A 230,686-nucleotide genomic window follows, 5' to 3' on the forward strand; every position below is an offset into this window, starting at 1 on the left:
ATCGTACCAAGGCCGCCAGATGTGACCCACTTATCTGCATTTTCAAATGGATAGAACTGCGCTGCCCACATTTGGTGCTGCCCGACATCTGTTGCCACAATGGCTTCACCTTTCGTGAATTGATGAATGTATTCAATCAGCTTTTGAGGCTTAAAGCCCTCTGCTTCGTTTTCAACGTACCAGAGCGGATATTCTTCCTTCCACTGATCTAATTGGTTTTTCCATTCATTTGATTCTCCTTGCTTCCCGTCTTGCTTGATCAGCTCTTCAAGAACTAGTTTACTGTCTCCAACAACCGGGATATGGGTATGAATGTTCTTGCCAATTTCTGCTGGGTCGATATCAATATGTGCTACCTTCGCATGTTTCGCAAAGTGATTGAGGTTGCCTGTTACCCTGTCATCGAATCTTGCACCGATTGAAATGAGCAGATCACATTGGTGAAGAGCCATGTTCGCCGCATATGTGCCATGCATACCAGCCATCCCTAGGAAAAGAGGATGCTTTGCTGGGAAGCCGCCAAGTCCAAGCAGTGTATGAGCGACTGGGATTTGCTGCTGCTCTACATATTGTCTTAATTCCTCAGACGCTTTGCCATGAAGAACGCCAGCTCCCGCTAGAATGACTGGTTTCTTCGCTCTGCTTACAGCTTCTACTAATTTGCGAATTTGCAAATAGTTCGGCTCGACTTTTGGCTGATAACCAGGTAAATCAATTGGCTGATCATATTCAAACGTTCCTTCAATGCCTGCCACATCTTTTGGAATATCAATCAAGACTGGACCAGGTCTGCCTGTTGTTGCGATGTGGAACGCCTCTTTAATGACACCCGGTAATTCCTCTGGATTTCTCACCTGGTAGCTGTGCTTTGTGATGGGCATTGTGATGCCGAGCACGTCTGCTTCCTGGAAAGCGTCTGATCCAATGACTGAGGTTGCCACCTGTCCTGTGAAGACGACAAGAGGAAGTGAATCAATCATTGCATCTGCAATTCCTGTGACAAGGTTTGTTGCTCCAGGTCCTGATGTTGCAATGACAACACCCGGTTTACCAGATACTCTAGCGTATCCTTCTGCTGCGTGAATCGCACCCTGCTCATGCCTTGGCAGGACATGAAATAAACCAGAATCATAAATTTTATCGTAGATCGGTAAAACCGCTCCGCCTGGATATCCGAAAATAACTTCTACTTTTTCTCTTTTGAGTGCTTCAATTAACATGAGTGCACCGTTCATTGTTTGTGGTGCTTTAGATGTTTCCGTCTCCACTTGTACATTTGTCCCCATTTGATTTCCTCCTCTTTGTCTTGCTTCAGTCAAGTCTTTTCACCCTTTTCTATTCAAGATCGAGATTTTAGACCATATAAAAAAGCCTTCTCACCCCACAATGACACTACTTTTCACTAGGTCAAAGGGGCGAAAAAGCTTTGTTTTTCGCGGTACCACCCTTGTTCACGGCAAAATCTGCTGCCGTCTCATGGACATCTTTCATCCATTTTGGTAACGAGTGAGCAATGTCACTCGGTCTGCCCTACTATCATTTCAAGCAGACACTCAGAGGTGAGTTCACTTTAGAAAGTAACACCGGTTTCCAGCTACCACCGGCTCTCTGTAGATACTGACTCTAAAGCTACTAGTCCTCTTCAACGTTTATCGATATCTATTTAGCTTGCGTGAATGTTTTCATCTGTAAATACGACTTTTTCTCCTTCTTCAACCACTCGCTTGCGGAATTGTTCAAGAAGTTTGTTTGTGTGGACCCCAGGTTTCCCTTCACCGATTGTACGACCGTCAACCTTTACAACGGCGATGACTTCGGCTGCGGTTCCTGTCAGAAAAACTTCTTCTGCTGTATACACATCGTGCCTTGTGAATGGTTCTTCTTTCACTTCGTAGCCTAAGTCTTCTGCAATCTCCATGATGGCATTTCTTGTGATGCCTTCAAGAGCGCCGATATAACCTGGCGGTGTATAGAGCTTACCTTTTTTATAAATAAACACATTGTCTGCAGAACCTTCTGCCACGTACCCTTGATCGTTCAGCATCAGCGCTTCACTCACACCGGCCATATGGGCTTCGATTCGGACAAGGATGTTATTCAAATAATTTAATGATTTCACTTTTGGACTCAGTACATCGGGACGATTTCGTCTCGTCGGTACCGTCACAATATCAATACCCGTTTCATATAGGTGCTTTGGAAAAATGGCCAGCGGCTCTACAATGATCACTGTGTTGGCTCTCCCGCAGTTGTTTGGATCTAAACCAAGATCACCAGCTCCTCTTGAGACAACAAGACGGATATAGGCATCCTTTAGGCCGTTCCTTTCAACTGTATGAATCATTTTTTCCGTGAGTTCCTCAAGTGAATATGGAATGTTCAGCATAATGGATCTAGCAGAATCATACAGGCGGTCTAAATGTTCTTTCATTCGAAAGATATTTCCGTTATACACGCGTATCCCTTCGAACACACCGTCACCATATAAGAAGCCATGATCATAAACTGAAATTTTCGCATCCTCTTTTTTCACGAGTTCATCGTTTAAAAAGATCCACTGTTCCTTTTGGTCTTCCATTTTCAGTGAGCACCCTCTCTTTCAAACAAAAAGTAGTTGAATTTTCAGACACTTTTTATTGAAGCCTCTCACGCTTGCTCTGCGTGTTTGTTTAGCTTTTGTTGAACCCATCTTACGCCGCTTTCCATACAGTGTCAACAGCATTTTTAAAATTATTAGACAATTTAGACTAATCAAAATTAAATGTATACGCTTACACCTTTGCTAGACAAGGAATGAAAAAACTTAAAATTTTTTGTATTTTTTCTTCAATTGATTTACTTTACCTGAACGGTTTTCTTTTGAGAAAACGTTTGTGATATTTTTTCACATGGTTTTTAATGAACACTAGTAGATTTCAACGCTTTTGATTTTCTTTTGGCATGCCTTTCTAAAGCGTTTTCCTATGAATTTATGATAAAATGAGAGCATCTTATAGAAGGAGGGCAATACATGGCTAACATCAGAGGTTATATCGGAACGTATACAAAGGGAGACAGTAAAGGTGTTTATACTTTTACATTAAATACGGACAAGCAGCAGATTGAGCAAGTAGAAGTGGCTGCTGAACTTGAAAACCCTACATATTTAACCGTCTCAGATTCTCAAAAATTTGTGTATGCTGTTGTGAAAGAAGGATCACAAGGCGGGCTTGCTGCGTATCAAATTGATGAAGAAACCGGCACACTTCGTTTCATCAACCAAGAGCTTGCCGATGGGGCTTCTCCTTGCCACGTCAGCGTGGACAGTCAAACAAAAACAGCTTTTACAGCGAACTATCATAAAGGAACAGCAGAGATGTATGAAATCGACGCTGAAAATGGCTCAGTGATCCGCACGCTGTCACAGGCGCAGCATGAAGGAACTGGCCCGAACGAAGATCGTCAGGAAAAACCGCACACTCACTTTATGGGTCTGACACCAGATGAACAATTTGCAGTGGCTGTTGACCTTGGGACCGATGGCATTTATACGTATAAGAAAAAAAACGGCAAACTCGAGCTCGCTCATACATTTGAAACAAAACCAGGCACAGGTCCTCGTCATATCACATTCCATCCAACGAAACCTGTGGCATATGTGATGACAGAGCTAAGCTCAGAGGTGATTGCGCTTCGTTACTTTGAAGATGGTCATTTCGAAGAGATCCAAACGATCGCAACCATTCCAAGCGACTTTACAGACAACAATCAAGGCAGTGCCATTCACGTCTCTTCAGATGGCCAATTTGTTTATGCAGGAAACCGCGGGCATGACAGCATTGCGATTTTTAAAGCAGACGCTGACGGCCAATTAAGTCTTGTCGAGATTGCTTCTTCTGAAGGAAACTGGCCTAGAGACTTTGTGCTTGATCCAACTGAAGAATTCCTCGTCGGTTCAAACCAAGAATCTAGCAACCTCGTGTTATACAAACGCGACAAAGAAACAGGACGACTCACTGTCTTACAATCAGACATCGCCGTCCCTCATCCGGTTTGCGTGAAATTTTTAGGATAATGAAAAAAAGCCTCTGTTATTGGAGGCTTTTCTTTATGCAGACGGCACCCCGCCATCTTCAAGCTTTTGATCAATAAGAGACGTATCGGTTTTTTCACCGAACCATTTTGATAGCCTGTCCTTCGCTTTTCCTTTCACATCATCATCAATGTACATCGCTACTTGAAGCAGAGCAAATGTGATCGCTCCTAAATCATCTGTATAGCCGACACCAATCAATGTATCGGGAATGAGGTCAATTGGAAGGATAAAGTATCCGAGCGCCCCAATAATAAGGGTCTTCGCTTTGACAGGTACTTCAGGTTTTTGCAATGTATAGTAAAGTAATAGAACAGCATAGACAAGAGAGACACCAGCTTTTTGTGCCGTCTTTTTTAGCTTTTCCCAAAAGGCATGATCATTAAAATGCTTCTTCGAACGCTTCAATAGTTCTTTTTTCTCAGAACGATTCATCATATCGCCTCCATCTACAGCATAGCCCTTTTCCCTTAGTTATACAAGATATCCGCCAATTCGACAAACAAAAAGCAGCAGAAAGCTGCTGCATTCTACTGCTCTTTGTAAAACTTTTCGATCGCCTTATCGATGTACACCCATCCTTTATAAGACACATGAATTGTATCTTTAAAGAAATAAGGATCGTACTCATGCTTAGTCAAATCTGCAACTTCATACCCATTATCTCGAATTTGACGATTGATTTTTTCATAATACCCCGTACGTCCCTCTTTCGGAAAACCAGTATAATCATACCATTTTCCATTGACAGGAATCGTCACAAACAAAGGCTTCGCCCCTGCCTGTTTTAAAATATCCAGCATGATCTGAAAATCTTTGTATTCTGGTGATTCCACATAAGAGTGGCCTTCACGGGAATCCTTCATCTTTTTCATGATCGGTTTCAGCTTACGGTCAAACAGTTTTTGATTAATATAAAACGGGTTGTCCCCTGCTCTTTTCGCACCAAAAACGCTCGCTTCTTTTTCAAGCTCAGTCCATGTTTTTCCTTTGACTGAAGGAGACGGTTGAAGCTTACGTTCATGCCCCGATCCAATTGTATAGTACATATCTTTCTTTTGAAGCATGCCATAATACATTTTTGCAATAGGAGAAATCGCGCCATAAGCGAATTTGTTCCCAGAAAGCTCTGCTTTAAAAAGCTCTGTGATCACCATGTCGTTTTTTACTGCTTTAAACTTCATGATTCTTTTAATCAGCTCTTTTTTCACAGTTGGATCAATTTCTTTATTATAGGCAAGATTAAGCGCTTGAAGTGCTGAATAGTTAGGCGCAAAGTGATTCTCGTCAGATCCCCATTTCACAAACCACTGCGGGGACACGATAAACACAAGCTTCTTCCCTTTTAACTCATCCATATGCGCTGCGAAGTTCATCGCATGAATTAATGATTGTGACCCACCTTTTCCAATAAGATAAGGTGTAAACCCTTGAGGATTCTCATGAAAGAAATTCGAAGGGTGATATGGATCAAAACGTGATAGTTCAGAAGATCCATAGATCGGCAAATAAGTTGGATCTTTTAGCATTTCATCTTGTAAATAAAGCCCCTGGAACATCCCTGGATCTAATTCTGTGGCTGACTTTTGTAATTTGTCTTTTGGGATCAGATGTGAGAGCCATGCATTTGGTACAAGAAGAACACCAATGAATAGAACAGCCGCTAAAATAAGCGGCCCAAAAAAACGCTTTTTCATTACTTCATCTCTGCCAGCTGCTCAGCAATGTGATTCGGTGTATCCCACACATCACGATCGAACTCTGTAATCGGAACAGTGATTCCGAGTTGACTTTCAATTGCCATAAGCAGTTCTACTGTACCAAATGAATCTAGAAGACCTTCTTCAAAAATTGCAATCTCTGGATTTTCTTTCACAACGTCGTCCTGACAAACCTCTGCAATAATACCGTATACTTGATTTTTAAATTCCATAATTTTCTACTCCCTTAATGATTAATGATGAAATGGTTTTCCTGAAAAAATATAAAATCCGAAACAAATCACATGGAATGTAATAATGATCGACACAACCATTGTGACCTTATTATCCGGCCACCACTTGTGCTTCTTATTCCATTTCTCGAATAAATTGTAACCGGACATCACAACTGCGTGATATAGACCGTAAATAATATATTGAAGTGCTAGACCATGCCAAGCACCCATCAATAGAAAGAGGACAAAGTACCCAATATTTGATACAGCCATACGGTTCTTGATCCACTTCTTTTTTGTCATAAAGAACACAAATCTCATAAACACGTAGTCTCTGAACCAGAAGGACAGGGACATGTGCCAGCGATTCCAGAAGTCTTTAATGTTCCGGCTGATAAACGGTTTGTTAAAGTTTTCTGGTGATTTAATGCCCATCATATAACTCACACCAACAGCAAATGCTGTATATCCAGCAAAGTCAAAGAACAAATACATACTGTACGCATACATATACGTTAACTGTTGAACAAAGTGACTGCTGCTAATGTGATGAATATTCATGAGAATATACGTGTGAATCAGATAACCAATAATGAACTTATATAAGAAGCCGATAAAAATTTTATGAATACCGGCGTATAGAAGATCACTGTACGCTTCCTTTTCAGGCGGCGTATCCATATCCTTTTCAAACCGGCGGTAACGATCAATCGGACCTGATGAAATTGTCGGGAAAAAGACAATGAAATAGACCAAACGATGAATCGGAATTTTCTTCTTAATCAAGCCGTCTCTTGTCTCGATAATTAACTGAACACCTTTAAATGTTAAGTACGAGATCCCTAAAAAGCTCAGCCAGTTCATTGGCGGCGGTTGATGCGGCTGATGAGTTAAAAAGAACGGTAAAATCTTTGATAGTACAAGCGGCAAAATCGATGCCACCACTGCCATATAGAAAACAGACGCTTGATTCGCTTTCAGCCGGTACGCAATGTATAGGCGGATGATCAAGACTTGCCACACTGTAAACAAGAAGAGCAGCAGCGCGCCATGTGCATCCTTTGAGAAAACAAGCGCGAGTGCCACAACCGTTGCAAACATGTTGTAGCCCTGCATTCTTTTGCCGCGAAGACCAAGAATGATCGTCGGCAAAAGAAGAATACCAATTAGAATGAAGAAAAAGAATGAACTAAACGGAATCATAGAAGAACCTCTTTCGCGATTCTCTTACGGTCAACCTTCCCGTTTGGCGTCATATACAGCTGCTCAAGGTAGACAAACTTTCTTGGAATCATGTACGCAGGCAGTGAATCCGCCATTTCTTTCTTAATTGCACTTGTCAGCTGATATTCTTTTTCAAAAGAATGCGCGGCTGGAACAATGGCTGCAATCAAGTACTCCACATGACCGTTTGGCTGGAACGGCACAATCACACAAGCATTGACATACGTTGTCTCGCTCACATGATATTCAATTTCTTCAAGCTCCATCCGGTATCCATGCAGCTTAATTTGATAGTCCAGACGACCGTGGCACGTAATCAAACCATCCTGCGCCACACCTGCGTCACCTGTGCGGTATGCAGGGCGTCCTTCGTATTCAAAGAACACTTTATCCGTTAAGGCTTGTTCACCTAAGTAGCCTTTCGTGACGCTTGGCCCCACGATGACAATTTCCCCTTTTTCACCATCAGGAAGTGCCTTGCCTTCTTCATCTAAAATGACGATATCTGTATCAGGCTTGGCATAGCCGACTGGTAAAGAATCGTGCTGATCAAGAATCTCCTGCGTGACTTCAATTGATGTGATCGCAACAGTTGCTTCAGTCGGACCATACGTATTAAAGATCTGCGCTTTTGGAAAACGCTCAAGGAGTGCACTTGCTACAGATACAGGAAGTGCCTCTCCGCAGAACAAGAAAACTCTCAGCTCTGGTAAAAGCTCTCCTGTAAAGGAAGGGTCCATTAAGCACATTTGCACAAAGGAAGGTGTTGATGTCCACACTTCAACGTCAGATTGACCGAGTGCTGCAAACATATCCTTCGGCTTATTCACTAGATCTTTCACTAAACAGTAAAGCGTGCCGCCTGATTGAAGCGCTGGATACAAATCCATCACTGATAAGTCAAAAGAAAATGGTGCTTGATTTAAGAACGTACGCCCCCCGCCAATTGGGAAGTCTCGGCACATCCACTCTGTAAAGCTTTCTAAATTATTGGCTGTTACCTGAACGCCTTTCGGTTTTCCGGTACTGCCAGACGTATAAATGATGTAAAAGACATCATCCTGTTGAACCCACTGCGAGGATGGCGGTGCTTCTTTTTCAAGAGCTAAAAGAGATGCCGCACTTTTCACTTCAATGTGTTCTTCTACATCTAATACATTCTGCTCATTTGCACAAATCAACAGACTGGCTTTTGAGCTTTCAATAATTGAGACGATACGCTCGGCAGGTATTGAGATGTCGACCGGAATATAAGGTCTGCCTGATTTCACACTGCCTAAGAAAGAAATCAGCATCTCTGGCTCCATATGACCGTATACAATGACAGGTGCACTACCATTTGCGACTGCATCGATCGCACCGGCCATTTGGTCTGATAGATGCCAAAGCTCATCATATGTGATCGAAGCATGTTGAGAAACAAATGCTGGCTGTGTTGGTTTCGTTTGTTGGTATTCATGAATCGTGTGTAATAGTTTCATAGTTTAATCTCCAATTAAAAATCGTTGTAAATGAATGATCCCGTATTTGCTGTATGGAATCCGTAAATAAAGAACAATAATAGCAAAATAAGTAAGTAAAAGCCCGTATATCCTATCCATTTTACAGACTTATTTTCTGATAGCTTTTTGAATAGCATATTGATAACCTCTTTTCTTTTGACACTTATAGAGACGCATGAATCATTCAAAGAGTTTCATATCAAAACATAAAAATTTTAAGAAATCATGAAAGAAAGATGTCGAATCGATAAACGTGTCTCTAGGCAAAGCTGTCTTATTGTAACAAAGATTTAATGTATTTGAAATGAAATTCCAGCTTAAATTTGCCTTAAAATTGGTGAAAGCTGTCGAATAAACGCAAAAGCCACCTAGTTTGCTTAGATGGCTTTGATTTCAATTACTTCTTATATTTATTGACTTCGAACATGAGAATGTTTTTGAACACCACATAATCCTTTTTACTTTCAAAGGGACCTTTATTGTTGTCATGCTCATCAATTTCATAAAACCCTGGTCCTTCTCCGGCATCACGCTTTTTGTACCAGGATAGGAAAGCGTTGACTTCTTTCATGGAGAGGTCATACTACTTCAGCAAAGTGTTGACCAATAGAATGTATTTAAAGCTTTATCACTCACTACTTTTTTCCTATTCATTACATTTTTTTATATTGTTAAAATAAAACATACTTATGTGAGAAGGGAGTGAACCTTTCTGGGCAAAATACTTGATGCAAAAGCACTAACAAGTGCCATGGATGCAAGGGCAAAACACTACCAGGAACTCCGTGAACAAATGGTAGATTTAAAAAAGACACTTCAAGGCGTGGCTAACCTCGGTGATGATTTCACTGGAAAAGGTGCCGATAACATTAAAAGCTTCTATAAAGAACTGGCTGGAAATGTAGATATGTTTATCAGCTTCATTGATAAGCAAAAAGCCTTTCATGAAGGTGTTTCTGGGACACTAGATGATACAAACTTTGGCGGCGACACCTTTGTAGAAGAACACTTTTTAGACAACGCTGTACATATGGGCATCAAAAATGCCAAAAGCATTGTGAAGGATCAAAAAAAGGCGCTTAAAACGATTTTTCAAGACATCGACGACCTCATTTCTCTAGAGGTATTTGATAGTCAAACCTTTGATGAAAAAATTGCAGATGCGGAAGACGAGCGAAAAAAGACAGTGAAAGACCTACGAGAGCTTGATCAAAATTTAAAAGATGAATATGCTTTGTCAGAGACGGAGCAGCAAGCTACAATGGCATTGTACGCAGAAATGATGAATGCGACAAATGACGGAAAATCCATTTCGCCTATGAACTTTGACAAAAAAGCGTATCAAAATAGTGAAATCTACAAGGCAAAAAGCGATATTGAGAAGCAAACTTCTGAATATCTGAAAATCAAAAAAGAACAAGAGGAAGCCCGCGAGATCGCAAAAGAACAAGAAGCACTCGCCAACCGCCCTTGGTATGAAAAAGCACTTGATTATGGCGGAAATATCGTCAATGAATTGACAGGTGTGAACGATGCAAAACGTGCTGCAACAGGCGTTGATCCAATCACAGGCGAAGAGCTCACCGCAGGCCAGCGAGTCGCGGCAGGCGGCATGGCAGCAGCCGGCTACATCCCTATCGTGGGTTGGGCAGGGCGCATTTTCAAAGGCGGAAAAGCTGTCTACAAAACGACTCAAGCCACGTCAGCCGCAGTTAGGGCAGTCGACATCTACAAGACATCACAAAAATCCTTTGACGCCCTGAAAACATCTCAAAAAGGTTTATATGGCCTCACCGCCACCAATGGCTTCAGCGAAGCGATCACAGGACGAGACATGTTTGGAAATAAGATTTCGAAAGAACAGCAGGAAGCGAGTATGAACGCGGCGCTTGGAATACTTTTGCCGTTTGGGCTAAATGGTGTAAGTAATAAATTAAAAACTAAAGCAACACTAGACGTACCGAAAAACTTAAATAAAAACCATCATGAATCTAGAAAAGCTAGTTTAAAAGAAATTAAACGCCAATTAAATATACCAAGAACACAGAATCCTGAAAGTCAAAAGATGGTGCCCTTAACAGATAAGAATGGAAAACGATTATTAAATGAAAAAAACCAACCAATTCTTACGAGAGAACTTACGTATGAAGTTAATGGTAAGAAGATTGTTATTCAGGATCATTCAAATGGTCACGATTTTGGAGAAGGTGGCGTCGGAAATCAACCTTCACACCACAATGTAAGACCTGAAAACAACACACGCAATGGTAAAGTTGAAGGTGTAGAAGACCATTATTATTTTGAAAGAAGAAACAATAAATAACCCAAACGAGGAGTATCCAAATGATTAGAGAAGAAAAATTTATGAACCCACAAGCGATGACTCAAATTTTCGGGGGGATCCCTCATTTTAAAAACGCAGAAATCATGAATGTTGATTTAAACAGAGATGGTCCTACCCTATTTATAAGACTAATGACAAAAGACTCCGTGAAGAATAAACCTAAACGTTGGGGAAATTTTGATGTTGTCTACGTTGAATTATCATTCATTGGTGTAACGGATTTAAAAATTAATCACTTAGGAAATAATAATATAATTCATCATTTTGAGATTAGCACAACAGAGAATGAAGGGTTATTAAAAATAAACTGTAAGAATCAAATGCAAATCGAAACCATATTTGATTGGGCAAGAGTTGAACAAATTTCGCCGGGACTAATTGGCTCTTAAAATCGTTCGCAGGACGAAAGTGGCTGAAGTCACTTTCGTATAAAACCTCATTATACACTTGATGATATATCTATGAACACACTGAAATTATGATCAAAGAACAAAAAAAGAACCCATGATTTCATGGGTTTCTCGTCATTCAATGATAAGAAAATCCGTCACAAGGCAAGCAGGTTCTCCATTTTCATCTAGTCCCCAAAAGCTTGGATACATTCCGTGGCCGAAGCCTATTGTAATCATGACATCTTAAAATAGCTTATTATTTCTGTGCTCTTGGTTAATAACATTTTATTGATTAGTTGCAAATTTTTTGTTTATTTTCTCTTCTTAGACTTTTTTGCTTTTTTATTTACTGAAGTATTCAAGTTTTTCTCTAAAAGATAGCTATAAAAAAGCTTTTCTAATAATTTGTAGTTTTTGTTCGAACTTAAAATTTTTTGGGCATAATGTATACCAGTATACAAAAAAGCTCCGACAACCATTACTTGAACCCCGAGTATCAACCATAAACCTAGAACTTGGTTAAACTCTTCTTCTTTTAGAGATGGTTCTTCAACAGCAGTATTTATAATAAGCCTCCAAAATATTCTATGTAAGCGCTCCCCTTAAGTTAGCATAATATCTTAATAATACTTTCTATTGCTATATTTAATCACACTTTTACTCAGTTTCTTTCTTACTCTTATCTCCCCAATCCTTAGTGGTTAATAACTTTTCATTAGATAGCTGAATTACTTTTTTCTCCTCTAATATCTTCTGAGTTTCTTTGTTGTACATATCAGTATTATCAATTGCTACAAACACTTGTTTAGAAATTGAATTATAAAATTTTATAATATGTTCAACAGCCTCATTTTCAATATTTTTAAATAAAAAGGAGTCATGCATTATAAATGGCATTTTAGTAAGTGTGAGTATTGCTAAGTCAAAAATAATAAGATTGGCATATGCTTTACCTGTTCCTGTGTTATCAAAGACCTCATAATCATATTTGTTATAAGACAAATTTAACTTAGGAGCTGTTCTTTTATCCTCATGAATTAAGTCATTAATCTCTGTTAGTTTTTTATTGATTGCCCTGCTAATTCTTTCAACAATTTTTTCCTTTAACTCTTCAAGCTCACTTTTCTTGGTTTTAATATCTTCTTTTATTACTGCCAATTTATTGTAGTAATCATTTTCAAGCTGTAAATTCTTTAGCATTGAGGACATTTCAATCAAACTATCAATAAATACAGTAAGTTCCTCATCTGGCTTTAATAGCTGATCTTGCTTTTTAACTACTTTATCAATTTCTTTATTTAGCTCATTTATTTTATCTGCCAGTTCTTTTTTGGCATTCTCTAATTCATCAGTAAGTATAAAGCTGATGCCTTGATGAAATGATTCTATATTATGTAATTTATCAACATTTACATTTGGAAAAAATTCTAAGAGGCTTTCAAAGCCAGCAACTGAAGATTTCTCAATAGTTTTATTTGTTCTATTTAACCTTGAAACATAATACTCTTTTTCATCTATAAGTTTTTTCTTTTTTTCCCTAATTGTTATCATTTCTCCTGAAACAATCTCACTAATATCACCTGAGCCGCTATATGCACTTTTCCCTATTCTTTCTATTTCTTTAGTTAATGCCTCTATTTCTTTTAAGTTCTTCTTTAACTTAGTTTTATTTATTTTAGGAATTAACTTGTGTTTACCTGCCTTATTTAATACTTTTCTTTGATCTTCAAGATTCTTTACTGCCTTGTCCTGTAATTCAATGGCATCATATTCATTAAAAAGCTTAATCAAACTGGTTACAGTTTGAGTGAATTTTTCTTGAGCAAAGCTATGTAATGGTTTTTTAACATTATTATTCTCTTTGCCCCAAACTCTAGAATAGTTACTCACAGCAGATCTAAAACTTAATTGCTCTGATTCAAGTTCATAAAAATTCTTTAATTGCTTTGTAAAGTCATCAACACTGATTCCAACTAATCTTTCATATTTATTATTGCTCTCATAGACAACCTCTGAATTTTCTGTGCCTCTTACATAATGGTATTTAGTCTTATTAAATTCAAATGTAAAGCCAAACTCATGATGTCCTAAGTTTGCAACAACATCACTATTGTGGGAAATATATGTATTACCACCATAAACAAAATCTATAATCATAAGTAAAGTTGATTTACCAATAGAGTTAGAGCCTTTGTTATCCCCTAATACAACATTTAACCCTTCATGGAAATCTATAGTTCCTTCTGCAAATATTGCACTTTTTATCCTAGTTAACATATGTAACTACTCCTTTATCAAAATCTACTTGAATGGCATCAAGTAGAAACAAAGCATCAAGTGAATATATGAATTCATCAATTTCATCAAAGTAATCTTGAGTTATAAAAAACAGTTCCTTTACTGTCATTTCTTTCTCTGATAAAAAGTTAAGAATAATGGTCATTTTTCCAATAATTGACTCATTAAATCTAATTACTTTGTTAGGTACTATCATGAAAACACCTCACAATTTTGAATAAAGAATGAGATGATAATGGCACAAGCACCTTTAGAAATATTTCCAGTTTTTTTATACAACCACTCAGTAAGAAGATCATACATAACCTCCTGAGAAGGCTCTGTTACACTCATATTGTCATGGAATGACCTAACTTGGGATGCTATAGACTTGAATTTTCTGGGGTATTGGCTGTCCATTTCTTTAAACAGTTGTCTAATATATATATAATTTTCTGTTATCTCATGCCTGATTCTATTTTTTGTCATTCTGGATAATGTATCATCAGCTTTAATATCTAATTGTAAGGCATCATAATTTAATGGGGTGTATAATTCCTCATCTGACTCCTCCACCAATGATTTAATAACTTCTTTTATTTCTTTTTCTATTTGGTAATCAGCATATTTTGACCTTGTCTCTTTTTTTGACAAGATATTTTTCTTTATGCTTAATAACTGCCTATATTCTTCAACTGTTCTGGGATTGTCATATCTTGTATGGCATTCTTTACACAAAGCTATAAAATTTCTTATGTTATTTACATCCTCATGTATTCTCTCCTCATCCTTTAATAATTCTATTTCTTCTTCTGTAGGATTTAGAGGATATATATGAGCACCTTCCCATGACTTATACTGTCTACCCTTCTTTTCATAAGTTAAAGTTTTTGCATCAATAGGACACAAACTCCCAACCTCAGCTAACAATATGGCATTTTCCTGAGGTGTTAAATTTCTTCTTTCAGGCATATTATTTACACAACCTTTACAACTACTACAATATAATTACAATTCTACACACTAAACCCTCTTTTTTTCAACAAAATTTTACAAAAAAAGAGCTAGGCACTTAAGCCTGCTCCTTTAACTTTCTATATAATGTAGCCTTACTGACCCCTGTAATGTCTGCTATTTCTCTGGTAGTGTGCCTACCTGAATGATACAGCTCCAAGGCATAGACTACCTTGTTCCTGTTAGCTGTTGGTCTGCCAAACTTAACTCCTTTTTCCTGAGCTACTTTGACACCCTCTTTAATCCTCTGTTGTATCATCTGCCTTTCCATCTGCCCTAAAGCTCCCATTACAGTTAAAAGAAAGTCTGACATTGGATTTTCTGTAGATGTATCTAGCCAAGAGTCATTAATACTCTTTAAGGATGCTCCTGCTGTCTTAATTGCCTCCACTATCTCAAGTAAGTCCTTTGTACTCCTGCTCAATCTTGAAATCTCCACTATGTAAACTGTATCTCCTGCCTGTAGATCAGAGAGCATCCTGTTAAGTTCAGGTCTGTCTCTCTTTGCTCCTGATATTCTGTCTGCATAGATATGATTACACCCCAAAGCCTCTAACTGTACTTGCTGTCTGTCAAACTTTTGTGACTCCTTATCTGTACTTCCCCTCATATAACCTATTGTCCAGCCCATCCTAACAGCTCCTCATACAATATTTATAATGTGTCTGTATTAACCTCTAAATAAAATATTAAAAGACTTGAACCCTTTTCTGCATTTTTATAATACAGCTCATTAGAGAGTGGATAATTTTAAAAGCCAACCCCCTACCAAATTTAGCAGGAGGTAAAGACACTTATAAATATTCCCTGAGGTTATCAACAACTTCCTCAACATCTAAATCTAGATACTGAGTTGTTACAGCTAAATTTGAATGTCCTAAGGCTTTCGAGATTAATGCAAGGTTTGCCCCTTTGTCTAACAAGCTCTTTGCATAACCCGTTCTAAGGGCATGAGGATTAATATTCTGTAAGTTATACTTTTTAGCATATTTGTTTAATTGCTTAGAAATAGCATTGTTTGTTAACTTTGTATTAAGAGAAGTTCCTTTGTACCCAATAAATAAGTATGAGTTTCTTTGACCATAATAGGCTCTAATTTTATTGTTTTGGCTTATAAGTATCATTAACAAATGTAACAATTCATCATCAAGAGGTAACTTTAAAATTTTATGATTTTTTAAAATTGTACCTTCCATACAGAGTAACTTATTTTCAAAATCAATGTGTCTTTCTTCTAATTGCCCAAGTGTGTTAATCCTTACACCTGTTCTATAAAGAGTAAGGACTGCTACAGCATCCCTTAAACCTATATTTAAGTCTAACAAAGATAACAGAACCATTACATCATCTTTTTTAGCACCTTTTTTAACCTGCTTATCAACTTTGATATTGATGCCATGCCAAAACTTTGAGCTGAACCACCCATTATTGAAACATTTACCTAATATAGCCTTGAGACATTTTAATCTTGTTAGCTTAGTCTGATTTGAAACAGCCATTGAATCAAGCCACAGATATATGCTATCTGTTGTAATATCCTCAATATATTCTACATTTGTAGCCTTCCTAAAGTGAGCCATATAGCTGATGTAGTCAGTAATAGTCCTCTCTCTGTATCCACTAACTGTCATTTGCTGAATAATTATATTCATAACATTGTCTAAGTCTTAGCCATCTCTCTTACTTGTTGTAACTGTTGTAGATGCCTTAGCACCTGATAACTTTTCCTGTATACCTGTAATATTTCCTTGTTTAAACAGATTAATGTCTGCATCTACATCAAAGATGCCTTTTTTCTTTGTCATACTGTCTCCTCCAGTTAAAAAATGAATTGGAGGTAACAGAACAGTTGCTGAAATATTTGTAGGCATAAAAAAGGGGATACTCCCACAGTGTTCTAATCTGCGTTAGCATCCCTTATCAGCCCAAAACCATGTCATATCAAGGCTTGATACTGTAAATAATTACGTCCCAGGAGAGATTCGAACTCCCGACCGACGCCTTAGAAGGGCGTTGCTCTATCCAGCTGAGCTACTGGGACATGTTGTTATGTAGTGTTCTGTTGGTGAGTACCTCACCGACAAGATTTATTATATTACTATTGTTCTTTAAAGTCAACGGTTTTTCGAAAGTTTTTTCACAAGGGGCAAATGCTGCACCCTTATGAAATACCTTCCAATGTGACAGTGTTTTCGAGGTCTTGTATGACCTGACCTTCGTCTGTGAAAAACTGTACGTTTGCTTCGCTTCCATCTAGTGTCAGTATCGCATAGCTGCGCTCTTTACGCATTCTTGGCAGGTGCACGCTGCCCGGGTTAATAAGCAGTTTTCCTCTTAGCAGCTCACTGCCTGGGATGTGCGAGTGGCCAAAGCAGATAATGTCTGCGCCTAGCTCTTCTGCACGGTAGTAGACTTGAAGCAAGGATTGTTTGATGCCATGTAGATGTCCGTGAGTGAGAAATAGTTTTCCGCCTCCATCAAGTGGGAGAAGGAGCTCTTCTTCAAAATCGCCCAAAAAGTCACAATTTCCTTTGACGACTTTGTATCCTTCGAGTGCTGGGTGGTTCGTTTCGAGTTCTGAATCTCCGCAGTGAATCATCATGTCGACTTCAGCCGCATGCCGTTTGGCAATGGTTTGAAGTTCGTCTGCGAGTCCATGACTGTCACTAATGATGAGTATCTTCATGGCTTCATTCCCCCTTATTCATTTGCGTCTAGCAGTGATGAAAGCTTTTGAAGCGCGACCGCTCGATGGCTGATCTTGTTTTTCTCTTCTGGTGATAATTCGGCCATCGTCTGGTCTTTGTCTTTGACGATGAAAATCGGGTCATATCCGAAGCCGTTTTCGCCGATTGGTTCCTTTGCGATGAAGCCTTCTACTGATCCTTCTATCGTCTTTGTTTCTTTGCCCGGTATGCTGACAGCAAGGGCACATCTGAATCTAGCTGTGCGGTCTTCTTTTTCAATGCCTTGAAGTTCGCTCAGCACTTTTTCCACATTCTCAGCATCGTCTTTATGCTCACCAGCGTATCTCGCTGAATATACGCCAGGTTTTCCGCCAAGATAGTCAATCGACAAACCGGAATCGTCTGCAATGACCATTTCACCTGCTTTGGCTTGAATGGCCTCTGCTTTGATAATGGCATTTTCTTCGAAGGTTTGTCCTGTTTCTTCAATCTCTTCAGTAAAGCCAATGTCTGCTAGTGTTTTGACCGTGAATCCTTTTGGCTCAAGAATGGCTTTGAATTCTTTCGCTTTGCCCGCATTGTGCGTTGCAATGATGGCTGTTTTCATCCTGATCAAACCCTTCTCTTTATTCGATGACTTCTCCTGTCACTGCTTTTTGCTTTTCGATTAATTCTTTGATGCCCTTTTCGGCTAAATCAAGCAGTCCGTTTAGCTGTTCTCTTGAGAATGTCGCTTCTTCGCCTGTACCTTGAAGTTCAACAAAGCGTCCAGCGCCTGTCATGATGACATTCATATCTACTTCAGCTGAAGAATCTTCTTCATAATTTAAATCTAACAGAAGACCCTGCTGAGAATCAATTCCGACGGATATCGCCGCTAAATAATCAGTGATCGGGTTTTGTTTGATGACTCCTTCTGCTCGAAGCTTTTGAATCGCAAGTGTCATGGCGACAAAAGCACCGGTAATAGATGCTGTGCGTGTGCCGCCGTCTGCTTGAATGACATCACAGTCAATCCAAACCGTGCGTTCGCCAAGCTTTTCTAAGTCAACGACTGCGCGGAGTGCTCGTCCAATTAAGCGCTGAATTTCCATTGTACGTCCGGTGACTTTTCCTTTAGATGATTCTCTCATGGTTCTTTGTGCGGTTGCTCTTGGAAGCATGCTATATTCTGCTGTAATCCAGCCTTTTCCTTCTCCTCTTAAAAAAGGAGGTACGCGGTCTTCGATGGATGCGTTACAAATCACCTTCGTATTGCCCGCTGAGATTAAGACAGAGCCTTCTGGATGCGTAATGTAGCCTGCCTCTATTTCAACTTTTCTTAATTCGTCATATTGTCTTTCATCTAATCTCATGATTTACCTCCGTTACGATATACATTCCGCGCGGGTGACAGCGGGGTTCTCCTACTAACTTTGACAACCTCGGCTCGTTCTAATCGCTTGGAATAAAAAAGAGGCAGCGAATATGCATGCCTCTTTTTCTCCATTATATCAATGTGTGCCGTTAAAAACTACCTGTATTCACTTGTTCTGGTCTTGAAACCGGCTTTGTGAGCTCTGTTCCTTTTTCGTTCACAAGCTCAGCCTTGCCGTTTACCTTGACGGATACGCTTTTGACGTCCGGCAGCTCTGTTAATGTGAGCACAATGCTATCAAGAACTTTTTGTGAAATGACCTTTTTCTTTTCATCTGCACTGCCAAAAATGGATTCGTTGAAATCAAGTGTCACATGTCCGTCTTTTACTTTCGGGACATCATTCAGCTTTACATCTTGATCAAAGTCTGTGAGCAAATGGCTTTTTTTGCTTGGTCCAGAGACGAGCTCATCAATCGCTGCTGTAATCGGATCATCCTCGTCTTTTGGCGCTCTTTTGGTCACAGGAACATAGTACGTCTGTTCATCAGATTCAGCTAAGTAGTAAACCGTCACTGGCTTTGTCGATGTCATATCAGCAGCAGCCTCGTGCTGAATATTTATACCGTCTTCTCTGCTTAAATCATCGGAGATCGGTGTACCGTTCACAGGCATTTCTTTTAGTTCATGTCCATTCATTTTCAATTTGACTTTGGCGACAGAATCAAACTGCGTTAACGTCCAAGTGACAGATTGCAGGATGCGTTGTTCGTCTTCTTTTTTATAGTTTTTGAATTCGTTTGAAAAATCCACAACGGCCGTTCCGTCTTTAATGTCGACAGATACGCTCGTGTCAGCCGGCAAAACAGCTCGGAATCCATTTGGCATGAGGTTAGAAATCGGTCCCCCGTCCACGAGATATTCAAGGGTTTGTTTAGCACTTCCTTCGTTTTTCGGCAGCGGAATGGATTGAGAGACGACATACCCGTTTTTATCAATTAAATATAATTCTCTCATGACTGTATCTGCCTTCTTCTCTTCTTTTCCTTCTTTGGCTGTTTGTTTGTCTTCTTTATTTTCTTTCACATATGTGACATTTTGTGGTGGATCAATCTCTGTTTTCGCTTGGTCTGTTTGAAACAATCCGCATCCTGACAAAAGCATGGCTGACGCAATACACGTCACAGCTGCTGTAGTTCCTTTTTTCAGCATACTTCACCCTCCTCTAGTAGTTTGTACTACTATGTATACGAGCTCCTCATGTGGATTAGACCCTTTTCATAAAAAAATAACCCACCTCAAGAAGAAGCGGGTTATTGCTGATAGATGTGTTCAAGTGATACGGTTTCGACCTTCCCTGGCAGGTAGCTAAACCAGTCACGAGCGATGTTTTCAAAATTTTGCTGTTGTCCTGTTGTATAAAATGTATGAACAGGTGCTTCTTGAGAAGTGTTTAACAGCCCTTTATATGAAAGAATCGTACTGGCTTCTCTAGCTGTCTCATCCCCTGATGAAATAATGCTCACATCACTGCCCATAAAGCGCTGAATCGGCTCTTTTAAAATCGGATAGTGTGTACAGCCAAGGATGAGCGTATCAATTCCTGTTTCTTTCATCGGTTCAAGGGAATCTTTCACCACTTCATCTGCTGTCTGATCTAAAAACGTGCCGCTTTCCACAAATGGAACAAGCAGCGGACATGCCAGGCTTTGAACCGCTAGTCCTGCTTTTAGGGATAACAGTGCTTCTTTGTATGCCTCGCTTTTGATCGTATTGGCTGTACCAATGACACCAATCTGCTGGTTGTTTGTCACCTTGATCGCTGTACGGGCGCCGGGCTGAATCACGCCAATGACCGGAATATCAAGCGTTGCTTTGATTTCATCGAGTGCGATCGCCGTCGCTGTGTTGCATGCAATGACGAGCATTTTAATATGATGATGTCTTAATAAGTAGTGTGCCATTTCCCAAGTATATTGAAGAACCTCTTCTTCTTTCCGCGGGCCATATGGACATCGTTTTGTATCGCCTACGTAAATGATTTTTTCTTTTGGCAGTTGTCTCATGATTTCCTTTGCAACGGTTAAACCGCCGACGCCGGAATCAATGACGCCGATTGGTTGATCCAACAAAATCGCCTCATTTTCTTTTCATTTGCTGCTGTAGTTTCGTTAAGGATTGGTTGAAAACGATGGCTTCTTCTTCTGAGAAAGCCCCTAGAAGTTCACTGACGTATTCTTGGCGTTTGACAATCACTTCTTGAATGATCCGCTCGCCTTCTGGCAATAAATGAATGCGAACCACGCGGCGGTCAGATGGGTCTTTTACTCGTTCGACAAGTTCACTTTTTTCCATTCGATCAATTAAGTCGGTGGTTGTGCTGCAAGCCAAGTACATCTTTTGTGATAGCTCACCTATTGTCATATCTCCGAATTCATAAAGCCACTGAAGCCCTACAAATTGAGGAGGTGTAATCGTATATTGATTCAGGATTTCTCTGCCTTTTTGCTTAATAATTGCAGCAATATGGCGCAATGATTTTTCAATTTCTGCTACATGGTCGAACTCATTCGTTTCCATTTCATTGATACCTCACTATAGCATCTCACTTTAATTAAAACGTACATTCCTATTTTCCTCGTTTTTCAAAGAAAATGCAAGAAGAGACTCATGTAAACCATATAGAAATAACCGGCTCCTTCCCGATATGGAAGGAAAACCGGCTGACTTTAGAGCTCTAGCTCACCCATACGCAGAAGCTCGACTACGGCCTGTGAACGGCCTTTGACTCCTAGCTTTTGCATGGCATTCGAAATATGATTTCGAACAGTCTTTTCGCTAATAAAAAGCTCGCTTGCAATTTCTTTTGTTGTTTTATCTTGGACGAGCAATTCGAATACTTCTCTTTCTCTTTTGGTTAATAGCGGCTTGGATTGAAACTCTTTCTCCTTCAAGTATTGTAACCCTCCTTGCTAAGGTGAGAGCTCTAGTCTCTATAGAATGGGATTCTGTATAGTCGAGATATCATATGCCGGCTGCCCGAGGTAGGTGACGTTAAAATCGAGAATTCCCGCATAAAAGCGTCCAATTTGTGCGCTTTTATCCGCACAAAAAAGGACGAGTCTCCTACCCGAGACATCGTCCTTTTTATACACGTATTTAAAAGATAGAAATGGCTCCTGTTAACAAAGCAATAAGCGTTGTAAAAAGGGCAGTTAACACGGTCCAAAGCAATGCGTATTTTTGCAAATCGCCAATATCTTTATTCAGCATACTGACAAGAAGCAGCGTTGAAGCCACAAGAGGGCTCAACAAGTGGACAGGCTGTCCTATAATAGAGGCGCGCGCAATTTCCACCGGATCAATTCCGTAAGCTGCACCTGCTTCTGCCAAGATTGGCAGCACCCCGAAATAATAAGCATCATTTGAAAGAACAAATGTAAATGGCATACTCGTCAAAGCAACAATCAGCGGGAAAAATGAGCTGTAGGAATCCGGAATCATGTAAATCACCAAATTGGCAATGGACTCAACCATTTTTGTTCCCGAAAAGATCCCTGTGAAAATCCCTGCTGCAAATACAAGTGTGATGACCGTTAATGCGTTTCCTGCATGCGATAAAATTCGCTCGCGCTGATCTTCAACCTTTGGATAGTTGATCATGAGAGCGATGACAAATCCAATTAAGAAGAGTACAGGTATTGGTATAATATCTAGGACTAGTGTGGCCATGACAGCAATTGTGAGGAAGAAGTTGATCCAAATGAGGTTTGGTCTCTTCATGTCTTCTACGCCATCCTCAATTGACGCAGCCAATTCAGGAGAAATGGACACCTCTTCTTTGTGCTGAATCTCTGCGATCCCAATCCGTTTTCTTTCTTTTTTCCCAAGTACATAAGCAGTAAAAAGTATAAAAAGACCGCCTCCAACCATCGTTGGGAGTAATGGAATGAAAAATTCGCCTGCATCTAATCCAAGCGCCGCGATTGCACGAGTAGCTGGACCACCCCATGGCGTCATTCCGCTCATAATTCCTAATGATAATAATGAAATTGTTCCTAAAATTAATGGGTTCATCCCAATTCTTAAGAAAAGTGGCAACATAGCGGATACGGTAATCATGTACGTTGTTGTTCCATCACCATCTAATGCAACAAGCATAGACAAAATTGCTACCCCAAAAGCAATTTTGACAGGATCACCTTTCACAATACGTAAAATGAGTTTAATCAGTGGATCAAACAGCCCAGCATCCAGCATGACACCAAAGAATAAAATCGCAAATAACAATAAAGCAGCTGATGGTGCAACCGTTTTAAGTCCATCAAGCATCATGTCCCCTAATCCGCGATTAAAGCCACCGATCAATGCAAATATGATAGGTACAACGGTTAGAGCCACCACCGGATGCATACGTTTTGTCATAATGAGAAATGTAAATGTCAAGACCATCAAGATCCCTAAAATAGCTAGCACTTTATATCCCTCCATCCTCTTCTTTACGCGATCAGCAAGCGCCCCTTTGCACTTGCGATCTGAATGTTAGCGCTTTCTATTTCAAGGATATAATAGCTTTTTTTATAATGAAAATATTGATTTTTTCGTATATTCTATAAAATTCTTTTATAATAAACCTTGCTGACTTCTTAAAAACTCAATGAATGCTTTCACAACAGATAAATGAAGGGAGTCTGGCTGGTACATAAGCCATGTATCTCTTAAAACGGGCTGTCCATCTTTATACGAAAGACCTTTTACAAATAGCTCATCACTTGGTCTGAGGCAAATTTCTGGGACAATGGCATAGCCTAAACCATGCTTGACCATCTCTTTTGATGTATCTTGACGGTCTGTCTCCATCGTCACAAGCGGAGGCATTGTGAACGTTTCCTGCCACCATCTGTTAATCAATCGTTTTAATGAACTGTCTGTATGATAGTCAATGAGCGGCAGCTTCGGGAGGTCTTTCAGCTGGATTTCTGATTTTGATATAATACAAAGCCGTTCTTTATCAAGCAGAAACCGCTCTCCATTCCAGTCGTAATCTCCTCTTAAAATCCCTAAATGGACACTTGATGTGCCTAATAAGTCCATGACTTTTGTGCTCCAGCCTGTATTCACCATAAATTGAACATGTGGATACTGCTTAGAAAATTCTCTTAAAATTTCTGGCAGCTTATACTGAGCAAAGTTGCTTGAGACCCCTAACCGGATCGTTCCTTTGACCTTTTTTTGCATGTTGAGCATGCCATCTTTTGTTTGCTGAAGCTGTTTGAGCATGTCATTTGCGTATGCAGCCAAGTACTCGCCCTCTGACGTAAATTCAATTCCTCGTTTTCTTTTAAAGAAAAGCTTCATATCAAACTCTTCTTCAAGCTGCTTCAATCGATAGCTTAAGGCAGGCTGAGAGACAAATAATTTTTCCGCCGCTTTTGTGATGTTCTTTTCTTCATAGAGCACCTTTAAAAAACGCCAGTCTTTCTCATCCATTGTGTGCCCTCCTTTTTCACTAATTATAAAATATTTTTATCGTTTTCTCTTAAAATAATGTATTTAACTTATTTCTTATTATACTTTACCATTTTGTTTAGATAAACAGTTCATTAAAAATTGAGGGTGAGAGCAATGAGAAAAGTTCCAATCACAATCATGCGAGGCGGTACAAGCAAAGGGGTATTCATTCAAACAAATGACGCACCCTATGAGCACGATGAGCTCGAGGCATTTCTTTTAGACATTATGGGCAGTCCTGACCGGCTACAGGTCGATGGGATTGGCGGCGGTAATTCTTTAACAAGCAAGGTCGCAATCATCGACAAAGCGACTCATCCAGATGTGGATGTGGATGTGAACTATACGTTTGCACAAGTCAGCATCAATGAGAGATATGTCGACTTTAAAGGTAACTGCGGGAATATCTCATCAGCGGTTGGACCATACGCCATCATTAAAGGGCTTGTTCAAGCCGTTGAGCCCATTACGACTGTACGTATACTCAATACCAACACAAATAAAGTCATTGTAGCAGAGGTTGAGGTTGAAAACGGTGAAGTGAAATTTGAGGGAGATGTAGAAATTCCAGGAGTAAAAGGGACAGGATCTCCCATATATCTTTCCTTTGAAAAACCAGAAGGCGCTGTGACAGGTAAAACCTTTCCGACAGGGAACCGCATGGATACGATTCAGACAAAATTCGGAGAGATTCCGATCTCGATCGTTGACATCGCAAATCCAATTGCCTTTATCCGCGCGAAGGATCTCCATTTAAAAGGAACCGAATTGCCTGAAGAGTTTACAGATGCATTACTGGATGATTTAGAAGAAATTCGTTCCATCGCTGCTGAAATGTGCCAGTTTGCCCCAAAAGACATGGCGACATTACAGTCACCAGCCGTTCCGAAGCTTGCGATCATTAGTGAGCCTGCTGATTATGTCGATACAAACGGGGTGTTGAGACGAGCAGCCGATATGAACATCATCGTACGCATGCTATCAATGCAAAGACCACACCAAGCGCTTGCCATTACCGGCTCTGTCTGCGTATCAGCCAGCTGTTTTATGGAACAAACGCTTCCTGCACAGCTTTATCATGGACAACATGATACGCTTCGAATTGGGCATCCTGCCGGGATTATGCAAACGGAAATTGATATCTCTCAAAACAGAGTCAAAGTCATTCGAACCGCAAGAGAAATTCTAGACGGGGTTGTCTTTACAAAACAAGACTATATCGTGCGGCCTCATATTAAAAGAGAAGCCTAAAGCAGACGAGAACATCGTCTGCTTTTTTTACTGCTGTGGTGCATCAATATCTCCGGCAGAATGAGCTTTGATCTGCCCTTTCTCATCTTTTAACCGGAGATGACCGTAGCGGTTGACCCCGCAGCAAATGCCTTCTTCCCAAGTTTGTTTTTCACGATCTAACGAGATGCGAAGCGGTTTGTTGAGACGATATAACCGTTTGTTATAGAGGGCAGTGAGTGCTTCAAACCCTTCATTCTGCCAGCGTGTATGGTATTTTTCAAAAGCCGCTGCCAGCTCTTTCACTAGCTGATCGGCTTTCACCTCTGTCAGCTCTGATAAGCAAATGGTTTTGTACGGCACATGCTCCGGCTTCGTCTCTACATTGATGCCAACACCGATATAAATGGAACTGCGGTCTGCTTCAATTAATGTGCCGGATACCTTTGCATCATTAATAAGAATATCATTAGGCCATTTGATCGCCAGCTGATCCTCCGCTCTCATGAGTGGTTTCAGCACATCATAGATCGCTAGTGCTGTCAGCGGGGCAATCGTTGACTGGGTGGAGAGTTCTTCTGGCGGTAAGACCGTCATGGTCACTGCCACATTCCCTAAAGGTGTTTCCCATGGCCTGCCGAGTCTGCCTCTTCCTTCTGTCTGCTGGCGTGCATAGACAGCAAATGAGGGCTTTTCTCCTTGCTGCATGAGCCTTTTTGCTTCATTATTTGTACTATCAATGGTGTCATATTGAAAAATCTTCATGTGTTCTCCTCTTGTTTCTTCTTGATATGATGCTTTTATTATAACAAAATAAGCGTGCACGTTGATTAGCCAGCATGCTACTCATTTCGCTGCGCCTGAAACGTCTCTTTTTCTTCCTCTGTAAACGGGACAGATGCGCCTGTGCCTTTACTAATTTGCACCATGGTGACTGAGCCTGTAAAGCATGGTTCCTGCTGCTCATTTTCTCCTAAGTAATGAAGAATGAGTGAGCTTGAGCCGACCTTTTCCGGCTTGACATATACACGAAGCCTCTCCCCAATCTCTACCTGCTTCATGTAATCACATTGCAGGTTTGCGACGACTGTAATGGTCTCTCTCACACGTTTCATCCGTTTATCAACAATTCCTGTTTTTTGAAAAAAGGCAATACGCGCCTCTTCGAAATACACAAAAGGGGTGACATTGTTCATATGGCCAAACATATCCGTTTCTGAAAAACGAACGGTGGTTTCGACATAAAATCGAAAGGATGCCCTCCACTCTTCAAACGGTTCTTCAATATAAGACGGCAGTCTCACTTGATCATCTCCTTATTTGGAAACAAAACGCCTCTCCCGTATTGGAAGAGGCGTTTGTTTATATGTTGCATCCAGCCTCTCTTAAACACTCATCATGATTGGCAAAGAGGACTGAATGTGATGTTATTCTGCTTGATCGCTTCCGAAGAAGTTACGGAATGCTTGTAAAGTTGTATCTCGGTTAAGTGCTGCAATTGACGTTGTCAGCGGGATTCCTTTCGGACAAGCTTGCACACAGTTTTGGGAGTTCCCGCAGTTCGCAAGACCGCCGTCCCCCATAATTTCTTCTAGACGGTCAGACTTATTCATCGCACCTGTCGGATGTGCATTAAATAAACGGACTTGTGAAAGCGGTGCAGGGCCCATAAAGGAAGACTTATCATTCACGTTTGGACAAGCTTCAAGGCAGACACCACATGTCATACATTTAGAAAGCTCATACGCCCATTGACGTTTTTTCTCAGGCATTCTTGGTCCAGGACCAAGATCATATGTGCCATCGATCGGTACCCATGCTTTCACCTTTTTCAAGGAATTGAACATCCGGCTTCTATCAACCTGCAAGTCTCTCACAACCGGAAATGTCTTCATCGGCTGAAGACGAATCGGCTGCTCTAACTTGTCAATCAAGGCTGTACATGACTGGCGCGGTGTTCCATTAATGACCATGGAACAAGCTCCGCACACCTCTTCAAGACAGTTCATATCCCAGTTGATCGCCGTTGTTTTTTCCCCTTGTTTATTGACCGGGTTCCGTCTAATTTCCATGAGGGCGGAAATGACGTTCATATTTGGGCGGTAAGGGATTTCGAATTCTTCATCATAAGGCTTTCCATCTGCTGTATCTTGACGTGTGATAATGAATTGAATCGTGTTTTTTTCACTCATCTTATTTCTCCACCTTTTTCTTCGAGTAATCTCGTTTACGAGGTGCAATTAACGATACATCGACGTCCTCATAGTGGAATGCAGGCTTTTGATTTTTTCCTTTGAACGTAGCCATCGTTGTTTTTAGGAATTCTTCATCGTTTCTCTCTGGGAAATCCGGTTTGTAGTGTGCGCCTCGGCTTTCATTCCGGTTATAAGCCCCGATCGTAATGACTCTTGCCAGTTGAAGCATGTTGTCAAGCTGACGTGTGAAGGCAGCGCCTTGGTTGCTCCATGATGCTGTATCGTTGATGTTGATCTGCTTGTAGCGCTCCATTAGTTCTTCGATCTTCTGATCTGTTTTTAAGAGTTTGTCATTGTAACGAACCACTGTGACGTTATCCGTCATCCATTCTCCAAGCTCTTTATGAAGCACGTACGCATTTTCTGTTCCGTCCATGCTGAGGATGTTGTCCCATTTCTCCTGCTCTTTCTTCACAGCGCTGTCAAATGTTGCAGAAGATAGGTCTTCCGCAGATTTTTCAAGACCGCTGATGTACTTCACCGCATTTGGTCCAGCAACCATTCCGCCGTAAATCGCAGAAAGCAGGGAGTTTGCACCAAGTCTGTTTCCGCCGTGCATAGAGTAATCACATTCTCCGGCAGCGAATAGACCTTTGATATTCGTCATTTGATCATAATCCACCCATAATCCGCCCATTGAGTAATGAACAGCAGGGAAAATTTTCATCGGAAGCTTACGCGGGTCATCGCCCATGAATTTTTCATAGATTTCAATGATGCCGCCAAGTTTAATATCAAGTTCTTTTGGATCTTTATGAGAAAGATCGAGGTATACCATGTTCTCTCCGTTGATGCCAAGCTTTTGCTCGACGCATACGTCAAAGATTTCACGCGTTGCGATATCACGTGGTACAAGGTTCCCGTATGCTGGGTATTTTTCTTCAAGGAAGTACCAAGGCTTCCCGTCTTTATATGTCCAAACACGTCCGCCTTCACCACGAGCCGATTCACTCATGAGACGAAGCTTGTCATCTCCAGGGATCGCTGTTGGGTGAATTTGAATGAATTCTCCATTTGCGTAATGAGCACCTTGCTGATAGACGATAGATGCAGCAGATCCAGTGTTAATCATGGAGTTCGTTGATTTTCCGAACACGATTCCAGGACCGCCTGTTGCCATGATCACTGCATCTGAACGGAAGGATTCAATTTCCATTGTTGTTAAGTTCTGTGCGACAATGCCTCGGCATACTTCCTCGTCATCTAACACAGCGCCAAGGAATTCCCAGCCTTCATATTTCGTGACAAGCCCTGCTACTTCATAGCGGCGAACCTGCTCATCTAGTGCATATAATAGCTGCTGACCTGTTGTAGCTCCAGCAAATGCTGTACGGTGGTGCTGTGTTCCCCCGAAGCGGCGGAAGTCCAGTAATCCCTCTGGTGTTCTGTTAAACATAACACCCATCCGATCAAGTAAGTGGATAATGGACGGCGCTGCTTCACACATTGCCTTTACTGGCGGCTGGTTGGCTAAGAAATCTCCGCCGTACACCGTGTCATCAAAATGCTCATAAGGTGAATCCCCTTCACCTTTTGTATTGACCGCTCCGTTGATTCCGCCCTGTGCACATACAGAATGTGAACGTTTCACAGGTACGATTGAAAATAGTTTAACAGCTGTTCCCGCTTCTGCTGCTTTGATAGTTGCCATGAGACCAGCTAAGCCGCCTCCGACAACGATGATGCTAGAATTACTCATTGTAGCCCCTCTCCCTCTTCTACTAATCTATTTCCTCTTAAACAAAAGCGAAAATTGCTCTTAGCCCTACATATGAAAGCGCTATAAATATACCTAATGTCACATATGTGGAGATTCTTTGTGAGCGTGGTGAAACGGTAATTCCCCAGCTGACAGCAAATGACCACAAGCCATTAGCAAAGTGGAAAATAGTAGATAAAACGCCGACAATATAGAAGCCTAGCATAAATGGAGAGCTTAAAATATTCGCCATCATGTCATAGTTAACTTCAGCTCCAAGCTGAGCTTGAATTCGTGTTTCCCATACGTGCCAAGTGACAAAAATTAATGTGATGATACCTGAAATCCTTTGCAGTCTGAACAACCAGTTTCTTAAGTAACTGAAGCGAGACGTGTTGTTTTGTGCCGTAAAGGCTATGTACACCCCATAAACAGCATGATAGATCAGTGGTAAGAAAATCACGAACAGCTCAAGTGCATATCTGAATGGAAGCTGTTCCATAAAGTGTGCAGCTTTGTTAAACGCCTCTGGTCCATTCGTCGCAAAGTGGTTAATCACTAAGTGCTGTACTAAAAATAGACCGACCGGAATGACGCCAAGCAAAGAATGCAATCTCCGATAAAAAAATTCTTTGTTCCCCGACATTACTTTACCCCCTAGTAAAAAAAGTGCAATTGCTTGAAAATTGTCTTACCCCCGCTTCTTTCAATTGTAAGCACTTTATTCAAATTTATTGACAATTTCATTTTACTCCTATGTCAAAAAAGCGTCAAGAAACCGCGTACATAAATTAAAATTTTCCGAAATTTAAAAGTTTTAAATCAAAATTCGTTTTACTACAATAAGAATTTCTTAGACTTCAGGGAAAACTCTGTCATCATATGCTCACATAAGCTATAATAAATTGTTGAAAGAGGGGAGCCGTACAATGAATAAATTCGAATCTAACTTAGAACAGTTAAAAGAAATTGAAGTCAATGGATTTGCCTACGAGCTGATACGCGAAGTTCTGCTGCCTGATATTTTGGGTCAGGATCATTCATCTATGATGTATTTTGCGGGTAAACTGCTTGCTCGTAAATTTCCTCAAGAGTCATGGGAGAAGATCCCCGAATTTTTCCATGATGCCGGATGGGGAACTCTCACGATGGTCCAATCGAAAAAACAGGAAATTGAGTTTGAGCTCGAAGGTCCACTTGTATCAAATCGACTCACCTATCAAAAGGAGCCATGCTTTCAGATGGAAGCGGGTTTTATTGCTGAACAAATTCAGCTTCTCAACGAGCATGTGGCTGAATCCTATGAACAAGTGAAAAAGCGTGCTGAGAAAGTCATTTTAACTGTTAAATGGGATTTAAGAGACCCTAGCTAACACTCTTTATGAAAGGCGCGGACTTCAGGTCACGCCTTTTTAATTTGTCTTCTTCTATCATAGCATACTTAGTGAATGGGTTTACGCACGTTTTCCTTTCTGGTATGCGGCCGATTCCAATAAAAAAGAGGTGCACTCTTTCATGAGATACACCTCCCTGCCTTTTTAAGAGTGAGCAGCTGCGCTCACCTTTGATAAATCAAACGCATCATGCAGCGCTTCAACTGCTTTGACCATATCGTCACGGCCAACGACTGTTGAGACTTTGATTTCAGACGTACTGACCATTTTCACTTGTATGTCTTTTTCCGCTAGCACAGCGAACATTTCAGCGGCTACGCCTGGATTTGAGACCATACCAGATCCAACGATGGATACTTTGGCTAATTTGCTTTCTGTCTCGATCTGTTCGTAGCCAAGCGCTCCTTTATACTCTTCTAATACTTCAACTGTTTTGGACAAATCATCCGTTTTTACAGAGAAAGAGATGGACGTCTGATTGGTGCTTGTGACGGACTGAATGATGATATCGACATTGATATTTTGCTTCGCAAGCGTCGTAAAGATGGTCGACAATGTGGTGAGACCGCTTGAAAGACCGCACACTGTCACGCGTGTAATCTGATCCTCAAATGCAATGCCTCTGACGACTAAATTTTGTTCCATAGATGATTCCTCCTCAATTAACGTACCCGATTCATTTTCAATACTAGAACGGACTTCTAGCGGAACTTGATAATTTTTCGCAAATTCAACAGCTCTCGGATGCAAGACGCCAGCACCTAAATTAGCCAGCTCAAGCATCTCATCGTATGAAATACCTGCAAGTTTCCGCGCAGACGGTACATAGCGCGGATCTGTCGTAAACACTCCTGGTACATCTGTGTAAATATCACATTTATCAGCTTTTAGTGCGGCAGCAAGTGCCACAGCTGTCGTATCTGATCCACCGCGTCCAAGTGTTGTGATATGCAGGTCATCTGCAATTCCTTGGAAGCCTGCCACAACAACGACTTTCCCCGCACTTAATTCCTCTTTTATTCTTGATTCATCGATGTCCACGATTCTTGCGTTACCGTGTACCTGCTCTGTTTTCATACCAGCCTGCCAGCCTGTAAAGGAAATGGCATCATAGCCTTTTGCTTGCAACGCCATCGTTAATAAGGAAATGGTCACCTGCTCTCCAGTTGCGAGCAGCATATCCATTTCTCTTTTGCTCGGATGATCTGTGAGTTCTTTCGCTAGGTCTACTAGAACATCCGTTGATTTACCCATTGCCGACACAACCACAACCACATCATGTCCGGCCTCGCGTTCTGCGATGACCCTTTCTGCAGCATTGCGAATTTTTTCTGTCGATCCAACGGACGTTCCGCCAAATTTTTGTACAATTAGTCCCATGTCTACCACCCTTTTTCAAAAGATCACGTGTGAGAGAAGAGGTGAGAAGCGGCTTTGGAGACTGCCTGCTCACTGCAAATAAAAAAAGCAATGAGAGAACAGATCTCCCATTGCTTTATAATCATCATCAAACGATGCAAACAATGAGATAGCCCTCCAAGAAATACATTCTTGACAGCCCTACATTTCTTCAATGTACAGCCAGCGAATAAAATGAGTGGATTTTATTCACTTCGGCGACGCTCCCCTTTCAGCCCTCTTCGTAGATCCCATCGATCTCTGAAGGCTTACTCTTGAAGTTCGCACCTCTATCTTCAACAAACAACACGTTCATTTATTAAATTTAGTCACAATCTTAACAGACTTTTGGAAAAAGTACAATCTATTTTTTTAATGCTTCCATTAAAAGTTCGGCCGTCTGTTTCGGGATGCCAGCCTCCTGAAAGTCTTGGATAGAGGCTTCTTTCATCTTTTTCACAGAGCCAAAATGTTTAAGAAGCTGTTTTTTACGCTTTTCTCCGATACCTGGTACATCGTCTAAAATAGATTGAAATGCATTTTTTCCGCGCAGCTGCCGGTGAAAGCTAATCGCGAACCGGTGCACTTCATCTTGAATGCGCTGTAATAAATAGAAGGCCTGACTATTCCGCTCCAGCGCAACAATTTCCAGTGTATCTCCCATCATGAGATTCGAAGTCCGGTGCTTTTCATCTTTCACTAGACCTGCCACTGGGACAGACAGATTCAATTCATTTTCAAGCACATCTATCGCTGCATTGATCTGTCCCTTTCCTCCGTCAATTAAAATTAAATCTGGCAGCGGCAGCTCATCCTTTAACACGCGGGTATATCGCCTTCTAATGACTTCACGCATAGATGCATAATCATCTGGCCCTGTGACGGTTTTAATTTTGTATTTTCGGTATTCCTTTTTATACGGCTTCCCGTCCTGAAAGACGACCATAGCAGAAACCGGGTCTGCACCTTGAATATTCGAGTTATCAAATGCCTCAATCCGGTACGGCATATAAATATTAAGTGCATCCCCAAGCTGCTTCACTGCACCAATAGACCGCTCTTCATCACGCTCAATGAGCGAAAATTTTTCTTTCAAGGCAATTTTGGCATTTTGATGGGCGAGTAAAAGCAAATCCTTTTTCTTTCCTTTTTTCGGCTGATGAACGGTCGTCTCAAGCAATTGTTCAATCATCTCTTGATCTACGCTGTCTGGCACTAAAATTTCCTTCGGCAGAAAATGGTTGTTCTTTGCATAAAATTGCCCCATAAATGTAAGGAATTCTTCCTCAGGATCTTGATACATAGGAAACAGGCTGACATCACGTTCAATCAATTTCCCCTGCCTAATGAAGAATACTTGGACACACATCCAGCCCTTGTCATAGGCATATGCAAAGACATCTCGATCTGATAAATCGCTCATCGTCATTTTCTGCTTTTCCATCGTTGAGTCGATGTAAGCGATTTGGTCTCTCAGTTCTTTTGCCCGTTCAAATTCTAATTGTTCGGCGGCTTCCTGCATCTTTTCGGTTAGTTCTTTTTTGATTTGCTGATGTCCTCCGTTTAGAAACCTGATGATTTCGTCCACGAGCTGCTTATTCGTATCTTCAGAAATGTCATACACACATGGCGCGAGACATTGTCCAAGATGATAATATAGACAGACGCGATCAGGAAGGGTTGCACATTTTCTCAGTGGATATAAACGGTCGAGCAGCTTTTTCGTTTCTCGTGCTGCTTGTACGTTCGGGTATGGTCCGAAATATTTCCCTTTGTCCTTTTTCACATGACGGGTGACAATCAATTTAGGATGTCGTTCATTCGTAATTTTAATAAAAGGATACGTTTTGTCATCCTTGAGCATGACATTGTATTTTGGGTCGTATTTTTTGATTAAATTTAGCTCTAAAATGAGTGCCTCGATATTAGAAGAGGTGACAATGTATTCAAAGTCCTCAATTTCACTGACAAGACGCTGCGTTTTGGCGTCATGAGATCCAGTGAAATAAGAGCGTACTCTATTTTTTAAGACCTTTGCCTTCCCCACATAAATGACTGTATTTTGTCGATCTTTCATTAAATAGCAGCCTGGTTGATCTGGCAAGACCGATAGCTTTTCTTTGATCATTTTGTTCATATTTTCATCCGTCCTTGTTTTCCTCTTTCACTCCTTCTAGTGTATCACGAACATTTGTTTTATACCATATTGAAAGAAAAGCGGCTCTCGTCTTTACGAGAACCGCTTCAGTGAGTATGCCGCTCGGGCATAGACAGGTTTATAGATGTTTGTTAACAAGCTCAGCAAGTGCTTCTTTTGGTTTGAAACCAACAGAAGTTTCTACCACTTCACCGTCTTTTAAAACAAGAAGTGTTGGGATACTCATCACGCCGTATTTACCAGCAGTTTCTTGGTTATCATCCACATCAATTTTTACAATTTTCATTTTATCGCCCATTTCTTGATCAAGTTCTTCAAGAACTGGAGCAATCATTTTACAAGGTCCGCACCATGGTGCCCAAAAGTCCGCAAGAACAACACCTTCTGCAGTTTCTTGTGAAAATGTTGCGTCAGTAGCTTTTACGATTGCCATTATTCATTCCTCCAATGTAAATTATGCTTTTTAGTATAGCATCTACCAATGTGACTTGCGAATGAAATGCTTACGAATCATTTTTTATGAATTGAATTAAAAAACAAACCGTACAATCGCACCAATAACAACAATTGCACCGATGATCATCAGAATGGTTCTAAGCATATGAATAACTCCCTTTCCGCTTCGTTTACAATGTATGATGCCCCAACATCCTTCTCATCAAACATCTAAATATGCGATCAAGCCAGATCGACCGTTATCATCACCACTGACATTGGCGGCAGATCTATGGTCAATTCACCAGGTTTAACAGCAAATTGCTGAAACTCTACTGGCTGGACAGCATGAGGGTCGTCAAATGTGTTGTGTGCATTCATGCGGTCCGCTGTCAGCACGCGGCCTGTGACTTTTGTTTGAGCATCCAAACCTTCAATGGCAAGGGATACTTCGTTTTGTTCATGCGGATTCAGGTGACAGAAACTAATATGCATCTTGTCAGATGAACGCGAAGCTGACACACTGACCTGAGGTATTTTTTCTCCTCTGCGTTCATAAGGCGTTGACACGAACTCCACTTCAAGTGCTTCTTCCTCTTGATGCACTTGAAACATGTGAAACACATGATACGTAGGCGTCAGAAGCATCTTTTCGTCCTCCGTTAACACCATTGCTTGCAGAACATTGACCGTCTGGGCAATATTCGCCATATGAATCCGCTGGCAATGACGATGAAATATATGAAAATGAAGGGCACAAGCAAGTGCATCTCTTAGTGTGTTTTGCTGATACAAGAATCCAGGATTCGTCCCTGGCTCTGGGTCATACCATGTTCCCCATTCATCAATAATCATCCCGATTCGCTTCTCTGGATCATAACGATCCATGATCTCTCCATGATCCACGACAAGCCGTTCCATCTCATAGGCTTTTTTCAACGTGATAAACCATTCATCCTCATCAAATTCAGTCGCTGACCCTTTTTTCTCCCATGTACCAGGTACAGTGTAATAATGCAAACTAAGTCCATCCATCCAAGGTGCGGCCCGTTCCATTAATACTTTTGTCCAATTCACGTCATTTGAATTCGCGCCGCACGCGATTTTGTATATCGTCTGACCCGCAAACTCTCTCACATACGTTTGATAACGTTTATATAAATCTGCATAGTATTCAGGCGTCATATTCCCGCCGCAGCCCCAGCTTTCGTTGCCTACACCAACATAGGTCAGGTCCCAAGGTTCTTGTTTTCCATTTTGAATGCGCCAATCAGACATAGGTGTGCCCTTTGGAAATGTGATGTACTCGATCCATTCTGCTAATTCTTGAACAGATCCGCTTCCCACATTTCCGCAAATATAAGGTTCACATTCAAGCAGCTCACACAATTTCATAAATTCATGCGTACCAAATTCATTGGATTCAACTGTACCGCCCCAATGAGTGTTCACCATCGGCTTTCGTTCACTGAGATCACCTACACCATTTGCCCAATGATACTCGTCTGCGAAGCAGCCGCCCGGCCACCTAAGCACCGGAATATGTAATGCTTGAAGAGCCTTTAGCACATCGGTACGAATCCCTTCAATATGATCAATCTCTGAATCTTTTCCTACCCAAATCCCGTCATAAATCCCTCTTCCTAAATGCTCTTGAAAGTGTCCATAGATGTGTTTAGAAATACGTCCGATCACGTCATTGACTTTTACTGTCCCCTTCACTTATCAACCGCTCCTTTGTTTATTGATTACATACAAAAAAACCCAGAATACCTAGGCATTCTGAGTGTATGAGCGTTACGAGTGGATATTCATCTTTTTTAACTCTTCATTCAAAAGCGGTACCACTTCAAACAAATCACCGACGATTCCATAATCGGCAATTTTGAAGATCTCGGCTTCTGGGTCTTTGTTAATCGCAACAATGACTTTACTGTTAGACATTCCGGCTAAATGCTGAATCGCCCCTGATATCCCGCACGCAATATAGAGATCAGGTGTGACGACCTTACCTGTTTGCCCAATTTGCAGGGCATAATCACAGTAGTCTGCGTCACAGGCGCCACGCGAGGCACCGACTGCTGCGCCCAGCGTTTCGGCGAGTTCATTCAGCGGTTCAAACCCTTCCTTGCTCTTGACCCCGCGTCCCCCGGCGACAATGACCTTTGCTTCAGATAAATCTACACCTTCTGACGTTTTTTTAATGACTTCCTTCACGATCGTTCGCAGGTTCTGAATATCGACAGAAACCGGTGTAATTTCTCCGCTTCGTGAGGCATCCCGCTCAAGAGGTGCTACGTTGTTTGGACGTATGGTCGCCAAAAGCAGACGATCTGTTGAAATCACTTTTTCGAAGGCTTTTCCAGAGTAAATTGGTCTTGTGAAAACGAGGTGTTCTCCGGTAACGCTTACATCAATCGCATCTGAAATTAGACCAGTCTGCAAGCGTGCAGCTATTTTCGGCGACAAGTCTTTTCCGATAGACGTATGGCCAAAGAGTACGGCATCTGGGTCAACCTGATCTAATATCGCTTGAAGCGCCTGCGCAAAACCATCTGACGTATAGTATGAAAGGTGCGGATGCTCCACAATCATGACATGATCCGCTCCATAGTAAAGCAGTTCATCCGCTTGGTCTTTGACGTCATCCCCTATTAACACGCCAATGACTTCACCGCCATCTGCCACTTGATGAGCGGCAGCAATGGCTTCAAATGTCACATTTCTTAATTTACCGTCACGACTTTCTCCAAGTACAACAACTTTTTTACTCATCTTTCAAGTTCCCCCTTGTTCTCGTGATATCGTAAAGCGGATGTTTAGATGACCTTTGCTTCGTTTCTTAGTAGATCTGTCAGTTCTTTGACTTGATCCTGAAGCTCACCGCTGAGCACCTTGCCACCCTCTTTTTTCTCCGGTAAGAAACGTTCAATTGTTTTGATTTTATATGGCACATCGTCTTCATCAAGATCTAAATCATCAAGTTCCACTTCTTCTAAAGGCTTTTTCTTTGCCTTCATAATGCCTGGTAATGATGGATAGCGAGGCTCATTGAGTCCTTGCTGGGCAGTGACGACAAGCGGGAGCTCGGCAGAAATTACTTCCACGTCACCTTCCGCATCTCGTTCAATCGAAGCAGAGCCTCCGTCAATTTGAATACTTGTAATCGTTGTGACATATGAAAAGCCAAGTAATTCAGCAAGACGCGGAGCAACCTGTCCAGAGCCCCCGTCAATTGCCACATTCCCTGCTAAGATTAAGGAAGCCTCTTTGTCTTTTAAATAGTGGTAAAGAATCGTAGAAGCTGAATATTGATCCCACTCTTCTAAGTCGTCTTCCACATTTAATAAAACGGCTTGATCGCAGCCCATAGCGAGCGCTGTTCTCAGCTGCTTCTCCGCATCCTCACTGCCAACTGTCACAACGGTCACTTCTCCCCCGTGCTCGTCGCGAAGCTGGATGGCTTCTTCTATGGCGTACTCGTCATAAGGATTAATAATGAACTCTGCTCCATCTTCTTGAATTGCACCAGACTGAATGGAAATCTTCTCTTCCGTGTCAAACGTACGCTTCATCAAAACAAATATATTCATCCATTTCTCCCCCTTGTGTCGTTTGAATCCCTTATTCCCCTTTAAAATTCGGTTTGCGCTTTTCGATAAAGGCTTGGATACCTTCTTTGGCATCATTCGATTGGAAAATCTCACCGAACTTTTTGGCTTCCAGTTTCATTCCGCCATCATATGAATACAATTTTGTTACGTTCAATAAATCCAGCACATACTCGAGTGATTTTGGGCTTTTCGTTGCAAATTTTGACGCAAGTGTTTTGGCTACTTCGAGCGCCTCTTCCTCTGTTTCTGCCAGCTTTGAAACAAGTCCGCAGGCGAATGCTTCTTCACCTGTAATCGGTTCAGCTGTACCCATCATTTCCAGCGCTTTAGCCGAACCAACATAGCGCGGCAGGCGCTGAGTGCCGCCGAATCCTGGAATGATGCCGAGGTTTAGTTCCGGCAGTCCAAGCTTCGCATCTTTTGTTGCGATGCGGATATCACAAGACATTGCAAGCTCAAGGCCCCCGCCTAATGCAGCTCCGTGAATCGAGGCAATGACTGGTTTTGGACATTGCTCAATCCGTTCAAAGACCTGCTGCCCTCTGTCTGCAAGGCTTGCATAATCAGACTCTTCTTGTAACGTCGTAAATTCCTTAATATCAGCACCTGCAGAGAAGAATCTGCCTTCTCCGTGGATCAAAATGGCTCTTACTTCTTCATTCTGTTCGAGCTGATCAAACATGTCATTAAGCTCGGTGAGCAGCTGAGAAGATAAGGCGTTTGCTGGTGGATGCTGAATCGTGATAAGTGCTGTCTGCCCTTCATGATGTAAGCTAAGTATCTTTTCCATGTCAATCATCCTTTTTCACATTGTCTTTAAGATTGATGAATTCCGTTTAAGAGTAGATCACGTACGTTTTCTGCGAGTGCTGGAAGATCATACTTTTGATCATTCATGACCCATGTTGTCGCGGTTTCATCAATTGTCCCAAATACCATTTGTCTCGCTAAGCGGACATCTAGATTTTGTCGGAATTCTCCTGTTTTCTTTCCTTCTGCTAAAATCGACTCGAGCATATTTAAATACCCTTTCAGCACCTCATTGATTTTTTGCCGCAGCTCAAGGTTTGACTGCCTGAGTTCGAGCTGTGTCACAAGAGCCAAATGATGATTTTGCGCAAGCATTCGAAAATGCTCCTCAATGAGCAGTAGAAGCTTTTCTTTCGCCGACGGTTTCTTTTGAATATCTGTTTCCATCCGTTCGATGAATTGTCCCATTTTTTCTTTGAATAATGAGATCAAAATATCCTCTTTATTTTTGAAATAAAGATAAATGGTTCCGTCTGCTACCCCTGCTTGTTTCGCAATCTTTGAAACTTGTGATTGATGATAGCCATTCTCTGCAATCACCACAACTGCTGCATCAATAATTTGCATGTACTTCGGTCTTTTCTGCTTCAATGTGCTTCGTCCCTTTCTGAATTGAATGAGCATTCATTCATAACTTTATGTTAAAAAGAAACGGACGATTTGTCAAGTGACCTTCTGCTTTCTTTTCCACCTTTAGCATACCAGAGCAGACGGCCAACATTCAAATCATCCGGCCGATGGACCGGATGATGCAGGCCGTTATGCCTTAGGTTGATCGGCAGGCGTTTCAGATGAAGAAGCGTGCTTTCTTTTTTCTTCTTCAATTAATACTCTGCGCAAAATTTTCCCGACGGCTGTTTTAGGCAGTGACTCTTTAAATTCATACACGCGCGGTACTTTAAATGAGGCGATTCTCGTTCTGACAAAGCGATCAAGTTCATCCTCTGTTAAGCAGGCATCCTTTTTCGGCACAACAAATGCTTTCACTGTTTCTCCTCTGTACGGATCTGGAATACCTGCGACGACGACTTCTTGTACAAGCTCATGCTCATAAAGGGCTTCTTCGACCTCTCTTGGGTAAATATTATAGCCGCTTGCAATGATGACATCTTTTTTCCGGTCGACGATATAGAAAAAACCGTCCTCATCCATATACCCTATATCTCCGGTGAAAAACCAGCCATCTCGTAATACAGCCTCTGTCTCCTCTGGCTGATTCCAGTATCCCTTCATGATCTGCGGCCCTTTGACAATGATTTCTCCATGCTCATATGGTTCTTTGAGGCCTCCAGTTTCCTCGCAATAAATACCGGCATCTGTATTAGGCCACGGACAGCCAATGCTGCCTGTTTTGTTCGCTCCCCATAAAAAGTTAGCATGAGTGACAGGTGAGGTTTCTGAAAGACCATACCCTTCCACTAAGCGTCCTCCTGTTAATTTTTCAAAGCTTTGTTTGACTTCTACAGGAAGTGCCGCTGAGCCGCTTAGGCATGCAGTGATGGACGACAGATCATACTTTTCAATGTTCGGATGATGCAGCAAGGCGATATACATTGTTGGTGCACCTGGAAATAGCGTCGGTTTCTGTTTTTCAATGGTTTTGAGGGTATCTGCGACATCAAAGCGTGGAAGAAGAATCATTTGATGCCCTTCTTTGACAGCAAGGTTTAAGACGGTCGTCATTCCGTATACATGAAAAAACGGAATGATGCCGAGGATGCGTTCTTTCCCCCTGGTCGTTTTATACATCCAGGAAGCGCACATTTCCGTATTCGCTAAAATATTTTCATGTGTGAGCATGACCCCTTTTGGTAAACCGGTCGTTCCGCCTGTATATTGCAAAACAGCGATATCCACTTTCGGATCAAAAGCAAGTGCGGGAATTTGCTGTTCACCTGGCGATTCTTTCATGATCTGCGAGAAGTGATGAATGGTGTCATTTTTCTCCACTTGGATGACCATTTTATTTTTTCTTCTTTGCACAATAGGAAACAGTATGTTTTTCGGGAATGGTAAATAATCTTGTAGTTTGGTCATAATCAAGTGCTCCATACTTGTCAACGCTTTCATTTTATGAGCCTTTGGATACAACAGATCTAGCGTGATCAATACTTTGGCACCACTGTCTTCCATTTGATATTCCAGTTCTTTCTCCGTATAAAGCGGGTTCGTTTGAACAACGATACCGCCTGCTACTAAAACAGCATAATAAGAAATGACCGATTGAGGGCAGTTCGGCAGCATGATCGCTACTCTGTCTCCTTTTTTCACACCAATTTTCATCAGATGACTGGCTAGTTTCAATACGTCTTCTTGCAGCTGTTCATAGGTGATGTTCTTTCCTAGAAAATGAATGACTGTACGCTCAGGTGCAGCCTCTGCGGAGCTGAATAAGTAAGATTGTAATGTTTCATTTGGGATGGTGAGTTCGTGGGGAATTTGATTCGGGTAATGCAGAAGCCAGCGTTTATCTGACTGCATAAAAACCCTCCTTCCTGAACTTTCGTACTATTTTATTATAGCAAACTTTTCCTTAGGACAGTTTGCTTTTTTCTAATAGAGCTTGGTTCAATTGCACACGCTTACTTTTTCACCGGTGTTTCTATAGAGGCTCTTTTTCCTTCATGATGCCACTGTTCATATAAACCGCCGATTGCACGAAATGACTCGTTGACTCTTTCCACGATCTGTTGATGGATACTAGGGTCATTCGGTAAATGCGTCTGGATGTTGTCGACTTGATGCTTTCTCATCATGTCAATGTAAACCGTGAGAAAAATGGTGTCTTCTAAAATCCAGTAAATGACTTCATCCGCCACTTTTGTTCTTTTATGCAGCATTTTCATCCCTCGTTCATATTGAATGAGGAAATAGCCACTCGAATCGATCTGAATATAGGGACTCAAATCATTAAAAAATCCTGACGTTTGAAATGGACGTGCAATATACGGTTCGTATATGTCTCTTGGCAGGGATGTCATTTGAAGACATGTATCAATACGCTTGATCAGTTCGTCTTTTTGCGGAATTTGCTTCATGTCATTCGCCGCCTTTGATGAGATAAAAGCTGCCAAGGGGTTCCCTGACAGCTTTCTAACGTTGTTTTCTTCATTTCACAGGAACATATAAACGGCACCAATGACCGCAAAAGTGCAGGCAACTACGATTAATACTTTTGCTAGCTTTTCCATGTCGTCTCCTTAAATGCCGGCTGCTACTACGTAAGACAGCCCAACTGAAATGATGAGTGAAATAAACCCGACCGCTCTATTATCATTCTCAATCTCTTTGTCTACTTTAAAACGCGGTGTTAAAAATTCAAAAATGAAATAGCTGACAAGCAGCATCACAAAGCCGTATACGCCCCATCCAACCATTTGAAGAAGGGAATTGTGCTGTGCGATGGAATGCTGAAACACATTCGCAATCCCAAAAATCTTCCCGCCTGTTGCCATGGCAACAGCTAAGTTCCCCCGCTGGATCTCTTCCCAGTTTTTATAGGAGGTGACAAGTTCAAAAATGGTTAGAAATAAGACGAGACATAGAACGGCCACGCTGTAATAGGCGGCAATTTCAACAAGTTCATTTTCCCAAAAGGCTTTCATGCGTTTTCTCCTTTTTACTTTAATTCGACGATGGTGACGCCTGATCCTCCCTCACCTTGTTCGCCAAAACGAGCATTTTTCACACTTCGGTGCTGTTTCAGTAATTCCTGAACCCCTTTTCTAAGGGCGCCAGTTCCTTTTCCGTGAATAATTGACACGCGCGGATAACCAGCTAATACAGCATCATCTAAATATTTTTCGACTCTGCTTAAGGCATTTTCATAACGCTCGCCTCTTAAATCGAGCTCAAGCGAGACATGATAGTCTTTCCCTTTGACTGCCGTAATGGCTTTTTCTTGCTTAAATTCAGGTGCTGATTTGATAAATTCCATGTCTTTTTCTTTTACTTTCATTTTCAGAATGCCCATTTGGACACTCCATTCTTTGTCGCCTGTTTGTTCAAGCAGCGTTCCTTTTTGCCCGAAGGTGAGCACTTTGACTTCGTCGCCTGACTTCAGCTGTCTTACTGCTTTTTTCGCTGGCTCCGGCTTTTTCTTCCGGTCAAACTCAGGAACAGCTTCTTCAAGACGCTTTCGCGCATCGATGAGTTCATGCTCTTTGAATGAGCGGTGTTCACTTTTTAGCGAACGGAGCTCTTGAATGATATCTTCTGCTTCTTTTGCTGCTTGTTCAATTTTCTCTTTCGCTTTATGTTCAGCTTCTTCAAGCAGTTTGTCCTTTTGCTCATTCCATTCAAGAATTTGTCTTTGCAATTCTTTATGAAGCTTTTCTGCTTCTTTTCTATAGACTTCTGACTCATGCAGTTCTTCTTCTGCTTGTTTCTTGCTATCTTCTAATGAAGCAATCATTTGGTCTACTTCATTATGCTCTGCGTGCATATCTGCTTTTGCCCGGTCTATGAGGTGATCAGGCAAACCAAGACGCTTTGAAATTTCAAATGCGTTACTTCGTCCAGGCACACCGATGAGCAGGCGGTACGTTGGTGATAAGGTTTCAATATCAAACTCCACGCTTGCATTAGTGACGCCTTCCCGGTTATACCCATATGCCTTCAGCTCGGGGTAATGAGTCGTTGCGATGACACGTGCATTCGTTTGATGCACTTCATCTAAGATGCTCATCGCAAGTGCCGCACCTTCAGCAGGGTCTGTTCCTGCTCCTAATTCATCAAATAACACGAGTGAATTAGATGTCAGATGCTTTAAAATTTCTACAATATTGACCATATGAGAGGAGAACGTACTCAAGCTTTGTTCAATGGACTGTTCGTCTCCAATATCAGCAAAGACTTGGTCGAACACAGCCACTTCAGAGCCTTCTTCAACTGGAATATGGAGACCCGCCTGTGTCATCAGCGTCAGAAGACCCAATGTTTTTAAGGTAACTGTCTTCCCCCCTGTATTTGGTCCAGTAATCACGATTGATGAAAAATCTTTGCCGAGCTCAATATCATTAGCAACAACTTGATCCCGAGGCAATAGAGGATGTCTTGCTCGTTTTAAATAGATCTGTCCTTGATCATTCACAGCAGGCTTTGTGGCTTTTTCTGACTTTGCATATTTAGCTTTAGCAAAAATAAAATCTAGTGTCTGCAGCTCCTTTACATTGTGAAGCAGTTCCCCAATGTGCTCTGACACGCTCTCTGTCAGCATTTGCAGAATCTTTTCAACCTCTTGCTTCTCTTTTAAACGGGTTTGCTGCAAGGTGTTATTTACATCCACGACCACTTGCGGCTCAATAAAAAGTGTTGCCCCAGAAGAAGATTGGTCATGAACAATTCCGCCGTAATTCGAGCGGTACTCTTGTTTCACAGGAATAACAAACCGATCATTACGAATGGTGACAATTGTGTCTGACAGCATTTTCGAAGCCGATTGTGAACGAATCATCGATTCTAATTTATCACGAACCTTTGATTCTAGTGAGCGTAATTGAATGCGCAATGAACGAAGTGCAGGGGTTGCATGATCAAGCACTTCTCCATTATCACCAATACAGCTTTCGATTTCTTTTCTGATTTCAGGCAGTAATATCAGCGTCTCAGCATATGTATGAAGGCGCGGTATGTCTACTCCATCTTCATACATGGATGTGAGAAAGTGCTTCATATTTTTCACCGCATATAATAGTCCTGCGATTTCCATCAGCTCAGAAGGGCTTAATGTACTGCCGATTTCTGCCCGTTTAACTGCGCGTCTAATATCCGTTAACCCGCCAAATGGCGCAGACCCCTTTAAGCGGATCACATCTTGTGCTTCCGCTACCTCTTCCAGCAAATGCTGAATGGTTTCTATATCTGTCAGAGGTGTTAAATCCTGCGCTCTTTCTTTTCCTAATGTGGATGCGGTATAGGACATCACTTTTTCTTTTACTTTATGAAATTCTAATGATGCTAACACTTTTTGTTGCAGCATGGTCCAGCCTCCTAACGACTACCTGTCACGCGTTAAAAACTTTTTGATCTCGTTTAGAGTAAAAGTATTCACGACATTTGCTTTTGGTGTCCAGCCTTTTCTTGCAGCTGTTACACCGACTTCCATATGTTCCAGCATGGCGATGTTGTGCGCATCTGTATTGATCATGATGTTCACACCCGCTTCATTTGCTTTTATTAAATGCTCTGTTTTTAAATCAAGTCTTGACGGATTACTGTTGAGCTCAAGTGCAGTGCCCGTTTTCTTCGCAAGCTCTATGAGCTGATCTATATTTAAGGCATAGCCCTCCCGTCTGCCGATCAAACGGCCTGTTGGATGTGCAATTAAATCCACATGCTGATTTCGCAAGGCATTTTCAAGGCGTTCCATAATGACTTCCTCCGGCTGAGAGAAGCTAGAATGGATAGACGCAATGACAAAATCCATGTCTTTTAAAAAGTCATCATCATAATCTAACGATCCATCCGGCAGGATATCCATTTCGACCCCTTTGAAAATGTGAAAATGCTTGAATTCCTGATTAAGCTTGTCAATTTCTTTTGCTTGCAGACGCAAACGTTCTTTTGTTAAACCGTTGGCCACTTTTAAATATTGTGAGTGGTCTGTAATGGCCATGTATTCATAGCCTTTTGCGATACATGCCTCCGCCATTTCACGAATCGAGAATGCACCGTCACTCCATGTCGAGTGCATATGAAGGTCGCCTTTAATATCTTTCAGTTCTACAAACTGCATACTTTCTTTATACGTATCAATCTCCGCTCCGGTTTCACGAATTTCTGGCGGAATGAGCGGAAGTTGAAAATGCGCATAAAAAGCGCTCTCGTCTTCAAACGTTTTCACTTCTCCAGTTTCAATTGTTTCCACACCATATTCGCTAATGCGCTCTCCGCGTTCCTTCGCAAGCTGACGCATTCGAATATTGTGGTCTTTTGAGCCGGTGAAATGGTGCAGCGTAGTCGCGAATTGGTCTGATGTCACAAGCCGGAAGTCCACACTGATCTCAAAATCAAGGGCAAGAATGACAGATACCTTCGTATCACCGCTTGCGATGACATCTTTCACATCATCAAGTGCAACGAGCTGCTCTCTGACTTGCTCAGGATCATCTGTCGCAATGATATAATCTAAATCTTTGACCGTTTCACGTGCACGTCTTAAGCTGCCAGCTCTTGAAAAACGGATAATACCTTTCGTCTCTTCAAGCGCATGATCAATCCGCTCTGCCACATCTAATGCAAAGCCAATTGGGAGTCGTTCCGGCTGCTTTCCCGCTTCCTCAAGAGCTGCGAGAATCTTTTCTTCTGTTTTTTTGCCGAAGCCAGCAAGTGCTTGTACCTTTTCCGCTTCGCATGCTTCTTTTAGCGACTGTGCATCGTGGACGCCAAGCTCTTGGTAAAGCTTAGCGATCTTTTTCCCGCCAAGTCCTTGTAATTTTAAGAGCGGGACAAGTCCTTCAGGCACTTCCTTTTTTAATTGTTCGAGTGTTTCTGATTGTCCTTTTTCGATATACTCAGTGATCACAGCAAAGGTTCCTTTTCCAATGCCGGGTAATGCTAATAGATCATCTATTTGAGAAAGGCTGCGGTCATCTTGTTCCAGTGCCGCTGCTGCTTTACGAAAGGCAGAAATCTTAAAAGGATTATCTCCTTTCAGCTCCATATATACTGCAATTGTTTCAAGAAGTTTGATAATATCTTTTTTATTCATCTCTCATCCTCCAGCCGCTTTGGCATCTTCCTTTATAAATATACAAACTTTTCCTTCGTCCTACAACTTTCTGTCATGGAATGAGAAAAAACTTCTCCAAGAAAGGAGAAGTTTTTAAACTCCATACGTCGTCCATAAGTCTTTGACAAGACTGGACAGATAAGGGGTGTTGCCTACGATCAATTCTGCTAATATGGATTTGCTCATCATTGTTTGCAGTGCATCAACTGGAAGTAATGCAGCGACAAACAAGAGAATAAACACAAATAGATAGGTTTCAAGAAATCCTAAAACACCACCAAGCAGTTTGTTGACCTGCTTAATCACAGGTATACTTGCAATGGTTGTGAGCAATCCGCCAATGATGGCGAGCAGGATTTTGGTCAAGATAAACAGAATGATAAACGCAATGGTATTATAATAAGCTGTTTCTAGATTCCCACTAAAGAAAGCGAGCTGCGCTTGACCGCCGCTAAAATCAGGTGCTGGAATCCACGTAAGCTGTGGTGCAAGTGACTGATAAAACATGGAAGCCACTAAGATAGAAACAACAAAGCTGATCAATTTAATAAATTGAAGAATAAACCCGCGTTTTAGACCGACAAGCGTTCCCATAAGAAGCAAAAACAAAATGATGATATCGATCACGGTAATTTCATTCCTTTTCTTTAAGCTGAATCTCTAGTTTTTCGTATTGCTCTTTTAATTTCAAGTAGTCGTGGACGACATTGACTGCTGTCAGTACAGCTAATTTGTTTATATCAAGGTATGGATTTTTTTCATTTATTTCTCTCATTTTATCATCAACAATTGAAGCAACGTGTCGCATATGCATCTTCGTTTCTTGACCGATGATCGTATAGGACTGTCCGTAAATCTCAACTGTTGTTTTCGTTTTACCGCCGTCAGACAACGTTTCTCCTCCATTCCACGAGAATCCTAGTCTCTATCATAACATGTTTAGACATTGAATGGAAAGACGAGCCCTTCCCTGTTATGGTACACTTTAGAAATCAATGATATCAAGGTAAAAAGGAGTTATCCACTGTGCCCCAATCCGTCTTAAAAGCAACATCAGAAGACCTTAAAAAGATGAAGAGCGCGTATGCGCACCATTTAACTGATACTTTACCACCAGGCGCCCTTTTTCAAGCAAAGGTTCCTGGCTGTACAATTACAGCCTATCGATCTGGAAAAGTGCTGTTTCAAGGACAAAAGGCAGAAGCTGAAGCCAGTCAATTCAGCCATTTAAAAACAGCTGATACGAAAAGTCAAAAAACACCTGCTGTCACAAAATACAGTCCGCCGTCAGGGATTGCTTCTATGTCCGTCATCGGTTCAGATGAAGTAGGGACAGGTGATTATTTTGGACCGATGACAGTCTGCGCCGCCTATGTTGACGCCAGCCAGCTTGCTCTCATGAAAGAGCTCGGCGTAAAAGACTCAAAAGGTCTAAAGGACCCGCAGATTATCAACATTGCCAAAGATCTCATCAAAACCATTCCGTTCAGCCTTCTTGTGCTCCGAAATGAAAAGTACAATGCGATGCAGGAAAAGGGCATGAGTCAAGGAAAAATGAAGGCGCTGCTTCATAACCAAGTCATCACCTCTGTGCTGGAGAAATTAGACGGGAAGCAGCCCGAAGCTATTTTGATTGACCAATTTGCAGAACCGGGCATTTATTTCAAGCATCTTGCAGGAAAAAAAATCATTCGGGAGCGGACGTACTTTAGCACAAAAGCAGAAGGCATTCATTTGTCAGTTGCTGCGGCTTCCATTATTGCAAGGTACGCCTTTTTAATTGAGATGGATAAGTTGTCAAAAGCAGCAGGCTTTGACATTCCAAAAGGAGCCGGTCCTCATGTGGACAAGGCGGCAGCTAAGCTCATCAAGCTGCACGGCGAAGATGCTTTACGTCAATTTACAAAGCTGCATTTTGCCAACACACAAAAAGCGAAAAAATGGTTATAAAAAAGAGCTAGGGCCCATAAGGCCATAGCTCTTTTTTCTTTAACCGCGCAAGACGGCTTGATACGTATCTTCTAATGCTTTCAATACTTTTGTATGAACAGACGTGACTTCTTCCTCTGTCAATGTTTGTTCCGGATTTAAATATTGGAGAGAGAATGCAACGGATTTTTTGCCTTCCTCCATATGTTCACCCTCATACACATCAAAGACGGATAGGTCTGTTAGTAAATGGCCGCCTGCTTCATAGATGACCTGCTCCAGCTGTCCGCTTGAGATATGCTGATCTACGACAAGAGCAATATCTCTTGTCACAGCAGGGAATCTCGGAATCGCTGTATATTTCATATCCTTCGATTCAGACGTCATCACATCTGTTAAATCAAACTCGAAGACATATGTTTCTTTTAAATCTAATTCCTTTTCAATGACTGGATGGAGTGCAGCAACAAACCCAATCACTTTTCCATTTAAATGAACATCTGCTGTACGTCCTGGGTGAAGACCCTCACGTTCTGCTTGAACATATGTGATTTGGTCTGATACACCAAGCTTTTCGAACAGACCTTCAGCAATTCCTTTTGCTACATAAAAATCGACGGCTTTTTTCTCGCCTTGCCAAAGATTTTTATGCCATAAGCCTATCAGCGCACCAGCGACATGCTCTTTTTCCACTGGTTTTGCTCCTTCAGCTTCTGCTAAGAACACAGAACCCGTTTCATAAAAACCAAAGGAATCAGCTTGTCTTGCCAAGTTATATGCAACAGAATCAAGTAAGTTTGGGAGAAGACTTTGTCTGAGCACACTTCGCTCCTCACTCATTGGCAGGGAAAGTATCGTCTTATAAGCTGGATTCAGTGCAAAAGCTGTAGACTTATGCTGATTTGTCAATGAATACGTGATCGCTTGAGAAAGACCTGCACCTTCTAAGAAACGTCTTACTTTTCTGCGCTTCACTTGGTATGGCGTGAGACCGCCAACTGTACCAGCTGTTGCAGGCAGTGTAGACGGGATATTATCGTAGCCGTATAATCTCGCAACTTCTTCAATGAGGTCTTCTTCAATCGTGATATCCATTCTACGAGAAGGAACCGTTACGACAAGAACGTCATTTGATTCGCCCACTGTAAAGCCCAGTTTGTTGAAAATTTGAATCATATCTTCTTTTGAAATGCTCATGCCAAGCACCTTGTTCACACGCTCAGTGGATACGTGGATGACATTCATACTTGTTTCAAGGTGGTTTTCCTCCACAGTCCCGCTTAGCACTTCACCACCTGCATAGAGGCTGATCAATTGCGCTGCTCTTTCGGCTGCAGATTTCGTACGCTGTGGATCAAGTCCTTTTTCAAATCGTGTGCTTGATTCACTGCGAAGCCCTAAATCTCTAGATGCTTGACGGACTGTTTGACCGTTGAAATATGCCGCTTCTAAAAGAATTGTTGTCGTCTCATCACGCACCTCTGATTCAAGACCGCCCATGACGCCTGCGACAGCGTGCGCTTTCGTCCCATTAGTGATCACTAGATGCTTTGATGACAATGTACGTTCTTGTTCATCCAGTGTTTGAATGATTTCGCTATCAGACGCTTTACGTACGACCACCTGCTTTGAACCAAAGCGGTCATAATCAAACGCATGAAGCGGCTGACCGTATTCAAGCAGTACAAAGTTCGTAATATCGACGACGTTGTTAATAGGGCGAATGCCTGCATTCATCAATCTTGTTTGCATCCAAAGCGGTGCGGGTCCAACCTTTACATGTTTAATGATCTTCGCTGCATAAAGTGGATTCGCTTCTTGATCCTCAATTTTCACAGAAATATAGTCTGCTGCTTTTTCTGAAGAGGTGTCATGTGCTGTATCAGGTAGTTTGATGTCTCTTCCTAAAATGGCTGCAACCTCATAGGCGACACCTAGCATATTCAGGGCATCCGCACGGTTTGGTGTTAAGCCAAGCTCAAGTACCGCATCGTCTAATTGAAGCGCCTGAAGGGCATCATCTCCGGGTTTGACGTCATTTGGGAAAACAAAAATGCCTTCTGCATATTCCTTTGGTACGAGTTTGCTTTCGACGCCTAATTCTTGCAACGAACAAATCATGCCATGAGACTCTTCGCCGCGCAGCTTTGCTTTTTTAATTTTAAAGTTCCCTGGAAGGACTGCGCCAACCGTTGCGACGGCCACATATTGTCCTTTATCTACATTCGGAGCTCCGCAAATAATTTGCACTGGAGCGTCTTCGCCTATATCCACAAGACATTTGTTTAATTTATCCGCATTCGGGTGCTGTTCACGCTCCATGACGTGTCCAACGACAACCCCTTTGATGCCTTCGCCTTTATATTCAACGGCTTCCACTTCAATTCCGCTTCTTGTGATTTTTTCTGCTAATTCATCCGGCTGAATGCCTTCTAAATCGACATAGTCTTCTAACCATTTATATGAAACAAACATGTTGATTTCCTCCTCTTAGTCCTGCTTGAATTGCTTTGTGAATCTAATATCATTTGTGTAGAAATGGCGAATATCATCAATGCCGTATTTGAGCATCGCAATCCGTTCAACACCCATTCCAAAAGCAAAGCCTTGGTAAGTTTCTGGATCAAATCCGCTCATTTCTAGGACATTTGGATGAACCATCCCAGCACCTAAAATCTCAATCCAGCCTGTTCCTTTACATACAGAACAGCCCTTTCCGCCGCATTTAAAGCAAGACACATCCACTTCGACAGATGGTTCTGTGAATGGGAAAAAGCTTGGACGGAGTCTAATTTCACGATCTTCACCAAACATTTTTCTTGCGACTGTCTCCAGCGTACCTTTCAGATCACTCATACTAATATTGTGATCGACAACAAGCCCTTCAATCTGCATGAATTGATGTGAATGAGTCGCGTCATCACTGTCTCGTCTATATACTTTCCCAGGGCAGATGATCTTCACAGGACCTTGTCCTTTATATTTTTCGAGTGTACGTGCCTGAACTGGTGACGTTTGTGTTCTGAGCAGTGTATCCTCGGTAATATAGAAGCTGTCCTGCATATCACGTGCTGGATGCTCCTTTGGAAGATTCAGCGCTTCAAAGTTATAGTAATCCGTTTCCACCTCAGGACCTTCCTCAACGGTATAGCCCATACCAATAAATAAATCTTCAATATCTTCGACAACTATCGTTAATGGATGTCTTGCCCCTATTTTGATTGGACTTGCTGGCAATGTAACATCAATCGTTTGAGACGCAAGTTTCTTCTTCACTTCTTCTTTTTCCAGCTGTTCATTTTTTTCAGCAATGGCACTTGCAATCTGCTCTCTCACTTCGTTTGCGAGTGCGCCCATTTTCGGTCTTTCTTCTGCGGAGAGCTTGCCCATTCCGCGAAGCACCTCTGTGATCGGCCCTTTTTTCCCTAAATATTGAACACGAATGTCATTGACTTCTTTGAGCGAGCTAGCTGCTTCAACTTTCGCTATCGCCTCTGTTTCAAGCTGTTTTAACGTTTCTTGCATGAGTGTAATCCTCCTTTTGATATACAAAACCGTCTAGATAAACGGCTGTTTGATCGTTTGAAGACAATAAAAAAACCCGTCCCTCTAAAAAAGAAGGGACGAGTTGTGGTCGCGGTACCACCCTTGTTAAGCACAAATGCATGTGCGAATAAGCTTCATTGACATAACGGAATCAAACGAATCCGGTTCACCTTTACGCAAAGCTTGCGGTCCCGGTGACAACTCCAGAGGTGAATTCCTGTTTCAGCATTCCTTAAATGCACTTTCAGTCTACGATGCATTCTCCCTATAAGGCCGCTCCTTGAAACAATCTTCCTCTATCATGGTTTTTAAAATATTAGTTTTATTATAGTGAATATAAGCGCATGTTGCAACACTATCCACGCAAATGATAGACGAGAACAGCTGCTGCAACAGCCACATTTAATGATTCTGCCTGACCATACATCGGCACATATAAATTCTGGTCTGTCATTTGCAGAATCTCTTGATCAATCCCTGCGCCTTCATTGCCAACAATTAATGCAAAAGGACCTTCTGCCGTTACACTTCTATACGCTTTCGCATTTTTCAAGGCGCTTCCATATACAGGTATGCCTTGCTCCTTACATGCTGGTATTGACTGTTGAAGGCTTTGCTTTAAAATTGGCAGGTGGAAATGCGATCCTTGTGCTGAACGGAGCGTTTTTCCGTTAAACGCATCGACTGTTCCATCACCTAAGATCACAGCATCAAGACCAGCGGCATCTGCTGTCCGAATGAGTGTGCCTAAATTTCCTGGGTCCTGCACTGCATCTAACAGAAGAAGTCGTTCATACTTCTTTTCTTCAAATACAGGAACTGTACAAACTGCCGCAATGTGCTGAGGCGTTTCCGTTTCGGTCATGGCAGAAAAGGCTTCTTCGCTCAATTCATAAAGCTCAATATCAGGATTGATATGAGAAGGAAGCATGTCAGGCGATGTGACCATTAATTCCTTCACACTCCCGCTCTTTAATGCTTCTTCGACTAAGTGTATTCCCTCAACGAGAAACAGCCCTGTTTTCGTTCGTTCTTTTTTCGTATGGAGCTTTTTCCACTGTTTAATGTTTGTGTTTTTAGCTGATTCTATATATTTCAAGCGACTTTAACTCCTTTTAATATCATGAATTTATTATATCTCATGCACACTACATAATAAACCTGTCTTTGAGACAGAATAGGGCTATTACCATCAAAAAAGGAGTGTGGGCAATGGATTTTAATTTAAGAGGCGCAGTCATTCAAAACATCACTGGCCATAATCAAGAGCAGCTTGAACATACGATTTTAGATGCCATTCAAAGCGGCGAGGAAAAAATGCTCCCAGGACTTGGCGTGTTGTTCGAGGTGCTATGGCAAGAAGCATCAGAAAACGAGAAGAACGAGATCCTCGAGACACTAGAGCAAGGCTTAAAGCCTCAGCAGCAGCAATAAAAGAAGCCGGTTTGCTTATCATAGCAAACCGGCTTTTTCATTTAGCCAGTGATCGGTGTTTCCATCCGAAGCGCTGGATCACGCCAAATTTCGACCCATTTTTTAATCGCAAACACAATGATCACAAACCCTAAGATCAGCATGATAATTGACAGCACCGCATTCAGCACGCTGTAACCTGATGCCTCAGGATTGAGGTATACATTTGCTACCATCCAATAGCCCGCATAATTCACTGTCACATATAAGTAGGCAAGCGGAATTAAACAAGTCAGCATATATCGCCTTTTATCTGCAATTTTTAATACAACGGTTGCCCCGATGATTAATCCGACTGATGCCATTAACTGGTTCGATACCCCAAACAGCGCCCAAATGGAACCGATGTCTCCAGAGTAAAGCAAGTATCCCCACATAAAACACGCAAGCGCACTTGCAAATACCGACCCAGGTACCCAGTCATTTCGTTTAAGCGGTTTATATGCTTCGCCAAAGAAGTCTTGAATCAAATAACGCGCCACACGCGTTCCAGCATCAATAGCGGTTAAAATAAAGACAGCTTCAAACATAATGACGAATTGGAAAAAATAAGACGCCAAATGACTAAAGAACGGAATTCCCGTAAAGATATACGCCATCCCTACAGCTAATGTCACAGCTCCACCCGTTCTTCCTTCTAAATCAAGGCCAATTTCCTTACTCAGCTGCGGAAGGTTCTCAACACTCATCCCGAGCGTTCGGAACACTTCTGGCGTACTGTTAATCGCAAAATAATCTCCTGGATGAAGAGCCGTAGCGGCAATTAACGCCATAATGCCAACTAGGCATTCCACCAGCATTGCGCCAAACGCGACAGGCTTCATATCGCTCCAGCGGTCAAGCATCTTAGGCGTTGTCCCTGACCCAACAAATGCGTGGAAACCAGATATGGCACCGCAAGCAATGGTAATCGAAATAAAAGGCCAGACAGGACCAGCTAAAACAGGACCTCCTCCATTCACAAACTCCGTAAAGGCCGGGAATTGAATCGTTGGATTGACGACAAAGATTCCAGCAATCAGTGCGATAAAAACACCTATTTTCATAAAGCTACTTAAATAGTCCCTCGGTGCGAGCAGCAGCCAAACCGGCAATGCCGCAGCAAAAAAAGCATAAATCGGCAGGGCAAGAGCAAGCGTTTTTGTATCAAGTGTTAAAACATCACCAAGTACCGTTCCTTGAATATTCGGCCCGAGGAATACCCCAACCATCAGCAAAATAAATCCCGCAGTTGTGGCCAGTTTTAAATTGCCTGTCCTTTTATAATAAAGACCAACCCCCATCGCAATTGGAATCGTGATTCCGACTGCAAATGTTCCCCAAGGGTTTCGTTCTAGCGCATGAAGCACAACCATAGACAAACCTGCCATTGTGATCGTAATGATAAACAACATCGCAAGCCCTGTACAAAATCCTGCTACAGGTCCTAGCTCTTCCTTCGCTACCTCTGATAATGATTTCCCCTTTTTTCGCATCGACGCAAATAAGACGACAAGATCATGTACAGCTCCGCCAATCACTGCGCCAATTAAAAGCCAAAGGAGACCCGGTAAATACCCGAATTGTGCGGCTAAAATCGGACCCACTAACGGACCGGCAGCTGCAATCGCAGCAAAGTGATGCCCAAATGTGACCCATTTATTTGTTGGTACATAATCTTTCCCGTCCTCTAATGTGTGAGCCGGTGTAGGATGATCGTCTGTCACCTTTAAAACCTTGACCATCATAAATGTGCCATAAAGACGATAGGCAATCGCTAAAATACACATAGATCCTATGACAATTGTAACCGCATTCATTTAACCATCCCCTTCAAACAAACAATTTGTTACAAATATAGCATAAATTGATTGATTTTTCTTTCTTTTAAAACCAAGTTGACAAATAAGAATAATGTGTTTATTCTTATGGTAGCTTCACCTACTTCCATAAACTCTCTTTTGACAGGGCGTTCTTTAGGCTCTGTCCTTTTTATTGCTTTCATCTTACAAAAATAAAAGCCAGATCACATGTGCCTTATTCACTAGAACTTATTCGCTAGAATATTTTTCTTCTTCTGTCAAAAACAGTTCTTTTGACGTAATCTAAAAACCAACGTTCATTTCCTGGGAAATTCAATGGAATAAAAAAGCCTTTCCCCTGTACTGAGGAAAGGCTTTCTTACTTAAGAACCGTACGTAATCTGTTCGACGGTTTTTTGATCAAGTCTTTTGATCACTTCTGTTAAAAGCTTCACTGCATTTTCATAATCATCTCGGTGAATCATCGCTGCATGGGTATGAATATATCTGCTTGGTATCCCGATCGATAATGATGGCACACCATGACCTGTTAAATGGATACCGCCAGCATCTGTCCCACCGCCAGGCATTGAGTCATATTGATAAGGTATGTTCAATTCATCCGCTGTTTGGACAACAAAATCGCGAAGCCCTTTATGAGATACCATCGAAGCATCAAATACAACAATCGTTGGTCCTTTGCCAAGTTTGCTTGTTGCTTCTTTTTCAGTGATGCCCGGCGTGTCTCCTGCTACACCAACATCAATGGCAAATCCAATATCAGGCTGAATCGTAGCCGCTGCTGTTTTGGCACCACGCAGGCCAACCTCCTCTTGAACAGTTGCAACACTGTAAGCAATATTCTCATGCTGAGCATTGTGTAAGTTTTTCATGACATCAATCGCTACTGCACAGCCGATACGGTTGTCCCATGCTTTTGCAAGGAGCATTTTTTCATCATTCATCACTGTAAACTCAAAATAAGGAACGATTTGATCTCCAGGCAGAACGCCCCACTCCATCGCCTGTTCTTTGCTTGACGCCCCAATATCAATAAACATATCTGTAATCTCAATTGACTTTTTGCGAGCTTCAGGTGACAAGACGTGCGGTGGCTTTGATCCAATCACACCTGTGATGTCTCCCTTTTTCGTTACAATGGTGACACGCTGCGCGAGCATGACCTGTGACCACCATCCGCCGACTGTTTGGAAGCGAATGTAGCCTTTGTCATCAATTTTTGTCACCATGAATCCTACTTCATCTAAGTGACCAGCGAGCATAATTTTAGGTCCGTTTGCGTTTCCTTCCTTCTTAGCGATGAAGCTGCCAAGGCGGTCACTAGAGACTTCATCTGCATATGATTCTATGTATGTCTGCATGACTTTTTTGACATCACGTTCATTTCCTGGAATCCCTTTTGCATCCGTTAGGTCTTTCAGCATAGTTAATGTTTGATCTAGCTTTGTCATTCCATATATCCTCCTTTATCTTCATGGTGCATTCTTATTATACAAAACCTCTTTCGTTCAATACGATCTTTTTATGAATATTTTTTCGTTTAACGAAATATTTTTTTAAAAAAAGTTGAAACCTTTTGGCCTTTTCATTCGTAGTACATCAGATAACGGTATTGGAGGTGCATCCTGTCATGTTTGTAATCCTCATTAGACTAGCTCTTGTTGCACTGCTTGTCTACATCTTCTACATGGCGGTAAAATTCTTCTCAAATCCGAGAAGAAAGCTGAAACAAGCACAATTAAAAGAAGGCTTTTATTTTATGGACGAACAGCAAAATGCACGCAAAAATTTTAATTTCGTTTATAAAGGTGTCTTGTTTGAAGGGGAGAAGCATGTTCCTTCTAAGGATCATCCTCTGTTTGTCCACTCCATTTACGTTTGGACGGAGTCACCTGAAAAGCTAAGTGAATTTACATTAGAAGACTTTGAAAAATTGGAGGAAAACATTATCGAACGTTATCCTCAAACAAAAATTGATTGGGATCAGCCCATTAAAAAAATCAAACAAAAAAAAGGAGCGGACACGCCGTCTTGATGGCGTCTGCTCCTTTTTCACATGAACTCGATATATCCTAATATGATCAACTGCACCATGATTAACACTGGCATGCCAATTTGAAAACTAGGATGCTTTGTTTTATGGCGGAAATACTGCATCCCTAGATACGATCCAGCAGCCCCAAAAAGCACTGCAAGACTCCATAAGTGCGCCTCTGAAATTCTCCATTTATGCGCTTTTGCCCGGCGCTTGTCCTCTCCCATGAGAAAAAAACCATAGCCATTTACCAAGATCAGCAGCAGAATCAACGCGATATTCATTCATTTCACCTCACATGATGAGCAAAAAAGATCACCCCTCGACGGAATGATCTTTTATATGACTTACTTGTCTAGTTGTGCTTTTGCAGCATCAGCAAGCTGATTGAATGCACTTAGGTCATTCACAGCAAGGTCAGCAAGCATTTTGCGGTTTACTTCGATACCAGAAAGCTTTAGGCCATGCATTAAACGGCTGTAAGAAAGACCGTTCATACGAGCTGCAGCATTGATACGAGTGATCCATAGTTTACGGAAGTCACGTTTTTTCTGACGACGGTCACGGAAAGCGTAGTTTCCAGATTTCATCACCTGTTGGTTTGCTACTTTGTATAATCTATGTTTTGAACCGAAATAACCTTTTGCTAATTTAAGAACCTTTTTACGACGCTGACGCGACACAGTTCCGCCTTTTACTCTTGGCATTGTAATTCCCTCCTATGATTCCTATTCCAAATTACTTGATGTTTGCAAGTTGTTGTTTGATACGTTTGAAATCTCCAGCACTTACGATTGCGCTCTTACGCAATTTACGTTTTTGCTTTGTAGATTTGTTAGCGAACAAGTGACTTGTGTACGCATGAGAACGTTTAAGTTTACCAGAACCTGTTTTTTTGAAACGTTTAGCAGATCCGCGGTGAGTTTTCATTTTTGGCATTGGATATTTCCTCCCTCTGTTACTTTACTTTTCGACTTTTGGTGCAAGCATGAGGAACATGCTGCGTCCGTCCATCTTAGGTTTTGTTTCTACTGTTGCTACTTCAGCGCAAGCTTCAGAGAAACGGTCTAACACGCGCTGTCCGATTTCTTTATGCGTAATCGCACGGCCTTTAAAACGGATAGAAGCTTTCACTTTATCTCCCTTTTCAAGGAATTTGATTGCATTACGGAGCTTCGTGTTAAAATCATGTTCATCGATTGTCGGGCTCAACCGAACTTCTTTTAAGCTAATGATTTTTTGATTCTTACGTGCCTCTTTATCCTTCTTCTGCTGTTCGAATCGGAACTTACCGTAGTCCATGATTCGGCAAACAGGTGGTTTTGCATTTGCAGCAACTAACACAAGGTCAAGATTGGCTTTAGCAGCTATCTCCAGAGCTTCCTGGCGAGTTTTAATCCCCAGCTGATCGCCATTTTGTCCGATCAAACGAACTTCACGCGCACGAATACCTTCATTAACTAATTGATCTTTGCTAATAGTGAGCCACCTCCATGAGATTTTGAATTGAGTTCACAATTCATTTTGACCATTTCGTTGTATGTTTACAGGCAAACAAAAAGTGTGGGCATATAAAACACCCACACTGCGAACATTTGCATGAAAAAATAAATGTACGGTCAACCTGTCAACTACAAACACGTGTCAATCAGGTGAGAAGCGGGTGCTTCTGCTTGTGATATCTATTCAATTCGTTAACTATTCTACACAATTTTCATTTGTCCGTCAAGTAACCGAACTCTTGAAACAACTTTTTCATTTTAGCACGATAAAACGAATTGGGCAAGGCTTTTTCAAACAATGACGCCATCAAAGAATGAATTGCATAAAGATTGGAATGACAATGACGGTCACAACTCCTACGACCACCACGGCGATACTTGCCATGGCCGCTTCCACTTCTCCCATCTCAATCCCAACAGAGACGCCAAGCGCATGTCCTGATGTACCTAGTGCAAGCCCTTTTGCCACTGGATTTTTAATTCGAAACCATTTTAAGAAGAAAGCACCTAGTGCATACACAATGACTGCATTAAATATGACCGCAAAGGCTGTGATATCTGCGATTCCGCCAATATCCTTTGCAATCGGAAGCGCAATCGCTGTCGTCGCTGCTTGCGGAAGCATACTTTTCATCACAGCCATATCAAGATGAATCCCTTTTGCTACGACATACACGATCGTAATGGAACAAAGTGACCCTACAAAAATAGCGGATAAAATTTGCCACCAATATTTTTTAAGCAATGCGCGCTGTTTATAAAGCGGAATGGCGAAAGCAATGGTCGCAGGCTCTAAGAAGAACTTGATAATCTTGCCGCCCTCATTATAATCTGCATAGGAAAAACCGCCAATTTTTAAAAATAAAATACCTAACACCATCGCCACAAAAAGTGGTGTGAATAAGAAGAAGCCTTTTGATTTTTTAAATAAGAATGTACCGATTCCAAAGGCAACTAATGAGACGACTATACCAAAATAAGGACTCATCGTACTTGTACCCATCCTGATCTCTCCTTTAATGCGTACTTGAAGCTGGTTTATTAGAATGAGAAGGAGTCGACTTGCTCTCCTTTGTCTCTTTGCGTTTCTGTGGTTTTTCTGATAATTGCATGAGAAGCTGCGTGAACAGCCCTGTCGTTGCTAGTAACATAATAGTTGCAATGATAATGACACCGACGACTTGCACACCTACTTCTTGCATGACACCTAGTGATTGAATAACCGAGATACCAGAGGGAACAAATAGAAAGCTAATAAGCCCTGTCAATGATGTACCTAATTGCTCCACCTGCTCTAGTTTGACAATTTTCGTTGTCAGCAAAACAAATAATAGAACCAAGCCAATCACAGATGCAGGCATCGGAATTGGTAAATACATTGAAATGAGATTAGAAACGAACATTACGGTTGCAAAGATAAATGCTTGAGATAGAAATCCATATACTTTAGTGGCACTCATGCCCCTTCACCTCTTTCTTCGACTGCCCTCAGTATACGGCATGAAATAAATGAATGAAGCGTTTACAATCAAACTCGCCGGATTCAATGAATGAAATGCAGAAAACGAGTATTGAAATACAAACAAAAAATGCCGCCCTACTCTAGCAGGAGCGACTTCTTTAGTTCTTTGGCGTAAGTGCGGCTGACAGGAATGATCGACCCGTCTGTCATATGCAGATTATACGTCGAATTAAACCATGGCTGTACTTCTTTCATATGAGAGGTGTTGACGATATAGCTTCGATGAACCCTCATAAAGTAAGCCTCAGGCAGTTTCTTTTCAATGACCACAAGCGGTTCTGTGACCTCATACATGTGATCCTTTGTTTTCACGACCTTTTTCCCCTCACTGAGCCCTATATACATGATCTCTTCAACTTGCAGGATGACAATTGTGTCATCGACTGAGATGGCTAATTTTTGCTGATGTGGTATTTTCTCATCTGACAGCTGGTGCTCTTGCGTCTCAACAGATTTCCACTTTTTAAACTTTTGGATCGTTTGCAAAAGCCGCTCTTCATCAAATGGTTTTGTTAAGTAATCAAGCGCACTTACCTCAAATGCCTTCAGCGCATACTGATCAAAGGCTGTCGCAAATACAATCGCTGGCGGATCAGACATTCGGTTGAGCCTTTTGGCAATATCAAATCCATTCTCACCTGATAAATCAATGTCTAAAAAGAGCAGGTCCGGCTTATGATCCACCATTCGGTCAAAAGCAGATTCTATATTTTCTGCTTCCTCTATTTGAACATCCTCTTTCGTTCTGCGTAATAAGTATTTTAATTCGTCTCTTGCTAACACTTCATCATCTACGATTAATACGTTTATCAACGAAAATCATCCTTTTTTACATAGTCCATTGGAATGCGAAATGAGATGTCAGTGCCTTGGCCGCTATGAATAGATAAAGCGGCTTGTCTGCCAAAAATCCCTCTTAACCGCTGATCTAAATTATAAAGAGCCGTACCTGTTCCTTCTTTGGATTCAACAGGCGCTTTTAACAGCTGAGCCATCTTGTCATTCTCGATTCCTTGTCCATTATCAGTCACTTTCATATAGACATGCCCATCTTTCATCACAGCAGAAACGATGACTTCACAGCTCGTTTGATGTTTAGGAAAAGCGTGTCTCACTGCGTTTTCAACAAGCACCTGAAGCACAAAGGGCGGAATCATCACCTGCTCCAGCTCCTTTTCAATTTGAAAGGCCACGTGGTATTTATTTGGAAACCTCGCTTGTTCAAGTGACAAATATGCTTCTACATGCTGAATTTCTTTATGCAGTGGAATCAGCAGCTGGCGGGCGCCTTGCAAATTGGACCGAAAATAAATACTCAGCTGCAGCAGCAGCTTCCTTGCCATCTCTACATTCGTTCTGCATAAAACAGAGATGGTATTAATGGCGTTAAATAAAAAGTGCGGATTCACTTGTGCTTGAAGTGCTTTGATCTCTGCATCTTTCAGCAGACGGCTTTGGGTTTCTGCCTCTCCAAGCTCAAGCTGTGTGGAAAACAGCATCGCCAAGCCTTCTGCAAGCTCCTCTTCCACCCTGCTTAATCCGACCGGAGAATTGAAATACATTTTTAACGTTCCGATCGTTTGACCATTGGAGGTGAGAGGCAGTACAATCGCCGCTTGAAGCGGGCAATGAGTGACTGAACAATTGATTTCGTCTTTCGAATGCGCCTTCATAATTTTGCCGCTCATCAATACTTGTTTCGACAGCCCAGTAATCAGGCTTTTCGATGGAATATGATGATCCGTCCCATCTCCGACATGCGCTAAAATCTTTTCTGTATCTGTTAAGGAGACCGCATCTGTTTCTGTTAATCGATGAATGATCTCCGCCACACTTTTACAGGACTGTTCATTTAAGCCTTGCCGGAAAAAAGGCAGCGTTTGATCGGCAATCGAAAATACGCGGTGTGTCTGCATTGCCTTTGCCTGCTCTTCCTGCCGTATGACTGACTGTAAAATCGATAAAAAGATAAAGCTGCCAATTCCATTCACAAAAATCATCGGCAAGGCAATAATACTCACAAGCCCCCAAGCATCCGCAAATGGTCTTGCAAACAGAAGGATAATGATCATCTGCAAGGATTCCATCGCCACACCAAAAAGTGCGGCTTGGCGAGGTGTTACCATTCGATTCTTCCGCTTAAATCTGCTGCCGACATAGCCTGCAATCACACCGGCTAAAATGGAAGAAATTGCACAACTGAGTGCCGTACTCCCTCCTAATGAATAGCGATGAATTCCAGCTAAAAGCCCTGCACCAATGCCAACAAACGGTCCTCCTATCAATCCGCCCATTTCGATCCCCATGATTCTCGTATTGGCGATCGAGCTTGACGAGCTAAGATGATAGGAAAATTCATGATTCATCACGATCTGCTGCTGGATTTCGATTCCTGTGTAATTGCTGATCATACTAAAAGAAGCAAAAATAAAGACAAGGACTGCCTTTTTTCGAAACCCTTCATTATGAAGCAATAGATTGCGAAAGCCCTTTACATGGGCAAGCACAAACCCTAAAATAACGATGATCCCCACACGCTCGATCATCATAATAATTAAATGAAGCAAACCTGCCACCTCAATTGATGTATGTATGATTTATTGTCTTTCTATTCTATCATGTACGGTCAATGATCCAAGATCTCTCAAATCTTTTCTTTATTGCCCTCATCTTCTATTGTAAAATGAACATGAGCCGTCACTTGCATTTGAAGGTAACACATACATAACAAGGGAGAAGATCATGAAAGCCGTATTTTTCGATTTAGATGATACTTTGCTTTGGGATGAAAAAAGCATTCACACCACTTTTCAGGAAACATGCCGCGAAGCGGAAAAGAAATATGGACTGAATCCAGAAACATTTGAACAGATTGTACGTGAAGAAGCAAGAAAGCTGTACTCTTCCTATGAAACATATGATTATACTGTCATGATCGGAATTAATCCTTTCGAAGGACTGTGGTCCAATTTTAGTGAACCGATTAGCGAAGGCTTTCAAAAGCTGAATGCCCTTGCACCAGAGTATCGCAAAAACGCTTGGACAAATGGCTTAAAAGAAGCAGGAATTGACGATGAGGCATTTGGACAATATTTGGCTGATTTCTTTGCAGCAGAGCGGAGAAAACGTCCATATGTGTATGAAGAAACGTATCCTGTTTTAGACCGCCTGAAAGGCAGCTACGAATTGCTCCTTTTAACAAACGGAGATCCTAGTCTTCAAAAGGAAAAACTGGCAGGTGTTCCTGAGCTTGCACCTTATTTTAATGAAATTGTGATTTCAGGAGATTATGGGAAAGGCAAACCTGCCCCTGGCATCTTTGAGCACTGCCTTCAGCTGTTAAATCTAACAAAAGACGATGTGATCATGGTTGGAGACAATCCAAAAACAGATATTCTTGGGGCATCTCGAGCCGGCATTCAAACCGTCTGGATCAATCGCCATGGCAAAAAGAATGAAACAGATGTAACGCCGGATTATGAAATCAAAGACTTACATGAATTGTTTGATATATTAAAATAGAACAAAAGAGAAAACACCCTTCTCCTGACGAGATTGGGTGTTTTTGTGTTCTCAAACTACACAATGGCCGCTAGATTGCGCTTGCTTGTCTAAACTGCGGGCTGCTTCTCCTACATTCATAAATTCCTCGCTTGCCTGCTTTACAAGATCGCGATTTGTAAACACCGTTGTCTTGGCCTGCTCGTTCCGCTGCTGACCATACTTTCGTACTATCCAAACGTATCATTCAAGAAACTGGATCACCAGTGGAAAATTTTTTCCCAAAAGAAAAAGCCAGTGATCTCAAGAGAAAGACCACTGACTGCTTCGTTTGAAAGGATTATTTTTTCGCTTCTGCTACTGCATGTTTCACAAAGGCTTCAAGATCCATTGTTTCTGAATCTTGTTCGCCGTATTTTCTTACATTGACAGCGCCATTTTCTGCTTCTTGATCTCCTACGACTAGCATGTACGGGATCTTTTGCATTTGCGCTTCTCTAATTTTGTATCCAATCTTTTCATCACGGCTGTCAAGCTCTACACGAAGACCTTCAAGCTGTAAACGTTCTTGCACTTTTTTCGCATAGTCTAAATGGACAGACGGTGAAACCGGAATGACTTGGAATTGTACAGGTGCCAGCCATGTTGGAAGGGCTCCTTTGTATTCTTCAATTAAGAAGGCAACAAAGCGCTCCATTGTAGAGACAACACCTCTATGAATAACGACCGGACGATGATGCTTGCCATCTTCTCCGATATATGTGAGATCGAATCGCTCTGGAAGTAAGAAATCAAGCTGAACAGTAGACAATGTCTCTTCTTTTCCAAGAGCTGTCTTGACCTGTACATCAAGCTTCGGACCATAAAATGCCGCTTCGCCTTCTGCCTCATAATAGTCATGACCAAGCTCGTCCATTGCATCTTTCAGCATCGATTGCGCTTTATTCCACATCGCATCATCGTCGAAATACTTCTCAGTATCTTCTGGATCACGGTAAGATAAGCGGAATGTGTAGTCATTCAAACCAAAGTCTTGATACACTTCTTCAATTAGGCGAACTGTACGAATGAATTCTTCTTTGATTTGATCTGGACGAACAAAGATATGTGCATCGTTTAATGTCATGCCGCGAACACGCTGAAGGCCTGATAAAGCACCTGACATTTCATAGCGGTGCATTGTACCAAGCTCTGCAATACGAATTGGCAATTCGCGATAGCTATGCGGCTCGTTTTTGTAAATCATCATATGGTGCGGACAGTTCATCGGACGAAGAACAAGATCTTCGTTGTCCATTTCCATCACTGGGAACATGTCTTCTTGATAATGCGCCCAGTGCCCTGATGTTTTATACAATTCAACATTCGCAAGAACTGGTGTATACACATGCTCATAGCCAAGGCGTACTTCTTTATCAACAATGTAACGCTCAATGACGCGGCGGATCGTTGCGCCTTTAGGTAGCCAAAGCGGAAGACCTTGACCTACCTTTTGAGAGTTCGCAAACAGTTTCAGCTCTTTTCCTAGTTTACGGTGATCGCGTTCTTTTGCTTCTTCAAGCAGTCGTAAATGCTCATTTAAATCTTCTTTGCTGAAGAAAGCTGTTCCGTAAATACGCTGAAGCATTTGATTGTTGCTGTCACCTCTCCAGTATGCACCTGCAAGGCTTAACAGCTTAAACTCTTTGATTTTCCCTGTTGATGGCAAGTGAATTCCGCGGCAGAGGTCAAAGAATTCGCCCTGCTCATAAATCGTCACGGCTTCACCTTCTGGAATCGCCTCTAACAGCTCAAGCTTCAATTGATCACCAATCGCTTCAAAACGTTTTTTCGCTTCTTCTCTTGATACTTCTATTCGCTCGATTGGCAGATTGCTGTTAATGATTTTTTTCATTTCTTTTTCAATCTTTGGTAAGTCTTCAGGTGTGATGGCAACATCGATGTCCACATCGTAGTAGAAGCCATTTTCGATCACAGGACCTACGCCAAACTGAACATGATACTCTTTCCCATAAAGGCGTTTGATCGCCTGTGCTAGCAAATGTGCTGTGCTGTGGCGCATAATGTCGAGTGCTTCATCACTTTTATCTGTGATGATCTCGATTGTTCCACTTTCTAATAGCGGCGTACGCAGATCTATTTCTTTGCCGTTCAATTTACCGGCAAGCGCTTTTTTCTTTAGGCCTGGGCTAATTGATGCCGCGATGTCTTCTGTTGTAGCTGTTTTGTCAAACTCCTTGACTGCTCCGTCTGGAAATGTAAGTTGAATTTGTTCTGACATCTCTGGTCACTCCTTTTTTTGGCAATATAAAAACCCCGCCCCCTGGAAAGGGACGAGGTTGAATAAACGGAATCGTGGTTCCACCCTTTTTCCCGTATTTGCAGCTTTCTTTTTCATAAGCAAACACGGCTTGTGTTTCGATAACGGGAATTCCCGTCAGCCATTACTAAAACGTTCACAGCTGATGTTCAAAGGTGGTAAAGCAAATGGTCCTCTGCTAGGAAGCTTTCAGCCGCGGCTTCCCTCTCTTTAAGCGGGTGTTCATTTGTTCATGTCCTTATCAATACGGTCTCTGTATGAAGTTACACCGTATTATAAAACGTTTTTTCGTGAAAATCAAGAAAGCTTTTCACTTTTCTGTTCCAAATGGTCATGTACAAATTGAACATTCTGTTCTTGAAATGAATGAGCCGGGAATACCTCGACCCTTTCTTGAAAAATATTTTGAATGGTCTGCACCATCGAGTGACCCGTATCATTTGTAAATAGGTCAATCTTTTGCGGTGCAATGGATACGAGTGGTGCTATCAGCTGCGAATCAATATACATTGGATGCTCTCTTACAAACTGTCTGTCTATGTATTGTTTTTGATCACGCTCAGAAGCGTACCGAAATTCCCAAATCACCAGGCGGTCCTGATGCACAACATGTACTTTTTCGAGCTTCGGTTCTCTTGACATCACATAGTCTCGAAGCGATTGAATGAAGTTTTGATATTCTTGTTCCATTTTGTATTCTTCAATGGAGACTTCAACATAGTTCTTCAGCCTCCTGTCATACTCTGACAGCCTAAATGTCATAAATGAACCAATTGAAAAAATACCTTGCTGTAAAGAAATGGTCTCAAGCTCCTTTGTTAACAGGGCTTCTCTTGACGGTTCTTGATGAATGCCGGGAATATCATCTAAATCCCCATTCATGATGCTGTGGGCAATTGAAAGAATTTGGTGCTGCTCTTCAGGATCTTTAAATAAATACTTGTTTTCAAGAATGCTGCGCATGCGCTCATTTTCTTTGCATTCCAAAAAAAAGTGAACTAGTAATGGCCGCACAATGGGCTCAAGTCCTTCTTCTGATTCCTTCGCCTCTATGAGAAGCCGGTCTTTCCCTTGTTGAATTGACATGTGATGCCGACTGTCCAAGTGTTCAGCAAGATGTAAAAAAGCGGCGGTATCATATTCATCTTCAAAGATTATTTCAAGCATGTTTGTCCCCCCTAACGACATCTGTTACATATATATGGGGAGAACATAAAAAATAGACGCCTAAAATAAATCAGGCATCTTTCTTTTTAAAATGAGCGGGACTGAGATAAAGATCAGATAAATCAAACAAACGATCGCTAAGGCAGCATAATTGCCGCTGACAAAGCTTGAGCCAAGAACATTCAATGCAACTGTGCCCGGTATTAAGCCTAAAAAGGTAGCTGCCGTAAATGAACGATAATTCGCACGTGAAGCTGCTGCCGCATAGCTGACAAAGTCAAAATGGATCGGCGCAATACGCAAGAACAAAATATAAAGAAACCCATGCTCCTGAATGCGGGACGTCACCGCTTTCAGCTTCCGGCTGCTTGATTCTCTGCCTTTCTTTTTTGCACGAAAGGTTGAGGCAAGTAGGAAGGAGCATGTTGCCCCAGCAGTAGCACCAACGAGGGCATAAATGGTCCCAAGGACACTGCCAAATGCCAAACCCGCTGCCAGCGAAAAGACCGTAATAGGGATGAGAACAAACGGGCGAAAAAGAGATAAGAAAAGAAAAACAAAAGGAGCGAGCAGCCCAAATTGAAGCACCCAATTCTTCATATCTTTCGGCGCCAGCTGAAGATGCTGTTTGTTCAGCCACCACAGTAAAACAGCGAGACCAGCAATCACGAGAAAAAGCAGCCATTTTCTTTTGTTCATTTCATTTGCTCCTCCTTCAAGTGATAGACGCTTTTATAAATGACGGCGGTTTTCTCCTTCGAGCAAGACTGCCTCTGCTAAATAGAGAATCCGTTCCATTAAACGAGCGGCCTTGACCTCTTCTTTTTCCCCGCGCTGTGAGTACGTAAAATGATGCTTCAGTTCACTTGGTGAGAAATTAGAAGAGAAGAAAGTCGGCAGCTGCTCTGCCATACGGTATTGTAAGATCGTTCCGAGCAGTTCATCTCGAACCCAGCTTGTCATCGACTCTGCCCCAATATCATCAAGCATTAAAATAGGGGTGGATTTGACCATGTTCAGCTTTGCTTCCAGTGTATGATCGGCTAACGAATTTTTTAGCTCCCTCACAAATTCAGGCACGTACACAAGGAGAGATGGGTATTCCTTCTCCGCTAGCTGCTGCGCAATGGCTGCCAGAATATACGTTTTTCCTACTCCAAACTTTCCGTGTAAATATAAGCCCTTCCCTTTGCCCGTCTCATCATAGCTTTGCAGGAATTGCCCTACTTTTTGAATGACTTCCTGTCTTCCCACAACGTTCAGATCAGCGAACGTCGCTTGAAGAACATTTTGCGGAATGTACATGCTTTTCATGAGCTCTTGCTGTTTTTTCTGTCTATCAAGCCGCAGCTTCACCGGGCAAGGGGAATATTCAATATCAATACTTTGACCTTTGATCACAAGCTTCGGGTGATACCCGTCTAAAATCGCATTGACGTTCTCTTCATCTAAGCAATATGAACAGCCCTTTGACTGCTGCACATATTCAAAAAGCCGGTTCAAACTGCGATTGATCATGTCTTCGTGTATGTCTTCTTGATGCTCCTGTAAAAATGCTCTCACATCTTCATCAGATAACACACTTTCTTTAATCTGATTGTATCTCACACGAAAATCTACCCGCCCTTTTAGCTGTTCAAATGAACGACCGATCGGTTTCATCCTCATCTCACCTCACCTTAATGTGCATTGTACTTTTTCATATTTTTAAACTGATCTAACAGTTTTTCTTTTTCTCGTTCGAGGTCTTCTGTCGACAGACTGTCTGTTTTTTCTTTTGCCGGCTGTTCTTTCGTTTCGGTTTCTTTCATCCAGTCAGGCAGCTTCTCTTCACGGACAACTTTCCCTGATCCATATGTGTTGCGCTGCTTTTTCTGCTGCGCCCACTCTGTCATTTGCTTGTTCTCTTCTTTGGCAATTTTCATGGCTGCCGCTACGGTTTTAATTTTCTTTCTCACCCAATGAGCGGCGATTTTTTGCATATATGTTTTCGACAGCTTCATATCTGTTTTCAGTAATGTATAGTAGATCAAAACATTCATGACACCTGGCTCTAGCTGCTGCTCAAGCATAATATCTTCGACAATTCTTAAGTCGGCATATGTTGGCTCAATGCCGTCAGCCATATCTTTTAGCAGCTCCCTAGGCGAAATATGATCGAGCTTTTCAATCAATTTGGCATCTGGCGTATCTGCTAGCGCTTTTGAAGCATCTTGACGCAGGTGTCTCGGCTGTTTTTGATCAATGAGTTTTGGCTGCTCGCCTCTGTATTCGATTTGGTACCAGTCTCTTGCGGCTTTTCTCAGCTCTTCTGTTGAGATCATTTGATCCGAACCGCAGGCGCCTGCTACAATATTTTGCATTTGAAGCGGGGTGATGCCGTATACAACGGCTAACTTCTTAATGGTTTCTTTCACCTGCTTCGTCAAACCCTTTCTTGGAATCATCATATCAGACATGCCCGCTAACAATAGATCGAAATCAAAGGATTCGTCTGAAAGCGGAGCCGGCTGACTCGATCCAACGGTCACATATTCATAGCCCTGATCAAGTGATGACGCCTGATTGATTTCTTCTGTCATCCTGCGTTCACCTGGCTGCAATACGTGAAAGACTTCTTCAAACGACCGCGAGATGTTCTTTGCCTCTGCAGGAACACCTGGATAAGAAAAATAATCACGAAGCTGCATATATTTTGCTTTCTCTACACGATGGTACAGCAGGACATTCAGCATACCATCCTGGAAAAACTCATCTGGTCTTAGCGGCGGCACAAGCTCATATGTAAACAATCTGCCTTCTTCCGTTTCCTGTTCATATGTGCGAAGTAAACCAATCGCTTCAAGCTTTAAACGTTCCTCAAAAATATCATTTAAATTCGTTTGCAGCATGACCATGAGCTGCCGATGAGGTGCAGGTTTCCCCCACATACGATTTTGTTCCAGCTCTCCCCACAGCGTCATATATAAGCTGAAAGCGGACATGCCTATGAGCGGCTGATATAAAAGAGTGATGAGCTGTCTATCGATGTCACCGAGCAATGAAGCGCTTTTGACGACATACGGATCGACGGCTAGCACTTCCTTCCAATGCTCTGTCATATGCTGATCCCCCCATGAATTGCAATTGTTTCTATTGTACACCCTTTTTGCGTTTTACGCTTTACGCAGGAAAAAGAGCGTGAAGAATCTTCAGCTCTTTTTTAGCGTTCTTTCTTTAATAAATCTTTTAATTCATCAATAAAGACATTGATATCTTTAAACTGCCGGTAAACTGAGGCAAACCTGACGTAAGACACTTCATCAATTTTTGCCAGCTCGTCCATGACCATTTCACCTACAAGCTCACTTTTCACTTCTGACATGCCTTGATTACGCAGTTCTTTTTCAATGTTAAAGCAGACATCCTCCAGCTGCTTTAAAGCAACAGGACGCTTTTCACACGCTTTAATGAGTCCTCTCAGCATCTTTTCGCGGCTGAATTCTTCTCGAATCCCTTCTTTTTTCACCACAATCAGCGGTAATTCTTCTAATTTCTCAAACGTCGTAAAGCGATATTGGCAGCTTTCGCACTCTCTTCTACGACGGATGGATTTCCCTTCATCTACTGGTCTTGAATCAAGCACCCTTGTGCCAAGGTGCTGACATGTGGGACATTTCATTTCATCAGCTCCGATCTATTCTTGGAAGTTGTTTGTCTAGTTCTTCATAAAGGGACAAAATAGTTTTCTGACTATAGCCAAAATCTGTTGGCAGGACCGTTTCTGTTGTCACATTAAAATCGACAGCTGTTTCAAAAGGACGAATTGAAATGACAGTCGCTACGAGAAAGGCTTTTTTCGGCATCCTGATGTTTGCGCTGATTTCACCTCGTTCTGCTGAAACAGATGTCACTTGATAGGAATCGTTCCGGGAAAGCATGGCTTCCACCGCTTGAAAAACTTGTGCATTCGCCGATTTATAGTAATGGCTTTTCAGTTCTGACACTGGATGCTTGTCAGATGTTTCTGTATGGTTTGACATAAATCGTTTGAACTTTTGCCCTAAAGTCATATACGTATCCCCTTTGCCATAATGCCTCTTCTTTATTTTATAAAAAAAAACTTTGTTTTCCTAGAACAAAAGTATAGACAAGCTGGGGAATGTTGGATTTTGTATATCAAACAAATATAAAAAGGAGCATAACACAAAGGCATTTCAATGCTTTTGGCCAGCTCCCATTGCAATCTTTTTTATGTTTACAGTGCTTTGGCTTGTGCCTGTTTCACTTGTACAGGTCCCATGCCTCGAGGAATTTCAATGTTTTCTCTTGTTTCAGCACCTAATTCATCTCCGATATGATCTGCTGCGATATTCGGATCTAGGTCGCCGCAAGTATAAACATCTATGCTCGCATAACCATGTTCAGGAAAGCTGTGAATTGTCAGATGAGATTCAGAAATAATGACAACTCCACTTACTCCTTGAGGTGCAAATTTGTGAAAAGCAACCTCTCTTACTTCAGCTCCTGATTTCAAAGCTGCATTTACAAACGTTTTTTCAATAAAATCCATGTCGTTCAGTTTATCACAGTCGCATCCCCATAGCTCGGAGATAACGTGACGTCCGATTGTTTCCATCATGGACCCCCCTTAAACAAGAATGAAAGAGTGAAGTTCTAAGCAGCCGGACCGGACATATACCACGGGGGAAAGTTAGTCCAAAGAGGTCCTAACCCTTTAAGTATACCCGAATGAGTCTGCGAACAAGAAGTTCACGAAAAATAGTATACTTTGTTTAGACCCATTTTGCAAGCTGTGTTTTTAGTGGGATTTTCTCTCATTTCTTGAAAAGGGACGTTCGTCTTCTTCATTTCAAACAGCAGAAAGCTCTTTCATCTGCGAACCAACAAACTTCACAAGATCCACCACTCTGCATGAATAACCCCATTCATTGTCATACCATGCAAGAACTTTTACTTTTCTATCCTCCATCACCATCGTTGTCAGTCCATCCACGACAGCTGAATAAGGGTTCGTGTTAAAGTCTGTAGAAACAAGCGGCTCATCCGTGTAATCTAAAATACCGGATAGAGAAGTTTTTGATGCATTTGAGAAGGCTGCATTTACTTCTTCTGCTGTGACATCTTTTTTCAAGTCAACGACAAGATCAACCATCGACACATTGGAAACTGGCACACGAAGCGCAAGTCCATGCAATTTCCCTTTCATGTGCGGCAGCACTAAAGAAAGCGCTTTAGCGGCACCCGTCGTAGTTGGAATAATGGACTGGGCACACGCTCTTGCCCGGCGCAAATCCTTATGCGGGTTGTCGATATTTTTTTGATCATTTGTGTACGCATGAACCGTTGTCATTAAGCCGTTGTCGATGCCGAATTCATCATCTAACAATTTGACAACTGGTGCTAAACAGTTTGTTGTACAAGATGCGTTTGAAATAATGACGTGCTTTTCAGGATCAAGATCATCCTCATTGACACCCATTACAATTGTTATGTCTTCATTTTTACCTGGAGCTGTGAGTACGACCTTTTTCGCTCCGGCATCTATATGGCCCATCGCTTGATCTTTTGAATTAAATTTTCCTGTTGCTTCTATGACGATATCAATCCCAAGCTCTCCCCATGGAAGCTGCTTTGGGTCTCTGTTATTGAGCAAAATCACTCTTTTACCATTTATAATCAGTGCGTCATCTTCTGCTGTCACATCGCATTCGTAACGTCCATGATTTGTGTCATATTTAATTAAATGTGCTAGCGTTTCGGCAGGATAGCTTGCGTTCACCGCTACAATTTGAATTTGATCATCAAGCATTGCTTTTCTGAAGACCATGCGTCCAATTCTGCCAAACCCATTGATCGCTGCTTTTACCTTCATGAACAGGTCACTCCTCTATTATGTGTTATACTCAATAAATTTATTTATGAAATTAGTATATCACATTAGAATGTAATTGCCAGTATATAAACGTATATTTTCTAAAAAGGGCTGTTCTTTTCAAGAGAAATAGGAAAAAAACATAAAAAAAGAAGAGTACGTATATGTACTCTCACTTATCTGTATGTTCCCATTCATTTAATATGTTCTGCAATTGCTTTCTAATAAAAGCGAGATCTTGTGTGTTTTCTATCACGCAGTCTGCTTTTTTACATTTCTCCTCTAGAGGCTGCTGAGAGTGAATCCGATTCAGTGCTTCTTTCTCGCTGAGGTGGTTTCGATTCATGAGTCGTGATAGCTGTAAATCTGGTGTTGTATACACTACAATGATGCGGTCGACGAGACTTTCCAGCTGACTTTCAAATAAAAGCGGGATATCAAGGACAACAAATGTTTCTTGGCTGTTGATCCCTTCATCTCGCTGCCTCAGCATTTCCTTTCTCACTTCTGGATGAACGATCGCATTCAGCTGCTTTCGTTTCTCTTCATCAGAAAAAACAATGGCTCCCAGCTGCTGCCGGTTCAGCTCTCCATTTGGCAGGAGGACACCCTCACCAAAGGTTTGAACGATTTGACGAAGAGCTGGTGTTCCTTTAGAAACGGCTTCTTTTGCAATGACATCTGCATCCACCACCCGGATGCCCTGCTCTTTTATCATCTGCGAGACTGTGCTTTTTCCGCTAGCAATCCCGCCTGTTAATCCAATGACAAGCGTCAATTGATTTCCTCCTTTTACAGCTTCCAAACCCCAATTAATATGAGCAGAAGTCCTGGTAAGCATGCGAGTTTATCGATCCAGCGCCAATTTGCCAAGTAATGACCGGCACGCAGCCCGATACACACAAAAAGTGAGCTCATCACTGCCACCGTGATACTCATGACAATTGGAGAAAAGCCTAGAATCGCTGCGCCAATCCCTGCGCCAAATGCATCGATGGATAAAGCAATCCCAAGAAGCACTGCTTCCATTCCATTGATCGTCCCAGATCGGTCAATATCTGCACTTGTAGGCTTTCGCAAAATTTGGATGACAAGCCCAAGAGATTGTACTTCTACATTAAGCAACGTTTTTTCATGAAGGAGCAAGTCACGCTCTTTCGCTGGTTTGTAAAATTGATACAAAACCCAAAGTCCAATGGCAATCAAAATACCTCCACCAAGTTTATCTGTCACTGAGACAGGGAGGAATGTCGTAAGCAGGCTGCCAATCAGCATAGAAATGAGCAGCACAATCCCTGAGCAGCATGCAATAATGACGATGGCTTTAAATGGGATCCTCATTTTGCGAAGACCGTACGTAAAGCCTACAGAAAAGCTGTCGATGCTGACTGCAATAGCTAAAAACAGGAGCGAAATCGAAATCATACCTGAACTCTTCCTTTCTGTTCATGCAACGATGATCAAGAGTCTCTAGGCGTCCTTAGACTCTTCTTCACTATATGAAGAGCAGGTGGGCTGTGTGTCAGTCTACACCTTGCTGAAGAATGAATGTTTTTTATCGTATGCATAGCAAAAAGGAAGCATGCTCATGGCGAAGCTTTATTGAGGACGTTTTTGGCAGGTCACACAAAAGTGCGTGCCGCGCCCTCCGACCACTGTTTTCTCAATAATGCTTCCGCATGTTTGGCAAGGCTCTCCCCGCCGGTCATATACAAGAAGCTGCAGCTGAAATGTTCCAATATCTCCTTGTGAGTTGATATAAGAACGAATTGTACTTCCTCCCGCATCTACCGCCACTTGAAGCGTTTCGATGATCTGCTTGTGAAGCACTTTGCAGAATTCCAGGCTGAGCTGATTTGCTTTCGTTTCTGGATGAATACCTGATTTAAACAGGACCTCATCGACATAAATATTGCCAAGTCCTACGACAATCTTTTGATCAAGCAGTGCTGTTTTGACCACGCGGGTTGTTTTTTCCAATTGCTCCCATAAATACTCTGGAGTGAACTGTTCATCAAATGGTTCATATCCTAGCTGAGAAAGCGGGAGTTCCCTTTCCTCTTCACCTGGCTGAAATAAATGCATCGTGCCAAATTTACGCACATCATGGTACCGAAGCTCAGTACCATCTGTAAACGTAAAGACGACGTGTACGTGTTTATCATAAGGCTCATGCGCTTCATGTACACGGTATTTCCCTTCCATCCTTAAATGGGAGACCATCACGTAATGGTCTAAATGAAAGAGGAGGAACTTCCCTCTTCTTTCAATGGTTTGTATGGTTTCTCCTACCATTCTTCTTGCGAACTCTTCCGGCTCCCCAGGACGTTTGATGATATTTGGCCATTTGATATCGACCGTTTCAATCGTCTTTCCTTCGACTAACCGCTTGAGAGTGCGCCGGACGGTTTCAACTTCTGGTAATTCCGGCATGCTCCTCGCTCCTTTTTCTCTCTATTATTTATTTCGCATCGTACCAAGATGGACCTGAAGCAAAATCAACTTTTAGCGGCACATCAAGCTGAAGTGCATTTTCCATGACTTCAGGAACAATCTTTTCAAGGATCGCGATTTCTTCTTTCGGCGCTTCGAAGATCAATTCATCGTGCACCTGTAATAAAAGATTTGCCTGCAGGCTTTCTTCTTTGAGCCTTCGCGCCATATCAATCATCGCTTTTTTAATAATATCGGCTGCGCTGCCTTGGATCGGTGTGTTCATGGCTGTTCGTTCTGCAAAGCTTTTGATATTAAAATTACGGCTTGTGATATCCGGGATATACCGTCTGCGTTTGAGAAGCGTCGTGACGTAGCCTTTTTGTTTCGCTTCCTGGACGATTTCTTCCATATAGGTTTTCACACCTTTAAAGCTTGTTAAATAGCGCTCGATAAATGCGGCTGCTTCTTTTCTTGTGATTCCAAGGTTTTGAGAAAGTCCATAGTCGCTGATTCCGTAAACAATACCGAAGTTTACCGCCTTGGCCTGTCTTCTCATAGCGGAAGTCACTTCATCTTCTGAAACATGGAACACGTCCATCGCTGTTTTCGTGTGAATGTCCATGTCTTGCGTAAACGCTTCGATCAAATTCTCATCTTGTGAAATATGAGCGAGCACACGCAGCTCGATTTGTGAATAGTCTGCTGCAAACATGAGCCAGCCTTCTTTTGATGGAATGAATGCTTGACGAATCTTCCGTCCTTCTTCTAAACGAATCGGGATGTTTTGAAGGTTTGGATCTGTTGAGCTTAATCTTCCTGTTTGCGTGAGTGCTTGATTAAATCTTGTATGCACTTTATGGGTATCCTTGCGCGTTACTTTCATTAACCCTTCCACATAGGTCGATTGCAGCTTTCCAATTTGCCTGTAGTGCAGAATGGACCGAATGATTTCATGCTTGTCTTCAAGCTTTTCAAGCACATCTGCAGACGTCGAGTAGCCTGTTTTTGTCTTCTTAATAATCGGCAGACCTAATTTTTCAAAAAGGATGACACCAAGCTGTTTAGGAGAATTGATGTTAAACGTTTCTCCTGCTAAGCGATGAATGGTTTCTTCATATTCTTTGAGCTTTTTCGTTAATTCTTCACCCATTTTCTCTAGGCGTTCTATATCTACCTTTACTCCAAGAGATTCCATTTCACCTAAGATGAGAGCAAGCGGCAGCTCTAAATCTTCATAAAGTTCATGCTGATCATTTTTTTCTAATGCTTCTAGTGTTAAATCATGCAAGGCTGAGATCGCCGCTGCTTTTCGTCCAAGATGTTCTTTCAGTTCATCTTCAGGTGGAATCGCCTGCTTTGCTCCTTTTCCGTATATTTTTTCATCAGAAAGAGCGATATTCAGACCATATTCCTTCGCTACACTCGAGACGTCCTCATAGGATTTCTGCGGGTTGACGACATAGGAAGCGAGCAGAACATCATTATCGACACCTTTTAGAACGACATCATGCCATCTGAGGGCGACAACTGCTCTTTTTGAATCAAAGACCCATTTTTTCTTCGTTTCATTCTGTGCCCAATCTTTAAATGCATCTGATTGAAGCGCATCTTCTTTCGTGATAAAGAACGCACCATTTTCATTATGGATCGCAAAACCGATCAAATCTGCTTCGTGATAATTGTCTCCAAGCTGTTCTACCACAAGGGCCGCATGATCTGTCAGCATGTCGTCCGTTACAGCTGTCATTTTTTTCACTTCTAAAGCATCTACTTCGACCGGTTCTTCTGTTTCTGGTGCTTCTCCTAGACGCTCTAGCAGCGTTTGAAAGCCCAGTTCTTTATAAAGAGAGATCACTTGATCCATGTGAGGACCTTCGTATGCGAGATCTTTGCTTGACACGTCAATAGGTGCTTCTACGAGAATGGTCGCCAGCTCTTTACTCATGACTGCTTGTTCTTTATATTCTTCAAGCTTTTCTTTTAGCTTTTTCCCGCTCACTTCATCAATATGTTCAAGCAGATTTTCAACTGTTTCAAATTGCTTTAGCAATTTAATGGCTGTTTTTTCACCTACACCTGGGACGCCTGGGATATTATCTGATGAATCTCCCATCAGCCCTTTCATGTCGATGATTTGATCTGGTCGCAGGCCATATTTTTCTTCAATATGAGCAGGTGTGTAGTATTCTACTTCTGTGATGCCTTTTTTCGTAATAGCCACTGTCGTATGATCTGTTGAGAGCTGTGTTAAGTCCTTATCTCCTGAGAAGATTTTGACTTCAAAGCCGTCTTTTTCTGCCTCTACAGCCAATGTACCGATAATATCATCTGCCTCATATTGAGGAAGCTCGTACCTTTTCACCTGATAGGCATCTAATAGTTCACGGATGAACGGCATTTGTTCTGATAGCTCTGGCGGGGTTTTTTGTCTCCCGCCTTTATATTCTTTAAATGTCTCGTGGCGGAACGTTGTTTTTCCCGCATCAAATGCGACGAGCATATGGGTTGGCTTCTCGTCCTCCAGCATCTTCATTAAGATCATCGCAAAGCCATAAATAGCATTTGTATGTACGCCTTTATCATTTGATAATAGCGGCAAAGCAAAGAAGGCTCGATATGCGAGACTGTTTCCATCCACTAACACTAATTTCTTTTTGTCTGTCATGTTTTAATCCTCCATCGGCTGAGCCATCTCAACCGTCTCTTTCACACATTGTATCTTCATTTTATCAAAGTTTATTTTGAAAAGAAAATAGTCGAGCCTGCATAAAAAAGGGACGAAAACAACAAGTGTTTTCGTCCTTCCAAAATTGGCTCCTTGGATGAAGGGGTTCCTATTCATCCTATCAATGAATGTTTAACAAAACATGAATTCATTGTAAAGATCATGTAAATTTTGACGTGACTTTCCTTTTTTCTCTATGTCGATTTCAGACTCACTGTAAAAGTGGTTCCTTTACCTTGTTTGCTGTGGACAGAAATCGTTCCTTCATGCGCCTCGACAAGGTGTTTGACAATGGCAAGACCAAGACCTGTACCGCCTGAATTTCTGCTTCTATCTTTATCAATTCGATAAAATCTCTCAAATATTCTTGGAATCTCGCTTTTCTTCATGCCGATTCCTGTATCTGCTACATCAAATTCATAGGCACCTTTCCGCAGTCTTGCTGAGATGGTGACACTTCCTCCCTCTGGTGTATAGGTCAGGGCATTATTGACGAGATTGAGGAAGATTTGCTTTAACCTTAGCGGGTCTGCCATGACATAGACCGGTTCTTTCGGGACACGCACTTGTAATTGAATGCCTTTTTCTGCGGCCTTTTGTTTTAACAGCACTTCAATCTCTTGAATGATTTCTGTCGCATTGGCTTCTTGAATATTCAGCTTAAAATGCTGCTGTTCAATTTTAGAAAGATCAAGTAAGTCTTGAATCAGTGTTTCTAGACGGACACTCTCTTTTAAAATGATAGAAAGAAATTCTGTCAGTGCTTCCTTGTCATCAATCGCACCATCAAGAAGGGTTTCTGAGAATCCTTTAATCGATGTAATCGGTGTCTTTAATTCGTGAGACACATTGGCGACAAAATCTTTTCGCATCTGCTCCAGCTGCTTTGTTTCTGTCACGTCATGAAACACAAGGACAATTCCTTTCCATTCATCGTCTGTACTTAAAATTGGTACACCATCCACTTGGAAGTAGCGGCGTTCAATGTCAACGGCTAGACGTAAAAACTTCCGCACCTTCGTTTCTGTCATGAAAATTTCGTCAATTAATTCGATAATCTCTTCATGTGTAAACGCTTCGTGATACAGCTTGTGCATGTAAATGTGCTTTTGCACCTTAAACTGCTTGCGGAAGGTTCGATTGACGAGGTGGATATAGCCCATCTTATCAATCAAAATAATCCCCGCTCCAATATTTTCAATGACCGTTTGCAGTCTGTCTCTCTGCATTTCACCGGCACTTGTCATTTCTTGAAGGCTTCCTGCCAAACGCTTCATGGAAGTGTTCAGTTCACTTGTTTCAATCATCAACTCTTCATAGTTATTCGTATCATAGTTCCCACGTTCCAGCTGTTTGGCTACCTTTGTAGCATAATCAATTGGTTTCACATATTTCATCGACATTCGGTACCCAAAGAAAACGATGATGATAATCGCCGAGCCAAGACAAAAGGCTAATGCAAGCCAGAGCTGGCCGTCAATTTCATTTAAAGGCTCGTATGACGCATGGAGAAATAAATAACCCGCCGGTTCGTTTTGTTTTAGGATCGGGACAGCATAATGAAACAGCGCATCCTTCTCATCGTCAATGACGACCCCTTTTGTTTGGAGACGTTCATTGTTCAGCGTGTTTTGAATGATGGTCCTTTGTTCTGCTTGACCCGTTGTATGTATGATATTCCCCTTCAGATCTACAATCGACACATTCATATCAAAATGCTGCTTTGCCTGGTTGAGGACCTCCTTGTTTTGCTTCGCCTTCAGATCATCACCATTCATGGAAGACAGAAGAAAGCTCGATTCCTTTTCCATTCGTTCCGTTAATTTTGTTTCATAGAAAACATGGAACATGTGATCCAAGAAAAGACCAAGTGCCACAAACACAATAAAAAGGAGAAAAATGAGTCCCGAAAACAGACGGGTTCTAATTTTACTCATTTGGCTTTGGCTCCTCCAATTTGTAGCCTAAGCCTCGAATCGTTTTAATGTATGTTGGTTTTTTCGTGTTCTTTTCAATTTTGTCCCGCAAGTGGCTAATATGGACATCCACAATACGAGTGTCACCTGCAAAGTCATAATTCCAAACGGCACTTAGTAATAAATCACGCGTGAGGACACGTCCTTTATGCTTCGCCAAATAAAGCAGCAGTTCAAACTCTTTTGGCGTCAGTTCTAGACGTTCTTCCTGAAAATAGACTTCGTAGTGTTCTGGTAAAATGCGCAGTTCACCAATTTTGATTTGGTCTGCAATGATCTCTTCCTTCTCCTCTTGTGAAGGGGCAGGCTGAGATTGCTGTGCTCTTCTCAAGATGGCTTTTACCCGAGCACCCACTTCTCTAGGACTGAATGGCTTTGTCATGTAATCATCGGCTCCAAGCTCAAGGCCTAGCACCTTATCAAATTCATCGTCCTTTGCTGTCAGCATTAAAATAGGGAACATCATTTTTTGAATTCTCAGTTGTTTGCACACTTCAATGCCGTCCATCTTCGGAAGCATTAAATCTAATACAATGAGATCAGGCTGTTCACTTGCTGCTTTTTCAAGCGCTTCTTCCCCGTCTCTTGCTGTGACGACATCATAGCCCGCTCTTTCAAGGTTATAGCTTAGAAGTGTTACAATCGATTCTTCATCATCCACAACTAATATTTTTTTATTCATGTTGTGCCTCCAATTAGTGATTTCCCCTGCATCCGTTTTTTGTATCTTATGTGAAAAGCGAGAAGTCATGCTTTCTCTTTCATTTTAACGAAACCTTAACAAGAGGACAATTTAAAATTTCGACAAGATTTGTTTTGTAAACAAAAAGAAGACTCCTCATAAGAGAAGCCTTCTTTTTTATTCATATTAAGACAATACTTTCATGACATTCTTAACAGATTCAACAGAACGGTCAAGCTGACTTCTTTCTTCTTCTGTCAGTTCAAGCTCGATGATCTGCTCAAGGCCGTTTCCACCTACGATTGTTGGTACACCTAGGTAAATGCCTTCGTAGCCATATTCACCTTCAAGGTAAGCAATCGTTGGCATGACGCGGCGCTGATCTTTAAGGATCGCCTCAACCATTTCGACTAGTGAAGCAGCAGGAGCATAATAGGCACTACCGTTACCTAATAGATTGACGATTTCGCCGCCGCCTTTTCTCGTTCTTTCAACAATTGCATCAATTCGATCTTTTGGAATCAATGTTTCAAGCGGGATACCGCCTGCATAAGAGTAACGAACAAGAGGAACCATGTCATCGCCATGTCCACCAAGCACAAAGCCCGTCACATCTTTAACAGATAGGTTTAATTCTTGAGCTACGAACGTACGGAAACGTGCTGTATCAAGAATGCCCGATTGTCCAATGACTTTTTCTTTTGGTAATCCTGATTCTTTATAAACTGCATACGTCATTGCATCAACAGGGTTTGTTAACACAACAATGATAGCTTCTGGAGAATATTTAACGATTTCGCGTGTCACACTGCGCATGATTTTTTCATTTGTTGACACGAGATCGTCACGGCTCATTCCCGGCTTTCTTGCAATTCCCGCCGTAATGACCACGACATCAGAACCGGCTGTATCTTCGTAGTTAGAAGTTCCTGTAATGTTTGCATCGAAGCCTTGAACAGGGCTTGCTTCCAGCATATCAAGTGCTTTCCCTTTTGTTGGGTTCTCAAGCTGCGGGATATCGACTAATACGACGTCCGCTAATTCTTTTTGAGCCGTTAGAAATGCTGTAGTTGCTCCAGTAAAGCCTGCTCCGATGACAGATACTTTTTTACGCTTGTTTGCCATTTCCTTTTTCCCCTTTAACTTTAAAGTTTAAGAATCAAGACAAGTTTTTGATGAGCTCGTCAGCAAACTCAGAACATTTCACTTCTGTTGCGCCATCCATTAATCTAGCAAAATCGTAAGTGACGACTTTTGATGCAATTGTTTTTTCAACAGATTGAATCACTAGATCAGCTGCTTCCTGCCAGCCAAGGTGCTCAAGTAAAAGCACGCCTGATAGAAGAACAGAAGATGGATTCACTTTATCAAGACCAGCATATTTTGGTGCTGTTCCGTGAGTCGCTTCAAAAATAGCGTGTCCTGTTTCGTAGTTGATGTTCGCACCTGGTGCGATACCAATTCCACCAACTTGTGCTGCAAGAGCATCAGAGATGTAATCTCCGTTTAAGTTCATTGTTGCCACAACATCGAACTCAGCTGGACGAGTTAGGATTTGTTGAAGGAAAATATCTGCAATGCTGTCTTTGACAATAATTTTGCCAGCAGCTTCTGCTTCACTTTGCGCTTTGTTTGCCGCATCTTTTCCATCTTGTTCTACAATACGATCATATTGTGCCCATGTAAAGACCTTGTCGCCAAACTCTTTTTCAGCCACTTCGTAGCCCCAGTTTTTGAAGGCACCTTCTGTAAATTTCATGATGTTTCCTTTGTGAACAAGCGTCACAGACTTACGGCCTTGGTCGATTGCATATTGGATAGCCGCTCTGACAAGGCGAGAAGTTCCTTCTTCAGAAACTGGCTTGATTCCGATACCTGACGTTTCTGGGAAACGGATTTTGTTTACACCTAATTCGTTTTTCAAGAAGTCAATTAACTTCTTCACTTCTTCTGATCCTTTTGCATACTCGATGCCAGCATAAATATCTTCTGTGTTCTCACGGAAGATGACCATATCTGTGTCTTCTGGACGTTTCACAGGAGACGGTACGCCTTGGAACCAGCGAACTGGACGTAAGCATGTGAATAGATCAAGCTCTTGTCTAAGTGCGACGTTTAATGAACGGATCCCTCCGCCGATTGGTGTTGTCAGTGGTCCTTTGATCGCGATTAAGTATTCACGAATGTCTTCAAGCGTTTGCTCAGGAAGCCATTCTCCAGTTTTATTGAAAGCTTTCTCACCTGCATATACTTCTTTCCAAGTGATTTGCTTTTCACCTTTATATGCTTTTTCTACAGCTGCTTCAAGCACTCTTGATGCTGCTTTCCAAATGTCAGGACCGATGCCGTCCCCTTCGATAAACGGGATAATTGGATTATTTGGTACATTCAATACGCCGCCAGTAACTGTAATTTTTTCGCCTTGTGACAATGATATTACCTCCCAGATTATGTAGTGAATATTTGAAACTTCTTGGCTTGATGTCTGCAAGCGAAGAAGTTTTTCACGTGATTCGTTTTTTGTTGATATGGAGGCTGATTGGCCTTCCTGAGGATCAGCCCCCGCTTATTCTATAAACATTAGTCTCTTTCACTGATCGGAACAAAGGTTTGAAGATCAGGTCCAATGTAGTCAGCTCTTGGACGGATGAGACGGTTGTTGTCGTACTGCTCTAGAATGTGAGCAATCCATCCAGAGAATCGGCTGATCACGAAAATTGGTGTAAACAAGTCATGATCAATCCCAAGACTGTGATATACAGATGCAGAATAAAAATCAACATTTGGTGGAAGATTTTTCTCTGATGTCACGATTTCCTCTGCGCGAACAGACATTTCGTACCATTTCGGCTCACCAGTAAGATTTGTTAAACGCTGGCTCATTTCTTTTAGATGCTTTGCACGCGGGTCACCTTGACGGTATACGCGGTGGCCAAAGCCCATAATTTTTTCTTTCTTCTCTAGCTTACCATGAATATAGGAATCTACGTTTTCAACTTCGCCAATTTCTGAGAGCATCTTCATGACGCCTTCGTTGGCTCCGCCATGAAGTGGTCCTTTCAGCGCACCGATAGCCGCTGTTACACCAGAGTAGATATCTGATAGTGTAGCAACACATACACGTGCTGTAAATGTCGATGCGTTTAATTCATGATCCGCATGTAGAATGAGTGCCTTATCAATTGCCTCAATTTCTACTGGTGAAGGCTCTTCGCCATTCAGCATATACAAGAAGTTCGCAGCATAGCTGTATTCTTCTTTTGGCTGTACAGGCTCAAGTCCCTTTCGAATACGTGAAAACGCAGCGACTAGTCCAGAAATTTTTGCCTGTAAGCGAATGGCTTTTCTGTAATTCGCTTCTTTGTCCATAATCTCTGATTCGTCATCGAGTAATCCTAGTAAGGATACCGCTGTACGAATCGCAGACATTGGATGAATCCCGTCCAGCGAATACGATTTAAAGTGCTCAATGATTTCTTGCGGAATGTGAGCATTTTCATTGAGCTGCTGTTTTAACTCACTCAGCTCTTGCTCATTCGGCAGCTTTAAGTGCCATAACAGGTAGACAATTTCTTCGAAAGTAGCTTTTTCAGTTAAATCATCGATATTGTACCCTACATAAGTAAGAGTATCATCAATAATTGAGCTTACGGATGAAGTTGTTGCCACGATACCTTCAAGACCTCTTGTTGCTGTCATGTTCAATCTCCCCTTTTTAAAAAGATTCCCCTTCGTTGCAGAATTCTCGCTTTTTGAAAGCGCTATCCAATCCGAATAAGTCGGCACGTTCAGAAAAGAAAATGCTTACATTTACCTATACGGTTAGAGCGCTTTTAGCCTCATATCTCTTGTGTGATCAATGAGTTCAAAATTAAGCCTATTCCCATTATAAACAATAATCAGACATTTGTTAAATGTTTAACTATAATTTTTTTTGATATTTTTTTTCCCAGTCTTCCATATAAGGCATGGAATAAAGGGATTTTGCTTCTTTTATTATATTTAATTATGTTTTTTTGCAAAAGCTCACGCAAGAAAAAAATAAAAAAGAAAGTGGCATGAACCACTCTCTTTTCAACCGCTGAAAAATTTCACAGCCTGCATCGCCAAATAAGCAATTCCTGCTCCGATCAGCGGACCGACAGCTACACCTTTAAATAAGCTGACTGCCAAAATCGTCCCGAACACAAGCGCTGCCGTGATATGCGGATCATTTTCTAGTAGCACAATACCGTTTTTTGCAATTAATGCTACTAATATACCCGCTCCAAGTGCAATCCAAGCATAAGAAGATTTCATGGCTTCTCCAAGCTGCTTAAATCCAATGTCACCTGTTGCAATAGGAACAAGCACAGCAATTGTAATGACGGTGACACCCCAATTGATGCCTTTTGATTGAAGAACCGGGAAAATTTTTTGATCCAAACCAATCAGCTTAATCGCAATCAGCACAGAAACCGCTAAAATTAATGAATTGTTCTTTGCAATAAGTGCAATAACGAGTAAAAGAACCAAAAATAAATTTGCTTGAGTAAACATACGCCGCCCCTTCCTTTCTTTTTATTGCGACCTTTTCATATTACTAATCTTTTTGAATAAAATGAAGTATCGGACATGCTTGTTTTTTGGAGGGGATTGTGTGAATCACACCTATATGGCCATTTTTCTGCGGAGTTTGATGATGATCAGCATTGCTGTATTTGCGGTTGTCTTTTTATATCAGTCTTTTCCGTTTTTATATCCTTTTTGGATTGCACTTATTGTATCCTGCCTAATTCATCCTGCCGTATGCAAAATAGAAGAGATCACCGGGATGCCAAGAGGATTTGTTGTAGTCATTGTACTACTGCTCTTTTTAGTGGCAGCAGCCGGCTTAATCACGCTTTTAGTAGCAGAAATTATTTCAGGAAGTGCTTATTTGGCAAAGGTTCTGCCTGGCCACCTTGATCAAATGATTGGTATTGTCGAACGTTTTTTTACAGATAAGATTCTACCTTTATACCATGATGTAACCGCCCAATTTAATACGCTTCAAGCAGGTCAAAAGGAATCGATTTTGGGACAAATCCAAGCGCTCGGTGATGAAGCTGCCGCAAAAATAGGGACTTTCCTTTCAAAAACACTCGAGCTCATCCCGGCTTTTTTAGGTCTTTTGCCTGATGCAGCCGCGACCCTTTTGTTTTCTGCACTGGCGACTTTTTTTATCACAAAAGATTGGTTTACGTTAAAAAAATATGGCTCTCGTATCTTTCCCGTAAAATGGATGCAGCATACACGTGCCATTTTATCTGAAATCAAAAAAGCCATTACCGGTTTTATGAAGGCGCAGCTTTTACTTGTAGCTATGACCATCGGCCTCGTCGTCATTGGGTTGATCATCTTAAAAGTCGAGCATGCCCTTGTCATTGCTTTATGTATTGGGTTTGTCGATTTACTTCCTTATATCGGGAGCGGCACTGTTTTTCTGCCGTGGATCATTTACTCCGCCATGACAGGAAACCTTTCACTCGCCATCGGGCTCGGTATTTTGTATATTGTCGTGCTCATCCAAAGACAAATATCAGAGCCAAAAGTCTTAAGCAAATCCATTGGGCTTAATCCTTTAGCAACGCTTGTGGCGCTATTTGTCGGGTTAAAATGGATTGGTTTTCTCGGACTCGTCATTGGCCCTGCTTCCCTTGTCGTGTGGCAGGCATTCCGTAATGCAGGTGTTTTCAGGGATATCTATCAATACATTCGGTACGGCATGCAAAAGTAAAAGAGACCTTGAGCCAAGGTCTCTTTAGCGAATAATCGTATAGCGACTGCGATTAGACATGTTTCTAAGCCAGCGTTCAAAGAGCGGCTTGATTTGCTTTCTCGTCATCGGAATGAGCAGCAACGCACCGATGATATCCGATAAGAAGCCAGGAATGAGCAGCAGCAGACCGCCAATCAGAATGCAAAAACCATCGACCATCGCTGCCCCCGGCATTTTGCCATATTGTAAATCTCTCTGCACTTTTTGAAAAGCTTCGATTCCTTGTTTTCTTGCAAAATAAGCACCTAGTGCACTCGTGAGCACGATCATCAGCATCGTTGGCAAAATGCCAATGATTTTACTTGATATTAAAAATAAACTGATTTCCACTGCAGGGAACAGAATCAATAATAGTAGGAAATATTTTTTCAACCATATCACCTCATGGGGTATCTTTCTTGGAAAGCTGTTTACTTTTTTTAGTGTAACATAAAAAAAGAGAGGAGTCAGACAACTCCCCTCGTGTGTATCATTTAAAGGACGCTTGCACGGCCTTTGTAGATCGCTCCGCGTGCCGGATCTACTGTGATCTCTTCGCCTTCTTTTAGCAGTGTTGTTGCGCTGTCAAGACCCACAATCACTGGAATACCCAGGCTGAGTCCAACGACTGCTGCATGGCTTGTTAAGCCGCCTTCTTCAGTGATCAGGGCAGATGCTTTTTCTAAAGCACCCATCATGTCACGGTCTGTACAGTTTGCGACAAGAATCGCACCATCGTACATTTTTTCCTCTGCTTCTTTTCCGCTTTGCGCAATGACAACCGGTCCAAATGCAGATTTACGGCCAATTCCTTGACCTTTCGCAATGATGTCACCGACAACATATACTTTCATTAGGTTCGTAGTACCTGTTTCACCCACTGGCACACCAGCTGTAATGACGATTAAATCGCCATGTCTCACATAGCCCGTTTCGATCGACTTCTCGACTGCATTCTCAAGCATTTCATCAGTAGACGTCGTTTTTGATCCGCTCTTTGCAAATACACCGAATACGAGAGACAGCTTTCTCGCTACTGATTCGTTTGCTGTGACTGCTACGATTGGTGCTTTTGGTCTATATTTTGAAATCATTCTCGCTGTATGACCGCTTTCCGTAGGTGTCACAATTGCTGCCACGTCAAGCTTCATCGCTGTATGTGCAACAGATTGACCGATGGCATCTGTAATGCTGACTTCTACTTCTTCGCTTCTGCGAGAAAGAATTGCTTTATAGTTGAGTGCATCTTCTGAACGTGATGCAATGTTATGCATCGTTTGTACAGCTTCTACTGGATATGTCCCTGCTGCTGTTTCACCAGAAAGCATGATCGCATCTGTGCCATCAAAAATGGCATTTGCCACGTCACTTGCTTCCGCACGAGTTGGACGAGGATTACGCTGCATGCTGTCAAGCATTTGGGTAGCTGTGATGACAGGTTTGCCTAAACGATTGCATTTTTTGATCAGCATTTTTTGAACAAGCGGTACTTCTTCTGCCGGGATTTCTACACCAAGATCTCCACGGGCAACCATCAAACCGTCTGATACCTCAAGGATTTCATCGATATTATCAACACCCTCTTGGTTTTCAATCTTAGGAATGATTTGAATGTCAGCCGCGTTATTCTTTTCAAGAAGTTCACGGATTTCAAGAACATCTGAAGCTCGTCTAACAAAAGAAGCTGCGATGAAATCGACGCCTTGTTCAACTCCGAATAGAATATCATTGGCATCCTTTTCTGTAATACCTGGCAGGTTTACACTTACACCTGGTACGTTTACACCTTTTTTGTTTTTGAGCGTGCCTGTATTCATGACCTTTGTGATGATTTCTTTGCGGTCCATGTTAATTTTTTTCACTTCTAAACCAATAAGACCATCATCTAATAGAATCGTTGAACCCACTTCTACATCATGAATTAAGTCCTCATACGTCACACTAATTTTTTCCGTATTTCCAACAATGTCTTCCATACTCACGATAAGATCTGCACCAGCGACTAGCTCAATTGAGCCGTTTTCAACTGTACGTGTACGGATCTCTGGACCTTTTGTATCAAGAAGGATCGCAATATCCTTGCCTAATGTTTTACCTGCTTTACGAATGTTTTCAATGCGTGCACCATGCTCTTCAAAATCTCCATGAGAGAAGTTTAGTCTGGCTACATTCATTCCTGCTTCAATCAATTCAGTCAGCTTTTCAATGGTTTCACTTGCTGGACCGATTGTACAAACGATTTTTGTCTTTCTCATTACTGTTCCTCCTAAGGTCTTCTCGTTTTATATAGAGAGCTCTTGTGAAAGTCGGTACATATTTTGATCGACTGTGTGTTTTTTATCTAAGATATCTAAAATATCGTGGTGAACGAGTTCGTTGCTTTGAATGCCCACACAGCGTCCGCCTTTTCCTTCAAGAAGAAGTTCTACTGCGTATGCTCCTAAACGGCTTGCCAGTACTCGGTCAAATGCGCTTGGAGAACCTCCGCGCTGAATATGTCCTAAGACAGATACACGGGTTTCAAGGCTTGTCTCCTCTTCAATTCGCTTACCAAATTCAACACCGCTGCCTACGCCTTCTGCGACGATAATGATACTGTGCTTCTTGCCGCGCTCGTGCCCTCTTCTTAATCTCGCAATAATTTCATCCATGTCATAGTCTGCTTCAGGAATCAAAATAGATTCGGCTCCGCCTGCAAGACCTGACCAAAGCGCAATATCACCAGCATGTCTTCCCATTACTTCCACTACGTATGTACGTTCATGAGATGTGGCTGTATCACGAATTTTATCAATGGCGTCAATGACTGTATTCAGTGCTGTATCAAAGCCAATAGTGAAATCAGTACCTGGGATATCGTTGTCGATTGTACCTGGGACACCTACACATGGAAAACCGAGCTCAGTTAATTTCTTCGCTCCCATGAATGAACCGTCTCCGCCGATCACAACAAGTCCTTCAATACCGAATTTTTTTAAGTTCTCAATGCCTTTTTCACGACCTTCAACTGTCTTGAATTCAGGGCATCTTGCCGTGTAAAGTTTTGTTCCTCCACGATGAATGATATCGCCAACTGAACCTATCTCAAGTTTCTCAATTTTACCGTTAATTAGACCTGAATATCCATTATAAATACCGTAAACTTCAACATTATGGTAAATCGCTTTCCTTACAACTGCGCGCACAGCTGCATTCATTCCTGGGGAATCCCCACCGCTCGTTAAAACTCCTATACGCTTCATCTTTTTCACCTCAGAGACCATATATGAATTAAACATACCATTTCCACTGCTTGAAAACAATCATGAGCAAAACCGGATGTTTTCAATACGTATTTCTAAAACCGTCCTTATTATACAATTAAATAAACCGTTTTTAAACAAAAGTTAAGAAAGTCATGAAAGCAATTCTTTCAAAAACGAGGAAGATTGAACCCTCTAAAGCTTATCATATCAAGGTTTTCAGACGTTTCAAATTTTATGAAAACAAAAGAAAATTATTTTCAAATAGCGCTTACATGAGGTCGGTTTTCATGAAAAAAGGATAAAAAAAATAAACGCCAGCCAAAAAGGCTGTACGTTTATTTAGTTTACCCCAATATATTGATTTTCAACCGATACTTTCCCGATTGCTTTGTATTTTTGATATCTTTGTTCGACTAGTTCTTCAGGTGTTAGTTTGAGCAAAGATGTAAGTGACTGTTTTAATGTTTTTTCAATGTAGGCTGCTTGTTGTTTCACGTCTCGATGTGCTCCACCTTGCACTTCTTTAATAACATCATCTATAATATCTAATTCTTTTAGGTCTGGAGCCGTAATTTTCATTGTTTCTGCAGCTTTTTTCGCAAGTGATGAGTCCTTCCAGAGCAGTGCTGCTGCACCTTCAGGTGAAATCACTGAATACGTTGAATTCTCTAGCATGTATAGGTGGTTTCCTACGCCTAAGCCTAGTGCGCCGCCACTTCCGCCTTCTCCGATGACAATACAGACAACCGGTACACGAAGTCCTGCCATTTCGAATAGGTTTTTCGCAATTGCTTCACTTTGTCCGCGTTCTTCAGCTGCTTTACCAGGATAAGCTCCTTTTGTATCAATAAAGCAAATGATCGGGCGATTAAATTTATCTGCTTGTTTCATTAAGCGCAGCGCTTTACGGTAGCCTTCTGGATGAGGCATTCCGAAATTACGGCGCAAGTTTTCTTTTGTGTCTTTTCCGCGCTGATGGCCAATGACTGTGACAGGAAGCCCTTTAAACGTGGCGATTCCTCCAACAATGGCTTCATCATCGCCATAGAAACGGTCACCGTGACATTCGAAAAAGTTGTCAAACAGCTCTTGAATGTAATCGAGAGTTGTTGGACGCATCGCATGACGAGCAATTTGCACCCTGTCCCACGGCTTTAAATTTGTATAAATGTCTGTTTCAAGCTTACTAAGACGTGTTTCAAGACGCTCAATTTCCGCACTTAAATCCATCTCTGAGTTTTGTGTGAACTTTTTCAATTCATCAATTTTCGCTCTAAGTTCGATGACAGGTTTTTCAAATTCTAGTTCTCCAGCCACTCTCGTTCACCTCCTGTGCTGTGTAATGCTAAGATTCGGCCTAGTGTTTCTTTCATCTCTGCACGGTGAATGACAGCATCCAATTGACCATGCTTCATTAAAAATTCAGCCGTTTGGAAGTCCTCTGGCAGGTCTTCACGAATGGTTTGTTCAATGATTCTACGGCCTGCAAAACCAATTAAAGCACCAGGTTCTGCAAAGTTGTAATCACCAAGAGAAGCGAAACTAGCTGATACACCGCCAGTTGTTGGGTTCGTCATCACAGAAATAATCAAACCTTGATCCTCGCTGAACAGCTTTAATGCTGAGCTTGTTTTTGCCATCTGCATGAGACTGAGGATCCCCTCTTGCATTCTCGCTCCGCCAGATGCAGTAAAGATGATAAATGGCACCTTGTCCGCTTTTGCTTTCTCGATCGCAAGTGTGATCTTTTCACCAACAACCGAGCCCATGCTGCCCATACGGAACGTGGCATCCATGACAGCGATCACAGCACGCTCGCCTTCAATTTCACCTTGACCTGTGACAATGGCTTCATTCAAAGATGTTTTTTCTCTGTCTTTCTCAAGCTTTTCTTCGTAGCCTGGGAAACCGAGCGGGTTTTCTGAAATCAAGTGCCCGTTAAATTCTTCAAATGTGCCTTCGTCTACAAGGCTTTTAATACGCTGTTTTGCATTCATTTGCAAATGTCTGCCGCAATTCATGCAAACACGTAAATTTTTATCTAGTTCTTTGGTGAGCATTATTTTTTTACATTGCGGACATTTGGTCATGATGCCTTCAGGCACATCTTGGCTTGCCTGTTCAGAGGGTACAGATGCATATTTTTTCTTTTTACTGAAAATATTTTTAATTGACAAATGACTACCTCCCTTTTTGAAGGGTTTTTTCTTTACACGCACATCCACTATTATAGGACATGTCATAACTGTACCGAAACTATTGTACTTTTTTTGTCAAACGCTGTCATCCTTCATTCAATTTTTTCAGTGGGGAATTGATGAGAAATGAGTATGTGTTTGGGGCGCTGAGCAGTTGATATATGTGAATTGTGAACGTCTACAAAAAAATATCATTCCGGATGAAAAAATTTTCGCGTATGAGAGGAAATGGTGCACGTTTTTTCTCCAATTTCAGAAAGAACGTGCACACTTTTCCAATTGATTATTCGCCGATAATCGTTAATTTTCTTGTTTTTTCAGCGACTGCTTCTGGGTCGACTTTGATTCTTGCAACGCCAGTTTCCATTGCTGCTTTTGCTACTGCTTTTGCTACCGCTGGTGCTACGCGTGCATCAAATGGTTCAGGGATGACGTATTCAGCTGACAATTTATCATCTGAAACAAGAGAAGCAATCGCTTCAACGGCTGCAATTTTCATTTCTTCGTTAATGTGAGTTGCACGTACATCTAATGCTCCGCGGAAAATTCCTGGGAATGCCAGCACGTTGTTCACTTGGTTCGGGAAGTCAGAACGGCCAGTTCCAACAACACTTGCACCTGCTGCATGTGCATCTTCTGGCATGATCTCTGGATTTGGATTCGCCATAGCGAAAATGACAGGATCTTTTGCCATTTTTCCAACCATTTCTTTTGTTAAAGCACCTGCTACCGAAACCCCGATGAAGACGTCTGCGCCTTCAATGACTTCTTCTAATGAACCTTCTTTACGGTCTTGGTTTGTGAATTTAGCGACTTCATTTTTCACTGTATTCATACCGTTCGGGCGGCCTTCATAAATTGCGCCTTTTGTATCACACATGATGATATCACGTACACCGAAATGATATAGAAGCTTGATAATCGCAATTCCCGCTGCTCCAGCGCCGTTTGCCACCACTTTGATGGAGGACATTGATTTTCCAGACAGTTTCAGAGCATTCACAAGTCCTGCTACTGTGACAATCGCTGTTCCGTGCTGATCATCGTGGAACACTGGAATGTTTGTCTCTTTTTTCAAGCGCTCTTCGATAATGAAGCAGTTTGGAGCTGCAATATCTTCAAGGTTGACACCGCCAAATGTTGGCTCAAGAAGCTTTACTGTTTCAACGATTTTGTCTACATCGTTTGTCGCAAGCGCGATTGGGAAGGCATCAACGCCCGCGAAGCTTTTGAATAATACAGCTTTTCCTTCCATTACTGGAAGAGATGCTTCTGGACCAATATTTCCAAGCCCTAAAACAGCGCTTCCGTCTGTGACAACAGCGACCATATTACCTTTCATTGTATAATCATACACTTTGCTTGTGTCGTCATAAATATCTTTACATGGTTCTGCAACACCAGGTGAGTAAGCCAAGCTTAAGTCTTTCGCATTTTTCACTTGTACTTTTGATTTTGATTCAAGTTTGCCCTGATTCTCTTTGTGCATATGTAATGCTTCTTCTCTTAATGACATGTGATGAACACTCCTTCAAGTGGAAAATGATTTAATGAATTGCTAAGTTGATAAGCACATACTGGCAGTTTTAAATACACAGAATCTTTAAAATGATAACACAATAGGTGAATTTGTAAAACATATTCAGGCGATTTGTCATCATTTAATCACAACGTTTTGTTCACCAAGCAGCTCTTTTAACTGGAAAATCACAGCATGATCTGCATGAACCTTGTATGCATCTGGAAGTCTCACTGTCTTTTTTTGCTTCTCATAATACAAATAGACATCTGCTTCTCCGCTGTGCATCGAGATCACCCGCTTTACTTGCTCTAGCAGCTCCTGCGTATGGTTTTCTTCTTTCACCCGAATGTAGACAGACTCTTTTCTTTGTGTGCCCATCTCTTCAAGCAGAACGGCTTCTTGCACGATGATTTGGCTGCTGTCATTTCTGACATCTATTCTGCCTTCAACATAAAGCATGGCGCCCTCCTCAAGTAAGGGGGACAGCTTTCTAAATTGCTCTGGAAAGACGACGCCTTCCATTTCTCCCGTTTCATCCCCAAATGTGACAAATGCCATCGATTGTCCATTTTTTGTACGAATCGACTTCACTTTTGTCAAAAGACCACCCATTGAGACCTTTCGCTTTATATAGGAAGAAAGTCCGATGATGTCCACTGCACCATTTTCTCTTAAGCGATCTCGGTACGCTTGTACAGGATGATTTGATAAATATAGTCCAAGTGCCTCTTTTTCAAATTGCAGGAGATCGACAAGCGGCAGTTCTTCTATCTCCGCATATTTTGGCTTAATGGAGAAGGTTGTATCCCCCAGAAAGTCGAGCTGATCATCTGGATTTAAAAATGACACGTGGTCTAATGCAATATCTATTGATGCCAATAACGAAGCACGATTTGGATAAAGCTCATCCATCGCCCCTGAAAAAATGAGCGCTTCAATCGTTTTTCGGTTGACACTCTTTGCTGACACTCTTGCGCAAAAATCAAATAAATCTTCAAACGGCTTTTCCTGTCTTGCCTTGTATATATCCTTTACAGCTGACACTCCGACATTTTTGATCGCTCTTAAGCTGTAGCGGATCTCCCCTTTTTCAACCGTAAATGGAAATTCACTCTTATTAATAGAAGGCTTCAACACAGATATCCCTTTTTCCTTTGCCTCATAGAAATATTGAGCGACTTTGTCTTCATTTCCAATCACACTCGTTAAAAGTCCGCACATAAAATATAACGGATAATGCGCTTTTAAGTAAGCAAGCTGAAAGCCAATCATGCTATATGCAACAGCATGGCTTCTATTAAAACCATAGTTTGCAAATTTGACGATTAAGTCATACACATCATTTGCAATGTTAACAGGATACTCCTTTTTTAGGCATCCTTCAACAAAATGGCTTCGCTCTTCATCAAGGACTTTTTTATCCTTCTTCGAAACTGCTCTTCTTAATAGATCTGCCTCGCCAAGCTGAAAGCCTGCCATCTTCGCTGCAATCAGCATGATTTGCTCCTGATAGACGATGACCCCATATGTGTCCTTTAAAATGTCATACAAATCAGGATGCGGATAAGAGACCTTGGCTCTGCCGTGCTTTCGGTCGATAAAGAGCGGGATATTCTCCATTGGACCTGGGCGATAGAGGGCATTGACCGCCACAATGTCTTCTAAACTAGAGGGCTTCAGACGTCTCAGCACCTGACGCATTCCTTGTGATTCAAGCTGGAAAATCCCAGTTGTATCTCCCGCTGATAACAATTCAAATGTTTTCTGATCTTCATATGAAATGTCACTAAAGTTAATGTGGACGTTTTCCTGTCTTTCAATCTGGTTTTTAATGGATTCAATTAAGGTTAAGTTTCTTAGTCCTAAGAAATCCATCTTTAAAAGCCCGAGATCTTCTAAATAATTCATCGCATACTGCGTTAAATACACACCATCATGGCCGTCTTGAATGGGAACGATCTCTGTCAGCGGCTCCTCGCTCAGCACAACACCGGCTGCATGTGTGGAGGTATGTCTTGGCAAGCCTTCTACCTTTAAAGCAGTTTGAAAGACTTGCCATAGCTCTTCGGACTGCTGGAGCATCGTTTTTAATTCAGGAGATGCAGTCAGCGCTTCTTTCAGCGTCGTTCCTGGCTTTGACGGAATCAGCTTTGCGAGACGGTCCGCTGCCTTTGAATCAATCCCCATCACACGTCCGACATCTCTTAAGGCCGCTTTTGCTGCAAGGGTTCCAAATGTGACAATTTGCGCCACATGCATGTCTCCATATTTGTCTTTTACATAAGAAATGATTTCATCTCTTCTCGTATCAGGGAAATCAATATCAATATCTGGCATACTGATTCGCTCAGGATTTAAAAAACGCTCAAATAACAGACCGTGACGGATCGGATCGACATCGGTAATAAACAATACATACGCCACAAGTGAGCCTGCTGCCGATCCCCGTCCTGGCCCTGTGACAATGCCTTGGTCATGGGCATACTTCATAAAATCCCACACGATGAGAAAATAATCACTGAAATTCATTTTTTGGATAATGCTCAGTTCGTACTCAAGTCTTTTCACATACGCGTCATTTGAAGCAATCTTTCTTTGCTTCATCCCTTCTGCGCACACTTTGCGTAAAAACTGATCTGCTGTTGATTGATCAGGTGTCGGATAGGATGGGAGTTTTGTTTGCCCAAGATTTAAATCGACTTCACAGCGGTCTGCGATCTCCACCGTTCTTGTCAGCAGCTCTGTATCCTGCGTATACCATTCCTTCATTTCTTCGAAGGTTCTGAAATGCTTTTCTTCTCGTTCTTCCTCAACCTCGGACAGCTGCTGCCCTGCCTTAATAGCCTTTAAACACGTATAGGCCGTTTTGTCTTCCAGGTTGATGTAGTGGACATCTCCCGTCGCAACAAGAGGAATCTCCGCTCTTTTTGAGACGTCTCTGAGTTTACCGGCAAGCGATTCGTCTTGCTGAAATGGCTGAAGTGCGATGTACACATGTCCCTCACCGAAAATATGTTTCAATTGTTTCGCCGCATCATGCGCTTCTTCTAGCTGATCATGCTGAAGCAGCGTTTCAATGTAGCCAGAAGCGCCTGGCGTAATGGCAATGAGCCCGCGGTGGTAGCTTTTCAGCCATTTTTCTTTCAGTCCAGCTTTTGATTTTGATTTCAGCACACTGCTGATTTTGATCAAGTTTTGGTAGCCTTCATTGTTTTTGGCAAGGAGTACCAAGGGATAAGCCTCTGTCTCTTGTTCATCTATGAAGACAGAAGCTGTTAAACCGATAACCGGCTTGATGCCATGTTTTTTACATTCCTTATAAAATTCAACCGTTCCATACATCACATGGTCATCGGTAAGAGCGAGCGCCTTGCAGCCAAGTTCTTTTGCTTTCAGCACGAGCTCCTTTACTTTTGCTGCACTGCTTAATAAGCTGTATCCACTGTGGACCTGAAGATGAACATAAGACATGCTTAATCCACTCCTTTCGTCTAAAGTCATTCTTTCATTATAAAACGCGATGCGATGAGAAACAAATGTTCTTTCTTTTCTGTCCGTTCATACTTGTCCCGCACACACCATATATTGAATAGAGTGAGGTGGACAAAATGGATGTGAAGGAAGCTTTTATTCCAAATTTTATTAGCTGTTATTTTATTGCACTTGGGGTCATTTTGGGCGGTGCCATCATAGGCGGTGTTGGTGCTTATTTATCCGGTCAGCCGCCTTTATCCATTATTACGAGTCTAGCCAACCGTTTAAAGATTTGGGCGCTTGTCGCAGCTATCGGCGGAACGTTTGATGCCGTTTATAGCTTTGAACGAGGCATTTTCGAAGGGAACACGCGTGATATTTTCAAGCAGATTTTATTAATTATCTCTGCCATGGGCGGTGCGCAAACAGGTTATCTTATTATTACGTGGCTCACACAGGAGCATGTGTCATCATGAGGGTGCCGGAGCTGTACAAACGTCCAGGCTGGCAGCGTTTTTTTGCGGGGATGATGTTTGGCGCGATTGTGAGCTGGCTCATTTTCCTCTTTACATACGGTACCTTTCAGGAAAAGCAGGTGACACTGCTTAGAAGCCAGCAGCACCACATGGACAGTCTGAAAGAACAAATCACACTCTATCGGGAAGATTTGCATAAGTTAAATGAGGATAATAAACAGCGGCTGCTGATCCAAAGCGTAGATGTCCATCTCGTCAATCGTGAGCAATATAAAATCCCAGAGCCAGATACGCTGAAATTTGAAGATCAGGTCAAAGAGGATATCTCAGAGGTGATTACAAAGGATATTGAAAGTGTCTATAAAACAAAGGAATTATTAAAACGAACGGTGGAAAACAAAGAATATACCATTCGGGAAAAGGCATACCGCGCCAAAGTGACAGAGCTGACGATTTATACGAAGCTTTCACTTGAAGTGCGCATTTCATTTGCTGAATAAATAATCATGTGGAATTTTTATGAATTTCTGCCCTCAATGATCGCTTTTCCCTCCTAATTTTTATACACTAAAAGTAGAACGATTACTGAAATAGAAAGAGGTGAGGACAATGGAGGTTTACAGCTATCGTCAAATGGCACGAGACAAAGCAAGCCGGATCAAAGATGGCATGTGTGCTTATGCTGAGACAGAAATGATGGCTCATTTAATTAAAAAAGAATTAAAGCATCAAAATCTCCAAGCCTATGAAGATTCAACTGACATCGGCTGCTGGTTTATCCCTGTATGCAAGTAACCCTTTTCTCCATGACAAAAAAGAGAGAGGGGACTTGAAGCCCTCCTCTCTCATGATGATGATTTACATACTTCTTCTAAATCACGCAAAATCTCATCTGCCACGGCCCAATCATAAATAGACGCACCTGCTGCAAGCGGGTGGCCGCCGCCATGATATTTTCTCGCAATGGTATTAATGACGACCCCTTTAGAACGGAATCTGACACGAATCTGGTCGTTTTCTTCCACAAAAAAGACCCATGCTTTAATCCCTGCAATATTTCCAAGTGTCCCAACAAGCTGTGAGGCTTGCTGCGCTGTTGTTTGGAACGATTCCAAAATATCGCGCTTAATGAAAACAGAGGCGACCCCATTCTCTGACAAAGAAATATGTTGAAAAATATAGCCATTTAATTTCACGACATTCAGGTCCGTCTCATACAATTGATTGAAAAGGTCTGAAGATGAAAATGGATATTCAATAAGTTCCCCAGCATATTTGAGCGTCTTTTTCGTCGTGTTTGGGAAAAGGAAGCGGCCTGTGTCTCCTACAATGCCGGCATAAATGAGTTCAGCCGCCTTTGTATTCAGCTGATATCCTTCTTCTTTCCCCTCTAAATACAGCTCATAAATCATTTCGCTCACAGAGCTTGCCTCTGTATTCACCCAAAGCAAGTCACCATACGGATCTTCATTTGGATGATGGTCAATTTTCATCAGCTTATCGCCCATTGAATAGCGCTGATCGTCAATTCTTGCCTGATTGGCTGTATCACAGACAATGACAAGGGCACCTTTGTACACGTCGTCCGGCACCTCATCAAGTTCATATAAAAATGAAAGGGATGGCTCCGGGGTTCCTGTCGCATAAATATTTTTTTCTGGATAGGTTGCACGCAGGATTTCCGTAAGGCCGCACTGCGATCCATACGCATCTGGATCTGGTCTTACATGTCTATGAATGATGATGGTGTCATATAATGATATGGTTCTAATCAGTTCTTTTTTCATAAAAACTCCTTCTTATCCGATACTCTTTTTATTATTAAATCATAATCTATCCTGACGGAAAAGTGAGGAATAGACAATTTATTCTAGTAAGCAAGCCTATTTACGTTTAAAATAGGGTTGTAACCACTTACAATGGAGGCTTGGCACATGCTTGTTTTGATTATGTTTATTATTAGTTCTGCCATGTTTTATTTATACTACAAAGCAAAGAATGTCCGTACGAACCGCCCGGTCGAAAAGAAATTCTGGTCGGCAAAATCCAGTATGGCACTTGGCTGCTTTGTCCTGCTCTTCGGTGTGAATCAATTATTTTTAAACCGCTCGTCACTCGCATTTGTCATTGGATTTATTTTTGTTGCCGTCGGTATCGGCAGTACGTGGGCTGGATATAAAGCCTACAAGCATTACCTTCCGCTCTTTTTAAAGGAAGGCGAAAAAGATCACGCATAATGAGAGAGAAGGGCTAAAATGATGTTTATTTTAGCCCTTTGTCTTTTTCGTCATCGCCCTTTATCCCCTCTCCATCAGCTGCACCATCAGCATCGCTTTGCCTACAATATTCGATTGATGATAAACCTCCACTTCCAGCTTTCCAAACTTGCGGCCTACTTCTAAAATATTCGGCTTGATCTGTATCGTGGATTCCATTTGAACCGGTTTTAAGAAGTAGACAGAGAGACTTTCGACAATCAGCTCTCCTTTTTTATGAGACTTTAAGAAGCGGTTGGCGGATTCAATTAAAATTTGCGTGAACACTCCATATGAAATGTTTCCAAGCTGGTTTGTCATTTGTGGTGTGACCTCATATTGATACACTGCATCTGCCTTAGGTTTTTCTGTATCGGTTTCTTTAAACCCTCTTGAAACAACATCATCCAGTTTTTCTCCGACCTGCGGCTGCTTTTGAATCATTTGGAGCGCCTTCAGCACGTCCTGACGGCTGATCATCCCAATCAGTTTCGCATAATCATCTACAACTGGCAGCACCTCAATGCCTTCCCATACCATCATTTGAGCAGCAGAGGCGACGGAGGTTTTGCCAATGACTGTCAGTGGATTTTTCGTCATCACCTTTTCAATCGGTGTGGAGCGGTCATGCCCCGCGATATCCTTTGAGGTGAGAATTCCGTGAATCTTCATTTGGTCGTCTGCGACCGGGAAGCGGCCGTGGCCAGTTTCATAATTCTTTTCATACCATTTTTCAAGCTTATCCTCTGGTGATAAATACACCGTCCGTTCGATCGGCGTTAAAATATCTTCCACAAGCACAATCTCTTTTTTTATTAATTGGTCATAAATGGCTCGGTTTATGAGAGCTGCTACAGTAAACGTATCGTAGCTTGTCGATAAAATCGGGAGCTCAAGCTCATCTGCGAGCTGAATGATTTCATCATCTGTTGAGAAGCCGCCTGTGACCAGCACAGCCGCTCCTGCCTCTAATGCTTGCCTGTGGGCATTGATCCGGTTTCCGACAATCAGCAGGTTACCAGCTGCCGTATAGCGCATCATCGCATCAAGCTCCATCGCTCCGATGACAAATTTGTTTAATGTTTTATGTAAGCCCGTTCGTCCTCCAAGCACCTGTCCATCAATAACATTGACCACTTCTGCATATGTCAGCTTTTCAATATTTTCTTTTTTCTTCTGTTCAATCCGAATGGTACCAACTCGTTCAATCGTACTGACGAATCCTTTATTTTCAGCATCCTTGATGGCCCGGTAAGCGGTCCCTTCACTCACTTTCATTTCTTTCGCAATACGCCGGACAGAGATTTTCTCTCCGACATCTAATGAATCAATATACGATAAAATTTGTTCATGCTTTGTCGCCAATCCCGTTCACCCTTTTTGTTTTCAGCGTTTTCATCTAAGTTTCATTATAAGGGCAGGAGGCTTTTAATAGCAATTTGTCTTTTTTCAGCACGATACACGTAAACAAAAAAGCCGGCATTTGAATGCCGGCTAGCTCTTTATCTTTTTGCTAGGTTGATTAAATCTCAATCGATTCTCCGCTGTTTAACACATGACCAACGCCGCCATGCAGGCTGTCTGCAAATGCATGCGGGTCCTGCTCAATCGGCGGGAATGTGCTGTAGTGAATCGGCACGACCTGCTTCGCCCGAAGCCATTCGGCTGCGATTCTTGCATCGTCCGGTCCCATCGTGAAGTTATCACCGATCGGAAGGAATGCAAGCTCAATATGATTCAGCTCACCGATCAGCTTCATATCTGAAAAGAGCGCAGTGTCTCCAGCATGATAAATCGTTTTGCCCTCTGCGGTAAATAAAATACCTGATGGCATGCCTGTATACGTAATCGTTTTTGCATCTTCATCAATGACAGCTGAACCATGGAACGCTTGAGTGAGCTTGACTTTACCAAATTCAAACTCACGTCCGCCGCCGATATGAAGCGGGTGCGTTTTCACCCCTTGCCAGCTTAAATAAACGGCAAGTTCGTTTGGCGCGACAACGAGCGCGTCATTGTTTTTAGCGATTTCAATGGTATCACCGAGGTGATCTCCATGCCCATGTGTCAGCAAAATGACATCCGCTTTGACATCTTGTGGCTTGATATCTGTGTGTTTATTTCCATTTAAAAATGGATCAATCCAAATATGGTATCCGTTTGTTTCAATGTGTACGACTGAATGTCCGTGATATGTAGCTTTCATGTGAGTATATCCACCTTTCGAATTTGATCTCATTTCATCTATTCCCTGTATAAAAAGCTGAAAAACTTAATGTCTGTGAATGACGTTAAGACCACCTGTTGCTTCAATAACGGTCCCTGTAATGAGGTCTGAACGGTCATCGCATAGAAATGAGATGATACGTCCTATATCCTCTCCAGTACCAGACCTGCCAATAGGCGTTTCATCGTCTTTGATCTGGCGTGCTTCTTCTATTGTGGATTCTTTCATGTCTCCAACGATTTTGCCTGGGCAAACCATATTGGCTGTGATGCCGTTTTCGGCTTCTTCAATCGCAATGGTTTTCGTCAACGAGGCCAGCCCTACTTTTGCCGCTCCGAAGGCTGATCTGTGCATCCAGCCTGGTGCATGGTCTGCTCCTTGGAAGCCATACGTGATAATGCGGCCAAAGCCTTGTTTTCTCATCATGGGGATGACCATTCGGTACAAATGGAACACTGCGGATAGGTTGCCTTCCATCATTTGATACCATTCATCTTCGGAATAATCCGCTAGTTTTTTTCGTTCAAAAATATAAGGGCCAGCATTATTAATCAAGGCATCGATCCGCCCAAATCGCTCTGCTGCCAGCTCTACCATGTTTTTTAAATCTGCTTTGTTTGTCACATCTCCTTGGACAAATTGAAGCTTTTCTTCGTATTCCTGCAATTCTTCTTTCATCTGCCGGACAGCTTCATCATCACTTCGATAATTCACTGTCACAGAATACCCCATATTCAGTAAAGACTCGGTGACTTTCCTGCCAAGTCCTTTAGAACCCGCTGTTATTAATGCGTGTCGCACACAATCTCCTCCTAAAGCAAAGGTTGCAAGTTCACATGTTTCTTATCTTTACTTTACTATAAACCGGCTCCCTTCGCACTTTTGAACCCTTTATCGATGCGGGTAAAACAGGATAGGGTGATTCATCCACTTTTTCAAATCACATGATCCATGAATATCGAGGAGCAGCGAAACAAAACGATAGCATTCTCTCACCTCATGAAGCTGGCGAGGAAGCGGACAAATCTCTTCATAGCCCAATTGAACATCGTGCGCAGCTTCTTTCGTCAACAGGTATTCCAATGCAATAAAATCAAACGCAGTTGGTCCAAATACGACATATTCCGTATCAACTAGACTCGTCACTTGATCATCTTTTTCAATATATTGCGATGGATCTAAATCAATTAAAATGAGACTGGCTGAACCAGGAGGATTTAGCTTTTCAATCTTTTGCTGCACCATTTCTGCATAATACTGAAATTCAGGCTGATCAGCGTAATAGCGGCTTATGAGTTTGGAGATAGCCTTTTTTAACAGAGCATGGAATTCTCTCAAATGTCTCTTTTCCGCTCCGTATACTGCACCGAAGGAATGAGTTCGATATGAATGAAGATGCGCTAGTTTCCTCCCGTAATCCTTATAGAAGTGTGATGAACGTCCCTCAAAAGATATTAAAGGTGTTCCTTCTACTTTTTCCATTACACAATAGTGTCTCCCCGCCTTCTTCACTTTACGAACAACTTCCGGAATATGAAAGGAATTCGTATGAGACAGCTTTTCATTGATTTGATCGATGTGCTCTTGTACTGTATGAGCATTTACTCCATAGATCATGTTGATCCCATACACAAATTCACTTTCTTCTCTTGCAGTTTTAGGAGATTTCATCACATATTCCGTTTGATCTTGCAAGGAGATCAGCCACACATCATTAGCCCGTCCGTCGTATTGTTCTCCTAACGTTTTAACTGATACGATGGGCTGGTCAAACAAAGCTTGAAGCGTTTTCTTCATGATTTACTTCACTCCCTCTTCAGCTTGACACTGGTATGCTTTCATTTTCTCCAATGATGATTAATTTCCTTGTTCCATGACAAAAAACCATCCGTATAAACGAATGGTTTTGGTCAGTTGGTCAGTTACACTAGGCAGGCTTTTGCTTTTTCTAAAGCGAGCTGAATTTGCTTAAAGCCAGTTCCACCTGCACTTGTTCTTTTTTCAACAGCAACATACGGATCAAGAACGGTGTAAATGTCTTGTTCAAAGAGATCGCTTGCTTCTGTAAATGTTTCAAACGGAAGATCACTTAAGTAGATGCCTTTTTGAATGCACGTATACACAAGCTTGCCAACGATTTCGTGTGCTTCACGGAATGGCATGCCTTTTTTCGCTAGGTAGTCTGCCACTTCTGTCGCATTTGAGAAATCTTCTTTTGTTGCCTTTTTCATGACATCCTCATTCACTGTCATCGTTTGAATCATGCCTGTGAAGATTTGCAGGCTGCCAGCAATGGTTTTTACTGTATCAAACATGCCTTCTTTATCTTCTTGCAGGTCTTTGTTATACGTAAGCGGCAAGCCTTTCATAATGGTGAGAAGTCCCATCAGGTTGCCATACACACGGCCTGTTTTCCCACGGATCAATTCAGCCATATCCGGGTTTTTCTTTTGCGGCATCATGCTGCTGCCTGTTGCATATGTGTCATCAAGCTCGATGAATTTGAATTCTTGAGAGCACCATAAAATGATTTCCTCACAAAGACGTGAGAGATGCATCATTACAAGGCTGCTATTAGACAAAAACTCTAAAATGAAATCCCGGTCACTCACGCCATCAAGGCTGTTTTCGTAAATATGATCAAAGCCAAGCAGCTCTGCTGTATATTCACGATCAATCGGGAATGTCGTTCCTGCTAACGCTCCGCATCCAAGTGGAGACACGTTAATTCGCTTTAATGAATCTTGAAAACGCGCTTTGTCACGCTCAAGCATCCAAAAATAGGCGAGCATATGATGAGCAAAGGAAATAGGCTGTGCACGCTGCAAGTGCGTATACCCTGGGAAAATCGTTTCAACGTGCTGTTCTGCTTTTTCCACAAGCACTGTTTGAAAGGAAGAGATCAGTTCAATGATATGCTCTACTTGGTTATTCAGATATAAATGCATATCGGTTGCGACCTGATCATTCCGACTTCTCGCTGTGTGCAATTTGCCGCCAAGCGGACCAATCTCATCAATGAGCATTTTTTCAAGGTTTAAATGAATGTCCTCATAATCCACTGAGAATTCCAATTCATCCGCCTCTGCCTTTTTCATGAGCGTATTCAATCCATCTTTGATGGCAGCGGCCTCATCATCGTCTAGGATACCGCATGTATTCAGCATACTTGCATGAGCAAGGGAGCCGGTCAGATCTTCTTTGACTAATTGTTTGTCGAAATGAATGGACGCTCCAAACTCATCGACCCATTTTTCTGGTGTTTTTTGAAATCGGCCTCCCCAAAGCTTTTTCATGCTTTAACCTGCTCCTTTTTATTCACGATGCTGTTTACTTTTGTTGGTAAGCCCCAAAGGTTAATAAATCCTACCGCTGCATCATGATCGAATTCATCTGCTTTTGTGTAAGTCGCTAGATTTTCATCATAAAGTGAATATGGTGATTTACGTCCTTCTACAATGGCATGGCCTTTAAATAGTTTCACACGTACAACACCTGTTACGTTCTGTTGCGTTTCTTGTAAGAATGCATCTAGTGCTTCTTTCAGTGGTGAGAACCATAAGCCGTTGTATATTAATTCAGCCATTTTTTGTTCAACGATTGGCTTAAAGTGTGCAACTTCTTTCACTAGTGTTAAATCTTCAAGCTCTTTATGCGCTTTTAGAAGTGTGACAGCACCTGGGCACTCGTACACTTCACGAGATTTGATGCCCACAAGACGGTTTTCAACGTGATCAATTCTGCCAACGCCATGCTGACCAGCGACTTCATTTAAATGAAGGATGAGATCAGATAATGAATACTGGATACCGTCAATGGCTGTTGGTTTTCCTTTTTCAAACGTGATTTCGATGATCTCAGGTGTGTCAGGTGTTTTTTCAAGTGGAGTCGTTAGATCATATGCTCCTTCTGGCGGTGCAGCCCAAGGATCTTCTAAAATGCCGCACTCGTTACTTCTGCCCCAAAGGTTTTGGTCGATTGAATATGGGCTGTCTAAGTTAATCGGAATTGGAATACCGTGCTTTTGTGCATAATCGATTTCTTCATCACGAGACCATTTCCACTCACGCACTGGTGCAAGAACTTCTAGGTCTGGATTCAATGCTTTAATGGATACTTCAAAACGGACTTGGTCGTTTCCTTTTCCAGTACATCCGTGAGCAACCGCTACTGCATTTTCTTTCTCTGCGACTTCCACCAATTTTTTTGCAATAAGTGGACGAGATAGTGCAGATACAAGCGGATATTTTCCTTCATACATGGTGTGTGCTTGTAATGCAGTTAGTGCAAATTCCTCTGCGAATTCCTCTTTTGCGTCAATCATGTAAGACTGAACCGCCCCGACTTGAAGTGCTTTTTGTTGAACGAATGCTAAGTCTTTTCCTTCCCCTACGTCCAGGCAGCAAGCAACGACTTCGTATCCTTGCTCTTGTAACCATTTAACTGCAACAGAGGTATCAAGACCTCCGGAATATGCTAATACGACTTTTTTATTTTGTGACATGATTGAAAAGCTCCTCTCGCTTGTTTTGATTCTGTGAATGTTTTTTGCATAAAAATAAGTTTTGATTTATAAACATGCATTTAGTATGTATACACTGTAACAAGGAAAAATTGTTTTTTCAACCCCTTTATGAAAAAAACTCCGCCAAATTTTCTTGGCAGAGTCATTTCGGGCTATTTTTGATCCTTTTCAAGCTCACGCAAGACGTGAGGAAGCTCTGGAATAATGAGTTTGGTCATGGCTAATCGAACCGCTCCAGTAGAGCCCGGTGTGGCAAAGACAGCTTTTTGGTTGATCACCCCTGCCGTTGCTCTAGACAAGATAGCCGCAGAACCAATGTCTTCTGTATAGCTTAGCATGCGAAAGATTTCGCCAAAGCCCGGCAGCTCTTTGGAGAAAAGAGGGGTAATTGATTCAATGGTGACATCTCTTGCCGCAATACCTGTTCCCCCATTTAACAAGACGGCATCAATCTTCACTTCACTTGTTCCTTCTAATACGGCGTCTTGAATCGCTCCAATTTCATCTTCCACAATATCGTATGCAAGAATCAGATGTCCCTGTTCTTTGAGCAAATCAATCATGAGACGGCCGCTTTTATCCGTTTCTTTTGTCCTTGTATCACTGACCGTAATGACTTTTAAATGAAGCCTCGCTTTCGCCTCACGTTTATGTTCCGCAACGCTCATCTTTTACACCGCTCCCTTTCGCTCCTTATTGGATCACATTATAGCATGCTGCTTTCAACAAAAAAAAGCTCTTTCCCATTAGGAAAAGAGCTGCACAAAATGTATTACGCTAAGCGCATAACGTCTCTTGCAATCATTACTTCTTCGTTCGTTGGAATGACGATCACTTTCACAGGAGAGTGCGGGTAGCTGATGAATGCTTCTTCGCCTCTCATGTTGTTAAGAGAAGGATCCCAGTAAACGCCCATGAATTCTAGACCACGAAGTACACGTGCTCTTACTTCTGAACTGTTTTCACCGATTCCAGCTGTGAAGATGATCGCATCTACGCCATTCATTCTCGCTGCATAAGAACCGATATATTTATGAATACGGCTTGCAAAAATATCAAGAGCTACTTCTGCACGGTCGTTTCCTTCTTCTGTTGCTTCTTCGATATCACGAAGGTCACTTGATAGACCAGACACACCTAAAAGACCACTCTTCTTATTCAAAGTAGAAAGTACTTCTTCAGCTGTATGTCCTGTTTTTTCCATAATAAATGGAATAAGGGCAGGGTCAATGTTACCTGAACGTGTACCCATTGCAACACCCGCAAGCGGTGTGAAGCCCATTGAAGTATCGATTGATTTTCCGCCTTCAACTGCTGCGATACTTGCACCATTTCCAAGGTGACAAGAGATCAAACGAAGCTCTTCAAGAGGACGGCCTAATAGCTCTGCTGCACGCTCTGTTACGAACTTATGGCTTGTCCCGTGGAATCCGTATTTACGAATACCAAAGTTTTTGTAGTAGTCGTACGGAAGGCTGTATAGGTAAGACTGCTCTGGCATTGTTTGGTGGAAGGCTGTATCGAACACAGCAATCGCTGGTACGTCAGGCAGAATTTGTTTGAATGCTTTAATTCCTACAACGTTTGCAGGGTTGTGCAGTGGTGCTAGTTCTGAAAGCTGATCAATGTCATTGATGACTTCATCAGTTAAAAGAACAGAGTCGCTGAATTTCTCTCCGCCGTGAACGACGCGGTGTCCTACGCCATCAATTTCATTAAAGTCTTTGATGATGTTAAATTCAATTAGTTTTTCAAGCAGCATTTTAACCGCTACTGCATGATCTGGAATATCTGTGATTTCTGTTTTCTTTTCTCCATCTACAGAAATCGTGAAGATACTGTTGTCCATTCCGATTCTTTCAACAAGACCTTTTGTTAAAACGGTTTCTTCTGGCATGTCGAACAATTGGAATTTAAGAGATGAGCTTCCTGCGTTGATTGCAATAATTTTGGACATTCTTGTCGCTCCTTTTACTCAGTTGTTATATAAGGTTTCACGTTTTTTCCGGTGCTATATTCAACCTGTTTGACGGGTCTTTTATAGTTTAACGATAAGTCCGAAAAATATCTGACTTTTTCATTTAAACATTGAAAACTTTGCATTTCAAGTGCACCTTCGAACTGTTATCGCTTACATCGATAAGTCGTTATTTTCTGAATAGTAAAATAGCCAGAAATCACTCTGGCTATTCTTTCGTTTCTTTTTCTTCTATAAACCACTGGTCTAATTTTCTCATCACACCCACCATGGCTTCCTTCTGTGAGAAAGACGGCAGATTGGCAAACAGCATCCGTTTTGGTGCTTCCAAGCCTTCCTTTTTCTTTTGCATCACAAACAAGCTTTTGGCGTGCTTTTTGTCCTTAAACATGGAGACCGGCAGCTGAATTAACGCATTCATATATGCCTGATCTTTGATAAAATCCTTTAATTGCACGCTTTCTTTTCCTTCAAACAAATCGTTTGGAATGATGAAGAATAAGAAGCCGCCTTCTTTTGTATAACGAAGGCTTTGTTCTATAAATAAATAATGAGCAAAGGCATGTCCTTCTTTTGCCTTCAATTCATAGTCTGCTGCACGCTCATCATTTGGGTAATAACCTACTGGCAGACTGCATACAGTGACATCTACTGGTGAGATCAAAAGTGGCTCAAGGCTGTCTTGCTGGAAAAGCTCGACTTCCTTCTCTTCTAAGTTCGCCTGTGCCCATGCAATTTTAATGAGTACATCATCAATTTCAGACGCAAAGCCGCGCTTTGTTTCTGCAGTGAGATTGTTTAAGACAGCAAGCAGTAAGTTCCCTGTTCCTGCTGCTGGATCAAAGACCACAAGCTCTTTTTGTCCTTCTAAAAATTTATTCACCAAATAGCTGACAAACAGCCCGATCGTATCTGGGGTCATCTGACGATTTGGATGGGAAATATCCTTTTGTCCTTTCAATACGGCGAGCTGAAACGCTTTACGAATCTGCTCATGATCATAAGAGGCAAAATCTGCTTTCTCTATTAAATCCTTTAGTAAACCGGCTCGATCATTTGCTTGGAAAAAGGCTTCTCCTGCTTCAGCCAATGCTTCAATATAGGAAATGCTTTGGTCCTTTTTTAACCGAATAGAAGCTGTATCGAGCAGCTCAAAAATCGTACTTACTTGATCTTTCTGCAATGCTTTTCTCTCCTCGCTTTGTTAAAAGCTATATGTTCTCATTGAAAAGAGCCCCAGTATGAAGCCGGAGCTCTTGTCGATGCTGCTTTTATAACAGTGATTTTGCAGCTTCAATGGCTTTTTCATAATTTGGGTGATTCGTTGCTTCGCTTACGTATTCAGTGTAAACCACTTTTCCGCTCGGGTCTAATACGAAGACTGCACGCGCCAATAAACGCAATTCTTTCATATATACACCGAATGCTTCACCAAATGACATATCTCTGTGATCAGATAGTGTTTCGACATTTTCAATTCCGTTTGCTCCGCACCAGCGTGCTTGTGCAAATGGAAGGTCTGCACTAATTGTATAGATATTGACCGGACCTAAACCGGCTGCCTCTTCATTGAAACGTCTTGTTTGTGCGTCACACACACCTGTATCAATAGAAGGAATCACTGAGATGATCGTCACTTTTCCTGTTAAATCTGAAAGTGAAACTTCCCCTAGTGAGTTCGTTAATACCGTGAAATCTGGAGCCTGCTCGCCTACTTTCACTTCATTTCCTACAAGCGTGACAGAACTCCCTTTAAATGTGATCGATGCCAAAACAATTCCTCCCTTATCAAATGTATGGTTCTATCATAGTAGAGAAAGCAAAAAACTGCAAAGCCTAATCGTCCCTTTTGAAAAAAAAGTTAACTGCAGCGCAGCTAACTTTTTAAAGGTCTATGTCATCTAGTTTTCGTTCTTTATGACGGTTCTCTCGTTCATCCTTCTTAAACATGTGCTGAAGACGTTCAATTGCTTGAGGAGCAGAATCCAATATTTTATCAAGCAGATGTGTATGTTCATCCAAATGAAGCATTCGAACGCCGTTTGTTCCGACAATTAAGAAGGCGATTGGTGTAATAGACACCCCGCCGCCGCTTCCGCCGCCAAATGGGAGTCTCGGTTCTTTTCGTTCTTGTTCATCAGAACGTTTTTCTTTCTTTTGGTTCCCGTTAAATTCACTGCCGCCGGCTGCAAATCCAAAACCAACCTTTGACACAGTGAGGATGACACTGCCGTCAGGGGTTTCGACTGGATCGCCGATGATCGTATTCACATCTATCATTTCTTTTAAGTTTTCCATCGCTGTCTTCATAAGACCTTGGATTGGATGATCTGCCATTTTCGGGTTCCTCCTTAAACAGATGATTCATTCTTCGTTGCTTGAAGAGAGGCACTTTTTCTCGCCTTTCTTCCTTTTAACCAATGGACAAGTAAACGACTGGCTGCAAGCATAGCATGTCCAATACGAAAATAAGCTATACATGTAAATTGGGTCTGTGACACATTATGCTGAAAGGCCGGAATCACCTCATATACCGGTTTATGCTTAAAGGTGAGATGCTCCTGCATAAAGGCAAGCAATGCTCCTTTGACTGACCACACACCGCCGGCTGCTACACCTGTTAAAGCGGCGTCATGAAAGCCGATCCATGTTGACCAGTGAAACGATACAATTCTGATGTGAATGAAGAATTTACGCATGATCCGGTTTAAATCGACGATCTCTTTTGTGATGCGCTCCATTTGATGAAGGATTTGCTTCATATCACGTTTTCCCATTTTTTTATGTATGGATTCTTTTTCGTGACTAGGCGTTTTGGCGCTCGCCATTTTCTTTTCACGTATATCAATCGTTTGATCTTCCGGATTGACCCTCACCATCGGAATGTCTTTTTTGAGTCTGATGATTCCATATAAGGTGATGATCTTCAGTGCAAGGTGGTCATTGTCATTTGCATGTGAATAATCCAGTGAAATGGTCACTTTCATGAAGATCAATAAGATCCCAAGGAACAAAAAAACTGCGATCCAAACGTAAAGCACTGTGCTCACTTCCTCCATAACAAATGATGCTTCCTCTACGATTATGGCTCTCATTCTGGATTTTATACCCAATCATGAAAAAAGAGTTTGACCGGTACCCGGCCAAACTCCTCTGATTATACGTTTGCTTCTGTTTTTTCATATAAATGTTCATGGACGACCACCGTATCGGCAAAGTAATCATGAACCCCTTGCTTTTTCGGTGAGAACCCAACAACAGCATAGAGAACAAAAAGCGTATTAATATAGCGTCCCACAATCTCTCTAAAGAAAATGACATCCCATGCCAGCTTCTTCTCAGGCTGAAGCGAGACCACTTTGATCCCAAACACCATCTTTCCGAGTGTTTGTTGAAAGATTTTCGTCATGATGGCGAAATAAAGCAGGAATACAATCGTCGTTGTGACGGAGAATGGAGAAAACCATCCTCCTCCTTTGGACCAGCCGAACAGGCTAAAGATTGGAGAAACCGTCAAATGGTTGACACCCCAGACGACGAGCCAATCAAGAATAAACGCCCAAAACCTAATCCAAAAGCCTGCAAACGCCTGTGCTTCAATAACTGCACGTTTCGTAAGAGCCGGATTCGATTCTTCTTGGCTGCGACTTTCGGTTACTTCATCGAATGTAGAATCCATCTATGATCCCTCCTTTATTTTGAATAGAGATACATCGGTTTAGACCCGTTTGAGCCAGCCAGTGTTTCTTTTAGATTGAGAAAGTCAATTTCGCTTTTAAAGAGTTTGCTTGCACTCATATTGAAGAGAGAGTTCCAGCCAAAGCTTTGAGAATAGCTGATCACTGTCGCTCCTTTTAACCCTTTTTCATTTTTCTTCATAGCTTTGATTGCATCTTCATAATATCCTAGCTCATCGACTAATCCGTTCGATTTCGCCTGTGTTCCGTCATAGACCCGGCCGTCAGCAATTTTCTTGACGTCCTGTTTTGACATGCCGCGTCCTTCAGAGATGACTTTGACAAATCCCTCATACGAGTTATCGACCATGCTTTGCATGATATCGCGCTCATCTTTTGTCATGTCACGATTTGGTGACATGATGTCTTTGAATTTCCCGCTCTTAATTGTTTCGTATTTAATACCTAAATTATCCGCCAGCTTTGAATAGTTCAAGCTTTGCATGATCACACCTAACGATCCTGTTAATGTTTCAGGTGAAGCAAATATTTTCTTGGCTGGAGTTGATACGTAGTAGCCGCCAGAAGCTGCCATTGAGCCCATGGAGACGTAAACTGGCTTCTTCGCTTTTTTCACTTCTTCTAATTTTTTATGTATTTCAGCACTTTCATAGACACCGCCGCCAGGAGAGTTCACGCGCAGCAGTACACCTTTTACTGAAGCATCATCTTTCGCTTTTTCTAGTTCCTTGAGAAATGCACGATGATCATAACCCTCTCCGCCTAACAGACTTGAAGCGCCGCCATTATCTTGAATGGTTCCATTAATCTCAAGAACAGCAATTTTTCCAGTACCACTGCCATCCTCTAGTACCTTCTCTTCTATTTCATCCCCAAATTGATAGCTCATTTTATTGTCGTTGAAGTTTTCGAACAAGGCCATCGTGACACTAATCACAATTGAAAATCCGAAAACACCCAGTGCAATGATTAACGCTACCCATCTTTTCGCATTCATCTTTTTCTCCTCCTTTTTGTCTCTCTTCATTGATACGAATATTCACATGAAATGTTTCACAGGAATTGTGGTTTTTTTACATTTCATTTCATCATATGATAGCACCTCTCTTCATTCACGATCAACTTTACATCGTCTGCCAAGAGATACGCGTGACGAAAAATTGGCTTTTTTATCCTCTATCTGCACCTAATAGGCTATTTCTTCACCACATCGAAACACCTAAAGCACTCTTTCATGAGAAAGCAGCTATTCAATTATGCTCAAATCCTGCCCTTTTCGAATCCCTTACATTGACTCATTTCTAAAAACGAATGCTATCATCATGCAAGTTTTTCTAATGTTTTTACTTTCATATGAAAAAAGTGTAAAATGTGAGCAAGGGTTCATATGTAAGCCCTTTATTATTGGAAAACTATTTTTGACAACAAAGGGGAGAACGTCAATGACAGACAATCGTCGCAATGTATTTTTCTTTTACAAAAAAGATCATGAATTGGATGGACACATTTCTTCTCTGGAGAAGCTCGCTACCGATCAAGGCTTTCAAGTCGTCAAGCGCGCAGAGGATGCCCATATTATTGCTTCAATTGGCGGGGATGGCACATTTCTTCAAGCAGTCCGCAAAACGAATTTCCGGGATGACTGCTTGTATGTAGGGGTATCAAAAACAGAGAATTCGCATCTATACTGCGATTTTTCATTAGAACATTTTGATAAAATGATTGATGCCATGAACACTGAACAGATTGAAGTGAGAAAATATCCAATCATCGATGTAAGCGTTGACAGTACCAACCAGTTCCATTGCTTAAATGAACTGTCGATCCGCTCAAGCATTATTAAAACATTTGTGATTGATGTGTATATAGATGATTTCCACTTTGAAACATTTAGAGGAGACGGAATGATTATTTCTACTCCGACTGGCTCAACAGCCTACAATAAATCGGTAAACGGTGCCGTGGTTGATCCAATGCTCCCTTGTATGCAAGTCACAGAGCTTGCATCGCTAAACAACAACTCGTACCGTACACTGGGTGCTCCTTTCATCTTAAGCAGTGACCGCAAGCTAACGCTGAAGGTTGTGCAGGACGGAAACGATCATCCAATTATCGGGCTTGATAACGAAGCGCTTGGCACGAAACACGTCAAACAAATTGACATCGGCCTTTCAGGAAAAGTCATTAAAACAGTGAAATTAAAAGACAACTCCTACTGGGAAAAAGTAAAACGCAGATTCCTTTAATCAAAATGCTCCTTTATGGAGCTTTTGTTTTCTTTTCAGCGTGATAGAAAACCTTTGAAGTCTAGGAAGAGGGCACCGGAACGGAGCGAATTTGACATTCGTGAGTACCAAAGTGCAGATCTGACACCGAATGCGAGGGTTTGTCTACACGCTGAAAGCTCCTTTACGGGGCTTTTTTTCATGTCTTTTCATTCAAGGTCATGATTATGGTATGATGTCACAAGTGAATGTACGAAAAGGAGAACACGATGAATATACAACATTTTGATCAATATCCATTAAGCAATGAATTAAAACAAGCGCTAGAAGCACTTCACTTCCATACACCTACACCTGTTCAGCACGAGACGTTATCCGTTGCTTTTTCAAAGCAGGATCTGATCGTCAAATCTCAGACTGGCAGCGGCAAGACGGCAGCCTATGGTTTGCCGATTTGTGAAATGGTCGATTGGGCTGAAAATAAACCTCAAGCCCTCATCCTCGTTCCAACACGAGAACTCGCCATGCAGGTCAAACAGGATCTCACAAGTCTCGGACGATTGAAACGAATCAAAGCCGCAGCCATTTATGGAAAAGCCCCTTTTCAAGCCCAAAAAGTAGAGCTTGCACAAAAAAACCACATTGTGTGCGGAACACCAGGACGTGTCTTGGATCACCTTGAGAAAGGTACTCTTTCGTTAGAAAACCTCAAATTTTTCGTGTTAGATGAAGCGGATGAAATGCTGAATATGGGATTTATTGATCAAGTCTCTTCTATTATTCAGTATCTGCCGCCAAAGCGAATGTCGATGCTGTTTTCAGCGACTATGTCTGATGAGATGAAGAAATTGAGTGAACAGTTTTTACAATCACCAAAAGTGATTGAAATCGCACGCGCGGAAACGTCTGTACAACAAATCACCCACACCGTGATTGAAACGGAAGAAGAAGCGAAATTCTCCCTTCTTCAGCGTACGATCGTCATAGAAAATCCAGATAGCTGCATAATTTTCTGTAATACACAGGACCGAGTGAATGAACTCACAATGAAGCTGGACGAATGGGATGTGCCTTGTGACAAAATTCATGGAGGCATGAGACAGGAAGACCGCTTCGCTGTCATGGATGAATTCAAAAACGGTGAGTTCCGTTATTTGATCGCAACCGATATAGCAGCCCGGGGCATTGATGTCAGTGATATGACACATGTGATTCATTACGATCTGCCCTATGAAAAAGAGCGCTATATTCACCGAACAGGAAGAACAGGCAGAGCGGGAAAAAGCGGGAAAACCATTGCGTTTATGACCAAAAATGCAAAGCCCCTGATTGATGAATTAAAGCAGGATGCTGGCATTGTTTTTCAGACTCAGCCGTATCCGACGAAGGAAGAAGCGGAGCAGCATGTAGCGAGCTTCGAAGAAAAAATTGAAACACCTATTCAAAAAGAAAATAAGCAAGCCGGCGTAGAGAAAGATATAATGAAGCTTTATTTTAACGGCGGGAAGAAAAAGAAACTGCGGGCCGTTGATTTTGTTGGGACCATTGCCAAAATAGACGGCGTTGACTTCGATGACATTGGGATTATTACCATTCAAGACACGAAAACATATGTCGATATTTTAAACGGCAAAGGCCCTCTTGTGCTAAATGCCATGCGCCACACAACCATTAAAGGCAAGCAGTTAAAAGTTCATGAAGCACGTTCATAAAAAGTGAAGGCCAAGTGCCTTTACTTTTTTATTTAAGATGAATGAACTGACAAACCCTGATACCGTCAGCCTTTCCGGCGTCCAATATGACAAATGTCATATCGAATACATGATGGGTGCTACTATGAGCATGACACCTTTCCTTCTATACTTTGAAGTAGAAAGAAACGGAAAGGACTTGAACTTTCATGACAACTTCAACAAACACAAAGCAGCAAGCCACTTTAAGAAAACAGGTAGGCCAATTTTCTGGTGCTGATTCAAAAAAAAGTATCATACAGCTCTTTAATACATTTATTCCATTTTTGGGGCTTTGGTTTCTTGCCTATTATAGCCTGAACATCTCCTACCTTTTAACCCTCTTCTTTGCGGTCATTGCAGCTGGTTTTTTAGTACGTGTCTTTATTATTTTTCACGACTGCTGCCACCAATCCTTTTTTAAACAGAAGCCGCTGAATCACCTGTTTGGTTTCATAACGGGTGTACTCACCCTTTTCCCTTATCTTCAATGGCAAAGAGATCATTCGATTCACCATGCCACAAGCAGTAATTTAGACAAACGAGGTACTGGTGACATTTGGCTCCTGACAGTCAAAGAATATCAAGAAGCATCTGTATGGACGAAATTTCGCTACAGATTTTATCGCAATCCTTTTGTAATGTTTATTTTAGGACCGATCTTTGTTTTCCTGTTTCAAAACCGTTTCAACGTCAAAAACGCTCGTAAAAAAGAACGCTGGAATACCTATTTCACAAACATATCGATTGTTTTATTGGCAGGAGCGACCTATCTCCTTTTTGGCTGGCAAGGTTTGTTACTTGTCCAAGGTCCAATCTTTCTGATTTCTGGATCAATCGGTGTATGGCTGTTTTATGTGCAGCATACGTTTGAGGATTCTTACTTTGAAGCAGATGAACATTGGAATTATGTGCAGGCAGCTGTAGAAGGCAGTTCTTTTTACAAATTGCCAAAGCTCCTTCAATGGTTAACAGGCAATATCGGTTACCATCATGTTCATCATTTAAGCCCAAGGGTACCGAATTATCATTTGGAGCATGCTCATGAGCATAGTGAGCCGCTTCAAAATGTTCCAACCATCACTTTAAAAACAAGCATCGAGTCAATGAAATTTAGACTTTGGGATGAAGAAACGAAAGCATTTGTAACCTTTAAAGAAGCACGTCAGACTAGAAGCACACCTGTCATCAAAGGAGACATTCTCAAGAAGAATGCGTAAACGACGCAAGCTCTTTCTTACAATAGAAGGAGCTTGTTGGTATTTGCAGGATGCGATAACGTGTTCAATTTGATAAAGTAGTGAAAAAGAATGAAAAAATGGAAAAGGTGATTCACGGATGAAAAAACAACTTAAAATTCAAAAATTGCATGGGATATCCCCGTATATATGGGCCATTTTTTTCATCCTTCCCTTTTATTTTATCATTAAGGCTCCTTCGACTTTAGGTATTGTGATCGGCATTATTTTGAACGTTGTCTTTTTCGCTGTCTATCGTTTTGCCTTTATCGCAAAAGGCTGGTCTTTATATGTATTAGGCCTTCTCTTGATTGCGATTTCTACTGGCTATGTCATGCTCTACAGCTACATTTATTTCGCTTTTTGCATCGCCTATTTCAATGGGCATATTAAAAGAAAAGTACCTTTCTATATCTTATACTATATTCATGTCGGGAGCGCCGCCATTGCGGTAAATTTCAGTCTGATCTTAAAAAAGGGTTGGTTTCTCACGCAAATTCCCTTGGTTCTCATTACACTCATTAGTGCCATTCTCCTCCCCCTTAGCATTCGAAGCAGGAAGGAACGTGAACGGCTCGAAGAGAAATTAGAAGATGCCAATGAACGTATCGCTGACCTTGTAAAAATTGAAGAAAGGCAGCGCATTGCACGTGATCTGCATGATACTCTTGGACAAAAGCTTTCCCTCATCGGTTTAAAGAGTGATCTTGCCCGAAAACTGGTTTATAAAGACCCAGAGCAGGCACGTGCCGAACTGAAAAGCGTCCAGCAAACAGCCAGAACGTCTCTCAATGAAGTGCGGAAGATTGTTTCCTCCATGAAGGGCATCCGAATCAAAGATGAACTGTCGAACATAGAGCAAATTCTCGAAGCAGCCGGAATTGAATTGATCTATGATGAAAAGGAAGCGCCAAAACACATCTCTCTTCTTAACGAAAACATTGTGAGCATGTGCATCAAAGAGGCAGTGACAAATGTCGTCAAACATAGTAATGCGACCATCTGTAAAATCACCATTCATCAAAAGTCAAAAGAAGCGGTCATCACGGTTGAAGATGATGGGACATTTAAAGGAGATCACCCCTCCTCTCAAACGAAGGGACATGGCCTTTTAGGGATTAGAGAACGATTGGAATTTGCAAATGGACGCCTTCACCTTGAGACAAAAGATGGGACGAAGCTGATCATGAGCATTCCAAATGATTCAGCAGCAAAAGAAAAGGAGGGGATGAAATGATCAACATCTTTATCGCAGAAGATCAGCAAATGCTGCTTGGTGCGCTCGGTTCACTACTTGATTTAGAAGATGATATGAAGGTAGTTGGGAAAGGAACGAATGGCCAGGATGCCATCGATTTTGCCCAAAAACACCCTGTTGATATTTGCTTAATGGATATTGAAATGCCAGGGAAATCCGGACTTGATGCAGCAGAAGAGCTCAAAGGGACAGATGTGAAAATCATCATTTTAACGACCTTTGCCCGCTCTGGTTATTTCCAAAGGGCGCTAAAAGCTGGCGTCAGCGGCTATATGCTGAAAGACAGCCCAAGCGAAGATCTGGCAAGTGCCATTCGGAGCGTGATGAAAGGGAAAAAGGTGTACGCCCCTGAATTAATGGAAGACTTATATAGTGACGAAAACCCTTTAACAGAACGAGAGAAATCAGTCCTTGAACTCGTCGCAGACGGCAAAAACACAAAAGAAATTGCTAAGGAACTCAGTATTAAAAGCGGCACTGTCCGAAACTACATTTCCATTATTTTAGATAAGCTAGAAGTGAAAAACCGCATTGAAGCCATTACACGCTCAAAAGAAAAAGGCTGGTTTAAATAAGAAAAAAGATCAGGACACATGCTGCCTTGATCTTTTTTTCTACCAAAAATCCCCCCTCGATTTTTTATCACCAACTATCAAAATGTAATTGACAACAGACCGCACTCCTATGATATGATATCCAAGTGATAATAATTATCATTATCACTCATACAATCAAATACCGGCTTATGTGCCGATTTCAAAGGAGTCTACATTCATGAAGAAAATATTGTTCCCTCTGATGCTCATCTTTGTACTTGCGTTGAGCGCATGTGGCAATAGCAGCAGCTCTTCCTCAAATAAAGGAAATCAATCAACATCATCAGACAAGATTACATATCAATCTGAAAATGGCCCTGTGAAGCTGCCAGCCCATCCAAAACGTGTCGTTGTACTTGGTTCTTACACGGGTAATGTCATGTCACTTGGTGTGAACCTAGTCGGCGTCGACTCTTGGTCAAAAAAGAACCCTCGCTTCCAAAAAGAATTGAAAGATGTGGAAGAAGTGTCGGATGCCAATGTCGAAAAAATCATGAAACTAAAGCCTGATGTCATCATCGGCTTAAGCAATACAAAAAATGTAGAAAAACTAAAAAAAATCGCACCAACCGTCTTGTTTACGTATAACAAAGTCGATTACCTTCAGCAGCATATTGAAATTGGAAAAGTATTAAACAAAGAAAAAGAAGCCAAAGCATGGGTAAAAGATTTTAAAGAACGCGCAGCTGAAGCTGGAAAAGAAATCAAAGCAAAAATCGGCGAGGATGCGACGGTTTCTGTGTTTGAAAGCGGCACAAAAGATCTTTACGTGTTCGGAGATGCATGGGGTCGCGGCACAGAAATCCTCTACCAGGAAATGAAACTAAAAATGCCTGAAAAAGTAAAAGAAAAAGCATTAAAAGCTGGCTACTATGCGGTTTCACAAGAGGTCATTCCTGAATTTGCTGGAGACTATATGATCATTAGTAAAAACAGCGAAATGGACAATTCCTATCAAAACAGTGAAATCTACAAGTCCATCCCAGCTGTGAAGAAACATCGTGTGTATGAGGCAAATGCAGAAGAATTCTATTTTAATGATCCGCTCACACTCGACTATCAACTATCATTCTTTAAAAAGCACTTTTTAGGTAAATAAACGGAAGCAAGGGAGCCCTTCCCTTGCTTTTTTCTTGTCTGCTTCTAGCGGCAGCAGCTTTTTTCCGCTACAATGACATACAAGCGAATAGAAAAAGTGTGGTGCTGGTTTTGTTTAAAATTTTACTCATTGAGGACGATACAACCCTCTTCCAAGAAATCAAAGAACGTCTAGTCAACTGGTCCTATGATGTCTATGGGATTCACGATTTTCAACAGGTCATGCAGGAGTTCACTTCTGTTCAGCCTGATCTCGTCATTATCGATATACAGCTCCCAAAATACGATGGCTTTCATTGGTGCCGGATGATTCGGCATCATTCAAATGTACCAATCATCTTCCTCTCCTCTCGTGACCACCCTGCTGATATGGTCATGTCGATGCAGCTCGGGGCCGATGATTTTGTACAAAAGCCCTTTCACTTTGACGTGCTCATTGCCAAAGTCAGTGCTGTTCTTCGCAGAGTGCATGATTATAATGCAGAACCTTCAAGCTTAAAGATATGGTGCGGCGCTACGATTGACCTAGAAAGAAACACCGTCACAAATGATCACGGTGAAGTGGAATTAACGAAAAATGAATTATTTATTCTCAAAGAATTGATTCAGCATAAAAATCATATTGTCAGCCGGGAATCACTCATTCAAGCATTGTGGGAGGATGAACGGTTTGTCAGTGATAATACACTGACTGTCAACGTCAATCGTCTTAGAAAAAAACTAGATGAGATCTCCCTTGGCACCTACATTGAGACAAAAGTGGGTCAAGGCTATCTTGCAAAGGAAAAGGATGATCAATGATGCTGCAAGCATTTTTAAAAGAACGAAGAAGCTGGATCCTGTTCTTTCTTAGTTTGCAGCTCCTCATTCTGTTTGTTGCTTATTTAGATACGACCATTCCGCTGGCGTCTCTTTTTTATATTGTGTTATTATCTACGTTTTTCATGATCGTCTTTCTCTTTTTCCGATACCGTAAAGAAACGGCGTATTATGAGCGGCTGAAAGAATGGGATGATCATATTGATCATCAATTGCGGCTCACTCCATCTTCCCCATTTGAACAGCTTGTACATGATGCGACGTCAGAGCAAATTGCCCGCTACCGGCAAATGGCAGCAGAGCAGCAAATCGCCCTTGAAGAAGAGAAAGATGAATTGCTCTCATGGATACATGAAGTGAAAACACCTCTCACAGCGATGCACTTAATGATTGACCGCTTAACAGAGCAGCCGCTGAAATCGAATATGACGTACGAATGGCTCAGGATACATTTATTACTCGATGCCCAGCTGCACCAAAGCAGAATACGTCATATCGAAAATGATTTATTTATTGAACAGCTGGACTTGCAAAGCATCATAGCGAAGGAAATCAAAGCGCTCCAATCATGGTGCATGCAAAAAGGAATCGGCTTTGAACTCACGCTTGAAGAACGTCACGTATTAAGTGATACTAAATGGTTATCCTTTATGATCAGACAGGTGCTCACTAATGCAGTCAAGTACAGCCATTCGTCCGATATTGCCATTGAAAGCAAGCAAATGGATGACCAAGTGATGCTGACGATCACAGATCAAGGCAGAGGGATAGACCCTAGAGACCTGTCTCGTATTTTTGAAAAAGGCTTTACCTCAACAAGACATCACAATGACACCGCCTCAACAGGAATGGGACTTTATTTAACGAAAAAAGGAGCAGACGCTCTTCATATCAAGATCGAGGTCAACTCCACGATAGATCAAGGCACAACCTTCACCTTCATCTTTCCGAGAAAGAATGATTTTGTGCATATTGCGAGCATGTGACAACAATGTCACATGCTCGTCTGTTTTGTTCGCCAAATCGAAGGAAATCCGGCGGGCTTCTTTTTATACTAGAGATATCAATTAAATAGATAAAGGAGTTCGACAAATGAACATTTTAGAAGCTCGCAAAATATATAAAAGCTACGGAAATAAATTCAACAAACAAGAGGTGCTGAGTGGCATTGATTTGACCATTGAAGCCGGAGAATTTGTCAGCATTATGGGGCCATCAGGTTCGGGGAAAACAACCCTTCTGAACGTATTGTCCTCGATCGATCATGTGTCCAGCGGATCGATTCGTATTGCAGATGTTGAGATGACACAAATGAAGGATCAGCAGCTCGCAGAATTTAGAAAAAAGCAGCTTGGCTTTGTCTTTCAGGATTATAACTTACTTGATACACTCACGGTCAAAGAGAACATCCTCTTGCCATTATCCATCTCCAAAACGCCGAAAAAAGAAGCTTTTGAACGTTTTCAACAGCTTGCAGAGGACATGGGCATCTATGAACTAAGAGACAAATATCCGAATGAACTCTCTGGTGGACAAAAGCAGCGGACATCAGCGGTTCGTGCCTTCATTCATGAGCCGAGTCTGATTTTCGCGGATGAACCTACTGGAGCGCTTGATTCCAAATCTGCATCTGATTTACTCAATAAGCTGCAAGATTTCAATCGCAAACGAAAAGCGACCATTGTCATGGTGACACATGATCCTGTCGCAGCCAGCTATTCAAGACGCGTCATTTTTATCAAGGACGGACAAATCTATACTCAGTTAAATAAAGGTGCTTTAGAGAGAAAGATGTTTTTCGAGGATATTATGAAAACGCAAGGTGTCTTAGGCGGTGTGAAGCATGAACATTAATCAGCTCGTCTTCCGAAACCTGAAGAAAAATTTGAAGAATTACTACTTATATGTGTTCGCTCTTGTATTTAGTGTGGCGCTCTATTTTTCTTTTGTCACCTTGCAGTACTCACCAGCACTTGATGATGTAAAAGGGTCCATTAAAGGCGGTGCGTCGATTAAAGCCGCTTCGGTCCTGCTCATTGCCATCGTCGGCATCTTCCTGTTATATGCGAATAGCATTTTTATTAAACGCAGAGGGAAAGAAATAGGCCTCTTGCAGCTCATTGGCATGACGAAACAAAAAATTGCCAAACTGCTGAATGCAGAAAATTTCATCCTATACGTGTTCTCAATGGCTGTTGGCATCATAGCTGGATTCATCGGTTCAAAGCTCATGCTGATGGTGCTATTTAAAGTATCTGGTGTTAACGCCATCGCCCATCTGCATTTTTCAGGTATGGCGCTTCTGCAAACACTCATTGTCTTTTTCATCATCTATGGATTAATTATGCTAAGAAATAGACGGTTTATTAGTAAACAGACCATTTTATCTTTGTTTCGAACCACGTCTTCTACAGAGCAGCGTGTGAAAAAGATCTCTGTGTTTGAAATCATCATTGGGGTTTTCGGTATTGTCTTGATCGGCTCAGGCTATTATATTTCTTCTCAGCTTTTAAGCGGCACATATTCGTCCATGCTTGCGTTATTTTTAGCCATGATTTATATTCTAGCCTCTGTCATTATCGGTACCTTTCTTTTTTATAAAGGCTCTGTTTCTTTCATTGCCAATATCGTACGTAAAAGAAAAAATGGCTATCTCGCCATTCATGAAGTCCTGTCTCTGTCATCTATTATGTTCCGATTAAAATCAAATGCACTGCTTTTAACGATTATTACAACCGTATCTGCTCTTGCGATCGGGTTGTTATCTTTAAGCTACATTTCCTATTACTCAGCAGAAAAAACGGCTGAACAACAGATTCCATCACATTTTGTCATGGGCTCAGAGAAAGAAGCCAATACCTTCGCTCGTGCACTTTCTGACAAACATATTGCATATGAAAAAAAGCAGTTCAAGGTCATTCAAGCGGATTTTGACGCAAAGAAGATCATGGATTCGGAATTACAAAGTTTGAAGAAGGATCCAGGAGTCTTGACACTGCCTGTGATCAGTGAGAAAAATGCACCTCATATTCATGTGGAGAACAACGAAGTCATCTTAAGCGGCTACAGTGATTTATTGAAGAAATTCATGCCGATTCAAAGCTCGGGTGATGTGAAACTTCTTATCAAGAAACCGCTTGATTTAAAAGTCATTGATATGAAGAAAGATTACATCATTTCTTACAAGTTCACTTTTGGCGGGCCTGTTGCCGTCGTAAGTCAAAGTGTCTTTGAGCAACTGGACCAGCAGAAAGATCCTAAACTGCAGCTTGAGAATAACCAATATAACGCAATCAATTTAAAAGATGATAAAAATCTTGAACAAGCCAATGATGTGTTTACATCTTTAAAACTAAGTGAAAACAGCATGTCTCAATTAGCTTCAGCTCAGCAGCAAAAGCAAACAATGGGACTGATGATGTTTGTGGTTGGATTTTTAGGTTTAAGCTTCCTTGTGACTTCAGGCTGTATTTTATACTTCAAACAGATGAATGAAAGTGAAGAAGAACAAAGCTCTTACACGATCTTACGTAAGCTTGGCTTTACAGAGAAAGATCTATTAAAAGGCATTCGGCTCAAACAGCTATTTAACTTTGGGATTCCGCTCATCATCGGATTGCTGCACAGCTACTTTGCCGTACAGTCAGGCTGGTTTTTATTCGGCGGTGAACTATGGGCACCAATGCTCATTGTCATGTCGATTTATACCGTTTTGTATTCAGTCTTCGGATTCCTATCAGTCCAGTATTATAAAAAAGTCATTAAAGAATCCTTGTAATCTATTCCCCATAGGCCTCGCCTATGGGGATATGTTTATTTACGATGGAGTTGATTCAAACTTGTGCGATAGAATATGATCTCTTGCCGCATAAGCTTTCCGTTTGACCTCTTCTAGGTTCACCCCGACAAGCTTTCTGCTTCGTTTCACTGCTTTTCCAGCCACATAGACAGAATCAACATTTGAAGGATGTGCCGTTTGGACAACCGCTCCAGCAGGATCTGTCATCGGCAGAAGATTCATGCTTGTCCGGTCGATCAGGATGAAATCAGCTTCTTTTCCAGGTGTGAGCGAGCCAATTTTATGATCAAGCTGTAATGCACGAGCCCCATTGATCGTCGCAGCTTCAAGCATCTGATGAGCAGAAATCCCAAGTTCAGGCCCTGGCATAATGCCCTCCATCAGCAATGATTGATTTTGGAGCGCGCGCTCTGCCTGAAGTCCAAATTTCATTTGAGCAAACAAATCACCGCCTGTCGCTGTTACCACGTCTACACCGAGCGTTGGAAGAACACCTTGTTCGATCGCAAGTCCTGTGACAGGATAACCGTGACCCATCATCATCTCAATTTCAGGTGTAATGGATATGGAGCTTCCGCTGTCTGCCAGCATCTTCATTTGATCCGCATCGATTGCATTGATATGCACCATGTTGAGGTCAGGTCCAAGTAACCCTGCTTTGTAAAGCCGCTCAATCGAACGATCCTCCGCTCCCCAATTTCCAAAGCCAATGTGCATACTGCATAGAGCATCTAGAGACCGGGCTGTTTCAATTTCAAATACTGAAGTTTCCCATGAAGAAAACTCTGGTCCACGAATCGCAAGCCCCATCGTCAAAAGCTGATCTGATGATTGAAAATACGCTTTTTTCACGCGTGCTGCATCTTCCATATTGGTGAGCGTGCTCTCCCTATCCCAATATTCAGCATCTCCAGAGGAACCAAAAGCAAAAACAGCCCGAATGCCCGCATCTTTTAAGCCTCCGATGAGCTCTTCTGTATGATCCATTGAATTGATCATCGTCCAGTCTAAAAATGTGGTTACTCCTGCATCTAATGCTTCTAATGCCCCTAAATAATTTGCGATTCGATCATCGGATGGGCGTCTCATCGCACCATAGTTCCCATAATAGATTTTGCTCAAATATGTCTGCAAAGACCAATCTGTGCCTATGCCTCTGATGATAGACTGCCACACATGACGATGTGTATCCACAAGCCCTGGCATGATCACCATATCGGACGCATCGACAATGTCAGCATCATTTGCTTCAATTGAAGGTCCGACCTCTAAAATGTGTGTCCCTTCAATTAATAAATCTCCCTTTTCTAAAAAACCTAAAGTTGGATCAAGTGTTAAGAGCGCTGCATCTTTAAACAATGTTTTCTTCATCCATATCCCCCTTTTCAAATGACGAGGAAGAGTTCCCCCACCCTCACTGTCATTTTAAAACATATAAGGATCGAATTAGAAGAAAAGTGACTTCATCAACTGTTTTATGAGCTGATTTTTCTGAAATAGTTGTAGATTCGTTTTAATTTGACCTCATGTTTTCCTTTTGGACTTTCCATCATGCCAAACTCAAAGAACTTTACAGGTTTGATTCCGACATATTGTAAGAGGGCTCGTTTCATTAACATCTTGTGTGCATTTTGCAAAAAGAATAAAGGGTAGTTGGTTGGCCCTTGCATCGTCGATACACAAACAGCGTTTTTTCCTTTTAACAGTCCTTCTGGAAGCAGCCCGCCTGTTTGACGATAAGCAAAATTCGCAGCAAACATACGATCAATAAAACCAAGCAGCATGGCTGGCGGTCTTCCCCACCAAATAGGATATACGAACACGATTTTGTCCGCCCATTTGATCTTCTCCTGATACTCCCGAATGTCAGGTTCCTTATGCATGTCACGTCTTTTTTTCTCTTCATTAAAAATCAACACAGGATCAAATTCTTCTTTGTATAAATCGATGATTTTTACTTCATGAATCAGTGGGTTTTCTTCACTGCCTTTCATTATTTTTTTTAAAAAAGCACCATTTAAACTATTGTGATGAGGGTGAGTATAAATAATGAGTACATTCATGTGTCGGCTCCTTTTGTTATCATTTGATAACTAAAGGATATACCCTCCTCATTTAGTTGTCAAATGATAATTGTTTTTTGATAATAATTTTGGTATGTTACATAGGAGGTGATAAACATGAAACATCCCCATTTCTTCAAGGAATTCGTAGCATTTGCTTCTACTTTTTCAGAGCTGAAGCACGCCCTGATGAACAAAGTCAAACCAGCTGACCTAACAACCTTACAATACTTAATTCTAGAGCAGCTAGCAGTCAGCGAACCGCTTACGCCTAGTGAAATTGCCGACTGTCAGCACATGTCTCTTCCAAATGTCAGCAGAGAACTAAAAAAACTGCATGAAAAACAATTTATAGATAAAAAGGAAGACAAAGATGATAAGCGAAAGCATGTGATCATGCTGTCTGACAAAGGTCGTGCCTGTATGAACGAAGCCTTCCAGCATATCGAAAGGATGCTATTAGACAGCCTATCTTCCTCGGATATAGAACAACTGGATGATATCGTACAAGCACTCCGTCTTTTAAATCAAACGATCTTTAAAAAATGACCTGATAAAAAAAGCATGAGCGCTGCGCTCATGCAAAGGTTGCTAAACTCAAAAATACAAAAAACGCGCGGACTCTAATCCGCCCAAACGCTTCTCTCTTTTTTCTCTATGTACCTTTATACAATCAATTGATACGCAATATATAACGCGACAAGCCAGATCATGACCGCTGAAGCTTTATTGATACGGTTCATCCACTTGCCGTTTGTATCTAACTTCCCTAGCATTTTCCCTAAAAGAGCGAGCCCATTAAACCATAACCAGGACACGATGATACAAGCGAGTGTAAATGCCAGTTTTTCTGTCCCGCTATATTGAAGCGAATTTGTTCCAATCACACCAATTGTATCGAGAATGGCGTGGGGATTTAAAAGTGAAACTGAACAGGCAAAGACAATTTGCTTTCTCGCAGGCATGAATTCCTGCTTCTCTTTATCATCTGATAATGAGCTTGTGTTCCACACGGACCATCCCATATAAACTAAAAAACAAAACCCAATGAGATAAAGACCGATTTGCAGTATAGGAATGGTGAACACCACAACTGAAACACCTATGACAGCTAACGCAATTAATAGTGTGTCACAAAGAGCAGCAGTGATAACGACAGGTAAGGCCTGATATAATCGCGGCTGAAGCGCTCCTTGCTGAAACACAAATACATTTTGTGCGCCCAATGGTAAAATGAGGCCAAAGGCAAGCACAATTCCATGAATGATGGCAATGAACATCTTCTGACAATCTCCTTTTCCAGCAATTCCTACACATTTTAACATAGAACATCATGATCCAACGAATTTGATTTTCCGTACAAAAAAAGCGCTGGATGCTTTCCATCCAAACGCTTTTCGTTTATTCATCATGATCCTTTTCGTGCAAGCTCTCTTTCTCTCAGCTCGACACGGCGGATTTTCGCTGACGGTGTTTTTGGCAGTTCGTCAATGAATTCAATTTCTCTTGGGTATTTGTAAGGTGCTGTTGTGTTTTTCACATGTGTTTGCAGCTCTTTGATCAGCTCATCACTTTGTGCTGTTCCATCACGCAGGACGACATATGCCTTCACGATTGATCCTCTGATTTCATCTGGGCTAGCCACGACCGCACATTCTTTGACTGCTGGGTGTTTAATCAGTGCATCTTCTACTTCAAACGGCCCAATGGTATAGCCTGAGCTGACGATGATATCATCTCTGCGGCTTTCAAACCAGAAGTATCCATCTTCATCTTTTTTCGCACGGTCACCGGTAATAAAGTAATTCCCGCGGCGCTGCGCCTTTGTACGCTCTTCATCTTTGTAGTATTCCTTAAATAGAGCCGGCGTTTCGAGATGTACCGCAATGTCACCAACTTCTCCAGGAGCGCATACGCTGCCGTCCTCATCAATGATGTCGACTTCGTTTCCAGGTGTTGGTTTTCCCATACTGCCTGGCTTGATGTCCATTCCTTTTAGGACCCCTACGAGCAGTGTGCTTTCTGTTTGGCCATAGCCATCTCGTACTTCTATATCGAAATGCTTTTTGAATGTATCAATGACTTCACGGTTCAGCGGCTCTCCCGCAGAAACGGCACTATGCAGCTTTGGCAGCTCATACTGACTCAAATCATCTACTTTCGCCATAAAACGATATTCTGTCGGCGTACAGCATAGGACATTGATTTCATTTTTTTGAAGCAGCTCTAAGTACGTATTTGGATTGAATTTCCCTCCGTATACAAAGCCTTCTGCGCCACTTCCTAGCACAGATAAGAGAGGGCTCCACACCCACTTTTGCCAGCCTGGTCCTGCTGTCGCCCACACTTTATCCCCTTCATTAATGGAGAGCCATGCTTTGGCAGCTGTGCGTAAATGTGCATATGCCCAGCCGTGTGTATGAACAACCCCTTTTGGATGACCTGTCGTACCAGATGTATAGGATAAGAACGCCATGTCTGTACGTGTTGTTGGAGCCATTTGCAGCTCGCTTGATTGTTGATCCTTTTGCGCTAGAATATTTGCCCAGCCATGACCGTTTTCACCGATTGAGAATGTTTTAAAATCGTTTGGCTGATTGGTTCCGTCGAACGATTGAATGAATGAAGAGTAAACAATCGCTCCCTTTGCTTCTGCATGTTCAATTCGGTAATCTAAATCTTTTGCACGCAGCATTTCTGAACAAGGAATGACGACCATTCCTGTTTTCAAGATTGCTAAATAAATGCTGTATGCCTCTAGCATGCGCGGCACCATCACAATGATTTTATCGCCTTTTTTAAAGCCTGCATTTAATAATACATGACCAATTTTATTTGCTTCTTCCACTAAAGCTGCATACGTCACATGCGCTTCGTGATCATTTCCATCCTGCCAGTGCAGGGCCATTTTCTCCTTGTCATGACTGAACGCTTCAATCTCACTGACTAAGTTATATTGTTCTGGTGCAATTAAGTCTTCTCTTTTCATGGTACAGCTCCTTTTAGCCTCTTTCTATGAAACGAAACATGTTTCAATTTACCTATTCTAACACTCATAACTGAAAAATGCTTGAATTAGGACCTACTCCTAGTATTATGCCATAATTTTTTTTATCCGTCTTCTTTTTCAGAAATATTCAAACTATTTTTATGTACAAAAATAAAAGAGCGGGAATGATCCCGCTCCTAAGCCATAGCTTTTTAATTGTGTGTCTTAGAAAGATCCGCCACCCATATGTTGTTGAGCGTAAGATACAAGACGCTTAGTGATTTCTCCACCAACTGATCCGTTAGCGCGAGATGTTGTTTCTGCACCAAGGTTTACACCGAATTCAGAAGCGATTTCGTACTTCATTTGGTCGATTGCTTGTGCAGCGCCTGGTACTACTAATTGGTTAGAACTGCTTTGTCTGTTTTGTTGAGCCATGTGTTCTCACCTCCTTGTGAATATAGAATGTGTAGAAACACATGACTTCATACGATTGATTTCATGGTAATTATTATGAAATTTTTATTTTAGAATAAATCAGCGAATTCGTCTGCCGCTTTCTTCTCATTTGTGACGATGATCGTTTCAATTTGCTCCACTGCCTCATCGAGCATCGGCTCAAAATCAGCAAAGCTTTCGTAGCGTTCTACTTTCTCAAGCTTTGGTTTTGTTTTAGGAGATGGCGGCGTAAAGATCGTGCAGCAATCCTCGAAAGGCTGAATGCTTGTATTGTAAGTGCCAATTCGTCTCGCTTCATCAATAATGTCATTTTTATCAACAGCAATGAGCGGGCGAATGATTGGTGTATTGGTTACATGGTTAATGGCATACATGCTTTCAAGTGTCTGACTTGCGACTTGTCCAAGGCTTTCACCGGTAATAATCGCAAGGGCATCACGCTTCGCTCTTAATTTATCAGCTATTTTCAGCATCATTCTTCTTGTTGATGTCATCGTATAGTTTTCAGGTACCTGTTTGTGAATCAGCTCTTGAATTTTTGTAAAAGGAACGATGTGAAGCTTCACTTCGCCTCCATATGCAGCTAAACATTCTGCAAGATCAATGACCTTTTGCTTGGCACGTTCGCTTGTATATGGGGGGCTAAAGAAATGTACAGCCTCAATTTGAATTCCGCGTTTCATCGCTTGATAGCCAGCAACTGGGCTGTCAAAGCCGCCTGAAAGCATGAGCATCGCTCTTCCGCTTGAACCTACCGGCAAGCCGCCTGCACCCTTGACATCTTTAAATGTAATGTATGTTGCATGTTCTCTTATTTCAATGCGCAAATGTACATCCGGCTGTTTGACATTGACCGTTAAGTTTTCCGTATTCTTCAGCACATGTCCGCCAATTTCCCGGTTCATTTCATTTGAATCAAGTTCAAATTGCTTATAAGAGCGTTTCGTTGAGACCTTAAATGTATTTCCTTGTTTATACACTTCCTGTACCGCTGTTAAAGACGCTTCTTTAATGGCACCGAGGTTTGTCTCACATTTCACCGCAAGACTAAAGCTCTGAATGCCAAATACACTTTTGAGCTGTTCTGAAATCGGTTCAGGATTTTCTCCGTTCAGCATGATCGTGATGCGGTCTCTGTCAGATGCATACTTTAATGCTTCAAAGTCTTTCAATACAAACCGGATATGCTGCCTTAGTTTTTCTATAAATTTCTTTCTATTCTTCCCTTTTGTTGAAATCTCACCAAAACGGACTAAAATATGATCATATTTCATGCTGTTATCTCATTCCTTTTAGTTTTTTTACACTTTGTGCGATCGATGTGATGATTTGCGGCGCTAGCTCTGGTCCTTGGCCATATGTCAAACTGATTCTCATACTGCTTTTGGCCACTTCTTCTGCTTTCCCCATAGCTAGCAGCACACGACTTGGCTCTTTTTTCTTGGCTGAGCAAGCAGATGTTGTAGAGACATACATGCCTTCTTTTTCAAGCATATGGAGAAGGACCTCAATTTGGATACCTGGTACTGAAAAATTTACAATGTGCGGCGCACTTTGCATCAGCGGTGTGTTGATGACAATACCTTCTATTTCTCCAAGCTGTTTTTGCAGCTGAGTTTTCAGCGCCTGCATCTCATCATGATGCTTTTCAAGATGTTCAAATGATTGTTTCATGGCTTTTGCTAAACTGACAGCACCAGCAGGGTTTTCAGTACCTGAACGTAGCCCTAATTCCTGCTCTCCTCCTGTGATGAAAGGGGCAAGCACAATATCTTTCTTTAAAAAGAGGGCGCCTGTTCCCTTCAAGCCGTGAATCTTGTGGCCTGACAACGTCAAAAGATCAATATCCGTCTCTTTAGACAGGGGAACCTTACCGATTCCTTGTACGCCGTCGACATGAAAAATTGCCTCTTTGGCATACTTTCGAATGATGATGGCTGCTTCCTCTATCGGCTGGATCGCGCCTGTTTCATTGTTTACATGCATGAGACTGACAAGCACTGTATCAGGGCGTAGCACTTCTTTTAAATGATTCATATCTGCATGGCCATGCTCATTTACTTGAATATAGGAGATTTCAAAACCAAATAAAGCCTTCAGCTGTTCAAACGATTCGATGACAGAGGGGTGTTCAATTGCTGTTGTCACAATATGTTTCCCCCGATTCATTTTGGCGAGAGCTGCTCCTTTAATGGCGATGTTATTTGCTTCTGTTGCACCAGAAGTAAAAATAATCTCATATTGTTTCAAGCCTGTATAGTGACGCATTTGTTTTCTCGTTTCACTTAGCAAGCGACTCGCATCAATTCCGAGCTGATGAAGTGAAGACGGATTCCCAAAAAAACGCTCACTCACTTGATGATATACTTGTAAAACCTCAGGGTACGGTTTTGTTGTTGCACTATTATCGAGATAAATCATACTTGGACTCCTTACAAAAAGCTTTAAAAATAATTGCATTTATATGTTACCATAATGAAGTCAGACAGAGAATTTTCTGAAAATGGCAGTTGACAACTTTTCATTTTCACTATATCATCCATAGTGCAATTGTCACATTAACACCTGAAATTGTCAGAATATTTTAAGTTGACACACTACACTGATTAAGGAGGAACTATTTTGAAAAATAGTTTAAGTATAAAAGAGACATTAGCCATTGGTTTAATGCTTTTTGCATTATTCTTTGGCGCAGGAAATATGATTTTCCCGCCTGTCCTTGGACAATATGCAGGTGAGAATGTTTGGCTTGCTATCGGTGGATTTTTACTCACAGGAGTTGGTCTTCCGCTTCTAGGAGTTATTGCTATTGCCCTTACAGGTACCGGTGCAAAAGGCCTTGCGGATAAAGCCCATCCTATATTTGGAACCATTTTCACTGTCATTCTGTATTTATCCATAGGACCATTTTTTGCTATCCCGCGAACAAGTACGGTTTCTTACGAGATTGGATTAGCACCGTTTCTGTCAGGGGCACAATCCACTTCATGGATACCGCTATTCATCTTTACCGTAGTGTTTTTCACTATTTCATATCTGCTTGCTTTAAATCCTTCAAAGCTGGTTGATCGAATTGGTAAAATTTTGACACCGATCTTATTAACTGTTATTGCCATTATTGTCATTAAAGCCATTGCTACGCCAATGGGAATGATCGGTGCTCCTGATACAACCTATGAGGCAAACCCGCTCTTTACTGGATTTTTAGAAGGCTATAAAACAATGGATGCTCTTGCTTCTCTCGTATTTGGAATCGTTGTTGTGACAGCTGTTAAAGAAAGAGGCATCACAGAGCGCAAATCTCTTGCGGCGGCCTGTATAAAAGCTGGTCTTGTTGCAGCAGCTGGACTAGCACTAGTGTATATCTCGCTTGCTTATGTCGGTGCTTCAAGTCCTGATACAACCGGAATGGTTGGGGCAAATGAAGGCGGCAAACTGCTTTCACTATCAGCAAACTTTTTATTGGGTTCTGCTGGTAACATTGTCCTTGGTGCAGCCATTTTATTTGCTTGTCTCACAACAAGTGTTGGGCTTGTCTCATCATGCGGCGAATATTTTTCAAAGCTTTTCCCAGCACTTTCTTATCGCACAGTCGTACTCATTGTTTCTTTATTTAGCACATTGGTTGCAAACCTTGGACTGGCACAAATCATCTCTCTATCGGTCCCTGTACTCGTAGCAATATATCCACTGGCAATTGTCATTATTTTATTGTCATTCGTTGACCGCTGGATTAACGGCAGACGAGTGATTTATGTAGTATCCCTCATCTTTACTGGTTTCTTTTCCATCATTGATGGATTATTAGCTGCCAAAATCAATCTCGGTGGGTTGCCTGACATCTTGGATTCAATCATACCGTTTTACGATTTAGGCATTGGCTGGATCGTACCAGCTATTATCGGTGCTGTGGTTGGTTTACTTATTTCGATGTTTACCAGTCCACCGGAACAGCTCGCCTCTTAGTCATCGAGAGCCGCAACATCTCCTTCTTCTTTGGAAGGGGATGTTTTTTTATTGTCCTCCATATACTAAAATAGAAAAATTCATGACTTTTGTACGAAAACACATGTTGACATCAGACGTACATCCTTTATAATTAGTGAATGTTAATGAAGAACGGTTTTAGCAACTAATTAACAGAATATTTCAACATAATATTGGAGGCTTTATATTCAATGAAGGCAACATTGTCGACGAAAGATACAGTTATTATCGGTTTTATGCTATTTGCTCTATTCTTCGGCGCCGGAAATATGATTTATCCACCAGAGCTTGGGCAATATGCTGGCACAAATGTATGGAAAGCAATGGGCGGATTTTTATTAACAGGTGTCGGTTTACCTCTTCTAGGGATTATTGCGATCGCTTTAACAGGTCGAGATGCGAAAGGATTAGCTGATAAAGCTCACCCAGCTTTTGGAACAGCGTTTACCGTCATTTTATATTTATCTATTGGGCCGCTTTTCGCTATTCCTCGTACAGGAACGGTTTCATATGAAATTGGTGCATTACCCTTTTTAGCAGGTGTACCAGCTTGGCTCTCACTTCTTTTATTCACACTTGTCTTTTTTGGTATTACGTATTATCTTGCTCTAAATCCAACGAAGATTGTGGATCGTGTAGGGAAAGTGTTAACACCGATTAAATTTACGATTATTTTTATTATTATTGTCAAAGCCATTTTAACGCCGATGGGCGCCGTTGGCACACCTGATGTATCCTATAGCAATGGATCATTTTTCAAAGGATTTTTAGAGGGCTATAAAACAATGGATGCTCTTGCTTCTATTGTGTTTGGGGTTGTTGTCATCAACGCCATTAAAGGACGCGGTGTGACAAGTAAAAAGGCACTGACTTCTGCTTGTATCAAAGCGGGTCTGATTGCAGCTTGCGGATTAACATTTGTTTATCTGTCTCTTGCTTATTTAGGCGCTTCAAGTACACACGCCATTGGTTTTGTTGGAGATGGCAGTAAAATCTTGGCTCAGTCTTCTCAATTCCTATTTGGCAGTTTAGGAAATATTGTGTTGGGTGCTGCGATTACGGTTGCTTGTTTAACAACAAGTATCGGTCTCGTTACATCATGCGGAGAGTATTTCTCAAATTTATTACCTAAACTTTCTTATAAAATGGTCGTCACACTGGTGACTTTATTTAGTTTTATCATTTCAAATTTTGGACTTGCTCATATTATTGCTTTCTCTGTACCGGTTTTAACAGCGATTTACCCGCTAGCGATTGTGATCATTGTATTGTCGCTGGCAGACAAATGGATTGGTCATAGAAGACCTGTTTATGCCCTTACTTTGATTTTAACTGGCTGCGTCAGTTTGTTTGACGGCTTAGTAGCGGCGAAACTCCCGATTGGTCCGGTGGAGGATCTCTTTCAAACGATATTACCTTTATATGACCTTGGCATTGGCTGGATTGGTCCTGCTATTTTCGGGGTTGTCATTGGGCTTATTCTTTCCCTTTTCACTTCTTCTGCTTCTGAAAAGCGGGAGAAACAAGCATCTTAATAGAAAAAAGCTGAAGTCCAGTTACAGGACTTCAGCTTTTTTATTGATGCTGATACTTTTTTTCTTGCTGAGCCAACAGCTTCTGAACGGCTCCTGGTGATGCTTTTTCAACAGCCGCTGCTGCTATATCAAATGATCCGTTGTAATCGTAAGCATAAAATCTTCGTTCTGCCTCTTTTAATTGTTCTGAAAGAATATGGTTTTGGCTTCTAAAACGATTGCCGTATTGAATGATTCGTTCAATTTGATCCACTTTACTAAGCATTTCTTCTGTCTCATCCACAACATTTCTCACTGTATCTGAGGCTTCTTTTAATTGTTGGTTCACTGCCGGCATGTTGAGCGGCAGGTTTTCCAGCTGCTCGTGCACTTGCTGAATCATCTCCTGCGCTTTTTCAGCCCGCCCTTTCATCTCAGCAGGTACACCCGGGATATTGCTTTTATGCAGCTGGCGTACTATATCTGTCAGCATAGTTTTGAGATCGGCCAGTGTTTCTCTCGCTTGTAATTCTTCTTTTCTTAATGATTGAAGATGATCTTTAAACGTGTCATGCAATGCTTTTGCATCATCGATAAAGGTCTCCAGCTGATTGATTTCATCCATTAATAATGAATATGCCACATGGTCACGATCAAGCTTCTCGCGAATTTGTTTCATCAGCTTTTCAATTTCTTCTAAGCGTTTTTCGAATGCCTTCTGTTGGTCGAGCTCTCCAGCTGTCAGCTTGTAGCTTTCTTTCACAAGTGCCGTTTCTGCCTTTGTTTGTGTGTGATCTTGTTCGAGCTTTTCAAATGCTTCTGTGAGCTCAGGCATTTTGCTCTTGATTTCCTGACCTGCTTCTACTTCCGCCTCCAGCTGATCATACAGCGTATGAATTGCGTCGTCGATCATTTGCAGGGTGCTTGATGCCTCATCTAAGTTGAGTTCATCAATGAGCAGCTTCTCCGCACGGGTCAGCTGTTTATTTAAGTTCTCCAGCTCTTTTGTCATCTGGATGTGCTCTAGCTTGTAGCCTTTGTCTGTCATTTCTTGATATCCGTCTTTCAGCTTCGTCAGCTGACCTGGTACGGTTTGTTTGCAGTCTGCAATAAGCTTTGGTACATCATTGATATACAGTTGAAGCTGGTCAAGTCTGCGGTCTTGCTCAAGCAAAATCTTTCTTGCTTGCATGTAGTTTCCGTTTTCTGTCTCTTCCTCGTACTGCTTGATCCCTTCCCAGGCCTCATCTAAGTCCTGCTCCATTTTGTCATAAAGGGTGCCATATAAATGGCTGTACGCAAGCAGATTTTTTCGAACCGTTTGATATTGCTCTTTGACCTTTTCAATGTCCTTGCGATTTTGCTCCTCGCTTGTGACAAGGTCTGCAATTTCTTTTAAAATGTCTTCAATGTTCGAATCAGCAGCACTCAGCAAATCCTCAATATGTGCAAGAACCTGCTTGGCTTTGGAGAATCGATATTTATCAGAATACTCTTCTGCATCATATAGTAACTCCTCTACCTTTGGAAGATGGGCCGTGACGATATCGTCCCACTCTGCACGCCATCTTTCAAAAAATTGCTCTGTTTCTCCGGTCATTTTTAAGTGTTTGATTTTTGAAATTTCTTCTACAATTGATCTGTTTAAAATTTCAATTTTCCATGCTTCCAATCGGTCAATCTCTTTATATATATTTTTTCGCAGGAAATAACCGACTGAAAATAAAGCAAGCAAAATGACAATTAAACCGATGATAAACTCCATAATGAGCCCCCTTGTTGTGATCTAAATGATGTCAGGGTAAAAGTGTCCCGAGTAGACCTGAGAACCCTTTCGTGTCCGCTTTGCATTTGTTTTTTTATAAACAGGATCGTATGTTTTTCCAATACCATCCATTCACGGTTTTATGTATGTTGTTCAAGAAAGTATTTGAGCGCTTTCTATCATTTGATCACACGAATCCACGTGACCTGCTTTTATGTATGCGGAAGCTGTCGTTTTCATTGTTATTATGATACCATGTAACCAGCATTTTTGGTCATGATTTTTCATTATTTTCGCTGATAAACATCACGTTTTTCAAAATATCGACAAGAGGTGACGACATGCTAAAGCAAGATGCACATCTACATACACCGTTTTGCCCGCACGGCTCGCTTGATTCTTTTCATTCTTATATTGAAAAAGCCATCAAAAAGGGATTTGATTCCATAACCTTTACCGAGCATGCCCCTCTGCCTCCATCGTTTCGAGATCCAACACCAGAGCAGGATAGTGCCATGAAGCTCCAAGACCTTGAATCGTATGTAACGAAATTGGATCAGCTGAAACACGAATACAAAGGACAATTAATAGTAAAAACTGGGCTTGAGGTTGACTATATCAAAGAGTATGAAGAGGAAACAAGTGCCTTTTTAGACTGCTACGGTCCAGAACTAGACGATAGCATTTTATCTGTTCACTTTCTTCCTGCTGGCGATGATTATATTTGCCTTGATTTTGACGAGCATGCCTTCCAGCAGCTAATAAGCGTCTATGGCAGCATCGAACAGGTCTATCAAAGCTACTATGACCAAATTCATTCTTCTATTCTATCATCTTTAGGTCGCTATAAGCCAAAGAGAATCGGTCATATCACCCTTGTACAGAAATTCAAACAGCTTTTCCCATATGAGATGCCGCCTGCACTTTGTCAAAAGGTCACCCTTTGTCTTGAAGAAACGGCAAAAAAAGGTATGTCCTTAGATTTTAATACATCAGGTCTTCGTAAAACATATGCCAGAAGTATCTATTTAGATCAATGGATGATTGACTTTGCGAAACAGAAAAAAATTCCGCTCATATTCGGGTCTGATGCCCATCAAGCGGAAGATCTCGGATATGCTTATGATCAATTCGAAGACATCATGAGTTTTAATTGAGATTCTAATGCCTGCTTTTTGGGTTCTAGTAAATGATGAAGTGATCGGCTCAGTTCCTTAAAATACATTTGATAGAAATAAGGCTCACTTGGATTCAAATAAAGCACCTCCGTTAAATATTGCGGCTGTAAATAGGGCATCATGAGTAGTGATTTCAGCTGGATCATGAACGATGAGAGTGAGAGCTGCTCACAAATCACATGGGTGCTTTTTCCTTTTTCGATGATGAGCTGAAACAAATATTTTTCTTTTGTTAAATAGGTCGACATAATTTCTCTAATGAGCGTCGAATCAATCGTCACCTCTCGATAAACGAAACGGGTTAATTGACGGTGCTTGTGCTGATAAGATAAAATATCAAAAACCACTTGAAGTAAACATTCTTTTGCGTGACGGGTTTCCATGTGATGGATATGTGATTCAATCATGTGAATGTAGCCTTCATAAAAATCAGATACGAGCTGCTCAAGCAGCCCTCCTTTTCCTTGAAAGTAATAAGATATGTGGGCAATGTTGACGTTTGCTTCCTTTGCAATCTCACGGACAGAGGTTCCAGAAAATCCTTTTTGGTTAAAAAGTCTGATGGCAGCTTCAATAATACGGTCTTTTGTTTGCACGGTTGTTGATGCTTTCATCCGCTCACCCCTCTTCATGTGTACATACTTCAAGATGAAGGCGGAAGTTCCTTTTATAATTGCTCGACAAATCCCACATGCGAGACGCAAGTTATGTATTTTTGAGATAGAAAGTAGGAGATTTTCATGTTTCATGTCGAAAAACAGTCTGGCGATCCATCAAAAGACTATCAATTGCTAGTTAAACAGGTCGAAGCCATTACAGATGGTGAGCCTGATCTGATTGCCAACCTGGCAAATGCTGCGGCGCTATTGTATCATTCACTCCCAGAGGTCAATTGGGCAGGATTTTATTTAGCAAAAGGCGGCGAGCTTGTGCTCGGACCGTTTAACGGACTGCCTGCATGTGTGCGTATCCCATCTGGAAAAGGTGTTTGCGGTACTGCGTTTGCAACAGGTGAAGTCCAGCGTATCGCTGATGTGCATGCATTCCCTGGACATATCGCATGTGATGCAGCATCTCAATCTGAAATTGTCGTTCCACTCAAGGTAAATGGACAGATCATTGGGGTACTCGACATTGACAGCCCCGTGAAAGACCGTTTCAATGAAGTAGATGAAACCTACTTAATTCAATTTACTGAGGTGCTCCAAAAGGCGTTATCCGCCTCTACAGATGCGTAATTTTACAAAAAAGCAGGCACATTGTCTGCTTTTTTATTTTTCTTCGCATGACGTGAAGCATCATCTCTGTCTCTAAATAGGTTGACTTCTCCTATCCAGCGTCATATAATAGAGTTTGTGTGAAATATGGCAGCCTTTTTGTTCGGCTTTTTTGTATCATTTTGTTCCTTCTATATGAAGGTGCATCTTGTAACTCCCTGCTGCTGGAGCGAGGATGCATGAAAACATAATGACAGAAAAGACAAAGAACAGACGGTTTTTATTTTTCACAAATAAAAACAAATAAGGAGGAGTCACATTATGGCTCGCTATACAGGTCCAAGTTGGAAGATTTCCCGCCGTTTAGGCATTTCATTAAGCGGAACAGGTAAGGAACTTGAAAAACGCCCTTACGCTCCAGGCCCACATGGTCCAGGACAACGCAAAAAACTATCTGAATACGGTTTACAATTACAAGAGAAGCAAAAGCTTCGTCACATGTACGGTGTCAACGAACGTCAATTCCGTACACTATTTGACAAAGCTGTTAAACTTCCTGGTAAACAAGGTGAAAACTTCATGATTCTTCTTGAAACTCGCCTTGACAACCTAGTATACCGTCTTGGCCTTGCTCGTACTCGCCGCCAAGCTCGTCAGCTAGTCAACCATGGTCACATCCTTGTTGATGGAAGCCGTGTAGACATCCCATCTTTCTCTGTGAAACCGGGTCAAACGATTGCTCTTCGTGAGAAATCTCAAAACCTTGCAGTTGTGAAAGAATCAGTTGAAGTAAACAACTTCGTTCCTGAATATCTTTCTTTCGATGCTGAAAAGCTTGAAGGAACTTTCACTCGTCTTCCAGAGCGTTCTGAATTAGCGCCTGAAATCAGCGAACAACTAATCGTTGAGTTCTACTCTCGTTAATTTCATTACTCTCTTAAAGAGAGATCAAACAAACCCTAGAGACCTTGATTGTTCAAGGTTTTCTAGGGTTTTTTGTTTGCATTCTCCTATGAACAAATGAATTTAAAACATATATTGGAAAACAAATCATTCACAACATGAGCAACGGGCAAGCATTCCAAAAAATAGTTTAAGAAGATATTCAAATGAAAATGTTTTTTTGAGGGCTTCTAAAGGCTCTCTACACATTTAAGTTAGTCTAACTTTTTAATAATAATAGAAGCGTTCACGTTTATTTGGGTTCCTCCTGCTAGAGTTTGAAGAGTAACTGCTGCTGCGGAAGTATGGTTTACAAGAGTAAGCGTGTCACCCGCTGCTAGAGCAAGGATTGCCTGACCGTTATTCTGTTGAGTACCAGCTCCTGAACCATAAACTGTGTTCGTCACAGGACCTCCATTTACAAATAAGGTGAATTGATTTGGCTCTACGCCAGAAACTGAAAAAGTAACCTCGTAGTTTCCTGGATTGGTGACTATAATTTGAGAAGTTCCAGGGGCATGTGTAATACCAGCAGTAATAATTCCAGTTGAGTCAAAAATCACCGGGGCTTCTAAAGCTACTGTTTCAGCACTTAGATTGTATATATATGCAAATTCAGCTAGCCCTGCACCTGTTGGGCCGGTGGCTCCCGTATCTCCGGTGGCTCCGGTGGCACCAGTTGCTCCGATATCTCCGGTGGCTCCCGTTGGGCCAGTTGCTCCCGTATCCCCTGTGGCTCCCGTGGCACCAGTTGCTCCGATATCTCCGGCGGCTCCCGTGGCACCAGTTGCTCCGATATCTCCGGTGGCTCCCGTGGCTCCGGTGACACCAGTTGCTCCGATATCTCCGGCGGCTCCCGTGGCACCAGTTGCTCCGATATCTCCGGTGGCTCCCGTGGCACCAGTTGCTCCGATATCTCCGGTGGCTCCCGTGGCACCAGTTGCTCCGATATCTCCGGTGGCTCCCGTTGCTCCAGTTGCTCCGGTATCTCCGGCGGCTCCCGTGGCACCAGTTGCTCCGATATCTCCGGTGGCTCCCGTTGGGCCAGTTGCTCCCGTGGCACCAGTTGCTCCGATATCTCCGGCGGCTCCCGTGGCACCAGTTGCTCCGATATCTCCGGTGGCTCCGGTGACACCAGTTGCTCCGATATCTCCCGCGGCTCCCGTATCTCCTGTGGCACCTGTTGCTCCGATATCTCCCGTGGCTCCCGTGGCACCAGTTGCTCCGATATCTCCCGTGGCTCCCGTATCTCCTGTGGCACCTGTTGGACCAGTCGCTCCCGTGGCTCCCGTATCTCCTGTGGCACCTGTTGGACCGGTCGCTCCCGTATCTCCTACGGCTCCTGCAGCCCCCGTGGCTCCCGTTGGACCGGTCGCTCCTGCGCCCGTGCCAGTGGCTCCTGTTGGTCCGGTCGCTCCTGTGGCTCCTCGAACCCCTCGTAATCCCCGTAATCCTCGTCGTCCTACAATTACTTTTGTTTCACAAATGATGCAACAGTTTGATTTTGATAGTTTATGTTTACAATAAGGGCATTTTTTATACTTATCACAACCCATCAGTTGTTCATCTCCTTTATCATTATTCATATGTTACATCAGTAAATAGGTGCAGATAAATAAAACGTACAAAGAATAAAGATAAGCGTAGAATAAATATAACTTTCCACAGTCTTCCAAAAGTCTTTTGGTTGTGAAAATTTGATTGTATTTTGCGCTAAATTTTTTCATGATGACTAGCCAGTCTCAAGAAGCTATCCAAAACCATATAATCTATCATAAAAAAATCCCCTAGAATTCTAGAGGATCTTTTGTTCCATGTTTCTCTCAAGTATAATCTTTTATTTTTCCATCAAATCACTAATCAATTGATCTGTAGTCATGACAGTAGCAAACTCATCATGCAATGTAGCAAGTGATAGCCGATGAATCATTTCGGGATCATAATATGTACCGTTTTGATCTGTTAGTCCAAAGGCGGCAACTGCATCTGAGATAAGGTACGTATCAAAGCCTAGATTGCCGCTCATTCTTGTTGTCGTTGACACGCAGTGAGGGGTTGTCAATCCTATGATCACGACCGTGTTAATATGGTTTGACCTTATCTGTTCCTCCAAGTTTGTGCCAATAAAGCTGCTGTTGACTTTCTTTCGTATCACTGTTTCTTCCTCTAGCGGTTTGGCGATATCTTTGAAGAAATGCCCTTCATTTGCCGGATGAAATAAGGAGTCCGGCTTGTCAGATGTATGCTGGATATGAATCACTGTCCAGCCTTTCTCTCTCCAAAACGTCAATAGACGACTGATATTCTTCTCTGCATCAAGGTTATTTCGTTCTCCCCATTTTTCATGCTCGAATGCCTTCTGTACATCCACAATGATTAAAGCCTTTTGCTTCTTCTGCACAAATGCCCACCTCCAAAAATTCTCGCTGACTATATGTAGTGTAAGGAATGGTGATCGATTTGTACATGCTTTTACTGATGTTTTGCCTGTTTTTGCATCAAAAAAACAAACCGCACACTGGCAACAATGTAATAGATACCAATGATCGATGTACAGTTGGACATCACCTCGCCTATTTGAACTGATTTAACAAACTTCATCCAGATGAAATAGATGAGGAGAAATGAACACGGAAAATAGAGAAAGTATCCGAAGAAATATTGCTAGAGTTTTTGCGTCAACGTTTTGCCTCCTTTAAAATTCTCTTCCATCAACTAGCAGCTGGCATATGTCCGATGACATCAAAAAAGACAGCACATGTCGCTGTCTTTTTTCATTTTTTAATTCGTATTCTGGCCCCCGCCGTTCAGCCCTTCTTTGATATACCCTTTGACTTGGCTTGAAGCTAATAGACCGATGTGACCAACGCCGTGAATGAGGACATTTCTTGCGCCAATTAAACGCGAGAGGCTGTTGACAACAATCATATCGGCTGAGCTATAGACAGATGTATAAAGAATTTTTTGATTTGGATCGGTGCCTGGTAATGCTCTGAGTGAAACGAGTCCATTCGCTCCACCAAGTGTGACGACGTTTTCAATTTTATCACCGCCGTCTAGATTCTTAATATAGTATAGCGTGTTCGCTCCGCCCATACTATGTGCCACAATATCTACTTTTTTGGCACCTGTTTTGCCTAGCACATCTTTGACGAATCTAGATAGACGCGGGCCATTGTTCAGGTTATTGCCTGTTTTGTCTATGAAATCGATGGCAAATAATTGGTTTCGATCCCACCCCTGTGATACCAAATAACTTTTAATCGAAGCAAAGTTATAAGACGCACCGCCCATACCATGTACCATCACAACCGGATTATGTTCAGCCGCTTTAATCTCTTTTGGCTGGATGAAGGCCATTGAACCAATCACCAATGCAAACGCAACAAGAATTTGCAAACTCCTTTTCTTAAAAAGAATCACTTTCATTCCCCCTAATTCATCTTATTCGACTCTATTTTACACAAGAAAAATATGTCAAAAAAGTGAACAAGGCACTGTTTGTTCATTCATTTTATAGAAAATAAATAATGAAAAAGCACCTTTGACTTTCTCAACGCCAATGCAAAAAGACTAGACAAAGTCTCTTTTAACAGTCTATTAGACTCTTCAAAGAGCACTCATCTCTCATTTTGCATAAAAAAGCAGCCGGCTCTCGCGGCCGGCTGCACATCATTCTTACTTGTAATTCACAAGGAAGTATTTCTTTTTCCCTCTTCTTAAGACGGTGAATTGGTTTTCAATTCGGTCTTCAGCTGAAAGGACATAGTCTTTATCTGTTTGTCTCTCTCCGTTGATGGAAACTGCACCATTTGTGATGTCTTCACGTGCTTGACGTTTTGATGGAGACAGTTTTGATTCAACAAGGACATCGACAAGTGTTAATTCTTCTGTGCTGCTTTTCTCCATTGATGGAACATCTTTAAAGCCTACTTTGACTTCTTCGGCTGAAAGAGATTTGATCTCGCCTTTGAATAGCGCATTTGAGATGTTGACCGCCTGTTCTAGTGATTCACGGCCATGTACAAGTGTTGTGACTTCCTCTGCTAGACGGCGCTGCGCTTCACGTTTTTCAGGTGCTGTTTGCACTTTTTCTTCGTACGATGCGATCTCTTCTTTCGATAAGAACGTAAAGTATTTTAAGTATTTCACGACGTCACGGTCATCTGTGTTGATCCAAAATTGGTAGAACTCATAAGGAGACGTTTTTTCTTTATCTAACCAGATGGCGCCGCCTTCTGTTTTACCGAACTTCGTGCCATCTGCTTTAGTGACAAGCGGCATCGTTAGACCGAATGCTTTCGCCCCTTCTGCTTCAGACTTACGGATCAGCTCAAGCCCAGATGTGATATTTCCCCACTGGTCGCTTCCGCCGATTTGCAGCTGACAGTTTTCATTTCTGTAAAGGTTTAAGAAGTCTAAAGATTGCAGGATGACGTAGCTGAACTCTGTGTACGAAATCCCTGTCTCGATACGTGAGCTCACGATATCTTTTGCCAGCATGAAGTTCACACCGAAGTTCTTTCCAATATCACGAAGGAACGTGATGACATTCATTTGACTGATCCAGTCGTAGTTATTCACGATAACGGCTGGGTTCTCGCCTGCTTCAAAATCAAGAAATTGCGACAGTTGTCCTTTGATTTTATCTGACCACTGCTCTACGATTTCTGCTGGGTTTAGTGAACGTTCTGCTTTTTTGAAGCTAGGATCGCCGATCAGTCCAGTCGCGCCGCCAACGAGAGCAATCGGGTGATGGCCCGCTTCCTGGAATCTGCGTAATGTTAAAATCGGTAATAGATGACCAATGTGCAAGCTGTCGGCTGTCGGATCAAAGCCGGAGTACAGCTTGATTTTTTCTTCTGCTAATAATTTTGTTAAACCTTCTTCATCGGTTTGCTGCTGAATTAATCCTCTGAACGATAACTCTTCCATCAATTGACTCATATCCAATTCTCCTTTTTTTACAATTCAACATAAAAAACGCCCCTTCGAATGAACGAAGGGACGATATATATATCGCGGTACCACCCTGCTTAAAAGACAACAAATCACATCTTTTCACTTACACTGATAACGGACAGATCCGTTCTTTCACTAATCAGGGCAGCCTGCATGCTCCTTTTCGTAAAAGCGGTTCGTGAGGGTAATTCGAATATCTCTTTGTACTGACTCGCACCAGCCGTCAGTTCTCTTGGACAGGGAAAGATGATTCTACTGAATCTCAGTCAAAACCTTTACATATTCAACTAAAGTCATTTTTAACATACTTTTGATATCAAGTCAACTGACGGAAAAAATTAATCTTCCATTGTCGATAGGTCGCCAGCCGGTAAATTCAGCTCCCACGCCTTTAGCACACGTCTCATAATTTTCCCGCTTCGCGTTTTTGGCAGTTTGTCTTTAAACTCGATTTCTCTCGGTGCCGCATGTGCAGCGAGTCCTTTTTTCACAAACGTACGAATTTCTTCTTTCAGCTCATCAGTCGGCTCATAACCGCTTCTAAGTGCAATGAATGCTTTAATAATTTCGCCGCGGACTGGATCTGGTTTTCCAATGACACCAGCCTCTGCAATGGCCGGATGTTCAACCAGCTTGCTTTCCACCTCAAAAGGACCGACCCGCTCTCCTGACGTCATGATCACATCATCCACACGTCCCTGGAACCAAAAGTATCCGTCTTCGTCCATATAAGCTGAATCTCCTGAAACATACCAATCTCCCGGCATAAAGTAAGATTCATATTTTTCAGGATTGTTCCAGATCGTATGCATCATAGACGGCCAGCCTTTTTTGATGGCAAGGTTGCCCATCCGGTATGGGGGAAGTTCATTTCCGGCATTATCCACAATCGCAGCCTCTACGCCTGGAATCGGTTTCCCCATCGAGCCTGGTTTGATGTCCATGCATGGATAATTACAAATCAGCTGTGCACCGGTTTCAGTCATCCACCAAGTGTCGTGAATTCGTTTGCCAAATACAGCGTCTCCCCACCTGATGACTTCTGGATTTAGAGGCTCACCTACACTTAACACGTGACGGAGCGAGCTGAGATCATATTTTTGAATGAGATCATCGCCTGCCCCCATCAACATTCTAAAGGCGGTCGGCGCACTGTACCAAACGGTCACACCTAGTGATTCAATCGTTTCATACCACGTATCAGGGTTAAATCTGCCGCCTAAAATGACATTCGTCGCCCCATTTAACCACGGTGAAAAAATGCCGTACACTGTGCCTGTTACCCAGCCTGGGTCAGCTGTACACCAGTAGACGTCGTCTTCTTTCAGATCAAGCACCCATTTACCAGTCTGGTCTTGCTGCACCATTGCGCCATGGACATGCAGCACACCTTTTGGCGTACCTGTGGACCCTGACGTGTAATGAAGCAGAAAGCCGTCTTTTTCATCCATCCATTCAATTTCAAGGTCCTTAGCCGCCTGCTCAAAAGCCTCTTCGTAATGGATTGTCCGAACGCCATCGACGTCCTCCTTTTCACCGCCGACAATGATGACGGATTCAAGCTTCGGAAGCTCTGCAAACGGAATTCGTTCAAGCAGATCCGGCGTTGTCACAATGACCTTCGCCTCGCTATTTTCTAAACGGTCTTTGACCGCACCTTTCATAAATGCCTCAAATAACGGACCAACGATCGCACCAATTTTGACTGCGCCAAGCAGAAGAAAATAGAGCTCTGGTGATCTTGGCATAAAGATAAATACGCGATCCCCTTTTTGCACATGCGCCTTTTCTCGGAATAGATTTCCCGCTTTATTTGTGTTGATTTTCATATCCCTGAACGTATACTTTTCATCCCGCTGTGAATCTTTGTAGTGAAGCGCCACCTTGTTCTTACGAAACGAATCCGCATGTCTGTCAATCGCTTCATAGGCTGCATTTATGTTTCCTGTTTCATACCATGAGAAGTTTTTTCTTGCTTCCTCCCATGAAAATTCTTTGTATGCCTGCTCATAATCATTTAAATGATAGTTCCCTTTTACTGATGGTAGCGTTTCCACTTTCATCAAACAGTCCCCCTTTGCATACGTTTACAATGACCATTATAGTATAGATGACTTTTTTTCTCAATTTTTAAAAAACTTATAGTGAAACCGTTTTAATTCTTGCAGGTTTTAATATAAAATAGAGACGACTCACTAGAATTTGAGGCGGTGGATACGTGGAGCATCCTAAAACTTATTATTCAAAAACCATTGAGCAAGAAACAGGTTCCATCCTTATTGAAGGTCCGGTACCTGCATCAGAGCTTGCGAACTATACGTTTCATGAGGGACTAACGGCATTTCGCACGCCTGAGGAACAGAAACAAGCACTTGTTGAAATAGCAGACCTTCCAGAAGGACGTATTATCATTGCAAGAGTAGATGAGCTTGTCGTAGGCTATGTTACGTATTTGTATCCTGATCCGCTTGAGCGCTGGTCAGAGGGCAACATGGACAATTTAATCGAGCTTGGTGCGATTGAGGTCGCCCCTCCATTTAGGGGCTGCTCACTTGGCAAGCGTTTACTTGATGTGAGCATGATGGATGAGCAAATGGAGAATTATATCGTCATTACAACTGAATATTACTGGCATTGGGATTTAAAGGGGACAAAGAAAAACGTGTGGGAGTACCGCAAGATGATGGAGAAAATGATGAACGCAGGCGGCCTTGTCTGGTTTGCAACAGACGAGCCAGAGATCAGCTCACATCCAGCCAATTGTTTAATGGCTAGAATCGGGAAAAATGTGAGTCCTGATTCGATTGAGCGTTTCGATCGTCTTCGCTTCCATCAACGCTTTATGTATTAACGTTCAATTCTTTTTTTTGGCAAAGGGGATTGGTAAACAATGATGATTGAACAAATTATGGAGCGTGCTGTGATCACGCTGCGAAAAACCGATACGATTGAAGAAGCCATAAAAAAAATGAGTGCACATCACATTCGGCATATTCCGATCGTATCTGATCAAGGTTCTGTCATTGGGATGGTGACAGATCGGGATATTAAAAATGCCAGTCCAAGTATATTTGAAACAGAAAAAAGGCAGCTCTTTATTCAGCGGCCTGTTGAAGAGATCATGGTATTAGAGACGATCACTGCTCATCCGCTTGATTTCGTTGAAGAGATTTCAAGTGTCTTTTTTGAACACGGAATTGGCTGCCTTCCAGTGGTGAGACGCGGCAAGCTCGTAGGCATTATCACAAAGACTGATTTGCTTCGTACGTTTGTCAGACTGACAGGTGCAGATCAGCCAGGGTCACACTTAGAGGTTGAAGTGGACCAAATGACAGAAGGCCTTGCAGACATTACGGCCATTTTAAAGGAGCAGCATATTCAAATGCTGAGTGTGCTTGTGTATCCGCATGCAAATGAATCCTCTAAAGTGCTCGTCTTCCGCCTTCAAACCATTCATGCAGATCATGTGACGAAGCTGATTCGTGCAAAAGGCTATAAGGTGCTGTGGCCTATGGAGCAGACGATCAAATGAAGGAAGCGACCTTTGTTTTTTCACCCTCTTTTCAAACGTACCAGTTTCACCAAGACCATCCATTCAATCAGCTTCGTGTCTACTTAACATATGACCTTCTTCAAAAAATGAAGGCGTTAACAGATGAAGAGATCGTCGCACCGCGTATGGCGACACTGGAGGAATTAAAGCTCGTCCATACAGCCGATTATATTCAAGCTGTGCAGCGGGCTAGTGAAGGTAAGCTCTCTACAGCAGAGGGTGAACGCTACGGCCTGGGGACGGAGGATACACCGATGTTTGCAGGTATGCATGAGGCAGCTTCTCTCCTTGTTGGCGGGACACTCACAGCGGTTGACCAAGTGATGATGGGACACTCGCAGCATGCACTCAATCTTGGCGGCGGACTTCACCACGGGTTTAAAGGACGTGCATCTGGCTTTTGTATATATAATGACAGCTCCGTAGCGATTCAATATATTCAAAAGACATATGGTGCAAGAATTTTATATATTGATACAGATGCCCATCATGGAGATGGTGTACAATTCAGCTTCTATGACGACCCAGAGGTCTGTACGGTCTCTATTCATGAAACGGGACGCTACTTGTTCCCTGGAACGGGACAAGTACAGGAAAGAGGCCACGATAAAGGCTATGGCTACGCCTATAATATTCCGCTTGATGCATTTACAGAAGACGAATCATTCCTCGAAGCATACCGAACAGCAGTGACTGAAATTGCTGCTTTTTTTAAACCAGATGTGATTTTGACGCAAAACGGCGCGGATGCACACTACTATGATCCGTTAACCCATTTATCTGCCACCATGAAAATATATGAGGAAATTCCTAGACTTGCCCATGAGCTAGCACATCAATATTGTAATGGCAAATGGATTGCTGTTGGCGGAGGGGGATATGATATTTGGCGTGTCGTTCCAAGGGCATGGAGCCGAATTTGGCTTGAAATGAAAGGCATCACACCGCCGGCTGAACTGCCTCAGGACTGGGTTCAGGCTTGGCATAAACAATCGCCTGTCACCCTGCCATCGACATGGGGAGACCCTGACGATTTATATCCACCGATCCCAAGAAAAGCAGAAATCACAGAAAAGAATGCTCAAACTGTAGAAAAAGCACTTATGCCTGTTAGAAGAGAAAAGAAAAATGCATAAGAAAAGCAGGCATTCACTGATGTGTAAGCCTGCTTTTTCGTTTTATTTTGTTGATTGTCTTTCTTCAATTCTGTGCGGAAGCTCAACAATTTGATCGTCCACTTGTTCTTTGTTCATCAGCTTTGTCAGCAGTCTCATTGCGACAGCGCCAATATCATACGTCGGCTGAACAACTGTTGTCAGCTGAGGACGCACCATAAGAGAAAGTCTAGTGTTATCAAAGCCAATCACTTCTAAATCCTCAGGAATCGATACGCCTCTATCCTGTGCTCCATGAATGACACCTAGCGCCATTTCATCGGTAGCCGCAATAACAGCTGTCGGCTTGTCAGACTGCTCGAGCAAATGAGCAAGTGATTCAATTCCAGAATCATAGGAGTAATCGCCTTCAGCGACGAGCGCATCGTCAAATGTGATGCCCGCTTCTTCAAGCGCACGCTTATAACCTGCAAGCTTTCTCATGGAGTTAATCGGTTCTGACATTGGGCCAGATACGAAGGCAATTCGCTTATGTCCTTTTTCAACTAAAAGCTGAACTGAATCATAAATCGCTTGCTCGTAGTTGATGTTGACAGATGGTGTTTGAGCCTGTTCTTCAACAGATGCAGCAAGAACAATTGGCACAGGAGAGCGCTTAAATTCTTCAACAAGCACATCTGTGATGTTTCCGCCCATAAAGACTATCCCATCTACTTGTTTGCCTAGCATTGTATTTAATAGATGAAGCTCTTTATCGGTATTTTGATCTGAGTTGCTCAAAATGATGTTGTACTTATACATCGTGGCGATATCTTCAATTCCGCGAGCAAGCTCCGAATAGAAGATACTAGAAATATCAGGGATGATGACCCCAACCGTTGTTGTTTTTTTACTTGCAAGACCTCGTGCCACAGCATTCGGACGGTAGCCAAGACGATCAATCGCTTCAAGTACCTTTTTTCTTGTTGTTGGTTTTACATTCGGATTACCATTCACTACGCGTGATACCGTTGCCATACTTACATTTGCTTCTCTTGCTACATCATATATTGTAACATTATTCACATAAATCACTCCTTCAAATACACTTCATATCTATAGCATTCACCAATTGGATAGAGACATGTCAGATACGAGGAAAATAATATCCTATTTGTCATTAAAACGATGAAAAGAGACACATAATTTTTCAATCTACATCAAAATGACATTCTTTTATGAAATTATACACGTTTTTTCGCCATATGAAAACGTTCCCTTTCTTTTTATAACTAAATTAAACAAACTTTAATGAGCTTGTTACCTGTAAATTGAATCATATTTCATGGAAAATCGTCGAGAACGTCAGCTATGACAATGATCTTAGCAGATTCTGTCGAATTTTAAAAATGAAAACATTGTGAACAAACACTTTTGAGGCTTGCAATGTGTTTTCTTCCTTTCATTCCCAATCTCCATCATATTTTCTCCATAGAAAAACCGCCGGGCAGTCATCCGGCGGCTTTCTATCTATGATTTGATTACGCGTGAATGTTGACAAGTGGTCTTAACGCATCTAACCATTTTTCGAATTGAGGAATGTCCATTTGCTGCGCTGAGTCAGATAGAGCAACAGATGGATCCGGATGCACTTCTGCCATGACACCGTCTGCTCCAATCGCAAGAGCTGCTTTCGCTGTTGGAAGGAGAAGATCTCTACGTCCAGTTGAGTGCGTCACATCAACAAAGACTGGTAAATGTGTCTCTTGTTTCAAGATTGGCACAGCAGAGATATCTAGTGTATTTCTTGTCGCTGTTTCGTATGTGCGGATACCGCGCTCGCAAAGGATGATTTGGTCATTTCCTTGGGCGATGATGTATTCAGCTGCATTGATGAATTCTGAAATTGTCGCTGCAAGACCACGCTTTAAAAGAACTGGTTTCTTCACAGATCCGGCTGCTTTTAATAGCTCAAAGTTTTGCATGTTTCGTGCACCAATTTGGATGACATCGATATGCTCTATCGCTTCTTCAATATGAGCAGGATTGACGATTTCACTAATGACAGCAAGACCGTATTCATCCGCTACACGCTTTAGAATTTTAAGACCGTCTACACCAAGTCCTTGGAAATCGTATGGACTTGTGCGAGGTTTAAATGCACCTCCGCGAAGTAGTTTTAGTCCTTGCTGTTTCGCTGCTGCCGCAACTTCTGCAACTTGCTCGTAGCTTTCAACAGCACATGGTCCAACGATGAAGCGCTGTTTCCCATCACCGATCGCTTCTCCATTGATGTTCACGATTGTATTTTCCGATTTTTTCTTACGAGAAACAAGAAGTGCTTTACTGTGGTCATCTTCTTGAAGCTCTAGACCTGCTTTGAAAATCTCTTTGAAAATATGCTGAATCGTTGAGTTTTCGAATGGTCCATCATTTTCTTCAAGAATTTGGTTTAGCATTGTGCGCTCTCTGACAGGATCATAACGGTTGACACCTTGCGCTTCTTTCGCCTTTCCAATTTCTTTTACAATGTTTCCTCTTTCATTGATCAGTTTTAAAATTTGAAGATTTAATTCATCTGCCTGCTGTCTCAATTGTTCTAGTTCATTGTTGCTCATTTTTGTCATCCTTTCCTCTGCCTGCTCTCGCTTTTTATGATTTCATTCTTTCATGATAGGGTTTATTATAAACAAAGATTTCGGAATTGTCACGAAAATTTTCTTTATTACCCAAACGCTTTTAAGCGATAAAGTATTATGTGTAAGATTATAGCATACTTCTGATTGAAGTAAACCTTTTTTTATAAAAAAAACGTCAGCAATTGCTGACGTCTCTTCTATAGATTATGTTCAAGCGCTTCTTTTGTAATGCTTGAGTGAGATGCATGCCATTTTACTTTTCCACCGCTAAAGACGAGTGCCTGAGGACTTTCATGCTTTACACCCGACTTTTCAGTCACATAGGATGAAAGCTCTCTTGTGTTTTGAATTTGCAAGAAATAAGTAGGCACATCTTTATGTGCAGAAGCAAATGCTTCAAACTCTTGAAAAGCCGCTTGGCTGATCGGACATGTCAAACTGTGCTTAAAAAAGACAAACGTCCCATCTTGATTCGTTAGTTGATCAAACTGTTCTTCTGTTTCAATGAGTTGTTTTGACATGATGTTCTCCTTCTTCACTCCGAGCAGTGAGATTTAGCCTTTAGTCGATTGTTCTACCTTTTCTTTGACATCTTTGATGCCGTCTTCAATTTCTGATTTCGCTTCTTGTGCTCGTACTTTTGCTTCGTCTGCTACATCTGATGCTTCACTTGCTAGGTCAGCTGCCGCATATTCTGCTTCACTTTTCACATGATTAGCTTTTCCAGCTGCACGCTCTTTTATGTCTTTCACTTTGTCTAAAATCTGGTTTGACTGTTCTGCCACCAGTTGAGACAATTCAGACGTTTTATCTTTCGCAATCGTCACATATTCAGTGCCTCTTTCTTTTGCATCTGTTGTGAGTCGATCTGTTTTTTCTTTTAAAACATTCGCTTGGGTGTTCAAATCATCGCGAAGCTCTTTCCCTGACTTCGGTGCTAAAAATAAGGCTGTTGTTGCACCAACAATTCCACCAATAAGTGTTCCGATCAAAAAGTCTTTGCTATTGATTCCGTCTTTGCTCATGATTATTCCTCCTATGCGAATATGGTTTATTTTTGGTGTTTACGCTGTTTCCATTTTTTATAAATTTCAAGTGCTGCGTTACTCCAGCTTACCACATCCGTGACTTTTTCTTGATTGCGTTCAACGGATGAAGAAACCGCTCCAGCTGCCTGCTTTATGCTTGTATTAAATTGGTTGATCGAGCCGCCAATTCCCTGCACCGCATCCACAACTGTGTTGAGTTTTGCCGATTTGTCTTGAATATCTTCAGCAAGCTGATTCGTCTTATGTAGCAACTGTGTCGTCTCTGTGGTGATCCCTTGCATCTGACCTTCAAGACCTTCTAAAGTTGATGCAACATTCTTTAATGTCAGCTGTAAGGATTTTAATGTTTTGGACAAATAGATGACAAGAATGAGGAAAGCAATTGCGATCAGTGCAACGCTTAGATATAGAATAATAATCATCTGATACCTCCTTTGCTGCGGGCATATGCTATTTATTACCCTCTCGTTGTATCATTCAAACATCGCCTAGAATGACCGATTGAATAATAATTCTACACTTATTCGCTGATTCCTGTCCACAGTGAACGAAAAAAAGCGGCAGATGTTGACACATTTAGCCCCTTTGTCACATTTTATTCAAAATAAAAAGTGCCGATCAAAACGGCACTTTTCGTTTAAGCATTTATACTGCGACTTTCTCATAAGCACGCAGATATTTTTGAATGTCTCCTGCTCCCATAAAGATTAGAATCCCATCTTCGTGCGCTTTCAGCACAGATGTATCTTCTTCCGCAATCAATTGGGCCTGCGGGATTTTTTCTCGTAAATCTTCGATACTCAGCTTCCCAATGTTTTCACGGGCTGAACCGAAAATATCGCATAGGTATACATAGTCTGCTTTTTTCAGACTGTCAGCAAATTCACTTAAGAATTGCTGTGTACGTGTGAAGGTATGCGGCTGGAAGACAGCGACAATATCACGGTCTGGATATTTTTGACGTGCTGCTTCAATTGTGACTTCAATCTCCGTTGGGTGATGGGCATAGTCGTCAATTAAGACCTGCTCACCGACTGCTTTTTCATTAAAGCGGCGTTTCACACCGCCAAATGTCGTTAGTGCGCCTTTGATGAGCTCTACATCAATGGCTTCATAGTGGCATAATGCAATCACAGCTAACGAATTGAGGACATTATGATTTCCGTAGGCAGGAATGTAGAAGGTATCATAAAACGTATTGCGTACAAATACATCAAATGTAGTGCCTTCCGTGTTTTTCACAACATTGCGTGCTTGGAAATCATTTTCTTCATTAAAACCGTAGTACACAACAGGTACCTTCGCTTGAATCTTGGGCAGATGTTCATCATCACCGCAAGCGATAATAGCTTTTTTCACTTGAAGCGCCATGTTTTGAAACGCATCAAACACGTCGTCAATGTCCGAGAAATAATCAGGATGATCAAAATCAATATTGGTCATAATCGCATAGTCTGGGTGATAGCTGAGGAAGTGTCTGCGGTATTCGCATGCTTCAAATACAAAATACTCGCTGTTTTCTTTCCCCATACCAGATCCATCACCGATTAAGTATGAAGTTGGTTTCGCTGATTGCATCACATGGGCAAGCAGTCCTGTTGTCGACGTTTTACCATGAGCACCAGTAATCGCAACGTTTGTGAATGAATCCATGTATTCTCCAAGGAATTTATGGTAACGAATGACAGGAATCCCTTCAGAAAGGGCACGTTCAATTTCAGGGTGTGTATCAGGAAATGCATTACCTGCAATCACGGTCATCCCTGGCTGAATATTATCTGGGTCAAATGGAAGAATTTTAATATTTCGTTCTTCTAATGCTTTTTGTGTAAAGATATGTTTTTCGATATCCGATCCTTGGACAGTATACCCAGTATCATGAAGAATTTGGGCCAGTGGACTCATACCTGTCCCTTTTATTCCAACAAAATGATAAACAGTCATAATTGTACCTCCAACAAACGTCTATCTGACTTACAGTATATGACGCTCATTTCAATTTGCAACTTGTGATTTTCGCCTCTATCGGCTCACAGATCGCAGCTCCAAATAAAGATTTTTTTCCGATCTTCCTATTCTAATCAATATTAACTATGATTAGTATCCGACAACTTTCCTATTTCTAACACCTGCTTTCGCTCATTTTACATAAAAAAGCGTTCTGACAGGCATACGAAAAGCGTCCAATTACAAAATTGCACCTATTTGCTATCATACCATGTTTATAAAAAAAATGAAGTGGTTTGTTTAGATCAGCTGTTCTAAGTCACTCAGTGTCATGAGGACTTCCCTTGGCTTACTGCCTTTTGCACCAGAGATCATGCCCTCGCGTTCCATCATGTCGATTAATCTGGCTGCACGATTGTAGCCAATTCTGAATCTTCGCTGCAAACTCGATGTACTAGCACTATTCTGCTCAATCGCAAAACGGCAGGCATCCATAAACAATTCGTCTTCATCAGTGATCGCAGAGCCTTGGAGCATTAATTCCTCCTGTTCGAAAAGGAACACTGGCTTACGCTGTTTTCTTACATGTGCCACTACTTGATCGATCTCGCGGTCTGATACAAAGTTCCCTTGTAGTCTGGTCGGCTTGCCGGAGCCATTTTCTAAGAAAAGCATGTCTCCTTTTCCGAGAAGCTTTTCTGCACCTGCCATGTCAATGATCGTTCTAGAATCTACCTGACTTGAGACAGAGAAAGCAATTCTTGTTGGGATATTGGCTTTAATGAGACCTGTGATGACATCAACAGAAGGTCTTTGTGTCGCAATCAATAAATGAATGCCGCATGCTCTTGCTTTTTGTGCGATTCGGCAAATGCTTTCTTCGACTTCATTTGGTGCGACCATCATTAAATCAGCGAGCTCATCGATCACAACGACAAGATAAGGCAGTTTTTCTCCCATTTGTTTTTCTTTGACAAGCTCATTGAATCGTTTAATTTCTCTCACGCCAGAGTGCGCAAACAGTTCGTAGCGTCTTTCCATTTCATCCACTACCCATTTCAGAGCCGCTGTCGCTGTCTTAGCATCGGTGATGACAGGACTCACGAGATGCGGAATGTGATTATATGGCGCTAATTCAACCATTTTAGGGTCAATTAAGAGCATTTTCACTTCATCTGGTGACGCTTTAAACATTAAGCTCACTAAAATGGTATTGATGCAGACACTTTTTCCTGACCCTGTTGCTCCGGCAATTAAGCCATGCGGCATTTTTTGCAGATCCACGACAACAGGCTGTCCTGAGATATCTAATCCGAGTGCTGCTGTTAAAGGAGATGGATTGTCTCTAAACGCACTGCTTCTGATCATCTCTCGTAAGAATACCATTTTACTGTGAAGGTTCGGCACTTCGATCCCGATCGTGTTCTTTCCTGGAATCGGTGCTTCGATTCGAATATCCTTTGCGGACAAACTGAGTTTAATATCATCTGACAGGTTCGTGATTTTGTTCACTTTGACACCTGGTTCTGGATGTACTTCAAACCTCGTCACAGAAGGGCCCTGCGTGACATGAACCACACTTGCTCTGACATTGAAATTTTTCAGCGTGGCATTGAGCAGATCTGCCCGCTCTTTCACCCATGTCCCGTCCTCTTCTTTTTGAGCTGGAGGTACGTCTAAAAGGGCGAGACTTGGAAAAACATACCCTTGTGCATCTGCTGCTTTCTTTTGCCCTTGCACGCGCTGATCACTTTTTAACATCATGACGTTAAAAGGAACCGTGGAGGTTTGTCCGCTTGTACGTTGCGGCTGCGGAGCTGCTTGTTCCGGTTTTTCTTCCATCACTTCATGCACTTGTTCTTGCTTTTCTTGCTGCTCTATGACAGGTTCTGCTGGTCCAGTAGGGGTCTCATCGTCTGCTACTTGTTCTATTGGCACCACTTGATCTTCTACTATTCCAGCTTCTTCTAACAACTGATCTACTTGCAGATCATACTCGGCAACTGGCTCGGCTTCTTCCAATGCTGCCGCTGGCACTTCTTCTTGATGGGCTTCTATGGAATCAGCTTCTATTTCCGCGACCGGTTCTGCTGGGATGTCTTCTGTTACCTCTACTGCTTCTGCCGGAATGTCTACTTCTTCCATTTCAATTGCTGGATGCGTGTCTTCCGGTGTTTCGAATGTCAACGGTTCTATTTCCTTAGTATGATCTACAAACTGTTCTACCGGCTCGTCTGGTATTTCTTCGTATTCACTGGAAACATCCTGTTTCAGCTCAGACTCTACCGGCGGTTCTTGATTTTTGGCTGGCTGATTATGTAAGTCAGCTTCAATATGGTCTTGAGGCTCAGAAAAAGCTGGCTCTTTTTGTTCTATTTGACTAAAAGGCTCGTCATTTAAACGCTCCATCGTCGATTGAACGTGATCCTGATAAGCGAGTTCCTCTTGCAAAGTAAGCGGGGTCACGTCTGTTTGCATGTCCACTCTTTCTTCTGCTGGGGCTGAAACCGTTTCTTCCATACGATTTTCTTTCCGTATTGACGGAATGTTCATTTGCTGTCTGACATTTCGTTCACGTTCTGCCTCTTCTGATAACAAGGTGACACGCTGCGCTGTTTCTGCTGCTTTCTTTTGAACAGGAGATGATTCTTCTTTCGCTTCTGTTCGTTTTGGACGCATATCCTGATGATAACCATAGATCGGTGATGGAATTTGCTCTGTTTTGAATGGCTTTTTATTGATATCAGGTTGCACCGTTTGTTTTGGCTCATAGGTCGTCTGCTTGGCCTTCGGCTTGCTTGGCTTTGCGCGTCTTCTCTCCTGCTTCACTCCGTCACGCAGAGGTTCATCTGGAACGAGCGGAAAACGGAAGTTGCCTTTCGGATATTCATAATAGACTTTTGTATCTTCGATTTTTTTATATTCTTTATGCTGTTCAAAAACTGGCTGCGCTCGTGCAGCTGGACCTTCCTCAGGTCTCACAGCTTTTTCTTCTTTCTTTTCTTCTCCTAAAAATACATTAAAAAATTTATCTAACCAACTCATCATTTATCACTCACTTTAACTCCCCTTACGTTTTCTTGGGCGATTTTTAGTATACCATTGCTTTTTCATGCAGAAAAGCGAGAAAAGTGCCGCTCTTTGCTATTTGTGCTGTCTGTAGATGAAAAAAAGTCACTAAGTACGTACTTAGTGACTTTAGGTATAACACATTCTTCGCTCCTATGTGCCCGTTTATGGGAGGTTATGCTTTAAAGGGTTCGCCAGCTTGATGGCTTCCCTCTAGAACAAGAATCCCTTTTTCAGCAGGTGCGTCTGGAAGATCTAGTTCTTTTGCTGAACAAATCATTCCGCTTGATGGAACACCTCTTAGCTCAGCATCTTTGATGACCAAACCGCTTGGCATCACTGCCCCAACCTTTGCAACCACGACATATTGCCCTTGATCAACGTTTGGTGCACCGCACACGATTTGTAATGTTTCATCGCCTACATCTACTTGGCAAATGTTTAATTTATCTGCATTCGGGTGCTTTTCTTTTTCCTTTACATAACCGACAACAAATTTTGGTGATAGATCTACAGTCAACGTTTCACTGACACCATTGCGGTTTAATATTTCGTTGATATCTTGAACAAGTGTTTCAGAAAGCGGTACAGATCCGTTTTCTTCAATTTTCATGTAAGTGGATGCGTTGAAGATATTAAAACCTGTTGTTTCTTTTGTTTCTTGATTGAAGATTCTTACGACATCTCCAAATGTCTCATGACCTACTTCTTCTCTCGTCACATCTTTCAATGAAATAAGGAGTGTGTCGCCTACACCTTCTGCATTATAAAAAACGTTCATTCTTCAAAATTCCCTTCTACTGCTGTTTTGGTCTGCTTTTAGCAAGAATAAAGATCGGTTCAAGCTTGCCCTCATCATATAAAAATGACAATGCGGTAATCGGAACCGTGCCGCTGGCGAAGAAGCTCATCGACATCTGTCCTAAAATATCATAGCCTGATTCATTGCGAACATCTGCAATGATGAATACATCTTGATGGGGTACAGAAATGGCCATCTGTCCTTCTATTTTCTGGGCGTATTCTTGTAAAATCGATTCATTTAAAAGTCTGCTGGCATCATATCCGTCATTCGCACGGAAGAAATAAAACCGATTGCCTGCGACTTCATCCATTTTCACCACAGTTTCAAGTGAGCGGACATTGAAGCTTGCAGTTTCTCTGATTCGCTCTTTTGTCCAGTTTTCCTTTTGAAGCATCTTTTCATCAATTAATCTGTAGGTGCTTCCAAGGTCAAGTGCATAGTAGATTCTCGTTTCAGCTGTATGGTCATCAAAAACGAGCGGAATGCCATCACTTGATGTCTCAGGAAAGGAAGTGGATCGAATGACCGGATAAATTTGCTTTTCTTTTCCTGAGATGTGCTGCGCTTCGCCTTTCATGGCACTTAGCGCCTCTTTCACATAATAAACGATCTCATCCAATGTTTCATCAGGCTTTACTTCCCACTTTGCAATGATTGGCGGGAGCTCTAGTGTGATCCCTTTACCTGTTTGTTTATCTTCAATACGAAGCGTATCTTTTTCTCGGTCAAACTGGTGTGACCAGCTGTCATTTGTCAGACGGCTTTTGAGTTCGTTCGCAAGCTGTCTTGATGTCATTTTTGCCATGATTTAGACTCTCCTTTCATTATTTAGAAAGAGAATCTGTTAAAAATGCTTCAATCTCTTCCTTCGTTTTACGATCCTTGCTGACAAAGCGGTTAATTTCTTGTCCATTTTTAAAAACTAAAAAGCTTGGAATGCCGTAAATTTCCCACTCTGCGCAAGTGTCAATAAATTGATCTCTATCCACATAGAAGTACTCAAATTCTGGGTAGTTTGCTTCAAGCTCTGGCAAGAATGGTTCGATAAAGGTGCAGTCCGGGCACCAGTCAGCTGAAAATAGCAATACTGTTAAGTCTTCTTGAATCACTTTTTGTAATTCTTCGTTTGATTCAATTTTTTTCATGTTTCATTCCTCCATTTTGTATGGTTAAATCTCCGAATTGTATATAGCCTTTCTTTCTCATCCATTCTGATACTATCAAACTAATCACTGCCGGGCCAACGATATGCAAAAGAGCGATCGCCAGAAAAACGGATGGATGGAACCCCATAACGGTCAGTGTCATGAGCTGTCCAACGAGGCCGCTCGTCCCCATTCCTGCCCCTGCCGCGTTATTGACCATCCCAAAGCCTATAATACCAATTGGCGCGAGAATGAGGCCCGCAATCGTCGGCGGGATAAGGATAAGGGGATTTTTCACAATGTTCGGCAGCTGCAATTTTGACGTGCCAATGCCGACAGCAGCAAGACCGCCAAAACGATTTTCTCTAAAGCCTGCAGCGGCAAAGCCGACCATTTGAGCGCAGCAGCCAATCGTTGCAGCACCAGCCGCTGTGCCGCTTAAGTCAAGCATGAGCGCAAGCGCAGCACTTGAAATCGGTGAGCTGAGGGCAAGTCCAACAATGGTCGCTACTAGCATGCCCATGATGAGCGGACTTTGATCTGTCCCCCACATGATGAGTCTGCCAAGCCCTGTCATCATGGCTTCAATCCCAGGGCCGATCAAAGCGGCGGTGAAAAAGCCAGTGATGATGGTGACAAGCGGCGTCAAAATAATATCAATTTTTGTCTCGCCAGTGACCAGCTTGCCGAGTTCCACACCAATTAATGCTGCGACAAAGCTTCCAGCAGGTCCACCAAGCTCTGCTCCTGCAGCACCTGAGACAACACTTGCAAAAATGATCAAAGGAGATGCATGTAACCGGTACGCAACGGCTACACCGATCGCTGGTCCCATGAGCCCCATCGCGAGTGTTCCCATTTTGATGATGAGCGGAAGTGATAACAGACCGCCTGCTGTTTTTAAAATCAGACCTACTACTAATGTAGCAAATAGACCTAAAGCCATATAAGAGAGTGCATCAATGAAGTACACTTTTGGCGAAAGGGAGATCCCCTTTCTTTTCAAATAAGTCATCAACGTCGTCTTCCTGCTTTCTCATAGGAAAGACGAAGAGGCCTGTCCTTCCCATTATATGTAGTATTCTTACGATGAAAAATAGTCTCTACCATGAATATCATAATCATATTTTTTTTGCTTTATCAAGCACTTCTTGTGTAACATGAAAAGAAACATGGCAAACCTTTACTAAGTTTGTACAAAAGGAGGAGATCGTTATGCAATTAACCGTCTATTTAGCAGGAGAAATTCATAGCCAGTGGCGTGATGAAATCAAGGAGAAAAGCCAATCGTTGAAACTGCCGGTGACGTTTGTTGGTCCAATGGAGAATCATGACCGCTCCGATCACATTGGTGAGGACATTTTAGGTGAGCAGCCGAACGCCATTTTCAAAGATGATGCTGCTTCTGATTTAAACAATTTCCGTACTGAGATCTTATTAAACAGGTCAGACGTCGTCATTGCCCGCTTTGGCGAGAAATATAAACAGTGGAATACGGCAATGGATGCATCTGCTGCCATCGCAAAAGGAAAACCTCTCATTTTGATCCGCCCAAAAGAACTGCACCATCCGTTAAAGGAACTATCAAACAAAGCGAATATCACTGTGGAAACCGTGAACCAAGCGATCAAGGCGTTATCCTACGTATTTGAACAGCAATAAAAAAAGGCTGAGTTGCAGCCTCTTTTCGGAAACTTGCAGATCTGGTTATGACCGAGGTTTTGTCTACATACACAATGAAGGCTGCTCTCATGAATGAGGCAGCCTTTTCTATTACATTTACACCTGTTGATAAATAGAATCCACTGTACTTTGATCACAGTTTTTCACAAGGCGGACAATTAATTCTTTTGCCGCTGCGTAGTCATCCACATGCAATACTGAATGACTTGTATGAATGTAGCGAGCGCACACCCCAATGACAGCAGAAGGCACGCCTTGGTTTGACATATGTACACGTCCAGCGTCCGTACCACCCGGTGATACGAAGTATTGGTATGGTATACTGTTTGACTCAGCAGTATCGAGCACAAAGTCTCTCATGCCGCGGTGCGTAATCATGGTTCGATCAAAAATACGCAGAAGTGCACCTTTTCCAAGCTGGCCGAATTGGGTTTTGTCACCTGTCACATCGTTTGCAGGACTTGCATCTAAAGCAAAGAACAGATCCGGCTGAATCATATTGGCAGCTACTTCAGCCCCTCTAAGCCCTACTTCTTCCTGAACGGTTGCACCTGAATACAGCTGACATGAAAGAGGTTCGTCTTTTATTTCTTTTAATAACTCAATCGCAAGTCCGCAGCCATAGCGGTTATCCCAGGCCTTCGCTAAAATCTTTTTTGGATTCGCCATTGGGGTAAAGACTGTTGCAGGCACGATTTGCTGTCCTGGGCGAATGCCAAGCTCTTTTGCCTCTTCTTCACTGTCTGCACCAATATCAATCAGCATGTCTGATGGCTTCACAGGCTTGCTTTTTTGTTCTGGCGTGAGAAGATGAGGCGGTGTACTAGAGACGACACCAGGAATTGGCCCGTGATCGGTATGAACGTCCACACGCTGTGCCAGCATGACTTGACTCCACCAACCGCCGAGTGTTTGAAAGCGTATCATCCCATTTTTTGTAATGGATGAAACCATGAATCCCACTTCATCCATATGCCCAGCCACCATAATTTTAGGTGCGTTCTCCGGTCCCTTGCGTACGCCAAACACACCGCCAAGACGATCCTGAATGAGTTCATCAGAATATTTCTCAAGTTCCTTTTTCATAAAAGCACGCACATGGTGCTCATTACCTGAAGTACCTTGTAACTCTGTTAAATTTCGGAAAAGCGACAATGTTTCTTCATTCATTCTACGATTTACCTCGTTTCTATGTAATGACCATATATATTCCTATAAAAATAACACTCACTTTATACTATAAGAATTCTTTCGGTTTTCCAAGTATCTCTCCAGAAATTTTGAATATGCTTTCAAGTATTCGGAATCCTTAACATCAATGGACAAGTTTTGTATAATGAAAAAAACAGCAATACGGAGGTGCAGCACGTTGAAGTTAAAACATGTTCTGATTGGTGCGAGTATTGGCGTAGCCGCTGCAATTGTTGCAAAGAAAGTATTTTTCCCTACGTATATCTCGTCTGAAAAAGCATTAAAAATTGTGAAATCTGCTTTTAAACAGCGCGGCCCGATTGATGGCTCTTGGATTTATACTGTACCAGAACCGTATACCGTAAATGGTGAAACGATTGATGTGTACAAATCTGGCATTACTCGCTCAGCCTTTGGCGAGCTTGAACAGTACGAAGTCATGATTGATGCCAAAACAGGCATGATCGTTGATGTCATTGATTCTGTTGCTTGATAAAGAAAGCTTCGCAAAGGCGTGTCCTTGCGAAGCTTCTTTTTTATATGGCTTTGATTTTTTTGTACACAGGATGCCACATGGCGTCCTGCACAGCCTGAATGAGATCCTCAGGCGTTTCTTCTGCAATCCCTTCATCGATCGCTGCTTGCGCCACACGGACAGCCACTGTCGCTGAAACAGTTCGAAGCTGATCCACACTTGGCAGCATCGCTGCACCCGGCTTTCCGACATTGACCATGCTGGCAATCGCTTCAGCACTCGCAACAAACATGCTGTCTGTCATGAGGCGGGCTTTAGACACAATCGTTCCAAGACCAAGCCCAGGGAAAACAAGAGCATTATTTGCCTGCCCAATTTCATATGTCACGCCGCCATATTCGACAGGGTCAAACGGGCTTCCCGTTGTCACAAGGGCGCGTCCTTCAGTCCACTCGATGAGATCTTCAGGCTTTGCTTCTGAAAGAGGTGTCGGGTTCGACATCGGTAAAATGGCTGGGCGCTCCACGTGTGACGCCATTTCTTTCACAATTTCCTCTGTAAATGCTCCTCCTACTGTCGAGGTGCCAATTAAGATGGTTGGTTTTGCCTGTTTGACGACCTCTAATAAATCAATGGAATGCTTAGGACCGTTACGGGCATAATCCTTTACTTCGTCAGAACGTCTTGCATATGGCTTTTGAAATGGCTGAATGTCAGGCGAATCATCTGTAAGCAATCCTGATTTATCAATACACCAGAAATGATCATATGATTCCTCTTCTTTGACTCCGTCTCTTACGATGGCATCACGGATCTGCTCCGCTATGCCAATACCTGCCGTACCCGCTCCGAAAATGACGATTCGATGATCTTTCAGCGGAACCTTCGAAGCTTTTGCACATGCCAGAACCGCAGCAAGTGAAACAGCTCCAGTACCTTGAATGTCATCATTAAATGTACAAATACGCTCCTTATATTTTTCCAATATGGCACGGGCATTTTTCGTCCCAAAGTCTTCCCAGTGAAGGAGTGCATTTGGAAAGGTTGCGCGGGCAAGCTCTACATATTGATCAATAAACTGATCATACCGCTCTCCTCGAACGCGAGAATGCTGATTACCAACATAAAGCGGATCATTTAAGAGACTTTCCTGGTTCGTCCCGGCATCAAGCACAACGGCCAGCACGCGGCTAGGATCAATGCCTGCTGCGGCTGTATAAACAGCAAGTTTCCCGACTGAAATGGCAATACCGCCAACACCCCAGTCTCCAATACCTAAAATGCCTTCTGCATCTGTCGCTACGATTAAGTCAATTGATTCATCAACACCGTAAGAGGCAAAAATCTCTTCCATGCCTTCCAAATCATCAATCGATAAATAAAGCCCCCTTGGCTTTCGATACTCGTGGCTATAACGCTGAATGGCTGTTCCAACGGTCGGCGTGTAGACAATCGGCAGCATCTCCGCCAAGTGCTCATTGAGTAATTTGTAAAAAAGCACTTCGTTTCTGTCATGAAGTGATGTTAAATACACATTTTTTCCTAGTTCATCCGGCTGTGCCTTGAACTGCTCATATGCACGCTTTGCCTGATCCTCTAATGTTAAAACCTTAGGCGGAAGAAATCCCTTTAAACCAAGCTCTTCCCGCTCTTCCTTAGTAAATGCAACCCCTTTGTTTAAATAAGGGACGGACATGACTTCCATCCCTCTTAATGGTGTTTCAATGACATCACCATGTACACGATAAAATTGGTTCACCGCACTCTTCCTTTCACAAGTTCATTTTGTCGTTATTTTGTGTGAAAGGCGAAAAAACATGCAGATGATCTTTTATCTTCCTGTTTCTCTTTTAACTTCATGTGTGATGTGCCCGTCTTCATCCCACTTTACAGCGCGGTAAACCGCATCATGATAAAACAAGTACCACGCATTTTTTTCTTCTGCAAATGCCTGCCATTTTTGCTTAGCTGGAATCGAAGTCATTGGGTAATCATCATAAGCCAAGACCCATAATGGATTTTTATGAGCGTGTGTTGGCATGATATCAGCCAAATGAATCGCTGTTTCGCCCTGACTTGTGAGCGTTAAGATGCTATGGCCATTGCTATGACCGCCTGTATGATGCAGCCAAATGCCTTCTATTACTTCGATTCTTTCTTCAAATGGCACCACTTGGTCTGCTATAGGCTCCCAGTTTTCTTTCCAATATGTATTTCTTGAACGGATGTTAGGCGCCCTCATTTCATCCCATTCGATGTTGGATGTGATGATTTTTGCCTGCGGAAAAACAGACACGAGCTCTTCTCCCTCTCGTTTTGTCAGCCCGCTGGCATGATCGAAGTGAAGGTGTGTCATTAAAACGTAATCAATATCAGCTGGTTGCAGGCCGAGTGCCGCTAGCGATTGTTCCAATTTCGTCTCTTCTGTTACGCCGTAATTGCGTTTTTGTTTATCTGTCAGCTTCCCTGATCCGATGCCGGAATCCACTAGTAAATGAAGACCATTCCACCGAATGAGGATTGGATCACACCGCAGTTCAATTTGATTACGATCGTTCACCGGGTATTTTTTTGACCATAACGGCTTTGGCACCACGCCGAACATCGCACCGCCGTCCATGTGTGTATCTCCCCCGTTTAACCAGAACAGTTCCATGTCACCTATTTTCATTGTCTCCATTGCTGTCATCCCTCCTTTTTCTATCGTAGCAAATACAGCTAAAAATCGCATGCATCAATCTTTTCAAGAAAAAAGCTGACTGCAATTTTTTTGCAGCCAGCTTGATGTCACATGTTATTCTGGAAATTTCACTTCTGATCGATAGATGGGTTGTCCCATAGACGAGAATTTCTCTTCGTATTCAGTCATCACATTTCCTTCAAAGCCGTCCTTATGTAAATCTAGACTGACATACGTTAAAAGAAGGCCATACGCAGAAAAACTCTTTAAGGAATATTCAAATAACCCGCGGTTATCTGTTTTGAAATGCAATTCACCGCCTGGACGGAGAATCTGTTCATATTGCTCTAAAAAGGCCTTAAACGTCAATCTGCGCTTTTCATGTCTTGCTTTTGGCCACGGATCAGAAAAATTCAAATACACCCGGTCAACCTCATTTTCCGCAAACACATCTGTCAATGTTTCAGCATTGATGTTCAAAAGCTTTACATTTTCTACATCTGTCTCTTTGATTTTATCTACTGCTGTCACAATGACACTTTTAAATAATTCAATGCCAATATAGTTGATATCAGGATGAAGCTTGCCCATTCCAGCGATAAAACTCCCTTTTCCTGTCCCAACTTCGATATGGATTGGATGATCATTTCCAAACAGCTCATGCCATTTCCCTTTATATTGCTCGGGGCTTGCTAAGGCAATATGAGCATTTTCAGCTAAGTAATCATCAGCCCATGGTTTATGTCGCATTCTCAATTTGATACACCTCTATTTTCTTTACATTTTATCAAGATACCATGAAACATAAAGACCCGCAAGACAGCATCTTTATGCTCATATGAAAAAGACCAGCCCTTCGCTTGAGCTGATCTGCCGCATGTATAAATAGGGCGCTGAATGCACAGTTTAACCACATAAATGACACGCAGAAAAGGAGCATACGTATGGGATTAAACCGTCAACATCAGCTTCAATTAATCAAAGATATTTTAACTGATCACCAGTTGGATTGCTGCGGGACTGTTGCAGAATATGAACAGGTGGGACGCGTGATTCAATTAATGCTGGCAAAAGAAGACCTTGATGCCGACATTCGTCAATTATTAACAGACATTTATGATTACAGCCAAAAGGGCACTTCTGTCAGTTCAATTGATGCACATATTGAGGAGCATCAATCGCATTTGTCAGAGTGGGTCGAGAATATTCCTCTGTCTTAATGGATGTTTAACCGCTTTAAGAGTGCGCTCAGCTCCGCTTGCACTTCTTGCTGCGCTTTTTCATTTCCTTTTCTTTTATGCCACACGACAAACGATACGGTTTCAGCGAGCACGTACCAAGCCATGCGTTTTCGCAAATTGTCCGTAAGCAGGGCACCGTACATTGAGAGCCAGCTTTCCCAGTTCTCTTCTTCAACATAATGGTATAAAAGTGGTCCAAGATCAATGGCTGGGTCAGCAATCATTGCCCCATCCCAATCGATCAAGTAAAGCTGGTTTTCATCTGTCAGCAGCCAATTATTATGATTGAGGTCACAGTGACACACGACCTTGTCCTCAAATTGAACTGCCTCCACATGCTTTTCTAAGTACTGGATGGCACGTGTGATGTCTTGTGAATCGATTTGCTCTTTTAATATGGACTGTTTTAAATGCTTTAGAATGGATTCCGGGTCTAGAGAGTGCTTCTCTAATCTTTTCAGCATATCTAGCAATTCTTTAGATGTATGAATTTTTCTTAGCTGCTCTGCTACAGGACGGTCATTCATGTCCTTTGGCTTCAGTTCTCTGCCGCTCAGCCAGTGCTGCGCAGTGATGACATCCCCATTTTCCATCCGTTTTGTCCAGACAAGCTTCGGCACAATGCCTTCAGCTGACAAAACCGCAAGAAACGGTGACGTATTGCGTTTTAAAAATAGCTTTTGGTCATTGTGTGTTGCGAAGTACGCATCTCCTGTAGCGCCTCCAGCAGGAGAGATGTGCCATTCGCTACCTAATATTTGTCCCAACCAGTTCATATCAATTTTCAACCCATCATTTCTTAAAATATTTTAAATCGTGCTTTTTTAGTCGACAAAATTCAGCCGATTGAAGATCAATTGGCTGTTTCTTTTTTTATTTATATGATCATAAAAACAAAAAGGACAGCTATTGAGAATGAGATGCTAAACAATAGCCGTCCTATAGATTTTATCGTTACCTTCTTATACTCGTCAAGCAAAACTAGAAAATCAGGACAAGAACCTTATGAAAAGGAAGCCTTTTTTCATGGTTCTTTGACTAGGGCATTCACGAGAAGTGATTTAAGCACGTAATTTTAAGGAGTGTTCACTCACCTTCACAAAAACAGGCGTTGCGCCGATCACTTCTCCATCTGCATGAAATAAGATTTTTCCGTCTGCCTCCAAGTACGCTTCCTCGTGCTGATACAGGGTAACGCCCTTCATTCCAAGGTGCTTTTGAAACACCATCGCACTTAGAAACAAGAGCACTTTAAATGGATTCAAATCTGTGACAACGAGCGTTTGAAAGCCTGGCTGCCTCGCGCTCACTTCCGGCGCTGCTTCCAGCCCGCCTCCGTAATAGGGGTGATTGCATACAATCACAAACCACACTTGGCGAAAGACCTTCTTCTCATTTTCAATAAACAGCGCAAGGTCAAACGGCTTAAAGGACCATAAAGAATGGAGAAATGACAGTGGGTAGATGATAAACCCAAGCCCCAGCCGTTTCAGCCACTTTTTCCCTCTGAAATGCACCGTTTTCCTTAGCACATGCGCATCAAACCCGGCACCGATGTGATTGAGAAAGAGAACGGATTGCGGGCTTTCTGCATGATCTTGAAAGGAGCCGAGAGAAAATGTTTTGGTGAGCATTCTCTTTTGCTTTCTCACTTCTTTTAGGACATCTTGACGATGGATGCCGAGGCCCTTCGCCGCATCATTCCAATGACCGGCGGGGACAAAGCTTAGCTGCACATGGTCGATTTCCTTTAAGCCATTCAGGACTTCATGAATGGTGCCGTCACCGCCAATGACAATCAGGCGCTTCAGCCTGTCATCTTGCATGGCGCTAATTTGTCTCGCCAATACTTCTGCATGGCCTTCATGCTGAGTGAGAAACGATCGATAAGAGATCTCCACCTTTTGTAATTCTTTCTCTATGCTCCTCCATGTACGGAGTCCTTTTCCATGTCCTGCTGCTGGATTAACGATAAAGTACCATTCATTCATATATTAGCTCCACTCAGGTCTCATTTTTCGTGACCTTCCATTATGCCTTTAATCGAGCCATTCCTGCCTTCTTTTGCTGTCTGATTCACCATAAGCAAGCAATGCCTTTGTCGCCTTAAATTGCTGATGCTTTGTCGGCACGGTATTTTTACGCTGCTTTTCAAACCACTCTTCCGCCTTCTTCTTATCGACAACCTCCATCCCGTATGGAACTTCCGGTAAGTCAATATAAGAGGTTCTGCTGATCAGAATTTTTTTCACAGGAAGATGGGCACCGCTTTGCTGTAAGATTTTTGACACGACGTTGCCAGAGCGCAGAAGGCTTGCGCAAGGATTCAAAACGGACTGAACAGCTTTCCCATTCGCCCGCTTCTCCCAAAAACGTTCCTTCGTTCCGATATAGACGCTGTCAGGCTCTGCCTCTAAGAAGGATAAACAAATCACTTCCAGCGGCGTAATGAGGACTGAACATAATTCCATCTCTGCTTTTTGAATGAGCAGCACCGGCTTGTACATCACAAAATATGAATCCGGAAGCTGCCTAGCAAGCATACGCAGCTTTTCATCATACCGAATATGATGGGAGACGGTTGAAATGTGGGAAATCGTCGAGCTCGCCCATTTTAATTGAACATCGTATAGATGATCCTTAAAAAAATGAATGAGCTTCGTTCCATCGGTAGGTACGTTTGTAAAGACACCTTGCTCTATATCTGTCGGCTCGTTAAAAAGACTCAGGTCCCGTTCCTTCTTCATATCGGCTTCTTTTTGCTTTCTCTTTAAGGAGAATTTCTTTCTCTTTTCCTCCTCTTGTTCAGGCGCTTGTTCAGAGATTTGGTCAAATGAATGCTGCGCCTCCTGTTTTGAAGCTTTTTTTAACTCGTCCCACCTTTGCTTTTTCAATCGGATGAATTGATTGATGTAGTGATGCGGGTCTTGTTCATATCGTGATATATAATCTTGAATTTTGATAATTTGCGCCATCTGCTGCTCACTCCAACTTTTAGAATCATTTATGTAGTGCAAATTGTTTGATTGCGTGATAACGCGGGGTTTCTCTCGGACGTATTTCAAATAGAGTTATACAAGAAACCTCTATCACGTATGGCTCTTTGCGTAAAGGCGCTTGTTCTGCAAAAGAGTGATCCGCGTTCCATTTGCGCGCAATCGTCATATGCGGATGAAACGGTCTCTTTTCAACAGGATGTCCTGCTGACAATACTGCTTCTTTCACCTTTTCTCTTAATTGCATGAGCGGTTCACATTCGTTAGGTTTTGCAAAAAAGACTCTCGGGCGCTCCTTCGTGCCAAAGTGTCCTACCTCATTCAGCTCTAGTGAAAATGCAGCGGCTTCATTTGAAAGGATCTCAAGCAGCTCGATGATTCTCTTTAAACGCTCATCTGGAATGGCACCTAAAAAGATTAGGGTCACATGATAATCATCTGGTGCTGTCCATTTTTGAAAGGACAGTCCGCTTCTTAGATCAATGTCTTTTTTGATTTGATGCGCAAGTTGTTCAGGGATGTGAATCCCAATAAAATAATGACGGTTTTCTGACACAATATCACCTGTCCTTTTTTAACAAACTTTACGAATCCCCATTGATGATAGTATAACTAAAGAAATGCGGAATGAGAAGAAAGGGTGTTACATGATGAAGGTTGCACAAAATATAGCTGAGCTGATTGGCGATACACCACTTGTTAAATTACAGCGGCTTCAGCCAGACAATGCGGCAGCTGTTTATTTAAAGCTGGAATCATTTAATCCTAGCGGCAGTGTGAAGGACCGCGCTGCTTACAATATGATCGTCGAGGCTGAAAGGCAAGGAAAGCTTACAAAAGGAGCGACCATGATTGAACCAACAAGTGGGAATACAGGCATTGGTTTAGCCATGAACGCAGCAGCAAGAGGCTATAAAGCCATCCTTGTCATGCCAGATACGATGACAAAGGAAAGAATCAATATTTTGAAGGCTTACGGGGCCCAGGTCGTTTTAACCCCAGGAGAAGAAAAAATGCCAGGCTGTATTCGCAAGGCAGAGGAACTGGCGTCTCAAATTCCTCATAGCTTTATCCCGATGCAATTTGATAATGGGGCGAACCCAGATGCACATAGAGGCACAACAGCCGTTGAAATCATGGAAGCTGTCAAACAACTTGGAAAGCCCCTTGGAGCCTTTGTCGCAACAGCAGGAACTGGCGGAACCATTACAGGCACTGGAGAGGAATTAAAGAAGGCTTTCCCTCATTTGACCATACGTGTGGCAGAGCCGAAGGGGTCTCCAGTCTTATCTGGCGGGAAACCTGGCAAACATAAACTTGTTGGCACATGCCCAGGATTTATTCCCCATATTTTAAACGAGCATGTCTATGATGAGATCGTGCAAGTAAGCGATGAAGATGCGTACACTATCACACGCCAGCTTGCCCGGCTTGAAGGAATTTTAGTTGGCCCATCCTCTGGCGCAGCCTGCTATGCAGCCATTGAAACAGCCAAACAATTGCCGGCAGATCAAATCGTGATCTGTATGACAGCAGATACAGGCGAACGATACTTATCAAGTGATGTTTTTCAAGATTAAAAAAGGAACAGGGCATTGAATCCCTGTTCCTTTTTCTTCGTTTCTCGATTAGGACGATTTGACAGCCTTCACCTCAGCATGCTCCCCTGTGATGAGTAAAGCCTGTTCATCAGTAAGCGGGCATAAATCGAGCGTCTGCTCATACTGCTCCATGATTTGCTGCGCAGCCTCGCCTAAATAGGTATTGTACATATGCGGTACCGGATAGTAGCTTATCTCATTAAATCCTTGACATGATGAAAGTTCTGCAGCCTTCTGCCGATCATCCATCAGGGAGATATATTCAATGCTTGGTGCCATGATGATACTCCCTGCGGATTCGCCAATGTACAGCTTGCCTTTATTGATTTCTTCTTTCAGCACGTCATCGAGATGATGCTTTCTTAATTCCTGCAGCAAATAGAAAGTGTTGCCTCCTGATACGTATATCACATCATTTTGTTCCATCATCTTTGTGATTTCTCCGGCAGACTGCTCAGCTATCTGAACAGTCTCTAGCTGCATACCTAGTTGATGAAAGGCTTCTTTCGCTGCCTCCACATAGTGCGTGACTTCTTCCACAGCACTGGCTGTTGGAAAAAATGTCACGCGTTTTCCTTTTAATGATTCACCCGTAAAGTCAGATAAGAGAGAATAGCTGTCTTTGAATGAAGAGCATAAGAACATTTTTTTCACTGTGAATCCCCTCTTCTCTTTTTCTATTTTGCTAATTCATACATGGCTTGTGCATATAGAGCAGTTGCTCTTAGTAAGTCATCGATTTCGATATATTCATCCTTCTGATGTGCGCAATCTGGTCTGCCAGGGAATAGAGGGCCAAAAGCGACTCCCGCTTCTAAAGATCTCGCATACGTTCCTCCACCAATGGCAATCAGATTAGCTGGATCTCCGGTTTGTTCCTCATATACCCGCTGCAATGTTTTCACAAGCGGATGATCTTTTGAGACGTGATGCGGAGGGCTGTCGTCAAATTTCAGAAGGGTAGCCCCTTTGATGCCTTCGATCCCTTTTTTAACGTCCTTGCCGTCTGCTGTCACTGGATAGCGAACATTTAATCCTAGCTTCGCTTCCTCAAGATGTGTATAGCGGATCGTTCCAACATTTAAAGTCAAATCTCCGCTAATGTCATCTTTGCAAGCAATCCCCAGCTTTTGCCCTCTTGTATCCTGATCAAATAAAGCGTTGATTTGGGAGGTAAAAGCAAGCCCGTCTTCATCTAATTCTTGTCCACATAAGAAATTTGCCATATGAATGCCCGCATTAATGCCATGCGCCGGCTCCATGGCATGAACTGATTCACCTTTTAATATGAAATGCTGTCCATCCACTGCATTCTTTACCTCACCTGATAATTGATTGTCAGCAAGATAAGCTTCAAAAGCTGTTTTTAATGATTCAGCATCGTGATCCTGTGCAGCGGTCACAGTGGCAGCTGCCTCATCCGGCACCATATTCAGCCGCATACCCGATGTGAATTGCTTGAGCGTATAGCGCTGATAATTGTCTGTATGTTGATATGTAAATGACACAATGGCATCAATGATCCCTTTTTCAGCATGAATAATCGGAAAATCGGCATCTGGCGCAAATCCAATCTGCGGCATCGCCTCATGCTTGAAATAATGGTCTACACAGCGCCAATCACTCTCTTCATCAGTTCCAATGATTATTCGAATCTTTTTTGACAGCTTCATCCCCATATCTTTTAACATCTTCAATGCGTAGAAAGCCGCCATGGTTGGACCTTTGTCATCAATGGCTCCTCGTGCAAATATTTTATTTTCTCTTATGTCCGCTGAAAATGGCGGGGTTGTCCAGCCGTCACCAGCAGGCACAACGTCCACATGGCATAGTACACCTACAATGTCTTCGCCTTCTCCATATTCAATATGACCTGCATAGCCATCCACATTCTTGACTGTGAATCCTTCGTCTTCCCCTTTTTTCAGCATATACTGAAGGGCCTGATCGACTTTTTCACCAAATGGCTTTCCTTCTTTTCCACCTTCTTCATCAAGGACACTCTCAATTTGCAAAAAAGATTGTGTGTCCTTAATTAAGTCGTCTTTTTTTCGTATCACTTCAGCTTCCCAATTCATTTTTCCATTCCTCCTTGAAAAAAGGTTGCAATCCACCCTTAAAACGAATATTATATTAATTGTTTTGTAATAATGTTCGTAAATGGAGGATTTTATGTTTCAGTTAAAAGAAAACCAAACCAACATAAAGAAAGAATTAATCGCTGGTATGACGACATTCTTTACCATGGTATATATTGTTGCCGTTAACCCAGGAATTCTTTCAAAAGCAGGCATTCCTTTTGACCAAGTCTTTACTGCAACAATTATCGCTGCTGTCGTCGGTACTCTCTGGATGGCACTATTTGCAAACTATCCGATTGCTATTGCACCAGGCATGGGGCTGAATGTCTATTTCACCTTTACAGTTGTCGGTGGTGGCGGCATCAGCTATCAAACAGCGTTCAGTGCGGTATTTGTTGCTGGTATACTCTTTATTATTTTATCGTTAACATCCCTTAGAAAACAACTGATTCAAGCCATTCCAGATAATTTAAAATACGGCATTACAGCCGGAATCGGGCTTTTCATTGCATTTATTGGTCTCCGTCAGTCAGGGATTATCGCTGCTGACCCGGAAAATCTAGTGAAGCTTGGCAACTTAAGCTCGCCTGTTGTCATTTTAACGCTTGTCGGCTTAATGATCTCTGTTATTTTAATGGTTCTTCAAATAAATGGCGCACTGTTTATCGGCATGTTAGCGACGACACTGATTGCGCTCGTAACAGGCCAGCTTCATTTCCCTAAAATGCTGATGGACATCCCTGCACTACCAGAAGGCATGCTGATTACAAATCCATTCGCTGCCTTTGGCGATGTATTCTCTCATCATTTATATGCTGTCGTCTTCTCCTTCTTACTAGTGACGATTTTTGATACAACGGGCACAATGATCGGAGTGGCTGAACAAGCAGGACTCATGAAAAAAGGCCAGCTGCCAAAGGTACGCAGAGCCCTGCTCGCTGATTCTGCTGCAACGACGATTGGTTCTATGTTTGGAACAAGCCCAACAACAGCTTATATTGAATCATCATCTGGGGTTGCTGCTGGCGGAAGAACTGGACTAACGTCTTTAACGGTCGCTGCACTGTTTATTGTGGCATTGTTTTTCGGCCCGCTCGTTCAAGCCATTTCTTCTTTACCATCCATCACATCACCTGTTCTCATCATTGTCGGGTGCTTGATGATGAACTCAGTGTCACGCATTCGCTGGAACGAGCTAGACGAAGCATTCCCTGCTTTTCTGGTGATCCTTTCCATGCCGTTGACATCTAGTATTTCAACCGGAATTTCACTTGGATTTATTTCATATCCCCTTGTGAAACTGGCAAAAGGGAAATGGAGAGAAGTACATGTACTTGTTCTCATCTTTGCCATTTTATTTTTCATTCAGCTCTTTTTCTTAGAAGGATAACAGAAACAAAAAAGGCACATTCTAACAAGGGATGTGTCTTTTTGAGATCAGTAAATTTTTTATTTTGTAAATTTTCTGTGTTTCATTTTTGGACGTTTGAATGTGACAGCATTCTTCGTACCCCTTACGCCCATTGGGTTGTAACCGAATTCAAAACATGGTATATACCATGTTTTGAATCATGAAGACAAGTTAAATAACATGTAAAGTTGACTTTTTGGTGGAACTAGATGCATAATAACGTGTATAATAGAATAAAACATTAAGAAACACGAACATTTACCATTGTTGCATGTCCTTATTTCGCAGTTTTAGTGTAGTAAGTTGTGGTTAGTCAAGTCCATCCGATCTTATTGATAGGGAGTGGTTTTTTGAAACCTTCAACAAACCGTATGATGACTCGAATTAAATCAGTTTATATGTTCATTCAAGAGAAAGGTCTTGTGACGACACAAGAGCTGGTTGATGAATTCGGGATCACACCTAGAACCATCCAAAGAGACTTAAACGTGCTTGCCTATAACGATCTTGTTCATAGTCCAAGCAGAGGCAAATGGGAAACAACGAGAAAAAAAGTGAAAATATCATCTTAAGCGTATAATGAACTGTCCATATAACAAAAAGAACCGGCGATATGCCGGTTCTTTTCTTTTATTCTACATGTATGGTCGATTGATTAAGCTGTCTAATTCTTCATCCGTCAATTCACGGTACTCTCCAGGCGCTAGATCTTCATCTAAAGAAACAGCCCCCATCGAGAGCCTTTTTAAAAAGATGACTTCATTTCCCACTGCTTGCGCCATCAGCTTCACTTGATGGTACTTTCCTTCAGTAATCGTTAAACGGATGCGTGTATCTTCGTTTTCATTCGCATCTACTTCAACCTTCGCCGGCTTCGTGCGGTAATCATCTAAAATGACAACGCCCTCTTCAAGACGCTTGATGTCTTGATCTCCTAATGGGTATTTCAAATGAACTTTGTACGTTTTTGGCACATGCTTTTTTGGAGAAAGTAATTGATGTGCAAGCTGTCCATCATTTGTGAGGAGGAGAAGACCGACTGTATCCTTATCCAGTCTCCCAACAGGAAATGGCTCCCTTGCGATATCCTCCGGCTCAAGTAAATCGACGACCGTTTCATCCCGCAGATCTTCAGTTGCTGAGATGACTCCATCCGGTTTGTTCATCATTAAGTAAATGAATTCTTTAAACTCTACACGCTCTCCGTGTACGAGCACTTCATCATTCGATGGATCAACATGATCTTTCACCTGCTTCGCCAGTTCTCCATTCACGGTGACTGCCCGTGCCTTGACCAGCTTCTTCACATCTTTTCTTGAACCAAAGCCGCTGCTAGCAAGCAATTTATCAAGCCTCATGAAACTCCACCTCTTCTTAACTCTTTTTTCTTAAAAATTTCGGCATACGGCTGCCGAGTACACGCTCAAGTAATCCTACCTTATAAGACAAGAACAGATACACACCGCCGCCAGTGATCATTGAAATCAAAATGACGATACCCGCTTGTACAATTCCACCTTCATACGAAATCACTTGGCTCACAAGCTGACATGTCACATACGCCACAACAGCCATAATCGCCGTTAAAATACCAATGAGAATAAATCGTTTGAAAATCCTGCGGAACGAATAGCCGGCATGGCGCTTAATCATGATAAACATATACAAGATAGACGCGCTATAACCTAATGCAGTCGCAAGCACAGAACCATTTCCTTGCAGCCAGCTGATTAGCGGAATGTTCAGAACCGTTTTAATGATGATCCCTAACAACAGACTGACGATGGCAAATTTTTGTTTGTTAATTCCCTGCAAAATCGCTGCATTAATGGTGAATAAAGAAAACAATAACGCAACAGGTGCATACCAGAACAAAATTGACATCCCAATCTCAGGATGAACAGACGGATAGAAAAACCAATAAACCGGTCCAGCCAATGCCGAGATACCAATTGAAGCAGGCAGTACGAAAAATAGAACACCTTGCATCGTCTGGTCAATTTGTCTATTCAATAATTTGAAATTTCGTGATGTAAAAGATTCTGTAATAGTTGGAATTAATGTTAAACCAAATGCTGTCGCTAATGATACTGGAATCATGACAAGCTTAGGTAAATATAAAGTAACTATAGAAAGCACTGCAGTACTTATATCTTTAAAACCAGCATTAATCATTGCTTTATTAATTGTATTGGTATCAATGTATGAGTATAGAGGTATAGCTAATCCAACAAAAACATATGGACCAGCATAACTAAATAGCTCAATAAAGATTTTTTTATATGAAAGACCTAAATTGGGTCCCGAATTAGGCTGCATTGCAAGTAATTTATCTTTACGTTTAATCCAGTATACATATAATGTGAATAAACCCCCAAAAGAACCAATTAGAGCAGCAAAAGTAGCATATCCTACTGCGATGACAAGACCTCCATTAAGTACCTTTAAAATGACATAGGTTGCGGTCAATAAGAAGATAATTCGGACTATCTGTTCAACAACTTGTGAGACTGCTGTCGGCCCCATCATTTGATGCCCTTGGAAAAATCCACGGACAAGGCCCATAATTGGTACTACTAAGAGAGCCAAACTCACCATTCTAATTACATATGTCACTTGTTCAACTGTTAGTCCACCGGTTTCAGAGGATCCTCCAAGCTGTATCTCAGCAAAAATCGGTGCTGATAAATATAAAATACTAAAAGCAACTATACCCGAAACAAGCATAACGGACATACCGGCTCTAAACATTTTTCGCGTTGTCTCAAAGTCACCAATTGCATTATATTTTGATACAAACTTAGATACTGCTGCAGGAAAACCTAAAGTAGCAATACTAATGAAAATTGTAAATTGATTGTATCCATATTGGAATAGCGCTCCACCAGTAGCTCCAACCATTGCGCTAAATGGAATTAAGTAAATCATACCAAGAATTCGAGAGAGATAAGTCCCTATCGTTAAAACCAACGTACCACGAAGCAGTTTATTAGACATGCGCTTAACCACCATTTTTCTAATGAATATTCAACTTAACTATTTTACCACATCATTTCAACGCACAGGTAACAAAACCAATACAGAGGGCACAAAACCAATCAATTCATATTTCAGCCTTCCCCAATCTTCGTTATAATAGAGGAATGACTGAAAGTAGAAAGAGGAATGTAACATGAAACATTATGATGTCATTGTCATTGGCGGTGGACCTTCTGGCCTGATGGCCGCGATTGCATCAGCAGAGCACGGTGCAACTGTTCTGTTAATTGACAAAGGTAACAAACTTGGCAGAAAGCTTGCCATTTCTGGCGGTGGACGCTGTAACGTCACCAATCGCCTTCCAGTAGAAGAAATTATCAAGCATATTCCCGGAAACGGCCGTTTTTTATATAGTGCATTTTCTGAGTTCAATAACGAGGATATTATTTCGTTTTTTGAAAACCTCGGCATCGAACTTAAAGAAGAAGACCATGGACGTATGTTCCCTGTCTCAAACAAAGCACAATCTGTTGTGGATGCCCTTTTAAACAGGCTCCGCAACCTCAATGTCACCATTCGAACGAATGAAAAGATTAAAACAGTTCTGTATCAAGACGGACAAGCAGCTGGAATTGTTACAAATAATGATGAAAAAATTTCAAGTAACGCCGTTGTCATTGCTGTTGGCGGAAAAAGTGTGCCGCATACTGGTTCTACTGGTGACGGCTATGCATGGGCAGAAGCCGCTGGTCATACGATTACAGAGCTCTTCCCAACAGAAGTACCAGTCACATCAGATGAGCGCTTTATTAAAGAAAAAGTGCTCCAAGGCCTTTCTTTAAGAAGTGTGGCTGTCAGTGTTTTAAATAAAAAGGGGAAACCCGTCATCACACATGTCATGGATATGATCTTTACACACTTTGGCTTATCCGGCCCTGCTGTTCTTAGATGCAGCGGATTTGTTGTGAAAGAATTGAAAAAGCAGCAGGTCGTCCGTCTGCAAATAGACTTATATCCGAAGTTTAATGACGAGGATCTGTTCCAAAAGCTTCATCGAGACCTAAAAGATGAACCAAAAAAAGCCATTAAAAATGTCCTGAAGTCTTGGATGCAAGAACGCTATTTATTGTTTCTGTTAGAACGGAACGGCATAGATCCTCAAGACACATTTTCTGGTCTTGCTAAAGATAAACTGCGCGCATTCGCCCATGATTGCAAACATTTTATCGTTCATGCGAACGGCACTCTTTCCTTGGACAAAGCGTTTGTCACAGGAGGTGGCGTTTCTGTGAAAGAAATTGAACCGAAGAAAATGGCGTCTAAAAAAATGCCTGGTCTTTATTTCTGCGGAGAAATTTTAGACATTCACGGTTATACAGGCGGATACAATATTACGTCAGCACTTGTGACAGGCAGGCTTGCCGGTATGAATGCTGCACTCGAAGCAAAGGAGAGATTTTCATGATGAGACGTGCACTTCCGATTATACTAGCGGTTGTGATTAGTTTGACAGCCGCTGTTTTCTTGAAGCTGTCCATTACCCCGTTAAAAGTCGCCATTGTTTTGGTGTTTACCATCTTCGCTGTTTGTTTAAAAGAATACGTCTACCGTCTTCGTAAACGAATTGAAGAAAAATCATCTTCACATATCGATGGTTGATAAATGGAAGGAAAACATGTTAGGGTAAAGTAGAGGTCGAGTGAGAAGCTCGACTCTTTTTGTTTGAAAATAGTTGAGATAGGGGATATTAAACAAAATCCTCTGCTTAAACGTGTAGAACAACAGGAGAGTGAGATGGTGTGAAAAACGTATCAAGTGTATTTTGGATCGTGATCGCGATCACATTTGTTGCAGTAATGTGGGGAGCCTTTTCTCCAGAAACACTGCAAACTGTCACAGATCAGATTCAAACATACATTACAAACGACTTCGGCTGGTATTATTTGATAGTGATTTCACTACTTGTCGGCTTTTGTATATTCTTTATTTTTAGTCCAATCGGAAAAATTACGTTAGGAAAACCAGGTGAAGAGCCTGAATTCGGGCTTTTTTCTTGGTTTGCGATGCTATTTAGTGCCGGTATGGGGATTGGGCTTGTTTTTTATGGGGCCGCTGAACCGATCAGTCACTATGCGATTCAATCACCAACAGGTGAGACTGAATCCGCACAAGCCTTCCGCGATTCCCTTCGTTATACCTTTTTCCACTGGGGACTTCATGCATGGGCCATTTATGCGATTGTCGCACTTTGCATCGCCTACTTTAAATTTAGAAAAGATGCGCCTGGATTAATTAGCTCCACTTTATACCCAGTATTCGGAAATAAAATTCATGGATGGATTGGAAAAACGATTGATTGTATCGCAGTATTTGCAACAGTAGTTGGCGTAGCCACAAGCTTAGGACTAGGTGCCGCACAAATTAATGGAGGATTAACCTATTTATTTGGCATTCCAAATAACTTCCTGACTCAACTTGCCATTATTACAATTGTCACGGTTATGTTCCTCATCTCTTCATGGAGCGGAATTGGTAAAGGGATTAAATATTTAAGTAATTCTAATATGATATTTGCTGCTTTACTCATGATCTTTCTACTCTTTGCTGGACCAACTGTTTTTATTTTAAATTCATTTACAGATTCGATCGGACAATACTTATCGAATATTGTGCAAATGAGCTTTAGATTATCACCAAATGATCCAGAAAAGAGAGAATGGATTAATGGATGGACAATCTTCTATTGGGCATGGTGGATCTCTTGGTCTCCGTTCGTTGGCATTTTTATTGCGAGAGTTTCACGCGGAAGAACCATTCGAGAGTTTTTAATTGGTGTCTTAGTGGCTCCTTCAATCCTCGTTTTCCTATGGTTCTCTATCTTTGGAGTCTCTGCTATGGACTTACAACAAAAAAATATTATTGATGTAGCTGGGATGCCGACTGAAACGATGCTGTTTGGTGTATTAAATCAATACCCACTTGCCATGATTACATCGATTTTGGCACTTATTTTAATAGCTGTATTCTTTATCACATCAGCAGATTCAGCCACATTTGTTCTGGGAATGCAGACAACCTATGGCTCATTAAATCCTGCAAATAGTGTAAAGATTAGCTGGGGCATCATCCAATCAGCTGTTGCGGCAGTACTATTATTTTCAGGCGGACTTCAAGCCTTGCAAAATACAGCAAAACTCGCCGCCTTGCCTTTCTCCGTTGTCATCATATTGATGGTTGTGTCACTGTATAAATCTTTAAATGATGAACGAAGAGCAATCAAACAAGCCAACAAAGTCAATAAACCAAGAAGTCCAAGAGTAAAAAAAGCATAGACGTAATAGGAAAAGCCGTTCCTCAGCCGAACGGCTTTTTTCTATACAAACTATTTAAGATGGTCATGCTCTCCCACATTCCTATAAAATAGTAATAAGTGATTGACAACATGGAGGCTTATATGACGTTACCTACATTCAAGTACAACCCAGATCCAGTTTCGTTAAATGTGATCAAAAAAGAGCCTACGACATGTCCTGTTTGTGAAAAAGAAAGAGATTACGTGTATCATGGTCCATTTTATACTGTTGAAGATGTGGAAGGAATTTGCCCTTGGTGTATTAAAGATGGCTCAGCCGCTAAAAAATACGATGGCATCTTTCAAGACGATATAAGTTGTGATGACGTTGACCAAGAGGAATATATAGATGAACTGATCTTTAGAACGCCAGGTTATCGCGGCTGGCAGCAGGAATATTGGTTAAGCCATTGCGGAGATTTTTGTGCAATCGTCCAGTATGTCGGATGGAAAGAGATAGAACATTTAGAGGAAGAGCTCACAGAAGATATCGAAGACATTTGCAGCGGCGGAACAATGGCTCGTCAACGGTGGAGACTTGCAGGGCTACCTCTTTCAATGTGTTCACTGCAAAAAGCATCGTTTATATATTGACGCTAGTTAAACAAAGAAAAAGGACCCTTCAAACAGGTCCTTTTTTGATACCATCTATTTTTTATATAAAATGAGTGCAGAAAAACAGTAGAGCTGTTCTCCTCCCTGCTCACAGATCACCGCTACATTGTACTTGATGTCAATGATTTGGTCGTCATCCATTCCTTTTAAAAAAAGATTGATTTCGCTCTGCAAATCTTTTTCGTGTTCTTCATCAAATACAGCTACCTTTAGCACATATGCCACTCTCCCTTCTCTCGCTACTCTATCTTTATGCACATCAGGGCGGGCATATGAACAAAAAAGCCTTTCATCTCATTGATGAAAGGACTTCTTTTACAGCTTCGGTTTTGTTTCTCCTGTCCAAGCAAGCATCCCGCCAATGACATTGGTCGCTTGATAACCTTGGTCTTCTAGGAAATAGCAGACATTTTCACTACGTTTACCGGAGCGGCAAATAATGTAATATTCCTGCGTTTGATCGAATGCATCCAGTTTCTCGGGGATATCTCCCATTCGAATGTGGACAGCTTCTGGAATCATTCCTTCTGCTACTTCCTCGTTTTCACGCACATCAACAAGCTGAATGGCTTCTTCTTGCTCTAGCTTTTGTTTTAATTCTTCTATTGAGATTTCTTTTACTGACATGGCTCATCTCTCCTTTTAATCACGGTGACACCATTATAGCAAATGATTCATATCACTGTGTATTCACCCGCTTCGATTGAAGGAAAGACGGCAGACGTTTCTTTACTTCGGCTGTCTGCTGCTCACTTTCACACTCTACCTTTTTAAATACTTGATAGGCCAGCCACATGTGGCCATAGGCGAGTATACTCACACTAAAGAACGGCACGATTCCCGGCAAATAAGCAAAGAGAACAAACAGCAGAGCCGAGAAAACGATCATACAGAGTGTATATTGCAAATATGAGATACCAAGCAAAAGAGAGAATTTCAGATAGAGTCGTTTTTTCCAATCATAATGAGCCAGCAGCGGAAAAATATAAAACAAGCTCACAACAAATAGAAAACCAAAGATATAAATGGCAAAACGAAGCACATGCAAAAACCAGCTCGCTGGATAAATATACGCAAGGTCTACATATATAATCGTCCCTATGATAAATAGTGTCACTCCAATCAAGTTAGAGCGTACAAACTCCTCACGGTACACCTTCCAAAAAGTGCGGAAAACGCTGACTTGCTCATTCCCTTGTATCCACTTTCTCATCACCGAAAATAACGCAGTGGTCGCAGGCATCAATCCAAAGATCCCAAGCCCCAGCATTGTGAACAGCAGCCACAGCAAATTCGTATAGGCGAGTCTCATCACCCACTCACACATTCGAAGCATTCTGCTCATTGAACCATCATGATCCATCTCTTTCCCCCTCCTCTCTTTCTTATGACACCGTCTCTTTTTGAAACAATTCATCTATTTCGATTGGGCGATTCTCTGCAACAGACCGCCACATGCCTTCCCCAAGTGCAATCGAATAAGCACCAGCCTCTGCTCCTGCTGATATGTCATAGTGAATTAAAGGATCTTTCCCTATAAACAAATCGGCCAGAAGCAGAGGATCTCCGCCGCCATGTCCTCCTGGCTGTTTCACGACTTCAATTGTCTCTTTTGCCCCAAACATCGGATAATAAGAAATCGTCTGTTCTGGGAATTGAAAAGGAATTCTTGATGGCACATGAAACTCATTTGTTTCAATACGTCCCTTTGTCCCATTAATGGCAAGCCGGTATCCTTCATATGGCGCTGAGAATTGAATTGAATAGCTAAGCAGAGCCCCTTGGTCATATGCCACTGATGCCACATATGTATCCTCAATGTCAATTTCCTGATCAAAAATACAGGCGTCTGGGCGATAATTTGAGTACTGCTGCGTTTGCTCCTTACCGGATTCTATATGGTCGTCCTCAACCTTTGAGCGTTCTACCCGCGGATTCCACCTTGCTTCATAATGACAGGTATCCTTCACATGACATGTTCCGCAATACCTATTTTCTCCCCCCTGCAAGGGATTCCAAGGACTTTCATTTCCGTAATAGTTCAGCGCCCCATAGGCAAATACTTGCTTTGGCTTTTGATTGATCCACCAATTGACCAAATCGAAATGATGCGTCGATTTATGAATGGATAGTCCGCCAGAGAATTGCCGCGTTCTGTTCCACCTTTTGAAGTAACTAGCGCCATGATACGTATCAATGAGCCAGCTCAGTTCAACAGATGTGACCCTTCCAATCTTTCCTTCTAAAATAAGCTCTTTGACCTTTCGATGAAATGGATTGTAGCGATAATTGAAAGTGACTGTGACATTCCCTTTACTTTCCTTTTCTTTTTCCATCACTTTTTTGGCGTCTTTTGCTGTTGTGACCATTGGCTTTTCAGTGATGACATCGAGATCATGGTCAAGTGCCTGCAAGATATACGTGACATGTGTGTCATCCCGGCCTGCCACAATGACGATATCTGGCTTTGCTTCCTTCACCATTTGATCAAATGCCTCTTCATGAAAAAACAAGACGCCCCGCAGTGATGGAAATCGCTGCTGACAAAGTGTATACCGATGATGATCTATATCTAGGAGCCCTGTAATCTTGTAATGCTCATTGAAATCCTCTGTGAGCGGTTTAATAAACATATTGAACGCACGATGACTGAGTCCGCAAACCACGACCCGTTTCACAGTCCCCACCCCTTTTTCTATCGATTTTCACGAAGTTGTTTCATGAGAGACAGCGCCTCTTTGGACTTGTCAGCATACACGGGAATAAAAGCGACCATATCTCGGTGTAATCGAAAGGTATAGCCGTTTAGCTTTTTCGTGCCTTTATTGACTTGAACCGCATAATCGACCGTTTTCCCTGTCTTTTTGTCCTCGACCGTATATGGCCCTGCCGCTTGATCATCTACGCCCATTTCTTCAAGTAGCTGAAAGCTTTCAGGATCATCATAAGTTCTAAACATTTCTTCCGGGACAAGCATGATGTCCCCCTCTTTTGCGGTAATTTCAACAAGAAGCTTTTCAGGAATCGCCGGAAAGATGTGGACGCTATAAGTTTCATGTTCCGTCTGAAAAGCCTTCTCGACTAATTGATCCTTCATTCCCTTTGACATGTCAGAAAAAATCAGGACATCGATTCCGTTTGTTTTCCCCTGACAGGCTGACAAACAAAAGGCAGCGACGAAGCTGATGAGCCATGCCGCAGCCCTTTTTTGCCTCTTCATGCCTTTTGAAAAACAGACAGCTTCTCTAGCTCAGTTAACGCCATAATAAAAGCGCCTGCCCCGTGCAAGTCATTTGTGCTTCGCTCTCTCCCAACGTAGTAATCATAAAATCCAGCAGATGTTCCGATACAAATATCATTGATGGTAAAATCACCGTTTTCTTTCTCAGCCGTCTTATGCTGAATTAAGCCCTGATATGCTTTCACCACATGATCAACATAGCGGAGGCTGACATACCCTTCATTCATGGCTTTTGCCATGGCGTACATGAATAAACACGATCCTGAGCTTTCAAGCCAATTGTCGCTATGAGTACCTTTATCAATGATTTGATGCCAGAGACCTGTGTCTTTATCCTGGTACTTGGCTACACTTTCCAGCATGTCTGTCAGCGTTTTCTTCCAAATCTTTCGTCCCTCATGCTCTTCTGGCAGATCCTCGATCATATCTGCTAATGCAAGGACATACCAGCCAAACGATCTTGCCCAAAACTCGGGGGAACAGCCGGTCTTTTGATCAGCCCACGGCATCACTTTTCGTTCGTCCCACGCGTGATAATACAGACCTGTTTTTTCATCTTTTGTATGCTTTCTCATGAGATACTCTTGATGGATCACCATATCCACCAGTTCCTCTTCACCTCTCAACTTTGCATACTTTAAGGCAAAAGGTCCTCCCATGTAGAGACCATCCAGCCACATTTGATAGGCATAATTGTCTTTATGCCAAAACCCGCCCTCAGATGTGCGATTTAATGTACGGTAAAGCCCCCGGAGCTTCTCCGCTGCCAGCACATACCGCTTCTCTCCCGTCCGTTCGTAAAGAGGGAATAAAATAAGCCCTGCTTGGATCGCATCAAGCTCATCTCTGCGAAATAATAGGTTTCCATACTCATCAATAAGCGAGTCTGCATAGCTTTTCACATAATCGAAATACGTCTCGTTGCCCGTTGCCTCATATAACTTCATCACACCGCAAAGAAAAACGCCTTGATGATAATGCCATCTTCTAGCTGGAGGCAGCTCAATCGGTGTATGCGCTTTCATAATCGTTTGTGCTAATTTCTCTGCATGCTCAAGTGGTGATCCCTTTTCAGTCGACAATGTCATTCTTCTTCATCTCCCTTTTTAGTAAATACCTTCTTCGCCGAATTTCTTCGCTAAACGGTTCGCCAGCATGACCAAAATAAGTCCAACGGCTGCTTTAAATAGACCAACAGCGGTACTATAGCTGAATTGTCCTTGCTTAAGACCAGCTGTATAAACGTACGTATCAAAGATTTCTGCTACTTCCCGGTTCGTTGCGTTGAGTAATAAGTAAACATGCTCAAACCCAAGCTCTAACGTGTCACCAATTTTCAAAATAAGCAGAACGACAATCACACTTTTAATGGCAGGAAGAGTGATGTGCCACATTTGTCTCAGTCTGCCGGCTCCATCCATTTTCGCTGCTTCATATAGCTGCGGATCTACCGCTGTAATCGCCGCAAGGTAAATGATCGTCGACCAGCCTGCTTCCCGCCAGATCACTTGTAAAATGTACATCGGCCTGAACCATTCCTGACTAAGGAGGAAGTTAATCTTTTCCCCTCCAAAAAAAGCAATCAATTCATTGATTAACCCGCCATCTACTGTTAACAAAACAAAGGATAAGGACACGACAATCACCCATGACATGAAGTGAGGAATGTATATCATCGTCTGGACAAATTTCTTAAACAATGCCAATCTGACCTCGTTTAAAAGCAGGGCCAATAAGATCGGAATTGGAAAGAAAATCACGACATTCATGGCAAATAAAATCAGTGTATTTTTTAATAAGATGAAAAATGTTGGTTCTGTAAACAATCGAATAAAGTGTTTGAACCCAACCCACTCACTGCCAAGAATACCGAGAAACGGCTGGTAATCTTGAAAGGCAATGATAAGTCCCCACATCGGCACATATTTAAAGACAAGAAAATAAATGAGCCCTGGCAAAATCATTACATACAAAAACTTTTGACTAAGCAATTGATTAAGTAAGCGCTTTCTCTTTTCTTTTTTTAAAGCTGCCGCAGGCACACCCTTGGCAGTGACATCCTCTGTTTTCATAGATAAAGCCTCCCCTCATGCTGATGCATGTGTTAACTGTATCTTAAGGATGAAAAATCCGTCTACAATCATATCATCAGATCATATTTACTTAGGGGAAGCTACTCAAAATGTTACATAAAACATAAGAAAATGATCCTAATCACAGAAAATGATTATTGACAAACCTACCAAATTTTTGGATTAATAAATTAAGGGGAAAAGATTGTTCCGTTTGAAATGGGGGGTTTTATGAAAAGAAGGCAGTATAAATTTTATTACAAGCTTGTGACGTTTTTTTTCGTGCTTAGTACGATTCCTGTCATCATTGTCGGTATTTTTTCTTATCAGCATTCGCAAAAAACAGCACTCGAAAATATCTCAAATGAAAAGCTGGACAGCGTCAAACAAACGCAATCCAATATTGAGCATATTTTAAAGACAGTTGATCATTCTCTCACTCACTATGTCAGTTCGCCGCCTCTCCTCCAAACACTGGCAGAGCCTTTAAATCCAGACCAATTCCAGCTTTATAATCAAGTACAGCAGGAACTAAACTACCTGCAAACCTTTGACACCGATCTTTCCAATATTACACTCGTGAGTAAAATGGAAGACTGGTACATGAACAATTCGGGACTTTATCATGTCACAAGCGGAGACCAAGAGAAATCGCTCACCTCTTACCTCAATATTCCGAGTCACTCCAGCTGGGCACTTGAAGAGAATAATCCACTTGTTGCGACAAAAGAAGGAAAGGCCTCCTTTTGCAAGTACAATGTGAACTTAATCAAACAACTCCCTATGAACAGTGTCCAAAAAAAGGGAATTGCTGTCGCCAGCATTCCGAGCTGCACGATTGCTGACAACATGCCTGACTTCTCTCAACCGGACAGTATGTTTGTCATTGATACAAACGGAAAAGTGCTGCTACATAACCGCAAAGAACAAATTGGTGAATCCTTGAAAAATCAAGAGTTCGTCAAGCATGTTCTATCACGTGAAAAACGATCAGGTCAATTTAACATGAAGATTGAGGAACTAAACTATCAAATTACGTATCAAAAATCAGACTATAACGAATGGACGTACCTATCCTTTGTTTCCATTCCAGAACTCAAGGCACAAACGAAATCAATTGGATGGATCACCTTTATTATCTGCTTTATTTTGTTAGCGCTTTCATTACTATTTTCATGGTTTGGGTCCAGACACTTTTATAAACCAATCCGCTTGTTATATGAGTCCTTTGCACGCAATGAATCCTTTTTGCAAAAGCAGCCTTTTCAAAATGAATTTGAGTTGATTGAGTCGAGTATTAAACAAATGAAGGATCAAAACAATGATTTAGAGGAACGTATTGAGCAGCAAGTCACGCACCTCCAACAATACTTTATGGTGCGGCTATTGCTCGGAAAGCTGACAGAAGAAGAGATTAACAACCGGTTCCAAAGTTTAGGATTCCCTCTGGGCTGGTCTCATTTATCCATGCTTGTGACCCAAATCGATACGTTAAAAGGAACACCTTATGAAAAAAAGGATGCTGACTTGCTGTTATTTGCCATCAATGGACTAATCGAGCAGATGATTCCACAAGAGGAGCACCTTCAGCCAACGGTTGTCAATCAGCATCAAACGACGATTATCCTGAATCACTCAAAGTCAGATGAAGAGTTTACTGAATATTTAAACCAATTAGCAGAAACCATTCAGAAGCGCATCGAGGAAGAGCTTGGTTTATCGATCAGCATCGGGATCAGCCGCCAATTTCAGGAGCTCACGATGGCGAAACAGGCTTACATTGAAGGAAAAGAAGCCTTAAAATACAGGCTCAAAGCAGAGAAAAAGTCCATTATCTTATATGAACATATTCAGCAAGGAAAAACGTTTAAAACCCATTTTCCAAAGCAGCTGCAGCATGATTTATTTGATGCGATGAAAGCAGGTGATCAAGGCAAGGCGGATCACTATTTACATGTGCTCCTGCAATCCATTTTCTCTAAAAATGCAGGACCGCATGAATACCATATCGCCCTCGCCCGTTTTTTAAACAATTTGATTGAGCTGATGCATTTGCTTGGCATTGAATTATTTGAGGTCGAAGACAACAAAATGCTGTATGATACGATTTTTGAATTTAAAACCTTTGAAGATACAGAAGCATGGCTGAAACATGAGATCATTCGGCCGATTATTGACCAGCTTGATGCACGTGAGGACTCACAATACAAAAACATCTCAGAGAAAATCATTCATATCATTCATCAAGAATTCGACTCAGATCTCACTTTGGATGAAATCGCCACACGCCTGCATTACAACCCAAATTATTTAAGCAGTATTTTTAGAAAGGAAATGGATATTTCCTTTAGTGAATATCTCTCGTCCTACAGACACCATGTCGCCAAAAACTGGCTCGTGGAAACCGATATGTCCGTCAAAGAAATTTCGGAAAAACTGAAATATAAAAACCCGCAAAACTTCATCCGTTCCTTTAAAAAACTAGAAGGCACGACCCCTGGGAAATACCGCGACCAGAAAAAAGGCATATAAGACTAAAAGTCCCGCTCTCATAGGAAGCGGGACTTTTTATTTAAACTGTTCATTTAAAATGCTGTCTTCCAGCACTGAAAGCGGCTCTCCGTACACACGTTCAATATGAGCTGCTCCCCAATCACATAACGCATTCAAGATTCTTTCGAGCGACTGTCCGTATTCACTTAATTCATATTCCACTTTAGGCGGCACCTGCTCATACACAATCCGGTTAATCACTCCATCACTTTCAAGCTCTCTCAGCTGTTGTGTGAGCATTTTTTGTGTGATGTTTGGCATGAGCCGCTTCAATTCACTCGTGCGTTTTTTTTCCATGTGTTAAATGACATAAAATCACGCACTTCCACTTCCCGCCAATGACCTCAAGGTGTCGCTTTCACTGAGATATTATATTTTTTCTTTTCCATCAAATCCTCACTCCTCTTTGTTCGAACAGGCACTTTTTAGTACCTATATTACAAAAAAGTACGTACTTTTTTTTCGTCATCTATGTTAGATAATAACTCTTGCCGATCGGCTTCGTCTATCAAAATGTCATCACAGAAGGATGTGAATTTACTCATGAAGAAACAAAAAAACCCCTTTGCCCTTCTCGCACTAGCTATTAGTGCTTTTGCTATAGGAACCACCGAATTCATTAGTGTCGGTCTTTTGCCGATGATTTCAGAGGACTTTGGAGTGAGCATCAGCCAGGCGGGCTGGACCGTCTCTTTATATGCACTTGGTGTGACATTCGGCGCGCCTATTTTGACTTCTCTTACTTCAACGATGAAAAGAAAGACATTGCTTTTGCTCATTATGCTCGTCTTTTTGATTGGAAATACACTCGCCACGATTGCTCCGACCTTTTCAATGCTATTAATCGGCCGGGTCATTTCGGCCCTATCCCATGAAAATCTTTATGTCCATCGGCTCTACAATTGCTGCAAGCCCTTCAGCTTGACTACCTTGATCTATATTTAATCCATTGGCCGGTTGAAGGAAAATATAAAGACGCTTGGCGTGCGCTTGAAACCTTGTATCGTGAAGGAAAGGTGAGAGCCATCGGTGTGAGCAACTTCCAGCCGCATCATCTAGACGAACTATTAAAAGATGTAGACATCATACCAGCTATCAATCAAGTGGAGTTTCACCCAAAACTGACGCAGGAAACACTCTATACGTATTTGAACACATGGCATTCAAATGGAAGCTTGGTCACCACTGATGCAGGGGGAACTGCTTCATCATCCGCTGATCAAAGAGCTATCAGACACATACGGCAAAACACCTGCTCAAATTATTTTGCGCTGGGATGTGCAAAAAGGCGTCATCACCATTCCAAAATCAACGAAAGCACATCGTTTAAAAGAAAATGCAGACATATTTGATTTTGCCTTATGTGATGAGGATATGAAGCGCCTTTCTGACTTAAATAAAAACAAACGTATCGGGTCCAGCCCCAGACAACTTTGACTTTTAATGAAAACACCCCCGCTTTTTAACTGTGCGGGGGTGTTTATGTTGATCATTTTGATTTTTTAAAGGAAGCTTCATATTCTTCTATGATTTTATTACCACCGTTTGATTTCCACTTCTCTACATCTTTCTTAAATTGATCTTCACTGATGTCTCCAAGAATGAACTTATAGGTCGCATCATCGATGATTTTTTTCAATTCGTTTCCTCGCTCTGAGGCTGTTTCTGAATACAGGCTTTCAGCAGGATTGGCGACGATGATGTTTTGATTGTCTTCTTCCAGCTCTTCATATTTTGTACGAACCGCATCTCCTTTATTTTTCAAGTAGCGTTTATCAATTCCTACTAGACTGACAAGCGGCTGTACATCTGTCTGCCAGCTTTTCACTTGTTTTTCTTCCCTGACAAATGTATTCCCTTCTTCTTTCTTATAATGCTCGCCATCTATACCGTACGTCATGAGACCATATACATCTTCTTCTGCAATGCGATCAAAGAAGGCCAAAAGCCGCTTTAATTCTGCCTCTGATTTCACGCTTGTTTTAGGGAATGCAAAGATGCCATTATGACCACCTGATGCCCACACACGTTCTTTGCCATCTGGGCCTTTAATTCGGTTCATGATATCTACTTTCATGTTTTTATCTGTCGCGTCATCTCTCAAGTTCACTGCGTCTACCATATTTCCAACATAGATCCCTGCTTTTCCTTGTGAGAATAATTCCTGCTGCTGTGTTTTACTTGTCACAGGGAAATCTTTGTTAATATAGCCATTGTCACGAAGTTTCTTCATGTATTTCATTGTATTCATGTACTCTTCTGTCATAAAGTCTGGCGTGAATTTGCCGTTTTCTTCTTTCCAGTCTGTTGGCATTCCCTCATATGAACCAAGTGTTTTAAATGCCCCATAAATCAAATCGTTCCGATCCGTAAAGCCAATTGTATCCGCTTTTCCGTTTTGATTCGGATCTTTTTCAGTAAAAGCTTTAGCTACCTCATAAAGATCATCCAATGTTTTTGGTGTATCCAAATTTAAATTTTCAAGCCAATCCTTTCGAATGACAATTCCTTGTCTTGAAAGTGGTCTCTCTCTATAAATGCCATAAAGCTTACCGTCTATAGAGGCGTTTTTATTAATCAGTTCGTTCATCTTACTTAAATTTGGATAATCCTTTAAATACGGCCCGACTTCCCAGAACATGCCTGATCTGAACGCATTAATAGCAGACGAATTCTTAATGTCTTGAATCGTCACAATCTGCGGCAGATTCCCTGCGGCAAGTGCAGAATTTAAACGGTCTTCCTTCACAGCATCAGGCACCCACGTAATATCAAGCTCTGTATTTGTAAGCTTCTCAATCTCTTTTAATACTGAATCCTTCGGCGGCTGCTGATGATACAAAATGGCCATCCATGTCAGCTTTACTTTTTTATCTAAATCAACCTTTTCATCTGATGAGCTGGCTCCTTTACTTGAGCACGCTGACAGAATGCCGCTTGCTGCAAACAGCAGAACAAATGCTATCAGCCATAATTTCTTTCTCCCCATAAGATCCCTCCGTTGTTCCATCTTTTTAACCTTTTACAGAACCTAGTAATGCCCCTTTGTTAAAATGCTTTTGAATAAATGGATAGACAAGCAGAACGGGAATGGTTGCTACCACAATGACAGCCATTTTAATCGTTTGGTCTGGCGGTGGTGTGGATGATCCCATATCCGACATATCTCCCTGCATTCCGCTTGAGACAATGACAATCTGCCTTAGCAGCACCTGAATCGGCCATTTCACTGAATCATTTAAATACAGGATCGCAGTCATGTACGTATTCCAATACGTCACGGCATAAAAAAGTGAAATGGTCGCAATAGCTGGCAAAGAAAGTGGCAGCACAATTTTAAAGAAAATCCCTAAATCGTTACAGCCATCCATCTTCGCTGATTCCTCAAGGCTTGCCGGAATGTTTTGAAAGAAGTTTTTCAAAATAATCAAATTGAACGCATTGATCGCAACCGGTAGAATAAGTGACCAATAGGTATCCAGCAGACCAAGTGTTTTCACCACAATAAACGTCGGAATCATGCCTCCGCTAAACAGCATCGTGAAGACAACGAGAAACATCAATGTTCTCCGGCCTTTTAGCTCCTGACGAGACAGCCCATATGCCATGAGTGAGGACAAAAACATGCTGACAGCTGTGCCAACGAGTGTCACAAGAATGGACACAATGAGGCTGCGATACACAATATCCGTAGAGAAAATATACCGATAGGCCTCTAAAGAAAACGTGGTCGGGAACAAGATAAACTTCTTCGTGATGACCTCTTCTACTGTAGCAAAAGAGGCAGCAATCACATGGATGAACGGAAGCACACATATTAATGCGAACATGAGTAGAAAAGAGTAATTAAATAAGTTGAACAATCGGCCTTTAATAGAACGATCTATGTTCATCACACCCCTTCTTTGAAAGCGTTATCATTTTGTCCGAACATAAGCTGCAGCCTGTAACGATATCGTGATTAAAATGTAACAAACAGGGGAAGAAAGCGTCTATAATCATCTTGACAGACCAACTTGGTGGATCCTGTCAGTCGTGCTTTTTTGCTCATGAAACAAAAGAATAAGATCATCAGCTAATGACATGATTATGCCCTATGCCTGATCATTTTCTTCAAGGATTTCCGTCGTATTCACATCAGGTCTGTAGCCTAACTCCTGCTTCGTGTTTTCCGTAGACCAAGGCTTTTCTTCGTTTTCTGATACGGCATAATATGTCCCAAAGGGGACGGTCGTTTCAATCGCTGCCTTTGTCGTCCCTATAAGATCTTCATGTGACAGAAGTGTTCGTTTCGTTCGTTCTTTCTCGTGTAATGCCTCCATCTCATCCGTCACAACCGTTCCAATCCGTAAATTGATAACAGACATCCCCGTTTGATCGTGGAACAAAAGGCCAAGCTGTTCTGAAGCAAATTTTAAAATACCATAGACATTTTTAGTCGCTGGCACATCATCTGTTGTAATATTGCGCCCTAGTAAGGAGCGGCCATCCTCTTCATAACGATCAGTCACATGATTACTGCTTGCAAAAATGACTTTTCGTATGCCGAGCCGTGCAGCTGAGCGAAACATAGAATAAGAGCTCCTCCAAAAAATATCAATCATTTTTTCAAACTCCTCATGGTTCATCACATCATGCGTCATCTCCATGTTTAAAAGGTGTATGATGACATCTGTATCTCGCGGAATCGCCTCATATAATTCCTGTTCATTCGCTGCATCTGCTAAAATGACTCCTTTTACACAGCCCGTTTGATCAATGATGGTGATCTCGTACTCAGAAGAGAGCGCTTTTGTTAATATACGGCCTATCACACCGCATCCGCCAATGATGGTCAATTTTTTCATCTGTCTCCTCCTTTCTTTTGACGTAGTATGTCCAAGCCTTTATGGATTACAGCCACTTTTTCAAAAATCGAGTAGCCTCGTGACGCATAGCCGCTGTTTCAAAATGACCTGCATGAAGACCAACAAGCTGATACCGTTCTTTCAATGAAGCAGCTTGATAGGTTTGGCTCAACTCCTTTTGAATGCGTGCGACGCCTTCAGTTGGCGTGAGCGGATCAAGTTTTCCAACTAAGCTTAAATGTGGTCTTGGAAAAATCATTTTCTGAATATCAGCTGCTGTAAAGTGCTTTGCTAAGCTTGGTACATAGTAATAATAGCCATGCCTGTCTAAATTGTTCGTTTCAATTAATGTGTGGTGGTCGACCTGTGCGCAAAGATCAATACACACACTGACCCTCTCATCAAGCGCAGCAGTCCACCAGGAAAGAAGCCCTCCCATTGACATTCCAAAAACAGCTAAACGATCTGGCAGCGCATCAGATCGAGACAGCACATAATCAATCGCACACATGCTTTCATACAGCATCATACCCCACATTACTTTTCCTGTTAAAAGCATCTCCTTAAAAATTTCACTTTCTGTTCTTCCTCTTCTCTCACCAAACCCTGCATGATCTATAGCCAGGACACTATAGCCTTTTGATGTGAACTCTTTCGCATATGAAGGCGATTGTAAATAATGAGCACCCTTGATCAGCTCTTCCTTCCCATCCACGTAGTTCCCGCCATGAGAGTGCTGAAACAGCACAACGGGTCTTTTTTTCACCGTATCCTTCGGCTTAACAAAATAAGCAGGCACTTCCTCTACACCATGAATCGAAAGAATGAGTGTTTCAACGACATACGATTCACGTTCCTCGATCTTTAACGTATATGCCTCCACGCGATGGCGTTCTGGCATTTCTCCTAACAGACTGAGCAGTTGTTCACGTTTGCTTTCCTTTTCCATTGACGTCACTCCTCATTTTGTTGATCACCTGTTAACATACGAGATTGATGATGCAATCACCTTGTTTTCGACAAAATTATGTCCCGGGAAATAAAGAACACCCACCGGTTCATACCGATGGGTGTCATCATTAGTTCGCAACAATATTGACAAGCTTCCCAGGAACCGCAATCACTTTGCGAATGGTTTTCCCTTCAAGCTGTTCTTTTACGCGTGCATCATTTTTCGCAAGCTCTTCTAACTGTTCTTTTGTGGCGTCAGCAGGAACTGTTAATTTTGCTTTCACTTTCCCATTCAACTGTACGACAATTTCTACTTCATCGTCGACAAGCTTTGACTCGTCATATTGCGGCCATGCTTCATAAGAAATAGACCCTTCATGACCAAGTTTATTCCAAAGCTCTTCCGCTAAATGCGGTGCAATTGGAGAAAGAAGTTTCACAAAGCCTTCGGCATATTCTTTCGGCAGTGTATCAGCCTTGTAGGCATCATTGATAAACACCATTAATTGTGAGATCCCTGTATTGAAGCGCAGGCCTTCATAATGGTCTGTTACCTTCATCACGGTTTCATGATAGCTGCGTTCTAATACGCCGCCAGATTGCTCCGTCACTTTATTACTGATTGTGCCATCTTCATTTGTGAATAGACGCCATACACGATCAAGGAAACGACGAGCACCATCTAGTCCTGTTTCAGACCAAGCGATTGATGCATCTAAAGGTCCCATGAACATTTCATAAAGTCGTAGTGTGTCCGCACCATGAGATTCTACGATATCATCTGGATTGACAACGTTCCCTTTTGATTTACTCATTTTTTCATTATTTTCTCCAAGAATCATTCCTTGATTGAACAATTTCATGAAAGGTTCTTTTGTAGGAACAACACCGATATCATACAAGAACTTATGCCAGAAGCGCGCATATAGAAGATGCAGTACAGCATGTTCTGCTCCTCCGATATATACATCAACAGGAAGCCATTTCTTTAGCTTCTCAGGAGATGCAAGCTCTTCTGAGTTATGCGGGTCAATATAACGTAAGAAATACCAGCAGCTACCTGCCCATTGCGGCATAGTATTGGTTTCACGGCGTCCTTTTTTACCTGTTTCAGGATCGACGACCTCAACCCAATCTTTGATATTGGCTAAAGGTGATTCACCTGTGCCGCTTGGCTTAATCTCAGTCGTTTTAGGCAAAATCAGTGGAAGCTCTTCCTCTGAAACGGCTGAAGAATTTCCGTCCTCCCAATGAATAATTGGAATTGGCTCACCCCAGTAACGCTGGCGGCTAAATAGCCAGTCTCTTAAACGATATGTGACTTTCTTTTCGCCTTTTTGATGTTCTTCCAGCCATGCAATGGCTTTTTCAATCGCTTCTTCTTTTCCTAATCCATTGAGGAAATCAGAGTTAATGTGTTTTCCATCACCTGTGTAAGCTTCTTTTTCAATGTCTCCGCCTTCTACAACTTCCTTGATTGGAAGATCAAATGTTTTGGCGAATTCATAGTCACGCTCATCATGGGCAGGTACCGCCATAATCGCTCCTGTTCCATAAGTAGCCAGCACGTAATCTGCAATCCAGATCGGCATCTTTTCACCATTTAATGGATTGATGGCATAAGCGCCTGTGAAAATACCCGTCTTCGTTTTTGCAAGATCTGTCCGCTCTAAGTCGCTCTTTGATTGAATTTCTTTAATATACGCTTCGACTGCTTCTTTTTGAGCAGCTGTTGTAATTTTTTCAACAAGTGCATGTTCAGGTGCAAGTACCGCATATGTTGCACCAAATAATGTATCAGGACGCGTTGTAAAAACAGTAAACTGTTCGTCATGTCCTTCTACTTCGAAATGAACGTGTGCACCTTCTGAACGTCCGATCCAGTTACGCTGCATATCTTTGATGCTTTCAGGCCAGTCAATGTCTTCTAAATCTTCTAACAGCCTGTCCGCATATGCCGTAATCTTTAGCATCCATTGCTTCATTGGACGTCTTTCTACTGGATGCCCTCCGCGTTCACTTTTTCCATCAATGACTTCTTCATTTGCAAGGACTGTGCCAAGCGCCGGGCACCAGTTCACTGGTACTTCATCGATATACGCCAATCCCTTTTCGTACAATTTCAAGAAAATCCATTGTGTCCATTTATAATAATTCGGATCAGTCGTATTGATTTCTCGATCCCAATCATACGAGAATCCTAGTGATTGAATTTGGCGGCGGAAGTTATTGATGTTCTCTTCTGTAAAGGCCGCCGGATCATTTCCTGTATCTAGTGCATACTGTTCTGCTGGAAGACCAAATGCGTCCCATCCCATTGGATGAAGAACATCATATCCTTGCATACGTTTCATGCGTGATAAAATATCCGTTGCTGTGTAGCCCTCAGGGTGCCCGACATGAAGCCCTGCTCCTGATGGGTATGGAAACATATCAAGCGCATAGAACTTTGGTTTATCTTCCGAGTCAGATGTGGCGAATGTTTTATGTGTCAGCCAATAATCCTGCCACTTCTTTTCAATTTCCCGATGCTGAAAACTCAATGTGAAAACCTCCTTTAATATGTACGGCTGTATCTGCTCAGATGACCACTGCAAGAATTCAGATTTTTCTAAAATCAACAAAAAACCCTCATCCCTGGAAAGGGACGAGAGATTTTTTGGTTCCCGCGGTACCACCCTTGTTAGCGTAACTTTCTGTTTGTACGCTCACTTAATATCTTTAACGCAGACATGCGACAGAAGCTTTAACGCAACTGCAACTCTGAGGCGAGTTCAGAAGCAGATTTGATTGACTTTCACCAGCCGTCAATTCTCTAAAGACAAATACTGCTTTCCTACTACTCCTCTTCACTGTTCTTATCGTAACCGTCATCTAAGTAGTATTTTATAGAATTATGATCATAAGTGCAAGCAGGTTTGTATACAATGGGAATGTACCCTAGACTAGGGTAAAGTAGAGGATATTATTCGTGTGGAGATCGGTTATGACGGCTGGAGTCCGCATCCTGTGAACGCTGTTCTCTTACAAAATCAAAGCTTCGCAGAACTGCTTCTCCTCCGTAACCTGAAATAATTGATAAGATGACCAACTGCAGACTAGAATCGGGATTTGAGGATAAGACAAGCAGTGTAGCGGCAATCATCCCAACGAGCCAATCTTCAATAAACCCTAAATAAATAAACTTTTTTGTCATTCTGGGCTTCTCTAGCCTGCCTTTTTTCTTTACGTGACCGAGAATGCCCATGACCCCTCCAATGGCGCAAGCAATAATGACTTGTTGCAGCATTTTCATCACCTTCCTAAAGCCCTTAGAATAGTAAAGCGACTTCAGGCTGTCCAGCCCCCTGTAATGCCATTCTGCTGTTCCGTCATAATCCATGTAAAAGGTCTATTCTCTCTAACGAAGAAAAAAAGCTTGTTTCTTCCATTATATGTGAATGACCTAGAAACAATCTTGATGCATTGGAATCATTTTTACCTAATCCATATTAACTATTTTTGGTATTTTATGAATGATAAGCAATTGATTCCTTCTTTTTCTAAAGAAAAGTCTCCTTACTTACTCTATTCTAATGGAGGACAAACTATGATGACAAATTTAACAAAGCAATTGCAATCATTGAAACAGAACATATGTTATGTTACGTTATTAAGGAATACCTTTGGTTGAAAAGACAGGCATTTGATATGTCTGATAGTAGTAGCAAAGGAGGGTAATATGGTCAGCTCAAACATCTTCGGCTTGCAAAAACAGCTTGAACTCATAAAAAAAGCGCTAGATCATGCGCGGATCGGTGTTGTCATTACAGACCCTTCTTTAGAGGATAACCCTATCGTTTATGTGAATCATGGCTTTACACACATGACTGGATACAAACCAGATGAGATTCTTGGGCGTAATTGTCGATTCCTTCAAGGAAAAGACACCGATCAAGAGCAGCTTGATTTAATACGTCATGGCATACAAAATAAAACACCTATTACCACACAGCTAAAAAATTATAAAAAAGACGGTACTTTTTTTTGGAATGAACTCAATATAGATCCTCTATACATTGAACAAGATGACAAAACATTTTTCATTGGCTTTCAAAAGGATATTACGAAACAGAAAGAATATGAACAGCTCCTAGAAGATTCCTTACAGGAAATCACCTCTCTTTCGACGCCAATCGTCCCAATCAAAAATGGTGTATCTGCTCTACCACTCATTGGAAAACTATCTGAAGAACGCTTTGATGCCATTGTCGCGAAGTTAACTTGTATATTAGATGATTCAAAGGATGATTATTTAATTGTCGATCTTTCTGGTTTAATCGATGTCGATGATTCCGTTGCAGGACGCATTTTCAAGCTGCATCATCTTCTCAGTTTAACTGGAACCGAACTGATCATCACAGGGATCAAACCGCAGCTTGCGATGAAAATGAAAGACTTGGATACAGATTTCCAGGATACGATCACATATTTGACGGTTAAGGAAGCAATCAAAGGATTACATTTAGCTGAAAACCCTGTGTAAACTGGGTTTTTTTAGTTAAAACGGCCCCTGAAAATGGAAAAATGAGGTATGATAGGAGTAAATAGAGATTTAGGGGGGCTTCTAGATGATGATGTTACTCATCATAGGTCTTTTATGTGTTTGTTTTGCCATAGGATATGCCGTTAATTTCTTATTACTCAAACACCAGAACGCGCAGATCTTTTCAAAGAAACTATTTTATCCATTTTTGATCTTGGGTCTCTTCTTTTCCATTATGTCATTACCGTTTGCTGCCACAGATGCACCGAAGGCACAAGCAGATCCATCTTCAGAACAACTGCTAAAGGATCAAAAGCAGCTCACATCTGACATAACGCGCTTAAAAGCTGATAAAGAGGAGCTTACCGCCTCTTTAGAGGACGCAACAAAGGATAAAGAAAAACTAGCTAAAAAGCTAGAAACCATCACCTCAGAAAAAGAAACGGTCAAAAAGCAGGAAAAGACCATTCAAGCGCTTGAAGAGAAAATAGACAAGCTTGCCTCGAGCAATGAAACACTCAAAAAAGAGAACAAGAAAAGCAGCAGCGATACGAAGTCTTCAACTGTTCAGCGCTCCGCTCCTAAAGATGAAGGAAAAAGTACAGGCGGTCATGAATCACAGAAGGAAACAAAAAAAGAATCAGCAGCCTGTAACATCAAAGGAAGTGTCAATGGCATTTATCACACACCAAGCAGCAGATACTACTCTAGAACAAAAAATGTAACCAAACTATTCTGCTCTGTAGAAGAGGCAGAGCGTGCAGGGTACAGGGCACCTAAGCAATAGCCATGTGTCACGAAAAAAAGAACCTCCTGTCAGCCCAATTGGGTGCCTTAGGAGGTTCTTTTTTTAGATTTCTCTTCTTAATGCTGCTAATACATTCGTTTTTGTTGCTTTACGTGCTGGGTTAAGCCCTGAAAGGATCGCTACCCCTGCGCTAATCACTGTTGCTGTAATCACAAGGCTGAGCGGAATGTAGGAGAAGGTAATCGAGAATTGATCACTTGACCCTCCCTCAGACATGGACGACAAAATGGCTGGAATGATTAGATTGACGGCGAAACTAATGAGATATGAGATAATAATACCGATGATCGACCCTATCACCCCAATATAAGCACTTTCCATGAGGAACATTCGCTTGATAATCGATGGATTCGCACCAATGGCTTTCATAATCCCAATCTCTTGTGTTCGCTCTGTTACTGCCATCGTCATCGTATTAAAAATACCAATTGCAGAAATAATGACTGCGATACAGCCGACAAAAATAAGCCCAATTTTGAAGACCGTAAAGAACATATCCATTCCTTCGAGCTGATTCGTCACAGAGATGACTTGGTATCCCTCATCTGTCAGCTTATTCGTGAGCGCACCGACATTGTCGAATTTATCTGCATAGACAGAGGTCATTTTCTCGACATTTCCTGCTTCAGGAGATAGATCGAGTATTTGACCAAATTCCTTTTCATACGCATTTGGAATGAGAATTTTATGATCCTCTTGCCACTCCAAATTTGGCTTTTTCATGACACCTACTACACGGAAATCAAATGTTTTTTCTTTGACGACTTCATTTTCTTCATTTAATTTTGGCACTTTGATTTGGATCACTTTATTTAAAATATCCTTCGTGTAGCCTTTAGGCTCTTTCGGCATTTCTTGACCATTTGATGTCTGATTTAATTCTTTTTCATAGGCTTCGCGTTCTTTTTTTGTCCACAGTTGTTCAGCCATATGATACCCGACCACAATTTCGTTCGCTGATGTTGGGACTTTACCTCGGTCTAGCTCAAGCCCTGCTTCTTTTTCTTCTTTCATATCGGTCAAAGCAACCTGCGTTTCACCTGAGCGGTCATCGAGCTCGATCTTTACCGATGGAGTGAGCGCCGTTCTTGAGACGACAGATTTCACATGATCATATTTCTTCAAATCATCTGTCTTGACGTCACCTTTTTCCTTGCCTAATACTTTCACTTCTGTGATGATTTGCTGTTTCATGATTTCATCTTGCGCCGATTTTTGCAGACCAAAACCAACAGATGCTAAAACGATTAAGAAAGAGCATGCCATTGTCGTCGCAAGAATGGTCATAAACACACGCAATCTATTTTTCTTCATGTTTCTTCTAATGAATTTGACCTGATCTCTAAATTTCAATGGATTGTTCCCCTTTCTTTAATACACCATCATGAAGCTGGAATGTTGTATCTGCGATTGAAGCGACTTCATCGTCATGTGTAATGATGACAAATGTAATTCCTTTTTCACGATTGAGCTGCTGGATAAAGGCTAAGATTTCTCCTTCGGTTTCTGAATCTAGGCTGCCTGTTGGTTCATCCGCTAAAATAATAGATGGATTTAAAATCAAGGCTCTTGCAATACTCACACGCTGCTGCTGCCCACCTGACAACTCATTTGGGTAATGCCCTGCATGATGTTCTAGACCTACTCGTTTCAGCATTTCTTTTACTTTTGCCTTTCGTTCAGCCGGCTTCACACCTTTTAAAGTGAGCGGAAGTTCAATATTTTCATACGTTGTTAAGCTCCCGATCAATTGAAAGCTTTGAAAGATAAAACCAAAGTGATCTAAGCGGAAGTCCGCCCATTCTTTTTCATTAAAGCCGGTCACATCGGTACCATCAATGACAATTTGTCCGCTCGTTGGCGTAATATATCCTGAAATTAAGTTCAATAGGGTTGATTTGCCCGAACCACTTCGTCCCACAATACAAGCAATATCGCCTCTTTTGATGGATAGGTCAATCCCTTTTAGCACAGGAATCTCATTCTCTCTGCCTTTTTTACCAATTTTAAACACATGATCTAACGCTTGAACCTGAATCATCTCTACTCCCTACTCTCTGTTTATCTTTTTCGATATATTAAGAAATAACTCGTCAGTGCGCCTACAACGCCGCCTATTAACATGCCAGCGATATAACCAAATATGGAAGTGTCAGAAGAAAATCCAAACCATCCAAACCCTAGAACACCGAAGGCAATGACCAAAATCTGAATCGGTCTATCCATTTTTGAATAAAGGAAGAACCGGCCATTTCGTTCAATAGGCTGCTTCATAAAGCTAAATAAACCAATAAGATAAAATACAATCATCATCATAATCGGTATGATGAATTCTTCACCAGTAAACCAAATTGGATATTCACTCGGATCTCGATATTTAAAACGATCTGTTATATAAGTAATTGGTGCGATGGGCATAATAAGGTAGTCATAACTGACATCTCCCCAATGTCTATTCGTTCTTAAAATAAAGTCTAAATGAAACATTGGAAGCCAAATTAATAAATATGGCAATATCGATGTACTGAATGTCACAATGGCTTGACTAATTGCGCTTCCTGTTAAAGCACCGGCTGCGAGACACAAACTATAAATCATTAAGGTTGACACTAGCGCAATGAAGTAACCACTATTAAAGTCGAACGTCTCTTTTGGTTGAATGCCTAATATGAGTAAGTAAGTGATGGCATATGACAACAGATGAACGAGCGTGATAATTCCGGCACCTAAGAAAAATTTTGTGTGATAAATGGTGCTTCTGCTAAAAGGCAAGGATAAAGTGAAATCGATTTGCCCTTTATTTCTTTCATATCCCAATTGGATAATCGCAAAAAGCAAGCCCATCGTCCATGAGAGGGCGATAAAAATATCAGAACTAAAATTATAATAAAAGTAATTGTCCACTGTTGTACAAGTCGGATCGTTTAAACAAGTTTGAAAGGATGAGTACCCCATTAAAAAGGATAAAGGCGTGGCAAACACCGCAACCAGCATGACTAAAATAAATGTCAGCTCTGATTGCTTCCACTCTTTATATAATAATTGCCGCTTTACCATCTCCGTTTCCCTCCAAACTTTGCAATGAATACTTCTTCTAAATTGACAGGCAGTTCATGCCATACTTTTGGCTGCAGCGACTTCAAGTACTCTTTAGCCTCTACATCGGTTTTAAGAACAAGCGCTGTATAAAAAATGCCCGCTTGATCCAAAATCGCAACGCCTTTTTTTCGAATACTTAAGTTCATATCTTCTTCAAAAGCCATCTGGATTTTGACATAATCATTCTTTAATTCATCTAAATCCATGACACTTGTGAGTTGATTTCCTTCTAAAAACCCGATCCGGTTACACATACGCTCAATATCCTCTAATCGGTGTGATGTAATGAGAATCGATGTTTCACGTTCCGCTACCTCGTCGATCATGAGCTGAAGAACATCATTTCTTGTGACAGCATCAATTCCATCTGTCGGTTCATCTAACAAAATAACCGCTGGCTTGATCGCAAAGCTTAAAATTAATGACAGCTGTTTTTTTAACCCTGTCGATAGTTCACGATAGTTCACTTTTTCCGGAATTTCATAGCGGTTCACAAGCTCATTGGCATATGTCACGTCAAATTTCGGATAAATATGCTTTAACAGCTGGACAAGCTGTCCGTAATTGTATCTGTCAAAGTATGGATTTACAACTGGCATATACACAATATTTTGCTTCACTAACGGATGGTCTTTCACAAGCACGTCTTTAAAATATATCTCTCCTTCATCTGGAAGAAGAATTTGCTGAATCAAGCGGAGAAGTGTTGTTTTTCCTGAGCCATTCCTGCCAAGCAGACCGAAGATCTCACCTTCGCCTATTTTGAAGGAAACGTCACTGAGTACTTCACGTCCATTTAGTGTCTTCGATACATTTCTAACCTCAATCAACTTGTTTTCCTCCCTCAAGACTTGAGCCGATCTCTTCTATCCATTCCTTCAGTTGTTGAATATCAATACCGGCATAATGAGCTTCTATAATGAGTTGTCTTAATTGCTCCTTCATCTCCAATACCTTCCCTTCATTCAGCTTTAACTGAGCTCCTTCTGTTACATACGTACCACGGCCTCTTAACGTTTCAATAATCCCTTCCCGCTCAAGCTCTTTATATGCTTTACTGACGGTGTTTGGGTTGGCGATGATAATGGTGGCGAGCTCCCTGACAGAGGGCAGTTTGTCACCAGGTTTCATTACACCTTTTAGACATAAAATTTTCAACTGTTCAATAATTTGTTCATATATTGGCGCAGCGCTTCGTGGATCTATTTGAATCATGATCGCTCCCTCTTTCCTCATTCATGCTTTTGCAGTCCTATCGCTTGTTCATGCCCTTGCATTAAAGGGATTGAATTAGGTATCAAATCTTTTTGAACTTCAAAACCAATGAAAACGAGAACGAAAAAAAATGTACATGCTAAAGCAACAGCCAGCACCATCCACTTCAAATTGATTGGTTTTTTTTCTTTTTTCATGGTTGAACACCTTTCTTCACTTTTTAAGTGTCTTTAGTGTATTAGTTGATATAGTACACTTAATACAATATAGCCACTCAATCAAAAAGTCAATGGTCTTTAAATAAAATAAAAAACAGACCCTTAAAAAAAGGATCTGTTCATCATTCGTTGTCGTAAGAAATACCTAAAATCATTTGATTTTGCAAGCTTTGAAGTTGAACACGCGCCCTGTCTAATCGCTCTCTTTGCTGGTCATTGGCGACATCTTTTAATTTTTCTAATTCGTTGACCGCATCTTCAAGCATAAGCTGCGCCTTAGAAAATTCGTCCTCATTATAATGCTCTTGCCGTAAGTTCAAATCAAATTGTTCACTTGCAAACTCAAGGGTTTCAGTACTTTTTTGGATAAATTCATCGATCGACTGCCTTGTTGCCATCTTGCATTCCCTCCATTTCATCATTGCTCTCGCCTATTTTGCCCACGTAAAGCTTTTTCACTAAAGAAAATGTTGGACAGATTCAATTGTCCTCCTTCGTGATTTTTGTTAAACTTTAAGGATGCCTATTATTACGCAAGGAGGTTACTGACTTGGATCAGCATAACCCTTTTTTATATTCAAACAGCGAAAAACGCTATCACACATGGAACTATCATTTGCGAGAGCACTTTGGTCATAAAGTATTTAAAGTGGCCTTAGACGGTGGCTTTGACTGCCCAAACCGTGATGGTACTGTCGCACACGGAGGCTGTACATTTTGCAGTGCCGCTGGGTCTGGTGATTTTGCAGGAAACCGGGCGGATGATCTCATCACTCAATTTAACGAAATCAAAGACCGGATGCACACAAAATGGAAAGACGGAAAATACATGGCGTATTTTCAAGCGTATACAAACACACACGCCCCGCTTCCTGTTCTAAAAGAAAAATTTGAAACCGTCATGAATCTGGATGGAGTGGTTGGTTTATCTATTGCGACAAGACCTGACTGTCTGCCGGATGACGTGGTGGAGTATTTAGCCGAATTAAATGAGCGCACTTATCTCTGGGTAGAGCTTGGTCTTCAAACGGTTCATGAACGGACAGCGATGCTCATTAACCGTGCCCATGATTATGAATGCTACGTAGAAGGTGTAGAAAAACTGCGAAAACACGGAATTCGTGTCTGCTCGCATATCATCAACGGACTGCCTCTAGAAAACCGGGACATGATGATGGAAACAGCAAAAGCTGTCGCAGATTTAGATGTGCAAGGAATTAAAATTCATTTGCTTCACCTTTTAAAAGGAACCCCAATGGTCAAGCAATACGAAAAAGGCAAATTGGAGTTTCTAAGCCAGGAAGAATATGTTCAGCTTGTTTGTGATCAGCTAGAGATCCTGCCGCCAGAAATGATTATTCATCGCATTACAGGGGATGGCCCAATTGAATTAATGGTTGGTCCGATGTGGAGTGTAAACAAGTGGGAAGTACTAAATGCCATTAATGCTGAGCTCGAAAGACGTAACAGCTACCAAGGCAAACGTTTCGTCAGATTGGAAGAAGCAGCTAAATGATTTTGAAACGCATGCTTCCTTTTAGTAAAGAGCTGTTAGAACGGGCTTGTCAAAAAGGCGACACCGTCATTGATGCAACGATGGGAAATGGCCACGATACGCTCTATTTAGCTGACCTTGTAGGAAATGATGGACAAGTTTTCGCATTCGACGTACAAGAGGAAGCCATACAGCAGACGAGAAAAAGGCTTGGCGAGGGATATCCTTACGTTCATCTGATCCACGATGGGCATGAAAAGCTTGCTCATCACCTGCCAAAGGATGCTTATGGACAGATCTCTGGTGCGGTGTTTAACCTTGGATACCTGCCCGGAGGCGATAAAGCCGTCACCACTCAGGCTCATACAACCATTGAAGCCATTGAGCAGCTCCTCGACTGGCTTAAACCCGGAGGTCTGATCGTTCTTGTGATTTACCATGGACACCCCGAAGGGAAAAGAGAAAAAGAAGTGCTTCTCGACTATTGCAAATCACTTCCTCATGAAGAAGTACAAGTTTTATCTTATCAATACATGAATATTCAAAACGACCCGCCTTTTGTGGTCGCCATTGAAAAAAAGCTCACATCCTAATGGATGTGAGCTCAGATTGTTGACAAAGGGCTAAAATGATCTTTATTTTAGTCCTTTGTCTTCTTTTCAGCGTGATAGAAAACCTTTGCAGTCTAGGAAGGACGAGTACTGGCGCGGAGCGAATTTGACATTCGTGAGCACCAGCACGCAGGACTGACACCGAATGCGAGGGTTTGTCTACACGCTGGCTCACATCCTAATGGATGTGAGCTTTTTTTATGAGGATTTCATCCAAGGCATTTTCTGATAGGTCCGATAGGCTCTTCCGTTGATATAGAAAAAGAACGATGTTTTCCCGCTTGATTTGATCAGCCGTTTTGCCAGCTTATTCATCTCTTTTTGGGCTGTCACTTTTTCATCGGACAAATAGACTGCCAGTAACCCTCTGTTAATCAATTTGTGAAAGTTTTCGTGCGGAATGCCTTTCAGCTGCTCATCCGCTTTTTCAATAAAATGCTGAAGTCTATCCATCATCTCATGATGAGAGGCATAGTAGGAGCAAAAGTTCAGATCTCCTCCAAGCCGGTCTTCTTCTTGATCAATTAAATAATCAAGTAAAATGTGCAGACCTTGGATATAAGGGAAATAGCTTTCGTAAATTTGCTTCGCCTGCTTTTCTGTAAAATCCGGCTGCAGCGCATACGCCACAAGACAGAAAATCCCTAATGTTGACCCTGCACAAGCTGAAAATTCATACCATTCCATCTTAGGCAAATCCTTTTCATATTGGCGAAACCACGATTCAAGCCTCGGGACCCGCTCATGAGGAACGACGTGTTTATGTACTTGCAAATCACTGTAGTAATCACACAGCGTGTGTAAATATGGCTGAATGATCGGATAATGCTCAAGGCGCGTAAGCACGTCTTGACATGTGCGGACAAGCGCATGTAAATACCCATGATCCTCTTGATCATCACGGAATTGATAGTAAGGCTTGAGCTCAGCATGAATATCAAGCGCATCTCTCATCGCTTGATGCAGCATATGAAAATCTTTTGGATCCAGCGACGTGCTGCGGTCACATAGGTTATCTAAGTAATCACTGATGGTTTGATACGCCACAATGAATTCAATACACGTTTCTTTCGCCTCACCTGCTAGAAGAGATAAAATGCCTCCGCCTTCACAGTGAAAGGTTTTACTGGATATGCTCGCTAGTGCCTGCGTTCGCAGTTCTTCATTTTCAATCATTTCTGCATGAACCCGCCACTTTTTCAGCTCCTGATGAACAAGCGGAAAAATATCTTTATACACCTTTGTCATCAGTGCAAAAGGACGCTCTGGTACTGACAAATCAATCCACCCCCAACTTAAAGCTCACCATCAAATATATTGATCTGTAAAGGCTCTTGCTGCCTTAAACACATCTTCTCTTTCCGGTTCATTAAAAATTTCGTGATACAGCTCTTCCCATTCACGATATGATTTATTGGTTGATTCAATGCCATTGAACCATTTGATCACTCTCGTTTTATCGACGATCTTATCATCGCCCGCCTGCATTAAAAGGAGCGGAATCGATTTAAAGACATTCGTTGGCTGCATGGCCGCATCAATATTTTTGATCAGCTCTCGGTACCAGCGAACCGACACCTTTGTTACGTAAAGGGAATCATTGGAGTCTGCCTCAATCACAGCCTGATTCCGTGTAGCTAGTTCAATCGACAGCCCTGACTCGACTTTAAACGACGGTGCCAGCACATTAAGACCTTTTGATGCAAAATCCATTAGCTTCTTCGGTTTAAATTGCAGACCTAAACAAGGTGATGATAAAATAAGGCCAGCAATCTTCGTATGGGTATACTGCTTGATCCACTCAATTGAAATGAGTCCACCCATACTGTGTCCAAGTAAAAAAGTAGGAAGCCTGAATGATTTCGCATGTTCGATCCATTCATCTACTGTATCAATGTATTCTTGAAACGAACGAATGTGGCCCCGCGCACGTGTCGATGTCCCTTGCCCAGGCAGGTCACCCATAATGACGTGATAGCCTGCATTTCGCCACATTTCGATCAGCCATTTATATCGGCCGTGATATTCACTCGCACCATGTACAATTACAATTGTACCAACTGGTCTTTCAGCATGCCAAGTCCACAAAGTAAACACCTCACAAATGTTGTATTAAGAAAGGGAGTCGAAAAAGTGATTTATCCATATCATCATTTTACACCTGAAATTCATGAATCGGTCTTTGTCGCAGATAACGCCACCATTACTGGTGATGTCACGATTGGAGAATATTCGAGCGTGTGGTTCCAAACCGTTATCAGAGGCGATGTCGCTCCTGTGAGAATTGGAAAAAACGTCAATATTCAGGATTTATCATGTCTGCATCAAAGTCCTGGAAAAACACTTCTTATAGAAGATGGTGCTACCATTGGACACCAAGTCACATTACATAGCTCAATCATTCGAAAAAATGCCCTCATCGGTATGGGGTCCATCATTCTCGATGGTGCAGAAATTGGCGAAGGTGCCTTTATCGGTGCAGGTAGTCTTGTCCCTCAAGGAAAGGTCATTCCAAAAGGATCACTCGCTTTTGGCCGTCCAGCCAAGGTCGTCCGGCAGTTAACAGATGAAGATATCCAAGACATGGACAGAATCCGTAGAGAATATGTAGAAAAAGGACAATACTATCGTTCCCTTTTATCCCGTTAACATCATACGCGTATCTTCACTTTATCATGTTTTTTTCAGGATATTAAGCAATAACTATGAACCGCTTGTTATTTTACCCTTTTCCACTGCTTTCTATCATGACAAAAAAGGTTTTCAGCACAAAGCTGAAAACCTTTTTTCATTAACTAAAGATGACTTCTTTCGGTTGATGATTCAACTGCTCTGGATCAATGCTGCGCTCCACATAAATGCTGTGCCAAATCATAAAGATAAGGACGGTCCAAATCTTACGGCTATGATCTGCTTTACTAGCACAATGCTCATTTAATAAATCAAGCACATATTGCTTGTTAATGTATTCATCTGTTTGACTGTTTTTGATGATGTCTTTCGCCCAAGCATTCATCTCATTTTTCAGCCAATGACGAATTGGCACAGGGAAACCAAGTTTTTTACGGTTTAACACATGGTCAGGCACAATGCCTTCTGCTGCTTTACGCAATAAATATTTCGTTGTGCCATCTTTTGTTTTCAGCTCTTCTGGAATTTTAGAAGCCGCTTCAAATACGACCTTATCAAGGAATGGAACACGAAGCTCAAGAGAATTCGCCATCGTCATCTTGTCTGCTTTCAGTAAGATGTCTCCGCGCATCCACGTATGAATATCAACATATTGCATTTTGTTAATATCACTGTAGCCTGCGCTTTCCTCGAAGTATGTCTTCGTTACGTCACGATACGTGATGCTTGGATCATAATGCTTTAAGAGGTTTTTCTTCACTGGCTCTTCAAAGATTTTCGCATTACCGATATAACGTTCCTCTAATGGCGTACAACCGCGAACGATAAAGCTCTTTCCTTTCATTCCTTCTGGCATTAAACGAGCAAGACGAAGAAGAAGCTTTTTCAGCATAGATGGTACAGATTCAAATGGTTTAAGAGAAAGAGGCTCACGGTAAATATTATATCCGCCGAACAGCTCGTCCGCTCCCTCACCTGAAAGAACAACCGTCACTTGTTTCTTCGCTTCTTTTGCCACGAAATACAATGGAATCGCCGCCGGATCAGCTAAAGGATCGTCTAAATGCCAGACAATCTTCGGAAGCTCATTCATATATTCCTCTGGAGAAATCACAGCACTAAAGTTTTGTAAGCCTAGCTTATCAGCTGTTTCCTTCGCGACATCGACTTCACTAAAGCCATCCTGCTGGAAACCAACAGAGAATGTCTTCAGCTCAGGGTGTAATTCCTTTGCGACAGACACGATGAAGGAAGAATCAATACCACCTGATAGGAATGAACCAACAGGTACATCACTTCTCATGTGAACTTTCACAGAATCATAGATTGCATCGCGTACTTCTTCTATTAATTTCTGTTCTTGTGTTTGTTCAGGCTTGAATTGAACCTTCCAGTATGTCTTAAATTCGATCTCCTGTCCTGGGCGTAAAATAAACTGATGACCAGGCTCAACTTTGTGCACCTTTTGATCAAGTGTATTTGGCTCAGGAACGAACTGGAACGACATGTATTGCTGCAATGAAGTCTCATCAAATAAAATGTTCTCGTTCACAGCCATCAAGCTTTTGCGTTCAGACGCAAAGTACACTTGCTCTTCCATTTGTGTAAAATAAAGCGGTTTGATGCCAAAAGGATCTCTCGCGCCATATAATTGCTGCGCTTCTTTATCCCAAATTAAAAATGCAAACATGCCGCGAAGCTTAGAAGCCGCCTCTTCTTTATAATGACGGTATGTGGCAAGCAGTACTTCCGTATCAGAATCTGTGCTGAACGTATAGCCCTTTTTCACAAGCTCTTCCTTTAGCTCCACATAGTTATAAATTTCTCCGTTGAAAATAATCCAATACTTTTCATCTTCATAAGAAAGCGGCTGCTTTCCGTGCTCAACATCTATAATACTTAAACGTCTAAATCCAAATCCTACATGCTCGTCATGAAAGTAACCCTCATCATCGGGACCACGGTGAACGATGAGACGATTCATTTGTTTAATTAACTCTTCCTGCTCAGTAGTTTCGGACAATGGACGGTGATTAAATACACCAACAAACCCACACATATTATTGCCTCCACGTTATGTTATTTCTTAAAAGTAGACCTATAATTAGACAGTATTTTGTCCGATTTTGTTTCACATTTTGTAGAATTTTTTTAATCAAAAGGAAAACCGCTTAAAATAAGCGGTTTTATATGTTGTTATTGTCCTAATGCTTCTTTACGAAGTGTATCGGCTTTATCCGTTTTTTCCCACGGAAGATCTAAATCATGACGGCCGAAATGTCCGTATGCAGCTGTTTGTTTATAGATCGGACGACGCAGATCAAGCATTTTAATAATGCCAGCTGGACGAAGATCAAAGTTCCCACGAACCACTTCAATTAATTTTTCTTCAGAAGCTTTTCCTGTTCCGAATGTATCAATTGAAATCGATACCGGCTGTGCAACACCAATTGCATAAGCAAGCTGTACTTCACAAGAATCTGCAAGGCCGGCAGCTACGATGTTTTTCGCTACATAACGAGCAGCGTATGCCGCAGAACGGTCAACCTTTGTTGCGTCCTTTCCAGAGAAAGCACCGCCGCCATGACGAGCGTAGCCGCCATAAGTATCAACGATGATTTTACGTCCAGTTAAACCAGCATCTCCTTGAGGTCCGCCGATTACGAAACGGCCAGTCGGGTTAATAAAGTATTTTGTCTCTTCGTCAATGAGTTCGCTTGGAACCACAGGGCGGATGACATGCTCTTTTAAGTCGCTTTGAATTTGTTCAAGCGTCACTTCTGGTGCATGCTGCGTAGAAATAACCACTGTGTCAATACGAACAGGTTTATTTTGCTCATCATATTCTACTGTTACTTGTGTTTTTCCGTCTGGACGAAGATAGGCAAGTGTTTGATCCTTGCGCACTTCAGTTAAACGGAGAGATAATTTATGCGCTAGTGAAATCGGCAGCGGCATGAGCTCTTCGGTTTCGTTGTTGGCAAAACCAAACATCAATCCTTGGTCACCTGCACCGATCGCATCAAGTTCTTCTTCAGTCATTGTTCCTTCACGTGCTTCAAGCGCTTTGTCTACACCTTGCGCAATATCAGCAGACTGTTCATCAATGGATGTGAGCACTGCACATGTTTCCGCATCAAAACCATATTTCGCACGTGTGTAGCCAATTTCCTTAATCGTGTCACGCACCGTCTTTGGAATATCGACATAAGTAGACGTTGTAATTTCTCCGCTTACTAATACGAGACCCGTTGTAACAGAAGTTTCACAGGCAACACGTGCATTTGGATCTTTCTTTAAAATTTCATCCAAAATGCTGTCTGAAATTTGATCACAGATTTTATCCGGATGTCCTTCCGTCACTGATTCTGAAGTAAATAAACGACGATTTTGACTCATAATGGCTATTTCCTCCTGTACAAGACCACATCATCCCAAGATGAGGCCTCCAATATGATACGGAACTCGTTCCCTCTTATATTTGAAAACGTTTCTATTAGAGATGTTATTGGCAATTTGTTTATATGATATCCCAAAAATAAAAAAACCATTTCCTTCATTGCGAGGAAAGGGTCTGAGATCGCATGCCTTTCACTCTTATCGCTCAAGGTGTTCTTGTACCTTGCATCAGGTTAGCACCTTGGTTTCTCAGCATTTTCATGCCTTTTCATAAGAAACCGGTTGCTGGGCTTCATCGGGCCTGTCCCTCCACCAACTCGGGATAAGAGTATCCGTTCAATAAGATATCTTATCTTAAACCCTTGCGTCATGTCAATGCTTCATCAGAATTATCTCCCTTTTTTTTCACCTCAATATTAGCATCACCAAAAAGTATATTTTCATAGCAGAAATGAAAAAACACACACAAAAATATTTAAATAGTATAGACTATTATTATCAATGTGTTATACTAATCAAAACAAACAAATTCAACGGTAAAGGAAGGGTTTTTTTATGAACTCAGTGGATTTAAAAGAAGATTTGCAGTCATTGTTCTCATTAGAAAATACGCACCAAAATTTATCTGTTCCGAAACTTGTTGAAAAGATTTTGGCACGTGATGAAGGCGTTTTAACATCAACAGGAGCTGTCCGCGCTACAACTGGTGCCTACACAGGACGTTCGCCTAAAGATAAATTTATCGTCAAAGAAGAAAGCTCTGAACATAAAATTGATTGGGGTCAAGTCAACCAGCCAATCTCTAAAGAAGCATTTGACCGTTTATATACAAAGGTTGTGTCATACTTAAAAGAACGTGATGAACTATTCGTCTTTGAAGGATTTGCCGGCGCTGATGAAAGATACCGTATGCCTATTACAGTGGTAAACGAATTTGCATGGCACAATCTCTTTGCAAAGCAGCTATTCATCAGACCCGACCGATCCACACCTTCTTCAAACGAAAAACCGTTCACCATCTTATCTGCACCGCATTTTAAAGCAGATCCTGAAACAGATGGCACAAACTCTGAAACGTTTATTATCGTTTCTTTTGAAAAACGCACCATTCTGATCGGTGGTACAGAATATGCAGGAGAGATGAAAAAGTCCATTTTCTCTGTCATGAACTACCTGCTTCCTGAGCAAGATATTTTATCCATGCACTGCTCAGCAAACGTCGGTCAAGAAGGCGATGTCGCATTATTCTTCGGCCTTTCAGGTACTGGGAAAACGACGCTTTCTGCAAGCGCAAGCCGCAAGCTGATCGGTGACGATGAACACGGCTGGTCTGGCTCAGGAGTCTTCAATATTGAGGGCGGATGCTATGCGAAATGTGTGAACTTAAGTGAAGAAAAAGAACCGCAAATTTACAAAGCGATCAGCTTCGGATCAGTTCTTGAAAATGTTGTACTTGATGAAGAAACACGTGAAGCGGATTATGATGACACATTCTTCACTGAAAACACACGCGCTGCTTACCCAATCGAAATGATTGATAACATCGTGGAGCCAAGTATCGCAGGACATCCTTCTGCCATTGTCTTCTTAACAGCTGATGCATTTGGCGTTTTACCTCCAATCAGCCGTTTAACGAAAGAACAGGCGATGTACCATTTCTTGAGCGGCTACACAAGTAAATTAGCCGGAACTGAGCGCGGTGTCACATCACCAGAAACGACATTCTCTACTTGCTTCGGTTCACCATTCTTGCCGCTTCCAGCTCACGTCTATGCTGAAATGCTCGGCAAGAAAATTGATGAGCACGGCGCAAAAGTATTCCTTGTGAATACAGGCTGGACTGGCGGAGGCTATGGTACAGGCAAACGTATGAACCTAGCTCATACAAGAGCAATGGTGCAGGCAGCGATCGAAGGCGATCTCGACAACGCCGAAATGATTACTGATGACATCTTTGGATTACACATCCCGCTTCATATTCCTGGCGTACCAGATGAAGTGCTTCAACCTTCTAAAACATGGGATGACCAAGAGGCATATCAAGAAAAAGCTCACTTCCTTGCCAATGAATTTAATAAGAACTTCCAAAAATTCAGCCACACAGCAAGTGACATTGAAGCCAAAGGCGGACCACGCGTATAATCAAATGACAAAAGCTGAGGGGAATCATTCCCTCAGCTTTTGTTTGTTAGTTCGTTGAATGCAGGGACACAAGACGGTAAGTTACCTTTGTCACATTGTCTGTAAGCTCCAGCTTTTCAACGTGTGCTGTCCCTGTTTTTTCTCCGTCTTTCGTTTTACGCACCTCAAGCGGAATATTTAATGGATAAATGCGGTACCCTTCCTTCATGAGCTCGAATACATTTTCTTCAATTCTTGTCTCTTTTCCCTTGGTGACAATCATTGTATTAAATTCAACAGGCATTCCCATATTGAAAATCCCCCTACTTTCTAAATTTCATTATACTGCTTATTTTACCACATTTCCGCTTTTTCGGCTGTGCATCCATGTCGTCAGCCTTCGGACAATTTCCCGATTATGCTGCGGCGGGAAATAATGGTTGTATCCGTGAAAATACCAAGTCTCCACTGGCTTTCCGTGCTGGCGCAGCGCATCTTCTAATAAATACGCATGCTCAATGGATACATTTTGATCCTCTTCTCCGTGGATGATAAGTACAGGTGCTTCAATTTTGTCCACATCATTTAAAGGCGTTCTGTCCTCATAGGCCTCTGGTACCTTGTGCGGGGGACCGCCAATCACACGCTTCATCATCCTTCTCATATCCACACGCTCTTCATAGGTGAGCTTCATATCACTGACGCCTCCCCATGTCACAAAGGAAGCTGCCTCTTGTTTCATTTCAACAGCGGTCCAAATGCCCATAATTCCTCCGCGCGAAAAACCAAAGATATGAATACGATCCTGCTTCACCTTTTTGTGGTGCTTTAACAATTGAAAGGCAGCAAAAGCATCTTTCCGGTCCTCTCCGGCAAAGTCCTCGTTTCCTTCGCCTCCCTGATTTCCTCGGTAAAAGGGTGCAAATACGACAAAGCCCTGAGCTGCAAATTGCACAATCCGGCCTGGTCTCACCATCCCCACATTTTTAATGCCGCCTCGTAAATACAAAAAGCCGTCATAGAGACCTTCTCCGGCCGGTTCAGCGAGCAATCCTTTGATCCGAAGCCCATCTGCCTCATAGGTCACTGTAAATAAATGAATATGCGGATGGGGGGACGGAAACCTTCTTTTTTCCACAATCACTTGATTTCTCTCCTTTTCATCTGTTCTTACGTCAAGTGCTTCATGATCGCTTCTGCGACAAGCTGACCTGATTTAGTCACCATCGGCGTGCCTCCGCCTGGATGACTTGTTCCTCCAACAAACCAAAGTCCTTCAATGTCCTTTGACTGATTATTGATGCGGAAGAACGCCTGCTTGAATGAGTTAGAAGACATGCCATAAATCGCTCCATGATAAGCTCCTGTTTTCTGCTGCAGATCAAACGGAGTTTGAACCGCTTCATATTCGGCCACCTCATCCATATCAAAGAGACCCTTTTCCTTTAATTTTGTTTTCACATGCTGCGGGTACGTCTCCTTTAGCATGTCCCAATCTTGCTCTTTTGTCACATAAGGCGCATTCGCCAGTACAAACAGGTTGCTTCTTCCCGGCCCTCCGCTTAAAGCTGGTTCTGAATGACCTGAATAACAGATGTAAAGCGTTGGATCCTGAGGCAGTTGTTTTTTCTGAAAAATATCCTTGAATTCTTGCTCATAATTCTCTGGGAAAAACACATTGTGATGGGACAGCTGTTCATAGACTTTAGGTACACCTAATAAGAGAACAAAGCCAGATAACGACGGTTCAATATTGGCCAGCTTTTGATTTAAAAAGCTTGGGCGGTTTTTTTCATCTATGAGATAGCGGTAGACAGTCAGTGCGTCCGCCCCTGCAATGACTTGATCTGCTTCATACATCTGCTGAACCGTCTCTACTCCTTTGATTCGGCGGTCCTTCACATGAATCTTGTTGACTTGTTCATTGAGGTGAATCTGCACGCCTAATTCCTTTGCTAAAGTCTCAAATGCTTCAACTAAACGATACGTACCGCCCTTTATTCCATAAATCCCTTTCTCCCCTTCTAAATACGCCATCATATTAAAAATAGCCGGCGCCTCATAGGGAGAAGAGCCGATGTATGTAGCATAACGTCCAAACATCGCCAATGTATGCGGATGACGGAAATATTGACGCAGCAGGCGTTGAACGGTTGTAAACGGTTTGACAGAGAGAAGTGCTTTCATGAGCTTTAGATCCGCCTTATCCTTCCACGTCAATAACAAACGATTTAAAAACTGCTCCTCAGCCTTTTGAAAAAGCATCTTTGATTCCTGTAAAAATGAACGGTATTGCTTCGCATCTTCAGGACTGAATACTGCAATTTGAGTTTCCATTTGCTCAATATTGGGCGTGAATTCAACCGTATGTCCATCTGAAAAAACATTTTTGGTCAGAGGAGAAATCGGATAAAATGTGACATAATCCTCCATCCGTCTATGACAGGAAGCAAACACTTCCTCAAAGTATGACTTCATTGTAATGGTACTCGGTCCTAGATCAAAAGAGTAGCCAGCTCCCTGATGGCGCTGCAATTTCCCGCCTAAAGTCGCTTCTTTTTCTAATATGGTGACCTGAATCCCTCGTGACTGCAAGCGGATCGCTGCTGATAATCCGCCAAGCCCGCCGCCGATGATGATCACTTTTTTCATTCGTACCTTCTCCCTTTCCATTCATACCCTTCTTTTTTCAGCCCGATTTTCATAGAAGCAAAGCCAATGGCGATCAAACTTAAAATGCTGAGCGGTAATAAAAAGGCCATTGCTGATGTTCTCCCGTTCTCGATATCAATTGCCGCTTTGATCGACACACCCAGCCCATAGCAAAGAATGGCTATGCATATACTAAGCACATCAAGCTGCAGCAAAGCCATCATCAAACAAATGACAGGAGCCAAATAAAGCAGGGTGTATAAACAAAAGACACTGCTTAATAAAGCAATGCTTCGATTGACACCTGGGAACAAATTTTTCCGGTAGCCTTTCCAAACCTCTTGTCCACTCTCATACATTCTCATATGCACAAATGGATGAATGCTAGCAAGTGTGAACGGAAAGCCTTGTTCCTTCACCCGTCTAGCCAATGCCATATCATCCACTAGCGAATTCTTAATCGCCTCATGCCCACCGATGTCGTGGTAGCAATTCTTTTCAATGGCAATAAAGCCGCCATGTGCAGCGGCAAAAGCGGGGTTCTTTGATTTCCTTACCCATTTCACAGGCAGATGACAGCCTATGGTAAACATCATCATGGGAACGACAAGATGCTCGAAAACTGTACCTGTTTTTTGTTCTGGAAACCCTGACAGCATACCCGTTTTTTGCGTGCATACCTGCTGATACACTGCTTCCATTGCCCCTCTTTTTAACCGGACATCCGCATCTAAAAATAGCAGCCAATCAGAAGCTGCTGCCTCAGCGAGCTGAGAACAGGCAAATGATTTACCTAGCCAGCCTTGCTTTAACGCCTGACCTGACTGGACACGAATCCACGGATACGCTTCTGCAAAGCGCTCCACAATCGCTCTTGTCTGATCTGTCGAATGATCATCTAGTACAATAAGCTCCTTCGGATAAAGACGTTGATCAACGATCGACTGAAGACAGGCTTCTATCCGTTTCTCCTCATTTCTAGCCGGAATCAGTATCGATAACGAAATGGGTTCATCTGGCGAAAAAGAGGCGGGCTTTAACACGGGAAACTGCTTCATATTCCATATGGTGAATATAAACTGACAAAGCAGCAGCACACTGATCACGGTTAAGAAGATCGCCATGTTCTCACCCACTTTTTAAAAGAATCAAACGCATCACTTGTTGACTGACTTGTCCTTGTCATCTGTTTAAATTCTTCGTTTATTGAAAAATCAGGATCAGCGACGACCTGCGCTTGATGTCGGTTTAACTGCGTTTCAAGTAGATCGCCAAGCATACGCGTCACATCCTTGCTTCGTCGTGAGCCTCCAGATACGATGGCATCTTCGCCGAACACAACAGAAACTGTCGGTTTTTGAAACTGATTAAATGTATACTGCAAGGTCACAGGCTTCACCACGACCTGCTCAAATTGCCTCACTAAAAAAGAAGCCCCTCCTTCCAGTTCAACCGGCCGCATATCCTGATGCATAATTTTCCCCTGTGGAAAAAGCCATACCGCCCTGCCAGCCTGCATTTTCTCTCTTGCTGTCATCAATGCTTGTTTGACACTTTTCAGGTTCTCTTTATGAACCGGAAACGCTCCAAGCTTACGGAAAAAAGCATATTGCTTCAGCTGCTTCTCTTCCATCATCATGTAGTGATCAAGTTCAGACGCTTTTTCTGTTAAAAGAAAAATAATCAGTCCATCCCACCACGAGCTGTGATTGGCAAGATAAAGAACAGGAAGCTGCTCCTTCGGGTCCACCGAGCCTTTCATCATGACACAGCGGAAATGCTTATGGAGTAAATACCGTTCAATATAAAGTGAAAATAGACGTCTAAACGATCGGCTTTTGTCGCTTTCTTTCAAATCGAACCCTTCCTTCACACAAAATGACAATGATCAGTGCTAAATAAAAAATGACATCGAGTCCGCCCTTTAATGCCAAAAGACCAAAAAAGAACACCATCGCCTGATAAATACGACTCGTCCAACTGAGCGCCTTTTGATTAATTGAGACAAGCGGGAAAAGAAATGAAAGTCCTGCCCCAATCATACCCCAGCTCACAAAATTCTCAAAAGGAATACCAAAAAAACCACCGCCGTCATACCACACCCAAAACTTCCTTTCAGCTGCTACTGGATCTAATATGAGGTCAAGCAAGACAATCCATACCCCCGTTTCGACGGCTCGTCTCCACTTTGACTGCTGACTGGATAAAAAAAGGCTGTTTAAAAACACGCCAACCCATGCAAACGCAATGGTTAAAGGCACCCCTGCCACTAGAAAACCTAACGCTGGATAATAGTCATAGGCCCCGAATGGAAACCCGGTTGTGATACCTACCCACTCAATCATAAATGTAAGCACCCCAACAATGGCTGCCCTTTTGATTACAAATCCCCATGAGCCATAAATATGCCGCCCAATCTCTATGACGCAGCAGGCATACAGCACAAGAAAGATTCCATTTGCAAACTGAAGCCATGCTGGCACTTCAAAAAAGACCATTAAAATAAGACCTACTAAATACCATCCAACAAATCCCCAACTCACTCTATACACGAAACCGCTCCTTTATTTCTGCCAAATTCAAGATAGCATTCATGCTTTTATTATAGAAAAAAAGACCCGTTCTATAAATAAACAATGCGCTTCTTATTTTCATCTAGGCACTCACCAAAAATCCCTTTTCACATACTTTAATAGTGATCTAGAACAAAGGAGGCGAATTACTCTTGAATCGTTCCATCAAAGTCAGACTGGCATTCATCGTCGTTGTCCTGCTCTTTATTCCATTTGTCGCCTGTAAAAAAGAACAAGAGCAGACCGTTCAAGTAGCCGAGGTGACCCATTCGGTCTTTTATGCTCCACTATATGTCGCCTTATCAGAGGATTTCTTTAAAGAAGAAGGCCTGGAGGTTGAACTAAAAACCACTTGGGGCGGCGATAAAACGATGACAGCTCTCTTATCAGGCGGTGCTGATATCGCTTTGACCGGGTCTGAATCCTCTATCTATGTAGAGGCTCAAGACACAAAGGACTCTGTCATGAACTTTGCACAGCTTACACAAACAGACGGCACCTTTCTTGTTTCAAGGGAGAAAGTAAACCAATTCTCTTGGAATCAATTAAAAGGAAAAGACTTTTTAGGACAGCGGAAAGGCGGCATGCCGCAAATGGTCGGTGAATATGTCTTGAAAAAAGAAGGCATTGATTTAAAAAAGGATCTTCGCATGATTCAAAATATTGATTTTGCCAACATTTCAGGTGCGTTCTCCTCTGGAACTGGCGATTTTGTGCAGTTATTCGAACCAACCGCTTCCTTACTTGAAAAAGAAGGCAAAGGGTACATTACCGCCTCCTTTGGAGAAGCTTCTGGCAAGGTGCCGTATACTACCTTCATGGCAAAGAAGAGTTACTTAGAGGAAAACAAAGAGACAGCTGAAGCCTTCACCCGTGCCATTTACAAAGCGCAGAAATGGGTAAAAGCCAAGCAGCCTGAGGAGATCGCAAAGGCCATTCAATCTCATTTTCCTGATACAGATCTTGATGTCTTATCAACTGCCATCAAACGCTACAAACAGCAAGATTCCTATGCAACAGATCCCCTTCTGAATGAAGAGGAATGGAACAAATTGCAGGAAATTATGAAGGAGAGCGGTGAATTGCCGGAATTTATCCCGTACAAACAACTTGTCGATTCATCCATTGCAAAGAAGGTCACAGATCACAAATAGAATAGGAGGTAGCACATGTCTTTCCTTCAAATTGACCATGTGACCCACACGTACTTCTCTTTAAAAGAAAAAACAACGGCTATACAGCACATCAATATGGAGATAGACCAAGGTGAATTCATCTCATTTATTGGTCCCAGCGGCTGCGGAAAAACCACCTTGCTGTCTATCATCGCAGGAATTACGCCGCCCTCTGAAGGTCGAATTTTAATCGAAGGAAAAGAACCAAATCAAAAGGAGCATCAAATCGGCTATATGCTCCAGCAAGATTATTTGTTTCCTTGGAAGACCATCAAGGAAAATGTGATTCTCGGGTTAAAAATTGCGAAACAAGATTCACATGAGGCCACCTCAGCTGCCCTTGATTTACTGCCAAAGCTTGGACTGCATGAAGTAGAGGGAAAATATCCAAAGGAGCTGTCTGGTGGAATGAGGCAGCGTGCGGCTCTCGCCCGAACGCTTGCAGTTGATCCAGGTTTACTTTTACTGGATGAGCCATTTTCAGCGCTAGACTACCAAACCAAACTGACATTAGAAGATCTCGTCTTTCACACATTAAAAAACTATCAAAAAACCGCAGTCCTAGTGACACATGACATCGGCGAAGCCATTGCAATGAGTGACCGCATTTTCTTATTCTCAAAGCATCCAGGCTCTATCCAGCGAATCTTTACCGTTCCAGACGATATAAAGGCTCTCTCTCCTTTTGAAGCGAGACAGACCCCGCATTTCCAAGAGCTCTTTCAAACGATTTGGAAGGAGCTGAAAACAGTTGAAACACAGTGACCTTTTACATGAAGCCTATCGCAAAAAATACCGAATGGAAAAACGGATCACACGTATCTATCAGCTCATCATATTCGCCAGCTTCTTTTCTCTTTGGGAGCTTGCCAGTCATTTCAGGCTCATTGATCCGCTGATTTTCAGTTCACCATCTGCGGTCTGCCAATTGTTTGTTCAAAAAATATCAGATGGTTCTTTAGTGAATCATATGAGTATTACGTTATTTGAAACGGTGCTCGGTTTTCTACTTGGTACCTTTTGCGGCATTTTGCTCGCTGCCGCCTTATGGTGGTCCACCCGATTAGCAAACGTTCTTGATCCTTATTTAGTCATTTTAAATGCCATGCCGAAAGTTGCCCTCGCCCCAATTTTAATTGTTGCCCTTGGACCTGGCATGATCAGCATCGTCGCCATGGGTGCAATCATTAGTGTGATCATTACGACGATTGTCATTTACACTGCCTTTCAAGAGGTCGATGAGAATTATTTAAAGGTGATGAAAACCTTTGGCGCGAAAAAAAGTGTCGTCTTTCGTGAGGTCATGTTGCCAGCCAGTATTCCAACGATGATTTCTGCCATCAAAGTCAATGTCGGTCTATCTTGGGTTGGGGTCATTGTAGGGGAATTTCTTGTATCCTCAAAAGGGCTCGGCTACATGATTATTTACGGCTTTCAAGTCTTCAACTTTACACTCGTGTTCTTAAGTCTTTTCATTATTGCTGTGTTTGCTACCATCATGTACCAGCTTGTGGAATGGCTCGAGCGCCGTTTTCTCCAAAAATAAAAAAGCACAGGGATTGTCTCCCTGCGCTTTTTTTAACGAATCAAACCGTTCTTTTCTAAATAAACTAGACTTTGTCTTAACACATCATCTTTCATAATAAAACTGAAATTCTTATTTTTTGCGATGGATCTTGGCAAGTCTGCGAAAAGAACAGGTCCTTTCGTTTCAAAATACGTGTCCTGCTTCACTAGCCTTTCAATATCAGCGAAATATATATTTTTTACGATGACCTTTTCTCTGCCTAGCACCTGATATTGGCCAATATACGTTAATTCACGAACAACAGCACCCGTCTCTTCTTGAATCTCACGTATAGCGGCTTGGTCTGCTTCTTCATTTGGCTCAACTTTCCCTCCTGGAAACTCATAGCCCCGATCCTCATGTTCAGTGAGCAGCCATTTCCCCTGGTAGCGGCAGATGGCCCAAACATGCTTTGGATGACTTGAAAAAGGCTTTTCTTCAAAGGAGAGCTTGACCGTATTATGATAATAGTCTTTAAATACATGCATGTGAAATCCCTCATATCCTGTCCTTGCTTCTTGTAAAACATCATACCACAGATCACATTTCTCTGAAGAATTTTTATCAAAAGTGAAACAAACGAATGGTTTCATCTCGTCTGTATTTAAAATGAGGTATTGTTGCTAAAACCTTTTTATCATCCCCAACTTCACCCAATTTTAATCATGAAACCTTTTATCCCTTGATGACGTAAATCAATCAGTGTTTGTCCTATCACGACGAGGAGGAAAACAGCATGAGTATAACAAATGGGTCCAAACAAAAAAAAGATCAAGCGCTTCCGCTCAGGAAAAATAAGAAAGAAGACGCACCTCATGAGGTGATCAAGAAACACCTCATCAAAGGGCAAAAGCTAGATTTAACAAAAGACAATCCAAATATCGACCAAATTCATATCGGACTTGGCTGGGATTTGGCTGGCCAGCCAATTGATTTAGATACGCAAGTGTTTCTCTTAAATGAAGAGGACAAACTGTTGTCTCCAAGCCATCTGATCTATTATCATCAGCAGCAAAGCTTAGACGGGGCTGTTCGTCATCTTGGTGATCATCAATTTGGCGGCGGGTATCGAGACAATGAAATGATCATTATGCAATTAAGCAGAGTCTCACCTGATATTCATAAAATCGTCGTAACAGCCACGATACATGATGCACACGAGCGCAAGCATCATTTTGGACAAGTAACCAATGCCTACGTGCATCTTACTGATCAAATCTCGCAACAAGAGATTTGTACCTTTCAATTAACAGAAGATTATTCGTATTGCACATCCATTATTTGCGCTGAACTCATAAGAGATGAGGACGAATGGAAAATTATCGCGACCGGGCAAGGAACTACGCTAGATTTAAATGACTTATGCCGCATCTACGGATTCACATCTTGACGCAGGAAAGGAGCCGGCACCAATGGGATTTCATTTCAACACGATAGAAGAACTCACTTTACAAGCAGAAGGCAGCGGAATCTTTTTTGCGAAAAAAGGCGCAATGATTGCCGATCAAGGAACGTTTCAATACCGCAAACGACTACTCGGAACAAATAAAGGAAATATGGTCAGTCAAGTATTTAACCATATCAGCAGAAAATTGACAGGTGAAAACCTTGAAGTGATGGAAGTGAGTGGACAAGGTACTTGTTATTTAGCTGATTCCAGCGAGCACGTGACAGTGATTAATCTTGAGCCGAGCGGTCCTTGGCAGTATGTAAGTGTAGAAAGTGAAGATCTACTTGCCTTTACTGAGGAATGTCATTACGGCGTGACACCAGTAGGCGTTGGTATTTTATCACAGAAAGGGCTGTTTACATCAAAGCTCTCTTATCAAGGCCACGGAGCGCAGGTCGCCATTAAAACGAATGGAAATCCGCTCATTTTAAAAGCCCCCTGCCGTGTAGATCCTGACGCCATTGTCGCTTGGACAGGTAAAGCACCGAAGGTCAAATTAGATGTGAACTGGAAAACCCTCATTGGACAAACATCTGGTGAATCTTACTTATTTGAGTTCCAAGAGCAAGACCAAATTGTTATTATCCAGCCATCTGAGCGCACATCTGGCTTACGGGTTGGTTTAGATGATAACCGCTACAAGCCTCAGAGCCAGAGCTCCTCTCATGATTTCACTCATTTACAGACATCACAGCAAGAGAATAGAGGCGGGCTTAGTGATCTGATCGGAGGCATCTTACAACCGCGAAAATAAAAGCATGTAAAAAATCTCTACATGCTCAGCGTGAAGAGAAAGTGAGGGTTTTTTAAGACAAGGTTTCCACAAAACTCTCATTTTTGTCTTTTGAACTGTTCAAGAACCAGTATATAGTGTTTTTGCCTTGAAGATCACTCAATATACTGTGTGTTTAAACCTTTAAAAAAGCTGTCGAGATTTTCTCGACAGCCTGGCATGTAGAAAATCTCTACATGCCTTTTCAATTCATTAATCCATTTGTTTCAATAAAGTTCTTTGTCTCTTCATTCCCGAGCTCATAAATCATTGAGTAAATCTCTTTTCTTTTTCGATCCATTTCATCATTCGGACTGTCATAATGATATTCAAGAAACGGAACATGCGCTCGAAAGAAGCCTTTCCAATCTGTCATATACTGTTCATCGAAAAAGTCTCTCAGCTGCAAAATTTGATCATCATCTGCTTCTATTTGAAATTGCCAAGCCGCCGCATCTCTATGCTGCGATATCGACCCATCCTGTACGGATACATAGTATGTGTGTCTCGCCATCTGATTCATCCTTTTTCTTTTAGTATGACCAGATATGAAGAAATTACGGCTTTTTGCGCAATTTATTTTTCAACATGTCCAATACATCAATAAACAGCTGTGGAATGGGAATTCCGAGTGCATTGGCTGTCGAAACGATTTGGTAAGATTCATAAATAATATAAAAGATGATCGCTAAATCCTTAATCACCCCATTTGTCTTCAGCATGACATCGAAGAAATGCGCCATGGATATTAAGGAGACCGTCACAATCTTTCGAACAAGCCGTGTTAAAAAACGTTTCATTGTGAGCTGCCCAGTCAAAGATTCTCTTAGGCCTGAACAAATTAATTCAATGGCCATCAGTGTCATTAATATCATCAGTAAATATCCTGCTCCACCAAACAGAAAGCCCATCGCTGACAAACTGACTGTAAACAACGAAAAGATGCCTAAATCTTTGCTCACTTGGCATCAACATCCTTTCATAGTGGAACTCCTTACCTCAATAGTATATGCCGGATCCTCGCAATAGCTTGGACGACAAAAAATAAAGGCGTCGTCTTTTAAATCGGACAGAGTGATGACAAGAAAAAAAGCCGCCTTGTGCGGCGGCTTCCATTCTTAGACTCTGACATCAATAAAGCTAGCGTCTGAATCCTTTGGCTGAACAGCTTGAGGCTGCTGCTGAACTTGATCCAGCATGACCATGGCTTGTGCTGTATTCGTAGCAAGCTGTGAATTCAACAAACTAATATTGAGTGTTCTTTGAATGCTCGCGACTTGCTGACTCATCATTCCTGCAATGGAAGACATCTTCTTCCCTCCCTTCTCTTTTCTCTTCGGCTGAAAGCCCTATGATTTGAATGGGCTGTCTGTCACAAATCCATCAAAAAAGAATGCCGATCTTATGATCAACATTCCTTTCACATTCGTATTATCCTAAAAATGCTTTTAGCATCCAGTTGTGTTTTTCAATGGATTGATGAATGGCTAGTAACATATCACCTGTCGTTTCATCGCCAACCTCAGCAGCCAGTTCCATTCCTTGCTTTAATTCCTCTGCAATACTGGAGAAATCATCAAATAGATTTTTCACCATTTGCTCAGCTGATTCTTTGCCTTCAGCTTCATGAATGCTAGAGATTTCTAAGCACTCTTTCATTGTCGCAACAGGCTTTCCATTTAATGCAAGCATACGCTCAGCCAAATCATCAATATATGTGGCTGTTTCTGTATACAATTCCTCGAATTTTTCATGGAGTGTAAAGAAGTCTTTTCCTTTTACATACCAATGATAGTTATGTAATTTCACGTAAAGCACAGTCCAATCAGCTACTTGTTTATTGACGACGTTTAATAATTTTTCAGACATGTTTATTCCTCCTTATGTAATTGCGTTTAGTATGAGAATACCCTTTTCCTATTATACTGAAACCTGCCATGAATTTCTTCTATTTTGACTGCATGAAATATATGTTAATATGGAAATAAGGAGGGAGTTAGATGCTGCTACTTGGGATTATCAGCTTTATCATTATCTCAATCGTTGTCTTTTTATCACTATGGACAACATCGAAGGCTTATGAATATAAGCATAAAGTCGATTCACCACAGGATGCTGAACCAAACCAACGTCCTAACCCGAAATAAAATCGCACTTAATGATGTGAGGTTTCTTCTTCAGTAGATGAACTCTCTTTTTTCACATCACCTACGTGGATGTTCGTCTTTGGCATATTATGCTGCTGTTTAGCTGTCACATGGACTTGTATGATATAAAGGCCATCTTTTTTAAAGGCTGTATGCAATTCATATACACCTTTGTTCTCTTTCTTTGGCTGAATCATCTTGCTGTTATCCT

Annotated in this window: 227 protein-coding genes, 1 tRNA gene, 6 pseudogenes, 2 riboswitches and 5 other annotated features (2 of these 241 cut by a window edge); of the genes and pseudogenes, 59 read left to right on the forward strand and 175 right to left on the reverse strand. The window is 41.9% G+C overall.

The genetic code is table 11. From position 1 onward, the window contains the following. Window positions 1–1,286 carry the 5' portion of an acetolactate synthase large subunit gene (gene ilvB / locus C6W21_RS08540; protein WP_106049994.1) on the reverse strand. The gene continues 439 nt to the left of window position 1, outside the view, so only the first 1,286 of its 1,725 coding nucleotides appear in the window; the start codon lies at window positions 1,284–1,286; its stop codon lies beyond the left edge, outside the window. Between the two features lie 122 nt (window positions 1,287–1,408). Further along, window positions 1,409–1,655: a binding site (T-box leader), on the reverse strand. Window positions 1,656–1,663: 8 nt separating this feature from the next. Beyond that, window positions 1,664–2,578, reverse strand: a complete 915-nt coding sequence (ilvE, locus tag C6W21_RS08545; protein ID WP_003216381.1) for a branched-chain-amino-acid transaminase — start codon at window positions 2,576–2,578, stop codon at window positions 1,664–1,666. Between the two features lie 432 nt (window positions 2,579–3,010). Between ilvE and C6W21_RS08550 the strand changes: the two genes are divergently transcribed. Next, window positions 3,011–4,054, forward strand: coding sequence for a lactonase family protein (locus C6W21_RS08550; protein ID WP_106049995.1), 1,044 nt, complete (start codon window positions 3,011–3,013; stop codon window positions 4,052–4,054). A 33-nt stretch (window positions 4,055–4,087) separates the two neighbouring features. On the opposite strand, the gene C6W21_RS08555 is transcribed toward C6W21_RS08550, so the two are convergent. The 7 genes and pseudogenes from C6W21_RS08555 to C6W21_RS08585 form a co-directional block, all read right to left on the reverse strand. Then, on the reverse strand, window positions 4,088–4,507 hold the full coding sequence (locus tag C6W21_RS08555) for a YkvA family protein (protein WP_106049996.1): 420 nt from the start codon (window positions 4,505–4,507) through the stop codon (window positions 4,088–4,090). 95 nt (window positions 4,508–4,602) lie between these two features. Then, the gene (gene dltD / locus C6W21_RS08560) at window positions 4,603–5,769 is read right to left on the reverse strand and encodes a D-alanyl-lipoteichoic acid biosynthesis protein DltD (protein ID WP_106049997.1); all 1,167 of its coding nucleotides are present in this window, start codon (window positions 5,767–5,769) and stop codon (window positions 4,603–4,605) included. After that, window positions 5,769–6,005: a D-alanine--poly(phosphoribitol) ligase subunit 2 gene (dltC, locus tag C6W21_RS08565; RefSeq protein WP_024423191.1), complete on the reverse strand. Its 237-nt coding sequence runs from the start codon at window positions 6,003–6,005 to the stop codon at window positions 5,769–5,771. The genes dltD and dltC overlap by 1 nt, the downstream gene beginning before the upstream one ends. A gap of 21 nt (window positions 6,006–6,026) precedes the next feature. Further along, window positions 6,027–7,211 carry a D-alanyl-lipoteichoic acid biosynthesis protein DltB gene (dltB, locus tag C6W21_RS08570; protein WP_106049998.1) on the reverse strand — a complete coding sequence of 395 codons (1,185 nt, stop codon included), beginning with the start codon at window positions 7,209–7,211 and terminating at the stop codon, window positions 6,027–6,029. After that, window positions 7,208–8,713, reverse strand: a complete 1,506-nt coding sequence (gene dltA / locus C6W21_RS08575; RefSeq protein WP_106049999.1) for a D-alanine--poly(phosphoribitol) ligase subunit DltA — start codon at window positions 8,711–8,713, stop codon at window positions 7,208–7,210. The genes dltB and dltA overlap by 4 nt, the downstream gene beginning before the upstream one ends. A 14-nt stretch (window positions 8,714–8,727) precedes the next feature. Beyond that, on the reverse strand, window positions 8,728–8,877 hold the full coding sequence (locus C6W21_RS08580) for a teichoic acid D-Ala incorporation-associated protein DltX (RefSeq protein WP_223249569.1): 150 nt from the start codon (window positions 8,875–8,877) through the stop codon (window positions 8,728–8,730). Window positions 8,878–9,131: 254 nt separating this feature from the next. Then, a pseudogene (locus C6W21_RS08585) lies at window positions 9,132–9,317 on the reverse strand (Kelch repeat-containing protein); the annotation flags it as partial. Between the two features lie 168 nt (window positions 9,318–9,485). Here C6W21_RS08585 and C6W21_RS08590 point away from each other — a divergent pair. Both C6W21_RS08590 and C6W21_RS08595 read left to right on the forward strand, forming a co-directional pair. After that, window positions 9,486–11,057, forward strand: a complete 1,572-nt coding sequence (locus tag C6W21_RS08590; RefSeq protein WP_106050001.1) for a T7SS effector LXG polymorphic toxin — start codon at window positions 9,486–9,488, stop codon at window positions 11,055–11,057. Between the two features lie 20 nt (window positions 11,058–11,077). Beyond that, window positions 11,078–11,467, forward strand: a complete 390-nt coding sequence (locus C6W21_RS08595) for an immunity 50 family protein (protein ID WP_044139967.1) — start codon at window positions 11,078–11,080, stop codon at window positions 11,465–11,467. Between the two features lie 135 nt (window positions 11,468–11,602). Here the strand turns inward: C6W21_RS08595 and C6W21_RS19445 are convergent, their stop codons facing one another. The 17 genes from C6W21_RS19445 to C6W21_RS08675 all read right to left on the reverse strand — a co-directional run bounded on the left by C6W21_RS19445 (window position 11,603) and on the right by C6W21_RS08675 (window position 24,294). Beyond that, window positions 11,603–11,707, reverse strand: coding sequence for a DUF4241 domain-containing protein (locus C6W21_RS19445; RefSeq protein ID WP_080772955.1), 105 nt, complete (start codon window positions 11,705–11,707; stop codon window positions 11,603–11,605). A 420-nt stretch (window positions 11,708–12,127) separates the two neighbouring features. Beyond that, a complete protein-coding gene (locus tag C6W21_RS08605) occupies window positions 12,128–13,747 on the reverse strand; it encodes a DUF2326 domain-containing protein (protein WP_044139966.1) in 1,620 nt (539 codons plus the stop codon). Then, entirely contained in the window at window positions 13,737–13,964 is a 228-nt protein-coding gene (locus C6W21_RS08610) for an ABC-three component system middle component 7 (protein ID WP_044139965.1), read from the reverse strand. The genes C6W21_RS08605 and C6W21_RS08610 overlap by 11 nt, the downstream gene beginning before the upstream one ends. Continuing rightward, the gene (locus tag C6W21_RS08615) at window positions 13,961–14,719 is read right to left on the reverse strand and encodes an ABC-three component system protein (RefSeq protein ID WP_044139964.1); all 759 of its coding nucleotides are present in this window, start codon (window positions 14,717–14,719) and stop codon (window positions 13,961–13,963) included. The genes C6W21_RS08610 and C6W21_RS08615 overlap by 4 nt, the downstream gene beginning before the upstream one ends. Before the next feature lie 100 nt (window positions 14,720–14,819). Further along, entirely contained in the window at window positions 14,820–15,392 is a 573-nt protein-coding gene (locus C6W21_RS08620; RefSeq protein WP_044139963.1) for a recombinase family protein, read from the reverse strand. Window positions 15,393–15,555: 163 nt separating this feature from the next. Further along, on the reverse strand, window positions 15,556–16,413 hold the full coding sequence (locus tag C6W21_RS08625; RefSeq protein ID WP_223249541.1) for a tyrosine-type recombinase/integrase: 858 nt from the start codon (window positions 16,411–16,413) through the stop codon (window positions 15,556–15,558). A gap of 15 nt (window positions 16,414–16,428) precedes the next feature. After that, window positions 16,429–16,566 carry a hypothetical protein gene (locus tag C6W21_RS19225; protein ID WP_223249542.1) on the reverse strand — a complete coding sequence of 46 codons (138 nt, stop codon included), beginning with the start codon at window positions 16,564–16,566 and terminating at the stop codon, window positions 16,429–16,431. Between the two features lie 162 nt (window positions 16,567–16,728). Then, window positions 16,729–16,802: transfer RNA gene (locus C6W21_RS08630), tRNA-Arg, on the reverse strand. Between the two features lie 120 nt (window positions 16,803–16,922). After that, window positions 16,923–17,447, reverse strand: a complete 525-nt coding sequence (locus tag C6W21_RS08635; protein ID WP_106050002.1) for a YfcE family phosphodiesterase — start codon at window positions 17,445–17,447, stop codon at window positions 16,923–16,925. Between the two features lie 14 nt (window positions 17,448–17,461). After that, window positions 17,462–18,064 carry an XTP/dITP diphosphatase gene (locus C6W21_RS08640; RefSeq protein ID WP_189318158.1) on the reverse strand — a complete coding sequence of 201 codons (603 nt, stop codon included), beginning with the start codon at window positions 18,062–18,064 and terminating at the stop codon, window positions 17,462–17,464. A gap of 10 nt (window positions 18,065–18,074) precedes the next feature. Further along, the gene (gene rph / locus C6W21_RS08645) at window positions 18,075–18,803 is read right to left on the reverse strand and encodes a ribonuclease PH (protein WP_106050004.1); all 729 of its coding nucleotides are present in this window, start codon (window positions 18,801–18,803) and stop codon (window positions 18,075–18,077) included. A 151-nt stretch (window positions 18,804–18,954) separates the two neighbouring features. After that, the gene (locus C6W21_RS08650; protein ID WP_106050005.1) at window positions 18,955–20,016 is read right to left on the reverse strand and encodes a GerMN domain-containing protein; all 1,062 of its coding nucleotides are present in this window, start codon (window positions 20,014–20,016) and stop codon (window positions 18,955–18,957) included. Between the two features lie 101 nt (window positions 20,017–20,117). Further along, window positions 20,118–20,936: a glutamate racemase gene (gene racE / locus C6W21_RS08655; protein WP_411266017.1), complete on the reverse strand. Its 819-nt coding sequence runs from the start codon at window positions 20,934–20,936 to the stop codon at window positions 20,118–20,120. A 7-nt stretch (window positions 20,937–20,943) separates the two neighbouring features. Further along, entirely contained in the window at window positions 20,944–21,384 is a 441-nt protein-coding gene (locus tag C6W21_RS08660) for a MarR family winged helix-turn-helix transcriptional regulator (RefSeq protein WP_003216546.1), read from the reverse strand. 149 nt (window positions 21,385–21,533) lie between these two features. Then, entirely contained in the window at window positions 21,534–21,758 is a 225-nt protein-coding gene (gene gerE, locus C6W21_RS08665; protein WP_003184172.1) for a spore germination transcription factor GerE, read from the reverse strand. A gap of 205 nt (window positions 21,759–21,963) precedes the next feature. Beyond that, window positions 21,964–23,280, reverse strand: a complete 1,317-nt coding sequence (locus C6W21_RS08670) for a CitMHS family transporter (protein WP_106050007.1) — start codon at window positions 23,278–23,280, stop codon at window positions 21,964–21,966. Between the two features lie 147 nt (window positions 23,281–23,427). Further along, on the reverse strand, window positions 23,428–24,294 hold the full coding sequence (locus C6W21_RS08675; protein WP_106050008.1) for a LysR family transcriptional regulator: 867 nt from the start codon (window positions 24,292–24,294) through the stop codon (window positions 23,428–23,430). 135 nt (window positions 24,295–24,429) lie between these two features. Here C6W21_RS08675 and C6W21_RS08680 point away from each other — a divergent pair, with 135 nt between their 5' ends. Beyond that, window positions 24,430–25,566 carry a 2-methylaconitate cis-trans isomerase PrpF family protein gene (locus C6W21_RS08680; RefSeq protein ID WP_106050009.1) on the forward strand — a complete coding sequence of 379 codons (1,137 nt, stop codon included), beginning with the start codon at window positions 24,430–24,432 and terminating at the stop codon, window positions 25,564–25,566. A 27-nt stretch (window positions 25,567–25,593) separates the two neighbouring features. Here C6W21_RS08680 and C6W21_RS08685 read toward each other — a convergent pair whose 3' ends face one another. From C6W21_RS08685 to C6W21_RS08705, 5 genes are all read right to left on the reverse strand, one after another. Next, window positions 25,594–26,310, reverse strand: coding sequence for a biotin--[acetyl-CoA-carboxylase] ligase (locus C6W21_RS08685; RefSeq protein WP_106050010.1), 717 nt, complete (start codon window positions 26,308–26,310; stop codon window positions 25,594–25,596). A gap of 77 nt (window positions 26,311–26,387) precedes the next feature. Beyond that, window positions 26,388–26,849 carry an acyl-CoA thioesterase gene (locus C6W21_RS08690; RefSeq protein WP_106050011.1) on the reverse strand — a complete coding sequence of 154 codons (462 nt, stop codon included), beginning with the start codon at window positions 26,847–26,849 and terminating at the stop codon, window positions 26,388–26,390. Window positions 26,850–26,972: 123 nt separating this feature from the next. After that, a complete protein-coding gene (gene sdhB, locus C6W21_RS08695) occupies window positions 26,973–27,737 on the reverse strand; it encodes a succinate dehydrogenase iron-sulfur subunit (protein WP_106050012.1) in 765 nt (254 codons plus the stop codon). Between the two features lies 1 nt (window position 27,738). Beyond that, complete coding sequence (gene sdhA / locus C6W21_RS08700; protein ID WP_012010817.1) at window positions 27,739–29,499, reverse strand: succinate dehydrogenase flavoprotein subunit; 1,761 nt, start codon at window positions 29,497–29,499, stop codon at window positions 27,739–27,741. 37 nt (window positions 29,500–29,536) lie between these two features. Then, on the reverse strand, window positions 29,537–30,145 hold the full coding sequence (locus C6W21_RS08705; RefSeq protein WP_047945318.1) for a succinate dehydrogenase cytochrome b558 subunit: 609 nt from the start codon (window positions 30,143–30,145) through the stop codon (window positions 29,537–29,539). 283 nt (window positions 30,146–30,428) lie between these two features. Between C6W21_RS08705 and C6W21_RS08710 the strand changes: the two genes are divergently transcribed. Further along, on the forward strand, window positions 30,429–30,872 hold the full coding sequence (locus C6W21_RS08710; RefSeq protein ID WP_106050013.1) for a YslB family protein: 444 nt from the start codon (window positions 30,429–30,431) through the stop codon (window positions 30,870–30,872). A gap of 165 nt (window positions 30,873–31,037) precedes the next feature. Here C6W21_RS08710 and C6W21_RS08715 read toward each other — a convergent pair whose 3' ends face one another. The 15 genes from C6W21_RS08715 to zapA all read right to left on the reverse strand — a co-directional run bounded on the left by C6W21_RS08715 (window position 31,038) and on the right by zapA (window position 47,932). Beyond that, complete coding sequence (locus C6W21_RS08715; protein WP_106031208.1) at window positions 31,038–32,273, reverse strand: aspartate kinase; 1,236 nt, start codon at window positions 32,271–32,273, stop codon at window positions 31,038–31,040. A gap of 141 nt (window positions 32,274–32,414) precedes the next feature. Next, window positions 32,415–32,592, reverse strand: a riboswitch (Lysine riboswitch). Window positions 32,593–32,655: 63 nt separating this feature from the next. Next, entirely contained in the window at window positions 32,656–34,428 is a 1,773-nt protein-coding gene (gene uvrC / locus C6W21_RS08720; protein WP_106050014.1) for an excinuclease ABC subunit UvrC, read from the reverse strand. A 139-nt stretch (window positions 34,429–34,567) separates the two neighbouring features. Continuing rightward, complete coding sequence (trxA, locus tag C6W21_RS08725; protein ID WP_007501629.1) at window positions 34,568–34,882, reverse strand: thioredoxin; 315 nt, start codon at window positions 34,880–34,882, stop codon at window positions 34,568–34,570. Between the two features lie 245 nt (window positions 34,883–35,127). After that, window positions 35,128–36,606, reverse strand: coding sequence for an alpha-N-arabinofuranosidase (locus tag C6W21_RS08730; RefSeq protein WP_106050015.1), 1,479 nt, complete (start codon window positions 36,604–36,606; stop codon window positions 35,128–35,130). A 75-nt stretch (window positions 36,607–36,681) separates the two neighbouring features. Then, complete coding sequence (locus tag C6W21_RS08735; RefSeq protein WP_034661772.1) at window positions 36,682–37,659, reverse strand: electron transfer flavoprotein subunit alpha/FixB family protein; 978 nt, start codon at window positions 37,657–37,659, stop codon at window positions 36,682–36,684. Window positions 37,660–37,703: 44 nt separating this feature from the next. Continuing rightward, window positions 37,704–38,477: an electron transfer flavoprotein subunit beta/FixA family protein gene (locus C6W21_RS08740; RefSeq protein WP_060596961.1), complete on the reverse strand. Its 774-nt coding sequence runs from the start codon at window positions 38,475–38,477 to the stop codon at window positions 37,704–37,706. Window positions 38,478–38,508: 31 nt separating this feature from the next. Then, window positions 38,509–39,288: an enoyl-CoA hydratase gene (locus C6W21_RS08745; protein WP_106050016.1), complete on the reverse strand. Its 780-nt coding sequence runs from the start codon at window positions 39,286–39,288 to the stop codon at window positions 38,509–38,511. A gap of 26 nt (window positions 39,289–39,314) precedes the next feature. Next, a complete protein-coding gene (gene fadR / locus C6W21_RS08750; protein WP_003216590.1) occupies window positions 39,315–39,899 on the reverse strand; it encodes a fatty acid metabolism transcriptional regulator FadR in 585 nt (194 codons plus the stop codon). Between the two features lie 168 nt (window positions 39,900–40,067). After that, on the reverse strand, window positions 40,068–41,789 hold the full coding sequence (locus C6W21_RS08755; protein ID WP_106050017.1) for an AMP-binding protein: 1,722 nt from the start codon (window positions 41,787–41,789) through the stop codon (window positions 40,068–40,070). Between the two features lie 101 nt (window positions 41,790–41,890). Further along, window positions 41,891–42,346, reverse strand: a complete 456-nt coding sequence (locus C6W21_RS08760; RefSeq protein ID WP_106050018.1) for an immunity 63 family protein — start codon at window positions 42,344–42,346, stop codon at window positions 41,891–41,893. Between the two features lie 162 nt (window positions 42,347–42,508). Continuing rightward, the gene (locus C6W21_RS08765) at window positions 42,509–42,913 is read right to left on the reverse strand and encodes a DUF350 domain-containing protein (protein ID WP_007501637.1); all 405 of its coding nucleotides are present in this window, start codon (window positions 42,911–42,913) and stop codon (window positions 42,509–42,511) included. Between the two features lie 14 nt (window positions 42,914–42,927). Beyond that, complete coding sequence (locus C6W21_RS08770) at window positions 42,928–45,285, reverse strand: endonuclease MutS2 (protein WP_106050227.1); 2,358 nt, start codon at window positions 45,283–45,285, stop codon at window positions 42,928–42,930. Between the two features lie 21 nt (window positions 45,286–45,306). After that, window positions 45,307–47,019, reverse strand: coding sequence for a DNA polymerase/3'-5' exonuclease PolX (gene polX, locus C6W21_RS08775; protein WP_106050019.1), 1,713 nt, complete (start codon window positions 47,017–47,019; stop codon window positions 45,307–45,309). Between the two features lie 114 nt (window positions 47,020–47,133). Beyond that, the gene (locus C6W21_RS08780) at window positions 47,134–47,667 is read right to left on the reverse strand and encodes a CvpA family protein (protein ID WP_106050020.1); all 534 of its coding nucleotides are present in this window, start codon (window positions 47,665–47,667) and stop codon (window positions 47,134–47,136) included. Window positions 47,668–47,674: 7 nt separating this feature from the next. Next, window positions 47,675–47,932 (reverse strand): cell division protein ZapA, encoded by a 258-nt coding sequence (gene zapA, locus C6W21_RS08785; protein WP_012010831.1) that lies wholly within the window; start codon window positions 47,930–47,932, stop codon window positions 47,675–47,677. A 134-nt stretch (window positions 47,933–48,066) separates the two neighbouring features. Here zapA and rnhC point away from each other — a divergent pair, with 134 nt between their 5' ends. Beyond that, entirely contained in the window at window positions 48,067–48,990 is a 924-nt protein-coding gene (gene rnhC / locus C6W21_RS08790) for a ribonuclease HIII (RefSeq protein WP_106050021.1), read from the forward strand. A 39-nt stretch (window positions 48,991–49,029) separates the two neighbouring features. On the opposite strand, the gene pheT is transcribed toward rnhC, so the two are convergent. From pheT to C6W21_RS08805, 3 genes are all read right to left on the reverse strand, one after another. Then, the gene (pheT, locus tag C6W21_RS08795) at window positions 49,030–51,444 is read right to left on the reverse strand and encodes a phenylalanine--tRNA ligase subunit beta (RefSeq protein WP_106050022.1); all 2,415 of its coding nucleotides are present in this window, start codon (window positions 51,442–51,444) and stop codon (window positions 49,030–49,032) included. Window positions 51,445–51,459: 15 nt separating this feature from the next. Next, window positions 51,460–52,494 (reverse strand): phenylalanine--tRNA ligase subunit alpha, encoded by a 1,035-nt coding sequence (gene pheS / locus C6W21_RS08800; protein ID WP_106050023.1) that lies wholly within the window; start codon window positions 52,492–52,494, stop codon window positions 51,460–51,462. Window positions 52,495–52,870: 376 nt separating this feature from the next. Then, complete coding sequence (locus tag C6W21_RS08805) at window positions 52,871–53,614, reverse strand: TrmH family RNA methyltransferase (RefSeq protein WP_106050024.1); 744 nt, start codon at window positions 53,612–53,614, stop codon at window positions 52,871–52,873. Between the two features lie 113 nt (window positions 53,615–53,727). On the opposite strand from C6W21_RS08805, the gene sspI reads away from it, so the two are divergent. Next, window positions 53,728–53,949 carry a small acid-soluble spore protein SspI gene (sspI, locus tag C6W21_RS08810; RefSeq protein ID WP_024425725.1) on the forward strand — a complete coding sequence of 74 codons (222 nt, stop codon included), beginning with the start codon at window positions 53,728–53,730 and terminating at the stop codon, window positions 53,947–53,949. A gap of 41 nt (window positions 53,950–53,990) precedes the next feature. Here sspI and cstA read toward each other — a convergent pair whose 3' ends face one another. Together cstA and C6W21_RS08820 are read right to left on the reverse strand one after the other, a co-directional pair. Next, window positions 53,991–55,787 carry a carbon starvation protein CstA gene (gene cstA / locus C6W21_RS08815; RefSeq protein WP_106050025.1) on the reverse strand — a complete coding sequence of 599 codons (1,797 nt, stop codon included), beginning with the start codon at window positions 55,785–55,787 and terminating at the stop codon, window positions 53,991–53,993. 365 nt (window positions 55,788–56,152) lie between these two features. Next, the gene (locus C6W21_RS08820) at window positions 56,153–57,241 is read right to left on the reverse strand and encodes a M42 family metallopeptidase (RefSeq protein ID WP_106050026.1); all 1,089 of its coding nucleotides are present in this window, start codon (window positions 57,239–57,241) and stop codon (window positions 56,153–56,155) included. A 179-nt stretch (window positions 57,242–57,420) separates the two neighbouring features. Here C6W21_RS08820 and C6W21_RS08825 point away from each other — a divergent pair, with 179 nt between their 5' ends. Next, window positions 57,421–57,825 carry a hypothetical protein gene (locus C6W21_RS08825; protein ID WP_003216690.1) on the forward strand — a complete coding sequence of 135 codons (405 nt, stop codon included), beginning with the start codon at window positions 57,421–57,423 and terminating at the stop codon, window positions 57,823–57,825. Window positions 57,826–57,842: 17 nt separating this feature from the next. On the opposite strand, the gene C6W21_RS08830 is transcribed toward C6W21_RS08825, so the two are convergent. From C6W21_RS08830 to C6W21_RS08865, 8 genes are all read right to left on the reverse strand, one after another. Continuing rightward, window positions 57,843–58,109 carry a DUF1294 domain-containing protein gene (locus C6W21_RS08830; RefSeq protein WP_106050027.1) on the reverse strand — a complete coding sequence of 89 codons (267 nt, stop codon included), beginning with the start codon at window positions 58,107–58,109 and terminating at the stop codon, window positions 57,843–57,845. 63 nt (window positions 58,110–58,172) lie between these two features. Next, window positions 58,173–58,532 carry a 50S ribosomal protein L20 gene (gene rplT / locus C6W21_RS08835; protein ID WP_003216409.1) on the reverse strand — a complete coding sequence of 120 codons (360 nt, stop codon included), beginning with the start codon at window positions 58,530–58,532 and terminating at the stop codon, window positions 58,173–58,175. A gap of 31 nt (window positions 58,533–58,563) precedes the next feature. Continuing rightward, window positions 58,564–58,764, reverse strand: coding sequence for a 50S ribosomal protein L35 (rpmI, locus tag C6W21_RS08840; RefSeq protein ID WP_003216324.1), 201 nt, complete (start codon window positions 58,762–58,764; stop codon window positions 58,564–58,566). 24 nt (window positions 58,765–58,788) lie between these two features. Further along, window positions 58,789–59,304, reverse strand: a complete 516-nt coding sequence (gene infC / locus C6W21_RS08845) for a translation initiation factor IF-3 (protein WP_044139937.1) — start codon at window positions 59,302–59,304, stop codon at window positions 58,789–58,791. A gap of 70 nt (window positions 59,305–59,374) precedes the next feature. Then, window positions 59,375–59,506, reverse strand: a sequence feature (ribosomal protein L20 leader region). A gap of 128 nt (window positions 59,507–59,634) precedes the next feature. Further along, window positions 59,635–60,330, reverse strand: coding sequence for an antiholin-like protein LrgB (gene lrgB, locus C6W21_RS08850; protein WP_170938410.1), 696 nt, complete (start codon window positions 60,328–60,330; stop codon window positions 59,635–59,637). A 13-nt stretch (window positions 60,331–60,343) separates the two neighbouring features. After that, window positions 60,344–60,787: an antiholin-like murein hydrolase modulator LrgA gene (lrgA, locus tag C6W21_RS08855; RefSeq protein WP_106050029.1), complete on the reverse strand. Its 444-nt coding sequence runs from the start codon at window positions 60,785–60,787 to the stop codon at window positions 60,344–60,346. Between the two features lie 137 nt (window positions 60,788–60,924). Then, complete coding sequence (locus C6W21_RS08860; protein ID WP_106050030.1) at window positions 60,925–61,662, reverse strand: LytR/AlgR family response regulator transcription factor; 738 nt, start codon at window positions 61,660–61,662, stop codon at window positions 60,925–60,927. After that, complete coding sequence (locus C6W21_RS08865; protein WP_106050031.1) at window positions 61,659–63,416, reverse strand: sensor histidine kinase; 1,758 nt, start codon at window positions 63,414–63,416, stop codon at window positions 61,659–61,661. The genes C6W21_RS08860 and C6W21_RS08865 overlap by 4 nt, the downstream gene beginning before the upstream one ends. A 175-nt stretch (window positions 63,417–63,591) precedes the next feature. On the opposite strand from C6W21_RS08865, the gene C6W21_RS08870 reads away from it, so the two are divergent. Then, on the forward strand, window positions 63,592–64,371 hold the full coding sequence (locus tag C6W21_RS08870) for an HAD family hydrolase (RefSeq protein WP_106050032.1): 780 nt from the start codon (window positions 63,592–63,594) through the stop codon (window positions 64,369–64,371). Between the two features lie 51 nt (window positions 64,372–64,422). Here C6W21_RS08870 and C6W21_RS19385 read toward each other — a convergent pair. The 20 genes and pseudogenes from C6W21_RS19385 to C6W21_RS08975 form a co-directional block, all read right to left on the reverse strand. Continuing rightward, window positions 64,423–64,568, reverse strand: a pseudogene (locus tag C6W21_RS19385) (methyl-accepting chemotaxis protein); the annotation flags it as partial. A gap of 122 nt (window positions 64,569–64,690) precedes the next feature. Continuing rightward, on the reverse strand, window positions 64,691–66,631 hold the full coding sequence (gene thrS / locus C6W21_RS08880) for a threonine--tRNA ligase (RefSeq protein WP_106050033.1): 1,941 nt from the start codon (window positions 66,629–66,631) through the stop codon (window positions 64,691–64,693). 45 nt (window positions 66,632–66,676) lie between these two features. Beyond that, window positions 66,677–66,924 (reverse strand) — a binding site (T-box leader). A 43-nt stretch (window positions 66,925–66,967) separates the two neighbouring features. Further along, the gene (ytxC, locus tag C6W21_RS08890; protein WP_106050034.1) at window positions 66,968–67,837 is read right to left on the reverse strand and encodes a putative sporulation protein YtxC; all 870 of its coding nucleotides are present in this window, start codon (window positions 67,835–67,837) and stop codon (window positions 66,968–66,970) included. 60 nt (window positions 67,838–67,897) lie between these two features. Continuing rightward, window positions 67,898–68,536: a TVP38/TMEM64 family protein gene (locus C6W21_RS08895; protein ID WP_106050035.1), complete on the reverse strand. Its 639-nt coding sequence runs from the start codon at window positions 68,534–68,536 to the stop codon at window positions 67,898–67,900. 33 nt (window positions 68,537–68,569) lie between these two features. Further along, window positions 68,570–69,499, reverse strand: a complete 930-nt coding sequence (gene dnaI, locus C6W21_RS08900; RefSeq protein WP_106050036.1) for a primosomal protein DnaI — start codon at window positions 69,497–69,499, stop codon at window positions 68,570–68,572. A 17-nt stretch (window positions 69,500–69,516) separates the two neighbouring features. Continuing rightward, a complete protein-coding gene (gene dnaB / locus C6W21_RS08905) occupies window positions 69,517–70,938 on the reverse strand; it encodes a replicative helicase loading/DNA remodeling protein DnaB (protein WP_106050037.1) in 1,422 nt (473 codons plus the stop codon). 101 nt (window positions 70,939–71,039) lie between these two features. Next, window positions 71,040–71,498 (reverse strand): transcriptional regulator NrdR, encoded by a 459-nt coding sequence (nrdR, locus tag C6W21_RS08910; protein ID WP_003216720.1) that lies wholly within the window; start codon window positions 71,496–71,498, stop codon window positions 71,040–71,042. 4 nt (window positions 71,499–71,502) lie between these two features. Further along, on the reverse strand, window positions 71,503–71,889 hold the full coding sequence (locus C6W21_RS08915; protein WP_106050038.1) for a cytosolic protein: 387 nt from the start codon (window positions 71,887–71,889) through the stop codon (window positions 71,503–71,505). A 185-nt stretch (window positions 71,890–72,074) separates the two neighbouring features. Beyond that, window positions 72,075–72,455, reverse strand: a complete 381-nt coding sequence (speD, locus tag C6W21_RS08920; RefSeq protein WP_003216492.1) for an adenosylmethionine decarboxylase — start codon at window positions 72,453–72,455, stop codon at window positions 72,075–72,077. A gap of 234 nt (window positions 72,456–72,689) precedes the next feature. After that, entirely contained in the window at window positions 72,690–73,712 is a 1,023-nt protein-coding gene (locus C6W21_RS08925) for a glyceraldehyde-3-phosphate dehydrogenase (protein ID WP_106050039.1), read from the reverse strand. A gap of 172 nt (window positions 73,713–73,884) precedes the next feature. Continuing rightward, window positions 73,885–74,490, reverse strand: a complete 606-nt coding sequence (gene coaE, locus C6W21_RS08930) for a dephospho-CoA kinase (protein WP_106050040.1) — start codon at window positions 74,488–74,490, stop codon at window positions 73,885–73,887. Between the two features lie 14 nt (window positions 74,491–74,504). Beyond that, the gene (ytaF, locus tag C6W21_RS08935) at window positions 74,505–75,137 is read right to left on the reverse strand and encodes a sporulation membrane protein YtaF (RefSeq protein WP_099726905.1); all 633 of its coding nucleotides are present in this window, start codon (window positions 75,135–75,137) and stop codon (window positions 74,505–74,507) included. A gap of 174 nt (window positions 75,138–75,311) precedes the next feature. After that, window positions 75,312–76,145 carry a DNA-formamidopyrimidine glycosylase gene (gene mutM, locus C6W21_RS08940; RefSeq protein WP_106050041.1) on the reverse strand — a complete coding sequence of 278 codons (834 nt, stop codon included), beginning with the start codon at window positions 76,143–76,145 and terminating at the stop codon, window positions 75,312–75,314. A 28-nt stretch (window positions 76,146–76,173) separates the two neighbouring features. Continuing rightward, on the reverse strand, window positions 76,174–78,813 hold the full coding sequence (gene polA / locus C6W21_RS08945) for a DNA polymerase I (protein WP_106050042.1): 2,640 nt from the start codon (window positions 78,811–78,813) through the stop codon (window positions 76,174–76,176). Between the two features lie 254 nt (window positions 78,814–79,067). Beyond that, the gene (gene pnpS / locus C6W21_RS08950) at window positions 79,068–80,810 is read right to left on the reverse strand and encodes a two-component system histidine kinase PnpS (protein ID WP_106050043.1); all 1,743 of its coding nucleotides are present in this window, start codon (window positions 80,808–80,810) and stop codon (window positions 79,068–79,070) included. After that, the gene (locus C6W21_RS08955) at window positions 80,803–81,531 is read right to left on the reverse strand and encodes a response regulator transcription factor (RefSeq protein WP_106050044.1); all 729 of its coding nucleotides are present in this window, start codon (window positions 81,529–81,531) and stop codon (window positions 80,803–80,805) included. Before C6W21_RS08955 ends, pnpS begins: the two co-directional genes overlap by 8 nt. 186 nt (window positions 81,532–81,717) lie before the next feature. Beyond that, complete coding sequence (gene mdh / locus C6W21_RS08960; RefSeq protein WP_034320949.1) at window positions 81,718–82,656, reverse strand: malate dehydrogenase; 939 nt, start codon at window positions 82,654–82,656, stop codon at window positions 81,718–81,720. Between the two features lie 34 nt (window positions 82,657–82,690). Further along, window positions 82,691–83,962: an NADP-dependent isocitrate dehydrogenase gene (gene icd, locus C6W21_RS08965; protein ID WP_106050045.1), complete on the reverse strand. Its 1,272-nt coding sequence runs from the start codon at window positions 83,960–83,962 to the stop codon at window positions 82,691–82,693. Between the two features lie 149 nt (window positions 83,963–84,111). Then, a complete protein-coding gene (gene citZ / locus C6W21_RS08970) occupies window positions 84,112–85,230 on the reverse strand; it encodes a citrate synthase (RefSeq protein ID WP_106050046.1) in 1,119 nt (372 codons plus the stop codon). Between the two features lie 375 nt (window positions 85,231–85,605). Further along, window positions 85,606–86,070: a DUF441 domain-containing protein gene (locus tag C6W21_RS08975; RefSeq protein ID WP_007501699.1), complete on the reverse strand. Its 465-nt coding sequence runs from the start codon at window positions 86,068–86,070 to the stop codon at window positions 85,606–85,608. A 100-nt stretch (window positions 86,071–86,170) separates the two neighbouring features. On the opposite strand from C6W21_RS08975, the gene ytvI reads away from it, so the two are divergent. Further along, window positions 86,171–87,289 carry a sporulation integral membrane protein YtvI gene (gene ytvI, locus C6W21_RS08980; protein ID WP_106050047.1) on the forward strand — a complete coding sequence of 373 codons (1,119 nt, stop codon included), beginning with the start codon at window positions 86,171–86,173 and terminating at the stop codon, window positions 87,287–87,289. A 24-nt stretch (window positions 87,290–87,313) separates the two neighbouring features. Here the strand turns inward: ytvI and C6W21_RS08985 are convergent, their stop codons facing one another. From C6W21_RS08985 to dnaE, 7 genes are all read right to left on the reverse strand, one after another. Next, window positions 87,314–87,703 (reverse strand): FxsA family protein, encoded by a 390-nt coding sequence (locus C6W21_RS08985; protein WP_106050048.1) that lies wholly within the window; start codon window positions 87,701–87,703, stop codon window positions 87,314–87,316. A 101-nt stretch (window positions 87,704–87,804) separates the two neighbouring features. Continuing rightward, window positions 87,805–89,565 carry a pyruvate kinase gene (gene pyk, locus C6W21_RS08990; RefSeq protein WP_106050049.1) on the reverse strand — a complete coding sequence of 587 codons (1,761 nt, stop codon included), beginning with the start codon at window positions 89,563–89,565 and terminating at the stop codon, window positions 87,805–87,807. 27 nt (window positions 89,566–89,592) lie between these two features. Further along, a complete protein-coding gene (pfkA, locus tag C6W21_RS08995) occupies window positions 89,593–90,552 on the reverse strand; it encodes a 6-phosphofructokinase (protein ID WP_012010865.1) in 960 nt (319 codons plus the stop codon). 342 nt (window positions 90,553–90,894) lie between these two features. Further along, the gene (gene accA / locus C6W21_RS09000; RefSeq protein WP_106050050.1) at window positions 90,895–91,872 is read right to left on the reverse strand and encodes an acetyl-CoA carboxylase carboxyl transferase subunit alpha; all 978 of its coding nucleotides are present in this window, start codon (window positions 91,870–91,872) and stop codon (window positions 90,895–90,897) included. Next, complete coding sequence (accD, locus tag C6W21_RS09005) at window positions 91,857–92,732, reverse strand: acetyl-CoA carboxylase, carboxyltransferase subunit beta (protein ID WP_106050051.1); 876 nt, start codon at window positions 92,730–92,732, stop codon at window positions 91,857–91,859. The genes accA and accD overlap by 16 nt, the downstream gene beginning before the upstream one ends. A 304-nt stretch (window positions 92,733–93,036) precedes the next feature. Continuing rightward, complete coding sequence (gene ystJ / locus C6W21_RS09010) at window positions 93,037–94,269, reverse strand: NADP-dependent malic enzyme (RefSeq protein ID WP_106050052.1); 1,233 nt, start codon at window positions 94,267–94,269, stop codon at window positions 93,037–93,039. Between the two features lie 141 nt (window positions 94,270–94,410). Further along, on the reverse strand, window positions 94,411–97,746 hold the full coding sequence (gene dnaE, locus C6W21_RS09015) for a DNA polymerase III subunit alpha (protein WP_106050053.1): 3,336 nt from the start codon (window positions 97,744–97,746) through the stop codon (window positions 94,411–94,413). Window positions 97,747–97,883: 137 nt separating this feature from the next. Here dnaE and ytrH point away from each other — a divergent pair, with 137 nt between their 5' ends. The 3 genes from ytrH to C6W21_RS09030 all read left to right on the forward strand — a co-directional run bounded on the left by ytrH (window position 97,884) and on the right by C6W21_RS09030 (window position 99,020). Continuing rightward, window positions 97,884–98,225, forward strand: a complete 342-nt coding sequence (ytrH, locus tag C6W21_RS09020; protein ID WP_024424798.1) for a sporulation membrane protein YtrH — start codon at window positions 97,884–97,886, stop codon at window positions 98,223–98,225. After that, complete coding sequence (gene ytrI, locus C6W21_RS09025; protein WP_106050054.1) at window positions 98,222–98,725, forward strand: sporulation membrane protein YtrI; 504 nt, start codon at window positions 98,222–98,224, stop codon at window positions 98,723–98,725. The genes ytrH and ytrI overlap by 4 nt, the downstream gene beginning before the upstream one ends. A gap of 109 nt (window positions 98,726–98,834) precedes the next feature. Then, the gene (locus C6W21_RS09030; RefSeq protein ID WP_003216400.1) at window positions 98,835–99,020 is read left to right on the forward strand and encodes a YtzJ family protein; all 186 of its coding nucleotides are present in this window, start codon (window positions 98,835–98,837) and stop codon (window positions 99,018–99,020) included. A 50-nt stretch (window positions 99,021–99,070) separates the two neighbouring features. On the opposite strand, the gene C6W21_RS09035 is transcribed toward C6W21_RS09030, so the two are convergent. Beyond that, window positions 99,071–100,012: a DHH family phosphoesterase gene (locus C6W21_RS09035; RefSeq protein WP_106050055.1), complete on the reverse strand. Its 942-nt coding sequence runs from the start codon at window positions 100,010–100,012 to the stop codon at window positions 99,071–99,073. A 147-nt stretch (window positions 100,013–100,159) separates the two neighbouring features. Here C6W21_RS09035 and C6W21_RS09040 point away from each other — a divergent pair, with 147 nt between their 5' ends. Next, window positions 100,160–100,462 carry a YtpI family protein gene (locus C6W21_RS09040; RefSeq protein WP_106050056.1) on the forward strand — a complete coding sequence of 101 codons (303 nt, stop codon included), beginning with the start codon at window positions 100,160–100,162 and terminating at the stop codon, window positions 100,460–100,462. Window positions 100,463–100,522: 60 nt separating this feature from the next. Here the strand turns inward: C6W21_RS09040 and C6W21_RS09045 are convergent, their stop codons facing one another. The 14 genes from C6W21_RS09045 to sppA form a co-directional block, all read right to left on the reverse strand. Continuing rightward, window positions 100,523–101,845 (reverse strand): CBS domain-containing protein, encoded by a 1,323-nt coding sequence (locus C6W21_RS09045; protein WP_106056122.1) that lies wholly within the window; start codon window positions 101,843–101,845, stop codon window positions 100,523–100,525. A gap of 157 nt (window positions 101,846–102,002) precedes the next feature. Then, window positions 102,003–102,686: a metal-dependent hydrolase gene (locus C6W21_RS09050; protein WP_095285565.1), complete on the reverse strand. Its 684-nt coding sequence runs from the start codon at window positions 102,684–102,686 to the stop codon at window positions 102,003–102,005. A 66-nt stretch (window positions 102,687–102,752) separates the two neighbouring features. Further along, complete coding sequence (locus tag C6W21_RS09055) at window positions 102,753–103,508, reverse strand: SDR family oxidoreductase (protein WP_106056124.1); 756 nt, start codon at window positions 103,506–103,508, stop codon at window positions 102,753–102,755. 90 nt (window positions 103,509–103,598) lie between these two features. After that, window positions 103,599–104,504 (reverse strand): phosphotransferase, encoded by a 906-nt coding sequence (locus C6W21_RS09060; protein ID WP_106056126.1) that lies wholly within the window; start codon window positions 104,502–104,504, stop codon window positions 103,599–103,601. Between the two features lie 125 nt (window positions 104,505–104,629). Beyond that, window positions 104,630–106,003 carry an argininosuccinate lyase gene (gene argH / locus C6W21_RS09065; RefSeq protein WP_106050059.1) on the reverse strand — a complete coding sequence of 458 codons (1,374 nt, stop codon included), beginning with the start codon at window positions 106,001–106,003 and terminating at the stop codon, window positions 104,630–104,632. Continuing rightward, a complete protein-coding gene (locus tag C6W21_RS09070; RefSeq protein ID WP_106050060.1) occupies window positions 106,000–107,211 on the reverse strand; it encodes an argininosuccinate synthase in 1,212 nt (403 codons plus the stop codon). The genes argH and C6W21_RS09070 overlap by 4 nt, the downstream gene beginning before the upstream one ends. Before the next feature lie 173 nt (window positions 107,212–107,384). Continuing rightward, entirely contained in the window at window positions 107,385–107,900 is a 516-nt protein-coding gene (locus C6W21_RS09075) for a MogA/MoaB family molybdenum cofactor biosynthesis protein (RefSeq protein ID WP_099681453.1), read from the reverse strand. Window positions 107,901–108,004: 104 nt separating this feature from the next. After that, entirely contained in the window at window positions 108,005–109,189 is a 1,185-nt protein-coding gene (locus C6W21_RS09080) for an acetate kinase (protein ID WP_034661872.1), read from the reverse strand. 229 nt (window positions 109,190–109,418) lie between these two features. Next, window positions 109,419–110,393, reverse strand: coding sequence for a class I SAM-dependent methyltransferase (locus C6W21_RS09085; protein WP_106050061.1), 975 nt, complete (start codon window positions 110,391–110,393; stop codon window positions 109,419–109,421). Between the two features lie 88 nt (window positions 110,394–110,481). Next, entirely contained in the window at window positions 110,482–110,982 is a 501-nt protein-coding gene (tpx, locus tag C6W21_RS09090) for a thiol peroxidase (RefSeq protein WP_034321005.1), read from the reverse strand. Window positions 110,983–111,094: 112 nt separating this feature from the next. After that, window positions 111,095–111,547 carry a GerW family sporulation protein gene (ytfJ, locus tag C6W21_RS09095; protein ID WP_106050062.1) on the reverse strand — a complete coding sequence of 151 codons (453 nt, stop codon included), beginning with the start codon at window positions 111,545–111,547 and terminating at the stop codon, window positions 111,095–111,097. Window positions 111,548–111,561: 14 nt separating this feature from the next. After that, on the reverse strand, window positions 111,562–112,269 hold the full coding sequence (locus tag C6W21_RS09100) for a DUF2953 domain-containing protein (RefSeq protein ID WP_106056128.1): 708 nt from the start codon (window positions 112,267–112,269) through the stop codon (window positions 111,562–111,564). 98 nt (window positions 112,270–112,367) lie between these two features. After that, window positions 112,368–112,889 carry an RDD family protein gene (locus tag C6W21_RS09105; RefSeq protein ID WP_106050064.1) on the reverse strand — a complete coding sequence of 174 codons (522 nt, stop codon included), beginning with the start codon at window positions 112,887–112,889 and terminating at the stop codon, window positions 112,368–112,370. A 14-nt stretch (window positions 112,890–112,903) separates the two neighbouring features. Further along, on the reverse strand, window positions 112,904–113,905 hold the full coding sequence (sppA, locus tag C6W21_RS09110) for a signal peptide peptidase SppA (RefSeq protein ID WP_106050065.1): 1,002 nt from the start codon (window positions 113,903–113,905) through the stop codon (window positions 112,904–112,906). 445 nt (window positions 113,906–114,350) lie between these two features. Here sppA and C6W21_RS09115 point away from each other — a divergent pair, with 445 nt between their 5' ends. The 10 genes from C6W21_RS09115 (at window position 114,351) to C6W21_RS09160 (ending at window position 125,650) form a co-directional block, all read left to right on the forward strand. Beyond that, the gene (locus tag C6W21_RS09115; RefSeq protein WP_003216672.1) at window positions 114,351–115,154 is read left to right on the forward strand and encodes an NAD kinase; all 804 of its coding nucleotides are present in this window, start codon (window positions 114,351–114,353) and stop codon (window positions 115,152–115,154) included. Between the two features lie 248 nt (window positions 115,155–115,402). Continuing rightward, window positions 115,403–116,845: a DEAD/DEAH box helicase gene (locus C6W21_RS09120; RefSeq protein WP_106056131.1), complete on the forward strand. Its 1,443-nt coding sequence runs from the start codon at window positions 115,403–115,405 to the stop codon at window positions 116,843–116,845. 188 nt (window positions 116,846–117,033) lie between these two features. Further along, a complete protein-coding gene (gene desA / locus C6W21_RS09125) occupies window positions 117,034–118,083 on the forward strand; it encodes a Delta(5) desaturase DesA (protein WP_106050067.1) in 1,050 nt (349 codons plus the stop codon). A gap of 118 nt (window positions 118,084–118,201) precedes the next feature. Beyond that, window positions 118,202–119,338 (forward strand): sensor histidine kinase, encoded by a 1,137-nt coding sequence (locus C6W21_RS09130; RefSeq protein WP_106050068.1) that lies wholly within the window; start codon window positions 118,202–118,204, stop codon window positions 119,336–119,338. Next, on the forward strand, window positions 119,335–119,934 hold the full coding sequence (locus tag C6W21_RS09135; protein ID WP_034661892.1) for a response regulator transcription factor: 600 nt from the start codon (window positions 119,335–119,337) through the stop codon (window positions 119,932–119,934). The genes C6W21_RS09130 and C6W21_RS09135 overlap by 4 nt, the downstream gene beginning before the upstream one ends. Before the next feature lie 199 nt (window positions 119,935–120,133). Beyond that, window positions 120,134–121,054 carry an iron-hydroxamate ABC transporter substrate-binding protein gene (locus tag C6W21_RS09140; RefSeq protein WP_034661895.1) on the forward strand — a complete coding sequence of 307 codons (921 nt, stop codon included), beginning with the start codon at window positions 120,134–120,136 and terminating at the stop codon, window positions 121,052–121,054. Window positions 121,055–121,164: 110 nt separating this feature from the next. Beyond that, on the forward strand, window positions 121,165–121,854 hold the full coding sequence (locus tag C6W21_RS09145; RefSeq protein WP_148666206.1) for a response regulator transcription factor: 690 nt from the start codon (window positions 121,165–121,167) through the stop codon (window positions 121,852–121,854). Then, window positions 121,854–122,858, forward strand: a complete 1,005-nt coding sequence (locus tag C6W21_RS09150) for a sensor histidine kinase (protein WP_189318159.1) — start codon at window positions 121,854–121,856, stop codon at window positions 122,856–122,858. Before C6W21_RS09145 ends, C6W21_RS09150 begins: the two co-directional genes overlap by 1 nt. 106 nt (window positions 122,859–122,964) lie before the next feature. Then, a complete protein-coding gene (locus tag C6W21_RS09155) occupies window positions 122,965–123,726 on the forward strand; it encodes an ABC transporter ATP-binding protein (RefSeq protein WP_003216695.1) in 762 nt (253 codons plus the stop codon). Then, on the forward strand, window positions 123,716–125,650 hold the full coding sequence (locus C6W21_RS09160; protein WP_106056135.1) for an ABC transporter permease: 1,935 nt from the start codon (window positions 123,716–123,718) through the stop codon (window positions 125,648–125,650). Before C6W21_RS09155 ends, C6W21_RS09160 begins: the two co-directional genes overlap by 11 nt. A 39-nt stretch (window positions 125,651–125,689) precedes the next feature. Here the strand turns inward: C6W21_RS09160 and C6W21_RS09165 are convergent, their stop codons facing one another. Both C6W21_RS09165 and C6W21_RS09170 read right to left on the reverse strand, forming a co-directional pair. Further along, window positions 125,690–127,042 carry an amidohydrolase family protein gene (locus C6W21_RS09165; RefSeq protein WP_106056137.1) on the reverse strand — a complete coding sequence of 451 codons (1,353 nt, stop codon included), beginning with the start codon at window positions 127,040–127,042 and terminating at the stop codon, window positions 125,690–125,692. A 104-nt stretch (window positions 127,043–127,146) separates the two neighbouring features. Next, window positions 127,147–127,734: an NAD(P)H-dependent oxidoreductase gene (locus C6W21_RS09170; protein WP_106056139.1), complete on the reverse strand. Its 588-nt coding sequence runs from the start codon at window positions 127,732–127,734 to the stop codon at window positions 127,147–127,149. 117 nt (window positions 127,735–127,851) lie between these two features. Between C6W21_RS09170 and C6W21_RS09175 the strand changes: the two genes are divergently transcribed. Next, window positions 127,852–128,283, forward strand: coding sequence for a MarR family winged helix-turn-helix transcriptional regulator (locus C6W21_RS09175; RefSeq protein ID WP_106050075.1), 432 nt, complete (start codon window positions 127,852–127,854; stop codon window positions 128,281–128,283). 116 nt (window positions 128,284–128,399) lie between these two features. Here the strand turns inward: C6W21_RS09175 and C6W21_RS09180 are convergent, their stop codons facing one another. The 5 genes from C6W21_RS09180 to C6W21_RS09200 form a co-directional block, all read right to left on the reverse strand. Further along, entirely contained in the window at window positions 128,400–129,014 is a 615-nt protein-coding gene (locus tag C6W21_RS09180; RefSeq protein ID WP_106056141.1) for a LysE/ArgO family amino acid transporter, read from the reverse strand. 128 nt (window positions 129,015–129,142) lie between these two features. Next, a complete protein-coding gene (mbcS, locus tag C6W21_RS09185) occupies window positions 129,143–130,723 on the reverse strand; it encodes an acyl-CoA synthetase MbcS (protein ID WP_106056142.1) in 1,581 nt (526 codons plus the stop codon). Window positions 130,724–130,948: 225 nt separating this feature from the next. Next, window positions 130,949–131,161, reverse strand: coding sequence for an alpha/beta-type small acid-soluble spore protein (locus C6W21_RS09190; RefSeq protein ID WP_099681477.1), 213 nt, complete (start codon window positions 131,159–131,161; stop codon window positions 130,949–130,951). A gap of 89 nt (window positions 131,162–131,250) precedes the next feature. Further along, the gene (gene thiI / locus C6W21_RS09195; protein ID WP_106056144.1) at window positions 131,251–132,456 is read right to left on the reverse strand and encodes a tRNA uracil 4-sulfurtransferase ThiI; all 1,206 of its coding nucleotides are present in this window, start codon (window positions 132,454–132,456) and stop codon (window positions 131,251–131,253) included. A gap of 4 nt (window positions 132,457–132,460) precedes the next feature. Continuing rightward, on the reverse strand, window positions 132,461–133,603 hold the full coding sequence (locus C6W21_RS09200; RefSeq protein ID WP_106056146.1) for a cysteine desulfurase family protein: 1,143 nt from the start codon (window positions 133,601–133,603) through the stop codon (window positions 132,461–132,463). Between the two features lie 201 nt (window positions 133,604–133,804). Here C6W21_RS09200 and brnQ (C6W21_RS09205) point away from each other — a divergent pair, with 201 nt between their 5' ends. Both brnQ (C6W21_RS09205) and brnQ (C6W21_RS09210) read left to right on the forward strand, forming a co-directional pair. Then, window positions 133,805–135,148, forward strand: a complete 1,344-nt coding sequence (gene brnQ, locus C6W21_RS09205) for a branched-chain amino acid transport system II carrier protein (protein ID WP_106056148.1) — start codon at window positions 133,805–133,807, stop codon at window positions 135,146–135,148. A gap of 212 nt (window positions 135,149–135,360) precedes the next feature. Beyond that, the gene (gene brnQ, locus C6W21_RS09210) at window positions 135,361–136,704 is read left to right on the forward strand and encodes a branched-chain amino acid transport system II carrier protein (protein WP_106050081.1); all 1,344 of its coding nucleotides are present in this window, start codon (window positions 135,361–135,363) and stop codon (window positions 136,702–136,704) included. 40 nt (window positions 136,705–136,744) lie between these two features. On the opposite strand, the gene ezrA is transcribed toward brnQ (C6W21_RS09210), so the two are convergent. Continuing rightward, window positions 136,745–138,448, reverse strand: a complete 1,704-nt coding sequence (gene ezrA, locus C6W21_RS09215) for a septation ring formation regulator EzrA (protein WP_106056150.1) — start codon at window positions 138,446–138,448, stop codon at window positions 136,745–136,747. A gap of 341 nt (window positions 138,449–138,789) precedes the next feature. Between ezrA and hisJ the strand changes: the two genes are divergently transcribed. Then, on the forward strand, window positions 138,790–139,605 hold the full coding sequence (hisJ, locus tag C6W21_RS09220; protein ID WP_106056152.1) for a histidinol-phosphatase HisJ: 816 nt from the start codon (window positions 138,790–138,792) through the stop codon (window positions 139,603–139,605). On the opposite strand, the gene refZ is transcribed toward hisJ, so the two are convergent. After that, window positions 139,575–140,240: a forespore capture DNA-binding protein RefZ gene (refZ, locus tag C6W21_RS09225; RefSeq protein ID WP_106050084.1), complete on the reverse strand. Its 666-nt coding sequence runs from the start codon at window positions 140,238–140,240 to the stop codon at window positions 139,575–139,577. The two genes, hisJ and refZ, sit on opposite strands and share 31 nt — an antisense overlap. A 126-nt stretch (window positions 140,241–140,366) precedes the next feature. Between refZ and C6W21_RS09230 the strand changes: the two genes are divergently transcribed. Beyond that, window positions 140,367–140,864, forward strand: coding sequence for a GAF domain-containing protein (locus tag C6W21_RS09230; protein ID WP_106050085.1), 498 nt, complete (start codon window positions 140,367–140,369; stop codon window positions 140,862–140,864). Between the two features lie 300 nt (window positions 140,865–141,164). Then, window positions 141,165–141,767: a 30S ribosomal protein S4 gene (gene rpsD / locus C6W21_RS09235; RefSeq protein ID WP_106050086.1), complete on the forward strand. Its 603-nt coding sequence runs from the start codon at window positions 141,165–141,167 to the stop codon at window positions 141,765–141,767. A 233-nt stretch (window positions 141,768–142,000) separates the two neighbouring features. Here rpsD and C6W21_RS09240 read toward each other — a convergent pair whose 3' ends face one another. The 5 genes from C6W21_RS09240 to acsA all read right to left on the reverse strand — a co-directional run bounded on the left by C6W21_RS09240 (window position 142,001) and on the right by acsA (window position 148,810). Beyond that, on the reverse strand, window positions 142,001–143,341 hold the full coding sequence (locus tag C6W21_RS09240; RefSeq protein WP_106056155.1) for a BclA C-terminal domain-containing protein: 1,341 nt from the start codon (window positions 143,339–143,341) through the stop codon (window positions 142,001–142,003). Between the two features lie 281 nt (window positions 143,342–143,622). Continuing rightward, complete coding sequence (locus C6W21_RS09245; RefSeq protein ID WP_106056157.1) at window positions 143,623–144,186, reverse strand: cysteine hydrolase family protein; 564 nt, start codon at window positions 144,184–144,186, stop codon at window positions 143,623–143,625. 380 nt (window positions 144,187–144,566) lie between these two features. Next, a complete protein-coding gene (locus C6W21_RS09255; RefSeq protein WP_411266027.1) occupies window positions 144,567–145,145 on the reverse strand; it encodes an esterase/lipase family protein in 579 nt (192 codons plus the stop codon). 318 nt (window positions 145,146–145,463) lie between these two features. Further along, window positions 145,464–146,732 (reverse strand): tyrosine--tRNA ligase, encoded by a 1,269-nt coding sequence (gene tyrS / locus C6W21_RS09260; protein ID WP_106056159.1) that lies wholly within the window; start codon window positions 146,730–146,732, stop codon window positions 145,464–145,466. 53 nt (window positions 146,733–146,785) lie between these two features. Next, window positions 146,786–147,026: a binding site (T-box leader), on the reverse strand. Window positions 147,027–147,085: 59 nt separating this feature from the next. Beyond that, window positions 147,086–148,810, reverse strand: a complete 1,725-nt coding sequence (acsA, locus tag C6W21_RS09265; RefSeq protein ID WP_106050090.1) for an acetate--CoA ligase — start codon at window positions 148,808–148,810, stop codon at window positions 147,086–147,088. A 155-nt stretch (window positions 148,811–148,965) separates the two neighbouring features. Here acsA and C6W21_RS09270 point away from each other — a divergent pair, with 155 nt between their 5' ends. Genes C6W21_RS09270 through C6W21_RS09280 form a run of 3 tightly spaced genes read left to right on the forward strand, consistent with a single transcriptional unit; the run spans window position 148,966 to window position 151,436 of the window. Next, window positions 148,966–149,598, forward strand: coding sequence for a GNAT family N-acetyltransferase (locus C6W21_RS09270; RefSeq protein WP_106050091.1), 633 nt, complete (start codon window positions 148,966–148,968; stop codon window positions 149,596–149,598). Between the two features lie 39 nt (window positions 149,599–149,637). Continuing rightward, window positions 149,638–150,279: a CBS and ACT domain-containing protein gene (locus C6W21_RS09275; RefSeq protein ID WP_106050092.1), complete on the forward strand. Its 642-nt coding sequence runs from the start codon at window positions 149,638–149,640 to the stop codon at window positions 150,277–150,279. Further along, window positions 150,276–151,436 carry an acetoin utilization protein AcuC gene (locus C6W21_RS09280; RefSeq protein WP_106050093.1) on the forward strand — a complete coding sequence of 387 codons (1,161 nt, stop codon included), beginning with the start codon at window positions 150,276–150,278 and terminating at the stop codon, window positions 151,434–151,436. The genes C6W21_RS09275 and C6W21_RS09280 overlap by 4 nt, the downstream gene beginning before the upstream one ends. Window positions 151,437–151,478: 42 nt before the next feature. Here C6W21_RS09280 and ccpA read toward each other — a convergent pair whose 3' ends face one another. From ccpA to C6W21_RS09335, 11 genes are all read right to left on the reverse strand, one after another. Beyond that, the gene (ccpA, locus tag C6W21_RS09285) at window positions 151,479–152,480 is read right to left on the reverse strand and encodes a catabolite control protein A (protein ID WP_106050094.1); all 1,002 of its coding nucleotides are present in this window, start codon (window positions 152,478–152,480) and stop codon (window positions 151,479–151,481) included. A gap of 455 nt (window positions 152,481–152,935) precedes the next feature. Next, window positions 152,936–154,012: a bifunctional 3-deoxy-7-phosphoheptulonate synthase/chorismate mutase gene (locus C6W21_RS09290; protein WP_106050095.1), complete on the reverse strand. Its 1,077-nt coding sequence runs from the start codon at window positions 154,010–154,012 to the stop codon at window positions 152,936–152,938. A 218-nt stretch (window positions 154,013–154,230) separates the two neighbouring features. After that, window positions 154,231–154,554, reverse strand: coding sequence for a bacillithiol system redox-active protein YtxJ (gene ytxJ / locus C6W21_RS09295; protein ID WP_106050096.1), 324 nt, complete (start codon window positions 154,552–154,554; stop codon window positions 154,231–154,233). Window positions 154,555–154,587: 33 nt separating this feature from the next. Then, the gene (locus C6W21_RS09300; protein ID WP_106056161.1) at window positions 154,588–155,058 is read right to left on the reverse strand and encodes a YtxH domain-containing protein; all 471 of its coding nucleotides are present in this window, start codon (window positions 155,056–155,058) and stop codon (window positions 154,588–154,590) included. Window positions 155,059–155,084: 26 nt separating this feature from the next. Beyond that, window positions 155,085–155,504 carry a DUF948 domain-containing protein gene (locus C6W21_RS09305; RefSeq protein WP_003217556.1) on the reverse strand — a complete coding sequence of 140 codons (420 nt, stop codon included), beginning with the start codon at window positions 155,502–155,504 and terminating at the stop codon, window positions 155,085–155,087. Between the two features lie 223 nt (window positions 155,505–155,727). Further along, entirely contained in the window at window positions 155,728–157,026 is a 1,299-nt protein-coding gene (gene murC, locus C6W21_RS09310) for a UDP-N-acetylmuramate--L-alanine ligase (protein WP_106050098.1), read from the reverse strand. Window positions 157,027–157,329: 303 nt separating this feature from the next. Continuing rightward, window positions 157,330–160,077, reverse strand: a complete 2,748-nt coding sequence (locus tag C6W21_RS09315; RefSeq protein WP_106056163.1) for a DNA translocase FtsK — start codon at window positions 160,075–160,077, stop codon at window positions 157,330–157,332. Between the two features lie 196 nt (window positions 160,078–160,273). Continuing rightward, complete coding sequence (gene ytpR, locus C6W21_RS09320; protein ID WP_034665498.1) at window positions 160,274–160,879, reverse strand: YtpR family tRNA-binding protein; 606 nt, start codon at window positions 160,877–160,879, stop codon at window positions 160,274–160,276. A 16-nt stretch (window positions 160,880–160,895) separates the two neighbouring features. Next, window positions 160,896–161,708, reverse strand: coding sequence for a DUF1444 domain-containing protein (locus C6W21_RS09325; RefSeq protein WP_106050100.1), 813 nt, complete (start codon window positions 161,706–161,708; stop codon window positions 160,896–160,898). A 19-nt stretch (window positions 161,709–161,727) separates the two neighbouring features. Further along, window positions 161,728–162,048 carry a thioredoxin family protein gene (locus tag C6W21_RS09330; protein WP_003217665.1) on the reverse strand — a complete coding sequence of 107 codons (321 nt, stop codon included), beginning with the start codon at window positions 162,046–162,048 and terminating at the stop codon, window positions 161,728–161,730. After that, window positions 162,035–163,063 carry a PTS sugar transporter subunit IIC gene (locus C6W21_RS09335; protein WP_106050101.1) on the reverse strand — a complete coding sequence of 343 codons (1,029 nt, stop codon included), beginning with the start codon at window positions 163,061–163,063 and terminating at the stop codon, window positions 162,035–162,037. The genes C6W21_RS09330 and C6W21_RS09335 overlap by 14 nt, the downstream gene beginning before the upstream one ends. A gap of 200 nt (window positions 163,064–163,263) precedes the next feature. On the opposite strand from C6W21_RS09335, the gene C6W21_RS09340 reads away from it, so the two are divergent. Then, the gene (locus tag C6W21_RS09340; RefSeq protein WP_106050102.1) at window positions 163,264–163,710 is read left to right on the forward strand and encodes a YtoQ family protein; all 447 of its coding nucleotides are present in this window, start codon (window positions 163,264–163,266) and stop codon (window positions 163,708–163,710) included. A gap of 117 nt (window positions 163,711–163,827) precedes the next feature. Here the strand turns inward: C6W21_RS09340 and C6W21_RS09345 are convergent, their stop codons facing one another. Beyond that, the gene (locus tag C6W21_RS09345; RefSeq protein WP_106050103.1) at window positions 163,828–164,901 is read right to left on the reverse strand and encodes a M42 family metallopeptidase; all 1,074 of its coding nucleotides are present in this window, start codon (window positions 164,899–164,901) and stop codon (window positions 163,828–163,830) included. Window positions 164,902–165,100: 199 nt separating this feature from the next. Between C6W21_RS09345 and C6W21_RS09350 the strand changes: the two genes are divergently transcribed. Next, the gene (locus C6W21_RS09350; protein ID WP_003217759.1) at window positions 165,101–165,415 is read left to right on the forward strand and encodes a PepSY domain-containing protein; all 315 of its coding nucleotides are present in this window, start codon (window positions 165,101–165,103) and stop codon (window positions 165,413–165,415) included. A gap of 43 nt (window positions 165,416–165,458) precedes the next feature. Here the strand turns inward: C6W21_RS09350 and C6W21_RS09355 are convergent, their stop codons facing one another. The 3 genes from C6W21_RS09355 to trmB all read right to left on the reverse strand — a co-directional run bounded on the left by C6W21_RS09355 (window position 165,459) and on the right by trmB (window position 168,833). Continuing rightward, window positions 165,459–167,156: an NAD-dependent malic enzyme gene (locus C6W21_RS09355; RefSeq protein WP_106056165.1), complete on the reverse strand. Its 1,698-nt coding sequence runs from the start codon at window positions 167,154–167,156 to the stop codon at window positions 165,459–165,461. Window positions 167,157–167,228: 72 nt separating this feature from the next. Further along, on the reverse strand, window positions 167,229–168,077 hold the full coding sequence (locus C6W21_RS09360; RefSeq protein ID WP_106056167.1) for a YtnP family quorum-quenching lactonase: 849 nt from the start codon (window positions 168,075–168,077) through the stop codon (window positions 167,229–167,231). A gap of 114 nt (window positions 168,078–168,191) precedes the next feature. Beyond that, window positions 168,192–168,833 (reverse strand): tRNA (guanosine(46)-N7)-methyltransferase TrmB, encoded by a 642-nt coding sequence (trmB, locus tag C6W21_RS09365; RefSeq protein WP_106050106.1) that lies wholly within the window; start codon window positions 168,831–168,833, stop codon window positions 168,192–168,194. Window positions 168,834–169,021: 188 nt separating this feature from the next. Between trmB and C6W21_RS09370 the strand changes: the two genes are divergently transcribed. Then, window positions 169,022–169,297, forward strand: a complete 276-nt coding sequence (locus C6W21_RS09370; RefSeq protein ID WP_024424867.1) for a YtzH-like family protein — start codon at window positions 169,022–169,024, stop codon at window positions 169,295–169,297. On the opposite strand, the gene C6W21_RS09375 is transcribed toward C6W21_RS09370, so the two are convergent. The 4 genes from C6W21_RS09375 to thpR form a co-directional block, all read right to left on the reverse strand. Continuing rightward, on the reverse strand, window positions 169,294–170,094 hold the full coding sequence (locus C6W21_RS09375; protein ID WP_189318160.1) for a phosphotransferase family protein: 801 nt from the start codon (window positions 170,092–170,094) through the stop codon (window positions 169,294–169,296). The genes C6W21_RS09370 and C6W21_RS09375 overlap by 4 nt on opposite strands. A 285-nt stretch (window positions 170,095–170,379) precedes the next feature. Further along, window positions 170,380–171,309 carry a YegS/Rv2252/BmrU family lipid kinase gene (locus C6W21_RS09380; RefSeq protein WP_106050108.1) on the reverse strand — a complete coding sequence of 310 codons (930 nt, stop codon included), beginning with the start codon at window positions 171,307–171,309 and terminating at the stop codon, window positions 170,380–170,382. Between the two features lie 48 nt (window positions 171,310–171,357). Further along, window positions 171,358–172,293 carry a hypothetical protein gene (locus tag C6W21_RS09385; RefSeq protein ID WP_106050109.1) on the reverse strand — a complete coding sequence of 312 codons (936 nt, stop codon included), beginning with the start codon at window positions 172,291–172,293 and terminating at the stop codon, window positions 171,358–171,360. A gap of 25 nt (window positions 172,294–172,318) precedes the next feature. After that, complete coding sequence (gene thpR / locus C6W21_RS09390; RefSeq protein ID WP_106050110.1) at window positions 172,319–172,870, reverse strand: RNA 2',3'-cyclic phosphodiesterase; 552 nt, start codon at window positions 172,868–172,870, stop codon at window positions 172,319–172,321. A gap of 94 nt (window positions 172,871–172,964) precedes the next feature. Here thpR and cysK point away from each other — a divergent pair, with 94 nt between their 5' ends. Continuing rightward, a complete protein-coding gene (gene cysK / locus C6W21_RS09395) occupies window positions 172,965–173,894 on the forward strand; it encodes a cysteine synthase A (protein WP_411266018.1) in 930 nt (309 codons plus the stop codon). 48 nt (window positions 173,895–173,942) lie between these two features. Here the strand turns inward: cysK and C6W21_RS09400 are convergent, their stop codons facing one another. Continuing rightward, complete coding sequence (locus C6W21_RS09400) at window positions 173,943–174,569, reverse strand: Type 1 glutamine amidotransferase-like domain-containing protein (protein ID WP_106056171.1); 627 nt, start codon at window positions 174,567–174,569, stop codon at window positions 173,943–173,945. Between the two features lie 23 nt (window positions 174,570–174,592). Further along, complete coding sequence (gene pepV, locus C6W21_RS09405; protein WP_106056173.1) at window positions 174,593–175,993, reverse strand: dipeptidase PepV; 1,401 nt, start codon at window positions 175,991–175,993, stop codon at window positions 174,593–174,595. Between the two features lie 94 nt (window positions 175,994–176,087). Between pepV and C6W21_RS09410 the strand changes: the two genes are divergently transcribed. Both C6W21_RS09410 and C6W21_RS09415 read left to right on the forward strand, forming a co-directional pair. Beyond that, the gene (locus C6W21_RS09410) at window positions 176,088–177,386 is read left to right on the forward strand and encodes an NCS2 family permease (protein ID WP_060597038.1); all 1,299 of its coding nucleotides are present in this window, start codon (window positions 176,088–176,090) and stop codon (window positions 177,384–177,386) included. A 371-nt stretch (window positions 177,387–177,757) separates the two neighbouring features. Continuing rightward, entirely contained in the window at window positions 177,758–177,979 is a 222-nt protein-coding gene (locus C6W21_RS09415; protein ID WP_008356419.1) for a DeoR family transcriptional regulator, read from the forward strand. Between the two features lie 63 nt (window positions 177,980–178,042). Here C6W21_RS09415 and C6W21_RS09420 read toward each other — a convergent pair whose 3' ends face one another. After that, on the reverse strand, window positions 178,043–178,765 hold the full coding sequence (locus tag C6W21_RS09420; RefSeq protein WP_106056175.1) for a pseudouridine synthase: 723 nt from the start codon (window positions 178,763–178,765) through the stop codon (window positions 178,043–178,045). A 16-nt stretch (window positions 178,766–178,781) separates the two neighbouring features. Further along, complete coding sequence (locus C6W21_RS09425; protein ID WP_106056177.1) at window positions 178,782–180,404, reverse strand: putative polysaccharide biosynthesis protein; 1,623 nt, start codon at window positions 180,402–180,404, stop codon at window positions 178,782–178,784. A gap of 175 nt (window positions 180,405–180,579) precedes the next feature. Between C6W21_RS09425 and C6W21_RS09430 the strand changes: the two genes are divergently transcribed. From C6W21_RS09430 to C6W21_RS19450, 5 genes and pseudogenes are all read left to right on the forward strand, one after another. After that, entirely contained in the window at window positions 180,580–181,851 is a 1,272-nt protein-coding gene (locus C6W21_RS09430) for a BaiN/RdsA family NAD(P)/FAD-dependent oxidoreductase (protein WP_106050116.1), read from the forward strand. Beyond that, window positions 181,848–182,045, forward strand: a complete 198-nt coding sequence (locus tag C6W21_RS09435) for a hypothetical protein (RefSeq protein ID WP_106050117.1) — start codon at window positions 181,848–181,850, stop codon at window positions 182,043–182,045. Before C6W21_RS09430 ends, C6W21_RS09435 begins: the two co-directional genes overlap by 4 nt. 140 nt (window positions 182,046–182,185) lie before the next feature. Beyond that, on the forward strand, window positions 182,186–183,718 hold the full coding sequence (gene opuD / locus C6W21_RS09440; protein ID WP_106050118.1) for a glycine betaine transporter OpuD: 1,533 nt from the start codon (window positions 182,186–182,188) through the stop codon (window positions 183,716–183,718). A gap of 122 nt (window positions 183,719–183,840) precedes the next feature. Then, a pseudogene (locus C6W21_RS09445) lies at window positions 183,841–184,167 on the forward strand (CbrC family protein); the annotation flags it as partial. 109 nt (window positions 184,168–184,276) lie between these two features. After that, window positions 184,277–184,342: a hypothetical protein gene (locus tag C6W21_RS19450; protein ID WP_411266028.1), complete on the forward strand. Its 66-nt coding sequence runs from the start codon at window positions 184,277–184,279 to the stop codon at window positions 184,340–184,342. A 44-nt stretch (window positions 184,343–184,386) separates the two neighbouring features. On the opposite strand, the gene C6W21_RS09450 is transcribed toward C6W21_RS19450, so the two are convergent. The 7 genes from C6W21_RS09450 to C6W21_RS09480 form a co-directional block, all read right to left on the reverse strand. Further along, complete coding sequence (locus C6W21_RS09450; RefSeq protein WP_003217582.1) at window positions 184,387–184,569, reverse strand: sporulation protein Cse60; 183 nt, start codon at window positions 184,567–184,569, stop codon at window positions 184,387–184,389. 99 nt (window positions 184,570–184,668) lie between these two features. Then, window positions 184,669–184,980, reverse strand: a complete 312-nt coding sequence (locus tag C6W21_RS09455) for a rhodanese-like domain-containing protein (RefSeq protein WP_106050120.1) — start codon at window positions 184,978–184,980, stop codon at window positions 184,669–184,671. 52 nt (window positions 184,981–185,032) lie between these two features. Further along, entirely contained in the window at window positions 185,033–185,716 is a 684-nt protein-coding gene (locus C6W21_RS09460) for a YesL family protein (protein WP_106056179.1), read from the reverse strand. 22 nt (window positions 185,717–185,738) lie between these two features. Further along, window positions 185,739–187,031, reverse strand: a complete 1,293-nt coding sequence (locus C6W21_RS09465; RefSeq protein ID WP_106056181.1) for a Gfo/Idh/MocA family protein — start codon at window positions 187,029–187,031, stop codon at window positions 185,739–185,741. 17 nt (window positions 187,032–187,048) lie between these two features. Next, a complete protein-coding gene (locus C6W21_RS09470; RefSeq protein WP_106050123.1) occupies window positions 187,049–187,573 on the reverse strand; it encodes a lipoprotein YteS in 525 nt (174 codons plus the stop codon). Continuing rightward, window positions 187,570–188,682 carry a glycoside hydrolase family 88/105 protein gene (locus C6W21_RS09475; protein ID WP_106056183.1) on the reverse strand — a complete coding sequence of 371 codons (1,113 nt, stop codon included), beginning with the start codon at window positions 188,680–188,682 and terminating at the stop codon, window positions 187,570–187,572. Before C6W21_RS09475 ends, C6W21_RS09470 begins: the two co-directional genes overlap by 4 nt. Before the next feature lie 18 nt (window positions 188,683–188,700). Beyond that, window positions 188,701–189,666 (reverse strand): ABC transporter permease, encoded by a 966-nt coding sequence (locus C6W21_RS09480; protein ID WP_106050125.1) that lies wholly within the window; start codon window positions 189,664–189,666, stop codon window positions 188,701–188,703. Window positions 189,667–189,897: 231 nt separating this feature from the next. Here C6W21_RS09480 and C6W21_RS09485 point away from each other — a divergent pair, with 231 nt between their 5' ends. Next, on the forward strand, window positions 189,898–192,198 hold the full coding sequence (locus C6W21_RS09485) for a helix-turn-helix domain-containing protein (protein ID WP_106056185.1): 2,301 nt from the start codon (window positions 189,898–189,900) through the stop codon (window positions 192,196–192,198). Window positions 192,199–192,234: 36 nt separating this feature from the next. Here C6W21_RS09485 and C6W21_RS09490 read toward each other — a convergent pair. Further along, window positions 192,235–192,608, reverse strand: a pseudogene (locus C6W21_RS09490) (winged helix-turn-helix transcriptional regulator). 154 nt (window positions 192,609–192,762) lie between these two features. Between C6W21_RS09490 and C6W21_RS09495 the strand changes: the two are divergent. Both C6W21_RS09495 and C6W21_RS09500 read left to right on the forward strand, forming a co-directional pair. Beyond that, window positions 192,763–193,132: pseudogene (locus C6W21_RS09495) on the forward strand (MFS transporter); the annotation flags it as partial. Continuing rightward, window positions 193,125–193,663: pseudogene (locus tag C6W21_RS09500) on the forward strand (aldo/keto reductase); the annotation flags it as partial. The pseudogenes C6W21_RS09495 and C6W21_RS09500, both read left to right, overlap by 8 nt. A 45-nt stretch (window positions 193,664–193,708) precedes the next feature. Here the strand turns inward: C6W21_RS09500 and C6W21_RS09505 are convergent. From C6W21_RS09505 to C6W21_RS09530, 6 genes are all read right to left on the reverse strand, one after another. After that, on the reverse strand, window positions 193,709–195,208 hold the full coding sequence (locus C6W21_RS09505) for an extracellular solute-binding protein (RefSeq protein ID WP_106056187.1): 1,500 nt from the start codon (window positions 195,206–195,208) through the stop codon (window positions 193,709–193,711). Window positions 195,209–195,233: 25 nt separating this feature from the next. Beyond that, on the reverse strand, window positions 195,234–196,094 hold the full coding sequence (locus C6W21_RS09510) for a carbohydrate ABC transporter permease (protein ID WP_087976618.1): 861 nt from the start codon (window positions 196,092–196,094) through the stop codon (window positions 195,234–195,236). A 219-nt stretch (window positions 196,095–196,313) separates the two neighbouring features. Continuing rightward, window positions 196,314–197,066 (reverse strand): NAD-dependent epimerase/dehydratase family protein, encoded by a 753-nt coding sequence (locus C6W21_RS09515; RefSeq protein ID WP_106050128.1) that lies wholly within the window; start codon window positions 197,064–197,066, stop codon window positions 196,314–196,316. A 46-nt stretch (window positions 197,067–197,112) separates the two neighbouring features. Then, window positions 197,113–198,015 (reverse strand): dienelactone hydrolase family protein, encoded by a 903-nt coding sequence (locus C6W21_RS09520; RefSeq protein WP_106056189.1) that lies wholly within the window; start codon window positions 198,013–198,015, stop codon window positions 197,113–197,115. A 130-nt stretch (window positions 198,016–198,145) separates the two neighbouring features. Beyond that, window positions 198,146–200,560 (reverse strand): leucine--tRNA ligase, encoded by a 2,415-nt coding sequence (gene leuS / locus C6W21_RS09525; RefSeq protein ID WP_106050130.1) that lies wholly within the window; start codon window positions 200,558–200,560, stop codon window positions 198,146–198,148. Window positions 200,561–200,657: 97 nt separating this feature from the next. After that, window positions 200,658–200,879 (reverse strand) — a binding site (T-box leader). A gap of 103 nt (window positions 200,880–200,982) precedes the next feature. Next, complete coding sequence (locus tag C6W21_RS09530) at window positions 200,983–201,312, reverse strand: DUF4257 domain-containing protein (RefSeq protein ID WP_142392849.1); 330 nt, start codon at window positions 201,310–201,312, stop codon at window positions 200,983–200,985. Between the two features lie 426 nt (window positions 201,313–201,738). Here C6W21_RS09530 and ytvA point away from each other — a divergent pair, with 426 nt between their 5' ends. Then, window positions 201,739–202,542, forward strand: a complete 804-nt coding sequence (gene ytvA, locus C6W21_RS09535) for a YtvA family blue-light photoreceptor (RefSeq protein WP_106056191.1) — start codon at window positions 201,739–201,741, stop codon at window positions 202,540–202,542. An 85-nt stretch (window positions 202,543–202,627) separates the two neighbouring features. Next, entirely contained in the window at window positions 202,628–203,329 is a 702-nt protein-coding gene (locus tag C6W21_RS09540; protein WP_106056192.1) for a coiled-coil domain-containing protein, read from the forward strand. 63 nt (window positions 203,330–203,392) lie between these two features. Here C6W21_RS09540 and C6W21_RS09545 read toward each other — a convergent pair whose 3' ends face one another. The 7 genes from C6W21_RS09545 to C6W21_RS09575 form a co-directional block, all read right to left on the reverse strand. After that, a complete protein-coding gene (locus tag C6W21_RS09545; RefSeq protein ID WP_106056195.1) occupies window positions 203,393–204,703 on the reverse strand; it encodes an ABC transporter permease in 1,311 nt (436 codons plus the stop codon). Continuing rightward, window positions 204,693–205,391, reverse strand: coding sequence for an ABC transporter ATP-binding protein (locus C6W21_RS09550; protein ID WP_106056197.1), 699 nt, complete (start codon window positions 205,389–205,391; stop codon window positions 204,693–204,695). The genes C6W21_RS09545 and C6W21_RS09550 overlap by 11 nt, the downstream gene beginning before the upstream one ends. A gap of 20 nt (window positions 205,392–205,411) precedes the next feature. Beyond that, window positions 205,412–206,407 carry an ABC-2 transporter permease gene (locus C6W21_RS09555; protein WP_106056198.1) on the reverse strand — a complete coding sequence of 332 codons (996 nt, stop codon included), beginning with the start codon at window positions 206,405–206,407 and terminating at the stop codon, window positions 205,412–205,414. Next, complete coding sequence (locus C6W21_RS09560) at window positions 206,401–207,279, reverse strand: ATP-binding cassette domain-containing protein (RefSeq protein WP_106056200.1); 879 nt, start codon at window positions 207,277–207,279, stop codon at window positions 206,401–206,403. The genes C6W21_RS09555 and C6W21_RS09560 overlap by 7 nt, the downstream gene beginning before the upstream one ends. Further along, a complete protein-coding gene (locus C6W21_RS09565; protein WP_106050138.1) occupies window positions 207,272–207,664 on the reverse strand; it encodes a GntR family transcriptional regulator in 393 nt (130 codons plus the stop codon). Before C6W21_RS09565 ends, C6W21_RS09560 begins: the two co-directional genes overlap by 8 nt. 17 nt (window positions 207,665–207,681) lie before the next feature. Beyond that, window positions 207,682–207,861: a hypothetical protein gene (locus tag C6W21_RS09570; RefSeq protein WP_034665379.1), complete on the reverse strand. Its 180-nt coding sequence runs from the start codon at window positions 207,859–207,861 to the stop codon at window positions 207,682–207,684. Window positions 207,862–208,004: 143 nt separating this feature from the next. After that, window positions 208,005–208,280, reverse strand: a complete 276-nt coding sequence (locus C6W21_RS09575) for a YtzC family protein (RefSeq protein ID WP_106050140.1) — start codon at window positions 208,278–208,280, stop codon at window positions 208,005–208,007. Between the two features lie 152 nt (window positions 208,281–208,432). Between C6W21_RS09575 and mnmL the strand changes: the two genes are divergently transcribed. Together mnmL and mnmM are read left to right on the forward strand one after the other, a co-directional pair. Then, window positions 208,433–209,398 (forward strand): tRNA modification radical SAM protein MnmL/YtqA, encoded by a 966-nt coding sequence (gene mnmL / locus C6W21_RS09580; protein ID WP_003217704.1) that lies wholly within the window; start codon window positions 208,433–208,435, stop codon window positions 209,396–209,398. Beyond that, on the forward strand, window positions 209,395–209,970 hold the full coding sequence (gene mnmM / locus C6W21_RS09585) for a tRNA 5-(aminomethyl)-2-thiouridylate-methyltransferase MnmM (RefSeq protein WP_106050141.1): 576 nt from the start codon (window positions 209,395–209,397) through the stop codon (window positions 209,968–209,970). The genes mnmL and mnmM overlap by 4 nt, the downstream gene beginning before the upstream one ends. A 216-nt stretch (window positions 209,971–210,186) precedes the next feature. On the opposite strand, the gene C6W21_RS09590 is transcribed toward mnmM, so the two are convergent. Together C6W21_RS09590 and C6W21_RS09595 are read right to left on the reverse strand one after the other, a co-directional pair. Next, window positions 210,187–211,266 carry a tetraprenyl-beta-curcumene synthase family protein gene (locus C6W21_RS09590; RefSeq protein WP_106050142.1) on the reverse strand — a complete coding sequence of 360 codons (1,080 nt, stop codon included), beginning with the start codon at window positions 211,264–211,266 and terminating at the stop codon, window positions 210,187–210,189. Window positions 211,267–211,296: 30 nt separating this feature from the next. Next, window positions 211,297–212,076, reverse strand: a complete 780-nt coding sequence (locus C6W21_RS09595) for an alpha/beta hydrolase (protein WP_106050143.1) — start codon at window positions 212,074–212,076, stop codon at window positions 211,297–211,299. 45 nt (window positions 212,077–212,121) lie between these two features. On the opposite strand from C6W21_RS09595, the gene C6W21_RS09600 reads away from it, so the two are divergent. Then, a complete protein-coding gene (locus tag C6W21_RS09600; protein WP_106050144.1) occupies window positions 212,122–212,637 on the forward strand; it encodes a gamma carbonic anhydrase in 516 nt (171 codons plus the stop codon). Between the two features lie 142 nt (window positions 212,638–212,779). On the opposite strand, the gene asnB is transcribed toward C6W21_RS09600, so the two are convergent. Together asnB and metK are read right to left on the reverse strand one after the other, a co-directional pair. Then, on the reverse strand, window positions 212,780–214,678 hold the full coding sequence (gene asnB / locus C6W21_RS09605; protein ID WP_106050145.1) for an asparagine synthase (glutamine-hydrolyzing): 1,899 nt from the start codon (window positions 214,676–214,678) through the stop codon (window positions 212,780–212,782). 137 nt (window positions 214,679–214,815) lie between these two features. Then, window positions 214,816–216,018: a methionine adenosyltransferase gene (gene metK / locus C6W21_RS09610; RefSeq protein WP_106050146.1), complete on the reverse strand. Its 1,203-nt coding sequence runs from the start codon at window positions 216,016–216,018 to the stop codon at window positions 214,816–214,818. A gap of 195 nt (window positions 216,019–216,213) precedes the next feature. Next, a riboswitch (SAM riboswitch) is annotated at window positions 216,214–216,347 on the reverse strand. Window positions 216,348–216,573: 226 nt separating this feature from the next. Here metK and pckA point away from each other — a divergent pair. Continuing rightward, a complete protein-coding gene (gene pckA, locus C6W21_RS09615; protein ID WP_106050147.1) occupies window positions 216,574–218,160 on the forward strand; it encodes a phosphoenolpyruvate carboxykinase (ATP) in 1,587 nt (528 codons plus the stop codon). A gap of 46 nt (window positions 218,161–218,206) precedes the next feature. Here the strand turns inward: pckA and C6W21_RS09620 are convergent, their stop codons facing one another. From C6W21_RS09620 to C6W21_RS09645, 6 genes are read right to left on the reverse strand one after another with little or no spacing between them, the layout of a single operon-like run. Next, a complete protein-coding gene (locus C6W21_RS09620) occupies window positions 218,207–218,449 on the reverse strand; it encodes a DUF2584 domain-containing protein (RefSeq protein ID WP_003217584.1) in 243 nt (80 codons plus the stop codon). 39 nt (window positions 218,450–218,488) lie between these two features. Then, window positions 218,489–219,283 carry an alpha/beta hydrolase family protein gene (locus C6W21_RS09625; protein WP_106050148.1) on the reverse strand — a complete coding sequence of 265 codons (795 nt, stop codon included), beginning with the start codon at window positions 219,281–219,283 and terminating at the stop codon, window positions 218,489–218,491. 26 nt (window positions 219,284–219,309) lie between these two features. Next, window positions 219,310–220,791 carry a phytoene desaturase family protein gene (locus tag C6W21_RS09630; protein ID WP_106050149.1) on the reverse strand — a complete coding sequence of 494 codons (1,482 nt, stop codon included), beginning with the start codon at window positions 220,789–220,791 and terminating at the stop codon, window positions 219,310–219,312. Beyond that, complete coding sequence (locus C6W21_RS09635) at window positions 220,788–221,915, reverse strand: glycosyltransferase family 2 protein (RefSeq protein ID WP_106050150.1); 1,128 nt, start codon at window positions 221,913–221,915, stop codon at window positions 220,788–220,790. Before C6W21_RS09635 ends, C6W21_RS09630 begins: the two co-directional genes overlap by 4 nt. Continuing rightward, a complete protein-coding gene (locus C6W21_RS09640) occupies window positions 221,900–222,646 on the reverse strand; it encodes a lysophospholipid acyltransferase family protein (RefSeq protein ID WP_106050151.1) in 747 nt (248 codons plus the stop codon). The genes C6W21_RS09635 and C6W21_RS09640 overlap by 16 nt, the downstream gene beginning before the upstream one ends. Further along, on the reverse strand, window positions 222,615–223,343 hold the full coding sequence (locus C6W21_RS09645; protein WP_106050152.1) for a carotenoid biosynthesis protein: 729 nt from the start codon (window positions 223,341–223,343) through the stop codon (window positions 222,615–222,617). Before C6W21_RS09645 ends, C6W21_RS09640 begins: the two co-directional genes overlap by 32 nt. A 173-nt stretch (window positions 223,344–223,516) precedes the next feature. Here C6W21_RS09645 and C6W21_RS09650 point away from each other — a divergent pair, with 173 nt between their 5' ends. Genes C6W21_RS09650 through C6W21_RS09660 form a run of 3 tightly spaced genes read left to right on the forward strand, consistent with a single transcriptional unit; the run spans window position 223,517 to window position 226,085 of the window. Further along, window positions 223,517–224,518: an ABC transporter substrate-binding protein gene (locus C6W21_RS09650; RefSeq protein WP_106050153.1), complete on the forward strand. Its 1,002-nt coding sequence runs from the start codon at window positions 223,517–223,519 to the stop codon at window positions 224,516–224,518. Between the two features lie 15 nt (window positions 224,519–224,533). Next, window positions 224,534–225,304: an ABC transporter ATP-binding protein gene (locus C6W21_RS09655; protein WP_106050154.1), complete on the forward strand. Its 771-nt coding sequence runs from the start codon at window positions 224,534–224,536 to the stop codon at window positions 225,302–225,304. Window positions 225,305–225,338: 34 nt separating this feature from the next. Then, the gene (locus C6W21_RS09660; protein ID WP_411266029.1) at window positions 225,339–226,085 is read left to right on the forward strand and encodes an ABC transporter permease; all 747 of its coding nucleotides are present in this window, start codon (window positions 225,339–225,341) and stop codon (window positions 226,083–226,085) included. A 32-nt stretch (window positions 226,086–226,117) separates the two neighbouring features. Here the strand turns inward: C6W21_RS09660 and ytkD are convergent, their stop codons facing one another. Further along, a complete protein-coding gene (ytkD, locus tag C6W21_RS09665) occupies window positions 226,118–226,594 on the reverse strand; it encodes an RNA deprotection pyrophosphohydrolase (RefSeq protein ID WP_106050156.1) in 477 nt (158 codons plus the stop codon). Window positions 226,595–226,842: 248 nt separating this feature from the next. Between ytkD and C6W21_RS09670 the strand changes: the two genes are divergently transcribed. Further along, the gene (locus tag C6W21_RS09670; protein ID WP_106050157.1) at window positions 226,843–227,496 is read left to right on the forward strand and encodes a TerD family protein; all 654 of its coding nucleotides are present in this window, start codon (window positions 226,843–226,845) and stop codon (window positions 227,494–227,496) included. A gap of 22 nt (window positions 227,497–227,518) precedes the next feature. Further along, window positions 227,519–228,310, forward strand: coding sequence for an AIM24 family protein (locus tag C6W21_RS09675; RefSeq protein ID WP_106050158.1), 792 nt, complete (start codon window positions 227,519–227,521; stop codon window positions 228,308–228,310). Window positions 228,311–228,533: 223 nt separating this feature from the next. Here the strand turns inward: C6W21_RS09675 and C6W21_RS09680 are convergent, their stop codons facing one another. From C6W21_RS09680 to C6W21_RS09695, 4 genes are all read right to left on the reverse strand, one after another. Continuing rightward, window positions 228,534–228,842, reverse strand: coding sequence for a hydrolase (locus C6W21_RS09680; RefSeq protein WP_106050159.1), 309 nt, complete (start codon window positions 228,840–228,842; stop codon window positions 228,534–228,536). A 43-nt stretch (window positions 228,843–228,885) separates the two neighbouring features. Further along, window positions 228,886–229,290 carry a phage holin family protein gene (locus C6W21_RS09685; protein WP_106050160.1) on the reverse strand — a complete coding sequence of 135 codons (405 nt, stop codon included), beginning with the start codon at window positions 229,288–229,290 and terminating at the stop codon, window positions 228,886–228,888. A gap of 156 nt (window positions 229,291–229,446) precedes the next feature. After that, the gene (locus C6W21_RS09690; RefSeq protein ID WP_106050161.1) at window positions 229,447–229,638 is read right to left on the reverse strand and encodes a hypothetical protein; all 192 of its coding nucleotides are present in this window, start codon (window positions 229,636–229,638) and stop codon (window positions 229,447–229,449) included. 121 nt (window positions 229,639–229,759) lie between these two features. Beyond that, entirely contained in the window at window positions 229,760–230,197 is a 438-nt protein-coding gene (locus C6W21_RS09695) for a Dps family protein (protein ID WP_106050162.1), read from the reverse strand. Between the two features lie 131 nt (window positions 230,198–230,328). Between C6W21_RS09695 and ytzI the strand changes: the two genes are divergently transcribed. Continuing rightward, entirely contained in the window at window positions 230,329–230,475 is a 147-nt protein-coding gene (ytzI, locus tag C6W21_RS09700; RefSeq protein ID WP_003217544.1) for a YtzI protein, read from the forward strand. Between the two features lie 8 nt (window positions 230,476–230,483). Here ytzI and C6W21_RS09705 read toward each other — a convergent pair whose 3' ends face one another. Beyond that, window positions 230,484–230,686 carry the 3' portion of a FixH family protein gene (locus C6W21_RS09705; protein WP_106050163.1) on the reverse strand. It continues 232 nt past the right edge of the window, so 203 of the gene's 435 nt are visible here — the last part of the coding sequence; the start codon falls outside the window, past its right edge — the gene reads right to left on this strand; its stop codon occupies window positions 230,484–230,486.

The organism is Bacillus sp. NMCN1, from assembly GCF_002998085.1.
In the GTDB taxonomy this organism is placed as follows: domain Bacteria; phylum Bacillota; class Bacilli; order Bacillales; family Bacillaceae; genus Bacillus.

What these genes read in the sequence shown, in the direction of transcription:
- sppA (WP_106050065.1), bottom strand. Translation starts at nt 113,905, where the DNA reads ATGAATGCGAAAAGATGGGTAGCGTTAATCATTGCACTGGGTGTTTTC.
- rplT (WP_003216409.1), bottom strand. Translation starts at nt 58,532, where the DNA reads ATGCCAAGAGTAAAAGGCGGAACTGTGTCGCGTCAGCGTCGTAAAAAG.
- speD (WP_003216492.1), bottom strand. Translation starts at nt 72,455, where the DNA reads ATGGAAACAATCGGACGTCACGTTATCTCCGAGCTATGGGGATGCGAC.
- C6W21_RS19445 (WP_080772955.1), bottom strand. Translation starts at nt 11,707, where the DNA reads ATGATTACAATAGGCTTCGGCCACGGAATGTATCCAAGCTTTTGGGGA.
- C6W21_RS08915 (WP_106050038.1), bottom strand. Translation starts at nt 71,889, where the DNA reads ATGACTTTAGGGCAAAAGTTCAAACGATTTATGTCAAACCATACAGAA.
- dltC (WP_024423191.1), bottom strand. Translation starts at nt 6,005, where the DNA reads ATGGAATTTAAAAATCAAGTATACGGTATTATTGCAGAGGTTTGTCAG.
- C6W21_RS09530 (WP_142392849.1), bottom strand. Translation starts at nt 201,312, where the DNA reads ATGAAAATGCTGCAACAAGTCATTATTGCTTGCGCCATTGGAGGGGTC.
- C6W21_RS08680 (WP_106050009.1), top strand. Translation starts at nt 24,430, where the DNA reads ATGAGAAAAGTTCCAATCACAATCATGCGAGGCGGTACAAGCAAAGGG.
- refZ (WP_106050084.1), bottom strand. Translation starts at nt 140,240, where the DNA reads ATGAAAGCATCAACAACCGTGCAAACAAAAGACCGTATTATTGAAGCT.
- cysK (WP_411266018.1), top strand. Translation starts at nt 172,965, where the DNA reads ATGAAGGTTGCACAAAATATAGCTGAGCTGATTGGCGATACACCACTT.
- dnaE (WP_106050053.1), bottom strand. Translation starts at nt 97,746, where the DNA reads ATGTCTTATGTTCATCTTCAGGTCCACAGTGGATACAGCTTATTAAGC.
- C6W21_RS09550 (WP_106056197.1), bottom strand. Translation starts at nt 205,391, where the DNA reads ATGATTCAGGTTCAAGCGTTAGATCATGTGTTTAAAATTGGTAAAAAA.
- C6W21_RS19225 (WP_223249542.1), bottom strand. Translation starts at nt 16,566, where the DNA reads ATGACAAAGAAAAAAGGCATCTTTGATGTAGATGCAGACATTAATCTG.
- C6W21_RS08760 (WP_106050018.1), bottom strand. Translation starts at nt 42,346, where the DNA reads ATGAAGCAAATTCCGCAAAAAGACGAACTGATCAAGCGTATTGATACA.
- sdhA (WP_012010817.1), bottom strand. Translation starts at nt 29,499, where the DNA reads ATGAGTAATTCTAGCATCATCGTTGTCGGAGGCGGCTTAGCTGGTCTC.
- C6W21_RS09040 (WP_106050056.1), top strand. Translation starts at nt 100,160, where the DNA reads ATGCTTGTTTTGATTATGTTTATTATTAGTTCTGCCATGTTTTATTTA.
- C6W21_RS09505 (WP_106056187.1), bottom strand. Translation starts at nt 195,208, where the DNA reads ATGGGGAGAAAGAAATTATGGCTGATAGCATTTGTTCTGCTGTTTGCA.
- C6W21_RS09555 (WP_106056198.1), bottom strand. Translation starts at nt 206,407, where the DNA reads ATGGTAAAGCGGCAATTATTATATAAAGAGTGGAAGCAATCAGAGCTG.
- C6W21_RS09070 (WP_106050060.1), bottom strand. Translation starts at nt 107,211, where the DNA reads ATGTCACAAAATAAAAAAGTCGTATTAGCATATTCCGGAGGTCTTGAT.
- C6W21_RS08740 (WP_060596961.1), bottom strand. Translation starts at nt 38,477, where the DNA reads ATGAATATATTTGTTTTGATGAAGCGTACGTTTGACACGGAAGAGAAG.
- C6W21_RS08735 (WP_034661772.1), bottom strand. Translation starts at nt 37,659, where the DNA reads ATGAGTAAAAAAGTTGTTGTACTTGGAGAAAGTCGTGACGGTAAATTA.
- C6W21_RS09115 (WP_003216672.1), top strand. Translation starts at nt 114,351, where the DNA reads ATGACAGACAATCGTCGCAATGTATTTTTCTTTTACAAAAAAGATCAT.
- C6W21_RS09480 (WP_106050125.1), bottom strand. Translation starts at nt 189,666, where the DNA reads ATGAAAACAGAGGATGTCACTGCCAAGGGTGTGCCTGCGGCAGCTTTA.
- C6W21_RS08675 (WP_106050008.1), bottom strand. Translation starts at nt 24,294, where the DNA reads ATGGATGAGAAAGACTGGCGTTTTTTAAAGGTGCTCTATGAAGAAAAG.
- C6W21_RS09380 (WP_106050108.1), bottom strand. Translation starts at nt 171,309, where the DNA reads ATGAATGAATGGTACTTTATCGTTAATCCAGCAGCAGGACATGGAAAA.
- brnQ (WP_106050081.1), top strand. Translation starts at nt 135,361, where the DNA reads ATGAAGGCAACATTGTCGACGAAAGATACAGTTATTATCGGTTTTATG.
- C6W21_RS09620 (WP_003217584.1), bottom strand. Translation starts at nt 218,449, where the DNA reads ATGGGAATGCCTGTTGAATTTAATACAATGATTGTCACCAAGGGAAAA.
- C6W21_RS09060 (WP_106056126.1), bottom strand. Translation starts at nt 104,504, where the DNA reads ATGAAGAAAACGCTTCAAGCTTTGTTTGACCAGCCCATCGTATCAGTT.
- C6W21_RS09230 (WP_106050085.1), top strand. Translation starts at nt 140,367, where the DNA reads ATGTTTCATGTCGAAAAACAGTCTGGCGATCCATCAAAAGACTATCAA.
- C6W21_RS09080 (WP_034661872.1), bottom strand. Translation starts at nt 109,189, where the DNA reads ATGTCCAAAATTATTGCAATCAACGCAGGAAGCTCATCTCTTAAATTC.
- C6W21_RS08955 (WP_106050044.1), bottom strand. Translation starts at nt 81,531, where the DNA reads ATGAATAAAAAAATATTAGTTGTGGATGATGAAGAATCGATTGTAACA.
- C6W21_RS08595 (WP_044139967.1), top strand. Translation starts at nt 11,078, where the DNA reads ATGATTAGAGAAGAAAAATTTATGAACCCACAAGCGATGACTCAAATT.
- C6W21_RS09305 (WP_003217556.1), bottom strand. Translation starts at nt 155,504, where the DNA reads ATGATTATTATTCTATATCTAAGCGTTGCACTGATCGCAATTGCTTTC.
- dltB (WP_106049998.1), bottom strand. Translation starts at nt 7,211, where the DNA reads ATGATTCCGTTTAGTTCATTCTTTTTCTTCATTCTAATTGGTATTCTT.
- C6W21_RS09630 (WP_106050149.1), bottom strand. Translation starts at nt 220,791, where the DNA reads ATGAAAAAAGTGATCATCATCGGCGGCGGGCTTGGCGGATTATCAGCA.
- ezrA (WP_106056150.1), bottom strand. Translation starts at nt 138,448, where the DNA reads ATGGAGTTTATCATCGGTTTAATTGTCATTTTGCTTGCTTTATTTTCA.
- C6W21_RS09175 (WP_106050075.1), top strand. Translation starts at nt 127,852, where the DNA reads ATGAAACATCCCCATTTCTTCAAGGAATTCGTAGCATTTGCTTCTACT.
- C6W21_RS09335 (WP_106050101.1), bottom strand. Translation starts at nt 163,063, where the DNA reads ATGACTTATTTGAAAAGAAAGGGGATCTCCCTTTCGCCAAAAGTGTAC.
- hisJ (WP_106056152.1), top strand. Translation starts at nt 138,790, where the DNA reads ATGCTAAAGCAAGATGCACATCTACATACACCGTTTTGCCCGCACGGC.
- C6W21_RS08715 (WP_106031208.1), bottom strand. Translation starts at nt 32,273, where the DNA reads ATGGGACTAATTGTACAAAAATTTGGCGGAACGTCCGTTGGATCGACA.
- C6W21_RS08615 (WP_044139964.1), bottom strand. Translation starts at nt 14,719, where the DNA reads ATGCCTGAAAGAAGAAATTTAACACCTCAGGAAAATGCCATATTGTTA.
- C6W21_RS08975 (WP_007501699.1), bottom strand. Translation starts at nt 86,070, where the DNA reads ATGTTTACTCAAGCAAATTTATTTTTGGTTCTTTTACTCGTTATTGCA.
- C6W21_RS09375 (WP_189318160.1), bottom strand. Translation starts at nt 170,094, where the DNA reads ATGAACTGGTTGGGACAAATATTAGGTAGCGAATGGCACATCTCTCCT.
- C6W21_RS09540 (WP_106056192.1), top strand. Translation starts at nt 202,628, where the DNA reads ATGATGATGTTACTCATCATAGGTCTTTTATGTGTTTGTTTTGCCATA.
- C6W21_RS08820 (WP_106050026.1), bottom strand. Translation starts at nt 57,241, where the DNA reads ATGACAAAGCTAGATCAAACATTAACTATGCTGAAAGACCTAACGGAT.
- C6W21_RS09520 (WP_106056189.1), bottom strand. Translation starts at nt 198,015, where the DNA reads ATGGAAAAGGAAAGCAAACGTGAACAACTGCTCAGTCTGTTAGGAGAA.
- ystJ (WP_106050052.1), bottom strand. Translation starts at nt 94,269, where the DNA reads ATGTCATTAAGAGAAGAAGCATTACATATGCACAAAGAGAATCAGGGC.
- C6W21_RS09425 (WP_106056177.1), bottom strand. Translation starts at nt 180,404, where the DNA reads ATGTCTAATAAACTGCTTCGTGGTACGTTGGTTTTAACGATAGGGACT.
- C6W21_RS08635 (WP_106050002.1), bottom strand. Translation starts at nt 17,447, where the DNA reads ATGAAGATACTCATCATTAGTGACAGTCATGGACTCGCAGACGAACTT.
- C6W21_RS08755 (WP_106050017.1), bottom strand. Translation starts at nt 41,789, where the DNA reads ATGCAGTCAGATAAACGCTGGCTTCTGCATTACCCGAATCAAATTCCC.
- C6W21_RS09075 (WP_099681453.1), bottom strand. Translation starts at nt 107,900, where the DNA reads ATGAGCGTTGCGGAACATAAACGTGAGGCGAAAGCGAGGCTTCATTTA.
- C6W21_RS09675 (WP_106050158.1), top strand. Translation starts at nt 227,519, where the DNA reads ATGGGATTTCATTTCAACACGATAGAAGAACTCACTTTACAAGCAGAA.
- mdh (WP_034320949.1), bottom strand. Translation starts at nt 82,656, where the DNA reads ATGGCAAACAAGCGTAAAAAAGTATCTGTCATCGGAGCAGGCTTTACT.
- C6W21_RS09385 (WP_106050109.1), bottom strand. Translation starts at nt 172,293, where the DNA reads ATGGCGCAAATTATCAAAATTCAAGATTATATATCACGATATGAACAA.
- C6W21_RS08925 (WP_106050039.1), bottom strand. Translation starts at nt 73,712, where the DNA reads ATGAAGGTAAAAGCAGCGATCAATGGGTTTGGCAGAATTGGACGCATG.
- murC (WP_106050098.1), bottom strand. Translation starts at nt 157,026, where the DNA reads ATGACTGTTTATCATTTTGTTGGAATAAAAGGGACAGGTATGAGTCCA.
- C6W21_RS09120 (WP_106056131.1), top strand. Translation starts at nt 115,403, where the DNA reads ATGAATATACAACATTTTGATCAATATCCATTAAGCAATGAATTAAAA.
- C6W21_RS09340 (WP_106050102.1), top strand. Translation starts at nt 163,264, where the DNA reads ATGCAATTAACCGTCTATTTAGCAGGAGAAATTCATAGCCAGTGGCGT.
- ytxJ (WP_106050096.1), bottom strand. Translation starts at nt 154,554, where the DNA reads ATGTCAAAACAACTCATTGAAACAGAAGAACAGTTTGATCAACTAACG.
- C6W21_RS09660 (WP_411266029.1), top strand. Translation starts at nt 225,339, where the DNA reads ATGGAAAAACGGATCACACGTATCTATCAGCTCATCATATTCGCCAGC.
- C6W21_RS09105 (WP_106050064.1), bottom strand. Translation starts at nt 112,889, where the DNA reads ATGGATTCTACATTCGATGAAGTAACCGAAAGTCGCAGCCAAGAAGAA.
- C6W21_RS08710 (WP_106050013.1), top strand. Translation starts at nt 30,429, where the DNA reads ATGAATAAATTCGAATCTAACTTAGAACAGTTAAAAGAAATTGAAGTC.
- C6W21_RS09695 (WP_106050162.1), bottom strand. Translation starts at nt 230,197, where the DNA reads ATGTCTGAAAAATTATTAAACGTCGTCAATAAACAAGTAGCTGATTGG.
- C6W21_RS08830 (WP_106050027.1), bottom strand. Translation starts at nt 58,109, where the DNA reads ATGAATATCGCGTTGATTCTGCTGCTGATCTTGGTAAATGGCTATGGT.
- mbcS (WP_106056142.1), bottom strand. Translation starts at nt 130,723, where the DNA reads ATGAAAAGAGAAGACTTAATTGCACCAGAACAATATAACTTAGTCAGT.
- C6W21_RS09570 (WP_034665379.1), bottom strand. Translation starts at nt 207,861, where the DNA reads ATGAAAAAAGAAAAAAAACCAATCAATTTGAAGTGGATGGTGCTGGCT.
- ytrI (WP_106050054.1), top strand. Translation starts at nt 98,222, where the DNA reads ATGAGGGTGCCGGAGCTGTACAAACGTCCAGGCTGGCAGCGTTTTTTT.
- C6W21_RS09470 (WP_106050123.1), bottom strand. Translation starts at nt 187,573, where the DNA reads ATGAAGAGGCAAAAAAGGGCTGCGGCATGGCTCATCAGCTTCGTCGCT.
- C6W21_RS08650 (WP_106050005.1), bottom strand. Translation starts at nt 20,016, where the DNA reads ATGCTGAAAAAAGGAACTACAGCAGCTGTGACGTGTATTGCGTCAGCC.
- C6W21_RS09165 (WP_106056137.1), bottom strand. Translation starts at nt 127,042, where the DNA reads ATGAAGAAAACATTGTTTAAAGATGCAGCGCTCTTAACACTTGATCCA.
- ytzI (WP_003217544.1), top strand. Translation starts at nt 230,329, where the DNA reads ATGCTGCTACTTGGGATTATCAGCTTTATCATTATCTCAATCGTTGTC.
- C6W21_RS09330 (WP_003217665.1), bottom strand. Translation starts at nt 162,048, where the DNA reads ATGAAAAAAATTGAATCAAACGAAGAATTACAAAAAGTGATTCAAGAA.
- C6W21_RS09420 (WP_106056175.1), bottom strand. Translation starts at nt 178,765, where the DNA reads ATGAGGCTTGATAAATTGCTTGCTAGCAGCGGCTTTGGTTCAAGAAAA.
- ytvA (WP_106056191.1), top strand. Translation starts at nt 201,739, where the DNA reads ATGGTCAGCTCAAACATCTTCGGCTTGCAAAAACAGCTTGAACTCATA.
- C6W21_RS09275 (WP_106050092.1), top strand. Translation starts at nt 149,638, where the DNA reads ATGATGATTGAACAAATTATGGAGCGTGCTGTGATCACGCTGCGAAAA.
- C6W21_RS09680 (WP_106050159.1), bottom strand. Translation starts at nt 228,842, where the DNA reads ATGGCGAGACACACATACTATGTATCCGTACAGGATGGGTCGATATCG.
- C6W21_RS09050 (WP_095285565.1), bottom strand. Translation starts at nt 102,686, where the DNA reads ATGAAAGCTACATATCACGGACATTCAGTCGTACACATTGAAACAAAC.
- C6W21_RS09290 (WP_106050095.1), bottom strand. Translation starts at nt 154,012, where the DNA reads ATGAGCAACAATGAACTAGAACAATTGAGACAGCAGGCAGATGAATTA.
- C6W21_RS09190 (WP_099681477.1), bottom strand. Translation starts at nt 131,161, where the DNA reads ATGGCTCAACAAAACAGACAAAGCAGTTCTAACCAATTAGTAGTACCA.
- C6W21_RS09690 (WP_106050161.1), bottom strand. Translation starts at nt 229,638, where the DNA reads ATGTCTTCCATTGCAGGAATGATGAGTCAGCAAGTCGCGAGCATTCAA.
- pfkA (WP_012010865.1), bottom strand. Translation starts at nt 90,552, where the DNA reads ATGAAGCGTATAGGAGTTTTAACGAGCGGTGGGGATTCCCCAGGAATG.
- cstA (WP_106050025.1), bottom strand. Translation starts at nt 55,787, where the DNA reads ATGAATGCGGTTACAATTGTCATAGGATCTATGTGTATTTTAGCGATT.
- polX (WP_106050019.1), bottom strand. Translation starts at nt 47,019, where the DNA reads ATGAATAAAAAAGATATTATCAAACTTCTTGAAACAATTGCAGTATAT.
- C6W21_RS08620 (WP_044139963.1), bottom strand. Translation starts at nt 15,392, where the DNA reads ATGGGCTGGACAATAGGTTATATGAGGGGAAGTACAGATAAGGAGTCA.
- pepV (WP_106056173.1), bottom strand. Translation starts at nt 175,993, where the DNA reads ATGAATTGGGAAGCTGAAGTGATACGAAAAAAAGACGACTTAATTAAG.
- sspI (WP_024425725.1), top strand. Translation starts at nt 53,728, where the DNA reads ATGGATTTTAATTTAAGAGGCGCAGTCATTCAAAACATCACTGGCCAT.
- C6W21_RS09035 (WP_106050055.1), bottom strand. Translation starts at nt 100,012, where the DNA reads ATGAAAAAAGAACTGATTAGAACCATATCATTATATGACACCATCATC.
- ilvE (WP_003216381.1), bottom strand. Translation starts at nt 2,578, where the DNA reads ATGGAAGACCAAAAGGAACAGTGGATCTTTTTAAACGATGAACTCGTG.
- ytfJ (WP_106050062.1), bottom strand. Translation starts at nt 111,547, where the DNA reads ATGGCAGATCATCCAATCCAAGGTCTTATGAAGACAGCGATGGAAAAC.
- C6W21_RS09140 (WP_034661895.1), top strand. Translation starts at nt 120,134, where the DNA reads ATGAAGAAAATATTGTTCCCTCTGATGCTCATCTTTGTACTTGCGTTG.
- rph (WP_106050004.1), bottom strand. Translation starts at nt 18,803, where the DNA reads ATGAGATTAGATGAAAGACAATATGACGAATTAAGAAAAGTTGAAATA.
- C6W21_RS09475 (WP_106056183.1), bottom strand. Translation starts at nt 188,682, where the DNA reads ATGACATTGTCGACTGAAAAGGGATCACCACTTGAGCATGCAGAGAAA.
- C6W21_RS09345 (WP_106050103.1), bottom strand. Translation starts at nt 164,901, where the DNA reads ATGAATGAAGAAACATTGTCGCTTTTCCGAAATTTAACAGAGTTACAA.
- C6W21_RS09565 (WP_106050138.1), bottom strand. Translation starts at nt 207,664, where the DNA reads ATGATTCAAATAGATCCACGAAGCGCTGCGCCAATATATGAACAAATT.
- metK (WP_106050146.1), bottom strand. Translation starts at nt 216,018, where the DNA reads ATGAGTCAAAATCGTCGTTTATTTACTTCAGAATCAGTGACGGAAGGA.
- uvrC (WP_106050014.1), bottom strand. Translation starts at nt 34,428, where the DNA reads ATGAACAAAATGATCAAAGAAAAGCTATCGGTCTTGCCAGATCAACCA.
- C6W21_RS09160 (WP_106056135.1), top strand. Translation starts at nt 123,716, where the DNA reads ATGAACATTAATCAGCTCGTCTTCCGAAACCTGAAGAAAAATTTGAAG.
- C6W21_RS08825 (WP_003216690.1), top strand. Translation starts at nt 57,421, where the DNA reads ATGTTTGTAATCCTCATTAGACTAGCTCTTGTTGCACTGCTTGTCTAC.
- dnaI (WP_106050036.1), bottom strand. Translation starts at nt 69,499, where the DNA reads ATGAAACCGATCGGTCGTTCATTTGAACAGCTAAAAGGGCGGGTAGAT.
- desA (WP_106050067.1), top strand. Translation starts at nt 117,034, where the DNA reads ATGACAACTTCAACAAACACAAAGCAGCAAGCCACTTTAAGAAAACAG.
- C6W21_RS09575 (WP_106050140.1), bottom strand. Translation starts at nt 208,280, where the DNA reads ATGGCAACAAGGCAGTCGATCGATGAATTTATCCAAAAAAGTACTGAA.
- sdhB (WP_106050012.1), bottom strand. Translation starts at nt 27,737, where the DNA reads ATGAGTGAAAAAAACACGATTCAATTCATTATCACACGTCAAGATACA.
- C6W21_RS09410 (WP_060597038.1), top strand. Translation starts at nt 176,088, where the DNA reads ATGTTTCAGTTAAAAGAAAACCAAACCAACATAAAGAAAGAATTAATC.
- C6W21_RS09150 (WP_189318159.1), top strand. Translation starts at nt 121,854, where the DNA reads ATGCTGCAAGCATTTTTAAAAGAACGAAGAAGCTGGATCCTGTTCTTT.
- thrS (WP_106050033.1), bottom strand. Translation starts at nt 66,631, where the DNA reads ATGTCAGAACAAATTCAACTTACATTTCCAGACGGAGCAGTCAAGGAG.
- pckA (WP_106050147.1), top strand. Translation starts at nt 216,574, where the DNA reads ATGAACTCAGTGGATTTAAAAGAAGATTTGCAGTCATTGTTCTCATTA.
- C6W21_RS09240 (WP_106056155.1), bottom strand. Translation starts at nt 143,341, where the DNA reads ATGGGTTGTGATAAGTATAAAAAATGCCCTTATTGTAAACATAAACTA.
- C6W21_RS09370 (WP_024424867.1), top strand. Translation starts at nt 169,022, where the DNA reads ATGGGATTAAACCGTCAACATCAGCTTCAATTAATCAAAGATATTTTA.
- pheT (WP_106050022.1), bottom strand. Translation starts at nt 51,444, where the DNA reads ATGTTTGTTTCATATAAATGGTTAGAAGACTATGTCGATTTAGAAGGC.
- C6W21_RS09460 (WP_106056179.1), bottom strand. Translation starts at nt 185,716, where the DNA reads ATGGATCATGATGGTTCAATGAGCAGAATGCTTCGAATGTGTGAGTGG.
- argH (WP_106050059.1), bottom strand. Translation starts at nt 106,003, where the DNA reads ATGAAAAAGCTTTGGGGAGGCCGATTTCAAAAAACACCAGAAAAATGG.
- C6W21_RS09135 (WP_034661892.1), top strand. Translation starts at nt 119,335, where the DNA reads ATGATCAACATCTTTATCGCAGAAGATCAGCAAATGCTGCTTGGTGCG.
- C6W21_RS09200 (WP_106056146.1), bottom strand. Translation starts at nt 133,603, where the DNA reads ATGATTTATCTCGATAATAGTGCAACAACAAAACCGTACCCTGAGGTT.
- C6W21_RS08590 (WP_106050001.1), top strand. Translation starts at nt 9,486, where the DNA reads ATGGATGCAAGGGCAAAACACTACCAGGAACTCCGTGAACAAATGGTA.
- C6W21_RS09030 (WP_003216400.1), top strand. Translation starts at nt 98,835, where the DNA reads ATGGAGGTTTACAGCTATCGTCAAATGGCACGAGACAAAGCAAGCCGG.
- C6W21_RS08660 (WP_003216546.1), bottom strand. Translation starts at nt 21,384, where the DNA reads ATGGAAACGAATGAGTTCGACCATGTAGCAGAAATTGAAAAATCATTG.
- C6W21_RS09430 (WP_106050116.1), top strand. Translation starts at nt 180,580, where the DNA reads ATGAAACATTATGATGTCATTGTCATTGGCGGTGGACCTTCTGGCCTG.
- ytpR (WP_034665498.1), bottom strand. Translation starts at nt 160,879, where the DNA reads ATGAACGTTTTTTATAATGCAGAAGGTGTAGGCGACACACTCCTTATT.
- polA (WP_106050042.1), bottom strand. Translation starts at nt 78,813, where the DNA reads ATGACAGACAAAAAGAAATTAGTGTTAGTGGATGGAAACAGTCTCGCA.
- rpmI (WP_003216324.1), bottom strand. Translation starts at nt 58,764, where the DNA reads ATGCCAAAAATGAAAACTCACCGCGGATCTGCTAAACGTTTCAAAAAA.
- pyk (WP_106050049.1), bottom strand. Translation starts at nt 89,565, where the DNA reads ATGAGAAAGACAAAAATCGTTTGTACAATCGGTCCAGCAAGTGAAACC.
- C6W21_RS08745 (WP_106050016.1), bottom strand. Translation starts at nt 39,288, where the DNA reads ATGGAAAAGATACTTAGCTTACATCATGAAGGGCAGACAGCACTTATC.
- C6W21_RS08625 (WP_223249541.1), bottom strand. Translation starts at nt 16,413, where the DNA reads ATGAATATAATTATTCAGCAAATGACAGTTAGTGGATACAGAGAGAGG.
- dnaB (WP_106050037.1), bottom strand. Translation starts at nt 70,938, where the DNA reads ATGACAGAGCATTGGAAGGAAGTGCTAGCCGTCGATCCGTATGTCGTC.
- C6W21_RS08605 (WP_044139966.1), bottom strand. Translation starts at nt 13,747, where the DNA reads ATGTTAACTAGGATAAAAAGTGCAATATTTGCAGAAGGAACTATAGAT.
- asnB (WP_106050145.1), bottom strand. Translation starts at nt 214,678, where the DNA reads ATGTGTGGGTTTGTTGGTGTATTTAATCACCGTCCATTGTCCGAAACT.
- tyrS (WP_106056159.1), bottom strand. Translation starts at nt 146,732, where the DNA reads ATGAGTCAATTGATGGAAGAGTTATCGTTCAGAGGATTAATTCAGCAG.
- C6W21_RS09255 (WP_411266027.1), bottom strand. Translation starts at nt 145,145, where the DNA reads ATGGCCTTCATCCAGCCAAAAGAGATTAAAGCGGCTGAACATAATCCG.
- C6W21_RS09435 (WP_106050117.1), top strand. Translation starts at nt 181,848, where the DNA reads ATGATGAGACGTGCACTTCCGATTATACTAGCGGTTGTGATTAGTTTG.
- C6W21_RS09300 (WP_106056161.1), bottom strand. Translation starts at nt 155,058, where the DNA reads ATGAGCAAAGACGGAATCAATAGCAAAGACTTTTTGATCGGAACACTT.
- C6W21_RS08550 (WP_106049995.1), top strand. Translation starts at nt 3,011, where the DNA reads ATGGCTAACATCAGAGGTTATATCGGAACGTATACAAAGGGAGACAGT.
- dltA (WP_106049999.1), bottom strand. Translation starts at nt 8,713, where the DNA reads ATGAAACTATTACACACGATTCATGAATACCAACAAACGAAACCAACA.
- C6W21_RS08895 (WP_106050035.1), bottom strand. Translation starts at nt 68,536, where the DNA reads ATGAACAAAAGAAAATGGCTGCTTTTTCTCGTGATTGCTGGTCTCGCT.
- mnmM (WP_106050141.1), top strand. Translation starts at nt 209,395, where the DNA reads ATGATTTTGAAACGCATGCTTCCTTTTAGTAAAGAGCTGTTAGAACGG.
- C6W21_RS09180 (WP_106056141.1), bottom strand. Translation starts at nt 129,014, where the DNA reads ATGTTCATTGCCATCATTCATGGAATTGTGCTTGCCTTTGGCCTCATT.
- lrgB (WP_170938410.1), bottom strand. Translation starts at nt 60,330, where the DNA reads ATGGGTACAAGTACGATGAGTCCTTATTTTGGTATAGTCGTCTCATTA.
- trxA (WP_007501629.1), bottom strand. Translation starts at nt 34,882, where the DNA reads ATGGCAATCGTAAAAGCTACTGACGCAACATTTTCACAAGAAACTGCA.
- ytaF (WP_099726905.1), bottom strand. Translation starts at nt 75,137, where the DNA reads ATGATTTCGATTTCGCTCCTGTTTTTAGCTATTGCAGTCAGCATCGAC.
- C6W21_RS08685 (WP_106050010.1), bottom strand. Translation starts at nt 26,310, where the DNA reads ATGAAGATTTTTCAATATGACACCATTGATAGTACAAATAATGAAGCA.
- C6W21_RS08705 (WP_047945318.1), bottom strand. Translation starts at nt 30,145, where the DNA reads ATGTCGGGGAACAAAGAATTTTTTTATCGGAGATTGCATTCTTTGCTT.
- C6W21_RS09455 (WP_106050120.1), bottom strand. Translation starts at nt 184,980, where the DNA reads ATGTCAGTAAAAGAAATCTCAATAGAAGAATTAAAACAAAAGCTAGAG.
- C6W21_RS09655 (WP_106050154.1), top strand. Translation starts at nt 224,534, where the DNA reads ATGTCTTTCCTTCAAATTGACCATGTGACCCACACGTACTTCTCTTTA.
- C6W21_RS09170 (WP_106056139.1), bottom strand. Translation starts at nt 127,734, where the DNA reads ATGAATGTACTCATTATTTATACTCACCCTCATCACAATAGTTTAAAT.
- C6W21_RS09315 (WP_106056163.1), bottom strand. Translation starts at nt 160,077, where the DNA reads ATGATGAGTTGGTTAGATAAATTTTTTAATGTATTTTTAGGAGAAGAA.
- C6W21_RS08765 (WP_007501637.1), bottom strand. Translation starts at nt 42,913, where the DNA reads ATGAAAGCCTTTTGGGAAAATGAACTTGTTGAAATTGCCGCCTATTAC.
- thiI (WP_106056144.1), bottom strand. Translation starts at nt 132,456, where the DNA reads ATGAAATATGATCATATTTTAGTCCGTTTTGGTGAGATTTCAACAAAA.
- C6W21_RS09325 (WP_106050100.1), bottom strand. Translation starts at nt 161,708, where the DNA reads ATGGCAAAAATGACATCAAGACAGCTTGCGAACGAACTCAAAAGCCGT.
- ytkD (WP_106050156.1), bottom strand. Translation starts at nt 226,594, where the DNA reads ATGCATGTATTTAAAGACTATTATCATAATACGGTCAAGCTCTCCTTT.
- C6W21_RS09130 (WP_106050068.1), top strand. Translation starts at nt 118,202, where the DNA reads ATGAAAAAACAACTTAAAATTCAAAAATTGCATGGGATATCCCCGTAT.
- C6W21_RS08870 (WP_106050032.1), top strand. Translation starts at nt 63,592, where the DNA reads ATGAAAGCCGTATTTTTCGATTTAGATGATACTTTGCTTTGGGATGAA.
- C6W21_RS09635 (WP_106050150.1), bottom strand. Translation starts at nt 221,915, where the DNA reads ATGGCGATCTTCTTAACCGTGATCAGTGTGCTGCTGCTTTGTCAGTTT.
- mutM (WP_106050041.1), bottom strand. Translation starts at nt 76,145, where the DNA reads ATGCCGGAATTACCAGAAGTTGAAACCGTCCGGCGCACTCTCAAGCGG.
- C6W21_RS09360 (WP_106056167.1), bottom strand. Translation starts at nt 168,077, where the DNA reads ATGGAGACAATGAAAATAGGTGACATGGAACTGTTCTGGTTAAACGGG.
- lrgA (WP_106050029.1), bottom strand. Translation starts at nt 60,787, where the DNA reads ATGAGTGCCACTAAAGTATATGGATTTCTATCTCAAGCATTTATCTTT.
- C6W21_RS09485 (WP_106056185.1), top strand. Translation starts at nt 189,898, where the DNA reads ATGAAAAGAAGGCAGTATAAATTTTATTACAAGCTTGTGACGTTTTTT.
- ytxC (WP_106050034.1), bottom strand. Translation starts at nt 67,837, where the DNA reads ATGCTTGAAATAATCTTTGAAGATGAATATGATACCGCCGCTTTTTTA.
- C6W21_RS09155 (WP_003216695.1), top strand. Translation starts at nt 122,965, where the DNA reads ATGAACATTTTAGAAGCTCGCAAAATATATAAAAGCTACGGAAATAAA.
- citZ (WP_106050046.1), bottom strand. Translation starts at nt 85,230, where the DNA reads ATGACAGCAACAAGAGGTCTTGAAGGTATCGTGGCAACAACTTCATCC.
- ytrH (WP_024424798.1), top strand. Translation starts at nt 97,884, where the DNA reads ATGGATGTGAAGGAAGCTTTTATTCCAAATTTTATTAGCTGTTATTTT.
- C6W21_RS09670 (WP_106050157.1), top strand. Translation starts at nt 226,843, where the DNA reads ATGAGTATAACAAATGGGTCCAAACAAAAAAAAGATCAAGCGCTTCCG.
- C6W21_RS08610 (WP_044139965.1), bottom strand. Translation starts at nt 13,964, where the DNA reads ATGATAGTACCTAACAAAGTAATTAGATTTAATGAGTCAATTATTGGA.
- pnpS (WP_106050043.1), bottom strand. Translation starts at nt 80,810, where the DNA reads ATGAGTAAAATTAGAACCCGTCTGTTTTCGGGACTCATTTTTCTCCTT.
- acsA (WP_106050090.1), bottom strand. Translation starts at nt 148,810, where the DNA reads ATGAAAGTGGAAACGCTACCATCAGTAAAAGGGAACTATCATTTAAAT.
- C6W21_RS09100 (WP_106056128.1), bottom strand. Translation starts at nt 112,269, where the DNA reads ATGGAGGAAGTGAGCACAGTGCTTTACGTTTGGATCGCAGTTTTTTTG.
- C6W21_RS09280 (WP_106050093.1), top strand. Translation starts at nt 150,276, where the DNA reads ATGAAGGAAGCGACCTTTGTTTTTTCACCCTCTTTTCAAACGTACCAG.
- nrdR (WP_003216720.1), bottom strand. Translation starts at nt 71,498, where the DNA reads ATGAAATGTCCCACATGTCAGCACCTTGGCACAAGGGTGCTTGATTCA.
- C6W21_RS08555 (WP_106049996.1), bottom strand. Translation starts at nt 4,507, where the DNA reads ATGAATCGTTCTGAGAAAAAAGAACTATTGAAGCGTTCGAAGAAGCAT.
- rpsD (WP_106050086.1), top strand. Translation starts at nt 141,165, where the DNA reads ATGGCTCGCTATACAGGTCCAAGTTGGAAGATTTCCCGCCGTTTAGGC.
- pheS (WP_106050023.1), bottom strand. Translation starts at nt 52,494, where the DNA reads ATGCAAGAAACGTTAAAACAGCTTGAAACAGAGGCGATAGCGAAAGTT.
- dltD (WP_106049997.1), bottom strand. Translation starts at nt 5,769, where the DNA reads ATGAAAAAGCGTTTTTTTGGGCCGCTTATTTTAGCGGCTGTTCTATTC.
- C6W21_RS09515 (WP_106050128.1), bottom strand. Translation starts at nt 197,066, where the DNA reads ATGAAAAAATTGACCATCATTGGCGGATGCGGTGTGATAGGCCGTATA.